Here is a 228865-nt window from a genome sequence, read left to right as displayed (position 1 = left end):
CGGGTCCATCCCCAGGCCGTCCACCAGAGCCTGGTGGACGCCGTCACTGATCTGCGGGCCCAGCCGTTCGGCAAGGGAACGGTCGAGGTCGATCTGTACGAGAGGCAACGGTGTTCCTTTCAGCGCCGGGCGTCGACCGGTGTCCGGCACCACGGCGGGATGTGCGCGAAAAGAGGAACAGAAAACTTTCGGAAAGTCTATGAAACTTAATGTCTGCAGCGACAACGTAGAACGGAGCGTCGGGGAACGTCAAGGGTCAGGCATGGACGAAAGGCCGGCATAGTGACATCTTTGCCTGTCAGGGGGCTGCGGCGCTGATCACCCCCGCTCCGCGGCTCCGGCTGTGCGCGGGCGTGTCCGGGGCCGGGGGAACGCCCTCGGTCGCCGAAGAGGCGAAGCGTTCTGCCTGGTGAACGGCATGATCGGTGCACCGGATCGTCGCCGTTCGCCCGTGGCCGCGGCCCGTGACCACGCCGGAGGGGAACTCCCGCGGCCGAGGCCGGCCGGAGCCGAGTGCCGTGGACAACTTTCTATAAACTTTCGCACCGTCCGGTCTGCGAGGGCCTCTCGAGCCGGGACGACGCCATCTGAGAGTGGGACTGACCTGTGAAAATCGCGGTTACGGGCGCGAGTGGCAAGACCGGGCGCGCCGTGGTCGAGGACCTGCTCGCGCACGGGCACGAGGTACGCGCCGTCGACGTCGCCGGGGCGCCGGGGGACCGGGGCGAACTGGCCGACCTGGGGGCGCCGCTGCTGCGCGCCGACCTGACGGACTTCGGCGACACGGTGGACGCGCTGACCTCGGTCGACGCCGTGGTCCACCTCGCGGCGATCCCCGCGCCCGGCTTCTTCACCGACGCCCGCACGTTCACCGCGAACACCGCCATGAACAGCAACGTCTTCCTGGCGGCGGCCAAGCTCGGGGTCGGCAGGGTGGTGTGGACGTCGAGCGAGACCACCCTGGGCTTTCCGTTCGGACCGCGGACCCCGCCGCGTTACCTGCCGGTGGACGAGGAGCACTACCCGCACCCGACCTCGGCCTACGCCCTGTCCAAGGTGGTCGGGGAGACGCTGGCCGAGCACATCTCCGCCTGGTCGGGGATCCCGATCGTCGGCCTCCGGCTGTCGAACGTCCATGACGCGGCCGACTACCCCAAGATTCCCGGTTTCTGGGACGACCCGCTGACCCGGGTGTTCAATCTGTGGGGCTACGTCGACGTCCGCGACGTCGCGCAGGCCTGCCGTCTCGCCCTGCTGGCGGAGGTGACGGGCGCGCCCGCGTATGTGATCGCCGCCGGGGACACGCTGATGGACCGGCCTTCGGCCGACCTCGCCGCGGAGGTCTTCCCCGGGGTGCCGGTCCGCCGTCCGCTCACGCCGTACGAGAGCCTGCTCAGCAGTGACAAGGCCCGTGACGAGCTGGGATACCGCCCGCGGGAGTCGTGGCGTGACGTGCTCGGCCTCCCGCGGGCATGAGCCGCGGCGGCCGCGGTGTCAGCGGCGGCCGCGCGGGATCCGGGCCGGAGTCTGGTACGGCGCGGTGCTGTTCCTGACCACCAGGCTGGTCGACAGTTCGAGACGTAAAGGCTGCTCACCGGGGGAGTGCGTCGTCTCGAGCACGTTGCGGATGGCCAGCACGGCCATCTGCGCGAGCGGCTGCCTGATGGTGGTCAGCCGAGGCCACAACCACTCGCACACCTCGGTGTCGTCGAACCCGACGACGCTGAGGTCCTCGGGGATGCGCAGGCCCCTGGCGCGGGCCACGTCGTACACGCCCGCCGCCTGCTGGTCGGAGCCGGCGAAGATCGCCGTGGGCGGTTCGGGCAGGTCGAACAGCTCGGCGGCGGCCCGCCTGCCGCTCTCGGCGTAGAAGTCGCCCGGCCGCACCAGACTTTCGTCGAGCGGCAGCCCCGCACGCCCGAGAGCGGCGCGGTAGCCGTCCAGGCGCTCAAGGCTGCACCGGACGTCCTCGGGCCCCGTGATCATGCCGATCCGGCGATGGCCCAGCTCGGTGAGATGTTCCGTGGCGGCGAACCCGCCCGCCCAGTTGGTGGCGCCGATGGTCGGGACGTCGCGGTCGTATCCGCCGACCTGGTCGATGACGACGAAGGGGGTGTCGATCGGGCGCAGTTTCTCCGCGGACACCTGCCGGGTGTTGGTGACCACGAGGACCACGCCGTCGGTCGGCCGGGAGGCCAGCGTCTTGAGCCACTCGCGCGGCTGGGCCTTCCGATCGTGGGTCACGGTCAGGATGAGGCTCGTGCCCAGCCGGTAGGCCTCCTGCTCCGCACCTCTCAGCAGCTCACAGGCCCAGGCCGTGTCCAGCTCGGTGATCACGAAGTCGACCACGCCGACCTTGCCCGCCTCGGACCTGGTCCGGCGCTGGTAGCCCGTCGAGATCAGGGCGTCCTGAACCCGGCGGCGGGTCTCGGGGCCGACGGTTTCCCGGCCGTTGAGCACCTTGCTCACCGTCGGGGCGGAGACGCCCGCCGCCTGCGCGACCATCAGGATGGTCACCCGGTCGGCGTCGGCACTCCGGGGAGCTCCCGCCACCCGCTTCTGCGTCCTCGTCCGCTGCTCGGTCGCCACGACACCTCTTCACGCGCTGAGCCAGTGTTGTCGAAAGTTTCTATAACGGTAGCACCGCCGGTAGCGGCTCGCGGGGCTCCGCAGCAGGTAGGCTGATCGCGATATAAAGACCGAATTGTCGCAATTAGGGCCGTAATCTGGCTCGCCGACACGCGGCGGGCACCGCCCCGCGCGGCGTCCTGGGCCGTCTACGCCGCGCAGTGGCTCGGCAATGACCTGCGGATATCACACCGACGATCTCGATGTGACCGTTTCCCCCAGGGGTGGAATGCGCCTCCGGTGGAGGTCGCTGGGTACATCCCACGTAACTGAACGGAAACAAATTCGGCTGAGGTTATTGACACCATCCCCGGGCTGGTGCTCTTCTCTCACAAGAAGACTTTCCGAAACTTTCTGCTCTCAACTGTGCAGCTTTCGACGATCGGTGATCCCGGACGTAGGAGGACGCACATTCCGTTCCGCGACCCGTGCCGACCTCGTCGCCACGTGCGAGTGGACCCCCCGTGCTCATGCGTGAGCACAGGCCGTCGCGGTCGTCCCCGTTCAGCGGAGGACGCGCGGCGTCGACACGACCAGTGCGTGCGCGTCACGTGCAAGGAGAGATCATGCTGGGATCCTCGCGAATCTGGAAGCGCCGTCTCCCCGGAGCCGCAGCCGTGTTCACGGCCGCGGCGCTGGCGCTCGCCGGATGCGCCGGCGGAAGCACGACCGAGACCACGGACAAGGGCTCGGCCGACTCGGGCAATATCACCTGGTGGGGGTGGACGCCTGACGCGGCCCCCGCCGAGGCGTACATCAAGGAGTTCAGCAAGGCCTATCCGAAGATCAAGGTCACCTACAAGAAGCTGACCATCGACGGCTACGACGCGGCGATCCGCCCCGCCCTGGCCTCGTCGGTCGGCCCCGACGTCTTCGACGTCGCCCCGGGGGCCGCCAACGGTTCGGTCGGCATCTACGGCGTGAACGCCATCGACCTCACCCCCGCCGTCGAGAAGTCGCTCGGCGCGGACTGGAAGTCGAAGCTGGCCCCGATCGGGGTGAACAGCCTGACCAAGGACGGCAAGCTCGCCGCGCTGTCGGTCGGCTCCAACTACGCCGGATCGGTCTGGGTCAACCAGGACCTGTTCGACAAGTACGGCCTGAAGCCGCCCACCAACTACGACGAGTGGAAGAGCGTCTGCGCGGCCTTCAAGACCAACGGCGTCAAGTGCTTCGTGCAGGGCGCCGCCCAGACGGCGTTCAACGAGGACACCCTGCAGGCGATCAGCAACAACGTCAAGCCGGGCGTGTGGGCGCAGGCCCTGGACAAAAAGGTCCCGTGGACCGACCCGACGATCGTCCAGGCGCTGGGCATCTGGAAGAAGCTGTTCGACGACAAGATCATGCAGGATGGGGCGCTGGGCGTGCAGCAGTACCCGGACGCCAACAACGACTTCATGTCGGGCAAGGCCGCGATGGTCATGATGGGCACCTGGTACATGCAGTACTCCACCGTGGACGGCAGCACGGCCGCCATCTCCGGCGCCGGCGTCGCGAGCCCCAAGCCGTTCACCCAGCTGCCGATCGCGTTCCCCGACGTGGCCGGCACCGGCAATGTCGGGTCGCTCTACGGTGACGCGGACTTCGGCCTGGCCGTGAACAAGAAGTCCAAGTCCATCGCCGCCGCCACCACCTTCGCGACCTGGCTCGGAACCTCGCAGGCGGGACAGCAGGCGGTCGGCGACATCCTCAACGACATCCCCGCCCTGATGAGCGTTCAGCCGGACTGGGCCTCGATCAAGCTGGTCAACCCGACGGCGCAGCAGCCGGCGCTGGAGAAGCTGATCAGCGACGCGGGCAAGTCGGCCGAGCCGCGCCTCGCGACGGTGAGCGCCGACCTGCAGACCGCCATCGGTGTGGCGTCGACCACGGTGGCGGCGGGACAGGCCACGCCCGAGCAGGCCGCCGCGACTCTGCAGAGCACCGCCGAGAAGATCAAGTAGAGCCGCTGACGGCCCGTCTCATCTCACCCGCGCAGGGAGATCCATGACTTCCACAACCTCACCGAAGATCGGGGCGCGCCGTCCGTCGCCCGCCCCTCTTCCGGGCAACCCCCGGAAGAGGGGCGGCAGGCCCTCGGGCCTGCCGTGGATCCTGCCGGCGTTCGTCTTTGTCGTCGGACTGATCTATTTCTGCATCGTCGAGACCGGCTACATCTCGACGCTCGACTGGGACGGCACCAGCCCGACTCCCACGTCGGTCGGGCTCGACAACTACACGGCGATCCTGCAGGACCCCATCTTCTGGAAGGCCATCTGGCACACGGTGGTCTTTTTCGTCGTGACGTTCACCGTGCAGACCGCCATCGGATTTGTGTTCGCGGCGCTGCTGCACTCGAAGGTCCGGCTCGGCGCCGTCTACAAGGTGCTCGTCTTCGCGCCGGTGGTCCTCGCGCCCGCGACGATGGCACCGGTGTTCCGGCAGATGTTCGCCGCGGACGGCCAGCTGAACTGGACCCTGGACCACATCGGTCTCGGTTTCCTGTCCCAGCCCTGGCTGGCCCAGTCGACCACCGCGATGCCGGTGATCATGTTCATCACGGTCTGGCAGTTCACCGGCCTCACGTTTGTCCTCTACTACGCCGCGATGGGACAGATCGACCCCGAGACGCTCGAGGCCGCGCGCACCGACGGGGCGAGCAACCTCCGCGTCCTGAGAAGCATCGTCTGGCCCGGCGTGCGGAGCACGACGGTGGCCCTGGCGATGCTGGGCGTGATCGGTGCGCTGAAAACCTTCGACGTTCCGTATCTGGTGACCATTGGCGGACCGAACTACAGCACCGAGTTCCTCGGGACCTACATCTACCGGATCAGCATCCCGTCGGCCCACGTCGGCTACGGGGCGGCCCTGTCGATCCTCCTGCTCATCCTGGCGTTGCTCGGCGCGATCGTCGTCGCGACCCGCGCCAACCGTAAGGACGGTGAATCCAGTGTTTGAGGCGCGTCGGCTGTCGACCAAGCTGCTGCTTCAGATCCTCGTAACCCTGATGATCATCCCCTACCTGTTCCCGCTGGTGGTCATGGTCCAGGGATCGTTCGCGGGTGAGGGATTCGGCAACTACCAGGCCGTCTTCGCCGTCGGCGCCGTGGGGACGTTCTTCAGGAACAGTGTCATCATCTCCGCCTCGACGATCCTGATCGTCTACGTCCTCACCATGTTCGCCGCCTTCGGGTTCTCCAAGCTGCACATCCGCGGCAAGGAGGTCTACTTCTGGATGATCCTCGCCGCCCTCACCCTGCCCGAGGTCGTGCTGCTCACCCCGTTGTTCGCCACGACCCTCAACCTGGGCGTGTACGACACGTACTGGGCGGTGGTGTTGCCGCTGGCCGCGCTGCAGATCCCCTTCACCGTCCTGCTGGCCCGAAAGTTCATCGACGGCGTCCCCGACTCGCTCTTCGACGCGGCACGGGTCGACGGCGCCAACGTGTTCACGGCCTTCCGCTACATCATCGTGCCGATGACCCGGCCCATCGCGGCGGCGATCGTCGTCCTGACGCTGATCAGTTCCTGGAACGACTACCTGCTGCCGCTGGTGCTCATCCAGGACCCGGCGAAGCAGACGGTCACGCTGCTGCCGCAGTTCTTCGTCAGCCAGTTCAGCAACGACCAGACCAAGGTCCTGGCCAGCGCGGTCATCATCGCGATCCCCGAGATCGTGGCCTACCTGTGCCTGCAGCGCCTCTTCGAGAGGGGCCTGGCGGCCGGCGCGCTGAAATAGCCCTTCCCCCCGAGACCACCCCATGATCCACCGCGCTTCCAGATTTGAGGAACAGAGCATGACGTCGAACAACACGGCCTTCCTCCGCACGGCAGGCCGCGAATTCGTCGACCAGACGGGCACCGTCGTACGCCTGCGGGGCGTCGCCGTGGGTGGTTGGCTGAACATGGAGAATTTCATCACCGGCTACTCCGGCAACGAGTCGCTGATGCGCGGCACGGTCCGCGAGGTCCTGGGCGAGGAGAAGTACGAGCTGTTCTTCGATCGGCTGCTGACCGCGTTCTTCGACGAGGACGACGCGAAACTGCTGGCCGGCATGGGCATGAACTGCGTGCGATTCCCCGTCAACTACCGGCACTTCGAGGACGACTCCAAGCCGTTCGAGTTTAAGGAGGACGGCTTCCGCCACCTCGACCGGGCCATCGAGGCGTGCGCGCGACATGGGATCTACTCGGTCATCGACCTGCACGCGCTCCCGGGGTCGCAGAACCACCACTGGCACTCCGACAACCCGACGCACCGGCCGGCGTTCTTCGACCACCCCCACTTCCAGGACCGCGTGGTGGCGATCTGGGAGCGCATCGCCGAGCACTACAAGGACAACCCCTGGGTGGCGGGCTACAACCCGATCAACGAGCCCGCGGACGAGTCGCGCAAGGTCGTCGGGCCCTTCTACACCCGCCTGGTCGACGCCATCCGCGCGATCGACGACCGCCACATCCTGTTCCTCGACGGCAACACGTACTCGACCGAGTTCGACGTCTTCGACAAGGAGTGGGACAACACCGTCTACGTCTGCCACGACTACGCCGCCCCGGGCATGGGCAACGGCGGCGACTATCCCGGAGTCACCGACGGCAAGTACTACGACAGGGCGGTGCTGGAGGAGAAGTACCTCAAGCGCACCGAGTACAGCCGCCAGACCGGGACCCCGGTCTGGGTGGGAGAGTTCGCGCCGATCTACACCGGCGACGAGCGCAAGGACGCCATGCGCCGGCAGGTCCTTGAGGACCAGCTCGAGATCTACCGCCGCGAAGGGGCGAGCTGGTCGAGCTGGATGTACAAGGACCTCGGGCGGCAGGGCGTGGCCATGGTGCGGCCCGACTCCCCGTACCTGAAGCGCTTCGGCGACTTCGTGGCGAAGAAGAACCGCCTGGGCGCCGACAACTGGGGGAGCGACGGCAACGGGATCATCGAGGTGACCAAGCCGTTCCAGGACATGATCGCGAATGAGTTCCCCGACTTCGATCCGTACCCGTGGGGCCGTTTCGACTGGGTCCGCACGCTCATCCTGAACCTCGCGGTCGCCCAGCCCCTGGCCTACGAGTACGCCAAGCTGTTCCGCGAGCTGAGCGACGACGAGCTGATCGCGCTCGCCGACTCGTTCGCGCTCCGCAACTGCGATGTCCGGACGAGCCTGGTCGAGCAGCTGCGCAACGGCTGAGACCGCCCGGTCACGCCGGAGACACCGGCACCAGGGGAAGGTCACTGACCGTCGGATCGATGTTTCCCGGCTACGCCAGGTCCCCGGTGGGCGTACGGCTCACCGGCCATCCTCCGGCGGATGCGAGTTCCGCGTACCGGGCGGCGTTCCGTACCGCCGCGCCGCCCGGATCGTTGTTGAAGTACACGTAGACGTCGCGGCGGTCGTCCCAGGCGGCGTCCAGACGGCGTAGCCAGGAGCGGAGTGCGTCGTCGCCGTATGCGGGCCGGGGATCGGCCCGGCCCTCGTGAAACCGCAGGTAGCCCCAGTCGGCGGTCCGCCACAGGGGCGTCTGCGGGCGGCCGAGCCGGTCGGCCCAGCACAGGGCCGCGCCGTACGCCGACAGCGTCTCGCGGACGGGATCGCTCCACCAGGACGGGTGCCGCGGCTCCACGGCGACCCGAACCCGGGCGGGGAAACGCCCCAGGCACGCGCCGAGCAGTTCGGGATCCGCCTTCAACGTCGGCGGGAGTTGCAGGAGGACCGGCCCGAGCTTGGGCCCCAGGCCGTCGGCCGCCGCCATCAGACGCTCGACCGGCTCCTGCGGATCCTTCAGCCGTTTGACGTGGGTGAGGAACCGGCTGGCCTTGATCGCCATGACGAACGTGTCCGGGGTGCGATCCCTCCAGCTCTCGAAGGTCTGGCGCGTCGGCAGCCGGTAGAAGGTGTTGTTGTTCTCGACCGTCTCGAAACACTCGCCGTACCGCTCAAGCCAGAGCCGCTGGGGCACGCCGGGTGGGTACAGCACCCCGCGCCAGTCGGCGTACTGCCAGCCGGACGTCCCCACCAGCATCATGAGAGCTCAGCCCGTCGACTTCCGGCTTTTCCGCACAAGCACGTCCTGCCCAGCCGGCCGGGGCGCCACACCGGCCGTTGCGGGGGCTCCGCTCCGTGCAGCGGCCGATGCGGTTGTCCAGCCGAGGCGGCGCCCCGGGGCGCTTGGGCGCGGACGCACCCCGTCGGCGGTGCGGGCACCTCGCGTTCGTCTCGCCGTCCCCGTGTGAATCACCAAGCACGCCGAGAAAAAGGCGGGCCTGAAATGACACGAAAAGCTGACCGATATTATTTCTTGGTGCTTTTAGTGGATTTCGGGAATTTTTTCGTGTTCCGGGAAAATACGTTAAATCCGGACAACATTCTTTGAATGGTATTAGGGTCACGCAGATGTCATCTGTTGACCAATCCCCGACGACCCGCTATGCATGGCTCGACGCCTTGCGTGGGCTCGGTGCGACGGCCGTACTCCTTGAGCACATGACCTACCGCTTCCTGCCTCAGCTGCGGCCAACCTGGTTCAATCTCGGAATCTATGGCGTTCTGGTGTTTTTCCTGGTCAGCGGTTACATCATTCCCGCCTCGCTGGAGCGCAGGGGCGATGTGCGGGCATTTTGGATCAGTAGAGTTTTTCGTCTTTATCCTCTTTATATCCTGACCATTTTCATCGTTCTCCTGGCGGCCCCGATCCAGCCGCTCCGTGCGAACATCGACCCCTTGAGCCACCTCACGATGCTGATGGAGGTCACCGGTTCGTGGGCGTTCACCGAACCGATGTGGACGCTCTCCTACGAGATGGTCTTCTATCTCCTGGTCACGGCGCTGTTCGTGACCGGCGTGCACAGGCGCAGCGGACTGTTCGCCGTTTCGTTCGCGCTGCTGTCGGTGCTGGTGGCATTCGTCCTGCCGATGCGGGGACTGCTCAGCGGGCCGATCGTGCCGATCGTCGTGCTGGTGGTGATCCTGGCCTCTCTGAGCTGCGTACTGTTCGGGCCCAGGGCGGTCCGGGTGACGGGAGCACTCGTCCTCGGTGCGCTCGCCGTCACCCTCGTCTCGATCGGCAGCCGCGTGCCCTGGCAGGGGGCGATGATCCTGGCGGTCATGTTCACCGGCACGGTTGTCTACCGATGGGAGCAGGGCCAGGGTTCGGGGCTCTGGCCCGTCCTGGGCGTCACCTTCCTGATCTGCCTGACACCCTTCATGAAGCCGGTGACGATCAACGGCCCCGCCAACCTGATGACCGTCGTCCTGGCCGGTGGCACGTTCGCGGGCTTCATGGCGCTGCGCAACCGGCGTCTGCCGTACCCCCTGGCCTGGCTGGGACTGATCAGCTATTCGGTGTACATGCTGCACGTGCCGCTACTGCGGTTCTTCATCCTCGTGGTCGGCGAACCACGGAGGTTCCCGGAGATCGTCCAGCTCGGCCTCGGTCTCACGGCCATCGCCGCCATCTGCGGGATCAGCTGGCTGACGTACAGATTCGTCGAGCTGCCCATGCAGCGGCTCGGCCGGCGCCTGGCCCATAAACGCCCCGCCGAGCTTCGGCGTTGATGACGTTGAGCTATCGCGGTTCGCCGGTACCCCGCCAGTCGTAGCGGGCGTCGGGGACCTTCTCCTCGTTGTCGCTGCCGTCTCCGAGGGTTGTCAGGGTGAAGCCGTGTCGTTCGTAGAAGCGGCGGGCGCCGGTGTTCTGCTGGAACACGTGCAGGATGAGCAGGTTGGGCCGTGCTTTTTTGGCCTGGGTGAGCAGGGCGGTGCCGATGCCGTGGCCCTGGGCGTCGGGTGCGACGTAGAGGTGTTCCAGCCAGTGGATGTTCAGTGCGGCGAATCCGGCGATCTGGCCGTGTTGTTCGGCCACCCATACTTCGTGGCCGGGAATCATGATGTGGGAGATCCAGGCCCGGGTCTCCTCGTCGGTGTGCAGGTCCGGCAGGTAGGTCATCTGCCCGCGTGCGGCCAGGAAGACCTCCGCGATCCGTTCCGCGTCGCCGGACCGGTCCCGGCGCACGTGGACGCCGGGGCTCATGACGTCGCCCGGAGGGTGCGCGCCGCGACGGGAGTTAGCTCGGTCGTCATCTCGTCGATCAGGGCGAGCAAGCTCGGATCATCGGCCGCGCAGGAGGACATCGTGAACATGGCGCCATCCTCACATCCGCTCCTCACGCGCGACCACCGAATATTCCGGCGGGCCGATCGGCGACGAACCGCGCCAGTTCCGCCGCGGTCGGCGCCGTGGCGGGACCGTAAGAGGTGACCGACAGCGCCGCGGCCGCGTTCGCGGTCCGGGCCGCGTCGATCGCGTCCGCACCGGTGGCGATCGCGGCGACGAAGACCCCGGTGTGGGTGTCACCCGCCCCGTTCGTGTCGACCGCGTGGACGTCGAACCCCGGCACGTGGACGGGAGCGGCATCGCGCGCGGCGACCAGGCATCCGTCGGGACCGGTCCTGACCAGGACGCCGCGCCTCCCGGTGAGCCGGGCGAGCTCGGCCGCCGCGGCCGCCGGATCGTCTCGACCGGTGGTTCTGGTCGCCTCCCGGGCGTTGCAGCTCCACCAGTCCGCCCGGGACATGACGGAACGCGTGACGTCCGCGGGGATGAGGTGGACCAGGGGACCCGGGTCGAAGACGACCGTGACGTCGTCGTGGACGCCGGGCAGCCAGTCCATCAGGGCCCGCCGGTTGGGCGGGTGGAGCATGCCGTACCCGGACAGGTAGACGACGTCACGGGGGCCGGGACGGATCGCGTCGAGATCCTCGCCGGTCAGCGTGGCCTCGGCGCCGGTGCTGGTCACGAAGGTCCGCTCGCCTTCGGCGTCGACGATGCTGACGACAAAGCCGGTGTCGAGACCGGCCTTCGGCCGCTGCCGTATCTCGATCCCGGCGCCGAGCATGGCGGCTCTGGCCCTGTCCCCGAGGGGACCGGTGCCGTGGGCGCCCGCGTAGACGACCGGCAGCCCCTGCCGCGCGGCGGCGACCATCACGTTGAACCCGCCGCCGGTGGTCGTGTCGGATCCGGTGGCCAGCACGTCGCCGCCACGTTCCGGCAGCGCGGGGACGTCGAGGACGATGTCGACGACGACGTTGCCCAGGTGCAGCAGCCGACCGGATTCGGGAGCCACGGCCCTACCTCCGAGCCGGGGTCGTCACGAAGGGTGATGCGGGGGCCATGCTTCTCCCTCCGAGCCGGAGTCGTGAAGGGCGGTGGGAAAACCACGGTTCTCCCACCGCGTCGAGGTCGTGAAGGACGACGGGAAAGCCACGGTTCTCTCTCCGAGCCGGGGTCGTGAAAGGCGGCGGGGGAGTCACGGCCCCACCTCCGTGCCGGGGGCGCGAAGGGCGGTACGGTCGCCTCGCGCGCTCTTCGCCCGCAGGGTCAGCAGCCTGGCGGCGGTGTCGTCCAGCCGCAGGTCGTTGACGCGCGTGACGGTGTCGCGGGCGCCTGCGGGGAAGGCCTCCACCCCGTGGCAGGCGCCGCCGACGGCACCGGCCATCGCGGCGATGGTGTCGCAGTCTCCGCCGACCGAGGCAGCGAGCAGGCATGCCCGCCACGGATCGTCCTGGCACGCCCAGAGGGTCGCGAAGGCGGCGGGTACGGACTCCTGGGTGGCCAGGCTGGTGCCCACCAGCGTGTAGACGCGCTCGCAGACCTCCTCGGCGGACAGCCCTTCGACGAGGGTGGTCGCCCATCTGATGCGCGCGGCCACGTCGGCGGCGGCGACCCAGTGCCCGCGCCGGGCCGCGAGCCGGGCGGCGGCCTCGGCGAACCGGACGGCCTCAGGAACGGTGGCCCCGTCGATTCCCGCGCTGACGGCGGCGGCCACGGCCGCCGCGCCCGCGAGCGCGACCCCGGTGTTGTGCGTCAGACGGCTCACCTCGACGACCCGGTCCACAAGGGCGTCGAGGTCCGAGGGTCCCACGGCGATGCCGACGGGGGTGATCCGCATCGCGGCCCCGTTGGTGGTGCCGGACCGGCCCGCCTCGTTGACGTCGGTCCCGGCGAGCACCTCGGAGACCGCATGCTTGGTGGACGGGCCCAGGAGGTCCAGCGATCCGCGTGCGCGCATGGACTCCTCCCAGGTCACGAGACGTCTGGCGAGCTCGGCCGCGTCGGCCTCGCCGTCTCCGTCGATGATGAGCCCGGCCACCAGCATGGCCTGCTCGGTGTCATCGGTGATCGAGCCCGCGGGCATTCCCGCCGCGAGCGGATGGTCTCGCGGTGCGGCCTGGAAACCTTCGAGGAAGGGGCCGTATCGTGCCACGATCTGCGGGCGGGACAGCATCTGCGTCGGCATGCCGAGCGCGTCTCCGATGGCGAGCCCGTAGAGCGCACCTGCGGCACGCGACTGTCTGTCCGTCATGAGGCGCTTTCGTTGAAGTTGAGCAGGAGCTGGAAGTGTTCGGGGTCGAGCAGGCTGTCGACGTGCTCCACGAAGGCGCCGCCGGCCGTCCAGCTCGTCCGCTCGGTGTTCAGGAACCACTCGCCCGCGTCGCGTCCGAGCAGGGCCGCCTCGCGCTCGTCGATCCGGCGACCGCGCACCCTCTGCTCACCGCGGTCGGCGTGCAGCCCGGCGCGACCGAGCTCCTCGGTCAGCGAGTCGCCTCCCAGCCCCCGGCCGGGCAGCTCGCTCAGCCCTTCGAGCGCGGGAACGCGACTGCACTCGTAGGAGACGACGGTCCGGGGGACGATCTCGCGGACACGCTCGACGACGATCACCTCGGGGGAGTCCAGGTTCAGGCGTTCGGCGAGGCGATCATCCCGCCTGGCGGTGATGGCGAGGACCCGGACCCGGGTCTCCGCTCCCTGGGCGGCCAGCGCGTGGGCCCACCCGAGCCGGTCGTCCAGCGGGCGGCCGTCGAACATGACAAACGACCCCTTGCCCGTCCGCGTGGAGATCAGGCCCGCTTCGTTGAGCTCGGCGAGCGCCGTGCGGACGGTGGTGCGGCTGACCCCGAAGCGCCGGGCGAGGGAGAGCTCACCCGGCAGCCGGGTCCCGCGTTCGACCTGGCCGGAACGGATCTCCCTCTCCAGCGCGACGGCGATCCGCCGGTGCTTGAGGTGCACGGTGCCGCTCACGGACCCGCCCTTTCCTCGGGCGCCGTGGGCGTCGCGGGGCGAGAGCCGGCATCACGCGGGGCCGCGTACCGGCTCGGGACCTCGGCGTCCTGCCCCAGGACGTCGGCCACGGTGACCACCTGGATGAGCGGGCCGTAGAGCCGCATGACGTCCAGGGCTTGCCGGTGGGCGGCGTCGCTGACGCCGGCGCACGCGTCGGCGACGATCTGGACCTCGACGCCGGCGTCGGCGGCGGCGAGGGCGGTGGACAGCACGCAGCAGTCGGTGCTCACGCCCGCGAGGAGCAGCCGCCCGCCGTCACCGACGCTGGCGGCCAACTCCGGGGTCCACTTGCCGAACGTCGTGGCGTCCAGCGTCGGGCCCGCGACGGGGGCGAGGTCGTCGACCAGCTGGTAGATCTCCGACTCCGGGGGTCGCAGCGCGAACGGCCACTGCGCGTAGTACTTCGCCCAGGCGCCGCGAGGATTCTCGGGGGTGATGAAACGGGTGAAGGTGACCCGGGGGCCGAACGCCGCGACCAGTTTCCCGATCGGGCCGACCGTCTCGGCGAATCGGGGGGCGAACCACTGGCTGCCGGGCTCGCCGAAGACCTTCTGCATGTCGATGACCGCCAGCCACGGTGCGCTCTGCGGACCGTCCGGATCGGTGCCCGGTGCGTACGGAGTGCTCACAGCCGGCCCGCCTCCACCGGGGCCGCGCCGGGTCCCGCCGGCGCCAGGGCCTCCTGGGCGCGCACGCTGGATCGGTTGAGCGCCCACGTGGCGGCGAACCCCACGACGAGGGCGAGCAGCACCCCCAGGTTGGCGAAGGCCCAGGAACCGGACTTGCCGCCGAGCCCGAGAGGATCGAGCAGGTAGCCCTGCCACTCCAGCCAGCTCGCGGACGTGTTGACGACCAGGCCCCATCCGAGGACCGTGCCGACGACGATGACCGCGATGGATCGGAGCTGGACGTCTCCGTACCGGCCCGAGGGGCGGTAGAGGTCGATCTCGTCGTAGTCGCGGCGGCGCCGCAGGAGGTCGGCCAGCATGATGCCGCACCACGCGGCGACCGGGACGCCGAGGGTGGTCAGGAACCCGCTGAACTGGCCGAGGAAGTCGTCGGTGATGAAAACGATGTAGACCGTTCCCGCGATCATGAGCACGCCGTCGATCAGGGCGGCGACGTAGCGCGGTGCCCGCAGGCCGGTCGCCAGCAGCGCCAGACCGGAGGAGTAGATGTCGAGCACGGCGCCCCCGACCAGGCCCAGGACGGCCACGAGGGCGAAGGGGACGAGGAACCAGGTGGGCAGGATGGTGGTCAGTGCCCCGATCGGGTCTTTTGCGATCGCCTCGTTGAGGGGCGCGGACGAGCCGGCCAGCAGCAGGCCGAACACCAGCAGCACGATCGGCGCGACGGACGCCCCGAAGGTCGTCCAGCCCACCACTCCCGCGCCCGACGACCTCCTCGGCAGGTAGCGGGAGTAGTCGGCGGACGCGTTGACCCAGCCGAGGCCGAACCCGGTCATCATGAAGACCAGGGCGCCGATGAACTCCTGGGCCGAGCCCGAGGGGACCGAGGCGACGGCCTCCCAGCTGATGTGGTCGAGGACCAGGACGATGTAGACCACCGTGAGCACACCGGTCACGACCGTGATGACCGTCTGCATCCGCATGATCAGGTCGAATCCCATGACGCCGCCGACCACGATCAGGGCGGTCACCACGATCAGGGCGCCGACCTTCGTGGAGGTGCCGCCTCCCCAGCCGAGCCGCTCGAACACCGTCGCCGTCGCCAGCGTCGCCAGCGCGGTGAGCACCGTCTCCCAGCCCACCGTCAGGATCCATGAGATCGCGGACGGCAGCCGGTTGCCGCGCACTCCGAACGCCGCCCGGCTCAGCACCATGGTCGGAGCCGACCCCCGCTTGCCCGCCACGGAGATGAAGCCGCAGAGCAGGAAGGAGAAGACGATTCCCAGGATCCCGGCCGTGAGCGCCTGCCAGAAGGAGATCCCGAAACCGAGGGCGAAGGAGCCGTAGCTCAGCCCGAGGACCGAGACGTTGGCGCCGAACCACGGCCAGAACAACTGTCGCGGACGGCCCTTGCGATCGGCGTCGCCGATCACGTCGAGCCCCTGCACCTCGATCTTGAGCTGCCGTCCGCCCGCGCCACCGGACGGCTCGCTTTCCTGTCCGACCTGCTTACCGACCATGAAACCCACCTGTCTAGACCTGTTCAGTGGAATGTAGGGGCCGGTCTCGCCAAGCGTCAAGGAAGCGTCAAAATTCCTAAGATTTCGATATTCGGCTGAACCTTCATCGTGGAGTTTCGCCTCCTCCGCGAGAACCACGGACGGACGCATGCCAAGGGAAAGATCAACGAGGCCGTGACCCCGGCCGAAGACATGGTCTGCCGAGAGCGAGCGTGAGACGCGGGGTCAGACGGGCGGGGGCGCGGAGTGCGTCACCGTGCACAGGCCCGCCGGGCCCGGCCGCACCTCATCGGCGAACACCTCGGAATCGAACAGGGGCTCGTAGCCGAGGTCGGCGCGGGCGTTGGAGAGGTCAAAGAGGCGGCGCGTGTTGGCCGAGACCCCGAAGTAGGCGCCATAGCGCACCTCGGCCGCCAGCGCCGCGCGGACCAGCCGTTGCAGGTCGGCGGGTGCGAGCCACTCGGCGATGTTGCTCGTGGTCGTCGGTGTCTGCCGGCACAGGCCCAGCCGCAGGCAGACGACCGAGGTGCCGCCCGACGCGGCGACCACGGAGCCGTACGCCTCGGCGAAGGCCTTGGTCGCGCCGTACCGGCAGCACGGACGGGCCGGCCACGACGGATCGACGACCGCCCCGCCCGGCCGTACGTAGCCGCCCATGACGTGCACCGACGTGGCCAGGACGACCTTCGCGACGCCCGCGGCCAGGGCGGCGTCGAGCACGGTGGCGACCGTGTCGACGTTCGGGCTCCGCAGGTCGGCCCACGGGGCGGAGGGGTTGGGAGAGGCGGCCAGATGGACCACGGCGTCGACGCCGTCGACGGCCTTGGCCGCGAACGCGGGATCGGACAGATCGCCGACGACGACCTCGGCGCCGTCCCAGCCCTGGACGTCACGCCTGTCGGTCACCCGCAGGTCGAGCCCCTCCAGACCGGGACGGAGCTGCCCGGCGACTCTTCCGGCGGCGCCGGTGATCAGTACGGTGGCCAAGGGAACCTCACCAGTTCGTGAACGAGCCGTCGTCGCGCCGGACGCGCGGTGGCGGGTTCATTATCACCGGCGTCGCACGCCGGGCGGCCGTTAGGCCGATCTTCACATCGAGCCCGGGCAGGTCGGTGGGGACCATCGCGCCGCGTGTGCTCGCCCGGGTGATCGTGAGCGGGCTATCCGCGACCATCGGCGTCGCGACCGCGTGCCCCGGATGGCGCTTTCACTAGCTGATGATGTGAAATGTCAGGACCCTCTACAGCTTGGAGATCGCTGTGTCGCTGTTCGACCTTCCCCTGGAGAAACTCCGCGACTACCTGCCCGAGCGTGAGGAGCCGGCCGACTTCGACGCCTTCTGGTCCAGGACCCTGGCCGAGGCCGCCGAGCACGACCTGGCCCCCACGTTCACGCCCTACGACATCCCCCTGACCGCCGTCGAGGTTTACGACACCTCCTTCGCCGGCTGGGGCGGCGACCGGGTGAGCGCCTGGTTCCTGGTCCCGCGGGGCGCGGAGGGCCCACTGCCGTGCGTGGTGAAGTACATCGGCTACAGCGGAGGCCGGGGATTCGCCCACGATCACCTGACCTGGCCGTCGGCCGGCTACGCCACGCTGGTGGTCGACACCCGCGGCCAGGGCGCGGCGAACGTGAACCAGCCGGGCGCCACCGCCGACCCGCACACCGGCAGCGCGCCGCACGCGCCGGGGATGATGACCCGGGGCATCCTGGACCCCGACACCTACTACTACCGGCGGGTGTTCACCGACGCGGCGCGCGCCGTCGACGTGGCGGCCGGCCACCCGGCGGTCGACGCCGAGGCGATCGTGGTGACGGGCATCAGCCAGGGCGGCGGCATCGCCCAGGCCGTCGCCGCGCTCCGGCCCGACGTGCGGGCCGCCCTGATCGACGTGCCGTTCCTCACCCACTTCCGCAGGGCCGTGGAGATCACCGACCGCGACCCCTATCAGGAGATCGTCCGCTACCTGTCCTCTCAGCGCGGCGCGCCCGAGCGGGTGTTTCGCACGCTGGCCTACTTCGACGGCCTCAACTTCGCCGCCCGCGGCCAGGTCCCCGCGCTGTACTCGGTGGCGCTGATGGACGACATCTGCCCGCCGTCCACGGTGTTCGGCGCCTACAACCACTGGCAGGGGCCGAAGGAGATCACCGTCTGGCCGTGGAACAACCACGAGGGCGGCGGTCCCTTCCAGGTGGAGGAGCAGCTACGTCACCTGAGCAAACTCCTGGCCGACCGCTAGGAGCTTGAGGTTGCCATCGCGGCGGACGGTGAGCTGATCCCTGTCTTCTTTCGTCCATTCATGCAACTTTTGTCCCAATTGCAACTTCTGTATGCCCGCCCGTCGCACCGCTCCCGGATCTTTGACGGCGGCCGGGCGATCCCTGCCCGGCCGTACCGCAGAAGCAACTCGCAGGGGGGCGGAAAGCACATGCGTGCATGGCGTAAGGTCGCGGCGGTCGCGGCACTCGGAGGGGCGATGGCGGCGCTGCCGGGGATGGCCTCGGCGGACAGCGATCACGGTCGGCCCGGAGACGGCCACCACGGTCGGCCCGGAGGCGGTCACCACGACCAGCCCAAGCGTGACTTCGACCTTCAGGCGCACCGGGGCGGAGCCGCTCTGGTGGCGGAGTCCACGCTGCCCGCCTTCGCGAACGCGCTCGAGCTCGGGGTGAGCACCCTGGAGCTGGACATCGCGATCACCAAGGACGGCAAGGCGGTCGTCTCGCACGACCGGAAGATCGACGGCCGCAAGTGCAAGGACACCGGGCCGGTCTCCGCCGGTGATCCCCAGTTCCCCTACGTGGGGAAGTTCATCAAGGACCTGACCGTCCAGCAGATCAGGACCATGGACTGCGGCTCGCAGACGCTGCCGGAGTTTCCCGGGCAGCGCCCGGCGCCCAAGGCGCGCATGACGTTGCTGAGTGAGGTCTTCGACCTGGTCAAGGACTATCACGCCAAAGACGTGATGATGAACATCGAGACCAAGTTCGAGGCGGGCGCCCCGACGGAGACGGCACCGCGGGAGCAGTTCGTCCAGGTCGCGGCGGAGGAGATCCGCAAGGCCGGGATGCTGAAGCAGGTCACCATCCAGAGCTTCGACTGGGGCGCCCTCATGCGCATGCGCCAGGTCGAGCCGCGGCTGCCCCTGGTGGCGCTGACCAACCCGGTCTACGACGGCGTGCCCGGCCTCGAGGTGTGGCTCGGCGGGATCGACCTCGACGACTTCGGCGGCGACCCGCTGAAGGCCATCAAGTCCTTCGGAGCCTCGGCGTTCTCACCGCTGCCCGGCACCCCCGAGGGCGGCATGGTGACCGACCCCGCGTACAAGCCCTACGTGACCAAGAAGCTGGTCGACGAGGCGCACCGCCTGGGCATCAAGGTGATCCCGTGGACCGTCGAGGACAAGCCGACGATGAACGCGATGATCGACGCCGGCGTGGACGGCATCATCACCGACTACCCGGACCGGCTGCGCGAGGTCATGGCCGACCGCGACCTCAAACTGCCCAAGAGCTACCACCTCAAGCACCACGGCCACTGATCGGCAGGCGTTCGGGCCCGGACGGCTGCGCCCGTCCGGGCCCGTACGCCCCTGATGCCCGTGACCTCGCATGCCGTGGATCGAGGTCAGGGGCAGGCCGAGCGGGCACGATGTCCGATCGGCATCGTGCCACCGGCAGCGCCTCGACGACATCACGGGCAGGCCGGATGACCGGTCGGTCCCTCCCTCAGAAACGCCAGCGGGTCTGGCTGAACTCGTCGCCCTTGCCAAAGCCGAAGACGACCACGGGGACGACCTCGTACACCAGGGCCTTGCTGCCCTCGCCGTGGAAGGCGCCGTCGCGTACGTCGAAGTGCCAGTCGCTGCCGTACTTCGACTCGTACATGTCGGCGACGAGCTGGAGCCTGGCGTGGTCGCTCACCTTCGTGGCCTCGCCCTCGACCACGAGGTCGAGGCCCTCGCCGAGAGCGTTGCGTCCGGTGGTCAGGACGCAGTACGGGTTGCGCGCGAGGTTCTTGGCCTTGCGCTCCTCCGAGCCCGTGCAGAAGTACAGGGCGCCGTCCAGCCAGACCGAGAGCAACGGGGTGACGTGCGGCCGTCCGTCGGGGCGCACCGTCGACAGCCAGTAGATCTCCGCGTTCTCCAACTGGTCACGCGCCTGGATCCACCCCGTCGGGGTCGCGCCGTCGCTGCTGAACCGGGCGTCCAGCTCGGTCACCGGCTCCGTGCCTGCCGTGTCTGACATGTGCTGTCTCCTTCGTGGTTTCGACCCGGCTCCCGAGGAGCTCGAATCCCGGCTCGGATGGAGGGGAGGCCCGGAGCGCTACGTGCGGCCGAGCCGGTGCAGCGTCCAGTCGGCCTCGTGCCATCGGGGCACCTCGACGGCGTTGCGGGCGTCGATCAGGACCCGCTGGTTCACGACCTCGGACACCGCGCCGGGGTCGATGGCCCGGAACTCCGGCCAGGCGGTCATGGTCAGCAGGATGTCGGCTCCGGCGGCGGCGGTCAGGGCCTCGTCGGCGTAGCCGAGCTGCGGGTGGACGGCGTGAGCGTTCTTCACCGCCATCGGGTCGTAGACCGTGACCGTCGCCCCGAGCGCGTGGAGCCGGGCCGCGACGTCGAGGGCGGGGGAGTCACGCACGTCGTCGGTGCCCACCTTGAAGGCCGCACCCCACACGCCGACACGGCGGCCGGACGCATCGCCGCCGCACGCCTTGACGGCCATCTCCACCACCCGGTCCCGGCGGCCGGCGTTGATCCGATCGACCGCGCGAAGCAGGTCCGCCGCACAGTCCACGCCGAGCTCGTGGGCACGGGCGGCGAAGGCGCGGGTGTCCTTGGGCAGGCAGCCGCCGCCGTAGCCGATGCCGGCGTCCAGGTACGCCCTGCCGATCCGTGAGTCCAGGCCGATGGCGTCGGCGAGTTCGGAGACGTCGGCACCGGAGGCTTCGCAGACGTCCGCCATCGCGTTGATGAAGGAGATCTTCATCGACAGGAAGGCGTTCGCCGCTCCCTTGACGAGTTCGCAGGTGGCCGGGTCGGTGACGACCAGCGGGACCCCGGCGTCGGTGATGGGCCCGTACACCTCGCGGATCCTCTCCTCCGCCCGCGCGGAGGCGACTCCGGCGACGATGCGGTCGGGGCGCAGCGTGTCCCGCACCGCGTGTCCCTCCCGGAGAAACTCGGGGTTCCAGGCGACTTCGACGTCGTCTCCCGCCGGGGCCAGCTCCCGGACCAGTGCCTGGGTCGCCGCCGTGGTGCCGACCGACACCGTGGACTTGCCGACGATCACGCAGGGCCGGTGCAGGTGCGGGGCGAGAGAGCGCACCGCGGCGAACACCTGCGACAGGTCGTAGTCGTCCCGGTCGGCCATGCCGGGAGTGGAGACCCCGAGGAAGTGCGTCTCCCCGAACTCGCCCGCCTCGGCGAAGTCGGTGGTGAACCGCAGACGCCCTGAGGCGACGTGCCGGGCGAGCATCTCATCCAGCTCCGGCTCGTGGAACCAGGACCGCCCCGACCGTAAGATAGCGATCTTGCTTTCGTCGATGTCCACGCCGACCACCTCATGGCCGATCTCCGCCATCGAGGCCGCGTGCGTCGCGCCCAGATGGCCACACCCGATCACCGTCATTCGCACGTGTTCATCGTCCTTCCGCAAGGAGGTACAGCGTGAACGTCAACCCTGTCGGCTGGAGACGCCGGGAGACCCCTCACGCGGCCGGTGGGGCAGAGATGGGACACCAGGTCCTCTGCCCATCGCGCGAGATCATATGTATCTTCATATCAAGATATATGTGAGGAGTTGCGATGTTGCATCATGTCCAGCTGACCTGTCCCCCCGGTAGCGAGCCCGCCCTGCGGGACTTCTACGAAGGTGTGCTCGGCCTGGCGGAGATCCCGAAACCACCCGCCCTCGCCGTACGCGGCGGGTGCTGGTTCCGCGGGCACGGCATCGAGTTGCACCTGGGCGTCGAAGCCGACTTCCGTCCCGCGCGCAAGGCGCATCCCGGTCTCCTGGTCCGCGACATCGACCGGTGGGCCAAGCGTCTGAACGAGGCCGGTTATCCGGTCGCCTTCGATGACGACTTCCCGGGGATGCGCCGCTTCTACAGTGAAGATCCCCACGGCAACCGCCTGGAATTTCTCGAACCGCTTCCCTGATGACCGCTTTCCTGAGGACGGGCGACCTCTCTGCCCGGCGCGGGACGTCCGGCACCGTTAGTGCGGGTGCACCCGCCGGTGGAGGTCGTCCTGGATGAGGTTGAGCTCCTGCAGGGCCCGGGTCGCACCGGTCCGCCGCGACAGGTCGAAGGCCTCGCGAGCGATCGCGGCCGAACGCTCTCTCTCGTACGCGTCGGCGTACGCATGGGCGAGACGGGCCATGGTGTAGGCCGTCGTGTAGCCCGCCGGGGCTCCCCGCAGGTCCCGCTCCAGGATCTCGATCGCGTCGGCGGGATGATGAAGCTCGATGAGGCACCCGGCGGCCAGCGCGTTGGGAAGCCCGGCGGGGTAGTCGACCAGGTAGGGCAGGTCGTCGTCCGGGGTCTCGGGTGACTCCGCGGACTCCTCCAGGCGGCGATGACACATGTCCTCGGCTCCGGCCATGGCGTGGCCCTGGGCCTCGTGACGGCGGGCCATCGCGTCCAGCGGCGCGGGCGGGGCGACGCGTTCGCGGGCGGCGACGGCGAGGTCTATCACCTCGCCGGGGTTGTCCCGGGTGTCCCGGAGGCCGGCCCGGTGGGCGAGCGCGTACGCCACGAGGTGTTCGTCGCCGGCCCGGTGCGCCGCCGTCAGGGCGCGGTCGGACCACGCCAGCGCCTCGCTGAGATTGCCGGCCTCGTAGTGCATGCGGCTGACCAGGTCGGCATCCTGCGAGCTGAGCAGGAGCAATGCCTGACGGATGCCGGATCCGACGTCGCGGTGCAGCCCTTCGATCGTGTCGAAGACCGGGGACAGGGCGTCGGCCAGGTCGGCCGGGTGATGGTCCATCAGGGCGTAGGTTCGCAGGATCGTCGCGAAGTAGGCCGCGGTCTGGTCGTCGGCCCGCCGGGGATCCTCGATCGCCCGGCCGGTGCGCTCCTCCTCTTCGGCCGAGAAGCTCTCCGTCATCAGGGGAATGCCCGTCAGGTGGTGCCAGAGCGTCGTGCCCGCCGCGTCCCCGACGAACAGGTCCGTCTCATCGGTGCAGAACGCCCGGCAGAGCAGTTCCGCGTGCAGTTCGTCGGGTCTCCGCTCCCCGGCCTCCCACGAACGGACCATCCCCGCGAGATCCTCCTGGCCAGGCAGACGATCACGAGTCGACTCGTCCGAGGCGTCGGCCATCTGTTTCCCGAGCTCCCGCCGGCTCCACAGGTGGGCACGCCGCTGTGCGCGCAGGCGGGCGGCCCAGATGGGAATGTCGATGGTGATCATCATCGAATCCTCTCGACGCGTGGATGGAAAGTCCTATTTATCCCTAAATGCCGCTCTTAATTCTCCTCTGCCGATACTTGTCCGGTAAGCAGGCGAATGCCAAGAATTGGGCGTTGGTCTTGACCTCTGATTGGGCATTTTGGCACCCCTGGTCCAGCCCGGTCCCGGCCGGCGGTGCCGCTCCTGCGGAGGCGTGCTCCCCTCGTCTCCGCACTCTGATGCATGGCTATTGGCCGATTTGTGGCCTATTTACTCCTGTCTCATGACAGATGGTCAGAATGATTTGATATTTCCTCTTCTCTTCAGTCTCTCCATGCACAGCGTTCACTCGTGCGATCCAAAGTTTCCGCCCGAGAGCAAGCCACTTGATCGGTGCTTATGAACGCAATAGGAGGGACCGCACCCGATGCAGCCGAGGGCAGCACAAAAATTATTCGGTGGCTTACGGAGCCGAGGACGTCTCGCCGCGGCCGCCGCTGTCGCGGTGCTGCTCGTGAGCAGCCTGGTGACGGCGGCGTACGCTGACCCGCAGCCGGGGGAACGAGATCGGGGACGGCCCAGCCCGACGCCGACCAGTTCCCAGAACCCTCCGACGCTCACCCCCGTCAGCGGTTCGTACCTCGAGGGCACGGCAAAGGTCGTGGCGGTCCCGACCACGGCCGGTGACAGCGTCACGAAACTCGCCGTCGACGGCACCGCACTCAACGCCACCCGGACCGTGGGCGTCTCCAAGCTCAGCTTCGACGTCGGCTCGAACTCGACGGAGGCGCAGTACCACAGCTACGTGCTCGTCAACGGCGAGCACCGGATCGACATCGGCGACCACGTGAACGAGCGGGCGACCATGGAGATCCCGAACGAGCGCCTGGTCAAGGGTGAGAACACCGTTGAGATCGTCGTCGGCACGATCGCGTCCTCCTGCGGCCAGAACTACGACGACTTCGTGCTGTCGGAGGTGGGCCTCGAACTGCTCGGTGAGGTCGCGGACGGCGAGGACAACCCCTACACCCTCTCCTTCGGCGACGGCAGTTGCGGCACGAACACCTCGCTGCTGACGCGCGCCACGCTCAGGTTCTTCGTCCAGTCCGACCCGCAGGGCACCACGGGCCTCACCGCGGACGTGGACACGACGACGCTCGCCAACGGCGAGCACGTCATCACCGCCACCACCGCGGCCAGGGTGACGGTCAAGAACACCGTGACCGTGAACAACGCTCCGGCCGGGGCGCCGCGGCTGATGCCCGTGGACGGCACGCTCGTGGCGGGCACCAAGCCGATCTTCGCCATGGTCCCGGCCGCCGGCGAGGGCGGCGTCGACTCCCTCACCGTCGACGACGCCGAACCCGCCACGAAGGCCACGCTCGGCAACGGCGCCGCGGTGTTCGGCTTCGACGTGGGCGCGGACTCGATCGACGACAGGTTCGACAACTTCCTGCTCGTCAACGGCAAGCGCATCGACCTGGGCGGCTCCTGGGTGAGCCGGCGCGTGACCGTCGCGGTCCCGGCCCGGTTCCTGGTGCCCGGCGACAACACGATCAAGGTCGTCACCGGAGACCTCAAGGAGTCCTGCGGCAACAACCGCGACGACTTCGCGATCGCGAACCTCGATCTCGCCCTCGACGGCGCCACCGTGACCGGCCAGGACATCAAACCGTCGTACGCCATGGGCGACGGCGCCTGCGGCGACAACCAGACCCTCCTCCGCGAGGCCGAGCTGCGCTACACGATCGACGCCCCGGCGGCGCACGTCATCGAGACGCTCGGCTCGGGCAACGCGACCCTCAGCTTCAACGTGGCCACCAACTCGATCGAGGCGCGCTACCAGAACTTCGTGCTCGTCAACGGCCAGAAGGTCGTGCTCGACGGCGACTTCGTGAGCCGGCGCGTCGACCTCACGATCCCGAACGAGTTCCTCGTGCCCGGCTGGAACACGGTCGACTTCGTGACCGGCACCTTCCCGACGTCCTGCGGCAACAACCGCGACGACTTCACGATCTCGAACATCGCCCTCACCCCGGCGCAGGGCACGGCAACCGGCCAGATGCTCAAGGCCTCGTACGGCATGGGCGACGGCAACTGCGGCGACACCGTGAACCCGCTGACCGAGATCGACCTCGAGTTCCTCGTGGACGCTCCGGCCCGCGGCCTGCGCGCGGACCTCGACACCACCGCCCTCAAGGACGGCAAGCACACCCTGGCCGCGAAGTCGACCACGGGTGAGATCGCCACCCGCCTCCTGATCACCGACAACTCCGCGCCGCAGGTCGTCAAGAGCGTCCCGGCCGCGAACAAGAAGATCACCGCCTCGGTCGTGCTGGATGTCAAGATCGAGGACGCCTCCAGCGTCGTGTCCGGGCCGGACGTCAAGCTCGACGGTCGGCCGATCGCCCTGGGCGCCCAGGTGGGCCCGGGCCTGAAGGCCGGTAAGCACACCCTGGCCGTGACCGGCACCGACGGGCTCGGCAACACCCTGACCCGCGAGATCGTGTTCGAATCCGCGGGCATCCCGGACATCCCCACCGAGTTGACCCCGGCGGTGGGGACCACCAACGTGTCGGATCCCGTCAGGCTCTCGGCGAAGGTGGCCGAACCCGACGGCGGCAAGGTGACGGCGACGTTCTCCGAGGCCGAGATCCTGACTCCGGACGAGGTGTTCCAGGGCACGGCCCCGTCCGTCCCCACGACCCTGCGGATCCCGGGCGAGAGGCGCGTCAAGACCGACGGGCTCGATCCCGCCGACGGCAGGACCCTCGACGCGCCCGCCGGCCGGGACCTGATCTACCAGCGGTACGACGTCCAGGTGAAGGGCCACGTGGACTCGCCGGTCCTGCGCTGGGAGGGCGCCATCGACCCCGAGCGCCTGGCGTCGCTGCGGGTGTGGAACACGAAGACCACGGCGTGGGACCTCCTGACGAGCACCCGGGGCGCCGCCGGCGGCAAGACCGTTCTCACGGCCGTCGTCGACGGGGAGTACGTCGACAAGCAGCAGGTCCACGTCATGGTGACGGGCGAGGACCCGTTCGCCGACGACATCGAGCCCGGCGACCCGAACGGCTTCGCCGACCCCGCCACGTACGACTTCTCGATCGTCCACTACACCGACACGCAGTACATCTCCGAGGGCGCGGTGGAGCAGGAGACCGCCGAGGAGCGCGCGGTGTGGGAGTCCGCCTACGCCGGCGTCGTAGACTGGATCACGGCGAACAAGGACGCGCGCAAGATCTCGTACGTCGCGCACACCGGCGACATCATCGAGAACAACATCCGCAAGCCCGCCGACGAGGCCACGCAGCGGCAGGTCGTCGGCGAGTTCGAGGTGTCCTCGAAGCAGCAGCGCGTGCTGGACGACGCGAACATCCCGAACGGTGTGATCGCCGGCAACCACGACAACCAGTCGGGCACCGAGGACGGGCCGGACGCCATATACAACAAGTACTACGGCCCGGGCCGGTACCAGACAGTGTCGCAGGGCTGGCAGCACGCCAAGTACGGCGGCCCGTGGAAGGAAGGCGACAACCAGAACCACTACGACCTGTTCTCGGCGGGCGGACTGGACTTCGTCGTGGTCGGCCTGTCGTACGGCGTGACGAGGGAGGAGGCCGAATGGGCCGACTCCGTCTTCAAGAAGTTCCCCAACCGCAACGGCATCCTGCTCTCGCACGACTACCTCGTGCCGAGCACCAACCCCGACGGGCGCGGCGCCGGATTCTCCGCCCCCGACGGTTCGATGCTCTACAAGACGGTGGTCGAGAAGAACGCGAACGTCTTCCTCATCCTCGCCGGACACGAGCACGGCGTGGGCACCAACGTGAAGCCCAAGGTGGGCCAGGTCGGCAACGGCGTCGTCGAGCTGCTGGCGGACTACCAGTTCTACACGGTGTCGGCCGACCGTCTCGGGCTCACCGAGATCGGCGGATACAACCCGGCCGACCAGCTCCAGTTCGGCGCGAGCTTCTTCCGGCTGCTGCAGTTCAACGTCAAGCGGGCGGAGCTGAGCGTGGACACCTACTCCCCGCTGCTCAACGACTTCGGAGCCATGGAGTTCGACCCGCTGCACCGCTACAACGGGCTCGAGGACAACATGGTGCTGCCGGTCGATCTCACCTCCCGTACGACGAGCTTCCAGACCGACTCGCTGGCGCTCTACAAGCCCACCCGGACCATCGGCAAGAGCACGGTCGCCTCAGGTCAGGTCGCCTCGGTGACCTGGAACCGGCTCAAGGAGGACACGGCCTACGCCTGGTTCGTCACGGCACGCTCCACCGGCGGCGGCATGACCGCCTCCGAGCCGAGCATCTTCGTCACGAAGGACAAGCACGGCCGCCCGGGCACGTGGGGACCGAACTCGCCCATGTACCGCTGGTTCGACCGCTGACCGCCAACCGCTGACCAATCGCCGCCGCCCCGGACCGAGTCCGGGGCGGCATTCACCCCCGAACTGGAGAAACGAGACATGCCCCGCAGGCGCTGGCTGTCCGCCGTCATCCTCGCCGTCATTCTCGGCGGCGTGCTGGCCGACCTGGTGCACCCCGCTCCTGCGGCGGCGCACGAAGCGACCACGAGCGCCCACGCCGAGGTGACCGGCACGGGCGCGGACGTCAGGGTCGTGCTCGACCTCGAGTACGACCTCCTCATGAAGTCGGCCTGGCTCTACGCGGAGGCCTACGAGGCGAAGGCGCGGACCGAGCAGCTCCGCCAGCTCACGATCAACCGCGACGCCGTGACCGACTACGTCACGGGCCGCTTCGCCGTGGCGTACGACGACAGGCCGTGCGCGCCCACGATGGTGGGCGACGCGGACGTACACGTCCGCGACAAGGCGGCCTTCGCGGTGCTGACCTACGCCTACGCCTGCGAGGGCGAGGCCGGGGGAGCCCACGCGATCTCAAGCGCGCTGTTCCCCGACGCCGAGAGCTTCGTCCACAACACGGAGACGCTCGTCCGGTACGAGCTCGACGGTACGAAGGGCTCCGCGGTCCTGGTCGCCAAGGACCCGACGCTGCGGATCGGCGAGCGCCGGGCCTCGGATCAGATCGGGGAGTTCTTCCTGCTCGGCGCCGAGCATCTGGTGCTCGGCCTCGACCACATCTTCTTCCTGATCGCCCTGCTCATCGGCGCCCGCCGCCTCCGCGACGTCGTCGTCACGGCCTCCGCCTTCACGGTCGCCCACAGCATCACGTTCCTCCTGGCGGCGATGGGAGTCGTGGACGTCCCGGGAGAGATCGTCGAGCCGATCATCGCGGCGTCGATCATTGTTGTGGCGCTCGCCAACCTCCTGGGCCACGAGGATGACAAACTGGGCAAATGGCGGCTGCCGATCGTCTTCGCCTTCGGCCTGGTGCACGGGCTGGGCTTCGCGGGCGCGCTGGACATCAACGAGAGCGGGTCATGGGAGCTGCTCCTGTCGCTCCTGAGCTTCAACGTCGGCATCGAGCTGACGCAGCTCGCGATCATCGCGGTGCTCTTCCCGCTACTGGTGCTGTTGCGCCGGACCTCCGCGTCCCGCTGGGCGGTGGCCGCGCTGTCGGTCCCCATCGTGGCGGTCAGCCTGTACTGGTTCTTCGACCGCATCCCGCTGCCGCTCTGACGGGAGCCGGCCAGACCCGGGTCGCATGCGCCGCTTCCACGGTGAAGATCCTCACGGCAACCGCCTGGAATTTCTCGAACCGCTTCCCTGGGCGCGGGCGCCGTGGAAGTCGGTCAGGGCCAGAAGGCGTCGCGATCGCGACCCCGGTAGGGAAAGTCAGGGGATCCGGCACCTGGGCCGTCGCGATGGCCCAGGTGCCGGGGGGAACGGAGCTGAGACTGGGTTACTCCTGGGAGAGGCGGGCGAGGAGGCGGGGGACGGCGACGCCGATGGGGTCGCGGATCACCTCGGTGGCCAGCTCGTCGTAGGGAGTGGGATCGGCGTTGACGATGACCAGGCGAGCGCCTGACTCCACCGCGATCCGGGCCAGCGAGGCCGCCGGCTGCACCTGCAGCGACGTGCCGATCACGACGAACACCTCACACTGTTCGGCCGCCTGGATCGCCCGGGTCGTGGTCTCGGCGGAGAGCGCTTCGCCGAACATGACGGTGGTGGTCTTGAGGATCGCGCCACAGTCCAGGCAGGCGGGGTCGGGGTCGCCCGCGTCGATCCGGTCCACGGCCTCTTGCAGGGTCGAACGGGCGGCGCAGCCGGTGCAGACGACGCCGAACATGTTGCCGTGCAGCTCCAGCACCCGCCCGGGATCGGATCCGGCCTTCTGGTGGAGGCCGTCGACGTTCTGCGTGATGAGCCGGTCGAGCTTCCCTGCCTTCTCCAGCTCCACGAGCGCCAGGTGGGCGGGGTTGGGCTCGGCGCTCCAGGCGGGGCTGTCGCGGCGGAACAGCCAGGAGCGGCGGCGGATGTCCGGGTCGTCCAGGTAGTAGTCGATGCTGACGAGCTTCTGGTAGTCCGGATCGGCGCGCCACAGCCCGCTCGGTCCGCGATAGTCGGGGATGCCGGACTCGGTGGAGATTCCCGCGCCGGTCATGACGGTGATCGCGTTCATCGTGAACTCCTTCTGAGGACTGATCGTCGCCGACGTCGACCGTGCTGACGGGCTCGCCGGTGAGCGATCGACGTCCGGCACGGTCATCTCGGGCGGCATCATGATCAGCGGATACTACGCCGCAGGTGCCCTTGCCGTCCTGAAGGAACAATCACCTCGTACGGTGTGAAGCGAGGTGAGGCCGCGTGGTGCCGGCGGAGGCGAAACGACCGTGCTGGATCATCGCAGGGGTGGGGCCGTGGTGCCGGCAGAGCGAAACAACCGTGCCGGATCATCGCCCGGGTGGCCGGGCGTCGATCAGCTGGTCGAACGCGGAACACTCGGCCGGGGCATTCCCGCCGGGCGCCTCGCCAAGCTTCTGCGACCGGCGCCGGCTGACGGCAGCGTCGCAACGACCCGACCAAGGGCGCCACGCCCGGAGACCTGGGGGCTCCGGGCCGAGTCGATGCCCATACAGTGAGTGTCGTGGATCGAGTAGAAGTCGCGGTGCGCAGGCCGCAGGGTCCGGATGAGCGACTCCGCGTGGGGACGGTGCTTTCACGCACCGGGACCCTCGCCAGAGTTCAGTGGAACGACAATGGAGCAGTAGAGGAGAACGTACGGCTCGGCGGTGAGAATCTGCTGGCCATCGCAGGCACCCGGCGGCATCAGTTCCTGATGGACCTGCCCGCCCTCATCGAGCGGTTCACCTCCGATCCCGTCGCCGTGGTTGTGGAGCTCCTTCGTGAGAGCTCGAAAGGGCTCAAGGCCCAGGCCATCAAGGAGCTCCTCGTCGAGCTCGGCCTAGAGCCGGCGGCGGTGGACCGGGCGTGGAGGGGCGTGCAGGCGAAACTGGCCAAGCGTGACGACGTGCGCTTCAGGGCGAACACATACAGATGGGTGTGGCCGCGTCCGGCCGAGGACGTGATCGATTCTCCAGATCCTTCCGCCGAAGTCGAAATGACGGTTCCTCCGGTTGAAGCCGAAACGACGGCTTCTCCGGTTCCCAAGGCCGACGTTGAAACGACGGCTTCTCCGGTCGACGTCGAAGCGATGGATATCCCGGTTCCCGAGGCTTCTCAGGCCGAAGCCGAAGCGACGGCTCCTCCGGTTACTGAGATTTCCCCGGTGGCTCCCACGGTTTTCTCCGCGGTTCCCGACGCGGTCCCGGAGATTCCTGCGGCTCCTCCGGCAGATGCCGGCGCGAAGGCGACCGGGCCGGAGACATCCGCGCCGATCCGGAAATCCTCCTCGCGGTCGGCCGACGTGGCCGCGGCGGCAGAAGACCGGAAGTCCTCCTCGCGGACGGCAGAGGCGGCGGAAGAGCGGGCACGGGTGCTCGCCGAGCGTTGCGAACGCCTCGAACGGGACCTGCAGAGCGCGAACGACAGGGCGATCAAGCTCCGTACCACCCAGGAGCGCCGGCTCCAGATCGATGTCGTCCGCGCGCTCGCCGGTCTCGCCGCCGAGATCGAGGAGATGGTGACCGGCAGGGCCACCCCGGAGATCATCGTTGAGCGGGTACGGAGCCTCGTCGCGGGGCAGGCGCTGCACCCCATCGGCACGGTGGGCGAGGAGTCCGGCTTCGACCCCGCGCTGCACGAACCCCTGGCCGGCGAGCTGGAGCCCGGAACGCCGGTGAGCGTCATCCGTCCCGGATATCTCTGGACCACTCCCGAAGAGATCCTCCTCCACAGGGCGCTGGTCGAGCAGGTGCGAGCGTAGTCGGTTGAGTGCGAGGCGGAGCCCCGGCCCGGGTACGAACGGTGCCCCGGGCCGGGCGGTCGATGAGCGGATGCTGACCCGGGTGCGGGCGCTGCTGGCCAAGGCCGAGTCGACGGAGTTCGAGGCCGAGGCCGAGACGTTCACGGCCGCGGCCCAGTCGCTGATGGCCCGGCACAGCATCGACGCCGCGATGCTGGCGGCGGAATCGGGCGGCCGGTCCGGCGCCGAGGAGCCGCAGGAGCGCCGGTTGAGCATCGACGCGCCGTACGAAGTACCCAAGCTGATGCTGCTGAACGCGGTGGCCTCGGCCAACCGTTGCCGTTCGATCTGGCACAGGGAGCTGGGGTTCGCCACGGTGCTGGGCTTCCGGCCCGACCTGCACGCGGTGGAGGTGCTGTTCACCTCCCTGCTGGTGCAGGCGGTCACCGCGATGACCCGTGCCGGTTCCCGTCGGGACCACTCGGGCCGCTCGCGTACCCGTTCGTTCAGGCAGTCGTTCCTGGCCGCCTACGCCCAGCGGATCGGGGAGCGACTGCTCGACGTCACCGGTGAGGCAGTCCAGCAGGCGTCCGCCGAGACGGGCAGGGACCTGCTGCCGGTGCTGGCGGCGAGGAACCAGGCGGTCGACGACAAGGTCGAGCAGCTCTTCCCCAAACTGGGCACGTTCGGCCCGAGCGCGATCAACAACCGCGAGGGCTGGATCGCCGGCCTGGTCGCGGCCGACCAGGCCGTGCTGGACACCCGTCCAAAGATCCCCGAGGGAAGCTCCTGACCCTCTTGGGCGCCATCATGATCAGCGGACGCCACACCGCAGGCGCCCTTGAGTTCCTGGCGGTGGACCGTCCCCTGGACGCCTGCCAGTAGTCAGAGGTCCGCGGCCAGATCGGCGAGCAGGTCTCCCAGCACCAGTTCCTCCTCAATACGTACGGCCCGGCGCAGCATCGCGGCCGAGAGCGCCGGATCCCAGGGCGTCGGGCGCGGGCGGCCAGTGAGGGGGGCCCGCGAGGGCGTCACCTCGTAGGAGGCGGCGTCATAGCGCCACGGCCGCCACCCGACTCGCTCGTGAACGGCTGCGGCGATACCGATGCCGCCCCAGTCGAAGTCGCCGTGGTAGACGAAGCCGGTTCCTCCGGCGGCGAGCAGGTCGAGGAGCCGCCAGACGGCCGCGGAAGGTCTGCCGCTGACGCATACCAGCCCCGGGCAGAGCGGTCCGAGCGCGTCCGCGGCGGCGGCGACCACGACGGGGTTCTCGCAGATCCGTACCAGGCCCGCGGCGATGGGTGTCTCGTGGCGGCACAGCTGACGCAGGGTGAGCACGCACGGCTCGCCCGCCTCACGGGCGGCCGCGAGCATGCGTCCGGTGGGAGTGCGGTCGTCTCCAGGCAGTCCCAGGCAGACGACGGTCGACGAGAGATCGTCGAGGTGGACCCCGACGGCGGCCCACGCCTTCCTGCGAGCGTCGGCCGTGCCCTCGCCGGCGTAGGGCAGGCCGCCCAGGGCACGGGCAGCCGACATCGCCTGCGTGGCCAGCGGTCGACCCTCATCGAGGGCGTGCGCGTCACCACAGCTCTCGGCCGCCAGGCGGCCGATCGGAATACCCGGGGACGGCAGGCGGCGCAGCACCTCGGCGAGCTGGTCCAGAAGGACGCGGGCCTCGCCGGGGCCGGGGGCGCTCCGCCGTACCTGGCCGGTCGAGTCCAGCCACGAGCGCCAGCCGTGCAGCTCCGGGCGGGCTGCCACGACCGCGTCGAGTTTCGCGCAGGCGTCACGCCAGGCCGCCTCCCATTCGGCGTTCTCACGAGGGAGGTCACGGACGGGGCCGTGCAGCACGACGACGGCGGCGGCCAGACCGTCGTGGCAGGCACCGCTGGAGCGCAGGACGCGGTCAACCTCGTCGAGGGAGACCGACAGCGAGGTGCCGGTACCCGCGCGGCGACCGAGAAGCCGTTCGATCGCGCGGCGTTCGTTGGGCGAGGCCGCGCCCAGGGTGACCGTCCCGGTCAGCGGCCTGCCCTGTTCGAGGCGGCGGCGGGCCCGCTCGACCAGCCATGCGGTCTCCGGGGAGCCGAGCAGCCGCTTCAGCCGGTCGTTCATTCGATCAACCATGCGATCTCCGGGAGCCGAGCGGTCGCTTCAGCCGGTCGTTCATATGAGTAGTCCATCGCGTTCCGGGAGCAGCCGCTCCGGCCGGTCACTCACGCGAACAGTCCGTTGTGTTCCGGCTCGGGCACGATCACGGCAGGTCGCAGATCAGGCCGTTCCATCCTGCGGCGCTCGCGGCCGTCCCATCGCCACGTGGTGACCAGGACGGCATCGATGCCATCGCGCCTGGACAGCTGGCAGATCGACAGCCCCGGCACCTGCGGGTAACACCCCCACTCCCGTTCGCTGGTCATCACCACGTCCATGTCGAACGTCGCCAGCAACCCCAGGCACTTGGCGCGCGAGTCGTCGTCCACACCGGCGAACGCCTCGTCGAGTGCCACCAGCCGCGGCGCGTGGGGGTTGCCCGCCGACTTGTAGTGGGCCGACGCCGCGGCGAACAGCGGTACGGAGGCGGCGAGTACTCGCTCGCCTCCCGAAGCCGGGCCAGTGGCGGTGCGCCACTGGCCATCCTGCAGGCGCTGGATCGCGAACTCGTGCCAGGTCCGGTAGTCCAGCGCCCTGGTGAGTTGCTCGGTCCGTCCTGCGGCCGGGTTGTCGGCATACTCCCTGGCGATCTCCTCCTGCAGGAAGGCCCCCACCGTGGCGCGGTCCTCGACCGACCAGGCGTCCACGGTCTGGCGGAGCTTCTCTCGGATCCGGTCCAGCCCGCCCGGGGCGTTTCTGGCGGTTTTCCAGATCAGGCGCAGCCGCATACCGGTGGACGTCGGACGGGACTCCAACTCGGCGTTCATCTCCCGCACTTCGGTCTCCGCCGCGCCGATCAGCTCATGGAGGGTGCCGGCCACCTCGTTGAGAAGGTGGTTCTCCAGGAGTTCGCGCTCCTTGGCCGACAATAGCTGCGCCCGGTTCGCGGTCTCCTCCGACAGAGCCTCCGCCAGGCCGGGAATGTCCCTGGTGCGCCCTTGGAACAGCACATCGACGACCATGATCCCGTCCCGCAGGGTCAGCCCGACCGAATGACCATGCCTGGCCATGGCGTCGGAGAGTAGCTTATGCTCCTCGGTGACCCGCTTCTGGATCCTGTCCCATGGGCCGTCACCGTCGTCGACGCCGTCGAGTTCGGCGTTGACCGCTCGGGCGAGGAGGACCGCGGGGGTCGCCGCCCATTCCGCGCCGGGATCGGGAACCTCCACCGAGGGTATGGCGACGCGCAGCAGACCGGTGGCGGCGAACCCACGGAACTCGGCGACCGCTGCGTCGCGCACCGATCCGGCCTGTTCGATCTCGTCGCGCAGGTTGTCGCGTTTCTCCTCGGCCTTGCTCTGCTCGATCAGGGCGGTCCGCTCATCCTGTCGGGTGGCGTGTTCGGCGACGTCACGCTCCCGCATGGCCTGCCGTACCTCGTCCAGGCGGCGGTAGAGCTCCTTGACGCCGGCTTCGGCGGTCTCCCTCAACGCCCGGTACGTCTCTGCCGCGGCCTCCGCCCGCTCCCGCGTCTCCGCCGCCTGCTGGACGGCCTCCCTGTGCCGTTCGAGGGTGTGAGAGAGATCCTCGGCCGCCGCCGTCGCTCTCTCTCGCGCGTCAAGTGTCGCCTCGGCCGCGGGCCAGAGCCGGGCCAGGGCGAGACGGTAGTCGGCCACCCCGGTCTTCACCGCCGCGAGCTCCGTCGCCTCCATGGGCAGGCCGACATCCCCGGCGAACTCGACCGCCGGCGCCCGAGCCGCGTCCACCTCCGTCTGCCGAGCGGTCATGGCGTCGAGCGCCGTGCGGTGCGCGTCGTTCAGCTCGCGTTGCCGCTCATGCTGGGAGGCCAGTTTGACGTGCGCCTCCCGCAGACGGGCGTCCGACGGTAGCGCGCGGTGCTCCTCGGCGAGCGCGCGCTGCCGTACGGCCAGCGCCGCCAGCGCCCGTTGCGACTCCTCCAACCGCTCGCGCGCTTCGCTCAGCTCTTTTCGCAGCTGGGCGAGGCGCGCCCGCCTCGCCGCCTCCCGCGCGCCTTCACCGATGTGCTCGGCGTCCTTCTTGCGCCAGGATCCGGCGAGCACGCCGTTGGCCCAGCGGCCGTCCGCCGCGACCCAGGTGGCCGCGCCGGGACCGAGCCCGATGGCGGCGAGCACGGCGTGAACGGCGGTGTCCGGCAGCGCGCCCGCCCGAGGGTCGGCGCGGTCGACCGCGGGACGGAGCACGGCGGAGCAGGACAACCCCGCGACAGCCGTACCCGTGAGCAGGACGGTGTCGTCCTCCGTCACGAGCGTGCCCGACGGGGTGACCCAGGCGTCGAGGATTCCCGAGGCTTCCAGTGCGGCCTCCAGATGGGCCCGGTGGTCGGCGGGGACCGCCTCGACGAAGTCGACCGCTTTCCAGAACGGCGCGCCTGGGCGATCCGCGCGAGTGCCGGGCATCCGGGTGTGCGGGACGGGCGGGGCGTCGTGGCCGCCCGCCTCCAGCCGGGTGATCTCCTCCGCCAGATCCGAGGCGGTCTGCCGATGAAGGCGTAACCCGGCGTCCAGCCCCGCCTGCTCGCGGCCCAGTTCTGTGATGGCCGCCCGGGCGGCGTCGTTGACGGCGGACGCCGCGGGGTTGGGGCCCTCGGCGCTGACGGTCCAGGACTCCAGCGTGGCGAGCACCGCGTCCGGGTCGTCGATCCGCAGCTCGGCCACCTCGGCGAGGTAGCCGATGTAGGCGTCGATCAGTTCGGAGGCCCGCCCATCCGTGTCCTGCTCGGCGGTGAGAATGCGCTCGGCGGACGCCTGGAGCTCGTGGGTCAGCCGGTCCACCTCGATGCGGGCGGAGCCAAGCCGAGCCTGGGCTCGGGCGACTACCTCGAACAGGCGGTCGAGCTCGGCCACCGCCTGGGACTGCCGATCGGACAGGTTCTCGGCGGCACGGCGAGCCCCGGCGAGGTCTTCCTCCCAGCGGGCCACGACGTCGAGGTGTGCCTGTTCGCACAGAGCCTGACGAGCGGCCCACGCGGCCGAGTCTCGCGCGGTGGACAGCTCGCGCGCGGTCTGCGCGGCCTTGCTCCCGGCGATGTCCGCCCGGCCCTGGCGGCGCCGGGTCTCCGCGGCCAGGCCGTCCCTGTCCCTTTCCCGGTCCCGCGCGTGCTCGGCCTGCCGCCGGGCTTCCTCGCAGACCAGGTCGAGTTGCTTGGCGTCGCGCATCTCGGGGCTTTTTTCGAGGGCTTCCTTCCGGGCCTCCAGTCGCGTCCGCGCCGCCGCCAGTTCGGTCAGTGACTCCCGCGCCGTCTTCAGGTCGCCCTGAGCCACGGTGTAACGGCTCTCGGCCTCGTTGACGTCACGGCCGAGCTGTTCGTAGCGGCTCTGGGCCGTACGGGGCACCGCGGCCTTGCGCTTCGCGGCGATCCTCGCGTATCTGCTGTAGCAGCCGAGGAAGTCGATCGCGGCCCCGCTGGCCTCCTCCAGCGCCTGGAGGGCGTCGCGCTCCTCGTCGAGTCCGCGGAACGCCTCGGCCACCGTGTTGATCAGGGAAGGGCTCAGCGGGGGCAGCGCTTCGGTGAGGGCACGGGAGAGCAGCCGCTCGTCCGGCTTCTTGGACAGCTGCGGCTGGCGGAGCTGGATGAGGAGGTTGACCAGGGACTCGTAGCGATGCTCGCCGAGGCCGAACAGCGCCTCGTCCACGGCCCTGCGGTAGTCGGAAGCCCGGTCATAGACCACGCCGTGCCCGTCGACGGCCTCGCGCAGCTTCTCCCTGGTGAGAGAGACACCGGCGGGGGAGAGGAGATCCAGTCCGGCGCCGACCCGCTGGGGGGTGACGAAGAACCAGTGCCTGACGATGCCGCGGTCCTTCACCGCCTTCAGACCGCAGCCGATGGTACGGAACTCCATGGTGCCGTCGGCGGCTCGCCTGCCGAACTCCATCCAGGTGTAGCCGAGCCGCTCGGGGTGCGGATGCTTGCCGCCCAGCAGGAGGTTCCACTCCATCCGCTTCTGGCGGTCGCCGTCGGGCTCCACGCGGTGCGGCGCGAGCTCCCCGTCGAGAAGGAACGGCAGCGTCAGAGCGAGGACCTTCGACTTGCCCGTGCCGTTGTTGCCGCGCAGCAGTAGCCGTCCGTCGTGGAACCGGAACTCCTCGACGTCGTAGTGGAACATGTCGACGAGCCCCGCCCTGAGGGGTTTCCAGCGTTCGGAGGTCGGAATCGGGTGCGTCACCGCCGGGCCTTTCCTGGTTCGCGGATGGTCGGCTTGTCGAGGGCGTAGCGGGCGATCGCCGGGAGACCACGTACACGATCCGGGTGGATCTCAGCCAGCCTGAGCGCCACCAGCCTGTCCAGCGCGACGGCCAGGAGCTCCTCGTCGGCGCCCGGCTCGGTCACTCCCTTGCGCCAGAAGGTGGTGTGATCGGCGGCGGCCCGCCGTACGAAAGCACGCAACTCATCCGTGCTCGTCTCGCCGTGGACAGCCAGGTGCTCGGCCACCAGCAGCGTCACGTGCCCGTCGGTGCGTTGCTCGGGCATGCGCACATCGGTCAGCTCGTCGTCGGGGTCGACCATCGCGATGCCCTCGGCGCGGATCTCGGGCAGGAGCCCGGTCGCCTCCTCGATCCTGCGAGTGATCGCCTGGCGCTGGGAGACGAGATAGGCACGCTCAGCCTCGTCGAGGTCGTCGTAGTAGACAACGGGATCTTCCAGAAGCCTGCGGGTGAGCCTGCGGCGCATCGCCTGATTACGCAGGTCGTCGGTGTCGGCGACGGGTTCGGCGGTCAGCTCGGCCAGCCGCTCCTCAAAGGCGGTGGCGTTGATCGTCGAAGGGCCGCGCGCCGGAGCGAGGAGCGTGGCCAGCACGGACCTGCGCACGTCGTAGAGGACGTCGCCGGTGGCCGAAAGGTAGGCGTCCTCGTCGCCGGCGACCCTGCGCAGCGCGCCCCAGTCGAGCAGCGTGCGCACGACGGCCACCAGGTCGGCCCTCTCCGCCCGGCTGTCCAGGGTGAACGCGACGCCGAGCTCCGGTCCGGCCGTCGCGTCGAGCACCTCCTCCGCGAGCCGGCCAAGTGTGGTCTGGGCATCCGCCCTTTCGAGCACGGCAAGTGCGAGGCAGAGCACGACATAACGGCGGCGGCCGAAGGGCTCCTTGGCCCGGCCGCGGGCCGGATGGGTGGCGTCGTGGAGAGCCGGGGCGGTCTTGAACAGCCGGGCCGCCTCCGCATCGGCCAGCAACCGCCAGCCGGTCTCACGGCTCAGCCAGTCGCGCAGCTCGGCCAGGTGGCGGCGGACGAGCACGAGCTTGTCCGCGTCGTTCTCGACGGTGAGCAGCGGTTTGGCCAGCAGGGCCCGTAGCGCGGCCCGCCGCTGCGCCAGCTCCTCATCGCGGATCACGGCGCCGCCATCAGATCGATGATCTCAACGAGGTGTTCGGGGCCGGTGAGCACCCCGTCGTCGGTGCGGATCTCGATGTGGCCGCCGTCCGGGACGAGCGAGAGCCGTACCTCCATCGAACCGTCGCCGGTCACGGTCTTCACCTCGGTGTCGCCGGGCAGGCGGGCGGCCAGGGCGTCGCCGAGCAGCGCGAGGAAGAGCCGGAACGCCCGCGGATCGAGGACGTCCAGCTCCGACAGGAGAATCGGCCCGTCGGTACGGAGTGCGGCGCGGGCCCCGGCGGTCTCCGCGGCCTCGCGCTCCACCTGCTCCCGCAGGAAGGCGCGGGCCTGCGAGCGGTCCTGCACCCGGTTGGGTTTTCCCCGCCGTTCGTAGGAGCCGGTCCTGCGCAACTGCGGGGAGATCCGGACCGGTGGGGCGGCGTGCCAGGGTGTGTTCGGGGCCAGATCCTCCTCCTGCCAGGCGCTCACGGTCTCGGCGGTGACGGAGAGGTGCCGCGCGGACGACAGGCCGAAGGCCGCACGCCACAGCCGGTGTGTCGCCGCCTCGTCCGGCGCCTCGGCGAACCAGCGGGCCAGGGTGCGGAAGTCGGCCGAGCGGTCGGAGCGGCCCGAACGGCGCTCGTTGATCAGGCCAACCGCGTCGATCAGCTGTTTGATCGCCGTCACGGCCGCCTGCCTCAGTAGCCGGGCCTGCGAGGGGTGGCTGGTGCCGCGGGAGACGAACCAGTCCTTCAGGCCGCGCCAGCGGTTCTGCCACGAGCCGAGCGCCTCCGCTTCAGCCCTGGCGTACGCGTCGGCCGCGTCCGCTCCCTCCGGTATGGCGTCGGCGGCCTCCCGCCGCGCGGCCAGACGCAGCAGCTTCTCGTGATCGCTCGCCTCCAACTCGGTCAGGAGCGTGGCGATACGGGCACCGGAGTTGGCGAGATCGGCGATGAAGCGGTTGATGTAGTCGATCAGCCGCTCCTTGTAGGCGATGAAACCCTCGACGTCGCCGTCGGAAAAATCGATTGCGCGGCGCAGCGACGACATGAAGGCCTGGGCGTTGTCGGCGAGCGAGGCGAACCGCTCGGCCAGGGAGAGCAGCAGCAGGTGCGTCTTGGCGGGATCCGGGTCGGCCTGTTTCGCCAGCGCCGCCAGGGAGTGGAGCTGTTCGGCGATGTCGCCGAGGGCCACCGACTGCAGTGCACCTCGCCGGCCGATCGCCTCCTCGTAGAAGGCGATGGCCTGCTCAGCCGCCTGACCGGCCGCTGTGAGCTGGAACAGGAACCGCTTGCGGTGAAAGTCCTCGACGGAGGTCACCCTGCCGGTGTCGGCGTCAGCGCGCAGATTTCCCCACTCGGTTAGCTTCTCCAGCGCCTGCGTGAGCTGGTCGTCGCTGTCTCTCCCCACCTCGGCGGCGACGTCTTCGGGCCGCAGATGCACGGTGAAGCGCTCTTTCGCCTGCGCGAACGCGCGGAGCACCTGACGGTAGAGTGGCGCGTTCGGTGCGCTTAGATGGGCGAAAGGCTGAAGATCCCGGTGAGTCGACTGCGATAGGTCCATCACCGTGTCATTTTGCCTGATGGATGCGGCCGATGTTCCTGATAGCGGTGTCACGGTGAGGACGCAGAAGATCCTGCCCGCTACGCTGTGCCGCGTGAGGTGGACGGCATGTTGCTGAGATTCCGAGCCGCGAATGTACGATCCCTGCGGGATGAGCAAGAATTGACGTTCATCGCGTCTCCGGAGACGGCCGCCGCCCGCAAGGTAGAGCTGGCCGATGGACCGACCTGGGTTTATCCCCTGATCGGAGTCTTCGGCGCCAATGCTTCGGGGAAGTCCAATGTCCTCGCTGCCCTGCGCGACATGCGGGACGCCGTGCTCAACTCCTACGCGCTCTGGGCCTCGTTCCGAGGTGTGCCGCGCTATGTCTTCAGCTTGGACTCCAAGTGCGTTGGCGAGCCGTCCTTCTTTGAAGTCGACGTTGTCATCGACGGTGTGCGCTGGACATATGGATTCGAGTTGGGCCCTGAGCGGGTCGAGGCCGAGTGGGTGCACAGTTATCCGCGGGGCCGCCGTCAGGAGTGGCTGGACAGGGACGCATCCCGGCCCGAGCCCTACCACTGGCCCGGGAACCGGGTCCGGGACCGCGCCCAGCTTGCACGCCGTACGCGTCCCGACGCACTGCTGCTCTCCACCGCCGGTACTGACAACCATCCACAGCTTTCCGCACTCTTCTCTTGGTTCCAGAACAACCTGGGGTTCTTCGTCGGCCCGGAGGTGGAGCCGGAGAAACGCTGGGGGTCCACTGCGTTGCAGCTGGAGGGGGATCTGGGCCCGCGTATCCGGGAGTTGCTACGGGTTGCCGACCTCGGTATCACCGGCGTTGATGTCGATCGAGGGAAAACGCCGCAGGGGGGACGGCATCCGATCCAGCTGTTGCATCGGTCGGCGGGTGGGGGGGAGGTCGCCTTCGACTGGCAGCAGGAGTCCTTCGGGACCCGCTCCTGGTTCGCGCTGCTCGGTCCGATGCTGCAAGCCCTGGAGATGGGGGCGGTGCTGCTGATCGACGAGTTGGACGCCAGCCTGCACTCCCGGATAGCGGCCGAGGTCATCCGCATCTTCGCCGATCCGGATGCCAATCCAGCGGGCGCGCAGCTAATCTTCACCTCGCACGATGCGACCCTGCTGAGCAGTCCGAGCGGCGAGCGACTGCTGGAACCGGAGCAGGTCTGGCTGACGGAGAAGGACGAGGACGGCGCCACGCAGCTGTACTCCCTGACAGAGGCGCAGCCGGGCAAGGAGGAGAACCTGACGGTGTCATATCTGGAAGGGGCGTTCGGTGCGGTGCCCGACGTGCTGGAGGGCCAGATCGCCAGGCGAATAGCGGCAAGGCGGGAGCCGGGTCAGAGCTGATGGCCAAGAAGGCAAGAGGCAAGGACGTTCTTCTCCCGGCGCCCAAGGGGAGCCGACGACAGCGCGCCGTCTTCGTCTTTACCGAGGGTAAAGTCACAGAGCCGAAGTACATCGAGACAATCAAGGCGCTGGTGCACGTGCCTGCGAACGTCCGTATCGCAAACGAACGGGCATCGGATTCCAACCGCACTCCTGCCGATCTCCTCTCCCTGGCCATCAAGTTGTTGGAGGAGAAAAAGCAGGAGGACAGCAAGGCGAATCTGCCGCAGCCGATGCGGACACAGGTCTGGTGCATCTTTGATCATGACGGCCGGGAGCAGAACGAGCTGAACAGCCTGTTGACGCGAGCGAAGCGGCACGGCGTTGAGGTCGCCTTCTCCAATCCATGCTTTGAGATCTGGCGACTGCTGCACCTCAAGTCGGCAAGCGGTACCTTCGGCGGCGTCTGCGGTCAGGTCGAGCAGCGGCTTCCCCAGGAGTTTCACCAGGTGCCGGGCGGCATCAAACACGTCGTTTCCGAACAGATCAGTGGCAGGTTCGAGATCGCATGGAAGCGTGCGCTGGAGATGAACGGTCGGCATCCCCAGCACTTGGCGCTGCCCAGTAGGGATCCCTACACCGACGTTCACCGTTTCGTGGAGCAGGGCATGGGCGTCACCGCCTACTGAGCGCTCAAGCCGATGCTGCTGAACGTGGTGGCCTCGGCCAACCGTTGCCGCTAGATTCGGCACAGGGAGCTGGGATTCGCCACGGTGCCGGACACCTGCCCGAAGGTCTCCGATGGAAGCTCCCGACCCTCTGGGGCGGCGTCACGATCAGCGGACACTACACCGCAGTGCTCTGTGTCCGATGCGGAAGCCGAGATGACATCATGGTCCCGTGCTGCCCTGGCTAGGCTTGGTCGCCGTGACAAAACTGAGCAAGGCGGAGCTGGACGCGTTGGTCGAAGAGGCCACGGTCGACGCTTACAACGAGGGTGAGCAGCTTTCCGGGTTCCACGTCATGATCGCCGACAACCTGGCGATGCCGTTCCAGACAACCGTTCTGGGCGTCGAGGTCACCGTCAAGAAGATCGAGCTGCTCATGGGGAGCGGGATCGTGGCGATCTGTATCCGCGGGTCGTATCGGCAGGCGATCGGCATCCTCGATCTTCCGTTGCCGACTCCGCGGCCCGAAGGCTCGGAGTGGATCGACGCCTACCGGCACTGGGGACCCTGACGGTGAGTACGTACCAGTACTACGAGTTTCTGGCGGTGGACCGTCCACTGGACGCCCGTCAGCAGTCGGAGGTCCGTACGCTGTCCACTCGGGCCCGGATCACCGCCACCACTTTCACCAACGAATACCACTGGGGCGACTTCCGCGGTGATCCGAATCGGATGATGGAGCGCTACTACGACGCCCATCTGTATCTGGCCGACTGGGGCACTCACCGGGTGATGCTCCGGCTGCCGCGAACGCTCCTCGATCTCGATGTCGCCGAGCAGTACTGCGTCGGAAACCAGGTAACGGCGTGGGTTTCGAATGAACATCTCATCCTTGACCTGAGCAGCGAAGATGAGTCGGGCGAATGGGATGAGGGCGCGGAGGACTCCCTGTCGGCCATCGTCGCTGTCCGCGCCGAGCTCGGCGCCGGCGATCTGCGACCCCTCTACCTGGCCTGGTTGTCGGCCTTTGGCGCCTGGGAGCGTGATGAGGATGCCTTCGGCTACGCCGATGAGGACGAGCTCGAACCTCCGGTGCCGGCGGGGCTGGGATCGCTGAGCGCGGGGCAGCAGGCCCTGGCCGATTTCCTCCGCATCGACGCTGATCTGCTTGCTGTCGCGGCCGAGGCGAGTCCGGCGCAGGCCGTCGTGCGGGACGATCCGCGCGAGCTGGCCACGTGGATCGCGAACCTGACCGAGCCCGAGAAATCCGACCTGCTGCTGCGGGTCGTCCGGGACCAGGCGGCTGCGGTCCGCATGGAACTGTTGCGCCGGTTCCACGGCGAACCCAAGAACGACCATGGTGATCTTCCCCGGCGTAGCGTGGCTGAACTGCTGGACGCCGCGGCCGAGCGCCGTCAGGAGCGCGGACGCCGCATCGCGGCCGGACGGGCCGAGGAAGAAGCCCGTCGCGAACGGGAGCGGGCACTGGCCCGGGAGAAGCGGCTGGAAGCGCTGGCGCAGGACGAGGACGGAGCCTGGCTACGGGTCAACACGATGATCGGCACCAGGAAACCGGGCGAGTACGACGCAGCCGTCGAGCTTCTGGGGGACCTGAGGGCCGTGGCCGAGCGGGCCGACCGTCTCGACGGGTTCACGAGGCGCTTCATGCTCCTGCGTCAGGAGCATCTGCGTAAGCCCAGTCTCATCGAGCGTTTCGACCGCGCCGGGCTCACCGATCCGCCTATGAGCTGACGGGAACGTCCCGGAGTTTTCGACCACGTCATCAGACGGCGGCCCACGCGTTCCTACGGGCGTCGGCCGCCCCTCGTCGGCGTAGAGCAGCCCTCAGCGCACGGACGGCCGGTATCGCCTGCGTGGCAACGGCCGGGTCGTCGCCGAACGCCTCGCCTGCCGTACGGCTCGGGTGAGCCGTACGGCAGGCCGCGGGCTCAGGACGGACGGCGGACGGGGAGCATGTTGTCGTCGGGGATGGACGACGGCGACGGGGTGTTCCGCGCGGTCGGCGGGACGTCGGCCACCCCGGCCCAGCGCCGCAGGGTCGCCGTCGCCGCCTGGCGGTCGGTCTCGGTCAGACCGGCGATGTTGGCTCCGTGGTTGGCGCCTGGCGCGACGTACAGGTAGGAGTCTCTCCTGCTGGGCGTGAACCGCTCCGCGCTCCACGGGTCGTTCGCGCCGTAGACGAACATCATCGTGCTCGACTGCCTGCGCACCCAGTGGTCCACGTCCAGCATCGGCAACGGTTTGTGCGCGGAGCGCAGCTCGGCGGGCAGGACCGAGTTGGGCTGGTAGAGACCGGGATAGCGGGTCAGGCCGCGCAGGTGCTTGAACTTCAGCTCGGGCCAGCCGAGCTGGTTGGCCGCCTGGTAGTAGTACGGCGCGTAGTACTCCATGCCCTGGTCGGTGTAGAACAGGAAGCCCGCGACGGAGTCGATCCAGTTGTAGATCTCGTCGTCGGAGGCCGTGGCGGGCGGCACGGTCGCGCAGTCGGCCACGCTGGAGTACTGCCAGAACGCCCACACCGTGTCGAGCACCGTCATCTCGAACGACCGGTCGGCGGTGCCCAGCGTCCGGGTGAAGGTCTGGTTGTTCAGCGCGGCGGCCGCCTCCAGCTTGGGCACCAGCCGCTTGCGGCGCTTGAGCGCCTCCTTCTGCACGTTCTCCAGCGAGGTACGGCAGGCGGCGTCGCCGACCTTTTCGAAGAACGTGTCGTAGGCGCCGTCGGAGGGGTTGACCCGGTCGTTCGGCGCGACATAGGCCACCACGCCGTCCACGTCGCCGGGGTAGAAGCGCCGGTGGTAAACCGAGGTCATGCCACCCTTGCTCGCACCCGTCTGGATCCACTTGCCCGAGTAGACCGTCTTGAGCGCCTGGACGATGCGGTGCTCGTCACTGGCCTCCTGCCAGATATCGAGCTTGCTCCAGTTCGCCGGATCCGGCCGGGACGAGCGGAAGAACCGGTGCTCGACCGAGACCTGGTTGCCGTCGAGCAGCCGCGTCGGCTCGGTCCGGGAGGCGGTCGGGTTCACGGCCAGGCCGTACCCGCCGGTGAAGAGCACCACCGGCGCGTCGTCGGACCGGTGCAGCAGGGTGAGCCGCTGCTGGTACGTCCCCCGGCGGGGGTCGCGGTGGTCCACCGGTTGGGTGAGGCTGAGATTGAAGAACCGGTAGCCGGTCGGCTGGGTCTCGGAGACCACGCTCAGGCCGGGAATGGCCTTGAGCCGGGCCAGCAGGGTGTCCTCGGCTGTCACGGCGGCCTGAGTGGCCGGTTGCGTCTGCGCCGAGGCGGGCAGGGCGACGGAACCGGCGGTGAGCAGCGAGAGGATGAGGGCGGGGAGCACCCGGGATCGCACGATCATGTCTCCTGGGGGGTGGTGGTCGGTCACCGGAGATCACGAGGTCAGGTCAGGGGAGATGGGTCTCATGCTCCGGTGACTACCGAGAAATAAAGAGATCATCGTTACCTTAGTAACATTTGTCGCGTTTTAGGAGACGTTCGCGGCGACCGGATCAGGCCGGAGTGCCGTCCTCGTACGGCGGCGCCCGACTCGGGGCGGCAGGGCCGAGGCGTGCCGGACCCCGGCGGGCGTACGCGGACAGTGCCTCGCGGAATCGTGAGCCGGCTTGGGTCCGTCCCTCATGAGGCGGCTGACAAATCCAATGCGTAGGAGGCGCTCGGATGCTCCGTGAGTGCGCAGGTGGAGGTTCTAGGAGTGCCGTTCGTGCGAGATGACCTCGACGAGACTTCGGGTGCGTGGGTTGACCAGCAGCCGCACCGAGTCGCCTGGCCGCACGCGGCGGTAGAAACGCTCGCCGACCTGATATGACGGCACCGGCTCGGATTGCCCGTCGTCCACCGCGACGTAGTGGTCCGTGCGTGAGCGGGGAGGGTCCGAACCCGTTCTCACCTCGTGAGTCCACAGCGAGACCACTTGACCGGTCACCTCTGCCCGAGCGGGCGTCCGGCGTATGCGGCGAAACCCACGAACCGCCCCGACCAGGGCGGTGATCCCCGCCACCAGGAAGAGCCCGCCGATGGCTCGCGCCTGCCAGTAGTCGATCCATTGCACCCCGGTGCCGACGCCGAGACAGAGGACCGCGCCGAGGGCGGAGGACCACGGGGAGTCCGGCGCGGGGCTCCGGTCGACCTCGACCCTGTGCCATCCGCCCCGCGACGACCACGTCTCAGCGTCTCCGGACTGCTCTAACGCCGCCGCGATCGCGTTGGTGTGCTGGTCGCCGCCGGTCACCGCCTCGCTGTGCGTGTCGGCGAACGCCCGGCCTGCCGGAGTCACCCTGCGCCTTGGCGCGCCACCGCCCACCGTCCATGCCGCCCAGACCAGCCCAACAAGGCCGAAGAACTGTACGACGACCCAGCTCACCACATTCAGTGTCAGGATGCCGGGGACAAAGAGGAGGACGGCCAGCAGGACCGGGACGGTCCTGGTGCGCCAGCGTCGCTCCGTCAGGCCGAGCTCGTCCGAGCTCTGCCGTACCAGGGGAACGAACTCGGCCTGTAGGTGGTCCGGATCCGGCACCACCGCCTCCAGCGGAGCCTCGTCCATGCCGGCCATGCGGGCTGTGACCTGCTCCAGCGCCCACCTCTCGAACGGCCGCAGCGGCTCCTCGGGCTGGTGCGCGGAGTTCGAGACACGTTCCCGGTCCACGTCGAGCCATCCGCGTTCGGCCAGGTCCAGCAGAGCCGTCAGGTAAAGGTGCCGGGCGGGCAGGCCCCTCACCAGGCCGAGCACGCTGGGAGGCACCGGACCGGGGGAGACCTGCGGAGATTCTCTCCGGTCGGTCAGGGAGATCGCCCAGCGATATGCGGCGAACCACACCACCCACGCGACCGCTGCCCAGACAAGATCCATCTTGCGGTATTACCACGCTATGTCCGAGGCGTCCATAAGCCCAGATGAGTTCGCCCCGCCTGGCCGCCGCCTGGCGCCCTGCTTGTTTCAGGCGACTTCGCCCTCCTGCCGACTACCGGGATTCGACTGCGTTCTCTGCCGGCACGGGCCGCGAGTGTGGCGATAGTCCCGTTGGCCTCCACGGTGACGGCGGCTCAGCAGGTCGCGAGGTTCTGGTTCGCCGACGGGGCCGCCAACCTGAAGAACGCCACACCGTACGCCGTGCGGACCGCGGTCAGTGGGGAACGCCTGTCCACGGACATCGTCCCGGACGGCCCTCCGATTTCCATCGTGCCACTGGACCGGCTCTATCGCTTAGACGGCCCCGTTCCTGCCGCGTCCGCCATAGGGGCGGGCGCGGTGTCAGGGTCTGGAGGAAACCGGTTCTGACCGCCGACTTGCACGGTCGGTAGCACGGAAGGACGTGCACGCCTCCGAGTCGTCGGCGAGCGCACTGTTGCGATCTTGAAGGCGTGAAAGGCGCTGACCACGCCGCGCTGCCGCCCGCGTCGCACCTGTACAGGCCATCCTCATCCTGCGACCGGTTGAAGAGGGCCGTTGCTCAGGATGAAAGGGCTCAGTCCCCTGTCGGAATCCATAGATGTTTTACGTCTATAAATGGGTTGGCCGCCTGTTGCACGCCATGTGGAGGTCGAAAATGACCAGCCAGGACATCGATCCCCGCACGCCGATCCTCGTAGGGGTCGGGCAGATCTCGGAGCGGGTCGACGAGGCCGGCTACCGGCGCCTGTCACCCGTCGAACTGGCCGCCGAGGCGGCGGGAGCGGCCATCGCCGACGCGGGTGCCGATCCCTTAGCGGTGGTCGCGACCGTCGAGGTCGTCGTGGGCGTGCGCCAGTTCGAGATCTCCGTTCCGGGCGTGCCCTCCTCGATGGGCAGATCCGACAACTACCCGAGATCGGTGGCCAACCGGGTAGGTGTGAGGCCGGCCCGCGCGATCCTTGAGGTGACGGGCGGCCAGGGACCGCAGCACCTGGTGAACGAGTTCGCCGCCGTCATCGCGGCCGGGTCCGCCGAGGCCGTGCTCCTCTTCGGCTCGGAGGCCATCTCCACCATCCGGCACCTCGCGAGCGCCGACGACCGGCCGGACTTCGGCGAGACCGTCGGCGGAGACCTGGAGGACCGCGGCTACGGTCTCGAAGGTCTCGTCTCCCGGTTGCAGGCCTCCCACGGCCTGGCCGGCGCACCGAGCCAGTACGCCCTGTTCGACAACGCCCGGCGCGCGCGGCTCAAGCAGACCCGGCAGGAGTACGCCGACGGGATGGGCGCGCTGTTCGCGCCGTTCACCCGCGTCGCCGCCGCCAACCCGCACGCCGCCGCCCCGGTCGAGCGCTCCGCGCGGGAGCTCGTCACCCCGACCGAGAAGAACCGAATCATCGCCGATCCCTACACCCGGTACGTCGTGGCGCGGGAGAAGGTCAACCAGGGCGCGGCCGTACTGCTCATGTCGGCCGGCGCCGCCCGGCGGCTCGGCGTTCCCGAGGACCGGTGGGTGTTCCTGCACGGCCATGCCGACCTGCGCGAGCGCGACCTGCTGGACCGCGTCGACCTCAGCGTGAGCCCCGCCTCGGTCATGGCCGTCAGGCACGCCCTCGACGTGGCGGGGATCGGTGTCGACGACCTTCACACCATCGACCTCTACAGCTGCTTCCCGATCGCGGTGTCCAACATCTGCGACGGGCTCGGCCTGACCGCCGACGATCCGCGCGGGCTGACGATCACCGGCGGGCTGCCCTTCTTCGGCGGCGCGGGCAACAACTACTCGATGCACGCCATCGCAGAAACCGTCCAGCGCCTGCGCGCCGAGCCCGGCACGTACGGGCTGGTCGGCGCGAACGGCGGGTCGCTGAGCAAATACTCCGTCGGCGTCTACTCCACCACGCCCGCCGAATGGCACGCCGACGACAGCGCCGCGCTGCAGGCCGAGATCGACTCCTGGCCGGGCGTCGACGTGGCCGTGGAGGCCGACGGCTGGGGCACGATCGAGACCTTCACCGTCAAACACGGCCGTCGCGGGCGCACCGGCATCGTGGTCGGGCGGCTGGAGACCGACGGCCGCCGGTTCCTCGCGAAAACCGAGGACGGCGACGAGGAGATGCTCGACCTGCTCGGCACGGACGAGCCGATAGGCCGCCGCGTCCACGTCCGCTCCTTCGACGTCGGCAACCGCGTCACGACCACCCGCACGCGGATGGACGAGCTCTTCCCGCCCCGCCCGGCCGTACCGCGCGACGACGAGCAGAGCTCTTCCACCTGATCAGAGCGGTAGGCATCGCGGACAACGGGCGAACCCAGCCGATCATTGAGCCGGTCCAGGGTCTGGTCCGCGCCCGCTTCACGCCGACCGTGAATACGAGAACCGCACCCACCACGATGCGGGTCACCGTGAGAAACCACATCTGCGACCCTCGGGCTGGGCATTGAGAATTGAACCCGGCGCAGTGGCCATCCTTCAAGAAAGCGCTGCCACAGGTCAGGACACCATGACCATCGAAGCCCCATCGGACGGTCCCGATGTGTGTCAGCGCCCCGCCCGATTCGCGAGCACCGCCAGAGCGATGCGGTTCTGGCAGCCGGTCTTGGTCATCACGCTGGCGACGTGGCTCTTGACCGTGGTGATGCCGATATACAGCCGCTCCGCGATCTCCCTGTTCGACAGCCCCTCGGCGACGAGCGCGAGCACCTCATGCTCGCGTCCGGTGAGCGACGACGGCAGCGCGGGAACCGCGGGCGGCGCCCGGTGACCGGAGGCGGCCTGGTCCACCAGTCTGCGCAGCGGCGACTGGCTGAACATGCGTTCTCCTCGCGCCGCCCCGCGGATCGCGTTCAGCAGGTCGCCCGGCGGGGCGTCCTTCGTGACGAAGCCCACCGCGCCCGCGGCCAGCACCGGGTAGAGATGATCGTCGTCGTCGAACGTGGTGACGGCCAGCACCTGGGTGGCGGGGCGGGCGGCGACGATCCGCCGAGTGGCGACGATGCCGTCGATCCCCGGCATCCGCAGGTCCATCAGCACCACGTCGGGCATGAGCCGCGCGGCGAGCCGTACCGCCTCCTCGCCGTTTGTGGCATCGCCCACCACCTCCAGGTCCGGCTCGGACTCGCACAGCATCCGCAGGCCCAGCCTGACCAGCTGCTGATCATCGGCGATGAGTACGCGGATCACGGCAGCACCGCCGACATCCGCCAGCCGCGCTCGGTCGGTCCGGCGTCGAGACGCCCACCGAGCAGGCTGACCCGCTCGCGCATGCCGATCAGCCCGTAGCCGGTTCCGCGCTCGGGCTCTCCCGCGCCGTCGTTGGATAGATCCATCCGTACCGCTCCGTCCTCGGCCAGGCTGACGCACAGCCTGACGCGGGCCGAGGGGCCCGCGTGCTTGACCACGTTGGCCAGCCCCTCCTGGGCGAGCCGGAGCACGGCCAGGCCGCGTACGGTGTCGAGCCCGGCGATCGCCGGATCGACGTCGGCGCTGACGTCGAGCCCGTTACCACGCCCGTGCTCGACCACGGCGTCGAGCGCGGCGGGCAACCCTTCGGGCCGCACGATCGACGCCGGCTCCCTCCCCGGGGCGCGCAACACCTCCACCAAGGTGCGCATGTCGGCGAGGGCCGCGCTGCTGGTCGCGTGCAGACCGTCGAGGAGCTCGTCCACCCGCGGGTCCCTCGCGGGCAGCACGTGCTTGGCCACGCCCACCCGCAGCACCATGGACGACATGTGATGGGCGACCAGGTCGTGCAACTCCCGCGAGATGGCGGTGCGCTCGGCCAGCCGGGCCTCCCGCAGCCGCGCCTCGCCGCGCTCCCGCTCCCGGTCGGCGGCCTGCAGGCCGAGCCGAACGTAGGCGGCCAGCAGCAGCGGCACGCCGACCACCACGGAGATGCGGAACAGGACCGACGGCAACTGCTGGGGGAGCTCGTCGAACAGGTTGACGCAGACGACCGTGCCCAGCGTCGCGGCGCCCGCCGCCACCTGCCTGCCCGGACGCCGTATGGCCAGATCGAACAGCAGCACGCAGGCGAGCACCTTCATCGCCGGCACGGCGGCGAAGCCGTACAGGTCGGCGCCGGCCAGCAGCCCCGTCTGGAGCAGCAGCGAACCGAACGGCGACCAACGGCCGAGCATGCTCAGCGCGAGAGCGCCCAGCGCGAGGGCCCAGTCTCGGGCGTTCACGCCGGGCTCGAAGAACAGCAACTGCCCGATCAGACAGAAGAGCAGCACCAACGTGCGGGTCAGAACGCGACCGGGCTCGAAGGCCCGTTCGATCCATCTCACGGTCCCATCGTAGGTCGGCGGAGCCGGCCCGGCCTCCTGCGCCGGTAGGAGGTCACATCCTCCCAGTGGCCGCCGACCGCGGCCCGTGGCATGAGGCGGCCGACGCGCGGCGCGACGAAGCTTGACCGAGGTGGGCGGCGACGCGCGAAGCCGTCTGCGGGTGCTGACGTGCGGAGTCGTCTACGGGCGGTGACGTGCGAAGCCGTCTGCAGGTGGTGACGTGCGAAGCCGTCTGCGGGTGGTGACACGCGAAGTCGTCTACGGGCGGTGACGTGCGGAGTCGTTTGTAGGCGGTGACGCGTGAAGCCGTCTGTAGGCAGTGATGCGTGAAGACGTCCGCAGGTGGTGACTCGCGGAGTCGCCACGCGAGAACCGATGACGCGACGAACGTCCGTCACGGGGCGATGAGGAAAGGGCTGCGCCAATGACCGTAAATGATCGTGGGCAGGATTCCGTCCCTTCGAACGAGGACCTCCCGTCCGTCAACGATGAGACGACACCGCCGGGCACGCCGCGCGGAGACAGTGCCCGGCGACCTGGTCGCCGGGCGTTCATCGGGCTCGCCGCCGCCGCGGCCGGTGCGGCGGGGCTCGCCGGTGCGGTGACGCTTCCGCCGTACCTCACCTCCCCCTCCACGAGTCCGCCGCCCGCGGCGCCTCCGCGGGGCCGATTCGACGGCAAGGTCGTCCTGGTCACCGGGGCCACCTCGGGCATCGGAGAGGCCGCGGCCAAGGCGTTCGCGGCCGAGGGAGCGAAGGTCGGCTTCTGCGGCCGGCGCGTCGAATTCGGCCGCCGGGTCGAGCAGGAGATCCGCCGGTCCGGCGGCGTCGCGCGCTACATCAGGGCCGACGTGCGTGATCCGCAACAACTCCAGCGGTTCGTAGACGAGACGGTTAGTGTCTTCGGCCGGCTGGATGTGGCGTTCAACAACGCCGGGATCACCAAGACCGCGCCGGTCCATGAGATGACGCTGGAGCAGTGGGTCGATGTGCAGGACACCAACGCGGGCGGGGTCTTCCTCGCCATCAAGTACGAGGTGCCGCACATGCTCAAGGCGGGTCACGGTGTGATCATCTGTACCGCGTCGGAGTCACGGCGGCCGGGCGGTGTCGCGTACACCGCGAGCAAGCAGGCGATCAAGGGCATCGTGGATGCCGCCTCCATGGACTACGGCCCGAAGGGAATCCGGATCAACGCGATCGCACCGGGCACGACCGACACCGCGTTTGCTCGACCGCAGGGCATTCCGGACGCCATCTGGGAGGCGTTCAAGCGGGCCTGGGGGCCGCGGAACGTATCCGGACTCCAGCGAATGGCCACGCCCCAGGAGATCGCCCGAGCGGTGGTCTCGCTGGCGACCGACGAGTTCTCCTACATGGCCGGCTCGACCGTGCTGGTCGGGGGCGGCCCACTGGGCGGCGGTGCGATGAACATGCCTCCGGGATTCCCATCGGCTCGCTGATTCACCGAGAACGGCCTGTCTCACTCGTTGAGTGCCCATGATCGACCTTCAGCGTCACTCCGATCTGCGACTGTCGGGCCGGGCATTGAGGATTGAACTCGGCAGAGTAGCCATCGTTGAAGAAGGCGCTTCCACAGGTGGGGACGCTATGACCATTGAAGTCCCAGTAGCGCTCGGAGGGCTGATCGGGCACTGCGGGTGCGTAGGAGGAGCGCGGTACAAGTCACCTTCGACGAAGAAAGCAGCGGCCCGCGGCTACGGGACGATGAGCGCTTTCACGACCCGGTGCGCGGCGACGTCCTCCAGGGCCTGCTGGGCCGCGCCGAGGTCGTACTCCCCGCTGATCAGGTCGGTCCACGGGAACTGCCGTCCGTAGCGGGCCATCACCTGGACCGAACGGTACAGGTGGCCGACGTCACTGCCCCAGCAACCGCGGATCTCCAGATGCTTCTGGTTGAGGTCCAGATGCGGGTTGAACGTCGCGTCGCCCGCGTTGGTGTACTGCCCGACGATCACGTACCGGCCGGCGTCCCGGGTGAGCCGCATTCCCTCGGGAACCGCCGCCGGTACTCCGGTCGCCTCGACCGTCACGTCGGCGCCGCGGCCTCCGGTCGCCTCACGGACCACGGCCAGGCGCTCGTCGGCGGTCGTGGTGGTGATGTCGAGGACCAGATCGGCACCGAACCGGGTCGCCGCGTCCAGCCGGACCTGCGACCCGTCGACCACGATCACCTGCCCGGCGCCGCGCAACTGCGCCAGGACCGCCGCGCACAGCCCGACCGGTCCGGCGCCCTGGACGAGCACGGTGTCACCGAATGCGATCTCGCCGAGCGTCACCGCGTGCAGGGCGGTCGGCATCCCGCAGCCTCCGGCGAGGAAGGTACGCCAGTCCAGCCCGTCCGGCAGCGGGATCATATGCACTCCCGGCTTCAGGTGGATGTGATCGGCCCAGCCGCCGAACAGCCCGTCGTCCGCGGAGAGCGTCACCCCGTACACCTTCCGGGACGGGCAGCGAGTGGTGGCGTGGCCGACCGTGCAGTACCAGCACCGCCCGCACGTGCCGTACACGTCGAGGAACGTGACCACCCGGCCCACCTCCAGCGGCGCTCCCGACACGTCAAGAGCCGGGGTGCCCGGACCGAGCTCGGCGACCCGTCCGACGCTGACGTGACCCGGGATGATCGGGTACGGTACGCCCGCTAGCTGCCCCTTCCACAGGTGCGCGTCGGTGCCGCACACCTCGCTGCCGAGCGTCTGGAGCAGGACGGCTCCGGGTTCGAGCGCTGGGCGATCGAATGTCCGTAACTCCAGCGGCGCATCAGGCCAGGGCATGACGACTGCGGAAATCATGTTCGCTTCCATTCTCTGGACTGGCTCAGACGGACGGCGACGGCGTTCGCGGTGACCACGCTGCCGATACCGGCCACTCGTGCGGACGCGGGACCTGGTCGAGCGGGGCGAAGAACAATGGACCGGAACTGTGCGGTAGATACCGCGCTGCCGGCCGGGCTCCGGTGCGATCGAGTGCTTTGGCATCGAAACATGCGCCACGGCGGTGCGCTCGACCATCTCGCACCGTCATTGAGCTGCGTCATTACTCCTCAGCGTACGTTTCCGGCCCGTTGTTCTTCGATCCCCGAACCGAGGAACCACTGGCCGGCCTGTCCGAACGGCCCGCGCGAACGCGATCATCAGTCTGGCCAAGCCGGCCGAGTACCCGCGCCTACGTAGGGCATCGACCTTATGCTCGGCGCACTGGTGTGTGGCCAGGGCGACCGGAACATGCAGGCGTGGCCCATCTGGTTTTGCGGCAACCGGGTAGGACGGAAACGTCTTTGCTACACGCCGGACAGCAGCGCGAGGATCGTGAGGACATATGAAGAATCCGCTGGTACTGGCAGGAATTCTGCTGTTCGTGACAGGGGCGGCGTGCGGCGGTCAAGATCCGATTACCGCGCCGACAAGTCCTGCCCCGTCGGTATCCGAGCCGACCGCCGCTGCTCCATCCGAGCCGACCGCCACCGCTACGAAGACCGCGGAGGGCTATTCCTACGAACTGCGCAAGAGTGACATTTCTTGGAATGGCACCGGAGACCCGTACAACGCCATGGTCAGGCTGGACGACGGGCGGCGGGTGGCCATGCATTATCAGCGCGGCGAGGGTCTCTATGAACAGCACTCCAGCCCGCAGGCCGACGGGTGGACAAGTCCGCACCTGATTTACGGCACGGAGACCGAGGCGTGTCAGGGGGTCCACCTACGGGCCTTCGGCGAAACCGTCACGGCTATAGCGGATTTCGGCCTCTACTGCTCGGACGGCGAACCGCCGATGGAGTCCATCGCGGCCGTGGGCGTGGGAAACCTGCGCACGTGGGACCACCACCTGACGAGAAGCTTCGACGGCTGGGAGCGGGTCTCGGCGGGCGCCGGCGGAAAGGAGATTACCTTCAGACGCGGGTCCTTCACACTGCGGTGGAGCACGTCCGGCGGTTTCTCGAAGTAAAAGGTCGCCGTGACCATGGGCGGTGGCTTCGCGACCCTGCCGATCCCTGTCTGGGCAACGTGCACTGCGGCTGAGTGACCACTCGGCGCCGACATCGCTTTATCCACCTGCTTTGAGGAACGCGGCACCACCTGTGAGCGGCTGTCGTCCAGGGATTGACTGCCTTTCATCAGGCGGCGGTGCGATGAACATGCCTCCAGGAATCCCGTCAGCTCGCTGATTCACCGATGACGGCCCGCCTTACTCGTTGAGTGCCCAGGACCGACCTTCAGCGCCTCTCGGGCTCCTCCGTCGGAAACTCCGCGACCAGTATCCTGGGCAGCCCCTGCAAGCGGTTGCATTAACCCGTGTTCGAGTGAGATTTTCCGCTGGTCCGCCGGCGAGGTATATCTCGTCTGAGCTGCGACGACAATAAATCGAACGTTGCATTTCGTGAGCCAGATCACTGCAAAGGGTTGACCTCTTAGTTCGTGAGTTATAGGAAAGCGCTATCCCGTTCACCGATTCCCCGAAGGGCCAGTGATGACCCTGAGTCCCGCACCGGCGGGGACGACCGAGGTGCCGGTCACGCCCCCCGAAAAGGCGGGCGCCTCCCACCTCGGGCGCCTCAAAGGCTCCCGTAGCCGATCGCAGGCATGGGCGGCCTATCTGTTCCTGGCCCCTTGGTTCATCGGCCTGTTCGCGATCACGATCGGCCCGATGATCGCCTCGCTCTACCTGTCGTTCACCGACTACAGCCTGCTGAGCGAAGCCCACTGGGTCGGTCTCGACAACTACGAGAAGATGTTCGTCCAGGACGACCGGTTCATGACCTCGCTGAAGGTGACGACCACCTATGTGGTGGTGTCCGTTCCGCTGCAGCTGGCCTTCGCCCTGGGACTGGCGCTCGTGCTGGACAGGGGTCTGCGCGGCCTGTCGTTCTACCGCTCGATCTTCTACCTGCCGTCACTGCTCGGGGGCAGCGTGGCGATCTCGATCCTCTGGCGGAAGATCTTCGGAGTCGACGGCATCGTCAACTCGTTCCTGGGCCTGTTCGGTTATGAGGGACATGGTTGGGTGACGAGTCCCGACACCGCGCTCTGGACGCTGATCATCCTGCACGTCTGGACGTTCGGCGCCCCGATGGTCATCTTCCTGGCCGGGCTCCGCCAGATCCCGCAGAGCCTGTACGAGGCGGCCTCGGTCGACGGCGCCGGCAGGTGGCGCAACTTCCGCTCGATCACCCTGCCGCTGCTCACCCCGATCATCTTCTTCAACCTGGTGCTGGAGGTGATCAAGTCGTTCCAGTCCTTCACCCAGTCGTTCATCGTCAGCGGCGGCAACGGCGGACCGGTCGACTCGACCCTCTTCTACACGCTCTACCTCTACATCAAGGGCTTCAAGAACTACGAGATGGGCTACGCGGCCGGCATGGCCTGGGTGCTGCTGCTCATCATCGCCGCGCTGACCGGTGTCAACTTCCTCATGTCTCGATTCTGGGTTTTCTATGGCGACGAGAAGTAAGCACATGCCGGCCCTGTTCCGGCCCGCCCCTCGCCTGGTCAGGCATCTGCTGCTCATCGTCGCCGGGCTGTTCATGCTCTACCCGCTGCTCTGGATGGTCTCCAGCTCGCTCAAGCCCGAGGAGCTGATCTTCCGGGAACCGGGGCTGGTGCCGACCGCGGTGACGGCCGAGAACTACACCCAGGGCTGGGACGCCCTCAAGCACTCCTTCGGCTACTACCTGTGGAACTCGGCGGTCATCACCTCCCTGGCGGTGATCGGCAACCTGGTCGCCTGCTCGCTCGCGGCCTATGCCTTCGCCCGGCTGGAGTTCCCGCTGAAGAAGATGTGGTTCGCGATCATGCTCGGCTCGATCATGCTGCCGCATCACGTCACGGTCGTCCCGCAGTACATCGTGTTCGCCAAGATCGACTGGATCAACACGATCTGGCCGATCGTCGTGCCGAAGTTCCTCGCGACCGACGCTTTCTTCATCTTCCTGATGGTGCAGTTCATCCGCACCCTTCCCCGGGAGCTGGACGAGGCGGCGGCGATCGACGGTGCGGGCTACTGGCGCACGTTCGTCCAGGTGATCCTGCCGCTGTGCGTCCCGGCGCTGGCGACCACCGCGATCTTCACCTTCATCTGGACGTGGAACGACTTCTTCACCCAGAACCTCTACCTGACCAACTCCGACAATCTCACCGTTCCTGTCGCGCTCCGGCAGTTCATGGACACCGGCGGCGACTCCTCCTGGGGGCCGCTGTTCGCAATGTCAATCATCTCCCTCGGTCCGATCTTCGGCTTCTTCCTCGCGGGCCAGAAGTATCTCGTCCAGGGCGTGGCGACCACCGGCCTCAAATAGTTCCTCCCACCCCCCATCCCCGGAGGTATCTCGATGAAGCGCATTCTGGCGGCCACCGCCGTCACCCTGGTCGCGATATCGGCCACCGCGTGCGGCAGCGACGACGACAGCGATTCCGGCGGGAAGACGAAGGTTGTCTTCTCGTACTGGGGCAGCGACGCCCGGCAGAAACTGACGGAGTCGGCCATCGCCACGTTCGAGGGGAAGAACCCGACGATCGACGTCGAAGGTGATTTCTCCGACTGGGACAGCTACTACGAGAAGCTGGCCACCAAGACCGCGGCCGGCGACGCCCCGGACGTCATGTCCATCGAGATCCGCGGTCTCGCCGAGTACGCCGGCCGCGCCACCCTCGCCGACCTCACCGGCAAGGTCAACACCGCCGACCTCGACCAGGACGTGCTCAAGGCCGGCCAGGTCGACGGCAAGCAGTACGCCATCCCCACCGGCGTCAACGCCTTCCCGATGATCGTCAACAGGGCGACGGTGGAGAAGGCGGGCCAGAAGGTCCCGGATGACACGGCCTGGACCTGGGACGAATACATCTCGATCGCCCAGAAGGTGACCGAGAAGAACGACGGCAAGGTCTGGGGCACCGAGTACAACGAGAACCCCGCCTTCCTGCAGCTGTTCGCCGCCCAGCGCGGGGAGCAGTTCTACAAGGACGACAAGATCGGCATGTCGGAGCAGACCGTCAAGGACTGGTGGATCCTCCTCCAGAAGATCATCTCCACCAAGGCCGGTCCGAGCGCCGCCCAGATGCTGGAGACCGGCACCAACGTCGACCAGGCCCTGCTCGCCACGAACGCCAGCGCGTTCGGCAGCTGGTGGAGCAACCAGCTCACCACGCTGAGCAAGGGCTCCGGCCAGGAACTCGACCTGCTGCGGATGCCGAAGGCCGAGGGCGCGACCACCGCCGGCATGTTCCTGCAGCCGGCGATGTACTACACGATCTCGTCGAAGACCGAGAAGGCCGACGCCGCCCAGAAGTTCGTCGACTTCCTCGTCAACGACCCCGAGGCCGGCGCCATCCTGCTCAGCGACCGCGGCCTGCCGACCAACCCCAAGGTCGTCGCCGCCATCAAGGACAAGCTGACCCCGGCCGACCAGAAGGTGCTGACCTTCATCGACTCGATCAGGAGCGAGCTGAGCCCGATCGCGATCCCGCCGAAGGGCTCCATGGAGATGGAGGACATCCTCAAGCGCGCCACCGACTCGGTGCTGTTCGACAAGGCCACCGCGGACGACGCGGCGAAGGCCTTCCTCACCGAGGCCAACGCCGCCCTCACCAAGTAACCGGCATCCGCTGACGTGCCGTACGGCTCGGCGCGAGCCGTACGGCAAGCATTCTCTTCCTGGAGTCCTTGATGCGATACGCCTTTGTCGGGCTCGGCCACCGAGTACAGCTGTACATCGACGCGCTGCTCGGCGAGTGGAGCGACACCGGCGAGATCGTCGCCCTCTGCGACGTCAACCGGACCCGGCTCGGCTACTACCTCGACCGGATCGGACGCGACATCCCGTGCTTCGCGCCGCACGAGTTCAACAAGATGCTCGAGCTCGCGGACGCCGTCGTGGTCGCCACCGTCGACGCCACCCACGCCCGTTACGTCGTCGCCGCGCTGGAGGCGGGCAAGGACGTCATCGTGGAGAAGCCTCTCTGCACCACCGCGGAGGACTGCGCGGCGATCATCGAGGCCGCCGAGCGGAGCACCGGCCGGCTCATCGTCACCTTCAACTACCGCTACTCGCCGCGCAACAGCGCCGTCCGCCGGCTGATCGCCGACGGGGTGATCGGCGACGTCACCTCCGTGCACTTCGAGTGGGTGCTGGACACCATCCACGGAGCCGACTACTTCCGCCGCTGGCACCGCGACAAGGCCAACTCCGGCGGCCTGCTGGTGCACAAGTCCACCCACCACTTCGACCTGGTCAACTGGTGGCTCGCCGACACCGCCCGCTCCGTCTACGCCCGGTCGGCGCTGCGGTTCTACGGAGCCGACAACGCCCGCGCCCGCGGCCTGCACGACCGGCCGAAACGCGCTCTCGGCGCGCCGGAACTCGGCACCGACCCCTACCTCCTCGACCTCTCCGCCGACCCCCGGCTCAAGCGCCTCTACCTGGACGCCGAGCACGAGGACGGCTACATCCGCGACCAGGACGTGTTCGGTGAGGGCGTGACCATCGAGGACAACATGGCCGTCCTCGTCGGCTACTCCCGCGGAGCGACGCTCACCTACTCCCTCAACGCCCACGGCCCCTTCGAGGGCTACCGGGTGGCCGTCAACGGCACCGCGGGACGGCTGGAGCTGGAGGTCGTCGAACGCGCCTGGACCCCGCCGCGGGCCGCGATCGATCCGACCGCCGCCGACAAGGCTCACGCCACCGGCGCCTCCGAGCGGCTCGTCCTGCACCGGCACTGGAGCATGCCGGAGGAGATCGCCATCTCCTCCGGCGCGGGCGGCCACGGCGGCGGCGACACCCTCCTGCTGAACGACGTCTTCCGCGGCGCCGGCGAGGACCCCCTGGGCCGCCAGGCAGGGCACCACGCAGGCGTCGCCAGCGTCATGATCGGCGTCTCGGCCAACCTGTCCGCCGCAACCGGCACACCCATTCTCCTCAACGACGACGGCACCCGGCCCGCGCGGACTGAGACTCGGTAACGGCCCCCTCCGACGCTGGTGACAAGGTTCTAGCGTGGCTGCGACAGGCGGCGTCCTGCGCCCGGGGTGCATCCGGGGCCCGTCGTGGGAAGGGTTTGGGGTATGGATCTCCGATCGTTCCTGGTGACCGCGCGAGAACTGCTGGCGGTGCCGTCGACCGCTGAGCGGCCGGAGCGGTTGCGTGAGGCCCTCGAGGTGGTTCTGGCGTTCGTCGGGGAGGGGTTCACCGTCGAGCGGTTCGAGTCGGGCGGCAAGCCCAGCGCGCTCGTCTACCGCGGTGCCGTACGGCCGCGCTTCCGGATGATCCTCAACGCCCACCTCGACGTGGTGCCGGCGCCCGAGCGGCAGTTCCGGCCGCGGATCGAGAGTGACCGGCTCTTCGCCCGCGGTGCCCAGGACATGAAGGTGTCGGGGCTGGTGATGGCGCAGGTGTTCCGCGAGGCCGCCGGGCGCCTGCCGTACCCGCTGGGGCTGCAACTGGTCACCGACGAGGAGGTGGGCGGCCGTGACGGCACCCTGCACCAGCTCGAACGCGGGGTGGAGGGCGACTTCGCCGTCATCGGGGAGCAGAGCGGGCTGCGCGTGGTCACCGACTCCAAGGGGGTGGCCGCGGCCGACCTGCGGGCCGAGGGGCGCTCCGCGCACGGCGCGTATCCGTGGCTGGGCGACAACGCCCTGACGAAGCTGCTGCGCACGCTCGACAAGGTGCTGGCGAGGTATCCCGACCCGGCCGAGGAGACCTGGCGGACCACCGTCAACGTCGCCAGGATCGAGACCCCCAACCGGGCGCACAACCAGATTCCCGCCCTGGCCGAGGCATGGCTCGACATCCGCTTTCCGCCGGGTGACGCCGACTTCGACGGCAGGACCACCGAGGAGGCGGCCGCGTACCTGGCGGCCTTCTGCGAACCCGGCGTCACCGTCACGGTGGGCCGGATCGACCCGCCGCACCACGCCGGCCACGACAGCCGCGAGGTGCTCGCCCTCCAGCGGGCCGCCCGCGACCAGGGGTTCTCCGGCGACCTGTTGCGCAAGCACGGCTCGGCCGACGGGCGGTTCTACTACCAGCGCGGCATCGACGCCGTCATCTTCGGCATCGGCGGCGACGGCCAGCACGGCCCCGACGAGTACGCCGACCTCACCACCGTCGAGCCCTACTATCGGGCGTTGCACGCGTTCCTCGCCGAGCTGGAGTGAGCGGAGTGCCAGGGCCTATCCCGGAGTCGTGATCAGATTGGGGCGATCGGCCTCGGGAGCGCTCGGGCATGCAAGGGGGCATCTGCCTTTCTCGATGCGGATGCGGGCGCGTTCGCGGTGTTGGGCGGATAGGCCATCGGGGTGGCGGGCATTGGCGTTTCGCCAGCGCCGGTAAGCGTGTAGGACCCGGGTCTGGACCGGGTGGGGGACTGACCGCTTTTTCCAGGAGTGAAGCGGCGGCGTAGCGCTCGGAAGGCTAGTCGGGCGGAGCGGGTCCGCAGGGGGAGCGCGGTGAGTCCTATGCAGGCCACGGCCACGATGGCGAGCAGCCAGGCTCGTCGGTATCCAGGACCCGGAGGAGCGCGAGGGCGATTCCGGCGGGGACGGTGACGATGGTGAGCACGACCACGGCGCTGTTGACGTTTCGGTGAGAGCGCCTCTCCTGGAGGTTCCATCCGGAGCACCTCTGCTTTTACGCGCCACGGGATGGTCAACGCGACATATGATCTTTTAGAGGTATTTGGTTAGCATGCTCTAGCGTTCCCCAAATCGACGGGAGCCAGCTGGGAGAAGCGATGCACGCCGCCCTCGTTAAGCCGGACATACTGTGGCGATCGGCCGACCTGCTGGCGCAGCCAAATGCCCTTCCGGCGGCCCCCGGTGTCTACGGGTGGCACTTCAACCAATCACCGGACGCGGGACTACCGGCCGGCCGGCTTCTCTACGTGGGTATCGCTCCGCGCCGGATGACCACGCACGAGAGTAAGCAGAACCTACGAACGCGTGTCCGCTACCACTTCCGGGGTAATGCCGAGGGCTCCACCCTGCGTCTGACTCTGGGCTGCCTGCTTGGGCTCGAACTCCGCCGCGTGGGCAGCGGGAAGCGGCTCACCTTCGGCAAGACCGGAGAGCAGGAACTCACGGAGTGGATGGCCGAGAACGCTCGGGTGTGCTGGTTGCTCCACCCAGAGCCGTGGACCGCCGAGTCCGCGTTCATCGCAGAGCTGGACCTGCCGCTCAACCTGGACCAGAACCGGCACAACGAATTTCACGCCCACCTGACGAATCTGAGAGCAGCCGCACGCAGCAGGGCACGTGAACTGCCCATTCTCATCTGACCGTGGAGAACTGCTGACTGCCTTTCAGGGAGTGAAGCAGTCGCGAGGGAGTTCAAGCCGGTATTCACCTACGGATCTTGAGCTCCTTCGTCCCATGCCGGTCCGGGTAGGGCTGGTTGTCCGATTGGGGGCTACCGTGCTCCGCCGAGCAGCCCGAGCACTTCCTGCTCGGTACGGTCCTTGGTGACGCCCAGGTCGCGCAGCACCTCCGCCGCAGGACCCTCGTCCAGGGTGATCACACCGAGCAGCAGGTGCTCGGCGCCGATGTGCTCATGACCAAGCCTCAGTGCCTCACGGTGCGTCAACTCCAGCGCTTTCTTGCTCTGCGGGGTGAAAGGGATGGCCGCAGGCACCGTCGCGGCCTGTGGGCCGAAGCGGTCGGCGACGGCCGTGCGGACCGGCTCGGGGGTGGCGCCGAGGGCCTGCACGGTCCGGGCCGCTGTGGCCTCCGGGTCCCGTATCAGGGCGATCAGCAGGTGTTCGGGCGTGATGGTGTCGTGCCCGGCCTCGCGGGCCTCCTCCTGGGCCCGTACCACGGCGGTGCGGGCCGCGGTGTCGTACAGCGCAAAGGTCCGGAGATCGGTCTCGGTGGCGCTCTCCGGCCCCTTGGGCACGAATCGCTTCTGGGCGGCCTGCTTGGTCACGCCCATGCTCCGGCCGATCTCGGTCCACGAGGCGCCCGAGTGCCGTGCCCGGTCCACGAAGTGGCCGATCAGATGGTCTGCGAGCTCTCCGAGGTGCTCGCCGAGGACAACGGCGTCGGAGAGCCGTCCAGTGGATCCTCGTCGGGGTGCCGACTGGTGATCACGTTGATGAGCTCGTCAAGTCGGGGTACGTCAGCCATGCGTCAACGACAGGTTGACGCATGAGGGGAGTCAACCGTTGGTTGTCGGTCATACCTTGCGCCGGCACTCGCCGCCGACCTCGGAAAATGCCTTGGTGAGCTGTGCAGAGCGGCGGCTATACCGCCGCGGACGGCTACTCGCCCGGCCACGAACAGTCGACCCCGTGGAAGCAATCATCTAGTCGCACGAATCGCAAGCGCCGGTCGAAGGAAGCTGCATGGAGCAGCGGGGACAGATCTGGGGAGGCCGCTCCGGGCGTACGCGTCGACGCTCAATGGCCGCTTGATGCCGTGGGGCGAGTGCGGGAACGCCGCCATCAGGAGGCAGGATCGCACCGAAGCGCCGGTAACACGCCAGACGGGCGTGAGCGGCGTGCAGCTCGCGAGCCAGAACGTCGTCTGCCGGCGGCTCTCCGGCAACCTCAAGAACTTCCTTGTAGCCCTCGCCGACCATGCCGTCATCGGTGTGTACCACCAGAGCGGTGAGTGGAGGGTCGCCGCGGCGATGAGATTCGTGAACCACCATGCTCAGGACAGCTCCGATCCAGTTATGGAGCAGAGTCCTGGTGCGTATACCTGTGCTCTCCTGAATCTTCTCGGCAAGCTCCTTGTAGGTGATGACCGCGTGATACGTGCGTGCCAGACCGACGAGCAAGGGGTAGGCCTCACGTGCCCAGCTCTCTCGGGCCTCCGCCGCCGTCACGGGAGTGCCGTCGGATACGCGCCAATAGCCATGTTGCGACATACCTGGTTCTCCAAGGTCCTTGGCGATGTCTTTCCTTATGGGTTCGCGCTTCTGTGATTGGAGAGGAGTGATCGTCGTCGACGCCGAGCATATAGACGGGCTCACCTGTGGGCGGCTGCGTTCAGGGATTAGCTGCCTTTTCAAAGGGTGAAGCGGTGGCGCAGTGCTCGAGGGGCCACCCTGGCGGAGCGGGTGCGCAGGAGGAACGCGGTGAGTCCCACACCGGCCGCGGCCACGGTGGCGAGTAGCCAGGGTTCGTGGGTTTCCATGACCTAGAGGAGGGCGAGGGCGATTCCAGCGGGGACGGTGACGACGACCACGGCGCTGTTGACGTTGCGGCTCTCGTCGTCACGGGTGAGCCGGTTGAAGTCGCTGATCTCGGTGAGGATCTGCTCGAAGCGTTCGCGGAGCGCGTGCTGGCGTTGGTAGGCGCTCAGGAGCTGGTTCGGAGCCCCGCGAGGTCAGGTACTGCGCGTGTTCATCGCGGCGGCGATACCAGTGGGATCGGGCCGCCATTCCTGAAAGAGTTTCAGCTCCGAGATTTTCTCGCGTGAATCTTGCCGCCAGAGGTTTCAGTGATCTGAGCAGAGGAGGCGGACACGAACTCCTCGATGGCTTGCCGAACTTGATTGGCTCGTTCCCGTAGAGCGGCCCGGTCCTCTACGTCGTGCATGGTAGCTGTGAGATCCATGGCGGCTTGAGCGAGCTGGGCTGGCTTCGTATCATCCGCCACAAGCCGCACCCGGTATAGAGCTTGCCATGCAGCTGCGCGACGGCGGAGGGCTTCTGTCTTTGCCTCTGCAGAGGTTGGGCTCTTACCATCCTCGTTCCTCTGCGCCCACTCGTCATATTGAGCACTTCGAAAAGCGAGGACAAAACCAGCGAATTCGCTGTATACCGAAAGCCTCTCCTGCCTAAGTCGCTCCGAGCGAGAGAATTGTTCAGCGCGGTTCGCGGTCTTGCGCTGGAAGGCGAAAGTGAGAAGCGAACCGAGCAAGGTTCCAGCTACGGCAATGAGCGCGGTAAAACAGCATTCATGCGGATCAGTTGACCACAAGCGAAGAGCCTTACGGGGGCACATGCCTCATCTACCTCGGGTCGGAGCTTGCGAGCTCAACCTCAGCCGAGCCTAGGGATGGTGTCAGCTGGCCGCGGCACTACCCGATGATGACCCTCGGATTCCCCGCCTGCTCGACGCGGCCACCCGGCAAGCCGAACCAGCACTAGCCCACGTCAGCGGCACCGATTACGCACTCTGAGGTTCCTCAAACCTTCCGGACAGCAGCCCCGTCAGCGACCTCTTCCACAACCGTGAACCGCTGCCTTGGTGCCCCAGAAGTCGTCGCTGCTCTCGAGCTAACTACACAAAAGCCGGGACCCATCACGGTCTCCAAAAGACCCGGAGCGATTCAATCTGCGGCCAAGCAGTTCCGCGCTGTACACGCCGCGCTGTGGGCAGGCGACAGGAACGAGCAGGTGGGTCATCCCGCAGCCACGGCAGCGCGACTGGCCGGCCCGACCCTTCTCTGTCAGACCGCCGATCCTCTCGCAGAAGCCACCGGTGAAGCCTTTCACCAGCATCCTGATCAGATCGGGTCTGTCAAGAGTGATGGCCAGCCCCGCGTATTCATGCCTGAGCCTCGAAGATGTGGAAGGTCTCAGTCAAGTTGATCGCGGATCATGCCGATCGGGCCCCATCCGTCATCGGTCTCGATCTTCCAGAATGCCCAGCCATTGCAGGACTGCCCCTGCAAAACTACTCCTCCGGCCTTTGAGAGGGAGGGGTACAACCGACCTGAGGCCAATCGGATGCGTCCGTCCTCCTCGATGGTGGCAGTGAATTGTTCTCGCCGCCGACTGCCGCGCAACTCGGCGCCTGGTTTGACCAAGCCAGCCTCGATGAGATCACGAACCTCGATGCGGTAATGGCGATTGGACGGCGTTCCGGAGGTTCCAAGCGTCGGTGGCCTCAGAAGTTCCTCCTCCGACGCGTCTTCGAACTCCTCGTCGGATAGCCCTTCTCCGAGTGCCGGGGCGGGCCCGATGGCCTCAACTGCCGTCGCGATCTTCCCCTCCGGGCTCTCGTTGAGCGCGATGAGGATGGCTGTAGCTAGACGCTCAAGCGTTTCGACCGCTTGCTGGGCCTCGTCGGCCGTAATGCTCCTTTTCAAGCTGTCGTCATCGGGTACACGGTCAGCCTCATGCGTGATCTTGTTGCGGCGATGAACGATGGCCCGAAGCATCTGCTTTATGGTTCCGGAGTCAACCTTCTCCGCTGGCTCCTGCTCCTTGTTAATTATCTTCGCGACGGCCTCCCAGAGCACCACGGTGCTGACGATCGCCAAGCCATCCTTGATGTCATCTGGCCCCTGGAAGGTCCTCCTGCTGATCACCTGCCGAAGGTGCTTACCGAGCGCCTCGTCGAGCGGGACACGGTGATGCTGAACGTCCTCGAAGAGCTCCATCGGGACGGCGAACTCACGAAACTTAGGCGGTTTAGCTATATCCGGATTCTTTGTGAGAAGGATTGCTCGAAAGAAGATTTCCTGACGAATCCAATGGTCGAGGGCTGCCACCGACTGGACCCATGCCGCACGGTACAGATCTCCGAGGTCAAAGGACGTCGCACCTATCGCATCGAGGCTCCTGCCTGCGTTGATGAGCTGCTTGGCATATTCTAAGTTTCGCTCGAAGTCGCGAAATGCGGGGGTTTTTGCGAGGTGGTCCGACACGCGCGTCCTTAGAAGGGTCCGTCAGAGGGGAAGAAGGAGTGCTGAACTGCAGCCTGAGCGGAAACAGCCACCACGATCAACATTCTGCATGGGGCCGACGGTTGCGGTCTAGCCCATGCATCGTGGGAACTGGCCTTCCCGGGCAACCCCTCTTTGGCAGGCAGGTTCAGGTGAGACAGACTTTAGGCGCGATCGCACGGATAGCCGGTCAGCTTGAAATACATCACTACATCGTTCGTCGGCGGTTGATCGTATCAGGTACGTGCGCGCGTCTCGTTATTGAGAGGGGACCGGAAGGATTGCCGAGCCAGGATGGCCATCCCAAGTCACCTCGATCTCGTCAGGAACCGAATGCGCGAGACTGCCGACCATCATGAAGCTCACTGATGCGTTTGGACGAACAGTAGTCTCTACCGGAAGCTGGGAAGCCACCTCCGCTACCCCCCTGCCGCCAACGGTCACATCTGTTGCCATCTCCGGGCCGACGTTCCGAAGTATGAAGCGATCCTTACGGCGCTCAAGCGTCCACTCAACGCCCGGTCTTCGCTGCTCGAGCGTCTGGAAAGTAACTAGAGAATTCGCCTTCTCATCGGTGTTCGCCGATCGAGCAGGAGCCTCCTCAGCAGCTTGGCGGGTGCGGAGCGTATCGAGGGCGCGCTGACACACGGCGTGCCAGGTCTCTCCACCCTGGTCATGAACCAATACACTGGCAATCACGTCCTCGTCGCATGTCTTTCCGTGCCAGGAGCACTTTCCCTGGGCTGCGCGGGGGCCTCCCGCGTGATAGCTGGAATCGAAGTCATGCTCATGCAGCAGCTGTGAGCTCATGACGGCTTCGGTCGTCGACGGACCAGGGGGCACATAGCCGTACTCTTCCAAACGCGCCCGTGCTTGTTCTTTCTCCTCCTCGGTGAACAGTGAAGCGAATCTGCTCTGCAATACGACGGATTCGACACTGAGGTCAAGGCGGTTGCGCTCCCATAGCGCGGTGAATCCATCAGACGTGCTGGGCGCGTTCAGCAGCTGTCGTGCGCTGGCGAGTCCACCGCGCTCGGAGACCATTTTGAGAAAATAGGTCGCGGGATATCCAGCCTCCTGTTTGGCTCGCTTATAGACCTCCACCATGGCGGCATGGAATTCACGCTCCAGCCCCTGGGCGTTCGTGGCCGGAGGAGCACTCGGTCCTGTCCGGGGCCTTGCCAAAGTGGTGCTCGGTGGACGAGGTGTCCTTCGTACCGGGGCGGCCGGAGGCGATTGCCGCGGGGGAACCGGCTCTCCGGAGGAGACGTAAGCCCTGTTTCGGATCAGGGTCAGTTGCCCCGCGGTATTGCGATCGCGCTTCTGCGGTAACGGGCGTCCTTTGCCGCGCATGACCGCGCGGACGTGGTTGTAGATGGTGTCGAGGTCAAGCAGTGCGCCGTGCCCGTGAATGCCCTCCTGAAAGACCCTCAGCAGTTCGGCGGTGAAGGCGGTGTGCGGTTCGCCCACGGGCGCGAGTGCCTTCTGGTTCTCCGCCGTCGCGGCCAGAACGTAGGTGCCCTCGGTGCTGGCCTCGTCGACAGCGGCGGTAATGGGATCGGCCATCGTGCCCAGCGCTCGTCCGCTGTAACAGCAGTCCAGGATGACGATGCGGCGGGTCGCGCGGCTTCCCAGCAACGCGTCTCTGATGTGGGCGTAGGAAACGGCGGTGTAGATGCGCTGGGAATCGGACCCTACCAGGGCTAGGTGCAGTTCTCCTCGACGATGATCGATCAGCCCGTGACCCGCGTAGTAGAGGACCATGGTGTCAGTGGCCTCGTCCGCCGCATGGGCAATGGGATCCAGCATGTCCATGCTCGTCGCCGGATCAGGCACGACCGTCACGTGCTCGGAGGGAAGCCCCCAAATTTCGCTCGCGGTCAACGCTTCGGCGAGGGACAGCAGATTGTCTTCCACCGAGGTCAGAGCTGGAAGCGAGTCGTATCGTGCTGTCCCGATCAGCACGGCGCGAGAACGGTGGGGATCGGGGACCATGCTCATGGTCGATCTGATTCGAGCATGCGAACAATCTTCTCTATCGCCTCAGGGTCGTCGTCCGATAAAACGATCTTCGTCCCGTCGCGCTCGATGGTGACGTGCGGTTTCGCTGGGCGAGTGGACCGCCAGGAGACATAGGCGAGCGCCAGGGTGAGGGTCTGGAAACCGCCATCCGTGATCAGTTTGATCACTTCCAGTGCGGAGCCCATCTCTCCGTCGCTGGGGGGAGCGCCGCTCAGCAGGACTTTCGCATGTCTGCGTACGTCGGGGTCATCCAGCAGCCACCCGTGAAGGGATCGCAACTCCTGCTCGGAACCGCTGCCATCGAATTGAATGCTGATCGACATGGTGATCTCTCTCGACGCCGTAGCCAGAATACGCTCGATCGACTTTCTCTGCAGGACATCACATCTCTCACTGATTCGTTGCAAGAACCCAATGATTGGGCTCTTTTCGTCCGGTCGCCGAGATGAGTAAGGGGTTCCTGCGGGAGCGGTGGGAGACGGTAAGCGAATGATGAGGGAGGCCATCAACCAGCCCGGCCGGAGACGCCGAAAATATCCAGGCCACCATGCTCGACTCGATCTGCGCGTTCTCCGGCAACTTTTTACCCGCTGTTTCTCGATGGCGAGGGCCTCCACCAGGTTCACCCAATACCGGGCCGGATCGCTAGCAGCGGCACGAAGTGAGGTGTCCACGCCGAACGATGGACTGCTCCAGAAGGCTGGTGCTCACCTCCATGCACCCGTGGGCATAGGAATGTTGATCATGAAGGAGTGCTGGCCCCACCTCATCGCCGAGAATGGCTGTCACTCGTCGTACGCCCTTGCTCCACTCGTGGCGCTCCACGTTGGCCTGCTCCTGGCCGGCTGCATGATGGCCGCCGTCAGTCGTCAATGGCCTGGTAGGCGCAGGTCCAGAAGTCGCGGAACACGGCAGGTGGCATCGGGGAGGTCATGTACCGCTGAGTCAGCAGGATCCCGATCAGCTCCTCGGCCGGATCGGTGTAGACGGAGGTGCCCGTGCCGCCGTTCCAGCCGAATCGTCCGGGGACGGCGGACAGGTCGTTCCGCCGGGTGATGACGTTGACCCCGAGCCCCCAGCCGCTTCCACCCCCGAAGAACACGGTGTTCTCCGCTTTCTGCTCCTCGGTGAGCTGGTCAGTGGTCATCAGCTCGACCGACGGCCTGGACAGGATGCGTTCCCCGCCGTACCGGCCCCTGTTCAGCATCATCGTGCAGAAGGCCAGCAGGTCGTCGGCGGTCGAGACCAGTCCGCCACCCGCTGACGGGAAGATGGGCGGCCGTCCCCACCGGGTCTGGCGGGGGTCGTCGTCGAGCACGAGCGCTCCCGTCCCGGGATCGGGCCGGTAGGAGGCGGTTAGTCGGTCCAGCTTGTCGGCGGGGACGTGGAATCCGGTGTCCTTCATGCCGAGCGGCTCGAAGAGGCGCTCCTTCAGAAGTTCCTCCAACGGCCGCCCGGTGGCCCGGGTCATGAGCACCCCCAGGACGTCGGAACCGGTGTGGTACATCCACTTCTCTCCCGGCTGGTGGACCAGGGGCAGATCGCCGAGCCGCTTCATCCACTCATCGGGCTCGATCGGTCCGACCAGCAGGCCGGGAGACAGCCCGGCCTCGTCCAGCGCCCGCTGGATCGGATACTCCCCAGGCTGCGCCATCACCATGCCAAGGCCCATCCGGAACGTCAGCAGATCGCGCAGGGTGAGCGGCCGATGCGCCGGAACCGTGTCGTCGAGGGGCCCGTCGGGCCGCTTCAGAACCCTGCGGTCGGCCAGTTCGGGCAGCAGCTCGTCCACCGGGTCGTCCAGCCGCAGCCGGCACTCCTCCACCAGGGTCATCGCCGCCGCTGCCGTGATCTGCTTGGTGACCGAGGCGATGCGAAAGATCGCATCGCGGCGCATCGGCCCGCCGTCGCCGCCGGCCTCCATGCTGCCGATCGTCTCCACGTGCACCTCGCCGCGCCGGGCCACCAGGGTGACCAGACCCGGCAGGTCGTCGCGTGCGACGTGCCCGGTCAGCACCCCGCGCATCCTTGCGAGCCGTACCGCCGACAGACTTGAAGCGCTCATCCCTGCTCCTCCGCGTTGCCGCCTCTCGACCAACAGACCCCACCGTACGGCGGCGCTGGATTCACCGGAATCACTCGCGGGGAGTCACAGCGTTCAGCCCTGTCTTGCCCTCGATCACACCTTGATCTACCCTGAGCCGCATGACCCCGTGACCAGATTTCAAATCTGGTCACGAAGTCGGGACCTCGAAGGGGGCTGGAAGATGGCGCGGTTTTCCGCACGCTCGGCCGACGCTGAGCGCGACCTGCGGGCCGATCGGATTCTGAACGCGGCCCGTGAGCTGCTGGTGTCGTGGGGATACCGGCGGATCACCATAGATGAGGTCGCCCGGCGCGCGGGCGTCGGCAAGGGCACCGTCTACCTTCACTTCAGTACAAAAGAGCAGCTGTTCATGACGGTGATGACGGCCTCGCACCTTCGGATGGTCGAGCTCTTCCTCCGCGACCTCGACGAGGATCCCGCGGCACTCCTGCTCAGCAGGATGGCCAGGTCGGTCTACATGCGGGTGCAGGAGGACCCCGTCGCCCGTGCGATCTTCACCGGCGACACCGACACCCTCGGTTCGCTCATCCAGGTCGTATCGACGGCCCCCGGGGATCTGGCCGAAGAGCGCGAGCGCGCCATGAACGAGTATTTCGAGCTCCTGCGCGAGCGCGGCGTGCTGCGCGCGGACTCATCCGTTCAGGACCAGCGTCACGCGTTCGTCGCGATCCTGATCGGCTTCCTGACCATGGAGCCGGCCGCCAAGAGCACAGCGGGGGACATGCTCGCCCAGGTCGTGCGCCTGGCCTTCGAGGTCTCCGACGACCCCGAGTGGCTGAGCACGCTGGTGCCGCACGTCCGCGGTGTCCTCCAGCGCATGGTCGACCGCCTGCACGACGAGATCCGCAGCAACATGAACATCTGACCACGACAGAAGGGGTCACCATGGACACCGTCAACTTCATGGACGAGGAACTGATACGCGACCCGTTCACCGCTTTCTCGCGGATCCGGGAGCGTGGCCCGCTCGCCCGCTGCGCCATTCCCGGTATCGAGCAGCCGGTGTGGCTCGTCACCCGGTACGACGACGTCAAGCTGGTGCTGAACGACCCGCGGTTCGTCAACGATCCGGCGAACGTGCCGGGCGCGGGTGCGGACAACATGGCAGCGCAGATGCTCCAGGCGCGCGGGGTTCCTCCCGAGTACAACAAGTATCTGCTGGAGGGCATCCTCGCCTTCGACGGCGCGGACCACCTGCGGCTGCGCCGGCTCGTCTCCCGCACGTTCACCGCGCGCAGGGTCCTGGAGCTGCGGCCACGGATGGAGGAGATCACCGAGAAGCTGCTCGACCGGCTCCCGGAAGCAGCCGAGGACGGGGTCGTCGATCTGCTGGAGCACTTCGCCTACCCGCTGCCGATCATCGTGATCTGCGAGCTGGTCGGTGTCCCCGAGGAGGACCATTCGCTGTGGCGGGAGTGGAGCAGGACCCTGGTCTCGTCGTACGGCCCGAGCTTCGCCGAGGCCGTACGCGACATGGTCGCCTACATCCAGGAGCTGATCGGGCGGCGCCGCGCCGAGCCCACGGGTGACCTGGTCAGTGGGCTGATCCAGGCTCAGGAGGAGGACGGTGACCGCCTCAGCGACACCGAGATGGTCACCATGATCATGACGTTGGTCGTCGCCGGGCACGAGACCACCGCCCACCTGATCGGCAACGGAACCGCCGCCCTGCTCACCCACCCCGACCAGCTCGCCCTGCTGCTGTCGGATCTCGCCCTCACCCCCCGCGCCGTCCACGAGCTGCTGCGCTGGTGCGGCCCCGCTCTGGCGGTGCGCATGCGCTACGCCACGGAAGACGTCGAGGTCGGCGGTGAGACGGTACGCAGGGGAGAGGCGGTGATGCCGTCCCTGGTCGCGGCCAACTACGACCCGCGGATGTTCGGCGACCCGCGGCGGCTCGACATCACCCGCGTGCCCGACGGCCGCCGTGAGACCCACGTCGCTTTCTCCCACGGAATGCACTACTGCCTCGGCGCGGCCCTGGCCCGTCAGGAGAGCGAGGTCGCCTTTGAGGCACTGCTGCGCCGCTTCCCCGGACTCTCCCTGGCCGTCGACGGCGACGACCTCGAACGCGACCTGAACCCGGGCGCATGGCGCCTCAAGGCACTGCCCGTGAAACTCTGAACGGGCCGGCGCCGAAGCGGATCAGCGGTGAACGCTCTCGCTTGCGAGCGCTTCGGACTTGGTAGGCCCCTGCACGTCACCCTGATCACCGAAGGCGGCAGCGGTGACGCCGAAGGAGTTGATCGTGGGCTTGAATGTCGGGATGACCGTGCATGAGGTTGCCGCGCAGTTGCCCGAGATCCCTGTTCTGAGGGCTCATTGCCGAGCGCTGGCCATGCTGGACGCGATCCTCAGCCCTGAATGGGAATATCGCTATCACTCCGCTGACGCGCACTAGGCGTCAGCGGAGGAGATGGCCTCGATGAGCAACGGCTCAGGCGATGAATACTCCATCGTCTTCTCCGGCGCCGGCGTTTATATCCGGGGCTTCGATCACGAGTCCCCGATGAGCCCGTGGGCTCATGAAGACTGGGAGCCGTGGCCTGGCGTGATCGACGCGGTTCCCGAGGTCTTCCAGGCCCAGGTGAACGAGCCCGCGTTCATGCTGGAGGGTACGCCGAGCGTCACCGCCTGCCTCTGGCGAACCACCTCCGATCCCCGATGGTGCACCCGTGGGATCGAGTTCCCAGATCGTCATCCGGATCCGGACGGGGCCAACCGGTTGTTCGCTCTGCTCACCGACCGTTCGGCTGAGGCATACCGGAGCTTCGCGTCCGACTACTTCGAAACGGAGACGCCCCTCGACGCGATCGAGCACGTCTACGCCCTGAGGCCGCTCTCCGACAAGGTCGTCCAATCCCTCAACCCCGAGATCAACATGGTCGAACTCGCCAAGGACATCACCGAAATCGGCTACCCGGATGCGCCTACGGGGTGACTTCGGGTGTTTCTGGATCCCGCCGGAGATCGCTCATATCTTCCAGCCGGGACGAAGGAGCGCTGCTAGGTCTGTTCGATGCCGAATCCACTCGACGAGGGTTGAAGGGAGGCGGCGAATGGGGTAACCGTCCCGAACTTCGCATCGAGGATGTCCGGGCATCTGGGGATCGTAAGTGAGTGCAAGGGTCCTTTACTTCGGAACGTATTCCGAAGTACCATGCAGCATGGTTACACCGACGGTCCCGTTCTCCGATCTGTCGAAGCACTCCAAGCGTGTCGCCGAGACCCTTGATCGGGTTCATCGAGTGCACGTCAAGCGCCGCGACGGAGAAGACCTGTTCATCTCCACGGCGCGGCATGATCGGCAACGGGAGGAAACCGCGGACGTCGCGGCCCGCATGGTCGCCGCGCTCCTTGCCAGTGACGAGGGCGTTCGGGCGATCCTGCACGCTTTGCCCGCAGTCTTCCCGTGGGTCCGTCACCTTTCCTTGGACGAGACGCAGGAGTTCGTCCAAGAACTGGTCGAGGCCACGCGGGATGCGGTCGATCTGGACGTCCACGCCACCCTGCATCGGGTCATCGTCGAATGGCGTGCCACCGCCCGAATCCTGGCCGACCCGGCGTTGACCGCACAGCTCACCCGTGCGCTGCCCGATGAGGATCACGGCGAGGTGGTCGTGCTGTGAGTCCCAAGCGTGGCGACGCCGTGGCCCCGCCACCGATCGGGGACGAGTGGCACCTGCGGTTTGCCACAAGTGAGGCTGCCAAGGGATGGGTTGATCTGTGCTCCGAGGCCGTGGGCAACACCCGGCGCTGCTTTGAGGCATTGCGCGACGCCCCGCTGTCGCAGGAAGATCCCGACCGGCAGCACCGGCTGCGCGGACGCCTTGCCACCGGGACGCTGGGGGGTCGCGAGTATCCGCAGTGGGAGTACGAGGTCACCGCAGGCGGCCGAGTGCGTTACCTCGTTGACGAGGCTCGGCGAACTGTTCATCTCGTCTATGCCTCCACCCGCCACCCCAAGGACACCGACGGCTGAACCCGCCCATCGCACCGACGCCACCCGGTGTCTTCGGCATCGAAGTCGTGGACGGGTTCCGGCGGGTTGAGGTCGGATCGTGACGGGTGCGGTTCCCGCTCCCGAGGCGGAGCGGGGGAGATTGCGTTCGTCGTCGGTCTTCCGGCTGCCGCGCGGGGCGACCGGGTTCCGGCACGCGGGAGCGGCCCCCGACGACGAATGTGCGCGAGTTCAGGTGGATCGTTCACGATGCGGCGCTCCGTACGAATAGCCGGGTCCTCGCCGTTAGCCTCGCGGGGGTGGCACGAAGTTTTCACGTCGCCACGCTCGCTCACCGTGACCGGGAGCTGGAGGTCATGGGGCATGTGCTCCTTCCGTTTCGCGATCCAATGGCGGCACCGTCGCGAATACCCGGTCCACCTCGTTCAGCCAGTCCTGTTTCACCGTGTGACCTCCTGGGCGCCGCGAGCCTCTGTGAGCACGAAGCCGAGCGGGCTCAGACTCTGCCGCGTGGGGAGCCGCGTGCTCATCGTCGGCGGTGAGCACGATGCCCTAGATCTGATCTTGGTGCAACAGAGTAAAGGGTGATTGCCCGCCCGTCGGGGAGGAGACCATGGAAGGTCGTCCGCGCTTCTGGATCTCGCGAGGTAAGGTCCAGGCCAGTGACGTGATCATGCGCTGACGAACGGATCGCAGGGAGGTGGCGCGGTGAGCGCCCTTGGGATACGACTGCGCCCGGTGGCCGAAGATGATCTCGCCATGTTCCGGCGTTTCGCCACGGAGCCGGGATTGGTCGGCCTGGACTGGATGGGGTTTCGCGATGCGCAGGCACCGGCGCGGCGCTTCGCCGTCGACGGGTTTCTGGGCGAGGAGGACAGCAGGGTCATCGTCGAGGTCGACGGTACGGTGGCGGGCTTCATGAGCTGGTCGGCGCGAGGGTCCGGGTTCTCCCGATACTGGGAGATAGGGATCGCCCTGCTCCCCGACTGGCGCGGGCGCGGCGTCGGCTGGCGCGCGCAGGGAATGCTGTGCGACTACCTGTTCACCCATACTCCGACCCAGCGCGTTGAGGCGGCCACCCACCCGGAGAACATCGCGGAACAGAAGTCGCTGGAGAAAGCGGGCTTCACGCTGGAGGGTGTCCTGCGCGCGGTGGAGTTCCGCGACGGTCAATGGCGCGACGGCTGGATGTACAGCAGGCTGCGGGACGATCCACCTCCGGTGGGTCAGTAAGCGACCATGACCCGCGCGATCCCGGTCATCGGTCTCTTGCGGCGGCGTGGTTGTTCAGCGGCCACCGTCCGTGAGGCCATCGACTCGTCATGGGCCGGCGCACCTGGGCGGGTGCGCCTTTGACGAATGGCGGGGTCTTCGCCGTTGCCCATGTGAGGGCGGCACGAAGCTGCCACCTCGTCGGGGCTCGCCCACCGTAACCGGGAGCCGGAGGTTGTGGGGCATGTGCCGCTTTCCGCGGGACCCCTTCGCGGGTGAACCCGGCGTCGGTGGCCGGGCGGAGCATCGCCGTGTTGTCGGCGAGGGTCTCGATCTGCAAGCGCTCGTGCTCGCACCGGTTGGACGCACATCGGGCGGATCGGTGGCTGCCGCTCAGTGTGGGCGGCAGCCACCGGTCGTCAGTTGTGCGCCTGGATGGACCCGTTGCCTATCTGCTGCGGCTGCGCCACGTCAAGGTCGTAGCCGGCATGACGACTGTTGTCGTAGGTGAGGGTGGAGGTGGGGTAGTCGCCTGCGGACAGCGGCCACACCACCAGCCGGAACCGGTCGGGATCGGCGTCGTAGGCGTAGGCCACGAAGCCGTAGCCATCCTTTCCGCCGACGTTCGCCGTTCCCTTGACGGCGATCTTGTCGTCAGGGGCGACCACGAGCCACTGGAGTTCCGCCGACGACAGGTCGAAGGGAACTCCGTCGATCCGGAACTGGACCTTTCCGTTCCGGGGGGCGGGCCCTTCATCGTGCGGGTGATACTTGGGATTGAATTGGAAGTGTCCCTTTCCGGTGGCTGAGGGGTTGGCGGTCAGCGCCCCGGCCGGTGAGGGCAGGTGCCCGCCCGCGGTGGCGAATCCGGCGTCCGGGTCGTAGACGATCACCATTACCTCGGTGAGGCCGCTGCCCGTGTCGTCGTCGGTGACTCTTGTCTTGATCGTGTACATGCCCGGGTGAGCGAAGGTGTGGGTCGCCCGGCAGGCCAGGCCGTCGGCCGCAGGCGACGCCGTCGTGCCGTCGTCCCAGGCGATCGAGCAGGTGTGGGTGTCGTTGCTACCAGGGTCGGTGAACGTCGCGGTCAGCGGCACCGGGTCACCGACGCGGAACACCTGCCAGGGGCGGGGTGTCTCGATGCCGCCCTCAATGGACTTCGCCACAGCGGCCTCGTCGCGCCGGGTTCCGGCCGTTTCGGCGGATCGCTGACCGGGGCTGGAGCCGATTGTCGGTGCGACGTTCCGTACTCGGACAAGTGCCTCATCGTGGACCGCCGCGTTCACGCCGTCGTTCGCGGACAGTGTGATGGCAAACGTGCCGTCGTCGTTGCAGGTGACCGTGGTGTGCAACGTGTTCGGATTGGCGAAGGTGCAGGACCCGCCAGGGTCCACGCCGTCACCGGGCCGAGCGGTCCACTGCACCCGGGGGAATCCATCGTCGTCGTTGGCGAAGCCGGCAACGCTGATCGGCGAGCCTTCGTCACCCTCGAGGTCGGGCCCGGCGTTGACGACCGGCGGCTGATTCGGGTCTGGATCCTGCGGACCGCCGGTGTGGTTGGAGATGGTGCCGTTGTCGCCGCCGTTGGCGACGTTGGTGTTCAGCAGCAGGATGTAGCTTCCATACAGCCCGTACACCGTCTTCTCACATACGCAGCTCGGCCCGCCGACGGCGTCGCCCTCGTGGACCACGCTGCCGTTGGCGGCGTCCATCAACTTCCAGTGCACCGTGGAGCCCAGCTTGGCGCCGATGGACACTCGTACCCAGTGCTGGCTGCGGTGCGAGCGAAGGGGGTGGTCGGTGCGGCAGTCCATCTTCGGGGAGGAGATGTAGCAGTCTTCGCTTTTGAAATCCCAGCATGAGTTGTCGCCGTTGAGTTCCCGGGCGCCGCAGTTGATCTGCTCGGCGATCGCGTCCACCCGTTCGATGCCGTTGAACGGCCACTCAAAGGGGCCCGGAGTCGGAAATTCTTCGTTCCGGTCGGTGAGGACGGACGCAAGATAGTTGTAACCCTGGCTGCCGCCCTGGACCTGTCCTGCGGCGTTCACTCGCCAGTGGTCATCGTCATCGCCCAATTTCGAGAACCCGACCTTGAGCCGCTGCCGGGTGTTCGGTGGCGCGAACGAGGTGACACCGTACCGCGGCTCGGCACGCTCGAGCAGATCCATCGCGTACGTCCGGCGGTCGGCGCCGATCAACTCGTTGGGGGAGGTGAGCACCTTGAACAGTCTGATCTGGTCTCGGGCTGTGGTGTAGGTGTCGCCGAAGGCGCCACCGTCGTCGGGGTAGGTGCCGTCCATTCCGGCTGCTTCCAGAAAGTCCCGGTACAGAGTGCACGGCCGGACGTTGCCGGCCTCGTCCTTGCCGCAGCCGAGACTCTCCTTCCACAGGGTCAGCGCGGTGTCGTTGTCCGACTCGAGGATCATCTTCTCAACCAGCGGCCGCTCAGCGTCGCTGATCTCCTGGGGCCGGTAGAGCAGCGCGCCAAGGATCGAGGCCTTCACCAGGCTGGCGGTCTTGAAGCTGGTGTCTGTCGTGCTGTAGCACTCGGTGCGGGTGACATAGTCGTAGAAGGCGATGCCCGGCTCGTGCGAGCCGTCGTACCGCACGACCGTGCCGACATTGATGGCGATACGCATGAAGTCGGCCATGTCCGAGGCGAACTGCGGATGCGCCTCGGAAGTACAGGTCACCTCCGGCTTCTGGCCGTACGTCCCTGCATTCGCAACCTGCGGCGTCACTGTCACCCCGGTGACCGCCATGGCCAGCGTGACGAAGACGAGGAGGAACCTTCTCGCCTTTCTGGTCATCGGAGATTTTTTTCTGGGCACACCCACAAACCCCATGGCCGCACGCGGCACGACAGGCGTCCGGCTCCCTCGCAGAAACGTCAGGAGGGTGGAGAGGGTGATGGTCGGAATAAGGAAACGGCGTGCGTGCGCTCTGCGGAGCGCATGCGGGTGCTGAATCACGGTGGAGACTCCCCGTAAACATCAGAACGGTCGCATGATCATGCGATCCCCGCGAGCTTAAGATGACATTTACTTTTTGTCAGGACCTAAGTTTTTGGGACGTTAACCGGAAAATCGGTAGGATGCCTCAGCTGAGGCTTCTCCCTTTCTCCTATGCGGGGAACCCATGCTCTCGCGCTCTGTCGACCACATCGTCCACACGACCGAGGACGCCCGGAGCAGGTTCGGGTGTCATGGATTCCGCGCAGATGGTGCATTGGTGCCGGGATGGTCTCTGGGGCTTCGAAAGGGATCCGTGCGGAAGAGACCGGACATGGGAAAACTTGTGCGGGACAGGATTACGGACATCATTGGCGAGCATGGCGGAGACCCGGTGGTGATGACCGTTCTCGGCGATGCCGACTACCGCAGGGCGCTTCTGGAGAAGCTGTTCGAGGAGTCCACGGAGCTCAGTGAGGCTTCGGCGATCGAGGCGGCGGAGGAGATCAACCGCTGGGGTCTCCAGGAAACCGGGGCGATTCACCTTGCGCGGCAGGGAAGGATGAAGGCCGATTCGTCCAAACCGTGGCCTATGTCATCGCGCACAATACAGGCGGGAGGTGCGCATGACGAGCAACGATGAGACGACCGGTGGCGCTGCGTTGGACGGGCCCACCGCATGGCGGGCGCTGACGCCGCTGATGGACCTGGTGACCCCGATGGCGCTCCGGGTGGCCGTGACCCTGCGGCTGCCCGATCTGATGGACGAGAACGGCTCGGACCTCGACGATCTGGCCGCCCGAGCCGGCGCCGACCCGGACGCGTTGGGCCGGCTGCTGCGCCATCTGGTCAGCCGCGACGTGTTCGTCGAGCCCCGGCCCGGCACGTTCGCGGTGAACGGGACGGCCGCCCTGCTGCGCCGGGACCACCCGTCCGCGGTGTGGCGGTGGCTGGACCTGGACGGGTTCGGCGGCCGGATGGACCTGGCCTTCACCGGCCTGGCGGACACGGTACGGACCGGCCAACCGGCCTGGCCGGCGGTGTTCGGCGCACCGTTCTGGCGCTATCTCGACGCGAACCCCGAGCTGAGCGCGTCCTTCGACGCGACGATGGCGGCCAACGCCGCGTACCGCGAGCTGGCGGAGGGCTACGACTGGTCGGCGCTGACCCGGGTGGCCGACGTCGGCGGTGGCACCGGGGCGCTGCTGGCCGAGCTGCTGCTGTGCCACGACGGCCTGCGCGGTGTGCTGATCGACCTGCCGGACACCGCGTCACGCGCGCAGCGGTACCTGGCCGGGCGCGGGCTGGCGGACCGATGTGAGACGGTCGGGCGGAGCTTCTTCGACGAACTGCCCGGCGGCGCCGACGCGTACGTGCTCAACCGGGTGCTGCACGACTGGACCGACGCCGAGGCGATCGCCATCCTGCGCCGCTGCGCCGCCGCGGCGGGCCCGCGCGGCCGGGTGCTGATCCTTGAGTCGCTCGGTGCCTTGGAAGCCGATCCGGCCATGTTCGCGGAGATGAACCTGCGGATGCTGGTCCTGAGCGGCGGCCGGGAACGGACCATCGACGACTACCGGGCGCTGGCAGCGGCCGCCGGGTTGCGGGTCGCCGCCGTGCACGACATCCCGGCGCGGCACACCATCGTCGAGTGCGTCCCGGCCACCGTCGACACCTGAGATCACGCCACCGCCCCGGCCGTGCTACCGGCACCCGGGTCATGGACGCTTTTCACGACGGCGGTGTTGCGATGTTCGTGTATGGCCGAGACGACGAGGTGGGGGACCGACTCGGGTGTTCTCCACGGGCGGGCACTCAGCCGCTGGTGATGGGCAGTTCCACCCGCAGCAGGGTGCCTTGGCCGGCCGGACTCGTGATCTCGATCGATCCGTACAACGCCTCGACCCGGTCGATGAGCCCGGTGAGGCCGCTGCCCTGGCCGGCGTCGGCGGCGCCGACGCCGTCGTCGCGTACCGACAGATGCAGTCGGCCGTCCCTGACATTCGCCTCGACGTGGACGCCCGAGGCCTGCGCGTGCTTCGCCGCGTTCGCCAGGGACTCCGCCACGATGTAGTAGGTCGTGATCTCGATGGTCTCCGGAAGCCGGGTCGGGATGTGTACGTCGAGGTTCACCGGGACGGCGGAGCGGCGGGCCAGCCCGCTGATCGCCGGCCTGAGGCCACCCTGGGTCAGGATCGCCGGGTGGATGCCGTGTACGGTCTCCGCCAGGTCGTTCAGCGCGTCCGTGAGACCTGCGGCGATCTTGAACAGCTGGGCCTTGAGCTCGGGGGCGTCGTCGGGCACGTTGTGCTCGGCGGTACGGAGATCCAGGACGAGCGAGATGAGCCGTTGCTGGGTGCCGTCGTGCAGGTCCCGTTCGACCCGGTGCCGGGCCTGGTCGGTGGCGGCCACGATCCGAGCCCGGGAGGCGGTCAGGTCGGTGCGGGCCTGGGCGTTGGCGATGGTGATGGCCACGAGATCGGTGAAGTCGCAGATGTGCGTCTCGGCTCCGCGGGGCAGCAGCCGGTTATGGGTTGAGAAGGCCGTCATCACCCCCCAGCACTTTCCCTCGACGGCGATCGGGGTGCCGATCCCCGAGCGGATGCCGTGCTCCCGGAGGAAGACGCACAGCGGGCTCACGGCATCGATGAAGCAGTCCATCCGCACGGGGGCGTTCTCCTGCAGCGTCATGGACGGAACGTTGCTGCCCACGATCGTCCAGTTGGTGCCGGTCGGCAGCACCTTTTCGGGCCCGCCCCACGCGCCGATAACGGTTGCCGTCTGGTCAGGCTCGTAACGGAGCATTCGGGTGAGGTCCGCGCCGAGGACCTCACCCACCTCCTTGGGCACCGCGGCGAAGATCATGGACGGTGGTTCTCCGCGCGCGATGAGCGTCGCCAACCGGTGCAGGGAAGCCTGTTCCCGCACAAGCCTTCTGAGGCTGTCCCTGCTCTTCCACAGAGAGGCCGACATGGTGTTGAACACCCGGTCGAGCACGATGGTCTCCTGATGATCAGATGGCGGTTCAGGCCAACCGCGCGATACTTCGGTTCCCGTGTCTCAAGGCGGTCCCGCGGGCTGGACCACAGGGCGCGGACCGGCGGGCCGCGGGTGTGACGTCGCTCGACGACGGCCTTCCCCGCAGGGGTACGGCGAGCGTGACGTCGTGTCTCGCCTTCGAGGCTTCGAGGCCTTGGGGCCTTGAGGAAGGCAGGCGGTGGCTCGCAGCCGAGTTCGCTCGTCTGCGGACATGTCCCTGACGTACTGATCGTCGGCATCGAATTGGACCGGCCCTCATGGCCGAATGGCCGAGGCGCCGCGGGCGATCTCCGCCGCTCCACACTCCGTCCTGCCAGGATAGGTCGAGGTCAGACGCTGAGGCCATGGCGGGCAGGCGTGGATGTCAGATCCAGTCCCGCCTTTTTGGCCGTCTTCTCGTCGATGGCGAAAGCGTGGCGTTCCACTTGTCGGAGCCTTGCTTTTCGGAAAGGCGGACAACTGTGTGAATAGGTGACTACTCCAACCTGCTCGGATCCGATTCCCATGACCAGGTCGTACACGCCTACGGCCCGAACGGCGCACGGCTGTGCGCGGTGTAAGGAATGACCCCGGAGTTCGCGCGGGGATGCGTGCGGGGTGGGAGCCGGATGAGCTGATCGGCTCGTGGACGCTGATCGAGACGGTCCAGGCCTCGGGTGATCTTGGCACAGGCGAGGCCGTCGGTCAGCCTCAGCGCGATCTGTCGGCGGTCCCGCTGGGTGAGTCCGCCTCCCGGCACCGTGATCCTCTTCGTGGTCGGCGACGCCCGCACTGTAGCGTTCGCTCTCAATCCATTGCAACGCAGGCGGAGATGGGCGTTGCATTACTCTCAGGGCCATCGCAACGATTTCACCATTTTCACCTGCATAAACGCGGACTATCCGCAACGAGCACGTTGCCTTGAAATGGAATGCAACGTAGCGTTTCCACTGTCAGAAACAACAAGGCACAGGAGCACACCATGCAGAAGTTCGCCACCCCCACCCCGATCACCACCATCATCGACATCCCCGCCGGCCGCCTCCAGCTCATCGCCGCCGACCGCACCGACACCACCGTCGAGATCCTGCCCACCAACCCCGCCAAAACCCGCGACGTCCAGGCCGCCGCACAGACCACCGTCACCCACACCGACGGCATCCTGCGCATCCACACCCCCCCGCCCACCCACCAGCTGTTCGGCCCCTCCGGCTCCCTGCAAATCACCGTTCAACTGCCCACCGGCTCCCACCTGCAGGCCACGGCCGCCGCCGCCGAGCTGCGCGGCGTCGGCCGCCTGGGCGACCTCACCATCGACGGCGCCCACCACCAGATCAAAATCGACGAAGCCGCGAGCGTCCGGCTCACCGCGATCGACGGCGACGTCGAGATCGGCCGCCTGGGCGGCCCCGCCGAGATCAGCACCACCCGCGGTGACATCCGCATCACCGAGGCCGCACGCGGCACGGTGGTGCTCAGCACCCAGTCCGGTGACATCTCGATCGGTGCCGCGGCCGGGGTGTCGGCCGCTTTGGATGCCGGTACCGGCTACGGCCGCATCAGTAACGCCCTCACAAACAACGGCAGCGCCGATCTCGATATCCGTGCCACCACCTCCCAGGGCGACATCACCGCCCGCAGCCTCTGACCACCCGCGGGATCCTCCTGGGCACCCCGATCGGCAACGGCACCGCCATCACCGTCGCCTGGTGCGCCGGCATCGCCGCCCTCTCCTACCTCTGGGCCAAGAGCACCTTTCAACGATCCTTCTCGGTGGCAACGGCGGAGGCGGAGAGGAGCGTCGCAGCGGCGAGGCTGCCCCAGAGGGCGACCGGGCCGTGGGAGGCGAGAGCGGTGATGACCGCTGGGGAGGCGGCGAGGCCGAAGCCCGTGGAGAGCTGGAAGCGGGCGAGGGCGCGTCCCAGGAGATGGGCCGGGGCGAGAGCGGTGACGAGCGCGGTGGCGCTGCCGGCATAGATGATCTCGCCGATGGTGCAGACCACGGACACCGTGGCGACGGCCGGGGCACCCCAGCCGTGTCCCAGTGAGGTCGCCGCGAGGAAGCCGAGGTAGGACACGGTGAGCACCACGCCGGCGATTGCCAGCACAGACCGGCGGGGGAAGCGGGACATCAGGACGGTGACCGGAACCTGCAGGGTGACCACCAGCACGGTGTTGGCCACGAAGATGGCCGCCGACCACACCGGGGATGCGTGCATCTGCGTCACCAGGACCAGGGGGAGCGCGATTTCGAAGAGGTTGAGGCAGAAGACGTAGATCACGTTGGCGGCCAGCAGCGCGCGCATCCGGGGTGCGGGCTCGTCGTCCCTGTCCTTGGCCGCGGCAGCGGCAGCGGCCGGATGAGCGTGCACGTGGACCGACCACGCCAAGGCCGCCGCGGCGAGATAGGCGAGCCCGGTGACGGCTGCCAGCACCTGCAATGCGGTGGTGCCGCCCGCCAGGCATGCGGTGGCGAGGAGCGCGCCCGCGCCCAGGCCGGCGTTGCGCAGGGCGCGGCCTCCCGCGAGAGCGGCGTCGCGTTCGCGGCCGTGGGCGACCGTGGCCACGAGGGCTGCATGGGCGGCCGGCCATGCCTGGTTGCCGATGCCGAGGAAGAGTGCCGCCGTCGCGAACAGCCAGACGTGCCCCGTCGGGGCGGCCAGCAGCAGCGCCACGCCCAGCACCCGCACCAGCATCGACGCTGCCACGACCGTGCTGCGTGCGCCCCGGTCCAGCCATCGGCCGACCGCGGGCATGCACACCAGACCCACGACGGCGCCGACCGTCATGGCGATGCCGGTGGCCGACGCGGACAGCCTCAGCACCGTCATCCCGTAGAGCAGCAGAAAGGGCCGCAGCAGGCCGGTGCCGAGCGCGTCCACGGCCAGGGCGACGGCATAGCGGGGGCCTCCGGAGGCACGGACGAGGGCGCGCGGCTGGATCTTGGTGGTGGTTGTCATGGCGTCAACGGTGCGTTCGGCCGCCAGGCTGGGCACGTCGGTTGACGGATACCGTCAACCGACGCCGTCGTCGGCCGTACGGTCAGTGATGATGAGGGGGTGACATTGAGGATCGACATCGGCGGCCTGCCGTCCGGGCGACTGCGGTTCGCCGCCTCCCCGCTGGCCGAGCTGACCGCGATGCTGCATGTGCTGGCCGAACCCGGGCATCACCCTCAGCTCGCCGGCTGGGCCGGGGGCGTCTGGGCTGGGCTGCGGCCGGAGCTGGCCGAGCGGTTGCGGGAGGCGGAGTTCCTCTGGCGTTCCTCACGAGCCGACTTTCTGGTCCCCGCTCGTCCTCGGCCGACCCTCGCCGAGGAGCTGGACGACGTGGACCGGATCGACGACGAAACGTATGTGACTTCCGCACTCATCACCACGTGCGGCAGCAACCGGGTCCACTTCGCCGCGCCGTCGCCGCTCGCCGACGCGACGGCGCGCGAGCGGGCCCTGGACCTGGCCCAGGCCCGCGGCCCGATGCAAGAGGCCTTCGCGGAACGGCTGCTCGCGGACCCGGCCGTCGTGCGGGCGCGGGTGCGTCACACCCTCGAACAGTGCGCCGAGGCCTTCTTCGACGCCGCCTGGACGGGCGTCGCCGTGCAACTCGCCACCGACCTGCGCCTGAAGAACGACCTGCTGAAGCGCCAGGGCATCGGGGCGGCACTCGCGTCGGTCTCCGGCGCCGTCACCCTGGCGCCGGACGGCGACTGCATCATCGTGGACAAGCTGCAGGACAATGCGACCGCCGCCCACGGTACCGGGGTCACCTTCCTCCCCAGCGTCTTCGGCCGCCCGCACCTGGTGGTGGTCCACGCACCCGGCTGGCAGCCGGTGGTGCAGTACCCCGTGGCCGAGGCAAGTCCATCGGAGCCGGTATCGCTGGAAACGGTGACGCTACGGCTGGAGGCACTCGCGCATCCGGTACGGCTGCGGCTGCTGCGCACCCTGGTCCGCGGCCCGCACACCACCGGTGAGCTGGCCCACGCCTGGGAACTTTCACCCCCGGAGGTCTCCCGCCACCTCGCTGTCCTGCGCCGCGCGGGCCTGCTCACGGCCCGGCGGCACGGTCGTTACGTCCGTTACACCCTCCATCTGCCCGATCTGACGGCGCTGGGCACCGACCTGCTGGCGGCCGTACTGCGCTGAGTGGCTTCGGTCTGCCAGAGCGCGGGCGACCGCCGCCTGCTTCGCAGAAGAACAGGAGCGGCGTGTGCAGGATGAGGAGCTAGAGGTGCGCCCAGGCCGGATCGGCTTTCGGGGGATCAACCGATCAGGGGCGTCATGTCGTGACGTCGCCGGCGGCGGACTTCGGTGCGCCCGGCGCCTCCAGGTCGGCGAGGGTGTCGCGTAGCCAGCGCAGCTCGGTCCGAGTCGTCGCGGTGGCGATGGTGAAGAGGCCGCGGCGGAACGGATCGTCGAAGTCCGCGGCGCGCAACGGGCGGTCGCCGTCCCAGAAGAAGCTGGCCGGCTGGGCGAGGAACCCCAGCCGTCGACGCAGCACCGCTGCCTGTTCGGTGTGACTTTCGAGGTGACGCAGGAAGGCGAGCAGGGCGAACCACCGGTTCTCGTCGGTGATGAACAGCTCGTCGGGTTCCCGGAGCCGGCGCAGCAGTTCGGCCCGCCCGGCGGGGGTGAGGCTGAGCATGTGCCGGGGTGCGGCGATCTGACCGGGCTGCAGGTCGCGGGTCAGCAGTCCGGCCGTCTCCAGGCGCTTGATCATCGGATAGAGGGTGCCGTCCGCGATCGGCCGGACGTGCCCGGTGAGCGCCGCGAGCCGCTTTCGCAGGTCGTAGCCGTGCAGAGGCTCGTCGTAGAGAAAACCGAGGATCGCGAACTCAAGCATGGTTCCTCCTGGTGCGCCTGTCGCCGTAGAGCAATATACCTTGGCCTCGTGATACCTTGCCTCCGATGTATTCAGGGAGGGACGAAGACACATGCGTGACGCACAGGTGCTGGCGGACGGCTCCCGGATTCGCTGGGTGGAGATCACCGGCACCGGACCGGCCCGGGTCTGCGTCCATGGGGCTGGGGCGCAGGCGGCGGCATACTTCACCCAGGCGATGACCTTGCCGCTCCTGGCGGGCAGATGGACATTGATGATGGACCTGCTGGGCTTCGGACTCAGTGACCGTCCGGCGGAGTTCGGCTACCGACTTGATGATCACGCCGACGCGCTCGCCCGGGCGATGGACGGCGCCGGGGTCAGTGACGCCGAGGTCATCGGTCACAGCATGGGCGGTGCCGTCACGATCGCGCTGGCCCACCGACGACCGGATCTGGTGTCTCGGCTGATTCTGGCCGAAGCCACCCTCGACCCGGTGCCTCCACCCGCGCCCGGCAGCGTTGGTATCACCAGTTTCACCGAGGCCGAGTTCGCCGCCGACGGGATGGACCGGATCCTGGATCAGGTGGGGCCGTCGTGGGCCGCGACCATGCGCCTCGCCGATCCCACGGCGCTGCACCGCAGTGCTTTCGGGCTGCGCGCCGGTGCCGGCCCGACCACCAGGGAACTGCTGATGAACCTGCGGATTCCGCGGACGTTCCTGGTCGGGGCGCTGTCGCAGCCGCCGGCTGGACGATCGGAGTTGGAGGGCGCCGGAGTGCGGGTCGTGACCATCCCCGACGCCGGCCACAACATCATGCTGGACAATCCACAGGCATTCGCCGAACAGGTCGCCCAACACTGAACACCGCCCCGGATACGGGCCGAGCCGCCCGATCGGCAGGAACGCCGCCGCCGGGCCCGATCATCGGCCCGGCCGGGTCGAGCCCGCCGATCGCCACGAGGAGCGACGTCAGGACCGGGACGACGACCACCGGCAGAACGATCACCCGTTACATGCCGGAATCCTTCAGCCGAGGCCCGCGACGACTCCGAGCCGGTCGAAGGCCGCGGCCACGCCCGGCCACAGCGCATCCGGGTCGCCGGCCGCGATCTCGTGACCGGCCTGGTAGCAGGCCAGCGCGGCCGTTTCCGCCGAGGCTCCCCGCTGCCGCAGATCCTTGCCCATCAGCTCGACGATACGGCGCTGCTTGCGGGCCGCGCGACGGAAGGTTTCCAGCCGGTCGAGGAAGCCCGCGTCAAAGGATCTCCACCCGCCTGCCGCCTTGTTGTCGGTTTTCAGAAGTAGTCGATGAAGGGGGGTGGGAAGCACCCATGGCCGCCTCTAACCAGAATTGCCCGTTATCGACTAATTTGGGTGAAATGTCGATTTGTGGCGTGCACCTCGTCGGTAGTGTCCCTCTTGGCGATGCGGAGGAGGTCTTCCGCACCGTCGCCGCTCAGCTCGGGAGCCGTTTCCGGCGTGTCCCGGACGGCGAGACCGGGGTTCGGTCCAACTGGACGTTCTGGCAGAGGGCGGTGTTCGAAAAGACCCCCGGCCTGATCACGGACGCGGTGGAGAAGGACGGATACAGCCGGACTCCGAAGTTCCGGCTGCGTGACGGTGTCGACCCCGCCGCCCTGCGCTTCGGCGCTCTCGGTTACGCGGAGGCGGCGCGCGCGTCGTGGGAGGTCTTCCAGCGACTGCAGGCCGCCGGGGTGCTGCCTGACGTTCGCTTCCAGGTGAGTCTCCCGACGCCGATGGCTCCTATCCGGCTTCACTTCGACACGGGTGTCCAGGCCGCGGTCGAACCGGTCTACGAGGCGGCCATGCTCCGCGAACTGGAGCTGATAACCGACGCCGTTCCGCACGACCGGCTCTCCATCCAGTGGGACACCGCGGTCGAGTTCGGCATGCTCGAGGGCGTTTTCCCAAGCTGGATCCCCGATCTCGAACAGGGGGTCCTCGATCGGCTGATCCGCTTGGGCGATGCGGTTCCCGCCGACGTCGAGGTCGGCTACCACCTCTGTTACGGCGACAGCGGACATCGCCATTTTGTCGAACCGAAGGACACCGGACGTCTCGTGACCGTTGCGAACGCGCTGGCCGGCAGACTCACCCACCCGCTCGCGTGGATCCACCTGCCCGTCCCGATCGGCCGGACGGACCCCGCCTACTTCGCCCCGCTGCGTGACCTGCGACTGCCCGCCCGTACGGAGCTCTACTTGGGGCTCGTCCACGCGACGGATGGAGAGGACGGCGCACGGCGGCGCATCGACGCCGCGCTGACCGCCGTCGATGCGTTCGGCGTGGCGACGGAGTGCGGATTTGGCCGGCGCCTGCCGGAGTCCGTGCCAGGGCTGCTTGCCCTGCACGCGGCGGTGGCCGGACTCGCGACCTGACCACGTACGGCGCCGGCATCGACGCCTCGCTGCCCACCGCGATCCTGGAGGTCTTCCAGCGAGGCGTCGCCGCCGGCCACGTCGGCGACAGTTTCACCAGTCTGATCGAGAACTTCAAGAAGACCGCGGCATAACCGCCCTGCACCTGTGGTGCTCAGGTCTTGCGTCAAAAGGGGATCTTGGGTACTCCGTCTTCAGGGATGACTGGATGGCAGGCCAGTGCCCCGAGTGGACCTGACTCTAAGCGCCTCATCGCGGGAGAAGGAGGAGCTCTGGATTGGTCGAACCACGACTCCGGAAGGTTCGGGGCGTTTCACCGTCACTTCCGGGCGCATACGGTATTGCGTGTCCAGAGAGACCATCCGGCGGTCCTGGCGGGCCGAACCCGCCTGGTCCACCAGCCCGGCCGTGGCGAAGACATCGCGGTCCATCCAGAGCGCGACGTGCTGCTTGTCCTCGGCGGAGGAGCGCCGGTCGCCAGAGGCCTTGGTCACGGCGGGTAGCTGCCGGAAGTCACCGGCGATGACGACGCGCCGGGTGGCTAGCCCAGCGGCACACCACGCCGAGGGGGTGTTCACCATGCCGGCCTCGTCAATGACCACCACGTCGATCGAGTCGAGAAGCTTGCGAGACTGCACTGCCTTGGCGACCGTGGTGCCCATGACACGGCAGTTGCCCCGTACCGCTTCTTCGATCTTCTGCTGTTCTTGTTCCAATGAGGTGAGCTGCTGTTGAAGCCTTTCGACGGCTTCTCGAAGAGGCTTTGCCGAAGGGACTCTTCTCAGGCGATTACGCAGAACGGCCAGCTCTGGCTCACGCTTGGTGATCTCGGTTGTGCAGTGCTGCTGGGCGGCCAGTGCGGCGCGCAGTTGCTGGTCGAGCGCGGCGATGGTGTTCCGATGTTCCTCATAGGAGCGGTGGAGGTCGTCGAGCTTGGCCTGTTTCTTCTTGACGAAGAACCCGGAAGGAGCGCCGGTATCGAAGATCTGCCGCTCGACCATGGTGGTGGCGGATTGCTCGGCGTGGATCTGGCGGGGCAGGGCTGTGGAGTGCCGTCCGGCCTCGTCACGTCGCGCGTGCAGATCCTTCAGCTCGTTTGTGACCTGCTCGACCTCGGCGTGAAGCGCGAGGTCCCGGCGCGCCGCGTCCAGCAGTTCGCGTGTCTCGGTGATCCGTGCGGCCACAGCGGTGGCAAGCCGTTCGGCGATCCGTGCGGCCACAGCGGTGGCAAGCCGTTCGGCGATCCGTCTGGCACTGATCTGCTCGCCGAATCTGGCGGACAGAGAGGCGAGCTCGATGTCCCCGGCGCGCTGAACGAGCCCCATGTCGAAGCCCTCTTCGCCGGACAGCAGTTCGCAGATCCGCTTCAGCGCCTGATCTACGGCGACCTTGGTCGGAGCGACGAAGAGCACTCGCAGCCCTTGCCGGTAGCAGCCCTCGATGACGGAAGCGACGACATCGGTCTTGCCGGTTCCCGGTGGGCCCCAGATGAAAGTGAGCTCACTGCCGAGGGACTGCTCGATCGCCTGCCGCTGCCGGGGGTTGAGCTTGCGCTCGTGATATCCCCGGACGAAGCGTTCCGGGGTGACACAGCGATCGACACTCGGTTGCCCCTGACCCATCATCCAGCCCGCCGTTTTGAGATTGACCAGGCTGTCGCTCCCACCAGCCGACTCCAACCGCTCGGCAAGGGCGTCCATACCCGCCGACTCGTCCTTGCGCAGTTGGGCGTTTTCCGGCCTGCGGGTATCTGGCGGACGCCAGAATTGAGCTGATGACCGTACGTAACCATCGAGGACTGTGATCCCCGCCGAGCATCCCGAGGAGAGTCGGTGACGAGTGCCGACCCGATCTACCAGCTCAGGGTCCGGCTGATCGAGTTGAAGGATGTGGATGGGAGACGATGGGTGGCAGGCGGACTGTGTGATGCCGTCAATCTGAGAATCCAACGGATGGATAAGAGTCTTGACGAGATGAGTTCAATACTTGGAGTCCAGCCGGTCTTGCCGTCCGAGCGGGGACAAACGTTGATCACAGCGGCGGTGACCGGGCAGATGGATGTGATGATGGCGCGGGGGGTGTGATGGGACAGGCGTTGCCGTTCCTACGGCGAGCGAAGGTGACCGATTACAAGAGCATCGCCTCCTGTGAGGTCGTCTTCACCCCGTTGCTGGTCCTGCTGGGGCCCAACGGAACGGGGAAGAGCAACTTCGTCGACGCGCTGCGGTTCGTGGCGGATGCGCTGGAGTCGACCCCGGCCGATGCCGTGGCCAAGCGTGGTGGTCTGGACGAGGTGTTCCGGCGGGTGCCCGAGCCTGTGGACCGGTTCACCGTCTATCTGGAGTTGGTAATCGAGGCGGCGGGCCAACCGACACCGGTTGAGTATGGGTTCACCATCGGCCGGGACTCCACAGGACGCCGGCCGCTGGTGGTCTTGGAGGAGCACTGCGTCATTCATCGGGGCCAGGGCGAGTCTGGATCGGGGGAGATCCGATTCGATGTGATGGCTGGGCGGGTCATTGGCGGGGGAGGCATCGAGCAGGATCGGCTCTATCTGCCGCTGGCCGCCACCCAGGAGGACTTCAGCGATGTGTATTACGCCCTCCGGGATATGCTTTTTCACCATCTGGATGTCGATGAGATGCGGCAGTTCCATTCGGATCAGCGCACTGGGAGGATCGACTACTCCGGAGAGCGCATCGGATCCGTGCTCGGGGAACTCACATTCAGGTATCCCGTGTTCAAGGCTCGCATTGACGACTATCTCAAGGCAATTGTCCCGGACGCGCTGGGTATGGACGAGCGGCTCATCGATAAGTACTCAACCGTGGAGCTGCGCACCCGAGATGGGGAGCGGCCGTTCGGACCCGAGGCCATCTCGGTAGGGACGCTTCACGCGGCGGGCGTGCTCGCTGCGCTGTTCCAGCCCGCCGTACTGGACGGGCGGGCAACGCTGGTAGCGATCGAGGAGCCGGAGACCGCGCTCCATCCGGCCGCCGCCGGGGCGCTGTTTGATGCGCTGACCGAGGCGAGCGAGCGGGTCCAGGTGGTGATCACCACGCAGAGTGCCGACCTGCTCGACCGTGACGACTTCGATCCGGCCTCCGTCCGGGTGGTGACGATGAACGGCGGGGTCACGGTCATCGGCAAGGTCGACGAGGTCAGCCGCCGTCTCGTCGAGGATAAACGGACCACTCTCGGTGAGCTGATGCGCGGCGGCCAACTCCAGCCGGAGGCGGGCGAATGATCGACCCGATCACGATCGCCTCCATCGTGGAGGGTGACGGCGAGGTGTCCGCGCTTCCCGTGCTGCTCCGCAGGATCGCCGAAACCCTCTCGGTCTGGAATGTGCGGATTCCTCCGCCGCGCCGTATACCGCGAAGCAAGCTCATCGCCCCCGGTGGAGTCGAGGACGCTGTTCTCCAGGCTTCTTATCAGGTAACCGGCACGGGCGGAATCCTGCTGCTGATCGACTCCGATGACGACTGCCCGGCCTCCCTCGGCCCGGCGCTCCTCCAGCGGGCCCGTGAGGCGCGCGGTGACAGGGGGACCTCGGTGGTGCTCGCCCACCGGGAGTTCGAGGCGTGGTTCCTGGCCGCTGCGGCGTCGCTGTCCGGATGTCGAGGTCTTGCCGATCCGCTGGATCCGCCACCGGATCCGGAGGGGATCCGGGGTGCCAAGGAATGGCTCTCCGCCCGAAAAACGGATGGCACGCCGTACAAACCGACCGTGGATCAAGCGGGACTGGTCGGCGCCTTCGACATGGAGCAGGCCCGCAAGGCCGCACCGTCCTTCGACAAGTTCTGGCGTGATGTCGAACGACTTCTGCGAGGTGGCGCATGAACGGCGCGCACACCGAGAAGCCGTTCGAAGACGTGATCAAGAAAGCCTTCTTCCGCTCCGTCTGAAGGAAGAGCGTCTTCTCTCATCAAACCGGGTCACCGTCGAATGACGCGCCACCGTCAGAGCCCTGACCGCTCCGGCGTCGCCCGCGCCACAGGATTGTCCGAGATGATCGCCGATGGGCACTGATAATGGGGCGTGCCCTTCACGCTGAGCCATGTCGTTGCGATCCTGCCGATGCGGCGATGGCTGCATCCCTCGGCGCTGGCGGTCGGCGCGATGGTGCCGGATCTGCCGTACTACGTGCCGCTGCCTTTCTCCTCGAACGTCACCCACAGCTGGCTGGGCGGGTTGCCGGTGGATCTGCTCGCGGGGGTCGCGGTGCTCGTCGTGTTCCACCTGTTGCTGCGCGGGCCGTTGACGGCGCTGGCCCCGGAGGGGGTGCGTGCGCGGTTGCCCGATCGGGCGCCGTCCGGGCGCGGGGTCGCGGTGGTGGCCGCGTTGCTGATCGGTGCCGCCACGCACCTGGTGTGGGACGGGTTCACCCAGGTGGGTGGCTTCGCCGTGGTGCACTGGCCGGCGATGCGGGTCTCGGTCGTGGGGGCGCATCGGGTGTTCAACGTGGTGATGTACGTCAGCTCGTTAGGCGGGCTCGTGGTCCTGGCCTGCTGGTTCGCCCTGTGGTATCGGCGCGCCGCCGTACGGCCGGGACGCTGGCCCGGCGTGACAGGACTCCTTCGCGGGTGGGTCCTGGCCACCGGTGTGGGCGCCGCGGGTGTCGGTGCGGTCATATTGGGGAGCGGCGACCGTGCCGCGGTGAGTCTGTACGACCTGGTGCGCTGCGTGATTCTGGGCGGGATAGGCGGGTGCGGCGCCGTTCTGGTCTGCTACACGGTCGCGTGGCATGTGTGGCCGGCGATGCGCTCCCGACCGGACGCGCTCCAGCCGGTTCATGCCGAGACGAGTAAGCCGGGCGCGCTCCGATCGGTTCACGCCGAGACGAGTGAGCCGGGCGCGCTCCGGTCGGTTCACGTCGAGACGAGTGAGACCGGTGTCCGGGACAAGGACGGGGCCGGATCCTCGGACATCGGCCTTTGAAGGTCCGCAGCTCGATGACGGCCGCTTACACGCTCCGCCGCCGCTGACCGCTCACGTGCTCCGCCGCCGCGCCCTGTCCGCCGTTACCACGGGGCAGTGTCCGGGTGCCGGCGACGCTCTCCTCACGCCCGGCACGCGGAAGGGAAAGCCGGGCGACCTGTTCGCAGGCCGCCCGGCCGTTTCTCCGGCGAGGGCAGAGGCGCCTGCCCGGGAAGACGTCGTTACTGCTCCCAGGCGCAGATCGCATACGCCCTGACGGTCCAGTAGTCGTTCATCGGTTCCATTTCGGCCGCTCGGACCAGGACTTTGTCGCTGGTCGGGATGAAGTAGTCGAGGGTGACCTCGCCGTGGCCGTTGCCGATGGAGAAACCGGTCCCCAGGACCACCTGCCGGTCACCGGCACCACCGCAGGCGACCTCGACCGGCGGCTTGTTGGACTGGGTGCTCTGGCTGGTCTCGGAGTAGATCCACAGTCCCGGTGGCGGGTCTTCGGCACAGATCGCGAACACCCGGAGCGTCCAGTCGGTGTACGTCGCCGGATACCTGTTCACCGCGTGCGCGTAGACCATGTTCAACTGCGGGATGACGTAGTCGAGGCTTGCCGTGCCCCGCGCTCCTTCCAGTTGGTACCCGGTGCCGAGCAGGAACTCGCCGGTGTCGCAGGTGACGGACACGGGGATCATCCCGTTGAGCGGGGAGATCCGGGAGAGGATCCGGGTCGACTCGTGGGGGTCGCCGCAGACGGCCCGCACGCGGATCGACCAGTTGGCCGTGGTCCCCTCCTCGGTCTCGACCCCGTACGCGCTGACGGTGTACGTGGTCGGTATCACCTCGTCGATGACAACGGCGCCGATTACGCTGATGATCTCGGCTCCCGTACCGAGCACGCGCGTGCCCTCGGGGCAGGTGACCTCGGCGCCTTTGTCGTTGGAGTTGCTGTCGCTGGTGGCGTACCTGACCTGGTAGCCGGAGATGTCGGCCGATGACGCGCTGGCCGGCACCGTCAGGATGACGGTGGACAGCGCGATGACGAGTGACACGGCGGTGGCCCAGGTGCGCCTTGTGGTGCTGGGTAATACGGGCAATGCAGCCCTCCCTGAACGGTGGGCTCGTGGGTACCTCCCCGATCTTGGGGAGCACGCTCCCTGACTTCCCACACCATCACCCTCGGCCTCGCGTCACGCTGTGCCCTTTTACCCGCTGTGGCCTGGTACTTCTTCCTGGAGTGATCGGGGCAGGCGTGATAGCACCTATGTGGAGCCTCGGGGCCCTGCCGCCCGTGCGTTGACATATGGGTTTGATCGTCGGGTAGAGCTGGTCCATGGCTTCTTTGCGGTACGAAGGGTGGCTGCTGGCCGGACGGTACCGTCTTGTGGCTGGGCTGGGCAGCGGCAACATGGCGACGGTCTGGCGCGCCCATGACGAGTTCCTCGATCGTGAGGTCGCGGTCAAGGAGGTCGCGATCCCCGATCACCTGGTCGGGCAGGAGCGCGAGGTCCTGCTGGGACGCACCATGAGGGAGGCGCGCCTCGCCGCACGGCTGAGCCATCCCAACATCGCCGCGGTGTATGACGTGGTGCAGGCCGACGGTCGTCCGTGGATCGTGTTGCAGCTCATCAGGTCACGCAGCCTCGCCGAGGCGATCGCCGTGGAAGGACGTCTGCCCGTTCCCGCCGTCACACGCATCGGGTTGGAGGTGCTGTCGGCGCTGGAGGCCGCCCACGCGGCCGGCATCATGCACCGTGACGTCAAACCCGCCAACATCCTGCTCACCGACGACGGGCACGCGATTCTGACCGACTTCGGGCTGGCCACCAGCACCCTCGATGAGGACCCCTGTCTCACCAAGACGGGAATAGTCGTCGGAACGCCCGCCTACATGGCTCCCGAGCGTGCCAACGGCGCCGCTTCGAGTGCCGAAGGTGACCTGTGGTCCTTGGGGGCCACCCTGTACACGGCCGTGGAAGGCGGCGTCCCATTCGCTCGCGGCACCGTACTGGCCACCCTCGCCGCCGTGCTGACGGCCGCCCCCGAACCGTTCCGGCACGCCGGCCCCCTGGCGTCCGTCATCACCGGTCTGCTCGACAAGGATCCCGCTCGACGCACCGACGCCGTCCGCCTCCAGGAGCAACTGCGGAACGTGGCCGCCCTGTGGGACGAAGGCACGGACGGCGCCGCGGCGTCGCTCGCCACCGGGCTGATTACGGTGCCGACCGCTGCCCAGAGCACCGCCGAGCGCTTCGACGACGGCCCCCGGTCGCCCTCGATACGTCAGCGGATCACCAAGCACCGGCGCCTGTCAGCCGGCGCCGCGGCCCTGCTCGTCGGCATTTTTGTCGTCACCACCGTCACCGCCGAATGGCGGAGCGATGAGCCCGGCCGATCGGAGCGGGCCGTTCCTTCCGTTACCACTCCCATCACGATGCTTCGGGTCACCCCCACCCCCCACGTGAAGCCGGTGACCGAGGGCCATTCCACGTCCACCTCCACGTCTACGCCCACGCCCACGCCCGCTCCCGCTTCTCAACGCCGCAGGCAGTCCGGCCCCCTCCCCAACCCGCCCAACCCCGAACCCCACGAGATCGGCCCTCCCAGAGGTCCCACGAAAAACCCCAAGCCCGTCAAACCGAAGCCGATCAAGCACGGAAACGGACACGGTAACGGAAACGGAAACGGGAAGAGCCAGGGGAACGGCAACAAGAAATAGCCGTGCTCGGGTGTGACGGTGACGCCGGTACGGCAGGCAGCCGTCGGAGGTAAATCGGGTGACCGGGCGGGATGACAGGCCGTAGCGTACGGATTTCAGGCGGTTGAGGAGAGGGAGCGTCGTATGGGTCCGGCAGAGGTTCGTCGTCTGACACCCGAGGACTGGGAGATCTTCCGGGATGTCAGGCTCGTGGCGTTGGCTGACTCACCGGAGGCCTTCGCCTCGTCGCTCGACCGGGAGCAGGGCTACGACGAGGCACGGTGGCGCGACTGGATGCAGCCGGAGCGCGGGGTGAAGGCGATCGCCCTCGTCGAGGGCAGGGTCGTCGGAGTCGCCGGTGGCTGGGTGCCCGAAGGCCGGGGCGGGGCGGTCGAGGTCTACAGCATGTGGGTCGACCCGGTCGCGCGGGGCGCCGGAGTCGGAGCCCTGCTCGTCGAAGAGGTCGTGGGATGGGCCGCTGAGCAGGGGTATCACAAGATCGAGCTGTGGGTCGTGGACGGGAACGACGGTGCCGCGCGTCTGTACAAGCGTCTGGGCTTCGAGGCCGTGAACGAGTCTCAGCCGCATCCCAATGATCCCGGCCTCCGCGAGTGGCTGATGGTTCGCATGCTCGGAGCATTGATCTAGGTCTCCCGTGGCATGTGAGGATCGATCCGGGCGATGTGAATAGTGGCGTAATTCAAAGGGGCGATCTCGCGTCGCAACGCGGCTTCGGCGATTAACTGGAGCGATCGCCCCGCCGCCCGGTTCTGGCGATGACGTGGGCGAGCGGGTGAAACACGAGCGCCGCCGTCTTCGGAGCCGCGGCGACATGACAGGCTGGGGCCCATGGATGAGTCGATGCCTCAGCCGGGGGCTCCCGGGACGATGCGGGCCGAGGACGGGCATCGCCGCCAGGCCGGGATCTTGTTGACAGAGGTACGCCGCGGATGAGTGAGCCGGTGGTCTGCTCGGCGAAGGGCTGCCAGGCGACGGCGGTGTACGCCGTGGTCTGGAACAACCCCAAGATCCACACGCCCGAGCGGGAGAAGATCTGGACGGCCTGCGAGGAGCACCGCCGGTCGCTCTCCGACTTCCTGGACGTGCGCGGGTTCCTACGCCGGGTGGACAGGTTGTAGGCACCGGCTCCGGTACGGACAGAGCACGGAGAATTTCACAACGGCCGCTTCTGTCCTGTGCGCGGAATCTCGGGATCCTGCCGGTCCATGCACCGGTTATACGGCGATGTTGGCTGATCACCACGCCCGGCCTTCGGAGCACCGGCGGCTGAAACCGAATGACAATACCTGCCATACGATGCTGAGTCGGCACGTTGTGGCGCAGCGAAATGAAATCCCTCTGAGCTCGCGGAACGGTGCCTCGGAGAGGGAGCGGCGTCGCCATGGGATTGGCCGAGGGACGAACGGAAGAGCGCGCTGTCGGATGAGTGATCATGGACTCCGGTTCTCGATACTGGGACCGGTACGCGCTTGGCGGGACGGCGACGAGGTAGAGCTCGGCTCGCCCCAGCAACGGCTGGTTCTCGCCGTCCTCCTTCTGGCCGAGGGCAAGGCGGTCGGCCATGACCACCTGCTCGACGCCGTCTGGGCCGACGATCCTCCACGCAGCGCCCTGAGCACGTTGCGGACCTACGTCTCGCGCCTGCGCGCCGTCCTGGGCGCTAAAACGGTCATCTCCATCGGGAACGGGTACGCCCTCGTAGGCGGAGTCTGTGACCTGGTCACCATGGAGGAGCTGTCCCGCAAGGGAAGGTACCGCGAGGCGTTGGCACTCTGGCGGGGGGAGCCGCTCGCCGGACTGGAGGGGCACTACGTCTGGTCTCAGCGAGCGCACATCACGGAACGGCGACTCGCCGTGCTGGAGCGCAGGCTCACCCAGGACGTCGAGGAGGGCAGGCACACCGAGGCCATCGCCGAGTTGACCGCGCTCTGCGGGGAGCATCCGGCCAGGGAGCGGCTCTCCGGCCTGCTCATGCTGGCCCTGTATCGCTCGGGAAGGCAGGCCGAGGCGATAGGCGTGTTCATCGACACCCGGAAGCTGCTCGCCGAAGATCTCGGTATCGACCCCTCTCCCGAGCTGGCGGAGCTCTACCAGAGGATCATCACGGCCGACCCCGCCCTCGGCTCGAAGCAGGTCGTGAAACCGATCGCGAGGCAGGTGCCCCGGCAACTCCCCGCGGACGCGGCGGACTTCACCGGGAGAGAGGCCGAGATCGAGGCGATGGTGGGGGAACTCCGGTCGGGGAACGCCTCGGCGCTGGTGATCTCGGCGCTGTCGGGTGCGGGCGGCATGGGCAAGACCACCCTGGCCGTCCACATGGCGCACCGGCTCGCGCCGTACTATCCCGACGGCCAGCTCTTCGTGAACCTCCAGGGGACGAGCGCGCGGCCTCTACTGCCGGAGACCGTGCTCGGCTCCTTTCTGCGTTCCCTCGGGGTGGACGCCTCGGCCGATTCGGCGGAACTGAGCGAGCGATCGGCCCTGTACCGTTCCGCGCTGGCGGACCGGCGGGTGCTCGTGGTGCTGGACAACGCCGCGGACGCGGCACAGGTGCGGCCGCTGCTTCCGGGGTCCGCCGGGTGCGCGGTGCTGACGACGAGCCGCGCGCAGATGGCCGGATTGTCCGGCGTGCGGCAGGTGAACCTGGGCGTGATGGACCACGACGAGGCGATGGCGCTGATGGCCAAGGTGGCGGGGGAGCCACGAGTGGCCGTCGAGCGCGAGGCGGCGGGGGAACTGGTCAGCGCGTGCGGGAACCTGCCTCTGGCGATCAGGATCGTGGCCTCGCGGCTGGCGGCGCGGCCCGCCTGGAGCGTGGCCAGGATGCGCGATCGAATGATCGACGAGCGTCGGCGTCTGGCGGAGCTGCGCGTGGGAGACCTGGCGGTCGAGGCGACGTTCGCTCTCGGCTATGACCAGCTCGACGCGGCACACGCCTCGGCGTTCCGGCTGCTGGCGATCCCCGACACACCTGACTTCTCGCTGGCGGCGGCGTCCGCCGTGCTCGATCTGGACGAGTGGGAGGCGGAGGAGGCCTGCGAGGCACTGGTGGATGTGAGCATGCTCGAGTCGCCTTCTCCCGGCCGCTACCGCTACCACGACCTGCTCAAGATCTTCGCGCGGTCGCGGCTGGACGACGAGGAGGAACGGCGGGCCGTGGTGGGCCGGTTGCTCGACTTCTACCTCGCCGGGATAACGACGGTCTTCCAGCTGACCTTCCCGGGAGTCCCGGTGCCCGAGCCGGGCCGGACGATCCGGAGCGGGCCGTGCTTCGCGGACAAGGACGCCGCGGTCGGCTGGGCGGAGGAGGAGGAACGGGGGGTGCTCAGCTGCGTTCACCAGGTCGCCCAGACCCCGGGCAGCGCGCTCCTCGACGCGGTACGGCTGCTCGACATGGCATCCGACGTACTGGAGATCGACGCGGCTCCCGAGCGTTACAAGCGGACGGCGGGAGTGCTCATCGAGGCGGCGGAGGTTCGGAGGGAACGCGCTGCCGAGGCGCACGCGCGTTGCCTGCGCGGCGAGTTCTGGATAGGCCGCAGATTCGCCGAGGCGGCGATCGAGGACGGCGTCGTCGCACGTGACCTCAGCCTCGCCGAGGGCGACCTGGCGATGTACGCGAAGAGTCTCAACCTGCTGGCCATGGGCCACCATGGCCAGCGGTCGAGGACCGAGGCGATCGCGATGTACCGTGAGGCGATCGAGACCTGGCGCTCGCTCGGTGATCACTGGTTGGAGACCAAGGGTCTGGGCAACCTGTCGCTCGTGCTCGCGTCGGAAGGCAGGATCGACGAGGCGGTGGAGACCGCCGAACTGGCCAACCGCATCACGCATGAGCTGGGCGGCAGGATGGATCCCGACATCGTGTACCAGCTGGCCATCGTGCTGCGCGAGGCCGGGCGCCCGGAGGAGGCGCTCTCCCGACTCCTGGAGGCGCGAGAGGAGTATCGGCGGCTCAAGCAGCGCGTCCGAAAGGGGGCGACCCTGCAGCGGATGGCCGAGACCTACCTCGATCTGAAGCGGCCCGACCGCGCCGTCGACTGCGCCGAGGATTCGCTGGCCATCATGGCGAAGGCGGGCGAGGAATGGGTTCAGGGCAAGGCGCTCGTCTCACTCGGCCAGGCGCTCGCCCAGCTCGGCCAGCCGGGCCGGGCGGAGGCGTGCCTGACCGAGGCGCTTGAGATCTTCACCCGGCGGAACCTGCCGGAGGCCGACGACGTACGGAGCCTGCTGAACCAGGGTGGGGCGCCGCGCCGAGGTGCCGGGCCGGAGAACGTCGACCGGCTCGCTCTTCCGTGAAACCCATGGTCAGAGCCGTATGGCGGAAGATATGTTGATTCTCCATGCGTCACACCGACTCTCTGCGTAAGGTCATCGCTACAAATAGTGACCGAAGCGGGGGTTGTCGTTGTTGACTCGCGCGCAGATCCGGCTCGTGATGGCCGGGCTCATGCTCGCCATGCTGCTCGCCGCCCTGGACCAGATGATCGTGGCCACCGCGCTGCCCACGATCGCGCAGGAGCTCGGCGGGCTGGACCAGCTCTCCTGGGTGGTCACGTCCTACCTTCTCGCCTCGACGACCGGGACCCCGCTGTATGGCAAGCTCTCCGACCTGTACGGCCGCAAGCGGATCTTCCAGAGCGCGATCGTCATCTTCCTGATCGGCTCCGTCCTGTGCGGTCTCGCCCAGAACATGGTTCAGCTGATCATCTTCCGAGGCGTTCAGGGACTGGGCGGCGGCGGGCTCATGGCGCTCGCGATGGCGATCATCGCCGATGTCGTCCCGCCCCGCGACCGGGGTCGCTACCAGGGGCTCTTCGGCGGCGTGTTCGGCCTGGCCAGTGTCGCGGGGCCGCTGGTCGGCGGCTTCTTCACCGACCACGCCACCTGGCGCTGGATCTTCTGGATCAATCTCCCGCTCGGGGCGGTCGCCCTCGCCGTGGTCGCGGCCACGCTCCACCTGCCCGGCAGGAGGGTGCAGCACAGCATCGACTATCTCGGGGCCGTCCTCCTGACCGCCGCGGTGTGCTGCATCCTGATGGTCACGGTGTGGGGCGGCCGGACGTACGACTGGTCCTCCTGGCAGATCATCGGTCTCGCGGGTGTGGGCGTCTGCCTGACCGTGGCCTTCGCCGCCTGGCAGCGCAGGGCGTCCGAACCGATCCTGCCGCCCCGGGTGATCGCCCATCCCGTGGTCGCGGTCAGCGCGGGGTTGTCGCTGCTGTCGGGGGTCGCGCTCTTCGGCGCCATCGTCTACCTGCCCGCCTACTTCCAGATCGTCCGCGGCGACACGGCCACCGAATCCGGGCTCGCCCTCGTCCCCCTGACCGGCGGGGTGATCGCCGCCTCCATGGTGAGCGGATGGCTGATCTCCAGGACGGGCCGATACCGGGCGATATCCGTGCTGGGCGCGGCGATCCTGGCCGGCGGCCTCTACCTGCTCAGCCTCGTCGAGGTCGACACCTCCACGGCCGTGCTCCTGGCCTTCACCGTCGTGGTCGGCCTCGGGGTGGGCGGCTTCATGCAGGTGCCGCTGGTGGCGACCCAGAACGCGGTACGGCCCGGCGACATCGGCAGCGCGTCCAGCGCGATCGCCTTCTTCCGCACGCTCGGTGGCTCGCTGGGGACCGCGCTGTTCGGCACGATCCAGATCCGCGCCCTGGAGGAGGAGTTGAGCGACGCAGGTCTGCCGGCGCAGGCCGTACAGCTCGATCCCGTCCTTCTCGGACAGCTTCCCGCCGCGCAGTTGCGGCAGCTGCTGGAGGCGTTCACCGTGGCGGTTCAGGCCGTCTACCTGTGGGCGATACCGTTCGCGGTCGCCAGCCTGCTGCTCGCGCTGTTCCTGAAGGAGATACCGCTGCGCGGAGGCGGGCCCACGCGGCCGAGCGCGGTGACCCTCGCGGTGACCGGCGTCGCCCTCAGCTGGCTCGCCGACCGGCTCGAACAGGGCGGATCACCGCGGCTGGTCGAGGCCGCCGCCCGGCTTGCCCCCGCCGATCAGGCCGGTGACGACGTCACGCGCGCCCGCGCGGCCTCCCGTCAGGTTCTCAGACCGCTGGCCGGACAGGTCCTCCTCGCAGCATTGACGGAAAAGGAGAGGAAATGACGCGTTATCTGGCCGGTGTGATCACCGCGACCGCCGCTCTGGGCGTGGGGACGTGGCTGCTGCTCGCGCCGTACGCGCTGGACTACCCGTCCGGCGGCACCGCGTCGGACGTCGACCTGTGGACGGGGGCGGGAGTGTGCGCGCTCTCCCTGATCACCATCGTGGTGTGGGTGCGGGCCTGGCGGACCCGGCTCCGCGACGACGGGCTTCTCCCCGAGCGTCCCGTCCCGCAGCCGGGTGTGCCGGAGGAGCCGCCGGTCCCCGCCGCGACCGAGCCGACGATCGAGGACCTGCACAGCCTGCTCAAGCCCCTGGTAACCGCGCTGGCGGCCGATCAGCTGGAGTACGCGGCCCAGAAGGCCGGCCGACCTACGGAGGAGCGACGATGAGCAGACTGGGAATCATCGGTATCGGCCTGCTCTTCGCGACCGGGATCTGGCTGGTCGCCGCGCCGTTCGTGACCGGCCAGCAACCGGACGGCACGACCTGGACGGCGGCCACGCGTAACGACGTGATCGCCGGCGCCCTGCTCACGCTGCTCGGCTTCGCGGGCTTCTTCACCGCGCTCGCGGGCCACATCGCCGACCTGTACGCCAGGGGTGCCGGGCCGTCCGTTCCCCAGTGACCACGCGGTGGTCGATCGGGTTCGGACGAACGCGCGGTGAGCTTCGATCGAGCCGGGCGAGCGTGTGTACGCACAAGGGATCGACCACGCGGCGGTCGATCGGGTTCGGACGAGCGCGTGGCGCCCGGTGGGATGACCGCGGAGCGGTTGATCAAGCCGGGCGAACGGGTGTACGCAGAGCGGAGCGTCGAGGCACAGCAGAGTCGAAACGATGCTGTCAGGGTTTCTTTCAGCTTTCCCATAGGCTTGGCGGCAGTATTTCGGTCACATGGCCGCGACCTGGAACACGGGGGACACCTGAAGATGGCGGGACGCGGAGAAGGTCCGGACTTCGTCGAGGCGCTGGCTCGCGGGCTCGACGTGCTGGGGTGCTTCGACGCGGATCGGCCCCAGATGAGCCTCAGCGAGGTGGCCGCCGCGGTCAACCTGGCCAGGCCGACGGCCCGGCGGCTGCTGCTCACCCTGGAAGAGCTCGGCTACGTCCGCTCCCACGGCAGCCAGTTCACGCTCACCCCGCGCGTGCTGAGCCTGGGCGTCGCCTTCGTGAGCTCGCTCGGTCTTTGGAACATCGCGCGCCCGCACATGGAACAGCTGGTCAGGAGCACCGGCGAGTCCTCTTCCATGGCGCAGCTCGACGGGTCGGACATCGTCTACGTCGCCCGGGTCTCGGTGCCGAAGATCATCGCGCTCCGGGTGGAGATCGGCACCCGGTTCCCGGCGTTGCAGACCTCGCAGGGCAAGGTGCTCCTGGCCGCCCTGGACGCGGACGTCCTCAAGAGCGTGCTGGCCCAGCCCAGCCGGTCCCGTCTTCCCGAGTTCACGCCGCGCACCCGGGAGGACGTCGAGAAGGAGCTCCTCTCGATCCGCGCCCGGGGCTGGGCGCTGGCGGACGAGGAGCTCGCGCCGGGCGTACGCTCCGTCGCCGTTCCGGTCCGCGACGGGACCGGAGTCGTACGCGCGGCGATGAACGTCACCGTCCACGCCGCGGAGACCAGCCTCGACACCCTCGTCGACGAACACCTGCCCCGGCTCCTGCGTACGGCCGGGGACATCTCGGCCGAGTGGGCGCTCTGGCAGTCCAGGCCACACAGTGAGGTCACCGACTAGAAGGTCAGGACGATCCGGCCCGCCGCGGTGCCGTCGGCCTGGCGCAGCCACGCCGACTCGGCGTCGCCGAACGGAACGATCTCGTGGGTGACGGCCAGCCGTCCGAGCACGACCTGCTCGGCGATCAGGGTGATCGCCGCGGCGCGCTGTTCGGGGCTCAGCTCGTTGTTGGTGTAGCCGGGCAGTCGCAGCGATCTGCTGCGGAGCGTGGAGGAGTCGATGGGGCAGGTCTCGGCGGCGGAGCTGCCGAGGTTGACCAGCCTGCCGCCCGTCCGCAGGGTGCGGGCGGCCGCCGCGGCCGGTGGGCCGAAGAGCGGGTCGAGCACCAGGTCGGCCGGCCCGTCGGCGACGGCGGCGAAGCGCGCCGCCAGCTCGGTGACGTCATCGGTGGCGCGTCCCGGCCGACCACCGACGGCGGCCGGCCGGGACTCTGGATCTCCGCGGCGCGCATGGCTCAGGTGGCGATGTCGGGGTAGGGCATCGACACGTGTGCGAGCCGCCGGGCGTACTCGGTCTGGAAGCCCATCGGCTCGTGGTCGCGTTCGAACATGGCGATGAACAGTGTGAGCGTCAGGAACGGGTGCGCGCCCAGCTCGAACAGCGCCGGGTAGTCGTGGGCGGCCAGGGCCTCGCGTTCGGTGTCGTCGAACCGCAGCCAGGTGGAGGACTCGCCGTCGACACAGTTGAGGATGCGGTTGGCGTACTCGGTCTCCCACATCGCCACCGTGGCTCGCGGGTCCTCGCGGTAGCGCTCGACGAGCTCGGGGTCGCGGTCGACGGTGTACAGGAACTTGTTCAGCAGATACTTGCTCATGACCTGCCTCCGTTCGGATACCAGGTGAAGTAGGCCTCCATGGTGTGGAACAGGTCGTAGGTGTCGACGTAGTCGGCCTTCCGGCCTTCGCCAGCGACGCCCATCATCAGCATGAAGTCCATGAAGCCGTGGGTGGCGTTGCCGGGCAGGTGGAGGCTGTCGAGGGTGACCTCGGACAGGCAGCCCTCGATGTCTCCCGACGAGATCCACTCGACGGCCTTGCGGTCGAACTGCGGGTCAGGTCCGGTCGGCCCGAACTGGCGCGGTCCGCCGAGTTCGAGCGACAGGTGCCCGGTGCCGATGACCGCTACCCGTTTGTCCTCCGGCCAGGACTCGATGAGCTGGCGGATGGTGCGCCCGAGCTGCACGAACCGCTTCGGCTGCGGCAGGGGAGGGGCGAAGATGTTGGTGTAGATCGGCACGATCGGCAGGTCGTTCTGCGGGCGCAGGGTGATGATCGGGCAGGTGATGGAGTGGTCGATCCGCAGCTCGTTGGAGAAGGCGAGGTCGAATCCGGCGTCCAGGCCCTCCCGCAGCACGTAGGCCGAGAGGTCTTCCTGGCCCGTCAGGAGCATCTTCGGCAGGCCGAACTCGCGTTCCTCGTTGTAGAAGTTCGCGTCGTAGAAGGGGGCCTTGCCGACGAGGAACTGGGGCATGTTGTCCAGCCAGAACTGGTGGAAATGGTCCGAGCCCACCATGACCAGCACGTCAGGCCGCGCCTTCGTCAGGGTTTCCCTGAACGCCTCCACCTTGCGCACCCACTCGTCCGCGAACGGAGGACGGTCGTCCCCGACGGCGGTGCTGGCACGGTAGTAGAAGGGGTGGTGAGTGGACGCGATCACCGCGACCAGTTCAGCCATGCGAACCTCCATGGGCATCGGCGGGGGTGTAGGGCTCGGGGGCTACGGACCGGTTGTTCAGGTCCACCGACAGGAAGATGTCATTGGCCACCGGGCGGCGTAGCTCCTCGGCGAGTTGCCCGATCAGCCCGGCGGTGCGGGCGAGCAGGGCGAAGCCGCGCAGCAGCTCCAGCGGCAGGCCCAGGTCGGCCAGCGCGGCTCCGCAGACACCGGCCCCGTTGAGGGGCAACGTCCTGCCCAGCACCTGCGGGTGGACGCGGCCGATCGCGGCGAAGAGCGACAGGTGCGGCCCGAACAGGTCTTCCTCGGCGGCGATCCGCATCAACCGCGGGGTGCGGGGGTCGCCCTCCTTGTGCACGTGGTGGCCGAGGCCGGGGACGAACCTCTTCGCCTCCCGCTGAGCCCGTACGGTGTCCAGGGCCAGGGCGTCCCAGCCGGCGTCGTCGGCCGGCAGCGCGTCGCCGGCCGAGGTCAGCACGTCGTGCAGGAACCGGCCGCAGTCCTCGGTGACGCCCAGGAAGCGGGACCCGCCGCCGAGCAGCCCGGCCGCGAGCGCGCCCTGGATGGAGTCCGGCGCGGAGAGGTACGTCAGCCGGGTCACGATCGCGGTGGGGGTGAACCCGTGGTCGGCCAGCGCGGCGAGCACGGCCTCGAACACCCGGGTCTCTCCCGGCGTGGGCCGTCGCTGGGTCGCGAGCCAGAACGCCAGCTCCCCGAACCCGACCGTGCCCATCACGTCTTCCGCCAGGTCGTGGCCGAGCAGGGTGATCTTCTTCAGGGACGAGGCCCCGAGCGCGGTGGCATACTCCGGTCTCTCCGTCTGCTCAGCCACGGTCGTCCTCCTGCGGGCCGGTCAGCCACCTGCGCAACTCCGCGCCGTGCTCGTCAAGCTCGGGTGGTGGCAGAGTATAAGTGACCGGCGTCTCGGAGAACCTGATCGGATGCCGCGTCGTCGGGATCGCGCGGTCGCCCTCGCCGACCTCGACGACGGGGTCGAGCCCGAAGCGCTCGGCCATCGCGAACCCGCCGTCGATGGTGTTGATCGGCCCGCTCGGCACCCCGGCCTCGACCAGCAGCTCGAACCACTCGACCGCGCCGCGCTTGGCGAGCCGCTCGGTGAGAATGGGGCGCAGCTCCTCGCGGCGCTCGGTGCGGTCGGCGTTGCGGGCGAACCGCGGGTCGTCGGCGATCTCGGGGATGCCGAGGACCTCGCACAGCTTGCGGAACTGCCCGTCGTTGGCGGCGGCGACGATGAGGTCGTTGTCCGCGGTGGGCAGCGGCTCGTACGGGAACACGCTCGGGTGCGCGTTGCCCATGCGGTAGGGCACGACGTCGCCGGCGACGTAGGCGGAACTGTGGTTGACCAGCCCGGTCAGCGCCGAGGACAGCAGGTTGACCTCGATGTGCTGACCCTGACCGGTGCGGTCGCGGTGCCGCAGCGCGGCGAGCACGCCGATGACGGCGTGGTTGCCGGCCATCACGTCGAACACCGAGATCCCGGCCCGGTAGGGCGGGCCGTCCGGGTCTCCGGTGAGGCTCATCAGGCCGGAGATGGCCTGGACCATCAGGTCGTAGCCCGGCACGTGCCTGCCGGCGCCGGAACCGAACCCGCTGATGGAGGCGTATACGATGCCGGGGTTGGCGGCCTTCACGGCCTCGAAGCCGAGCCCGTACTTGTCCAGCCCGCCCGGTTTGAAGTTCTCGATCAGCACGTCGGCGCGGTGGGCCAGCTCCCGTGCGACCTGGGCGTCGGCCTCGTCGCGCAGGTCCAGCGCGATCGATCGTTTGCCCCGGTTGATCCCGAGGTAGTAGGTCGAGACCTCGTCACGCACCGGGGGCACCCAGGCTCGGGTGTCATCCCCCTTGGGGCCCTCGACCTTGATGACCTCGGCGCCCATGTCCGCCAGGAGCATCGTGGCGTACGGGCCCGCCAGGACCCGGGAGAAGTCGGCCACCAGCACGCCGGACAGTGGCCCGCCTCCGGTCGATCTCTCCGGTACGGCATCGTCTGCCATCCAGCTTCCCCCTGTGTCCGTCTAGTGGACATTCGTCCGCGAATTTGATTCTGGCAGGTTCCGAACAGGTGTCAAGCAGTTCACCGTACCCCTTGACATTGGCCTAGATGCTCATAAAGGTGGCAGCGAACAGGGGTGACCGTTTGGCGGACATGAGTCCGGTAGATCGGATTACGCTGCGAAACCGGTTGTACACATGGTGAGGAGTTCGTCGATGAGCGAGCGGACCGAGTTCGGGCCCGGGCGGCCCGTGGTGCTGCGGGGCGGCACGGTGCTGCCGATGGACGACAGACGTCAGGTGCTCACGCACACCGACGTCCTCATCGTCGACGACCGGATCGCCGCTGTGGGACCCGACCTGCCGGTGCCGGAGGGCACCGTCGTGATCGACGCGACCGACGGCATCGTCATGCCCGGGATGATCGACACCCACCGGCACATGTGGCAGACCGCCATGCGCGGTTACGGCGCGGACTGGACCCTGACCCAGTACTTCGTCTGGTACTACCTGGAGCACGGGAAGCTCTTCCGCCCTGAGGACGTGTACGCCGGCAACCTGCTGGCCGCGATCGAGGCTGTCGACAGTGGTGTCACCACCGTCGTCGACTGGTCCCACGGCCTGCAGACCGTCGACCACGCCGACGCCGCCGCCGACGCGCTGCAGTCGGTGCCCGGCCGGTTCGTGCTCGCCTACGGCAACATCCAGCAGCCGCCCGCCGAGTGGACCGGCGCCCCGGAGTTCCGCGACTTCATCAGCCGCCGGATCACCGGCGACGACATGTTCGGCTTCCAGATCGCGTTCGACGTCACCGGCGACCCGGCCTTCCCCGAGAAGGCCGCCTTCGAGGTCGCCCGCGAGCTCGGCGTCGCGGTCACCACCCACGCCGGGGTGTGGGGCGCCACCGGCGACGACGGCATCAAGCTCATGCACGACCACGGCTTCATGACCCCCGAGACGGTGTACGTGCACGCCGCCTCGCTCTCCGCGGACTCCTACCACCGCATCGCCGCCACCGGCGGCTCCATCTCGGTCTCCACCGAGAGCGAGCAGAGCGCCGGCCAGGGCTACCCGCCCACCTGGGCCATCCGCGCCCACGACATCCCGGTCTCGCTCTCGATGGACACCAGCGTCTGGTGGAGCGGTGACCTGTTCTCCGCCATGCGCACCACGCTCGGCGCCGACCGCTCCCGCGAGCACATGCAGGCGCAGGCCAAGGGCGACACCGTCACGCACGGCAGCCTGCGCGCCGACCAGGTCGTCGACTGGGCCACCCGCGGCGGGGCCCGCGCCCTCGGTCGCGACCATGAGCTCGGCAGCATCGAGGCCGGGAAGAAGGCCGACGTCGTCCTCATCAAGAACGAGCACTCGCCCGTCTCCTTCCCGCTGCTCAACCCCTTCGGACACGTCGCGTTCCAGGCCCAGCGCGGGGACGTGCACACCGTCATCGTCAACGGCCGCGTGGTGAAGCACGAGCACCGCCTGGTCGACGTCGATCTCGCCGCGGCCCGCCGCCGGATCGAGCAGACCGTCGATCACCTGCGGTCGACGATGGGGGAAGAGGCATGGCAAAAGGGGATGAACCCCGACATCCCCGAAACCACCATCCTCGACAATCCCTACACCTACACCGACTATCACAGCTCCTCGACGCACAGCCAATGAGCACGGCCGGTCGGAGCAGATGAGCGTGGTGGTCGCGGATCACGCCCCGGACGTCGTCGGGTAACCGCTCTCCGCGGCGAGACGGTTCATCTGTTCGGTGCCACATCTCCCACGGCGACGCCGCCGGACACCGGCCCGTCAGGGGCGGTCGAAACGGTGTCAGTCCAGGCCGGGTGCGTGGCGTGGGCGCAGGGCGTGGGCGCGCAGCGCGGCTCTGGCGGCGGCGGCGCCCTGCGAGGTGAGCGCGAAGGGGGCGTCGAACGAGCGCGCGGGGTGATGACAGTCGAGTGCCCACAGCCGGTGACGCATGACGGCCAGTTCCTCGCGGACCGACTGGGCGAGCCCGCCGGAGGTGTCCCACTCCTGACCGAGGACCTCGACCGTGTCCCGCTCGAGGTCTTCGGCGTTCATGGGGCCGTGCACGGTGAGCAGCATCAGCATGACCTCCCGGGCGGTGACGGTGAACGCGTGTCCCTGGCCGATCACGGCCGAGACCGCCGTGTTCCACAGCAGGGTCTCGTCGGCGAGCATGCGGCGGCCCAGCGGGGTGAGGACGAGCTGCTTGCCGGTACGGCGGACCGCCTTCATCTCCCTGGTGGCCAGCTCGCGAATGCTCTGCAGGGGAAAGACGTCGAACTCGCGGGTGAGGGTGCCCACCAGGAGTTCGCGCCAGCCGAACAGGTCGACGGCCTCGGTGACCAGTCGCGGGACGATGTAGTGCCGATCGGTGAGCGGCAGCCCGTCGGCGGCCTTGTCCAGCAGCCAGCGCAACAGCGTGAACGCGCCGGGCGGGGCGAGGACGGGCTGCCGCAGCTGGGAGACGACCGCACGGCACAGTTCGGCTCTGCGCCGGTTGCGCGGGCGAGTCCAGGTTTCCAGGCGTTCGGCGTGGACCCGCTCCAGCCAGGATCCTCCCGGCCGGGGCGCGGTCAGGTGGCGCTCCACCACCGCCGCCCGCGTCTTCTCCCAGCCGCGTGCCCCGACCCGAAGATCACCGGACGCGATGGCCAGCTCGATGGCGGCCGAGGCGGCGTGGTGGGCGGCGCTCTCCTCGGCGCCGCTGAAGTCGCCCCAGGCCAGCACCCCGGTGTCGGGCGGAATCAGGCCCGTCTCGTGCAGCGCGGTGCGATAGGCGTCCCGGCCCGCGTCCGTTCCCTCGGTGGCGTAGGCGGCCAGCAGGTCCCTGGTCGTGGCGGAGGTGCAGATCCCGGCGTAGCGATCCAGGCCGACCAGGGTGAAGAAGCGGCCCAGCGCGGTGGTCACCCGTTCGGGATCGTCGACGAGCCAGGTGCTCGGAAGCGTGTGCCAGAGGAACTCACACAGCCGTAGCGCGGTGATCGCCTCCAGGCCGTCCTCACCGGTCAGCGCGCTGAGCGCGGCTTTGACGAGGCCGACCGCCTCGTCTCCCCGCTCGTGGCGCAACCCGGCGAGAGCTTCCCGTTCCATCTTCATGCTCTTCAGTGTGCCCTCCTGGGCGATTTCTCACAGGCTGGGGGCCGATCCGTGCGGCGAGGTCGCCTGCGGCGAAGAAGACGCCCGGCCCGGCGGCGTTGGCCAAGTGGTGATCATGTGCCCTTTCCTCCGGAATCCCGTCGCGCCGAGTCGTTCTGGTCCGCGGGTCCCGCAGCGTTGAGGGCCTGCTCGAAGGCGGCGTACGCGTCCGGTGTGAACAGGACGAACCGTACGTCCATCACCCGCGTCGGAGTGGCGCGTACGGTGTCGACCGCGATGCGGGCGGCCTCGGCCATCGGCCAGCGGTAGACCCCGGTGGAGACCGCGGGGAAGGCGACGCTGGTCGCGCCGAGTTCGTCGGCGGCCCGGAGCGATTCCCGATAGCAGGAGGCCAGCAGTTCCGAGCGGTCTTCCGCGGCGGAGAAGACGGGGCCGACGGTGTGGATCACCCAGCGGGCCGGGAGTTCGCCCGCCGTGGTCGCCACGGCCCGGCCCGTCGGAAGCCCCTTGTCGTAGTGCGAGGCGCGGAGTTTCCGGCAGGCGTCGAGAATGGCGGGGCCGCCGCGCCGGTGGATCGCCCCGTCGACTCCGCCGCCGCCCAGGAGCGAGGAGTTGGCGGCGTTGACGACGGCGTCGACGTCCTGCCCGGTGATGTCTCCCTGTACCAACGTGATCCTCATAAAATGTGCCCTTTCACAATGTTTGTTCCTTTTGTGTTAAATCTGACCTTTGGTCATATGCGGCCTGACAGGTTGAGGCAAAGATTGCCGCTGGCCCCCGATGTTGTGGCGCCGCCTCGCTCCACGGACCCGCCCCCCTACATGATCTTCGTCACAGCAAAACATCAAACGCCCCATCAATGCGTATTCTGCGCATTGATCACTATCCACGTGTGGCAGACGGCCCTCGTGATCTGACAGGTCGCGAGGCCTTTCTTCGCCATGCCCTGCTTCTGCAGTGCCCCCTTTTCGACGGGCAACGCCGCTGCCCGAGATCCGGGTACGGAGCGCCGCCCGTCGCGTTGAAACGGAGATCCCCCATGCGGCAACGCCGTCGTACCGCTCACGGCGCGCTCGTCCTCGCGTTTGTGGCCGCCTTCGTGGGCAGCCCCAGCATCGCCGCCGCCGAACCGGCCCCGACTCCAGCCCCGGCCCCGGTTCCGCTGGGCGTGGCACAGGACGCCTCACCGGTCGCCTCACCGGACTCCGGCGAGGCGACCGCCAGGACGGTGACCCTGATCACCGGCGACAGGGTCACCTCCTTCGGAGGCCGGATCACGGTGAAACCCCGCCACGGCGTGCAGTTCCTGCGCTATGGCGATGGCAAGCACCAGTACGTCATGCCCAGCGACGCGATCGCCCTGCTCAGGGCCGACCGCCTCGACCGCCGGCTGTTCGACGTGGAGGAACTGCTCGCCGGTGACTACGACCGGCTGCCCGACCTGCCGCTGATCGTGTCGGACTCCTCGGCCACGCGCGGGCTGACGGCCGGCCGCCGGCTCGCGGCGGTCGACGGGTTCGCGGCCAAGACGCCGACCGCCGACCTCGCGAAGAACTGGCCGGCCCTGCGGACCTCCCTGACCACCGGGAAGGTCTGGCTGGACGGCCAGCGCGCCCTCTCGCTCGACGTCAGCGTGCCGCGGACGGGTGCCCCGGTCGCCTGGGCCGAGGGCCTGGACGGCACCGGGACGACGGTCGCGGTGCTCGACAGCGGCATCGACGACACCCACCCGGATCTCGTGGGAAAGGTCACGGGACGGAAGAACTTCGTCACGGGCTACGAGGGCGACCACGACCTGAACGGGCACGGCACCCACGTCGCCTCGACCGTCGCCGGCTCCGGAGCGGCGTCCGGCGGCAGGAACCGGGGCGTCGCACCGGGCGCGACGCTGCTCGACGGAAAGGTCTGCTTCAACTACTTCGGCCAGGGCGCCTGCCCCGAATCGTCGATCCTCGAAGGCATGCAGTGGGCCGCCGCGTCCGGCGCCAAAGTGATCAACATGAGCCTCGGCGCCCCGGACAGTCCGGGCGTCGACCCGCTGGAGCAGGCGGTCAACGATCTCACCGCCGAGTACGGCGCGCTGTTCGTGATCGCGGCGGGCAACGACGGCGTCCCGCAGTCGATCGGGTCCCCGGCGTCCGCGGACGCGGCCCTGGCGGTCGGCGCCGTCACCAAGACCGGTGTGGTGGACTACTACTCCAGTCGCGGCCCGCGCCTCGACGACTACGGCGTCAAGCCGGAGATCACCGCTCCGGGCACGGACATCGTCGCCGCCCGCAGCACGTACACCGAGGACGGCGGGCCCGGCGAACCGTACATCGCGCACTCCGGCACGTCGATGGCCACGCCGCACGTGGCCGGGGCCGCCGCGATCATCACCCAGGCGCACCCGCAGTGGACGGCCGAGCAGCGCAAGTCGGCGCTGGTGGGCTCCGCCAGGCCGAGTCCGGACTTCGACGTGTTCGCCCAGGGCGGCGGCGAGCTGGACATCGTGCGGGCGCTGAAGCAGCCCGTCAGCACCTCGCCCGCCTCGGTGAACCTTGGTTTCCAGGCGTTCCCGCAGGGTGACGAGGACGTCGCGCGCACCGTGACGTACCGCAACACGGCCGCCGCGCCGGTCACGCTGAACCTGGCCCTGAACGGCGACGCCCCGTCCGGTCTCTTCTCGCTCGGCGCCACCTCGGTGACCGTGCCGGCCGGTGGGGAGGCGTCGGTGGAGTTGAGCGCCGACCTCGATGCCGCGGGGAGCGCGTACGGCGTCTTCTCGGGCCGGTTGACGGCGACGGCCGAGGGCATCGCCGTGCAGACGCCGTTCAGCGTCTTCAGGGAGGAGCCGAGCGCGGACCTCAAGGTGAGCGCGCTCGACCGTGCCGGAGCACCGGCGGCGGGGTCGGTCACGATGATCGCCAACCACAGGACCGAGCAGACGTTCTACACGCTGGAGCCGGAGGCGACGTTCCGCGTGCCGATGGGCACCTACTTTGCGGCCACGCTGGCCATCGGCGACGACGGCACGTCGACGCTGATCTCCAACCCGAACCTGTCGGTCACCAAGGGAGTGAGCCTCGTCATGGACGGCCGGAAGGCGCGTCCCGTCGACGTCACCATGCCGGAGAGAAGCGCGGCACCGGTGGAGGTGTCGGTGTCCGCGGAACAGTCGGGCGAGATCCGCAGCATGATCGCGGGCATCTCCGGTGACGATCCCGGCGCGCTGTACACCGCGGACCTGGGGACAAAAAAGGCGTCCGGGTTGACGACCCTGGTGAGCGCGCTGTTCGCCAAGCCGGACGGCAAGGGCGGTTTCGGCGGCAGCCCGTACACCTACCAGGCCGGATGGCACCACACCGGATCGTTCACCACCGGCTTCACCGAGCACGTCAAGCAGAAGGAGCTGGCGACGGTCCGCGCCGAGTACGCGGCCAACACGGTCAACGCGGCGGGCAGCGTGGGATGGCGGAGCAACACCCCGATCGTCCCCGGCATCAAGTATCCGGTCGGCGTCGAGCTGCCGGGCGTCCCCCTGCCGGGGACGCGTACGGAGTACTACGTGGGCAACACCGCCTGGGAGTCGATCGTCCAGGAGGGGATCGAGGGGGCGGACTTCCCCACGCTCCTGGCTCAGCTGGGCAGGCCGGCGACAACCCGTGCCGCCGGCCGTAAGGACACCGAGCGCTGGAACGGAGCCGTGCTCGGCCTCCCGATGACCCCGGCGTACCCGGAGTATCCGATCGTCGAACGGCGGGTGGACGAGCTGCTGCTGCGGCTCGGCGGCTACGCGGACGCCGAGGGTCACCTCGGGTACGCGGAGGCCGACGGCGTGGGCGGGCGGATCGCCGTCTACCGTGACGGCAAACTGGTAGGGGAGCGCGAGGGCGCCTACGCCGGGTTCGATCTGGATCCCGGACGGGCCCGCTACCGGCTGGAGTACAGCGTCGCGGCGCCCTCCCTGCGGCTGTCCACGCGGCGCGACACCGTGTGGGAGTTCGACTCGGCGCACAACGCGTCGAGCGTGGCCCTGCCGCTCACCGCGATCGGCTTCGCCCCGGACCTCGACCTCACCAACACCGCGAAGGCCGGTCGGGTCATGACGATCCCGATCACCTTCACCCGGCAGGCCACCGCGGGCAAGGTGCGCAAGGTCGACGTCGACGTGTCGTTCGACGACGGCGCCACCTGGCAGAAGGCCCCGGTCGTCCAACTTCTCGGCACGTCGAGCGCCGTGGTCCGGAACCCGGGCAGGCCCGGCTACGTGTCGCTGCGCGGGCACGTGGTCGACTCGGCCGGGAACAAGGTCACCATGACCGTGATCCGGGCGTACGCGACCAAGTAACGGCACGCTGTCGGAGGCCGGGTTCGCGACGTCGAACCCGGCCTCCGACAGCGGCGCACACCGTCGAGACGCGGCGGGAGAATGCGCACTGTCGCCACGGCGTGACCTGCGATCGCCGCTTCCCCTCCCAGTCCTCCGGCGGACCCTGCCGGATCGTGCGGATGCGGTACCGGACGATCCTGCCCTGCTCTGCCCGGGCCGGCCCGCCGGTGCCGGGGCCTATCGGGCCGGCGCGGCTTCGGCGATGACGGTGGTGATCAGTTTCGCCACTTCCGCCGGGCTGGACAGGAACGGGGAGTGGCCGGTGAGCAGGCGGCGAACCGTCGTGGCGCGGGAGGCCATCTGCTCCTGGAAGGCGGGGGCGAGCACGTTGTCCTGCTCACAGACCACGTAGGTCGAGGGGATGGTCTTCCACGCCACCCTGGTCAGGACCTCGGTGCACGACCGCACGCTCTGCGGGAGCATACGGGCGACGGCACGGTCGGCTTCCTCCACCGGGACGTCCGCGTAGAAGAGGTGGCGAGAGTCGTCGGGAGGCAGAAGGACATCGCCGTCCCGCGTCGGAAACTCGGCGTCGCCGGGGGCCATGGAATTTCCCTCGTCGAGGAGCAGAGCCGCGAGGTAGATGATGTGGGAGACGTCGCCCGCCTCGCCGGCCACCTGAGTGACCGGAATCCCGCCGTACGAATGCGCGACGATCACCACGGGGCCGTCGATGCCGTCCAGGCGTTCCCGGATGACCCGGGCATCGTCGTACATGCCGAAGACCTGGGCGCCTTTCGCGGCCGCGCTCGGCAGGTCGACGGTGTGAACCGCCCATCCTTCGTCGGTGAGCTCCGGCAGGAGCCTCTCCCAGCACCAGGAGCCGTGCCATGCTCCGTGCACGAACAGCAGAGCCGGCCGGTCGTTCGTGACCGTGTCCATGCAGCATCCTTTCCAGGCGGAGGTCATCCTTGCTCGCCCCCGAGATTTGTCCTCCCGTATAGCTTTATGTACCGCCAAATGACAGTCCATGAGGGAAAGTCCGTTTTTCCTGCGCGACCGTCCAGGGTCACCGTGGACGTGTTGTCTCATGTGATGCCGCTGCTGTTTGCCCGCCGGGCAGGCCTGGGCGCGGACAGGGGAGGGGCTTCCCCTGCCGTGGCGCGGGTTGTCACTGCTGAACGTCGTGGGCGCCGCGTCGGCGTCTCCGCACGGGCGGGAACCGGAGAACACATGCGCGAGATGGCCGGGAGATCCTGAAGCCACGGCGCGCGCAGCGAGGTGGGAAATCAGCGGGTCAGCATGTGTGGGGACGGTGACTTGACCCGTGTTGGGCATGATCGCGATAGTCATTTCATGTCATATGAGAAGTTTGACGAACTGTCCTTCGGTGAAGGGCGCGAGCCCTGGTTGCAGGCCTGGGTCGCCGCACACCGGTGGGTGCTTTCGATCGCGGTGGCAACGGCCGTCGTTCTCGCCGGGCTCGGCACCGGTGGGTGGTATCTCCACCGGCAGTCGCTGCTGCCCTCCCCGCCGCCGGACGTGGCGCTCCCGCCCGCGGTCGGTTTTAGTGTCGAGTTCTGCCTGAAGAAGAATTCAAATTGTCCGGCGGGCACGATTGAGCAGGTGGCCGAACTCGTTCGCGGGATCCCCGAGGTGGCGTCGTCCAGCGTGGTGACGCATGAGGAGCGTCTGGCCCGGTTCAGTGGAATCTCGCTCGCAGGGGAGGAACTGCTGAAGAACGGGGATGAGATCTGGCCTACCGTGATCGAAGGCCAGCTCCGTCATACGGAGGACTTTGCGGTGGTCGAGCGGCAGCTCGCCGGAAAGCCGGGCATCGCGAGTGTTTACAATCTTGGCGGGAATTTCTGGAAGGGCAGAGCAGATCTCCAGGTGAGCATGTGCGGGCTCAGCCGTCTCTCCCCAGCGTGCCGAAACGGCGTCGGCAGCGAGGCGCAGCGTAACGCGGTCGTGGCGCGGTTGCGGGAGCAGAGCGGGGTGAAGAAGGTGTTCCTCCAGGACCGGGCATTCGGGCTGCGACTGAGCCGGCACTATGACCCTGAGTATTACCTGACGATTAACGATGTCCCCGAGAGGCTCTACGTGCGGTTGGATGATCCGGCCAAGGCCCGGTCGGCGGGCCGGGCGGTGCTCGCCATGCCCGGCGTCGAATCGGCGAACTTGGTCGGGTGACAGGCGAAGGCGCGAACTCTCGCCCATCCCCACTGCCTTGCGGCTCGCCGCGTAGCCTTACTGGCGCAGGCGCAGGCGCAGGCGCAGGCGCATGGCCTCATTGAGCCCGGGCACGCCTACCCTTGCCTGCGCTGGACGATAAATCACTGTCGGTGTGATCGCGCCCAACTAAACTGGCGCGACGGCCGGAGCACCGCGGTGCCGCCTGCGAACCGCTTCCGGCCGCAGGGCTCGCCACCGGCGAGCCCTGCCCGTCCCCGCATGTCATCTGCCCGCGACTGCCCACCTACCACTTCGCCCACGCTGTCGACGACCACCTCATGGGTGTCACCATCGTCATCTGTGGCGACGAGTGGATCTCCTCGGTTCCGCTGCACCTGTAACTGTTCGACACGCTGGGCTTTCCCCGCATCGACTACGCCCCACCCGCAGCCCTGACCTCACTGCCGTCGCCCACGCCCTGGGTGCCGAGGAGACCGTACGGCGCCTGCGACGGTGAGCCGGGGCGACGGACCTGCATGATTCCGGCATTCGGCGCTGACCCACCCGGATGACCCACCTGGGGGAGGCGGGGGCGAGCCCACGTGTCCTGGCGACCTCGCTCATCGGGACCGTACGGGTCAACGGTGTGTCAGCCGGCCGGCCCGTCGGACATCCCTCAGCCCCGTTCCACCGACAAGATCGTGTCCGTGGAACGGTGCCGGATCGGCCGGTCAGAGCCAGAAGGTGTCGTGGCGGAAGTAGAAGGCCGCCAGCTCCTCGTCGCTGGGGCGGCCGGAGACGGCGAACTCCGCCAAGCCCTCGAAATATCCTTCGCGAGGAGCGCCCGGGGCGAAGTGCAGCAGCATCGACGCGGGTTCGCCCGACTCGTTGCGGAAGGCATGGATGCCGCCTTCGGGGACGTGCACGAAGTCACCCGGTTTGGTGTCGATCCAGCGGTTGCCGTCGTAGATCCGTATGGTTCCAGTGAGGGTGAAAAACGACTCGGAGATCGACCGGTGGAAGTGCTGGTCGGGTCCGCTCGGCTCCGGCCCCATTTCCCAGCGGTAGAGGCCGAACCGGCCGTTGGTGGAGGCTCCCGTGGCCAGGTAGTGCACCGTGTTGCCGGACCGGTAGGTCAGCTCGGGCTCGTGGGCCGCAGGGCGGTAGGTCGCGTTGATCTCGCCCTTGTCACCGAAGTAGACCGGATCCGGATATGTCATGATCTGCCCTCTCGTGTGTCTCTGCTTGGGTTCCCATTCAACCTCTACCGGATCGCATGCCGGCCGTGGGGGAGGCCATGATCCCCTGGGCGCATGAGCCGGTGGGGGATCAGGCTCACGCGCTCGATGCCGGGCCGTCTGCCGGGCTCTCGGCCAGGGCTCCCTATCCTGGGATTGAGGGGGAGTCTGCCACGGCGCATCGCCGCACCTCACGGGGTGGGCATGCGGCTGCGACCGGGCCGTCGGCCCGGCAGGTGCCCGGTGCGACGCCGGGCGGCAGGGCGCCGTCGTTGAGCGAACCACGGCTGCCGCGTGTACGGGCACGCCGACCCTGTGGCCGTTCGCCGGCCGCGGCAACGTTCACATTCCTGTCGGGCAGGAGGCACGATCATGACCACACATCGCTCCCGCACTCGCAGCGCCGCCATTGCGGCAGCCGCCGCCGTCACCGCCGCGGCGGTCCTCGCAGCCTGCGGCGGCGAGACCGTTCTGAGCAGGGGATCGGGCGATATCGTCGCCGTCGCGGTGCGGGCCACGCCTCCGCCCTCCTCATCCGCGCACAACGCCGCCGATGTGTCCTTCGCCCAGCAGATGATTCCGCACCACCGGCAGGCGGTGGCGATGGCCGAGCTCGCCGCGGGCCGGGCGTTCTCACCGGAGGTCAAGGCCCTGGCGACCAGGATCAAGGCAGAGCAGGGCCCGGAGATCGGGACGATGTCCGGGTGGCTGAGGTCCTGGGGCGAGCGGGTGCCCGGAGACGTGCCAAAGATGGATCATCCCGGCCACGAGATGCCCGGGATGATGAGCGCCGAGGAGATGGACCGGCTGTCGAAGGCCTCCGGGAAAACCTTCGACACCATGTTTCTGCAGATGATGATCACCCACCATCGGGGCGCGGTCGCGATGGCCGGGACCGAGAGGTCCACCGGCTCCTACCCGCCCGCCAAGGACCTGGCCGAGGCCATCATCGCCTCGCAGAACAAGGAGATCGGCCAGATGGAGTCCCTGCTCGGTGCCGGATAGTCGTCGCTCCCGGCTGATGCCGCTGGCCGGATCCCTCCTCGGGAGCGAGGAGCGCGAGGAGGAGCGGTGACGTCCGCCGTACCCGATCGCGCCGGGCAAGAAAAGTCGGGTCCGGCGGGGTGGGCCCCGCCTAGCGTGGTGATCGAAGTGGATCCCCGTGGAACGGACCGCGGACTGAGGGGGCGGTGACGGAAGAGGCCGTCGACGGACTCCTGCGGCCGCACCTGTCCAGGTCGGCCGGGTGCGCCTGCCCAGACGCGAACGTGGTCAAGCGCTGGACTGTGGAATGTCTGGGCTGGTTCAATAAATCAAGATCGTGGCGGCGCTGATTCCAGGACTGGAGTCAGCGCCGTTCGTGGGCGCAGAACCCTTCGCATCGGGAAAGACCAGACAGCTCCGGAGAGGTGTGCGTCATGGTCCTGTGGGGCCGCGACAAGGAGCGCGAGGCGCTCGATGCCCTTGTTGAGTCAACGCGTCAAGGTCTGAGCGGCGTGGTGGTGTTCCAGGGTGATGCCGGCATCGGCAAGACGGCGCTTCTGGACTATGTCGCGGGCTCGGCGGCGGAGACGCGGGTTATCAGGGTGGCCGGGATCGAGGCGGAGTCGGACTTTCCGTTCGCGGCCCTGCACCGGCTGCTCATTCCGTTCCTGAAGGGCCCGACCCGGCTCTCCTCCTCTCAGCACGCGGCCCTGTCCGTGGCCTGCGGGCTGGCCGAGGGACCGCCCGCCGACCGTTTCCTGGTCGGGCTGGCGGCGTTGAGCCTGCTGGCGGAGGTGGCCGAGCGGGGTCCTGTGCTGTGCTGCGTGGATGACGCGCAGTGGCTGGATCGCGAGTCGGTCAACGTGCTGGCCTTCATCGGCCGGCGGATGCACGCCGAGGGGATCGGCCTGGTGTTCGCGGTGCGCGGAGGCTTCACCGGCCTGGAGGGTCTGCCGGTGGTACAGGTGACGGGTCTGGAGGAGCGGCCCGCCCTGGAGTTGCTGCGCTCGGTGGTGGACGGGCCGCTGGACACACGGATCGCCGCGCACATCGTGGCCGCGACCGCCGGCAACCCGCTCGCGCTGACCGATCTGGGGCAGGAGCTCTCCACCGACCAGCTCATGGGCGGCATCGCGCTGCCCGCGCCGTTGCCGATCGGCGGCCGTCTGGAGGGCCACTACCTGGCTCAGGTGCGGGAGTTGCCGCGGGCGACGCAGACCTGGCTGCTGCTGGCGGCGGCCGAACCGGTCGGTGACGTCGGCTACATCACCGAGGCGGCCGCGCTTCTGGGGGTCGGGCCGGATGCGACGGGGCCGGCGGAGGCGGCGCGGTTACTGGTGATGCGGGCGGACGCGGAGTTCCGTCATCCGCTGGTGCGCTCGGCGGTGTACGGCGGGGTCACCAGCGTGGAGCGGCGTCGTGCGCACGGCGCGCTGGCGGTGGTCACCTCGCGGCCCGATGACGCCGATCGGCGGGCCTGGCATCTGGCGGCCGCCTCGATCGGCCCGGATGAGTCCGTCGCCGTCGAGCTTGAGCGCTCGGCGGAGCGGGCGGCGGGCCGGGGTGGGTACGCGGCGCGTGCCACCTTCCTGGCACGCGCCGCGGAGCTGACGCCGGAGGGCTCCGGCCGGGCGGGACGGCTTCTGGCGGCGGCCGAGGCGGCCTTCATCGCCGGGGCGCCGCTGCAGGCCCAGACGCTGCTGGAGGCCATCGACATCGAGGTGATCGACGACATCGGCCGGGGCAGGGCACTGACGGTGCGATCTGGAGCCCTCATCGCGCTGGGCACCTCAGAGTCCTTCGCCCAGGCTCCCGCCCTCTGCCTGGCGGCCGCGGTGGCCTTCGGAGAGGAGTCGCCGGAGCTGGCCCGCGACGCGTTGCTGGACGCCGCGTCCTACACAGTTCTCGCCGGGAACCTCATTCGTGACACGACGCCCGCCGAGATCGCCCGGACCGCCGAGGCCGCCCTGACGCCCGCTCGCTCACCGGCCCCGCCGGACCTTGTGCTGCACGGTTTCGCCGCGCTCGTCTCCGGCGGCTACGAGCGGGCGGTCCCGCACCTGCGGCGGGCGATCGACGTGCTGCTGGACCCGGACACCTCCGACGAGGACGTCCTGCGGAGATACCAGCTATGCGTCACATTCTCCACGATCACCTGGGATGACGAGTCGCAGAGCGCCGTCATCCGGCGGGCCGCAGACGTCGCCCGCAGGACCGGTTCGCTGTGGCATCTGGACACCGCCCTGTACTGCGCGTCGATGCACGAGACCATCCTCGGCAACCTGGCCGCCGCCGACGCCTACCTGGTCGAGGGCCACCAGATCCGCTCGGCGATCGGTGCGACCTCGGACACGTGGGAGATCTACCGTCACCCCGAGCTGCTCGCCTGGCACGCCGGCGATGACAAGCTCGAAGAGACGCTGCGCCGCTCGATGGAGGCGGCGTCGGCGCTCGGCTCCGGCGCGGTGGAGTCGATCGCCCGCATCGGCCTCGTCATTCTCGCCATCGGCAGGGGCGGCTACGCCGACGCCTGTGCGATCGCCCACCACCTGGTGGACACCGACACACTGGGCGTGCACTCCCGGCTGCTGCCCGAACTCGTCGAGGCGGCCGTCCGCTCCGGCGACCGGGTGCTGGCGGCCGCCGCCCTGCGCACCCTGACGGCTCGGGCCACCGCGAGTGGCGCCCCCTGGGCGCTCGGCCTGCTGGCGCGTTCGGAGGCGATCCTCGCGCACGCCAACCACGCCGAACCCCTCTACCGCCGGGCGATCGACATCCTCACTCCGACCCGGGCCCGCTCCGACCTCGCCCGCGCCCACCTGCTCTACGGCGAATGGCTGCGCCGGCAGAAACGACGCCGCGACGCCCGCGAGCAGCTGCGCACCGCCGCGGCACTGTTCGAGGACATGGACGCCGCCGGATTCGCCGCGCGGGCGCGGCAGGAACTCCTGGCCACCGGCGAGAACGCCCGCAGCCGCTCGGCCGAGACGGCGACCGGCCTCACCCCGCAGGAGAGCACGATCGCCCGCCTGGCCAAGGGCGGCGCAACCAACGCCGAGATCGCCGCCTACCTGTTCATCAGTGCGAGCACCGTCGACTACCACCTGCGAAAGATCTTCCGCAAGCTCGACGTCACCTCCCGGCGGCAGCTCACCCAGGCGCTGCCCGACTGACCCCCGGGCTCACGACTACGCGCTCCACGGGGTTCGAACGATGCTTCCTTGATCGAGGATCAAGGCGTCGGACAATCCACCCACCAAAGGGAGTCGCGATGGGATTCGTCACCGCCGCTGACGGAGCGCAGATCTACTACAAGGACTGGGGTGAGGGCCGGCCGGTCGTGCTCAGCCACGGCTGGCCGTTGAACGCCGACAGCTGGGAGGCCCAGATGCTCTTCCTGGCCTCCCACGGCTACCGCGTCGTCGCCCACGACCGCCGCGGCCACGGACGCTCCACCCAGACCTGGCACGGCAACGAGATGGACACCTACGCCGACGACCTCGCCACGCTCATCGAGACGCTCGACCTGCGCGAGGCCACCCTCATCGGGTTCTCCACCGGCGGAGGCGAGGTCGCCCGCTACATCGGCAGGCACGGGACCGCGCGCATCGCCCAGATCGTGCTCGTCTCCGCCGTGCCGCCCTTCATGCTCCAGACCGACGACAACCCCGGCGGGGTGCCGATCGAGGTGTTCGACGCCATCCGCGCCGGCTCCCTCGCCGACCGCTCCCAGCTCTACCGCGACCTGGCCGACGGGCCGTTCTTCGGCGGCAACCGCCCCGGGGCCGACCCCTCGCAGGGAATGCGCGACGCGTTCTGGCTCCAGGGACTGCAGGCGGGCCACCGCAACGCCTACGAGTGCATCGCGGCGTTCTCCGCCACCGACTTCCGTACCGACCTCGACGCCTTCGACGTGCCGACGCTCGTCATCCACGGTGACGACGATCAGGTCGTGCCGTTCGAGGTCGGGGGCAAGGCCTCGGCCGCCCGGATCAAGAACGCGACCCTCAAGGTCTATCCCGGCGCGCCGCACGGCATCACCGACACCCACAAGGAACAGCTCGGCGCCGACCTCCTCGAATTCCTCAACTCCTGAGCCTCACTCCCCGTCCGCACTGCCCCTGCTCGCATGCCCGAAATCGAATGAAAGAGAAGCTCCCGCATGTTTTCTGAGCGACCGCGTCGCAGCCGCGTCATGACCGCACTGTTCGCGACGTTCGTCCTGCTCCTCGGCTTGACCGGCGTCACCGCGTCGGCGTCGGCCGCCACCCCCGCCACGAGCGCCACCGGCGCCAAGCCCACCGTGGTTTTGGTCCATGGGGCGTTCGCCGACGCCTCGGGCTTCAACGACACGATCGCCCTGCTGCAGAAGGCGGGCTTCCCCGTCATCGCCCCGGCGAACCTGCTGCGCGACGCCGCCGGTGACGCCGCCTACATCTCCAGCATCCTCGACACCATCCCCGGGCCTGTCATCCTCGCCGGGCACTCCTACGGCGGCATCGTGATCACCAACGCCGCACGCGGGCACGCCAATGTCAAGGCGCTGGTCTACCTGGGGGCCTTCGCACCCGACGAGGGCGAGAGCGCGCTCCAGCTGGCCGGGCAGTTCCCCGGCAGCGAGCTGGGCGCCGCCCTCATCGCCCGCCCCTACCCACTGCCCGACGGCACCCTCGGCCAGGACGGCTACATCGACGCGGCCAAGTTCCGTGCGGTCTTCGCGGCCGACCTGCCCGAATCCCAGACCCGGCTCATGGCGGCCACCCAGCGCCCCGGCAGCGTCGGCGGGCTCGCCGGCCCCAGCGGAGTCCCGGCCTGGAAGACCATCCCGTCGTGGTACCTGATTCCCACCCAGGACAAGGTCATCCCGCCGGCCGTCCAGCGCTTCATGGCCAAGCGCGCCGGTAGCAAGATCACCGAGATCCGCTCCTCGCACGTCGTCATGATCTCCCACCCCGCGGCCGCCACGGCTGTCATCGTCGCCGCCTACGTCGCCACCCGCTGAGCTTCCCGCCCACTGACCGGCCGCGGGCCCGCGTCACGCATGGCATCGGGCCCGCGGCCCACCCGGCACCGACTCTCCGGAAGGATCATCCATGAGCACCGCGTCCACTCCTCCCGACACCATCGTTCTGATCCATGGTTTTTGGGTGACACCCCGATCCTGGGAGCACTGGATCACCCACTACGAGAGCAAGGGATACCGGGTGCTGGCCCCCGCCTATCCCGGCTTCGAGGTCGAGGTCGAGGCGCTCAACGCCGACCCCACCCCGATCGAGAATCTCACCGTCCCCGCCATCATCGCCTCGCTGGAAAAGCTGATCGACGGCCTCGACGCCCAACCGATCATCATGGGCCACTCCGCGGGCGGCGTCTTCACCCAGATCCTGCTCGACCACGGCTACGGCGCCGCCGGAGTCGCGATCAACTCCGCGCCCACCGAAGGCGTCCAGATCATCCCGCTGTCGCAGATCAAAGCGACCTTCCCGGTCCTGAAGAATCCGGCCAACCGGCACAAGGCCGTCGGGTTCACGTTCGAGCAGTGGCAATACGCGTTCACCAACACCTTCTCCGAGGACCAGTCCCGCGCCCTGTACGAGCGCTACCACATCCCCGCCTCCGGCAACGTCTTCTGGGGCAGCGCGCTGGCCAACATCCACCCCGGCAAGGACGACACCTACGTCGACTACCACAACGACGACCGGGCACCCCTGCTGTTCGTCGCGGGTGAGAACGACCACCTGATGCCGCCCAAGATCCAGCGGTCCAACGCCAAGCACTACACGTCCGACACCGTCACCGAGGTCAAGGAGTACGCGGGCCGCTCCCACCTGCTTCCCGCGCAGGAGGGCTGGGAAGAGATCGCCGACTACGCCCTGGACTGGGCCCTCAGGCACGCCCGCTAAGCAGACCACCGGGCAGGGCGGCCCCGCGGGGCCGCCCTGCCCTCCGGAGGGAACAGCGCATGACCGACGTCCGCATCACCCACATCGGCGGCCCGACCGCCCTGATCGAGGTCGGGCCGTGGCGGCTGCTGACCGACCCGACCTTCGACCCGCCGGGCCACAAGTACTCCTTCGGCTGGGGCACGAGCTCGCACAAGGTGGCCGGGCCCGCGGTCCTCGCCGCCGACCTCCCACCGATCGACGCGGTCCTGCTCACCCACGACCACCACGGCGACAACCTCGACGTCGCCGGACGCGCCCTGCTGCCGTCGGCGGGCGTCGTGGTCACCACACCGTCCGGTGCCGGGCGCCTGGGCGGCGGCGCCCGAGGCCTGGCACCCTGGGAGACCACGCGGCTGGAGGCGGCCGGACGCCCGAGCATCGAGATCATCGCGACTCCGGGCCGCCACGGACCGCCGCTGTCCCACCCGATCATCGGTGACGTGACCGGCTTCGCCCTGAAATGGGACGGCCAGCAGCACGGCGTGCTGTGGATCTCGGGCGACACCGTCCTCTACCGGGGTGTGCGGCAGGTGCCCGACCGGCTTCGGGTCGGCACCGTACTGCTCCACCTGGGCGGCGTGCGCTTCCCGGTGACCGGCCCGGTGCGCTACACCATGACCGCACGCCAGGGCGTGGAGCTGTGCCGCCTACTGCGCCCGCACACCGCCATACCCGTCCACTACGAAGGATGGGCCCACTTCCGCCAGGGGCGAGAGACCATCGAGCACGATCTCGCGAGCGCGCCGGAGGACATCCGCGACCGCTTCCGATGGTTGCCTCTCGGCGTCGGAAGTGATGTCACCGTGTGATCCTGCGCTCCCACCGGCGGGCGGGCACGGACCTGCGGTGTTCCCGTGTTCCCATCGGCGGACGGGCATCGGCCCGCGATCAGATGGCGAGGACAGAGCGGGAAAAAGGGTCGCGGTCCGGGGAGATTCGTTCCTATGCTCGGGGACCATGACTCTGAAGTGGGTTCCGCTGACCGCAGGCGACATCGATGCGTGGGCGGAGCTGCTGGCCGCGATCGAGGATGTGGACCAGACGGGGGAGAACTACGACGTGGACGCCCTCGCCGAACTTCTCGCCAACCCCCTGCTCGATCGGGCCGAGGGCACGCTGGCCGCGTGGGACTCCGGCCGGCTCGTCGCGGTCGGCGTGACCATGGTCCGGCCCACCGCCGCCTCGGTCCACCAGATGTCCCTGTGGGGCGGGGTTCACCCCGAATACCGTCGCCGGGGTCTGGGCCGGCATCTGCTCGGCTGGGCGATCGGCGCCACCCCGGTGCTGCACGAGCGCCGCTTCCCCGGGCAGCCGCTCGAACTCCACCTCCACGCGGATTCCCGCAACGAGGGCGCGAGAGCGCTGGCCGCCTCGGTGGGCATGAGCCCGGTCCGGTGGTTCCACGAGATGACCCGTGATCTGAGCGCCGATCTGCCGGAGCACTCTCTGCCCGACGGGCTGAAGATCGTCACTTACCGCGATGACCTGGAGGATGCCGTTCGCGGGGTGCGCAACCTCTCCTTCGTCGACCACTGGGGCAGCGTCGAGCACACGGCGGAGTCCTGGAGGGCGGCCATCATCGGAGTGAAGGCCTTCCGGCCCGAGGGCTCCTTCGTCGCCCAGGACGAGTCGGGGGCGAGCGTGGGCATTCTGATCACCCATTACCACGGAGCGGACACGGAGGCTACCGGCATCCGCGAGGCGTGGATCCAGATCATCGGCACCTTGCGCGAGTGGCGTGGCAGGGGGGTGGCGAGCGCGCTGCTCGCCCACGCCCTGGCCGAGTTCCGCGCGCAGGGCTACCAGAGGGCCGGGCTGGGCGTGGACGCGGACAACTCGACCGGCGCCCTCGGCGTCTACACCCGCGCGGGCTTCGAGATCGGCCACCGCGCCGTCACCCACGCGCTCCCGCTGGTTCCCTGAGAGCGCGACCGCCCCGCAAGGCCGGTGCACGCCCTCCCTCCCGACCGCCGGCGTGATCAGCGCGTGGCCGCCCGCCACGAGCGAGGAGCTCGCCGCATCGTGGGACGACCACGAGGTCGCCGTCCGGGCAGCGGGCACAAACGGGCCGTCCGGGCGAGCGGGTACAAACGGGCCGTCCGAACGGGCGGGCGCAAACGGATCGCACATCCCGCGGGGCCGCGGGCCGGAAAATCCGCGGCATCGGGTCACGGACCGGCAAAGAGGCATCGCCAACCATGAAGGTTCCGGCTAGCATCGGCCACCTCTCGATCATGAGGAGATGGGCATGAGCTGGTTCTCGGATCGCCTCTTTATCGGACGTCTACGTACGGGTCCCACCGTTCTGCTGCCCGCCGAGGCGAGTCCCTCGGCCCTGCTGGAGATGCTCCAGCTTGCCGATCCCGGCGCGCACTTCGACGGCGACGACATCATGGTGTCGGGGGTCCGGGTGACGGCCGGCGTGGAGCTGGCGGAGCCGCAGCTCCACAAGCTGAGCATCCAGGACGAGAAGCAGCTCTGGGCCCATCGGATCGTCGCCGACGGCCCACTGCCCGTGAACGGTTTCGACCAGGGCCTCGCGGAGGGGATCGCCTACCGTCTCGGCGGCTGGTCGATGACGAGGGGGCTGATGAGCGATCCCGCGGAGGACGACTCCCGGGGCCCGATCGCCTATCTCGGGGAGATGCCGCCTTCGGAGGAGATGCTCCCGCTGCTGCGACGGCATCTGCGCCCCGCCGATTCCATCAAGCAGAGCTGGCAGCAGGCGGGTCCCGCCGAGCTCGACGACGGAATCGTCCATCTTCTCCAGGAAGACCTTCACATGTACGGCGGAGCCGACATCCTGGTCTCCGCCGTCCACGAGTACGAGATCCCTCCGGCCGTGCACGCCGTGATGCCGTACGCGAAGCAGCTGGTCAAGGTCGACGTGCGTCCCTTCGAGGACGCCGACGGCACGATCCTCCTGTCAGGGGACGAGGCCATGCTCGAGATCGGCGCGCTGGCTCTCGCGGTCGTGGACGCCTTCAGAGGTCAGGTGACCGACATGTGGGGCTTTCAGATCTCCGAGCCGGAGGATCTGCTTCCCTGTGGCTACCTCGACACCACGGAAGTCGCAGAAGACACGGAAGCCACGGAAGAAGCTGCCCTGGACTCCTGATCACTGCTCGGCGGCTGGGGACGCAGTCCGTTGAGGGCCATGCCGACGACGCGTTCGAGCTGCCCGGGCTCGGCGAAGTGGATCATGGTGATCCCGCCGACGAGGTGCATGACGTCGTCGAAGCTCGCGTCTGTTCGCGCGGTGCCCGCCCGCTGGGCTCGCCGCAGCAACGGCTCACCCGCGGCGTGGACCTCCGTACGGCAGGTGCGGAAGAGCTCGGAGTCACGGTTGAGCGCCTCGGCGAGGGCGCGTTTGGTGGCGGTGTAGCGGACGAAGCGGTGCAGCCAGCCGGCGAGGGCGTCCCAGGGGGGCTGGTCGGCGAGGTCGCCGGCGGTGCGGCAGAGGGCTTCGACCTCGTCGACGTAGACGCTTTCGAACAGGTCCTGTCGGGTGGGGAAGTGCCGGTACAGCGTGCCGATGCCGACGTGTGCGCGGCGGGCGATGTCCTCCAGCGAGGCTGACACGCCGTCTTCGGCGAAGGCCTCGCGTGCCGCGGAGATCAGCGTCTCGTAGTTGCGCCGGGCGTCGGCGCGCTTGGGGCGCCGCGAGAAGACCTCGGAAACCTGCTCCGCACTTCTCATGGAGAGGTGCCTCCCTTACTCGCTTGCAAACGGAGGCATTCCTCCGCTACTTTGTGGAGGTGCCCCTCCGCTATTATTCGGAGGAGAGCCTCCGAATACTTTACATCCATCACGAACGGGTGGGCGAAGCTCCTTTCGACATCCCGCGTTCCCCGTGAAGACCGGCCCCGGGAATCGGGTGCCCGGCAGATCGGATCAACCTCGTTTTCAGGCTCCCTGAACACGCATGCCTGGAAACGAGTCTCTTAACCGTAAAATGGAGATCTTTGTGGCTTCGACCACCAGACGTACCACCTATCAGTTGACCTTCGTGGTTCTCGCGGCCGGCGCCGGGTTCTTCTCGATGATGCAGTCGCTCATCAGCCCGGTACTCTCCACGATCCAGCAGGACCTGCACACCTCCCAGAGCACCGTGACCTGGGTGCTGATCGCCTACCTGCTCTCCGCGTCGATCTGCACTCCGATCCTGGGGCGGGTCGGTGACATGGTCGGCAAGGAACGGGTGCTCGTCATCGCCCTCGTGGGACTCGCCGTCGGCTGCCTGCTTGCCGCGATCGCACCCAACATCGGCGTGCTCATCGTCGCCCGCGTCATCCAGGGCGTCGGCGGGGCCGTTTTCCCCCTCTCGTTCGGGATCATTCGCGACGAGTTCCCCCGGATACGGGTGCCGTCGGCCATCGGGGCGATGTCGGCCCTCATCGCGGCGGGCGGAGGCCTGGGCATCGTGCTCGCCGGGCCGATCGTCAATGCCCTCGGCTATCGCTGGCTGTTCTGGATTCCCATGGTCGTCGTCGCGTTGACGGCCGTGGCGGCGTACCTGTTCGTCCCCGAGTCACCGGTCCGGACCCCGGGCCGGATCAGCTGGCTCGCCACCCTCCTGCTGTCGGGCTGGCTCGTCGCTCTGCTGCTGCCGCTCAGCGAGGCGCCGGTATGGGGCTGGAGCTCTCCCAAGGTCATCGGCCTGCTGGCGGTCGCGGTCGTCGTCTTCGCCGCCTGGGCCGTCGCCGAGGCCCGCTCGGCCAATCCGCTCATCGACATGCGCATGATGCGGCTGCCCGCGGTGTGGACCACCAACCTCGCCGCGCTGCTCTTCGGGGCCGCGATGTTCGCCGTGTACGGGTTCCTCCCGCAGTTCGTGCAGACCCCGACGATCTCGGGCTACGGATTCGGGGCGAGCATCACCGAAGCGGGCCTGCTGATGTTGCCGATGCTTGTGACCATGTTCGTCGCGGGCATTCTCAGCGGGCGCGTGGAGAGAGTGTTCAGCCTCAAGGCGCAGCTCGCCACCGGCTCCGCGTTCGGCGTTCTCGCCTGCGCCGCGCTCGCCGCGGCCCATGACGAGCGCTGGCAGATCGGCGTCGCCGCGGGCGTGTTCGGGCTCGGCATCGGCCTGGCGTTCTCGTCCATGACAAACCTGATCGTGAAGAGCGTGCCGGCACAGCAGACGGGTGCCGCGGCCGGGATGAACGCCAACATCCGTACCATCGGCGGCTCGATCGGGGCCGCGGTGATGAGCAGCATCGTCACCGGCGACCTGCAGTCGAACGGGCTGCCGCACGAAGCCGGATACACCCACGGTTTCGCGACGCTCGCGGTGCTCTCCCTCACCGCCGTCGCGGCGGCGCTCCTCGTGCCCACCGCCGGCCGTGCGGCCCGCGCCGACGACGCGGCGCCGGTCCTGCCGTCCCCCCGCGACGTCGTCGGCGCCGAGGCGAAGTGACCCGGCGGCGGAATACTCTCCGGGACCTTGAGGTTCGCAGGCATTGACAGGCATCGCAGACCCCCCGGCGGAGGCTTCGGAATGGCGCAGATCAGAGAGCTCTATCTCACGGCGGCCGCGTCGGTGGCGAAACTGATCGCCGCCCCGGAGGTGGCCACCGCCTGGCGTGAGCCGAGCGCGTTGCCGAAGCTCAGCGTTCAGGGGCTCGCCGGTCACCTGGCCGGGCAGATCTTCTTCATTCCCAAGGTGCTCGCCGAGCCGGTGCCCACGGAGGAGCTCATCTCGATCCACGAGTACTACGCACGGGCGAGCTGGATCGGATCGGATCTCGACGATCCGTTCAACGTGCTCATCCGGACCAGCGGGGAACAGGACGCGACGGACGGTCCCGCCGCGCTGGCGGGCCGGGTCGAGGCCACCGTCCAGGAGCTGCGCACCATGCTGCCGGGCGCCCCGTCGCGGCCGGTACGCCGTCCGACCTGGGGGGCGTGGTCGATCAGCCTGGACGACTTCGTGACGAGCCGGCTGCTGGAAATCGCCGTCCACAGCGATGACCTGGCCCACAGCGTGGGGATTCCAACGCCCGAACTGCCCGCCGAGGCCGTCGAGACCGTCGTCGATCTGCTGTCTCGGATCGCGCTGAGACGGCACGGCGCGACCAGCGTGCTGCGCGCGCTCAGCCGTGCCGAACGCGCGCCCGCCTCGATCTCCGCGCTCTGACGATCCGCGCCGGGGAACGCCTGTCCCGTCAGCGCCGATGACGGTCGCCGGGATGTTCTTCGAGCCGGGAGCCGGCCGGTGCATCCGCGCGTGGCCGCCGCCGGCGGACGCCTGACGGCTTCCCGCCGGTCGTGATCGTTTTCGTGGCGTTCCAGCGGTTCTTCCTCAAGGGCGTGGAGGAAGAACCGGTCAGGGGCTGGGCGAGGGGGCGTCGGCCTCGGGGGAGGTGTACCGTTCGCCGTGCCAGGGGAGCGTGACCGGCTCTTCTGGAATATCCCCGCCGAGCAGACGCCGCATCAGGTCCGCGAGGTTGAACGGGGTGACCCGCTCGCTGGTGGTGCGCAGCTCGGGCAGTGTCCACCAGCGGTGGGAGACCATCATGGCGCGCTCGAACTCCTCCTGCCCGGAGGTGTCGATCTCCGCCGAGTCGACGCGGAGGAAGAAGAACGAGTCGGTCGCCAGGTAGAGGGTTTTGTCGCCTCTCCAATGCCCGGTGGTGACGGCCACCACCGGCCCCAGGTCCTCGGGGGGAACGACCAGCCCGGTCTCCTCCCGTAGCTCCCGGGAGGCCGCGACGGGGAGAGACTCCCCGGCCGCGACGCCTCCCCCCGGGGTGAACCAGGCAAGCGTGGCGCGGCGCTCGCCCTCACCGCGGCCCTGAAACAGCAGCAGGCGGTCCAGTGAGTCGGTGAGGAGAATCCGGGCGGTCGGCCGGGGCACGGGGATCGTCACGCTCGCGATCGTAACCTCGTTCCCAGCCCGGTGACGGCCTGCCTGCGGCGCTCAGGGGCTCCACGGTGCCGCGTCCGCCGTCGACGCGGACCCTGTCGCCGTCGTGTGGGCGCATGGTCGGGTTGCCGGTCACGGCCGGTGATCAGGGGCGAAGCGGCCGACGACCTCCCTCGTCCTGCGGGAACGGGGCAGTAGGGACGGATCCAGATGCCCAACGTCACCGGCAGCGCCGCGCTGGGTTACTGGCCCGCGTTCTGGGCGCTCGGGGCCCCGTACCGGGGCAACTACTGGAACTGGCCCGGCACCGGCGAGTTCGACATCATGGAGAACGTCAACGGGATCAACTCCGTCTGGGGCGTGCTCCACTGCGGGGTGAGCCCCGGCGGTCCCTGCAACGAGACCACCGGAATCGGTACCAGCAGGACCTGTCCCGGTGCGTCCTGCCAGTCGGCGTTCCACACCTACCGCTTCGAATGGGACCGCAGCATCAGTCCGAACCAGCTCCGCTGGTATGTCGACGGGCAGCAGTTCCACAGCGTCAGCCAGGCCCAGTTCGACGCCGGGACCTGGAACGCCATGACCGGCCACCAGGGCTACTTCCTCCTGCTCAACGTGGCCATGGGCGGTGCGTTCCCCAACGCGCTGGCCGGGCAGACCCCGACCGCGGCCACGGTCTCCGGGCGTCCGATGCTCGTGGACTACGTGGCCGTCTGGCAGAGCGGCTCCGGGACCTTGCCCACCAGCACCCCGACACCCCCTCCGGGCGGCGGGGTGGACGCCCGCTCGACCATCCAGGCCGAGCGGTACCAGGCGCAGGCGGGCACGGCGGTGGAGACGACCACCGACACCGGCGGCGGGCAGAACGTCAGCCAGATCGGCAACGGTGACTGGCTCCGCTTCGACGGAGTGAACTTCGGCACCGCGGCGGCGACCCAGTTCAAGGCCCGGGTCGCCTCCGGAGCCGCCGGCGGGGTCAGCGGGCTGGTCCAGGTGCGCCTCGACAGTCCGACGGCCGCTCCGATCGGGGACTTCGCCCTCGGCAACACCGGCGGCTGGCAGAGCTGGCGTACGGTTCCCGCCAACATCGCGGGGGTGACCGGGACCCACACGGTCTACGTCACCTTCACCAGCGGGCAACCCGCCGACTTCGTCAACCTCAACTGGATCACCTTCGGCAACTGATCCTCCCGCGGCCCGCGCACCCCGGTACGGCTTGCGCCCCGGGGCGCGCGGGCCGTACCCCGGAGGTCCTGCCCGAGGGATCGGCCACCGCTCTGCGCTCCGGGTGCGCGGGCCGTACGCCGTGTCGGTCCGTCGGCGCACGGAGCCGGGGGAGCCTCAGCCGGTGATGCGCATGAGGGAGACGCGGTCGCCGCTGACGGTGAAGGTGAAGTCGGAGGGGCCGTTGAAGCCGCGCCCGCCGACGTCGGCCGAGACGGTGACCGTGGCCCCGGTCTGGCGTACCGCGGTGACGGCCAGGCTCACGTCGACCCCGATGAACTCCTCGTCGCTCCAGCTGCGAATCGCCTCCCGCCCGCGAAACTCCCGTCCCCAGTCGTCGACGGCGCCCTCGTCGGTGAAGGAGCCGAGGAAACCCTCGGTGTCTCCGGAGTTGGCGGCGTCGATGGCTCGCTGGACGGCGGGATGAGTGGTCACGGAGTCCTTCTTTCGATGGAGGTCGCGCTCGCTGGAGAGACGACGTGCGGTTTTCTGCGGAGGTCGCGCTCGGCGGACTCCACGGTACGGCCGACCTGGAGGCAGGTCAGGGGGAGGCGGTGACGGCGCGTCCGCCGCTGCCGCCGGCCGCCCTGGCGCGGTATCCACACCGGGTCGTTCCGTTTCCGGCGGTGCCCGGGGCGCCGGTTGTCAATGCCTTCATTATCAGCGTGACTGGGAAGGATCACGGTCGGCGGGTTCGGGGATAGTGACCGGCGAACCGCGGGTCCCGGCCTGATCGGGGCCGGAGCCTCCGGGTTCCGGGTCCTTCGCCGCGGCGGAGCCTTTCGACCGGGTCCCCGTGGTGGCGAACGGGGAGTACCGCGGCACCCAGCGCAGCAGCGCGGCCGCGGCCACCACCCCGGTCACGCCCATGGCGGAGATGCCGAGGGCCAGGCTGCCCAGCCCGGCGGCGGCGGAGACGATCAGCGGTCCACCGGCGCTTCCTGAGTCGGCACAGAGCCTCCACACCCCGAGGAACTTCGAGCGGATCGCCGGTGGCGCGACATCCGCGCCGAGAGTCATCAGGATCCCGCTGCCGATCCCGTTGCCGAATCCCATGAGCATCGCGACGACGGTGAACGACACCAGCCCGTGTGTGAGCGGCAACAGGGCCTGGGTCAGCCCGAGTACGAGCATCGACGGGACGGCGATCCACAGCCTGCCCGCGTAGTCCATGATCTTTCCGGAGGGATAGAAGGTCAGGGTGTCCACGAGTCCGACGATCCCGAAGACGATGCTCGTGGTGGAGGGGTTCAGGCCGAGATGCTCGGCCCACAGGGGCAGCACCGTCTGCCGGGTGGCGCGCACCGACCCCACGAGGAAAACGGCCAGGCCGAGGGTCAGGAACACCCGGCGGTGCCGCACCATCACCGACCGGACGGAGACGGGCGCGGGCCGGTGCTCCCGTGCCACGGCCGGTTCGGACACGTCGGGCACGAGCAGGACGATCAACCCGGCGATCACCGCGCAGACCAGGGCCAGCCAGTAGACGTAGTGCACCGGGCGGTCGTACACCACCACGGCGCCGAGAAACGGCCCGATGAACGCCCCCACCCGGGACATGCCGCCGAGCGTGGACAGCGCCCTGGCCCTCAGCCCCACGGGGATGACCTCGGTCAGGTAGGACTGCCGGGCCAGGTTGAACACGGCGTTCGTCGACCCGGTGGCGGTGACGGCCAGCGCCAGCTGCCAGAGTGTGGTGGCCATCACGCAGCCCAGAAGCGTCACCACGGCGATCCCGGCGGCGATGAGCATCGCCCTGCGATCTCCCACCCGGGCCGCGAGAGCTCCGGCCGGCACGTCTCCCAGGATCTGTCCCACGCCCAGCAGCGCCAGCAGCAGACCGGCCGTTCCTATGGAGGCGCCGAGGGTGAGCCCGCTCAGCGCGATCATGGGCATGATCGCGCCCATGCCGATCTCGAAGATCAGGGTGGGGAGGAAGACGGACGGCACCATGCCGGCGAGGGATACCGGTCGGGAACTCACCTGCTCTGGCCTCGCTTTCAGGGTCGCCGGTATCTGGCATTCCCGGCGATCCTATTCGTGGGGATTTCCACGCCATGCCCCGGGCGGGGTGAACGTCGCGACGCGGCGGACCGGGCGCGACCTGCCGTTTCGCACGGATGCCGCGGAGACCGGAATGAATCCGGGCCGGGACGAGCTGTTACGGGATGTTGAATATCCGTTTTGAGAAGGCTCGTGGGGCCAACGCTACGATCGTGCAGGAGTCGCGGGGGTGACTCTCCGGTTCTGCCGGGACGGCTTCCGCGGGGAGGCTCCAATGGACGAAGCCAGGCTTCAGAAGTTCGTGGATCAGGTCGTGCTCGACATGGGGGCAGCGTTCGGGGCGGCGACGGTCGTGCTCGGCGACCGGCTGGGCCTGTGGAAGGCGATGGCCGGGGCGGGCCCGATCGGAGCCGGTGAGCTGGCCCGGCGCACCGGCACCAACGAGCGGCTCATCGCCGAATGGCTCGCGGCCCAGGCCGCCGCCGGATACGTCTCCTACGACGACGGCGCCTACACGCTGACCGACGAGCAGGCCACCGTGTTCGCCGACGACTCCAGCCCGGTGTTCATGACCGGGATCGCCGAAATGATCTCTTCGGTGTATCGCGACGAGGCCAAGCTCGTGGAGGCGTACCGGGGTGACGGTGGTCTGGCCTGGGGAGATCACGACCGGGCGTTGTTCAACGGCACCGAGCGATTCTTCCGCCCGGGGTACACCGCCAACCTCTCGACCAGCTGGATTCCCGCGCTCGAAGGAATCCAGGATCGGCTGGACGACGGCGCCCAGGTGGTCGACGTCGGCTGCGGGCACGGCGCCTCGACCGTGGCGCTGGCGCGGGCGTACCCGAACTCGTACTTCACCGGTTTCGACGCCCACGGGGAGTCGATCATGCGGGCCCGCGAGCGGGCGGCAGAGGCCGGGCTGGCGGACCGGGTGAGTTTCGAGACGGCCTACGCCGACGACTACCCCGGGACCGGCTACGACCTGGCGTGCCTTTTTGACTGCCTGCACGACATGGGAGATCCCGCGGGCGCGCTACGGCATATCCGATCCACTCTCGCGCCCGACGGCACCGTGCTGCTGGTCGAGCCGTTCGCGTACGGCCGGCTGCCGGACGACCTCAATCCGGTGGGCCGGCTCTTCTTCAACGGCTCGGCCACGATCTGCGTGCCCGGCGCGCTCTCGCAGGACGGCCCGGAGGCACTGGGCGCCCAGGCCGGGCCGGAGCGGTTGTTCGAGGTGGCCGCGCGGGCGGGGTTCACCCGGATGCGCAAGGCGACCGCCACGCCGTTCAACCTGGTGCTGGAGCTGAAACCATGACGCCACGGCCGACGGCGCCCACGAACCGTCGAGCGTCGAGGTGACCCCGTCGCCACGCGCTTTCCGTTGTCTTCGCGGCGCTCCTCGCCGGCCCGGGGCATCGAGGAGAGCCGGGCCGGCTCCGTCAGTGTTTGGAGGCGTGCTTGGGGGAGCGCTTGGAAGGGGACTTGGAGGAGGCCTCGGGGGAGGTGCTGCTGAGGGGGACCTCCGGGGCACGGATCACGCCGAGCTGCACCGTCTGCCGCGGCAGCAACGCGTCGAGCAGCCAGCTCCCGGCGATGCGCGCCCGGCCACCGGGGATGGCCAGCAGGTGGTAACCCCTGGTCACCGCCTTGGCCACGACGCCGGACAGCGGCACGCCCAGCGGGTTCGCCGCGGCCTTGGCGTCGCCCAGGTCGACGACAAATCCCAGGTCGCTGTGCTTGTACGGCTTGCGCTCTCCGTGACCGTAGGAGGCGGCGACGTTGTACGCGGCGCGCCTGCCCTGGCGGGTGGCGTGCTGGGCGGTCATCGCGGTGTATTCGCCCGGCCTGGTCAGATCCGGCACCGCGGCCGCGTCTCCGCAGGCGAAGATCTCCGGGTGGCCGGGCACGTTGAGATATTTGTCCACCAGCAGCCGTCCCTTCTCGGTGGGCAGTCCCAGCGACTCCACGAGCGGGTCGGGCCGCACGCCCACGCACCAGACCAGCGTGCGGGTCGGCACGAACTCCCCGGTGGAGAGCTTGACCCCCTCGGAGGTCGCCTCGGACACGCTGGTGCCGGTGCGGATCTCCATGCCGCGCTCGGCCAGGGTGCGGTGTGCGATCCGCGACAGGCGCTCGTCCAGCTCCGGCAGGATGCGCGGAGCGAGGTCGACGAGGAGCCAGCGGATCGGCTGGTCGCGCAGGCCCGGCCGGCACTTGCTCGCGGCGAGGGTCAGGAGCTGGCCCTGCGCGGCGACCTCGGTCCCGGTGTATCCGGCGCCCACGACGACAAACGTGCAGCGCGCCTCCCGCTCCTTGGCGTTGTCGGCATCGGCGAGCTCGATCTGGCGGATGAGATGGTCGCGCAGGTAGAGCGCCTCGTTGATGCTGCGGAAGCCGTGCGCGTACTCGGCGACTCCCGGGACGGGCAGCAGCTTGTTGACGCTGCCGACCGCGACCACGAGGCGGTCGTAGCCGAGGTCGCGTGGGTTGCCCTCGGCGTCGGTGCACTTCACCCTCCGGCCCTGAACGTCCACGGAGTCCACCGTGGCGAGCAGGTGCCGCACCCCCGGACAGCAGCAGGCCAGCGGGATCGCGACCTTGCGCGGATCGAGGATCCCCGACGCCACCTCGGGCAGCAGCGGCAGATAGAGGAAGTAGTCGGTCGGGTTGATCAGGACGATCTCGACCGCGCCCCGGGCGATCCGGGAGAGGGTCCTGGCGGCGTTGAAACCCGCGAAGCCCCCTCCCACAATGACGACTCTCTGCCGGTTGGCCATGACCCCGAGTCCCTTCCCCGGTGCGGAACTTCCGTCCTTAGCCGCTTGCCCCTTTTGGCGGCACATCACGCATCCGGCCTGGAAACGACCCGCCATCGGGCGCGCCCCGCGGGTCGAGGCGAGGGCGACGAGAGGCCTTTCGCGCTGTATGGGAGGCCTTTCGCGCTGCATGGGAGCTTCCACGCCGAACGGGGCGATGAGCGCGGCAGCGTGCCTTCCAGCGGGTCGTAGGCGGCGTCCGGGGCGGATGGGCGGCTGGTGATGATGGGTCGATTCGGACTCAGGTGAGTAACGTCACATCATGGGATGAATGGGACTAAGTGGGACACATCTCTGGTTAACACTCACGTAACACAGAGCACGCCCATCGTCTGGAGTCACTGGACCGGCGTGCACAACCAGGGGGAAACACCATCATGAGCAAGATCACGCGTCGTCTGGCAACCGCTACCGCCACTCTCGCGGTGGCAGGCGGGATCATCTTCGCGGCCGGGGGCGCGGCGTCGGCGGCCACATACGAGAGTGACAGCCACACTGCCACCGTCGCCACCCGACAGGAGGTGGTAAAGGTCGCAAAAGTGGTAAGCCGGAGCTGGGATGGACACCGGTGGTGGAGCCGCTACAGCAGGAACGGCAGTTTTTACCTCTCCATTCAGGGGCACCGCTACCGGTATGACGGTCACCACTTCTACCAGTGGAGCCACGGTAAGTGGAGGCGCTTGACCTCTGCCTCCATCCGGCACCTTGGCTTCGACCACGAGCACTTCTCCGGACACCACGGCCACCATGGCGACCACGGGAACTCGGGCCACCACGGTGACTCCGGCCACGGGAACTCCGGTGACCACGGGCACGGGCGCTAAGCATGGGCGCCGAGTTCGAGGAGAGCGCGTCGGTAGGCGGGGCCACGGCTCAACAAGCTGAAGAACTTCCGGGCAGTGGCCCCACGCCCCGACAGGCGCGAACGGATTCCTCGGGTCGCCATCGACGTCATCCCGATCAGGATCCGGCTCCGAGTGTCCGTTCCGCGACGGATCCGCCAGGTCGTCATCGACGTCATCTCGATCAGGACCCGGCTCCGCGTCCCCAGTTCGCGATGTAGGAAACGATCTCCGAATCGATCCGTCCTCCGGATCTGACGGCCCGTCTCCGAACCTTGATCGGATAGCCGCTTCCTGGGGGGAATCGGTTTTCCCGGCGAGATTGGGACGGGCCATCGAATCGGGGGCTTCCGGGTTCGGCCACGGTCGGGAACGACATGGGTGGGCCGGACCCGGAAGCCGATCCCCAGCTTGTCGAAGACCGGACACGGGGGCACCCGCCACTCCGTAAGGTGGGTCGCCGTCCGGTCTGTCGCCGGATCCCAGGGCATGCCGGAGAGCGCGTGCCCCGCCGATGCGGCCGACGTGATCGCCGCCGGTCCTCCGGAAGACGCGTCACGTGTCCTGCGCCGGACCGGCAGGACATATCAGAGGGTGCGCCCCGCCGATGCGGCCGGAGCGATCGCCGCCGGTCCGTACCGAGTGGGCGTCACATCGATGGGCGGTGGGGCACCGCGGCCCCTTTTTCAGGGTGGGACAGAATTACGGGATGACGGGACCGCAATCCTCCAGCTCATCATTTTCCGAGCGGACCGCATGGGCACGAAATCTCCAAACGCCCCTGCGCGAGTTCCTCCGCACCGAGACCGGCAGCGCCGCGCTCCTGCTCGTCGCGACGGTCCTCGCGCTCCTGTGGGCGAACACGGACTCGTCATCGTATGAGGCATTCTGGGGGACGCGGCTCTCGATCCGCGTCGGTGACATGGGTGTGTCACAGGACCTTCGTCACTGGATGAACAACGGGCTGATGACGTTCTACTTCTTCGTCATCGGTCTGGAGGCGCGCCGCGAGTTCGACATGGGTGAGCTGCGCGAGCGGCGGCGGATGGCGCTGCCGCTCCTGGTGGGCATCGGCGGGATGATCGTTCCCGTCATGATCTATCTCGCGGTGAACGCCGGACTGCCCTCCTCGCACGGCTGGGGCGCGGCGATGTCGACGGACACGGCGTTCGCGCTCGGGATCCTCGCACTCGTCGGGACGCGCTTCCCCGAACGCCTGCGCGCCTTCATGCTCAACATCAGCGTCGTCGACGACATCGTCGCGCTCGGCGTCATCGTGATCGTCTACAGCGGCCACATCTCCATGCCCGCGTTCGTGGCCGCGTGCGGGATCTTCGGAGTGACTCTGCTCGTGCGCGCCAACGGGGTGCGCGCCGGACTGGTGTACGGACTGCTCGGCGCGGCCACGTGGGTGGCGCTCTTCAAATCCGGCGTCGATCCGCTGGTCGTCGGCCTGGCGATGGGGCTGCTGACCTTCGCGTATCCGGCGGCACGCAGCGACCTCGAGCGCGCGAGCGGCCTGTTCCGGCTGTTCCGAGAGCAGCCGACACCGGAGTTCGCGCGTTCGGCCCAGCAGGGGCTCGTGTCGGCGATCTCGCCGAACGAGAGGTTGCAGCAGCTCTACCACCCGTGGACCAGCTACGTGATCGTGCCGCTGTTCGCGCTCTCCAACATCGGAATCGCGATCGACGGCGCCCTCCTCTCCCGTGCCTTCACCTCGCCGATCACGCTCGGGATCCTGTTCGGCTACCTCCTGGGAAAACCGGTCGGGATCGTCGCCGTCTCGTGGCTCGTCACGCGGCTGAGCCGTGGCCGGCTCCGCCCGCCGGTGGGCTGGGCCGCCGTCCTGGGCGGCGGCACGATCGCCGGTATCGGCTTCACCGTCTCCCTGCTCGTCGCGAGCATCGCCTTCAGCGGTACCGAGCTGGAGGAGGCGAAGATCGGCGTGCTCAGCGCGGCGATCTGCGCGTCCGTCCTGACCTGGGTGGTAGCCCGGGCGACCGCGTTCCTGCCGCTGCGCGTCCGGATCCGCGCGCTGTTCGGCACGGCCGAGTCCCTCGTCGACCTGGCCGCGCCGGTCGACTCACGCCGCGACCACGTGCGCGGGCCCGCGGAGGCACTCGTGACGGTGGTCGAGTACGGGGACTTCGAGTGTCCCTACTGCGGCCTGGCGGAGCCCGTCGTCCGCGAGCTGCTCGCCGACTTCGGCGACGTCCGTTACGTCTGGCGGCACCTGCCGCTCAACGACGTCCATCCGAACGCACAACTGGCCGCGGAGGCCGTCGAGGCCGCGGCCGCGCAGGGAGCGTTCTGGGAGATGCACGACCGGCTGCTGGAGGACCAGGGTGAGCTGAGCGTGCGCGATCTGATCCGCCACGCGGAGGTTCTCGGTCTCGACGTCGAGCAGTTCCATCGGGACCTGCGGGAGCATCTCGGCGCCCCCCGGGTGGCCGAGGACGTGGACTCCGCCGATCTGAGCGGCGTGTCGGGCACACCGACGTTCTTCCTCAACGGGCGGCGGCACCAGGGCGCCTACGACATCGCCACGCTCTCCGCCGCGGTGCGGGCGGCCCGTGCGCGCGCGGCGATCAGATCGTAGGCCGATCGGCCGGCCGGGGGCGGGGACAGACGAGGGCAGATGGTGACACGGCCGGCCGCGACCGGACGCGGACGGGTCGTGAACGGCGGGCGGGTGCGGTCGGCCGGCGTGCGTCACGCCCTCTGATCAGGCCGATGGCCGAGGAGCGACACGTCCTCCGGTTAGGCCGATGACCGAGGGGTAATCAGCAGCACATGCTTGATCTCTTACCCGAGGAAACCCTCCGGGAGATCGTCAACCTGCTGGTCCGCCTCGTCGAGGCCGCCGGTGCGATTGTCATCTTCGGCGGCGCGGCAGTGGCCTTCGTGCGCTTTCTCCTGGTCGCCGTACGACGGCGTGACGACAACGGCTTCATCGCCGTGCGCCTGTTCCTGGGACGGTTTCTCGCACTGGGCCTGGAGTTCCAGCTGGCCAGCGATGTGCTGCGTACGGCCATCGCGCCGACCTTCACGCAGATAGGGCAACTGGCGGCGATCGCGGCCATCAGAACGGCGCTGAACTTCTTCCTGAGCAGGGAGATCGAGAGGGAGGGGCGTACGGTGAACGCCGCTTCCCGACCTCCCGCGTCCGGTGTCAAAAATGCCTGAGCAGCTCGTCCAGACGGGCGTCACCCTGATCGTCGCCGCGGGACTGGTCTGCGCGCTCGCCGTCCTGCTCGCCGGAGGCGGCCCCAGAACCGCGATGGCGGTGTTGCTGGACCTCCTTCTGGCGGCCGGACTTCTCCGCCTCTCCCTGGCGCAGACATGGACGGCGATCGCTGTGGCGGCCCTCACGGTGGTGATCCGCAAGGTCGCCATCGCCGGTTTCTCACTCCCCCTGGGGTGGGGCGGGCGGATGCGATGGAGCGGTGATCCCCGGGCGTCCGACGCGGCCGCGATGTCGAGGCAGCCCGAATAGCGGCCGCGACGTCGAGGCGGCTCAGGTGGGGGAACCGGCGGGGACAGCCGGTGGGCGGAGAACCGGCAGGGGGGTGCGGAGGCCAGGAAGGAGACCGGCGAGGGGATGGGAGCGGCTCAGGTCGACGCGCCGGCGCGGCGCTTCGTCCAGACGTCGAAGGCCACGGCGGCGAGCAGCACCAGGCCCTTGATGAGCAGCACCCGCTCGCTGGGCGCGCCGATGAGGGACATGCCGTTGTTGATCACAGCCATGATCAGACCACCGGTGATGGCACCGATCACCTTGCCGACACCGCCCTGAACGGCCGCGCCGCCGATGAACGCGGCGGCGATGGCATCCAGCTCGAAGCTGGTGCCCGCCGTGGGACCCGCCTGGTTCAACCGGCCGGCGAAGATCACTCCAGCGAGTGCGGCGAGCACACCCATGTTGACGAAGATCCAGAACGTGACGGACTTGACCTTGATTCCGGACAGGCTCGCGGCGTTCAGGTTGCCACCGATGGCATAGATGTGGCGGCCGAAGACGGCGCGGTTGGTCAGCAGGGTGTAGGCCAGGACGAGGACCGCGAGGAGGACCAGCACCCAGGGCAGGTTCTTGAACCTGGCCAGCTGGACGATGACCGCCATCACGACCGCGACAGCGGCGACGATCTTGAGGATGAACAGGGGCAGCGCGTCCACCTGCTGCCGGTAGCCGATGCGCCCCTGGCGGGTGCGCCACTGCGTACCGATGATCGAGGCCACCGCGGCCAGTCCGACGAGCAGCGTCAGCAGGTCGGCGCCCCCGAGCGGGCCAAGGCCGATGTTGCCGAGGTAGGAGGAGGTGAAGCCGTTGGCCAGCGTGCGGACCTCGTCGGGGAACGGGCCGATGCCCTGGTTGCCGAGCACGGTCAGCGTCAGGGCCCGGAAGATCAGCAGACCGCCCAGGGTCACGATGAACGCCGGTATGCCGAAGTAGGCGACCCAGTAGCCCTGCCACGCTCCGATCAGTGCGCCGGAGACGAGCGTGATGATGATCGCCAGCGGCCACGCCACGTGCATGTTGACCATCAGCACCGCCGCTATCGCGCCGGTGAGCGCCACCACCGATCCCACCGACAGGTCGATGTGACCGGCGATGATGATCAGGATCATGCCGATCGCGAGGATCAGGATGTAGGAGTTCTGCACGATGATGTTGGAGATGTTCTGCGGCTTGAGCAGCTCACCGTCGGTGACGACGGAGAACAGAACAATGATCAACGCGAAGGCGATGTAGATGCCGCTCTGCCGCAGGTTGATGGAGAAACGGCCTCCCGACGCCGCTGCGGGAACGGGGGGAAGGCTTCCGCTCGCGGGAGCGGGAGAGGTTTCACGAGGGGGGGCCTGACCGCTGCTGCTCATCTGTGCCATTACTCCTTTTCCTTGGTCATGAACTGCATGAGCCGCTCCGGGGTGGCGTCCGCCCTTGAGACCTCACCGGTGACGCGTCCGGCGGACAGCGCGTAGATGCGATCGCAGATACCGAGGAGCTCGGGAAGCTCCGAGGATATGACCAGGACGGCTTTGCCCTGGTCGGCGAGCTTGTTGATGATGGCGTAGATCTCGTACTTGGCGCCCACGTCGATGCCGCGCGTGGGCTCGTCGAGGATCAGCACGTCGGCGTCAGTGAAGATCCACTTCGACAGCACCACTTTCTGCTGGTTGCCGCCGCTGAGCTTCCCGGTGACCGACAGGACGCTGGGAGCCTTGATGTTCATCTCGGTGCGGTAGTCGCTGGCGACTCGGAATTCCTCGTTGTCGTCGACCCAGCCGCGTTTGGCCAGTTTCCCCAGCGCCGCGGCCGAGATGTTGCGCTTGATGTCCTCGATCAGGTTGAGCCCGTACCGCTTGCGGTCCTCGGTGGCGTAGGCCAGCCCATGCTGGATCGCCTCGCCGACCGTGCGGAGCTGGATCTCCTGCCCGTTCTTGTAGACGCGGCCGGAGATGTCGGTTCCGTAGCTGCGGCCGAACACGCTCATCGCCAGCTCGGTACGGCCGGCGCCCATGAGACCCGCCAGACCGACGATCTCGCCGCGGCGCAGCGTCAGGTTGGCGCCGGACACGACGACACGACCGCGCTGGGAGGGGCTGTGCACGGTCCAGTCCTCGATCCGCAGCACCTCCTCGCCGATCGTCGGCTCGTGTGGCGGATAACGGTTGTCGAGGTCACGGCCGACCATGCCCGAGATGATCCGGTCCTCGGTGACCGCGTCGTTCTTCATGTCCAGGGTCTCGATCGTCCGGCCGTCGCGCAGGATCGTCGTGGAGTCGGCGATGGCCCGGATCTCGTTCAGCTTGTGCGAGATGATCACTGAGGTGATGCCCTCGTCACGCAGCCCGCGCAGCAGGTTGAGCAGGTGCGCCGAGTCCTCGTCGTTGAGCGCCGCGGTCGGCTCGTCGAGGATGAGCAGCCGGACCCGCTTGGACAGCGCCTTGGCGATCTCCACCAGTTGCTGCTTGCCCACCCCGAGGTCCATCGCGCGCGTCACGGGGTTCTCGTGCAGCCCGACCCGTTCGAGCAGCTCCATGGCCTCGGCGTTGGTACGGTTCCAGTCGATCAGGCCGCGCTTGGCCCTCTCGTTGCCCAGGAAGATGTTCTCGGCGATCGACAGGTGCGGGCTGAGCGCCAGCTCCTGGTGGATGATCACGATGCCGAGCTTCTCGCTCTGCCTGATATCGGAGAACTGGCTCAGCTCGCCGTCGAAGTAGATCTCGCCCTCGTAGGAACCGTGCGGGTAGACGCCCGACAGGACCTTCATCAGGGTCGACTTACCGGCGCCGTTCTCTCCGCAGATCGCGTGTATCTCGCCTTTTCGCACCGTCAGGTTGACGTCCTGCAGTGCCTTGACGCCCGGGAACGTCTTGGTGATCCCGCGCATTTGAAGTATGTGGTCGGTCATACCGTCCGCCTCCGCAACGTTGCCCCCATCCGCCGGATGTCCGGTCGGCGGCGAGTGATGATCGCCGCCGACCGGACACCTTTTGCCGTGCCGCCGGTTCTCCTACTTGAGCTGGTCCTCGGTGTAGTAGCCCGAATCGACCAGAAGCTGCTTGTAGTTGTCCTTGTAGACGATCGCGGGGTCGAGCAGGTACGACGGGACGACCTTGCTGCCGTTGTCGTAGTCCGTGGTGTTGTTCACCTCGGCCTTGCCGCCCTTGAGCACGGCGTCGGCCATCTTGACCGTGACGTCGGCCAGCTGGCGGGTGTCCTTGTAGATCGTGGCGAACTGCTCACCGGCGATGATCGACTTAACCGAGGCGGCCTCGGCGTCCTGACCGGTGACGACCGGGTAGGGCTGGTCGGCGGTGCCGTACCCGTTGCTCTTCAGCGCGGACAGGATGCCGATGGACAGACCGTCGTACGGCGAGAGCACGCCCTGGACCTTGGCGTCGCCGCCGGAGTAGGTCTTGGTGAGCACGTCCTCCATGCGCTTCTGCGCGGTGGCGGGGTCCCAGCGCAGGATCGCGACGGTCTTGAAGTCGACCTGGCCGCTCTTGACGACGAGGGTGCCCTTGTCGATGTAGGGCTTCAGGGTCTCCATCGCGCCGTTGAAGAAGAAGGTGGCGTTGTTGTCGTCCGGCGAGCCGGCGAAGAGCTCGATGTTGAACGGGCCCTTGGCGTCGCCGTCGGAACCGTCCTCCTTCTTCAGCCCGAGGCCCACCAGCAGCGAGGTCGCCTGCTGCACGCCCACCTTGAAGTTGTCGAAGGTGGCGTAGTAGTCGACGTTGGGGCTGTTACGGATGAGCCGGTCGTAGGCGATGACCGGGATCTTCTTGTCGGCCGCTTCCTGCAGCTGAGTGGTGATCGCGGTGCCGTCGATCGAGGCGATGACAAGAAGCTTGGCGCCCCTGGTGATCTGGTTCTCGATCTGGTTGACCTGCGTGGGAATGTCGTTCTCCGCATACTGCAGGTCGACCTTGTAGCCCAGCTTCTCCAGGGCGCTCTTGACGTTGTCGCCGTCGTGGATCCAGCGCTCGGACGACTTGGTGGGCATGGTGACGCCGACCAGGGCCTCACCCGCCGCACCCGGCGCCGCCGAACTCGCCGCGTCCTGGTCGACGGTCTTGGTGCTCGAGCCACAGGCGGTCATCGCCATGGCGAGAGCCAGGCCTACCGACGCGGTGGCCAGCTTCGCTAGCTTCATGTTCTCTCCTTCATGTGACGGGGGTTCAGCTCGGCGGGGAAGTCCAGGCCCGGATGCTCGTCAGAGGGGGCCGTGCTGCCTCCTGAGATGCTGAAAGAGAGCCGGAGCGCCTGGCGTCCCGAGGGCAGCCGGTGCTCGGGCGGCACGCCGGAGCCACAAGGGGCGGAGCCGTTGCCCTGGCGCTTCTGGTCCAGGTGCCGCAAGGCGGAACGACTCGATCGAGCCGTGCCTCCGGCGGCATGAAGGTGGGCTCCTACGAGGCCCGCCCTAATGGTGTTAGCGCTCACATTGATCTTTATAAACCTTGCGATGACGTGAATGACTTTGTGACGTGCCATCAAATGCCCGCATTGCCTGACTGTCAACCCCTGGGAGATCAACGTTGGCGAGAAATGCTCCCCCAACGTCTGCCCGGAGGTCCGTTCCCACGTCCGAGCAGCGCGGATCGACATGGAACGGCGTGCTGACAGTGCCTGTGTGAACGTTAACACCTGCTCTGCAACATTCCGGAAACAATGTCATGATCGTAAGCCGGTCGTGACCGTCGGCGTCGGCTCCGTCGCGCATCCGCCCGGTTCACCGCACGGTCGGCGGGAACGGGCACCCGGGCGTCTCGCACCGGCGGAACGGGCCTTCCGGTTCCTCGGGAGGGGGGCGGCACCGGCTGCGACGGATCTCCCGAGACGCGTCCGGGCACCCGCGGCCCTCGTTTCGGGTCGCCGTGCCTCGTCCTCCGTGGAGGACGAGGCACGGCGGAGCCTCGGCATGGACGATCAAGGGCCACATCGCGGAGACCGCGTGGCCTCGGGTGACACCCTCCGGCGTACGTGACCCGCCGTTCCACTTCGCCCTTCCGGGGTATCGCTGATGGCATGACTCCAGAATCGAAGGATCCGCTGGCGGATCTCGACCCTTTCGACATCTTCGACGCAGAGGCCACCCGTCTGGACCGTCACTTCTCACGGCTCGACGATGAGGGCTGGAACCGCCCCTCCCGGTGCGAGGGCTGGTCGGTGCGGGACATCCTCGGACATCTCGCCGGGGAAGAGCTGTACAACCACGCCTGCCTCGCCGGCGACCTCGACGGTTTCTTCGCGATGCTCGCCCGCGAGGGCGCCGGAGGTGGCTTCAACGGCTTCAACCAGTGGTGCGTACGGCAGCGCCGCGACGTGCCCGTCGAGGAGGTGCTGGAGGAGTGGCGGCGGGCGAACGCGGAGACGCGCGAGCGCATGCGGTCCCTCGGCCGCGAGGCGGAGCTGCGGACTTCGGCGGGGCCGTACCCGGTGGGTCTGCAGGCCTTCCACTACGACTCCGAGTACGCCACCCATGCCGACGACGTGGGAGCACCCGTCTCGGATGACGAGGCCGGCGAGCGGACGTGGTGGCGGGCCAGGGTGGGCGAGTTCGTGCTCGGCGAGCAGGGGTCGGGCATCCAGGTCGGCCTGACCGCCGAGGGGGTCTCGGTGCGGGCGGACGGCATGAGCGAACGGCTGCCTGCGGACGTGTTCGTCGAGGCCACGGTCGGCCGGCTGCCGGATGATCATCCGCTCGACGGCGGGCTCAAGAACGCCCTGCGGTGCCTTGCCTGACTCGGGCGGTAGGGCCCGGGGACTTTACCTGACCCGGATGGCAGGGCCCGGGGTGTCATGCCCGGCTCACGCGACAGGGCCATTCCGCCCTGCACGCGACAGGACCATCCCGCCCTGTCTCGTCGGACGCTGAGGACAGGATCGCCCCGCGACGCCCTGCCCGGCCCGGACGAGGGGAGAGGCGGCATCCTCGGCTCGGCCGAGGCGGCGATCGGTCCATCGGGCCGGTACGGTGTGCCCTCCGCAGGAGTCAACCGGGCGTGAAGGAAGTGGAAAGTGGCAGACGGTGACAGCCGGAAGGGGCCCGGACGGTTCGGAGCGCCGTCCGATGCGCCCGTGATCCTGAGCGACGTTCCCGGTTCCTTTACCTGGAAGGTTCTCCACGACCGGCACCCCGCCCTGATCCAGAAGGTCCGCGACGCCACGCCGTACGATCCGGAACGGCTTCGGGCACTCGACCTTCTGCTCGGGGAGATCACCGAGGGTGTGATCAGGCCGCTGGAGGGTGCCATGCATGATCGGGACCTCTGGGAGAGCTGGGACCGGGGCCACATCGGAGAGCGGTGGGACGACGCGCCGTTCCTGTGGTCGGAGAGTTACTTCTACCGCAAGCTCCTCGCCGCGGTCGGATACTTCGATCCCGGCCCGTGGCAGGGCATAGACCCGTTCGAGCCGTTCAAGCAGGCCGAGCTGTTCGGTGAGGCCGTCGACGACGAGCTCCGCGCGCTCGACGGATTTCCCGCCCTGGACGTGGGGGAGCGGGACCAGGCGTTGATCCTGAGGGCACTGTGGGGAAACCGGGCGGACCTCGTGTTCCGGATCTCCGCCGGAGGCTCGGGGCTCGCAGCTCAGGTGCCGGGCCTGGTGGCCGACGACAGCGCGCTCATCTGGTCGATGATCGACGGCCTTTCGGCGACGGGCGGGTCCCTGGCGGGTGGTAATCCGGCGGTCGGCGGGGGCCTGGCGGACGGTGATCCGACGGTCGGCGGCGCTCTGGCGGGTGGCGATTCAACGGTTGATGGGAGCCTGGTGGGCGGTGATCCGGCGGTCGGCGGCGCTCTGACGGCCGATGGTCGCTCCTCGCGGATCTGTCTCGTCGCGGACAACGCGGGAAGCGAGCTGCTGCCGGACCTCGTCCTGATCGACCATCTCCTGCATGCCCGCGGCGTGGGGGAGGTCGTCCTCCATGTCAAGCCGTCCCCCTACTACGTGTCCGACGCGATGATGGCGGACGTGGTGGCCTGCCTGCGCCGCATGTCTGAAGCAGGAGGTCAGGCCGGCGAGATCGGAAGCCGGCTCCGGGAGGCGATGGGATCGGGACGGCTGCTCGTGCGGGCACATGTCTTCTCGTGCGCGCCCCTGCCGTACAGCGAGATGCCCGACGACCTCAGGAAGGACTTCGCGTCCGCCTCGCTGACGATCATGAAGGGCGACCTGAACTACCGTCGCCTGGTCGGTGACCGGGACTGGCCGCCGACCACGCCGTTCGCCGAGGTCACCGGGTATTTCCCCGGTCCGGTGGCGGCCCTGCGGACCCTGAAGTCCGAGGTGGTGGTCGGCCTCGGAGCTGAGACGGTCACGGCTCTGGAGGCGAGCGGACAGCCCTGGCGCGTCAGCGGCACACACGGTCTGATCCAGGCCAGATCGTAAGCCGCCGGTGGCGGGGTCAGGCCCTTTCGGCCTGGCCGTCCCCGGCGGCGTCTCCCGTCTCGCGACGATCAGCCGTTGCCCTGCGGCATGATCGGGCCTTCACCTGCCCGGATCAGGACGACGATCAACCGTTGCCCTGCGGCACGATCGGTCCCTCACTGGCCTGGACCAGGACAAAGCCCGCACCCTGGAACGCGAGCTGCGCGGCCTCGCCGCTCCCGCGGCCGATCAGCGCGCCCGCCTTCATGGTGCGGTTGACGCCCACGCGCAGCCCGGCGCTCCAGCACACCGCGGACTGGCTGTCGGCGAAGGTCGGCGCGCCGGAGGTGTCGAGCAGCACGGGGGAGCCGTGCGCGGTGACCGCCACCCAGCCGGTGCCCCGGATCGTGGTGTTGAACAGGCCACCGGCGGCGATGCCGGCGCCCTGGATGCGCTGGATGTCCCAGGTGAGCTGCGGGTCGAAGGCCAGCAGGTTCGTCCCGTTGACGGTGATCGCCTCGTCCTCCAGGTAGAACAGGTGCACGTCGTCGGCGTTGTCGGCCAGGAAGAGCATGCCCTGCCCGCGGACCCGCATCAGCGGCGCACCCTCGCCGGTGACCATTTTCTTCAGGAACCGCCCCATCCCCCCGGAGCCCTCGTAGTCGAAGTCCATCTGTCCCTGGAAGGCGACCATGGATCCCTGCCGCGCCAGCACCTCTCCGTTCAGCTGCACCCGCAGCATCTTGGCGTTCTGCAGGGCGAAGTGGCCGGGGAGCGGGCCTTGCTCCAGGTTTCCGAAGAACGAGCTACGCACGGGGAGGCCTTTCGGTATCGAGTCGGTGCCGAGGAAAGTCGCACGGTGAATGACGAACCGGACGTTGCCGTAGTTCCCCTCGACGTTCCCTTCGACCGCCGGAGACGGCGGTGGGAGATTCTCCCGGGGCGGTTGTTACGATCGGCTGATGTCCGACCTCGGGAAGGAAAGCGTGAGATCGCGCCCCTACGTGCTGTTGAGCTGCGCGATGTCCGTCGACGGATACATCGACGACAGCTCTCCGGAGCGGCTCCTGCTCTCCAATGACGAGGACTTCGACCGTGTCGACGCGGTGCGGGCCACCTGCGACGCGATCCTGGTGGGAGCCAACACCGTCCGCCGCGACGATCCCCGGCTGCTGGTCCGGTCGCCGGCCCGCAGGCAGGAGCGGGTCTCGCAAGGGCTGCCGCCGTCGCCTGCGAAGGTGACGCTGACCACGGCGGGCGACCTCGACCCGTCCAGCCGCTTCTTCGCCGACGACGGCGCGGTGAAGATCGTGTATGCCGCGTCGGCCGCCACCGGCAAGCTCGCCGTCCGCCTGGGCGAGACCGGGGCGACGGTGGTCGACGCGGGTGACTCCGTGGATCTCCGCCGTCTCCTGGAAGACCTGGCCGGGCGAGGGGTGCGCCGCCTGATGGTCGAGGGCGGGGCCTCGGTTCACACCCGGTTCCTCCAGGAGGACCTCGTGGACGAGCTTCACCTCGTCATGGCGCCGTTTTTTGTCGGGCACTCCACCGCCCCGCGTTTTGTCCACGACGGCGACTTCCCCCGCGATCATCGGCGCCGGATGGACCTGGCGGAGGTCCGGAAAATGGGCGACGTCACGCTCATGCGCTACCTGCTGACCTGACGTACCGTGCACGGGGGAGATGTTCGATGAACGATCATGACTGGCTACGGCTGGCCTGCGACCTGGCAGGGCTGTGCCCGCCCTCGGAGACGGCGTTCTCGGTGGGGGCCGTGGTGGTCGGCGCCGACGGCGAGGAGCTCTCCCGCGGATACTCGCGAGAGACCGACTCCCACGTCCACGCGGAGGAGTCGGCGCTCGGCAAGATCTCCCCTGACGATCCCCGGCTGGCCGGGGCCACGGTCTACAGCAGTCTCGAACCGTGCAGCAAGCGCAGCTCCCGCCCCCGCACCTGCACCCGGCTGATCCTGGACAGCGGTGCCCGCCGGGTGGTGATGGCCTGGCGGGAGCCCGCGCTCTTCGTCGACTGTCACGGAGCGGAGGAGCTCGCGGCGGCCGGGGTGACCGTGCTGGAGATCCCCGAGCTGGCGGAGCGCGCCCGCGAGCCCAACGCCCATCTCCTCTCCCGCTGACGTACGGGGGCACCCTCGGCCGCCTCCGGTGGCGCGCAGGTCTGTTCTCCCCGGCTGCCTTTCAGGGCGGCGGGGAACCGCCGCCCGGTATGCCCGCCGCTCCATCGCCGGGACGTTGTCGCTGTCGGTAGACGGGTGCGAATAAACCCGGAAACAATTACTTAAAGTGATAAAAATAGGCCGATAGGTCCCTTAACTGCGCTTATATCCGGTTTTTCTGTTTGAGGATCGCTGCTCTCGGTAGTCATCAGATATCGGACGAGAGGCCAGCCCCATGAGATCTGTCGAATTAGACGCGACCTTTTCTGATCCGCCACCGGCGTGCGCACATCGCCTCCACGGCGAACCGGCGTGCGCACATCGCCTCCGCGGCGAGCTGCGAGTGTGGCGATGACCGGCACCGTTCTCGTCGCCCGCATGGACAACGCGGGCGACGTCCTGATGGCCGGGCCCGCGATCCGCGCGGTCGCCGAGGGCGCGCGGGAGGTCGTGCTGCTGGTGGGACCCCACGGCCGGGCCGTGGGCGAGATGCTGCCCGGCGTGTCCAGGGTGGTGGAGTGGCGGACACCGTGGATCGATCCCGAGCCGTCGCCGATGACCGGCCCGCACGCCCTGCGGCTCTTGCGGATCATCAGGGACATCGCTCCCGAGCAGGCGCTGATTTTCACCTCGTTCCAGCAGTCGCCGCTGCCGCTCGCCCTGCTGTTCAAGCTGGCCGGAACGCCGAGGACCGCCGCGATCTGCTCCGACCACGCCGCCTCGCTGCTCGACGTACGGCACGTCGTCGACGAGAGCGTGGACGTGCCCGAGGCCGAGCGCATGCTCGCCCTGGTCAGGGCGGCGGGATTCGACCTGCCGCGGGGAGACGGCGGAGCGCTCGCCATACGGGGTCCGCTGCCCGAGGTCGGCTACCTCACCGGGCCGCCCGGCTACGTGGTCGTGCACCCCGGAGCCTCGGTCCAGGCCAGGACGTGGCCGGCCACGAGCTGGGCGCGGGCGGTCCAGGATCTCGTCCGCGCGGGCCGGCGGGTCGTGGTGACCGGCGGACGTGGAGAGCGGGCGCTCACCGCGAGGGTCGCCGGCGGCGCCGGGCAGCACGGCCTCTCGGCGGGACCCGCCTTCTCCGGCCAGTGGATGTCGGGCGGGCCCACCCTCGTCCGCGGCGCGGCAGCGGATGATCGCGCCCTCACGGACGGCTGGGTGGAGGGAGGCCCCGCCCTCACGGGCGGCCACTGGGAGAAGAACGGGTCTTCGGGGAGATCCATCACCGACCTCGGGGGAAGGACGACCTTCGCCGAGCTCGCCGCGGTGCTCGCCGGAGCGAGCGCGGTGGTCGTGGCGAACACCGGCCCGGCCCATCTCGCGGCGGCGGTCGGCACGCCGGTGGTCAGCCTCTTCGCTCCCGTGGTCCCGGCCGGTCGATGGGCGCCGTACGGCGTGCCGACCGTGATCCTCGGTGATCAGCAAGCTCCCTGCCGGGGCACCCAGGCCAGGGTGTGCCCGGTTTCCGGCCATCCGTGTCTTACGTCCGTGTCAAGCGATCAGGTGGTAGAGGCCGTTAATCGCCTGGTATGCGCGAAAGAGGATGTTAAATGAGGATTGCTCTGATATCAGAGCATGCGAGTCCCCTAGCGGCCATCGGCGGCGTCGACACCGGTGGGCAGAACGTTCATGTCGCGGGCCTGGCCGCCGCGCTGGCGGGGAGAGGGCACGAGGTCGTCGTCCACACCCGGCGTACGGCCGTGACCCAGCCGGACCGGGTCTTCCTCCGTCCGGGCCTGACCGTCGAGCACGTCCTGGCCGGGCCTCCGATCTTCCTTCCCAAGGATGAGCTGCTGCCGTACATGCCAATGTTCGCCGCGCATCTCGCGCGGCGATGGGCCGAGCGCCCGCCCGACGTGGCACACGCGCACTTCTGGATGAGCGGCCTGGCCGCTCTGATGGCCGCGCGGGATCTCGGGATCCCGGTCGTGCAGACCTTTCACGCCCTGGGCACCGTCAAGCGGCGCTGGCAGGGCGCGGCGGACACCAGCCCGGCGGGGCGGATCGCCGTCGAGGCCGACATCGGACGGCGGGCTCACGCGGTCATCGCCACCTGCCGCGACGAGGTGAGCGAGCTCCTGCGGATGGGTGTGCGCAGGGAGCGGATCGTGGTCATACCGTGCGGGGTCGATCTCGACCTCTTCTGTCCGGCCGGATCCGCCGCCCCCCGCGGATCACGGCAGCGCATCCTCAGCATCGACCGCATCGTGCCCCGCAAGGGACTGGACACCGTCGTGCAGGCCATGCGTGAGCTGCCGGAGGCCGAACTGCTCATCGCGGGAGGCACGCCCGAGGACGACGAGGCGGTGCGGCTGATGCGGATGGCCCACTGCTACGGCCTGTCGGACCGGGTCCGTCTGATCGGCAGCGTCGACCGGGCCGAGGTGCCGGTCCTGATGCGCTCGGCCGACGTCCTGGTGAGCGTGCCCTGGTATGAGCCGTTCGGCATGGTGCCGGTGGAGGCCATGGCCTGCGGGGTGCCCGTGGTCGCCTCAGCGGTCGGCGGCCATCTCGACACGGTCGCCGGGTGCGGGATGCTGGTGCCCCCCCGCCGCCCGCGCGCTCTCACCGGGGCACTGCGCGACGTGCTGGGCCGTCCCCGGCTTCGGACGTCGCTCACGACGGCGGGCGAGCGGCGCGCCCGGCTCCTGTACGGCTGGCCGCAGGTGGCGGGGCGCACCGAGTCCGTCTACCTCGACGTGATCACAGAACGTCGCGACGGCGTGCCGTTGCGGGAGGCCGGCCCGCGTCCTCGGACCACCGAGCCGGCAAGGACCGGCGGAGCCGGCCGGGAGGACGAGCCGGAAAGGCAGGCACACGGTTAGGCGGGCGTGGTGTTGAGGCGGGTACGGAGTTGACCCCGTACTACCTGCCCTGATTTCCGGCAGGTTCTGCCTGCGGCCGGGCGGAGAGGTACGCGAGGATCATCTCCGCTCCGGTGGGGAGTTCTGAACTCCCGGCCGGCTCGCCGCTCTGAGCGGACTCCAGGTCCTGATGGAGGATGCACATCACGCGGCTCCGGAGGAGAGCCGGGTCATCGTCCCGGCGGGGTCGATCACCATGTCGGGGACGTTCAGATCGTCGATCATGCGTCGGAGCGTGGGCTCGCTGAGCCGGATCCAGCGCTGGTCGGCGCCGAGCACCTTGGCCAGGCGTATCGGCGAGGAGAAGGCGGCTGCCGTTCTCTTGCCCGACGCGGTCCGGAACAGGCGCAACGACACGGCGAAGGCGCCTTCACGGACCGGGACGAATAACGGTACTTCCGACATAACTTCCTCCTATGGAGAATTCCTACAAGAGGGACGTTACGGCCTTGCGGGGAGTTGGCGGCATGATCCCTACGGAATCTCTACGGGAACGGCCGAAGGGCTGACGCCGTATTGACGTCGAGCGACTCCGAATCCGGGAAGAGCCGGCGCCGTGTCGACCCTGGCTCCTGTCGGTCGTGGTGCGAAACCACACGCGAACGGGCAGACTGGGGAAGTGAGCACTCGGTCTCGGTACGCCAGCCGCCGTGTTTACCTTGTCCCCGCTGACCTGAGCGAGTTGACGGGGCCCGTTGTCGGAGTCGTAGAACTGCCTACTCATCTCGACTGGTCCGAGCAGCATGTTTACGATCTGACCGACGACAGCCACCTAGGGCTTATGTACGAACGCGTGATCCGTGAAGCCGTTCACCATGACGATCTGCGTGCGTATTTGAACGGCGGGGTGCTGATTCGTATCTGGCCACGCCTGTACCTGCCGATTCAGGCCAGGCAGGCGTGGGAGGCGCGCTTCCCGGATCTGGTGCGAGTGGCATAGTGGCCATGGACCCGCTGCACGAACTCGCCACGCGGATCGGTCTGACGTCGACGGAACGCTTCGGCTTCGCGCTCGCCGGCGGCTACGCCGTGCAGGCCCATGGCTTTCTCACCCGCCGTTCGGAAGATGTGGACCTGTTCACATCAACCGGCGGAGAGTTCGACGCCGCGGTCATCGCCGCTGTGACGGCTTATCGCGCCGCGGGCCTGAAGGCTGAGATAACGCTTGCAAATCAGGGCTTCGCCCGCCTGCTCGTCACCGATGACGATGGTCGCTCGGTAAAGATCGAGTTGGGCGTGGACTGGCGCGCTCATCCACCGGTCAGGCTGGAGATCGGCCCCGTGCTCCATCCGGATGACGCGGTGGGAAACAAGGTGGCCGCCCTCTACGGCAGGGCCGAAGTCCGGGACTTCGTCGACGTGGACGCGGTTTTACGCAGCGGCCGCTACAGCACCGAGGACCTGATTCGTCTGGCCACGGATGCCGATCCGGGATTCGACACAGCGATGTTCGCGGTGGCGTTGTCCGCGTTGGACCGGATACCCGATCAAGCACTGGCTCATCACGGGCTCGGCGACGAGGAGATTCATCGACTCCGCAGGCGCTTCTATGAGTGGGAGAAATCTCTTCGGCCCGATGGGGGCGGATAGCGTCCGGCCAGCTCCACGTTTCGGACGAGGAGCTGGCTTCCGCAGCGGCGGCATGAGAATCCCTGCATCATCGGCCTCGCGACCCTTCGCGAGCTCGTTGTTCTCGGTACTTCAGATGAACGGTGGCTCAGGCCTGGCCGAGGGCGTCGGTGCGGACGAGCCGAAGGAAGGCCTTGAGCCCGCTGATGACCTCGTGGTTGTCGGTGAGACCGTCCACGGTGTCCTCGAAGCGCCGGGCGATCCCGGTGATCCGGCGGTCCAGATCTTCGTCGCCCACCCGCAGGTCGGTGTGGAGCGTCTCGACGTCGCGCTGGAGCCGCTCAGCGGACTCCGTCAGCGCGGTCACCTCCGTGGTCAGACGCTCCACCCGGGAGACGAGGGCCACGATGTCCTCGCGGGGGTAGCGGGCCTCGCTCATCAGCGTGGTGACCCGCTCGTGAAGGTGCGAGAAATAGGCGCCCGCCGGCCGGAAGAAGGTGCTGAGAAGGTAGAACCCGGCGAAGTAGTAGCCCACCTCGGCACCGGAGAAGAAGGTGATGACGGCGAGGAGTGCCGCCGAGACGAGGTGGCCGCCGACGGCGAAGTGGCGCATGCGCCTGGCGATCTCCAGGGCCTCGGCCTCATGGGCGTCGGGGACCTCGATGCCGCGTTCCCGCGACACATGGATCTCGTGGACGACCTGACGCGCTCCGAAATACAGGTTCCAGGGGAGGGTGAGGAGCAGGATCAGCCAGATGAGGCTGATCGCGCCGAGCCCGAGCGACAGGACCGTGGACAGCGGCACCTCGGCGTATACGAGCAGCCACGCGGCGATCACCGTGGCGACGAGCGCGACCAGAAAAACCCACCATTTCATGATCTGATCGTCCCGAAGATCCAGACGCCGGGGGAGGGCGCGCACACTCAGCTGTGACTGAGCACCCCTACTCAGATCATCAAACTGCTGGGACGCGCCTTTCCTCGGGTTGGGAACTCTCCACCGATTGCGACCGGTGGAGGTCGAGTGGCGGCTCTTATGCTCGGAAGTCGTCGGCGTGCTCGGCGGCCCACTGGGCGAACGTGCGCGCCGGGCGGCCGGTGACCTTCTCCACCACGTCGGTCACGGTGGAGCCGAGATTGTTGTCGCTGCCGTACACCCGGAGGAGAAACTCCACTCTCTCCCGGTAGCCGATCTCGGGGTTGTCGCCGAAGACCTTGAAGAGGAGCATCTCCGGCGGCCTGCCCTCCTCGACCCACTGCTTCCGGGTCTGGTCGGGGGTGAACTCCTCGAACCTCAGGTCACGTCCGGTGGCCTCGCCAAGGATGCGGATCTTGTCCCGGGGAGTCAGCACCTCGGGCCCGGTGATGGTGTAGGCCTTGCCCGCGTGCCCGTCCTCGGTCAGGGCCGTCGCCGCCACGGCGCCGATGTCGGACTCATGGACGGAGGCACCCTTCCGGTCGCCGTACGGCTCACGGATGACGCCCTCGGCACGCAACCGCTCACCCCAGTCGGCCAGGGTGTTGCCCATGAACTCGATCGGCTTGAGGTGGGTCCACTCCAGCGTGCTGGATCGGGCGGCGGGCTCCAGAGTGCCTTCCTCCCATCCGCCCAGGATGGTGACCTTGCGAACTCCTGCCCGCAGTGCCAGATCCACGATCTGCTGCCCGTTGCGCAGCGGCTTGTAGTCCTTGCTGAAGTTGATCAGGTGAGCGGCGGTGACGCCGTCGAAGACCGGGGTCAGGGTGAGCACCTCGGTGAGGTCGCCCGCGACGACCTCCACACCCTCCGGCAGGTCGGCAGTGGCGGGGTCGCGGGTCAGCGCCCGCACTCTGTGGCCCTCCCGCAGCAGGTGCCGGATGAGGTGACTGCCGACGGTTCCAGTGGCCCCGGTGACCAGAATGGTCATGGCGACACTCCTTTTCCTGATGTAGAGGTGTGCATGTCGAGCGGTTCCGGAAACGCGGCGGTGTGGCCGGCGGACCCGTTCCGCCTCGGTGGACCCGGTCACGACCCAAGAGGCCCCGGCGCCGACGAACGTGACATCGGAGACCACCGGTGAGGTCCAGATCACATTTGAAGGGGATGTCACACTCGAGCGCCGCCGCACCTCTCAAGGGGGGAAGCACACGACATAAGGACCATCCATGCCCGACAATCCGGATGACACCTCGACGCGGGTGTTCGCCGACCACCGCGAGCTGCTGTTCTCGATCGTCTACAACCTGCTCGGCAACGTGGCCGACACCGAGGACGTGTTGCAGGACACCTGGCTGTCGTGGGCGCCCAGAAACCGGGCGTCAGGCGCCGAGGAGATCACCAATCCGCGCGCCTACCTGGTGCGGATCGCGGTCAACCACGCGCTCGCCCGGCAGGGCGCCATCCGTCGCCGCCGCGAAACCTACGTGGGACCCTGGTTGCCCGAACCCCTGCTCACCGACACCGTCCCGGACTCCGCCGAACCGGCCCTGCGCGCGGAGTCGGTGTCGATGGCGCTGCTGGTGGTGCTGGAGACCCTCACCCCGCTGGAGCGGGCGGTGTTCGTCCTGCACGAGGTGTTCGGCTACCCCCACACCGAGATCGCCGGCATCCTCGACCGCGCCCCGGCCACCGTACGGCAGCTCGCCCACCGCGCCCGCGAGCACGTCCACGCCCGACGCCCCCGTTACCAGGCCAACCCGCGCGTCCAGCGGCAGGCGACCGAACGGTTCCTCGCCGCCGCGCTCGGCGGCGACCTGGACGCCCTGATGCAGATCCTGGCGCCGGACGTGACCATGTGGACCGACGGAGGGGGCAAGGCCAGGGGCTCCGTCCTGCGCCCGGTGCACGGTCGCGACAAGGTCGCCCGCATGATCGTCGGTGTCACCTCCCGCGCGCCCGAAGACCTGGACGTCCGCTACCGGACGGTCAACGGCGATCCGTCCGCGGTGCTGTTCGCCGACGACGCCCCATTCGCCGTCATGGTCATCGACCTCAGCCCGGACGGGGAGCAGGTGTCGGGGATTTACTCCGTCACCAACCCCGACAAACTCTCCCGCATCCAGGACGTGCCAGAGGGGACACAGAGATCAGGAAGTACGGACGAGTCCTGAAGCCGCCTACTCCGCCCAGCACCGGCCTGGCGAAACGGCGAAGAGATCGCAGATCGTGCCGTCGAAGGCGAACAGCACGGCACGGGTCCGTCCAGGACGAGGGCGACATGGGGGCGTACTCTCGTGCTCGTCAACCGGGATCCTCCTGATCATGGCATCGCGGCCGATCGTATGCGGTGCCGTACAGCCCGAGGCGCGTTGAGCGGGATGATGTGCGGCGACACCGCCTTACGTGATCACGCCGCCGGTCCGTGGCAGCCGCCCTTCGTGGGCCAGGACCACACGCACCTGGCCGTTGGCAGAGCGCATCGGTGATGACATGATCCGCGTCATGCTCGTGACCTGGTTACGTACTCCAGCGGGTAAGGCGAGTACTGCGGCACTGGAGCTTCCGGGGTCACCTGGCCCGCTGGGATGTCCAGACGACCTCGCCGTCCACCCGGGCGTCGGTCGGGACGAGGCCGGCGCGGCGAGCCACGGCTGAGGAGACGGCGTGGTCGGGGTGGACGGTGGCGACGATGGTGCTCACGCCGCGCTCCCTGAGCCAGGCGACCAGCGCGAGCGCCGCCTCGCCGGCGATGCCCCGGCCCTGCCAGGGGACTCCCACCACCCAGGCCACGGAGGCCTCGGCGGAGGTCACGGTGGCCTGGACATAACCGGTCAGGGGATCGGACCCGCTCGGGCCTTCCGATCCGTTTCCGGTCTCCGCCCCGCTCGCGGTCTCCGTCTTGTCGCCGGTCTCCGCCCCGCTCGCGGTCTCCGTCTTGTCGCCGGATTCCGGTCCGCTCGCGGTCTCCGTCTTGTCGCCGGATTCCGGTCCGCTCCCGGTCTCCATCCTGTTCCCAGGTGCCGATCCGCCCGTGGTTTCCGGCCCGTCCAGGTCCCGCGACGTGTCCGTGGGCTCCGACGTCTTCGGGCCTTGCGAGGCGTCCGAGTTTTCCGACCTGTTCAGGTCCTGTGACGGGTGCAGGCGGATCACCCAGTTGAGCCATACCTCGTCACGGCCCGGCGGCGGCCCGGCGATCATGCGGGTGTAGCGGGCGCGGAGCTCTGACGGGGTCGCGGGGGAGCCGCCGATGAAGGTGTGGAGGGCGGGGTCGCCGAGCGCCTCGGCCATTTCGGCCGCGTGTTCCACCGCCAGCGGTATGAGCGTGAGCCGGGGAGTCCTGATCGGTTCGGCATCCATAGTCAAACGAGTGTTCCACGGTTGGCAATCGTCTGGCGATCGGTTTGTGTTCGACTGGCACCGGGTTCGTCGAGGAGGATCAGTGGCCGTTGAAGAGAAGCCGTACTTCAGAATCGTCTGGCCCCTCCCGGCTCAGTCCGGGCAGGGCGGGTCAGACGTGGACGATCGAACGATCGACGGTGTCGAGAGTGGGCCGGACACGGGCAGCCGAACGGCCGAGGATGGGTCGGGTACGGATAACTGAACGATGAATGGTGTCCGGGGCAGGTCGGACACGGACGATTGAACGGGGGGCGGTGCCCGGGCAGGCCGGACACGGGGGGTGACGGTGCCCGGGCAGGCCGGACACGATCAGCCTGGTGACGGTGCCCGGGCAGGGCGGACACGGACAATCGAACGGCGACGGTGCCCGGGCAGGGCGGACACGGATGACCGCACGATCGACGGTGCCCGGGGCGAGCCGGACACGGACGATCGGACGGGCGAGGATGCCCGGGTGGGTCAGACGCGGATGACCGACTGGTCGACGCTGCCGGGGGCCAGGACGTGCTCGATGACCATGACGGCGGCGCCGATCACGCCCGCGCGGTCGCCCAGCTCGCTGGCGGTGATCGTCAGGTGCTGGGTGGCGAGGGGGAGGGAACGGCTGTAGATGACCTCGCGGAGACCGGCGAGCAGTTGCTCCCCGGCCTCGGCGATGTCGCCGCCGAGCACGATCACCGAGGGGTTGAAGAAGTTCACGATCGAGGCGAGGACGTCGCCGACCTCGCGGCCCGCCTGCCGGATGAGCTGGACCGCCTGGGTGTTGCCGCCGCGTACGAGGCGGACCACGTCGCGGCTGTCGGAGGCCTCCACGCCGGCGGCGCAGAGGCGGGCGGCCATGGCGGAACCGCTCGCCACGGCCTCCAGGCAGCCGATGTTGCCGCAGCGGCAGACGGTGTCGAGGGCCGAGGCCACCCGGATGTGGCCGATGTCGCCGGCCGCGCCCTGCGCGCCCCGGTGCAGGCGGCGGTCGCTGATGATGCCGCAGCCGATGCCTGTGCCGATCTTGACGAAGATCAGGTGGTCGGCCTCCGGGCGGGCGGCCCAGTGTTCGCCCAGGGCCATGATGTTCACGTCATTGTCGACGAGGACGGGTGCGCCAAGGCGCGAGCCGAGCCACTCGGGAACGGGGAAACCGTCCCAGCCAGGCATTATCGGCGGATTGACCGGCCGTCCCGAGCTGTGCTCGACCGGGCCAGGCAGGCCGACGCCGATGCCGCAGACCTCGTCCAGGTCGTGGCCGGTCTCGGCGAGCATCTCCTCGAAGGTGCGCTGGAGCCAGGCGAGTGTCTCCTCGGGTCCACGGTCTATCGATATCTCGGCCGCGCGTTCGGCGAGGACCTCGGTGCCCAGATCGGTGATCGCGACCCGGGCGTGGGTGGCGCCGAGATCGGCGGCGAGGACGACACGGGCGGCGCGGTTGAAGGTGAAGGCGATGGCGGGACGGCCGCCGGACGAGATGGCCTCCTCGGTGGGAATGATCCACTGCTGGCTCAGCAGCGCATCGAGGCGCTGGGCCAGGGTGGATCTTGCCAGCCCGGTCAGTTGCACCAATTCGGCCCTGGTACGGGCCTGACCATCACGCAGGATCTTAAGAAGCGCCCCCGCGCCGGCGATTGAACCGTTCGCTTCGTTCAGCATGCGCACAGTCAACACTCCTCGTTTCCACCACGTCAAAGCGACTTACGCCTCTCGATAGCTTCATTATGCCTAATGGTGACTTACTTTTGCTTGACCATCGCCATAAGATCCCTTTAGCATCCCGAAATATGGAGGAAATTGGACGGTTACCGGCGAATCAAGTACGACCGCGTGTTACCGGAACCGGATTTACGGGAAGGGTTCGCAGGCTCTCCACGGACTGCTCCGTCGACGAGTCAGCGCAGGTGGGGATAGGTATTCATGATCGATCGCTTGGCCGCCCGACGTCGGCCGGGTGCGTGGGCACCGTCGCGTTACCCGGGGAAATGGGCGCGTCGTGATTCTCAGGATGCGGGGCATCGCCAAGAGCTTTCTCGGGGTGCGCGTGCTGAGCGGGGTGAATCTGGAAGTCGCCGCCGGGGAGGTGCACGCCGTCGTGGGCGAGAACGGCGCCGGTAAATCCACGCTGATGAAGATCCTCGCCGGGGTCCACTCGCCCGATGAGGGCAGCGTCGAGATCGACGGCGTCTCCGTCTCCTTCGCCCACCCCGTCGAGGCCCAGCGCGCCGGGGTCGCGATCATCTATCAGGAGTTCAACCTGCTGCCCGAGCGCAGCGTCGCGGAGAACGTCTTCCTTGGACGGGAGCCCGTCAGGCGGGGGCTGGTCGACCGCACCGCGATGGAGACCGACACCACGCGGCTGCTGAAGGAACTCGGCGAGACCTCCTTCGTCTCCCACGACCTGGTCCGGCACCTGTCCATCGCCCAGCAGCAGGTCGTGGAGATCCTCAAGGCGCTCTCCCAGGACGCCCGGATCATCGTGATGGACGAGCCCACGGCGGCACTGGCCGAGCACGAGGTGGAGCTGCTCTACCGGCTGGTCGCCCGGTTGCGGGAGCGGGGGATCGCCGTCCTCTACATCTCCCACCGGCTGCGCGAGGTGTTCGACCTGGCCGAGCGGGTGACCGTACTGAAGGACGGCGCGCTGGTCAGGACCGCGGACACCGCTGATATCACCTCCGACGAGCTGGTCAGGCTGATGGTCGGCCGCGACCTCGGTACCTACTTCCCGCCTCGCGGTACCGAGACCGGTGAGGTACGGCTCAGCGTCCGGGGCGGCGGCAACGCCGTACTCGACGGGATCGACCTCCAGGTGAGCGAGGGGGAGATCCTCGGGGTGGCCGGGCTGCAGGGGTCGGGCCGCACCGAGCTGGCGAAGGCGATCTTCGGTGCGGAGCCGTTCACGCGCGGCACGATGAGCCCGCTGCGACCCAGGTCGGTACGGCAGGCCGTGGCCGCCGGGATCGGGCTGGTGAACGAGGACCGCAAGGCCGAGGGGCTCGCGCTGCGCCAGTCGGTGCGGGACAACGCCCTGCTGGTCTCCCGTTCGGTACGGCGAGGGGGCAGGACCGACATCCGGGAACTCCTGGAGTCGGTACGGCTCCAGCCACCACGACCCGAGCAGGAGGTCCGCTACCTGTCAGGCGGCAACCAGCAGAAGGTCGTGCTGGCCAAATGGATCACTGTGGCGCCCAAGGTTCTGATCTTCGACGAGCCCACGCGGGGGGTCGACGTCGGGGCCAAGGCCGCGATCCACGACCTCATGCGCGGGCTGGCCAAGGACGGCATGGCGATCATGATGATCTCCTCCGAACTCCCCGAACTGATCGGCATGAGCGATCGCATCATCGTGATGCGCGACGGACGCATCGCCGGAGTACTTCCCGCCGGCCCATCAGAGGAGACCGTCATGCACTTGGCCGCCGGCGAGGTGACGCCGTGACCGAACGTACCCTCACCTCTTTCTCCCTCCGAAGGAAGGTGACCGGCTCGACGCTGATCATCTACCTGGCACTGATCGGCGTCCTGCTCATCGGATGGGTGCTGGTGGCGGTCGACGGGGGGAACTTCCTGACGCTGGAGACCGTCGTCGGCATCCAGCAACGCTCGGCCGCGCTGGGGATCGTCGCGGTGGGACAGACGCTGGCGATCCTGGTCGGTTCGCTGGACCTGTCGGTGGCATACCTGATCAGTCTCACGTCGCTCGTCGCGGCGGAGATCATGGCCGGGCAGGACAGCGGGATCCTTCCGGCCGTCGCGGCGGTGATCGCGGTGAGCGCGCTGATCGGCCTGGTCAACGGGCTGGTCATCACCCGGCTTCACGTGCACGCCTTCATCGCGACGCTCGGCGTCGCACTGATCATCAAGGGAGTCGTGGACCACCTCTACGACGGGCCGTCCGGCAGCGTGCCCGAGTCCTTCCAGCGGCTCGGCTACGACCGGCTCGGGCCGGTTCCGGTCTCGGCGCTGCTCTGGGCGGCCGTCGCCGTCGCGGCGTGGTTCCTGCTCCGCCGTACGAGGCTCGGATACCGGATCTACGCGGTCGGCGGGGACGAGGAGGTGGCCCGGCTCTCCGGGGTACGGACCGGCAGGATCATCGTCGCCACTCACGTTCTCTGCTCGATCTGCGCCGGGATCGCCGGGCTGCTGCTGGCCGGCAGACTCGGCGCGGGGGCGCCCACGGTCGGCACCGACGGCGGCTACGACCTGGAGTCGATCGCCGCGGTGGTGCTCGGCGGCACGGCCCTGGCCGGCGGCAAGGGCGGGGTCCCCGGAACGGTCGGCGGGGTGCTGCTGCTGGCCGTGCTCGACAGCGTCTTCAACCAGCTTGAGGTCAACGCGTTCTTCAAGGACGTGGTGCGCGGCGTCGTCATCGTCGCCGCGGTGGCCGTTTACGCCCGCCGTACCGTCAGGAGGCGATCCCGATGAGAGCCCTCAGGTCCATGGGGCCCATCTTCCTCGTGCTGGCCGTGCTGCTGGTGCTGATCGCCGCGGCCAACCCGTTCTTCCTGGAGCCCGCCGGGTTCCTCGCGTTCGTCAAGCGGGCCGCGCCGCTGGTCATCCTGGCGGCGGGGCAGTACTTCGTGATCGTCTCCGGGGAGTTCGACCTGTCGGTCGGATCGCTGGTCACGGTGCAGGTCGTGGTGGCCGCCCGGCTGATCGACGGGGAGGAGTCGGCGACCTGGTGGGTGCTGGCCCTGCTGATCGTGATCGGGTTGCTGGTCGGGCTGGTCAACGGGGTGATCACCACCGGGCTCCGGGTGCCGTCCTTCATCACCACGCTCGGCATGATGCTCGTGCTGTCCGGCGCGGTCTTCCTGTGGACGGGCGGCGCCCCGCGCGGCGCGCTGTCGGAGACGTTCAGGATGTTCGGCCGGAAAGACCTCGGCGCGGTGCCCTGGTCGGTGCTCATCCTGCTGGTCATGGGCGGAGCGGCGATCATGCTCATGCGCTCCGACTTCGGCAAGCGGCTCATGGCCACCGGGGACAACGAGCGCGCGGCGGGATTGTCCGGCGTCCGGGTGAACCGGACCAGGATCCTCGCCTTTGTCATCTCCGGTCTGGCCGCGGCCGTCGCGGGCATCCTGCTCGGCGGTTTCGCGGGGGTCTCGGCCCAGGTCGGACAGGGTCTGGAGTTCCAGGCCATCACGGCGGTCGTGCTCGGCGGGGTGGCCCTGGGCGGCGGACGCGGCTCGGTGGTCGCGGCCATGGCCGGCGCGCTCACGCTCGAAGCGCTGTTCACCCTGCTCAACCTGTACGGAATCTCGGGGGCCCTGGAGTACGCGGTCCAGGGCGTGATCATCATCGCCGCGGTCGCGGCGGGGGCCGTACGGCTTCCGTTCAAACGTGTGGCGCGTGCTTGAACGCGCCACCGGCAAGGACGCTTTCCTCGACGGAACGCACCTCTCGAAAAAGATCGAACCCTCTCGGTAGAACGCTCCACACCCCAGCGCTCCTCACCAAGAGACACCCCCCAAGAAAAAAGGAGACCTCCATTGAACAGGTCTATCGCGGCCCTCGTCGCGGGAGCCTCCGCGCTGTTACTGGCCGCCGGATGTGCCAGCGACAAACCGACGGCGACCGCCACCGCCCCGGGCGCCTCGGCGTCGGCCCCGGCCGTCGCCGCGTCGTCGGGAACGGGAGAGCAGTCGAAGTTCTTCGTCCAGGCGGACTTCGACGCCGAACTCGCCATGCGCACCCAGGACGCGGAGGGGCCCGCGGACAAGCCGTGGGAGCAGGCCATCGCCCCGGAGATGATCGACACCGCCAAGTACAAGAAGGACGGGCCGTACCACCTCTGCTTCTCCAACGCCGCCGTCAACAACCCGTGGCGGCAGGTGGGCTGGAAGACCATGCAGGCCGAGGTGGCCCTGCACAAGGAGATCACCAAGTTCACCGCCCTCGACGCGGAGGGCAAGGACGACAAGCAGATCTCCGATATCGCCGAGCTGGTCGGCCAGGACTGTGACGCGCTGATCGTCTCGCCCAACACGACGGCGACGCTGACCCCCGCGGTGACCGCCGCCTGTCCCAAGATCCCGGTGATCGTCTTCGACCGCGGCGTGGAGACCGACTGCCCGGTGACGTTCATCAACCCGATCGGCGGCTACGCCTTCGGCGCCGACGGCGCCGAGTTCCTGGTCGAGAAGGTGCCCGCGGGCGGGAAGATCCTCGCGCTGCGGATCCTGCCGGGCGTCGACGTGCTGGAGACCCGCTGGTCGGCGGCCAAGGTGTCCTTCGACAAGAGCCAGCTCAACGTGGTCGGGGTCGAGTTCACCGACGGCGACGCCGCGAAGACGAAGAGCATCGTGAGTGACTACATCCAGCGCCACGGCAAGATCGACGGCGTCTGGATGGACGCGGGCGCGACCGCCGTGGCCGCGATCGAGGCCTTCGAGGACGCCGGCCAGCCGGTGCCGGCGATCGTCGGCGAGGACCAGCAGGACTTCCTGCAGAAGTGGAAGGACGGCGGGCTCACGGCCGTCGCGCCGACCTACCCCACCTACCAGTGGCGCACCCCGGTCATCGCCGCCCTGAAGATCCTCAAGGGTGAGGAAGTGCCCAAGAGGTGGAAGCTTCCCCAGCCCAAGATCACCTCCGAGAGTCTGGACACCTACCTCCAGCCCAACATGCCGCCGCTCCACTACGCGCTCTGCGGTTGCGAGGACCTGCCCGACTTCCCCGCCAAGTGGGGTGGCAAGTAAGGCTGATCCGCCAGCGGGGAAGGCGGTGCCCGGGACCGGGCACCGCCTTCCCCGACCGACCGCCGCGCCGTGATCCCACGTCCGGGGGATCACGGCGCGGCGGTCACCTGCCATGGGACGGCGCGTGTTCACGAGGAAAAGGGGTTGCCGGTGTTCTCCATCGGGGTCAACACGTGGGTGTGGGTCTCGCCGCTGACGGGAGAGGATCTCGTACGGCTGGCGCCGAAGGTGGCCGCCTGGGGGTTCGACGTGATCGAGCTGCCGGTGGAGCAGATCGGTGACTGGGACCCCAAATGGGCGGCCGGCCTGCTGGAGGAGCTCGGACTGAAGGCGTCGGTGGTGCTGGTCATGCCGCCCGGCAGGGAGCTCGTCGCGACCGACGCCGAGACGGTCAGATCGACCCAGGAGTACCTGTGTCGATGCGTGGACGCCGCCGTGGCGGTGGGGAGTCCCGCCATCGGGGGCCCGGCCTACGCGTCGGTCGGGCGGACCTGGCGGATGTCGGACGAGGAACGGCGGGCGTGCTACGCCGAACTGCGCAAGAACCTGACCCCGGTCGGGGAGTACGCGGCGGAGCGCGGGGTGACGGTCGCCGTCGAGCCCCTCAACCGATACGAGACCAGTCTGATCAACACGGTGGAGCAGGCCGTCGAGGCGGTCGGCGGGATCCCGGGGGTCGGCCTCGCGCTGGACGTCTACCACATGAACATCGAGGAGCGGGATCCGGCGGCGGCCGTACGGCGGGCCGGGGAGCTGGTCGCGCACGTGCAGGTCTGCGCCAACGACCGGGGCGCCCCGGGAGCCGACCACCTGGACTGGCCGGCCCTTGTCGAGGCGCTGCGCGCGGTGGACTACCGAGGCCCGCTCTGCATCGAGTCCTTCACCGCGCACAACCGTTCGATCGCCACCGCCGCCTCGGTCTGGCGCCCCCTCGCCGCCAGCCAGGACGCCCTGGCCACCGACGGCCTGGCCTTCCTCCGCGATCTCTGCGACCGGATCGGATGATGAGCCCGGGCCGTGGTGGAGCCGGACATGGCACTGCGGGGTGAGGCAAACACCCTATGGGAGTGATCAACGATAGGGTTCGCGACCAGGTCAGAGGCAGTGCACGCGGTCGGGCGAGTCCGGCTCGAAGCCGTTCGCCGTCGGGGTGTAGAGGGGCGGCCCAGGGATGGGCCACCCCTCTCCGCTCAGGCGCCTACGGTCCCGTCGACACCCTCGCGGAGGAAGTCCGCGTGCCCGTTGTGGCGGCCGTACTCCAGAAGCACGTGCACCATCACCATCCGCAGCGACACGTCCTCGCCCCACCTCGGCTGATGCCCGGACAGATCCAGGGACTCGGCCTCCCGCTCGACGCGGCGCGAGTTCTCGACCTCCGCCTCCCAGGCCGTGAACGCCTCGGCCCTGGTCGAATTCCTGGCATCGTACGCCGCCTGAAAGTCGATCTTGTCGGACCAGACCATCGGGGCGTCGTTGTCCTCGAACACCCGGCGGAACCAGGTCCGCTCCACCTCCGCCATGTGCCGCACCAGGCCGAGCAGCGAAAGCGTCGACGGCGGCATCGACTGCTGCCGGAGCTCCTCATCGGTGAGCCCCTCGCACTTCATGGCGAGGGTCGCGCGCTGGTAGTCGAGGAAGGCCCGCAGCATCTCACGTTCGCTGCCGAAGTTCGGGGGGCCTATGCGATTGTCGGTGGTCACGGGTCTCGCTCCTCGTCCATGCTTCGGTTCAAAAGGCAGAACCTACCCTTATCGGTCAACCCTCGTTGAGGGCCGTCTGCCCGAACCAAGGGAGCAGGACCGACCGGCGACGCCGGCCACCGGGAAGCCGCCGAGCCCAGGTCGCGGGGAAAGCACTGCCAGGCCCTCGGAACGAGGGCCGCCCTGACGCGGCCGCCCGGTGTCGCCCACCTCAGGCGAAGAGATCGACGGCGTTGCCGTCGGGGTCGTGGACGATGGCGTACCGCTGGCCCCAGACCGCGTCCCAGGGCTCCTTGTGGCCGTGGTAGCCGAGCCCGGTGAGCTTGCCGTACGCGGCGTCGACCTCGGCGGGGGAGTCCAGCTTGAAGGCCAGCGCGATGCGGTGGCCGCCGGTGGGCCGTTCCCAGGCCGGGTCGAACGACCGGACGGTGTCCTCGGTGTCCCAGGCGAGGCGCAGGCCGCCGGGCAGTTCCACCTCGGCGTGCGGCGACGCGTCCGCCTCGGGCGGCAGGTCTAGCCCGAGGTGACGGTAGAAGGCCAGGGAACGGGCCATGTCCTGGACGACGAGGCCGATGAGATCAATCTTGGCATGCATCTTGGGTCGCCCCTTCAACGTGGTGGGATGTTGTGGTTGATCCGGAAAAGGTTCTGCGGGTCGTAGCGCGACTTCAGCTCGGTGAGGCGGGTGAAATCCGCGGGCGTGTAGGCGGTCCGGACCCGCTCGACGCCGGCATCGTCGATGCCCAGGAAATTGACGAAGGAACCGCCGGTGCACCAGGGCCGCATTTTGTCGTTCAGCGTGCCGTGTGCGAGCCGATTCTCCTCGATCCGGTCCGGATCGAGGAGCGAACCGGAGTAGAGGGAGAAGGCCGCGTCGCGTCCGCCGACCGCGTTCGGCACGGCGGGCGGCCGTGCGTAGGCGCCGCCGAAGTGACGCAGCTCGACGACAAACGGGGCGTCGGCCTCCGGTCCCGCCAGCGACACCAGCGTGTCGACGGCGTGCGCGTCCAGGTGGCCGAGCAGGACGTTCGTGTCGTAGGCGGCGGCGGGCTCGGTCGGCTCGTGGTGGATGGATCCGACCTGGGCGTACGGCATCTCGCCGACGGTGTCGAGCAGCCGGGGGCCGAGGTCGCGCAGTTGCCGGGTAAGCCGTTCGCCCTCCTCCGCGGGGCCGCTGTGGGCGATCCGCACGTGGGTGACAAAACGGCCTCTCAATGGTCCGGGCACGGCGGGATCGTCCGGGTAGTGGATCAGCATGACCGAGGACGCCATTTCCTCGGGTACGGCCGCCGCCCACTCGGCGTAGGCGTGCAGGACATCCGAGGTCGCCTCGGCGGGGAAGTACAGCCCTCCTCCGTACAGGCGTGCGACCGGGAAAAGGTCGATCTCCATGGCGACGACCACCCCGAAGTTGCCCTTTCCGCCGCGCAGCGCCCAGAACAGGTCCGGTTCGAGATCGGCCGACACCTGCCGCAGCCGTCCGTCGGCGGTCACGACCTCGAATCCGCGCACGTGGTCGGCGGCGTAGCCGTAACGGCGGCCGAGCAGGCCCGCCCCACCGCCGAGCGTGTAGCCGACCGCGCCGACGTTGGGACTCGATCCGTTCAGGGGGGCCAGCCCGTACGGCGTGGTCGCCTCCAGCACCCGCTGCCATCGAACCCCGGCCTCGACCCGGGCGGTCGCGGCCGCCGCGTCGACCTGGACGCCGTTCATCCGCCGAGTGTTGACGAGCACGGCGCCGTCGGCCGTGACGGCGGGCCCGTGCCCGGTCGCCAGCACCGCCACGGGAAGGCCGCGGGAGGCGGCCGAGGTCACCGCGGCCCGTACATCCTCCGCACCGGTCGCCCCGACGATGAGGGCCGGGCGGTGTTCGACGGCGAGGTTGAACCCCGACCGTTCCCCGTCGTAACCGCCGTCGCCCGGCTGGAAAACCGGGCCCGTGAAATCGTTCATCCAGGTGAGGCTAGTGACGGCGGTCATCCCGGTCTTGTAAGAATCGGACAAGTCCACACTTCGGATCAGGCCGGCTCGCGGTGCGACGGTCCCGATTGGGAGCGCGCTGGGGTCTCGGTAGCAATGGAGAAATTTCCAACGGTGCCTTCCACGATGAACTCGGCTAGCGCGGCGAAGACATGGAAGATGAGCCGGGAGCGGTGGTGTCCGGTGCCTTGTGCAGGGGGCGGCGGCCGCCGCCGCGCTACTGGACCGGCTGCAGAACGACAAGTCACGATAACCGTCTTGAGGGTGACCTGCTTGGTGGGACTTCTCGTTCGTATGCTCGGCCGGGGTGGTCCTGTTGTCGCCGCGAGAATGCCCGCCGGGCACGATGGGCGCCATGACGATTGATAATGACCGACAAGCGGCGCTGCGCCCCTTCGCCACGTGATCCCCTCTTCCCCCGAGTGCGCGGAGTACCTGCAAGGGCGTCAGCAGCAGCGCCAGCCCCCAGGCCGCGCGTGCGATCTCGACCGCCCGCACCGGTGGCATCCTCCCGTCGGATCGTTCCTCGAACGACCTGTGCCGCGTCATCCCCGTCGCCCTGCGCCCGCGCGCCCACGCCAGAGCGCCCAGACCCGCCGTCAGGGCCGAGGCCGCCGCGAGCAGCCCGTGATGCTGGGAGGCCCAGAGCTGGGTGCTATGGGTTATGGCCTTGTGGTCGAAGCACTGATCCCGAGGACCTATCGGCGCCGGCTTGCCGGCCCGCCTCACTCATTTGCCCGCCGCCGGCCCCCGCAAGCGCCGGCGGCGGGTGATCACTAAGAAGGCGACGCGCCGCTGACCCCGCTGCCGGCCCTCGCGTGCGGATTGGTGAGCGACTCAGTTCCGATGCGTGGGCAGTTCTGGTCGTTCGTCGGTCCAGCCGATCGCCTGGTACGAGGTGGAGTCGCGGATCTCCGCCTGCCGCCCGTTCGCGAGCTTGGTGGTGTTCGTTCTCACCTCGGCAAGAAGCAGGCCGGTGCTGGGATCGACCACGAGCTGAACCTTGGTGAACAGGTCCGGCTCTATTTCCTCCTGATAGCTGAGTGTCTGTCCGTGCCGGCCCAGCGGGTCTGTCATCTCCCCCTCGGCCCGTATGCCGGGCAGAGACGCGAGGATCCGGTACGCGGATGCACGAACCTCGGGCGAGGCCGGCAGGCCGCTGATGATGCCCACACAGTCTCGCAAAAGGATGTACGCCCTCGCCTCCTCCACGTCTATCCCGGATCCGGCCAGATCCAGCCGGCCGATGCGCTCTTCCAGGTAGTTCCGGAGCTTGTCGGGCTCGCTCGGGATCGCGCGCACCTCCTTCCAGGTCATCAGGTCCCCCGCCATGTCACCGGCCGAGCCCTTCCACTTGCCGTGAAGCCGTTCGGCGGTTCGCTCACCTGCCGCCGCCTTCAGCGGCTTGGACGGGACGCCGAACAACTCCTCCGTCTTCATGTTCTTGGGGTATCGCCAGCTGGTGGGCGCCCCCGCGGCCCGCCAGGCCGCCTCGTCCTGCGGGGTCGCGGGCTTGTAGCCGAGATCCTGCCAGATGCGCCAGTACTGCAGGTCCGGCCGCTTCGCCCGCCACGTCTCACGGGACCGTCTGCCCTCGAGCACATAACTGCGGGTGGGGTCGGTCAACATCCACTGGTTGACGGTCGCGGTGCGCCAGTAGTCGCCGCTCGCGGGGGCCTTCTCCACGGCGACGGCAGCGGCGAGCAGGATCTGCCGGGCAGTCGGTTCGGCCGTCGCGGGCACCGACGTGCTGGGCTGAGGCACGACGGAGGTCGTGCTGTCAGACAGCATCGAGGGGGCGATGACCGCCACCGCGGCGGCGGCCGCGGCCAGGCCGAGCAGAGCGCGGCCGGGAGAGAGCACGAGCCGCCGGGAGGGCAGGAGCCGCCGCCGCGGAGCCGGAGCACGCTCCAGCACGACGATCTCCGCCAGCAGCGCGTCCGCCCCCGCGGTGGACGCCCGGCCGGCCAGGTCCTCATCCAGCACCCTCGCCCGGTCCTTGAAGATCTGGTCGTTGTTCACCGTGACTCCTTCTCGATGAGCGGCCGTGATGCGAAACGAGCGGCTGATGGGCGGGCCTTCTCCAGGGCCTTGGCGAAGCGCTTGCGGGCCCGGTGCAGGCGGATACGGGCGGCGTTGCGCGAGCAGTCCAGCACCGTGGCGATCTCGCCGGGGTCGAGTCCCTCCCAGAGGGTCAGGGCCAGCAGCTCACGATCGCCGTCGGCGAGCATGTCCATGGCTTCGTCCACGCCGTGCTGCTCACCGTGGTGGGAGGGGGCGGTGTAGAGGTGTTCGATCTCGTCGGTGAGTTCGGTGTGCCGGGTGAGCCTGCGCCGCTCGCTACGGCGGTGGTTGGCCAGGACCCGCCGGGCCACGCCGTACAGCCAGAGCTTGCCGACCTCGCCGTCGGGGAGCTCGGTTATCCGCCGCCAGGCGATCACATAGGTCTCGGCCACAACGTCGGCGGCGTCCTCGGGAGAGGAACACCGCCGCACGGCATATCCGAGGATCTGCTCATAGGTTCGCCGGTACACCGCCTCAAACCGGGACCGGTCGTCTTGTTCACTCACGCGTCATCCTCGTCAGACCTTCCGAACGCTGCGGGCTTTCACTCCCTACGTGTCCGCGGGCGACGGCAGAATTTCAGGCCAGGCATGAAATTCTGAGTCGATCGGAGCGAGCCCGCGACCGGTGGCGTGCAAAAACCCCGGTCGGCAGATCACGCTCGTCGCCACCGTCAACCAGATATGACAGAGGACTCGGCCCTCCGCTCGCCAGGTAAGGACAGCGCCTCGATCACGTGTAGGCCGACCTTCCGTGCTTGCAGGTCCGCGCCGAGCATCATGGTTGGTCGCGAACTGCGATTCGTAGCCGCGGGAGTCCCGACGCAGCGGTGTCGCCATGATCCCGGCACTGTTGACGAGGATGTGCAGCAACGCCTTCAAACGGATGACCGGCATCTCCCCAACCCGATACCGAGCGACCATCCGGCGATGACGCCTCAGACTCCATCTCTTGAGGCGAGAAGCACCCGTAGAAACACAGCAGTGGCGATCGGAGAAGTCGGATTCAGAGGGAGCGGATGAGCCGCTCGGTGCTCAGCTTGAAACCCTCCCTGCAGCACGTCACGCAGCCACTGGGCGTCGGACGAAGCCGCGACCTCGACACGGATTGTCCAGGTGCCGGTTTGTTCGAGGGTGGTGAAGAGGCGCTTCAGGAGGGTCACAGTCGAAGAGCCACTCGTAATGAGCTCTGCGGCGTGGCCGGCTCTGCTCACGCTCAATGATCGCCAGCCCCGCGGCACCGACGGACACATGGTGGTCAAAGAGGTGCTCCCACAGAACCTGAACTCTCGCAATGAGTTCGGACCCGCCCTGGACGATCTCATAGCTGCGCTTCATCGTCTCGGCTACTGTTCGCTGTCATCGGCGATGAAAGACGTTTCGGCGCGTCCATCGTCTGTGGAATCGGGTTCGGGGCGGGTCCGGTCTGTCGCGACCGCCGCGGATTCTTCTCGTGATGTTGCGAGGAGCCGTTTGCGTTCGGAAGTGTAGTGCCACCATGGTTTACCGGGCGCTCCGCCGGCCTGGTCGACGGCGGACATGAGCGTGTCGAGGAGGCAGGGGTCCTCGGCTCGGCCGGTGGCAACGCACATCGTCTCGAAGAGTTCGAGCGGGTCGCGTCCGCGGAGCTGCTCGACGCTGGTGATCCCGATGCCCTCAAGGCGGCGTCCGACAGCGGGGCCAACGTTCGCCAAGGTTTGGAGGTTATCGGTGTTCGGCATCGGGAGGTTCATACCCACCATTTCAGCGCACCCAGCGACCATGGGTTAGAACTTTTCGGCCATAACCAGAGGTGAAGCGTGCTCGAAGAGAGCAGCGGGAGTGAGGCCGCTGAACCGGCGTACGTCGCGGCCGAGGTGGGCTTGGTCGCTGTATCCGGTGGAGGCCGCGATCTGCGCGATACCAGCACGGTCGTCGGTGGTGGCGCCGCGGATGGCGTGGTGGAGTCTCGCGACTTGCTGGATCGTTTTCGGGGTCAGGCCGGTGTGCTGTTCTACGAGCCGGCGCGGATGCCGCGGCGAAAGGCCCATGATGTCGGAGAGCTCCCCGACAGTGGGCGCGAGCCTCGATGTCAGGGCAGCGACGGTATAGGTAACCCGGTTGTCGGCGGTGGCTTCTGGCCAGAGCAGTTCGGCCGGCTCGCGGTCGAACTGCTCTGCCCAGAGGGCGTCGACCAGGCGGTGCGCGGTCGGCGCCGGGAAGAGATCGTCGAGGGGTATCCGGCGGTCGGTGAGTTCGGCGGCGTGGACGCCGACGATCGTGCTGAGCCAGGCGGTGTCGATCCGCAGACCCTTCAGCGTCGTGCCGGCCTCCGGCATGGGAAGGTCCGCACCTGTTGCGGGGCCGATGATCCATGCCTGCCCGTGGGAGCTGACGATGATGTCCGACTGATTGTCCGGCAGTACCCGAGTGACCTCAGTGCCGACGCGCTGCTCCCGCAGATGTGTGATGGGAGCCACCGGTTTGGTTGCGGTGAGAGCATCGAGGCGCTACTCCGAGTGGGGGAGGCGCTGGTGTCGCGGTCGATGTCCAAGGTCGAGTTGTTCGCGGCGATTCGTCGGGAGTCTCGGGCGCCAGAAACGGTGCAGGAAACAACGGATATGCAGGTCGGAGGTCCGCTTTCCACGCCGTGATAGAAGGATCTGCCGAGGCCCTGACCTGCATATCCGTGGGAAATTTCCCCAGGACTACTGAGACCCCGCGCTGTCCCGGATGCATGCCCGCGTCCTGGCTCAGGACCCGGAATCGGCCGGGACCAGGACCCGGAACCGGCGGGCGACCCCTCAGACCGGACCGTCGCCCTCGGGAGGCGTTCCCGGCCGGCGGGGGCGTCTGAAGAAGGCGGCCACCGCGTAGGGGTCGACGGGGTCGGTGAGCAGGTCGAGCATCTCCTCCCGGCGTTCGGGGTCGACCTTGAACGGGTGACCGAACACGTGCGGGCCCGCCCCGTCGTCCAGCAGCCTGGTCAGCATCAGGTCGCCGGGCAGCGCCTGCTGGGAGAGCAGTTCGTCGGTCAGCGTCACCCGCTCCTCGCCCTCGCGTACGGTGATCTCCTCCCCGGCGACGTCGAGGACCTCCCACAGGCGCAGCGGCGTCCGCCGCCAGGACTCCAGCAGCGCCGTCTCGTCGTCGCGCAGCCACTCGCCCCGCGCGTCCAGGAACTCGCCGACCACGTCGTTCTCGAACAGCGCCAGGTCGGCCAGGGCGGGTTCGGCCACCCTGACGCTCAGCCCGATCAGGTCGTCGATCAGGCTTCTGCGGGCCGGTCGGTAGAGGTAGGTGAGCAACTGCCGGAACAGGTGCGCGGACCGCTCGGGCAGCGGGGCGTCGGGGTCGGTACGGCACGCGGCGTACTCGGCCGCGTCCCGCTGGGCCAGGGCAAGATCGGGAGCGGCGAAGAGCGCCTCGGAGATGAGCTCCGCCGCCTCGAACGAGCGGCCCTCGCCCTCGGCCGACCTGGCGATCAGCAGCAGCGCGGCCGGTTCGGTGCGGGGGAGCGCCTCGATCAGCGCCGGGCCGAGGGGCTCGCGCTCCACCTCGTCGGCGATTCTCGCGAGCACGACCTCGGAACGGGACAGATAGGTGATCGCCTTGGACAGGTCGTTGCCCTCGTCGTAGGTGCGCAGCGCACTGCGCACCAGGGTCAGCCTGATGATGTCGAGCGAGGTGAGGTCCGCGACCGACGCGGGGTCCCACGGCGCCCCCACGATGCCCACCCGGCCTCCGTGCAGCTCCAGGGAGGCGTTGCGGAGCAGCGGGGCCAGCGGTGGCAGCGGGTCGGCGAACGTCTCGGGGGCCTTCATCAGCAGCTCCAGGACCACCACGTCGATCGGCACGCCGGGGCTGGGCTCCAGCCCTTCGGCGAAGGCGCGCAGCCCGTCCAGCGCCTGCTCCCCGAACTCCTGGACGACCCGGATCGTCCGTTCGGCGGGGAAGTCGGCCAACTCGGTGATGGACAGCTCGAAGGCGCCGTCGCGCAGGCGCAGCGCGATCATGTCCTCCGGCTCCACCCCGGCCAGCCAGCCCTCGGGCCCGGTCAGGACCGGCGCGCCGGTGTCGATCGAGGTCCGGAGCAGGCCGCCCACGGCCAGCGGCACCCCCGCGCCGTCGGCCAGCCGTGCCCACAGCCGAAGGTCGTCGGCGGCCAGCAGCACCCCGTCCGTCAGCTCGGCCCGGGTGACGAGGTGCGTCAGCACCGCGCCCTCGCTCAACGTCAGAAGCTCGCTCATCCATCCATTGTTCTCGACCCGGGGGCATGACGGCGCCGCCGCCGCTCCCGTGAGAGTTCACGGAAGCGGCGGCGGCGCTTGGCTCACCGTCGGTCCTGGGCGCTTATGGCCTGGTCAGACCCGGGGGCGCTCATGGACCGATCGGCCCTGGAGGTTCCTACGGCCTGGTCAGGCCCAGGCGGAAGGCGCCGGAGCCGCTGTAGGCGTGGACCCGGACGCGGTAGGTGCCCGCGGTGCCGGTGTAGGTGAACGCCTCGTCGGGGCTGGCGGTGGCCCCGCTGGCCACGTTGGTCCAGGTGGAGCCGCTCAGCTTCTGCAGGTAGATGTCGAAGTCGGTGCCGGTCGGACCGTCGAGGCAGACGCGCTGCACGCCGGCGGCGGCGCTGTAGCCGGTGCTGCTCGTCGCGTAGGCGCTCTGGTTGGAGGTCAGGGTGCCGGTGTAGGTGTTCTGGTAGCCGGTGCACCCGCCGGTGGGCGGCGGGGTGGTTCCGCCGGTGGTCAGGGTGAGTCCGTAGGCCTGCAGGATCTCGTTGATCGGCTGGAAGTAGGTCGTGCCGCCGGAGGAGCAGTTGCCCGATCCGCCGGAGGTGACGCCCTGCGCCTGGCTGCCGGAGATGAGGGAGCCGCCGGAGTCGCCGGGCTCGGCGCACACGCTGGTGCGGATGAGGCCGGTGATGGTGCCCTCGGGGTAGGTGACGCTGGCGTTGCGGGCCTGGATGGTGCCGCAGTGCCAGCCGGTGGTCGAGCCCGCCCGGCAGACCGACGAACCCACGGCCGCGTCGGCGGATCCGCCGACCTGGACGATGCCGTTGGTGTAGCCGTTCACGACGCCGGTCGGGGTCCAGTTGGAGTTGACCGCGACCCACGAGTAGTCGTTGCCGGGGAAGGAGGAGGCCTGGAAGGTGCCCTGCGCGACCTGGTTGGAGCCCTTGGTGGTGGCTCCGGCGGTGCCGCAGTGACCGGCGCTGGCGAAGCCGCCCTGGGTGCCGCGGGTGACCGAGAAGCCGACCGAGCAGCGGGAGCCGCTGCCGATGTAGTAGGCGTCGCCGCCGCGGACGTCGTAGAGCGGCCGGGGCTGCTCGGTGGAGGCCTCCACGCGGATCAGGGACCTGTCGGCGCCGCTGGCGCTCACGAACGCCTCGGCGGCGGCGGGGTCGGCCGCCAGCACCACGACGCTGTTGCTCTGGAGGTCGACGTACCAGGAGGGCACCGACTTCGACGTGCCGGCGGCGGCGTCGAGCTGCGCGTTGGCGGCGTCGAGCGCGGCCAGCGAGTGCTTGACGAGCTTGGCCTCGGCACCGGCGCGGAGAATGGAGGTGACCTTCGTCGAGTCGCTGGTGGCGACCACGAAGGTGGAGGTGGGGCCGGTCACCCAGGCCCCGGCGAAGCCGGCGGCGAGCTGCTCGCGGAGGGCGGGTCCGACCTTGGCGGCGGCGGCCTCGTTGATCAGACGGGTCGCGGCCTGCTCGGCGGTGATTCCGAGGTCGCGCGTGAGTCCTTCGATCATGGCGGGTGCGGGCTGGGCGGCGGCCGCGGCCTGGGCCTGCGCCTGGGCGAACGCCGTCGGGGCGGCGGTTTCTCCGCCGGGTCCGGTCTGGGAGATGGCGGGGGTGGCCACCAGTGTGAGGGCGAGCGCGAAGCCCGCCGTCACGGCACTTCTGCGGAGCATGGGTTGATCTCCTCATGTGGGGGGTGGCGCAAACGTAACGGGGTTCACATGAGGCACGGCTCTATCAGATGTCACCTATCGCCACGTTATGGAGAGATCATCACGTCACGGAGAGGTACCGAAGCCCGGATTGTCGGCCAGCCAGCCGGCGTATCGCCTGCTCCGCCGTACCGCGTCGGTGTGGGCGGCCTTCGCGTGCTCGAAGATCGTCGATACGACTCCGGCGGTGGACGTCTCCGGATGCCAGCCGAGCAACTGCCGCCAGCGCAGCGGGGCACCGGTGAGCGGCACCAGCGCCAGGCCCTCAGCCGGCTGGAAGGTCGCCTGGCACAGGGCCACGGCGCGGCCGACCTTGGCCAGGTGCATGCACGTGGCCACATCGGTCTCGTAGATGGTCTTGGGCGTGAAACCCGAGCGGGCGCAGGCCGTGGCGAAGCAGTCGCCGAAGCAGCTGTCACCGGGGGTGACCGTCCACTGCTCGTCGGCCAGCTCGGCCAGCTCGACCTCCTTCCTGCCCGCCAGGGCGTGATCCTCGTTCAGCAGGACGAAGACCGGGTCCGTCCCCACGGTCAGCCACGCCACCGGTCCCTCCACCGGAGGCGAGCTCTCCCCGCAGGCGCCGATGATCGCGAAGTCGACCCGGCCGAGCATGACCATCGTGGTGAGCTCCTTGGCAGACCAGGAGGTGTGGGTGCTCACCGGTGTCGTCGGCCATGCCGTGGCGAGCCGGTCCACCAGTCCGCCCAGGATCGGGCCGTTGGTGGCGCCCAGCCGATATCTGGGGACGTCCACGCTCGCGTTGGCGAACCTGACGGCCTCCTCCTGAAGCTCCCGGGCGGCGGGCAGCAGCACCATCGCCCGGGACAGCACCAGCTCCCCGAGGGGCGTGGCTCGTGCGCCGTTGTGGTCGCGTTCGAAAAGAGCACCGCCGAGCACCCGCTCTATGCGTTTGAGTTGCGCCGTCAGCGCAGGCTGGGCCAGACCCAGGTTGGTGGCCGCCTTGGTGACGCTCCCGGCATCGGCGACCGCGCGGACGATCTTGAGGTGTCGGAGCTCGAGGTCCATACCGGGAACGTAAGGCCACATCGGTATGCCCGCAATGCAAATGTGTCACGAAATCTGACGGATTTTCGTCGAATCGTTCCAACAGGAAGCATCGCCGGGGCGACCGGGAGGTGAAGGTGGGCCGTGACGGGGTAGGCGAGTCCTATGACGATGGGAATTGATCCGAAGGACCTGTCCGAGGACGACCTCTTCCGTGAGCTGCGACAACTGCACGCGACCCGGACGGAGACGCTCATGCACGGTTCCGATGAGGCGCTCGCCAACCACACCACGCGGTCCGAGGAACTGGAGCAGGAATATCTGCGCCGACACCCCGCCCGGGATGTCGATCCCGAGCGGCTGCGGGCGGGCGCCCGGCTGCGCTGACCATCCGTGGCTCCACAACCCCACAACCTCACGATGGAATGTCGAGCCGTCCTCGGCCCTGCGGCCGGCGGCTTGGGGTATCGGGCTGTGCCCGATCCCGTGATCAGGCCTGAAATATTGAGTTCGCAAGGTGGCGGGTCTCCCGTCTGGTGATGCGTTTCGCCAGGTGGGGGACCTTTTTTTGGTGCCCTAGATGGCGCAATCCGAACGTTACCCTTATTTTCCTACCTGGTAGCTAGGGTTGCATGCATGGACAAGGTGACCGCCGTACCGGCGCTCGCGGACGGACGGCGCCCCAGGGCCGATCGGGCCCGGCAGGTGGCGGACCTCCTGCGCGGGGAGATCACGCACGGGCGGTTCGGCGGAGGGCGGCTACCGCTGGAGGCCGCGCTCGCCCGCGAGTTCGGCACCTCGCGCAACACCGTCCGCGACGCGCTTGACCTGCTGCGGGACGAAGGGCTGATCGAACGCTGTCCCGGCGTGGGCACCACGGTCTCGGGCGAGAGGTACCCGCACGGTCTGCACCGGCTGCTCGGGCTCGCCGAGGTCCTCCACGAGCACGGCGAGGTGACCAACGAGGTCCGCGCGATGTCCCTCATCGAACCGCCCCCGGCGGTCAGCGGGCGGCTGGGCCTGGCCGCGGGAGAGTCGGTCGTCTACGTCGAGCGCCTGCGCCGGCTCAACGGGCTGCCGCTCTCGCTCGACCTGACCTACCTCGTCCGCGACGTCGGTGAACCGCTGTTCGACGCCGACCTGGAGCACAACGACATCTTCGTGCTCCTGGAGCGGATCGCCGGGCAGCAACTCGGGCTGGCCGAGCTGAGCCTGGAGGCCGTCAACGCCGACGCGCACACCGCGGCCGTGCTCGGCGCCCCGCGCGGCGCGGCGCTGCTGATGATCGAACGGCTCGCCCACCTGGCCGACGGGCGACCGGTGGATCTGGAGTTCATCCGCTTCCGCGGTGACCGCCTGACCATGCGCGGCCACCTGCGGCGCTCCCTGAACGACTCAATGGAGAAGACATGGCCATGATCACTCAGCGCGTCGAGGTCCCGGTGACCATCGACGAGGCGCTCTGCATCGACGGCTGCACGCTCTGCGTCGACGTCTGCCCGCTCGACTCCCTCGCGATCAGCGACGAGACGGGCAAGGCGTACATGCACGTCGACGAGTGCTGGTACTGCGGGCCGTGCGCCGACCGATGCCCCGTGGACGCCGTCACCATCAACATCCCCTACCTGCTGCGCTGAAAGCCCGCCGCGCTGAAAGGCCGCGCACGTGGGAGGCGACCACGGTCGCCACCCTGCCCGCCGAACCGCGCGATCCCCATGCCGGCCGCGCGGACTCCCGCGAACGGATCCCGAAGGAGCTGCAGTGGAGATCCCCTCGATCGACGACCGCCTCGACCTCGAATGCGAGGTGCTCGTCGTGGGCGGCGGCACCGCCGGAACCATGGCCGCGATCACCGCGGCCGAGCACGGCGCGCGGGTGCTGCTGCTGGAGAAGGCCCACGTACGGCACAGCGGGGCACTGGCCATGGGCATGGACGGCGTCAACAACGCGGTCATCCCCGGCAAGGCCACCCCCGAGGACTACGTCGCCGAGATAACCCGGGCCAACGACGGGATCGTCAACCAGAAGACGATCTACCAGACGGCCACGCGGGGCCACGCCATGGTGAAGCGGCTCGAAGGCTACGGGGTGAAGTTCGAGAAGGACGAGTACGGCGAGTACGCGGTGCGGCGCGTGCACCGCTCGGGCAGCTACGTGCTCCCCATGCCCGAGGGCAAGGACGTCAAGAAGGTGCTCTACCGGGTGCTGCGACGTCGCGACATCCGTTCGCTGGTCCGTATCGAGAACCGCTTCATGCCCGTGCGGATCCTCACCCAGGGGGGCAGGGCGGTGGGGGCCGCCGGGTTCGACACCCGCTCTGGCCGGTTCGTCACGGTCAGGGCGGGCGCGGTCATCCTGGCCACCGGAGCCTGCGGGCGCCTCGGCCTGCCCGCCAGCGGCTACCTCTACGGCACCTACGAGAACCCGACCAACGCCGGTGACGGCTACGCGATGGCCTACCACGCGGGTGCCGAGCTCAGTGGCATCGAGTGCTTCCAGATCAACCCGCTGATCAAGGACTACAACGGTCCCGCCTGCGCCTACGTGGCCAACCCGTTCGGCGGCTACCAGGTCAACAGCAGGGGCGAGCGCTTCGTCGACTCCGACTACTGGTCGGGCCAGATGATGTCCGAGGTGTCGAGGGAGATCGCCTCGGCCCGCGGCCCGATCTACCTCAAGCTCTCGCACCTGCCCGACGAGACCGTCAGCGCCGTCGAGGGCATCCTGCACTCCACCGAGCGCCCCACCCGAGGCACCTTCCACGCCGGGCGCGGCCACGACTACCGCACCCACGACGTGGAGATGCACATCTCCGAGATCGGCCTGTGCGGCGGGCACTCCGCGTCGGGCGTGTGGGTGGACGAGAACGGCGCGACCACCGTCCCCGGCCTCTACGCGGCGGGCGACCTGGCGTGCGTGCCGCACAACTACATGATCGGCGCGTTCGTCTTCGGAGACCTGGCGGGCACCCACGCCGCCGCCCGCCACGCCGTGCCGCAGACGCTCCCCGAGGACCAGATCGCCGCCGCCCACGAGCTGGTCTACCGCCCGCTCCGCAACCCCGACGGCCCTCCGCAACCGCAGGTCGAGTACAAACTGCGCCGCTTCGTCAACGACTACGTCGCCCCGCCCAAGACCGGCGCCAAGCTGGAGATCGCGCTGGAGTCCTTCGAGCGGATGCGCGGCGAGATCGCGGAGATGGGCGCGCGGACCCCGCACGAGCTCATGCGCTGCGCCGAGGTCGACTTCATCCGCGACTGCGCGGAGATGGCCGCCCGCTCCTCCCTCACCCGGACCGAGAGCCGCTGGGGTCTCTACCACGAGAGGGCCGATCTTCCCGAACGGGACGACGCCGACTGGCTGTTCCACCTCAACCTGCGCAAGCGCGCCGACGGCGCCATGGAGTTCCTCAAACGGCCGGTCGAGCCCTACCTCGTGCCCGTGGCCGAGTTCCAGCCCACGGGCACCGAGCCGGTGCTCCTCGGGGCCCGGACCACCGCCGCGGTACGGCGGGCGAGCGTGGGCGGGGCGGAGCGGGGCTCGGTGGGCCGTTCCCCGCGCATCCTGGAGCTGCAGCGGCTCGCCGAGGACCAGCCCGGCGTCGCCCAGCTCGCCCCCTACCTCTCCGACGAGGACCCGAAGATCCGGCGGGCCGCGATCGCCACGCTGACCGAGACCGTGCCCGAGGGGACCGGTGCCGCGCTGATCGCCGCCCTCGCCGACGGCCACGGCACCGTACGGCGGGCCGCGGCGACCGGGCTCCGCGAACTACTGGAGGTGCTGCCCGCCACGCCGGAGCTGGGCGGCGGCCTGACAGAGCGGGTCACGAGCCCCGACCCGGTGGTACGCGCCACCGCGGTGGACGCCCTGCGCGCCCTGCGCCTGGGGGGAAGCGAGATCTTCGCCGGGGCCGTCTCCGACACCGACCGCAGAGTCCGGATCGAGGCCATCCGCGGCCTCGTCTCGCTGAACGAGACCGCCCTGGTGGCCGCGGCCGCAGACGATCCCGCACGTGAGGTCCGTGTCTGGGTCGCCCGCGGCCTCGGCCTCGTCGGCAGGCCCTCCGCCGCCCTGGCCCGGCTCGCGGAGGATCCGGACCCGCTCGTCAGGGCCGCCGCCCTGGAATCTTCCGGAGCGGTCGCGGACCCTCTGGAGGCGCAGGCCGTACGGGCGCTGAAGGACCCCGCCTGGGAGGTCCGCGTCGGCGCGGCCAGATGCCTGGCCGCAGCCACGCCCGAGGTCGCCGTCGGACCGCTCCTGACCGTCCTGTCCGACGACAACCTCGACGTCCGCAAGGCCGCGGTGCTCGCCCTGGCCCCCTGGACGTCCCGGCCCGACGTGACCCGCGCCCTGCGCGCGGCCGGTGACGACCCCGACGCCGACGTCCGCGCCTACGCCCGCAGATCACTGGCCGGCAGCGCGCGCTGAGGCCCTTCATCCCCGCAGGTCACCGGCTGGCAGCCGGCCTGTCCTGAGTCATGATCCGCTTCCGGGTGCCGTGATCATGGCCGTCTGGAGCGCCAGGGAGGGGGCGCCGGGGCGGTTGTCGATCTCGATGTGCGGCACGGCGGGCGGTTCGTCCACCTTGATCGCCCGCAGGTAGTCCTCGAATCGGGCCAGTTTCCCCGCGTCCCTGGCGAGTCCCCTGGCCTCCAGCCGGGAGCGCAGGGTCGGGCCGTCCGAGCGGATCCAGATCAGGTGGACCGGCGGCCCGCCCAGTTCCTCGACCCAGCGTTCCCACCGCTCCGCGTCGTGCACCTGGCCGGTGAACGGCCCCTCGATCATCACCGGGCAGCCGTGGGAGCGGATCTGCCGGGCCGTCGCCGTCATCCCCTCGTACTCATGCCGCTTGACGTGCTCGTCATACCAGGGTCCCTCGCGCTCTCCGGGCTCACGACCGTGGGCCCGGAGGGTGGCCGCCACGAACCCGGCGTAGAGGGTGTCCTTGTCGAGCAGCGCGGGCACCGGATCGAGCAGCGCGAGCAGTGCCGCCGCCACGGTCGACTTCCCCGCGCCCGGCGGCCCGCTCACCACCCACAGCGGGGCCGGCCGGCCGGTGGCCTCGCCTCCGTCCGGCCCCGCCAGACCCGCCACGCCTGGGCCGTCGTCCCGGCTCACGGGAGGTCGGCCCAGGCCGCGTCCTCGTGGCCGTCTCCGCTCACGGGACGTCAGTCCCGCCAGGCCTTCGCCACGATCTCCACGACGGCCGGAGCCTGGGCGAGACCGGCCTCGAAGGCCGGGCGCCACAGTGCGCCGTCCATGACGTTGGAGCCGAACACGGTCATGGACGCCTCGTCGGGGCCCACGTGGGCGACGGTGGCGTCGCCGAGCTCGGCGACCTCGGCCTCGAAGCGCTGCCGCGGCGCCATGCTCGCCAGCGGCTCCAGGATCACCACGGTGGAGCTGCCCGCCGCCAGGTCGATGTTGGTCGCCGAACGGACCCCGCCGTCCATGTAACGGCGCCCGTTGATCTCCACCGGCGGGTACACGCAGGGGACCGCGCAGCTGGAGGCGACGGCCAACACCAGCGATGCCCCGGAGTCACGGTCCCAGACCACGAACTCGCCGGTCCCGGCGTCGACCGCGGTGATCATCAGGCGGCGCTCCGGCCACTCCTTCACGGGCAGCCGGTTGCCGACGGTCTCGATCCTGGCTCCGGTGTCCTCCACGGCCAGAGCCATCGCGCCCACCCGGCGCCTGGCCTCCTGGGGTTCGAGGGAGGGGTCGTAGAGCAGGGCGAAGGCGGCCATCACCGGCTCCATGTCGACCGGGGGAGCCTTCGCGGCCGCGGTCTCCGCCTGGGTGCCGACCGAACTCTCCAGATCGGCGCCGGTGGTCACCAGCGCCCCGACCACCGACCCCGCCGAGGTGCCGATCACCAGATCGGCCTCTCCCAGATCCACGCCCGCGCGGCGCAGGCCGGTGATGATCCCGGCCTCCCAGGCGATTCCCGCTATACCCCCGCCACCAAGCACCAGTGTCCTCGTCATGTGCCTATTCATACCTGATCATTCCTTGGGGCTGAATAGCAGGTGCTCTCGACTGCCTGCCGTTGACTGACGGAACAGGGAACGGCCACCGGCGGGCCGGCGGTCACCCACCATCGGGTGACGACCCGGCAGCCGACCCGGCTGCCGGATCGGTCATGCGCGGTGTTCAGACGTCGCGGCCCTCCATGCCCGCCTGGGCGGGGTCGACGCCCCATGAGATGATCCGCCTGGGGTGGATACGGATGATCTCGCGGCTCATGTACGGCGAGGGCGGGTCGTGGTCCTCGACGGCCTCGGCCGTGCCGCGGATCTCCACGCCCCTGACCCGCCAGGGGTCGACCGAGGCGAGGTCGTCCACCACGAAGGCCACCTGGCCGTTCGCCCGCACGTTGCGGAACTTCTTGGTCGTCCCCATCGCGCGCCCGTAGATGTCGATGGTGCCGGTCTCGGGATTGTGGCGGAAACCGGTCGGACTATTCTGGAGCACCCCGTCGGCGCCGGCCGTGGCCAGGCGGCCCAGGTGCTGCGTGGCGAGGTAGTCGAGTTCTGCCTGCGTGAACGTCATGATTCAAGCATTCAACCTCAACCTTGCTTGAGGTCAAGTTAAAGTAAGGCATGCCCAACAATCCGGAGATCACTGTCGGCCAGCTCTCCGAGCGCAGCGGGGTCGCCGTCTCCGCCCTGCGCTTCTACGAGTCCAAGGGCCTGATTCGCAGCCGTCGTACGGCGGGCAACCAGCGTCGTTTCTCCCGCGACACGCTCCGCAGGATCGCCTTCATCAGGGTCTCCCAGCGCGTGGGGATCCCGCTGAAGGTGATCCAGGACGCGCTCTCCGCGCTTCCCGGCGAGCGCACGCCCACCCGCGAGGACTGGGCGAGGCTCTCGGCGAGGTGGCAGGGCGAGCTGGACGACCGCATCAAGCAGCTCGAACGGCTCCGTCACGGCCTGACCGAGTGCATCGCCTGCGGCTGCCTCTCCCTGGACCGCTGCGCGCTGTCCAACCCCGACGACGTGGCCGCCGCCCGGGGACCCGGCTCGCGCCTGATGGTCGCCCCGCGCGACGGCTGCGCCCCCTCGTGCTAGCGGGCGCCGTTCGGGATCGCCGTGCGGGAGACGGGCCCTGTCGGCGGCCGGGGAGAGCCCGGAGCTCACCGGCGCATTCGCGATCTTGATTCGCTCCGCGCGAGCCGGTTTCGACGGTCGGGCGGACCCTGGATGAGGACGGCCGTTACTCCGTGTTCCAGGCGAAACTTATGGAAGTTTCGCGGGTTTTGCCGCGTGCCTGTTAGTTGTGTCTCCAAACTATTGACGGCCCAGGGTTCGGCGTGTGACTCTCTGGGCGTTCATGCACGCGCATCATGGGCGGCTGACGGTCAGGGTCCCGCCACCTGATCGTGCATGGCGGTTTGTCCGTTGCTTTGCGAAGGGAAGCCGTACATGCGAAGAAGGCTGTTCAGCATGCTCACCGCCGTGGCGGTGGCGTGCGCGACGGTCGGCGCGGCCGTCGCGGGCGGGACCGCGTCAGCGTCCTCGTCCGTGGCCGCCGCCGAGCCGTACCAGTGGAAGAACGTCAGGATCGACGGCGGCGGGTTCGTGCCGGGGATCATCTTCAACCAGACCGAGAAGAACCTGATCTACGCCCGCACCGACATCGGCGGCGCCTACCGCTGGGAGCAGTCGAGTAAGAGCTGGACCCCGCTGCTCGACTGGGTGGGCTTGGACAAGTGGGGTTACAACGGCGTGGTCAGCCTTGCCACCGACCCGGTGGAGACCGGCAGGGTCTACGTCGCCGCCGGGATGTACACCAACAGCTGGGACCCCAACAACGGCGCGATCCTGCGTTCGGCGGACAAGGGGGCGACCTGGCAGGCCACGGCGCTGCCGTTCAAGCTCGGCGGCAACATGCCGGGCCGGGGGATGGGCGAGCGGCTGGCCGTCGACCCCAACAGGAACAGCATCGTGTATCTGGGCGCGCCCGACGGCAACGGCCTGTGGCGCAGCACCGACAAGGGCGTGACCTGGGCGAAGGTGGCGTCCTTCCCCAACCCGGGCAACTACGCCCAGGACCCCGCCGACCCCAACGGATACCTCAGCCACCGCCCCGGCGTGGTCTGGGTGACCTTCGACAAGTCCTCGGCGACCGCGGGCAACACGACGCAGAAGATCTACGTCGGCGTCGCGGACAAGGAGAACACCGTCTACAGCTCCACCAACGGCGGGACCACCTGGACCAGGGTCGCCGGGCAGCCGATCGGCTACATCGCGCACAAGGGTGTGCTGGACAACACCGGCCAGACGCTCTACATCGCCACCAGCGACACCGGCGGGCCGTACGACGGGGCCAAGGGCGACGTGTGGAAGCTCAACACGGCCACCGGCGTGTGGACCCAGATCAGCCCGATCCCCTCAAGCTCGGCCGACGACTACTTCGGCTACAGCGGCCTCACGGTCGACCGGCAGCGCCCCGGCACGCTGATGGTCGCCACCCAGATCTCCTGGTGGCCGGATGTGATCTTCTTCCGCTCCACCGACGGCGGTGCGACCTGGACCAGGGTCTGGGACTTCACGTCGTATCCGAACCGTAGCTTCCGCTACACGATGGACGTCTCCTCCTCGCCGTGGCTGACCCTCGGGGCGAACCCGCAACCACCCGAGGTGGCGCCCAAGCTCGGCTGGATGACCGAGTCGATGGAGATCGACCCGTTCGACTCCAACCGCATGATGTACGGCACGGGCGCCACGCTCTACGGCACCGAGGACCTGCTGAAATGGGACACCGCCGGTGCCCAGTTCACGATCAGGCCGATGGTGAAGGGGCTTGAGGAGACCGCGGTCCTCGACCTGATCAGCCCGCCCTCCGGGGCCCCGCTGGTCAGCGGGCTGGGCGACATCGGCGGCTTCCGCCACACCAACCTCGACGCCGTCCCGCCGATGATGTTCACCTCCCCGTACTTCACCTCGACGACCAGCCTCGACTACGCCGAGACCAACCCGGCCGTCATGGTCCGGTCCGGCAACTTCGCCGACGCCGACCGGCCGAACGACAGCCACGTCGCCTTCTCCACCGACGGCGGCGCCAACTGGTTCCAGGGCGGCGAGCCCGGCGGGATCAACGAGGGCGGCACGGTCGCGGCGGCGGCGGACGGATCCAGGTTCGTCTGGGCGCCCAAGGGCGTGGGCGTGCACTACTCGGTCGGCTTCGGCAACACCTGGACCGCCTCCACCGGCCTCCCGGCCGGGGCCGTGGTGGAGTCCGACCGGGTCAATGCCGGGAAGTTCTACGGCTTCAACGCCGGGACGTTCTACGCCAGCACCAACGGCGGCGTCTCGTTCACGGCCACCGCCGCGACCGGGCTGCCGGCCGTGGGCAACGTCAAGTTCAAGGCCGTGCCCGGCCGCGAGGGCGACATCTGGCTGGCGGGCGGTGAGACGGGCGCGTCGGGCATCTGGCACTCCACTAACGGCGGAGCGTCGTTCACCAAGCTGTCCGGCGTCACGAGCGCGGTCAACATCGGGTTCGGCAAGGCGGCGCCCGGCAGGAGCTACCAGGCCCTGTACGCGCTCGCCACGGTCGGCGGGGTGAGCGGCGTGTTCCGCTCCGACGACACGGGCGCCACCTGGCTCAGGATCAACGACGACCAGCACCAGTACGGCAACGCGGGCGAGGCCATCACCGGCGACCCCCGGGTCTACGGCCGGGTCTACCTCGGCACCAACGGCCGGGGCATCCTCTACGCCGACAACGGCGGGGTCGTCCCGCCGGCGGACACCGTTCCGCCGTCGAGGCCGGGAACCCCGGTCGCCTCGGCGATCACTTCCTCGGGTGCCACGTTGACGTGGACGGCTTCGACGGATGCCGTTGGGGTGAGTGGTTATGACGTGTATCGGGAGGCGGGGGCGACGGATGTGAAGGTCGGTTCGCCGACCGCGGCATCGTTCGGGGTGACGGGGTTGTCTCCGGATACCTCGTATTCGTTCTATGTGATCGCCCGTGACGGTGCGGGCAACAGTTCCACCGCCTCCAGCCCGGTCACCTTCAGGACCATTCCGGGCTCGACGAGCGGTGGATGCACCGCGGCCTACAGGGTGACCAACTCCTGGCCGGGCGGCTTCCAGGGCGAGGTGACGGTGAAGAACGCCGGCACCGCGGCGATCAGCGCCTGGACCGTCAAGTGGTCGTTCCCGAACGGCCAGACGATCACTCAGCTCTGGAGCGGCGTCCACACCCAGACCGGTGCCGACGTCACCGTGAAGAACACGAACTGGAACGGCAACCTGGCGGGCGGCGCCTCCACGACGTTCGGCTTCGGCGCCGGCTGGACCGGGACGAACGGGGTGCCCTCCACGGTCACCTGCACCGTCGGTTGAGCCCGGGTGGTGGCGTGCGCTCGTAGGGACACACCACCACGGGTCGAACCGGAGTGATGGCGTGCTTCCCATCCGGGGAGCACGCCATCACCGCTGTGGTCCAGGTAGAGGGATGCGTCCACCTTGGGAGCACGCCACCCGGGTGGGCCTCAGGCTGACGCATCCAGGCGTCATATCATGATCAGGAATCGCGTTTCCGCAGTTCAGCAGCCAAAAGTTGACCGCTCGTCCTGAGAGCGGCCGCACGCGCGTGATGCATACCCCGGGGTGGGCAGAGGAAGGTCGTTCGGGCCTATTCTGGAACCAAACCAACTGTCCGGGGGAGTTGCGTGACGATCTCAGGTGGAGCGGGAAACCCTCAGGACGGGCACCAGAGGCCGTCCGCGACCGGTGACGCTCTGAAGGACGATGAGGCGAGCGCGGAGCGGTTGGAAAACCCTCGGAACGGGCTCCATCGGCCGTCCGTGACCGGTGACGCCGACGACTTGAAGGACGAGGCGGCGGAGCGGTCCGCCATAGGCCGCAGGCTCGACGGGATCAGGTCCACCCCCGCGGGACGGCTCACCCTGAAGATCGCCGTTGGCACCGTCGGCGCCGTGCTGGTCGTCGCGGGCCTCATCATGGTGCCCTTCCCCGGTCCCGGCTGGCTGGTCGTCTTCGCCGGTCTGGCGGTCCTGGCCACGGAGTTCCACTGGGCCAACCGGCTCCTGGATTTCGGCAAGCGAACCCTGGCGGGCTGGACGGCCTGGCTCGGCCGCCGAGGTTGGACCGTCAAGATCCTGATCGTCCTCGTCGCCGCGGTGGCCGCCGCCGCCATCGTGTACTACGGCGTGAAGCTCACCTTCCACATCGATCTGATCGCCGAGGCCCGGAAGCTCCTCACCCGCTGACGCCTCTGACTACGGGCGTTCCCTGCCCGCGATCAGGTCGGCGACTCCGTCCAGGATCCGGGCCAGGCCGAAGGTGAGGGCGTGGGTGGGGCTGGAGGCCGCCTGATACTCCTCGCCCGCGGATTGACCCACGCGTGAGGCCACGGGGAACCGGGACGCGTCCACGACCTTGTCGAGCAGCGGGGCATTGGAGACCCACCATTCGGCATCCGTCATTCCGGTGTCCTGCTGGGTCTGCGCCATGTTGGCCTGGAGCCTGGCGGTGCCTTCGACGTGGGTCAGGATCAGGGCCAGGACGGAGTCCATCTCGACGTCGGACAGGCCGATGCCGTCCAGCGGACGCAGCTCGGCCTCGTATTTGAGCGTGGCGTTCGGGCCCAGCACGGGGCGGCCGCCGACGATGTGCAGCATCCAGGGATGCCGCCGGTAGAGGTCCCAGTTGCGGGCGGCGATGAACTCCAGGGCGCCCCGCCAGCCGCCGGGCTGTCCGGACGGGGCGTCCACGTCGGCGTAGAGCTCCCCGAAGGCAGTGTCGATCATGAGGTCGGTCAGCTCGGTCTTGCCCGGGACATGGGTGTAGAGGGACATGGTCCCGACCTCCAGCCGATCGGCGACCTGGCGCATGGAGACCGCTTCGAGCCCGTTGGCGTCGGCGAGCTCGATGGCCGCGAGGACGATCGACCGGACCGTCAGCCCGGATCGCCCCGGCTTGCTGTGCGAGCCCCACAGCAGCGCCAGGCTCCGGGCCGGATCAGCGTCAGCGGCTTTCTTTCCACCCACGGGAACAATCTCCAAATCGTCGTCGTTGGGTCCACCGTAACCGAGCCGTACGATGTACGGTACGGTCTACGCTTCAAGGATGGATCGATGTCGGCAGATCTTCCGGCCTGGCCGGACGGGAAAAGGGTGGATGTGAAGGCAGTCGAGTTCGCGATCGCCGCGCAGGGCGTGCGCAAAAACTATGCGGGGGCCGCGGAAGGAGCCGGTCTCAACGGATTCGATCTACAGGTGCCGGTCGGTACGGTCTGCGGCCTGCTCGGGCCCAACGGCGCAGGTAAGACCACGGCCATCCGGATCCTGACCACGCTCCTGCGCCCGGACTCGGGCCGGGCGAGCGTCGCGGGTTTTGATGTCCGGGCACAGCCGCGGCAGGTGCGCGAGCGCATCGGGCTGGTCGGTCAGTACGCGGCGGTCGACGAGATTCTCACCGGGCGGCAGAACCTGGTGATGTTCGCCAGACTGAGTCATTTCTCCTCGGCGGGGGCGAAAAGGCGTGCCGATGAGTTGCTGGAGCGCTTCTCCCTGGCGGACACGGGCAAGAAGCCGGTCGGTAAGTACTCCGGTGGCATGCGCAGGCGGCTCGACCTCGCGGCGAGCCTGATCGTCGCACCGCCGGTGCTCTTCGTGGACGAGCCGACGACCGGGCTGGACCCGGCCGGACGCCGGGAGGTCTGGGCGGCGATCCGAGATCTGGTCGGTTCCGGCACAACCGTGCTCCTCACCACCCAGTATCTGGAGGAGGCGGACCGGCTGGCCGATCGGATCTCGATGCTCAGGGCGGGCCGGGTGGTCACCGAGGGCACCCCCGAGGAGCTGAAATCCGCCATCGGCGGTGACTGGCTCGACATCGTGCTCGCCGATGCGGAGGATGTGGCCGCGACGGAGGTCATCGCCGGAAGGATCGCATCCGGCGAGGTGCGTGTCGACGGCGAAGCCCGTCGCGTCAGCGTCCCGGTCGCCGAGCGCACCAGGGCACTGGTCACGATGGCCACCGCGCTCGGGGACGCCGGGGTCGAGCCCGTCGACATCACCTTGCGCCGCCCCACGCTCGACGAGGTGTTCCTCCATCTGATGGGGGAGCAGACGCCGACGGGGGAGGAGACGGTGATCGATCACCAGACGTTGACGGGGGAGCGGGCGGTGATCGATGACCGGGCGGCGACGGATGATCGGGCGGGCGAACCGCCCGGCGGCGGTGACCCGGCCGCGAACCGGCCCGCGTCCGCAGGTCCCGCCACCGGTACGGAGGCGACGGTATGAGCACGACGACCCCGATGACCCCGATGAGCGCGGCGCACCACACCTTGCCCACCGGATCCCCGCTGTCCCGGTTCGGCTGGACGCTGGCGGACGCCTGGACCATCACCCTCCGGGACCTGAACCACTGGGTCCTCCGGCCCGGCACGGTCATCGTCGGATGGGTCTTCCCCGTCATGATCGTGCTGATGTTCGGTGGCCTTTTCGGTGGCGCCATCGGTGTCCCCGGTGGGGGTGGCTACTTCGAGTTCCTGATGCCGGGCATGTTCGCCATGACCATGCTCTTCGGCCTGGAGACCACGATGATGGCGGTCACCACCGACGCGGCCAGGGGAGTGACCGATCGATTCCGTTCGATGCCCATGAGTGCCTCCGCGGTGGTTCTGGGCCGGTGTGTCGCGGACATGCTCAACTCGGTCGTCGGGTTGGTCATCATGATCGGCACCGGGCTGCTGCTGGGCTGGCGCTGGGAGGGCGGATCCGCCGCCGCGCCGGCCGCCGTCGGGCTGCTCCTGTTGTTGCGCTTCGCTCTGCTCTGGGTCGGCATCTTCGTCGGGCTCATCGCCGGCGGACCCGAGGTCGTGACATCCGTGCAGATCCTGGTCTGGCCTGTCGGCTTCCTGTCCAGCGTGTTCGTCGACCCGGCCACCATGCCCGGCTGGCTTGGCGCGATCGCCCAGTGGAACCCGCTCTCGACGACGGCCACGGCCGCCCGTCAGCTCTTCGGAAATCCCGGATGGGGAGGTGAGTCCTGGATCGCGCAGAACGCGACGCTCATGGCGGTGGTCTGGCCTCTCCTGCTGATCGCGATCTTCCTGCCGCTGTCGGCGCGCGGTTTCCGCAGACTCGGCGGCTGACGGACCGGGCCCTCCGGTGCACCGGGCGGAAGCCCCTCCTTGGGTGTCGACATCGACCCCGGCGGGGCCGGTCTCGCCTCGCGCGCCCTCATCGCGGCCCGTGAGGGGCGGCTCTGTTACCTGGGGTTACCTGGGCTTCACAGCATTTTCGCCGCGGGAAGATGCTCCGTCTTTTACATGGTGGTGACGCGATCCGTCGCGACCTGTAACTGATGGTAGTGACCCTGGGAGCATGAGTGAGACGGAACGGGAACGATCCGCCTCGGGGTGGACGCTCAACAGAGAGTTGCTCAACGTCGGCGCGATCATTGTCGCCGCAGGTATAGCCCATCTTGTCATGGGCCTGATCGGGCACGAGAAATACGGGCCGGTGATGCTTCTGCTGCTCGGCGGGGTGCTCGTCGGGGCGGCCCTCGGTCACCGCTTCTACGAGCATCGGCGGCACCATCCCCGGATGGCCGTCGAATGCGGCAGGTGCGGAGAGTCACTGGGCGGAGGACCCTGATCCGGTACGGCGGGCAAGGGCGACGGACGGTAACCGGGAACGGCGACCAGTAATGGCGACCAGGAATACGACGGCGGCCGGGAACACGGTGATCAGGAGCACGACGTCGACCGGGAACGGTGACCGCGAACGCGGTGGCCAACGGTAACCGGGGGCGAGTGGGATCGGCCCTCGCCGAGGTCCAGGACGTCCGGCCGGCATATGAGCCGCCGGCGTGGGTGTGACGGGAAAGCCGTCCTGGGCCCCGGCGTCGCCGCCGTGCCGGGTTCGCGATTACCCGATCTTCAGCCCCAGAGCCGCCATTCCCTGCTCGTGGTGGGGGACCAGGCCCATCTTTCTGTAGAAGGCGTGTGATTTCTCTCCGTCCGGCGACGACTCGTGCTCGGTGGACAGGAAGAAGAACTTGCAGTGTGAATAGCGATCCGTCAGGTGGTCGAGCAGTGCCCGGCCGATTCCCCGGCCCTGGAATTCGCTGTGCACCAGCAGATCCTGGAGATAGCAGATGGTTTCGTCATCGGAAATCGTCCGGGCCAGTCCGACAAGCCTGCCGGAGTCGTCGCGGGCGGTGATGACCAGATGCGAATTACTCAGGCTACGCTGGAGTTTCGCCATGTCACGGGTATAGCCGCCCCAGCCGACGGAGTCGTAGAGCTCGAAGAGCTCATCGGTGGCAAATGACTTTTCCCTGGAAATTATCATCTCAATGTTTCCTTGTGGAGTTCCACCGCAAGTGGCGTGGTCGTATCGTGTGAGGCTTTCCGAGTGGCTGCCGCATCCGCGTTATATCCGGCAGTGTGTGCGTGATTTCGGGTCGGCCGGAAATGGGCGGACGGTTTCGAATGGGAGGTAGGAGAGTCGCGACCGGGTCGGCAGGCCGAGGCGAGTTTACACTTTTCCAACCAATTCGATCTAGATCATGATCTTAATGGGTTTGCAGCCTAGTATTCCGTCGTGTCTGTGTCTCCTGGGTTTTATCGACTGCTGTGTTGTTCGGTTGTCGCGGCCTCCGTGGCCGCGATGGCGCCGCCGGCCGCGCAGGCCGCGGCCCCTGCGGCGCCCGCGGCCATCGTGCTGCCCGGAACCCGCGTGACCGCGCGAGAGAATCCGGCGGACCCGTTCGCGGTGACCTCCTACACGTTCGGCACGTCGACCTACGTGCGCGGGAGCGCGGGGTTCTCCAAGCAGGCCTCCTACAAGGAGATCACGGTGGCTCCCAAGGGCGGTAGGGCCCTCGCGGTCCCCACCTCCTACCGCGACGGCTATGACTCGGTGATCCTTGTCGATCTGGCGACGGCCAAGGGCACCAGGATCCGGACCGTCAGGAAACCGGTGGTCGCGCAGTACGTTCACTGGACGCGCGACGCGAAGAAGGCCGTTCTGACCGTCGAGAGGCAGAGCGGCACGAGCTGGGAGACCGTCGGGTTCGTGGTCGTCGACGTGGCCGCCAAGACCGCCCGGACGGTGATCGTGGCGGGAGTGGCCAAGGCCGCGAAGTTCCGCTGGAGCCCCGACAACACCGACGTGATCGCCGAATACCAGGGTGGCACCCGCTTCTACCGTCAGACCGGCGAGGTTCGGCGCACACTGGCCAAGACGGGCCGGCCCGCGGGAGGCGAGGACGTCTTCTCGCCCTCCGGCCGCGGATTGATGACGTGGTGCCCCGCCACCTACACCGAGCACGTGTGCGTCTGGGACCGGGTCTCCGGCAAGCTCACCGCCAAGGTGCCCGGCGTCCGGCCGAAGACCATCTGGGGCTGGTGGGACGAGAAGCACATCATCGCGGTCGTCCCCAACGGGAGCGCGTACAGGGCCGTCCTGGTCGATCTCAAGGGCAAGGTCGTGCGGGCGCTGGCCGACATCTCCGCCGCCGACTGGAACAACAAGCTCTATCTCAGCTACACCCGCAGATAGCCCGCCGCGGACATGTGGTCCGCGGGTCTCCGGCGGCTGCGGGCGTCGCCGGCGCCCGAGCCGTCACAGATACAGGCCGGTGCCGTTGTCGGTCTGCGGGGTGGCGATGGCGTGCAGGTCGCGCTCGCGCATGACCAGGTAGGGCTGGCCGTGGATCTCGACCTCGTACTGCTCCTCGGGATTGAACAGGACCTTGTCGCCGACCTTGACCGCGCGGACGTTCTGGCCCGCGCCGCAGACCTCGCCCCAGACGAGTCTGTTGGCCATCTTCACCGTCGCCGGGATGACGATGCCCGCGGTGCTGCGCCGCTCCTCCGACTCCTGCTCGGCTTTCACCATGACACGGTCGTGGAGCATCTGGATCTCGAACTTCGGGTCACCCACGGAATGAGTTTATGGGAACCGGGGAGCCGTACCGGCTGATCCTCGCAGGGAGCAGGGGGTTCTCTGCCGGGAGAAGCCCCGTTCGCCGGTGATTTTGATGATCAACATCTGATGTGAGGTGCCGGGTAGGATCGGCCGCTATGACGTCTGCTGAGCTTGTTAACGACTTTCTCGACTGGTACCTGAGGGCGAACCCCGTCCACGCGGCCCTCGCCGGCGCGGAGGGCTACGACAGGACCCTCGGCGACTTCACCGAGGCGGGCATCCTCGCGAGGGAGCAGGAGTCGCGGCGCTGGCTGGAGCGGCTTCAGGCCGCGGGAGGCGACGGGCAGGGAAACCCCGAGCCCTTCGAGGATGAGATCGATCGCGAGCTTGTCATGTCCACGCTGCGCGGAGGGCTCGCCTACGAGGCCTGGCCCGCCTGGCGGCGTGACCCGTCCGTCTACGTGGGGCCCATCTTCAACTCGATGTTCGGCGCGTTCGTCTACCGGTTGTCCTCCGAGGCCGAATTGGTCGACGCGGCCGTCGCGCGGCTGGCCGAGGTACCGGACGTCCTCGCGGCCTGCCGTACGAACCTTGACCCCGCACTGGCCGCCCCGCTGCTGATCGAGCGCGGCCTGGGCCAGGCCCGGACGGCCCGGAACTTTCTCACCGAGACGATTCCCGGCCAGGTCGCCGACGAGGCCCTGCGCGCCCGGCTGGCGGCGGCGGCCGAACCCGCGGCGGCGGCCTTCGACGAGCTGGTGGAGTTCTTCGAGGGCTTCGAGGCGACCGGCACCTGGCGGATGGGGGAGGAGCTCTACTCCACCCTGCTGCGCGAGCGGGAGATGCTCGGCTACGGCGCCGACGAGCTCCTCAAGCGCGGTCAGGCCGCCTACGACGAGCTGGACGCGCAGATGCGTGAGATCGCCGTGCGGCTGACCGGCGACTCCGACGACTGGCACGCGGCCATCACCGAGCTCCAGGACGACCACCCGGCGACCCTGGAGGGCATGCGGGCCGAGTACGAGGCCGAGACCGCGCGGGCCAGGGAGTTCGTGCGCGAGCGCGGCCTGGTGACGTTCGCCGAGGGCGAGGAGTGCCGGGTGGTGCCCTCGCCGGAGTTCCAGCGGCCCATTCTCGCCGTCGCCTCCTACATGATGCCGCCGCCCCTGTCGACCTCCAGGATCGGGCACTTCTTCGTGCCGTTCACCCCTGACTCCTTCACCGAGGAGCAGGTCCGTCAGCGGCTGCGCACCAACGCCAGGGCGCAGATGCCCTCCATCGCCGTCCACGAGGCCTACCCCGGTCACCACTGGCATCTGTCCTGGATGGCGGGCAACCCGCGCCGGGCCCGCCAGTTGTTCCGCACGCCGTACTTCTCCGAGGGCTGGGCCCTCTACGTCGAGAAGGTCATGCGGGAGCAGGGCTACTTCACCACCCCCGCCCAGGAGCTGGCCCACCTGGAGTTCCGCCTCTTCAGGGCGGCCCGCATCATCGTGGACGTCTCGCTGCACTGCGGTGAGATGACCATCGAGGAGGCCGAGCACTTCATGACCACCAAGTCCTCGCTCACCCCCGGCACCGCCAAGGGCGAGGTCAACCGCTACTGCGCGTGGCCCACCCAGGCCCCCTCCTACCTGACCGGTGCGCTGGAGATCGACCGCATCCGCGACGACTATCTGGCCGCGAGCCGGGGCGACCTGCGTACGTTCCACGACAACCTGGCCGGTTCCGGTGGCCTTCCCCTGGGCCTCGCCCGCCGGGTGGCTCTGGAAGGGTAGCGGCATGTCCCAGAACGAGGTGATCGAAGCGAGGGTGCTGGACGCCCTCGACGAGGCGGAGACGGTACGGCTGCTGGCCGACCTGGTGCGGGTGCCGAGCGTGACCGGCACCGACGCCGAGTCGGATCTGCAGCACCGCTGCGCCCGCCTGCTCGTCGAGGCGGGCCTGGACGTGGACGTCTGGAAGCTCGACCTCGACGAGCTCAGGGCGGCTCCCGGATTTCCCGGCACCGAGGCCCCGCGCACCGAGGGTTACGGCGTGGTCGGTGTCACGGAGGGCGAGGGGGAGCCGGCGCTCGTTCTGCAGGGGCACGCGGACGTGGTGCCGATCGGTGACCCGGCCAGGTGGGAGGGCGACCCCTTCGCCGCCCGGATCAGCGGGAACATCATGCACGGCAGGGGCGCCTGCGACATGAAGGCGGGCCTCGCGGCGAACCTCGCCGTCGTCGCCGCCCTCTCCAGGTCGGGAGTACGGCTGGCGCGACCGCTGGCCCTGCACTGCGTGGTGGGGGAGGAGGACGGCGGCCTGGGCGCGTTCGCGACCCTGGCCCGCGGCCACCGGGGCGAGGCCGCGGTGATCGCCGAGCCGACCAGCGGGGCGATCATCGCCGCGACGGCGGGCGCGCTGACGTTCCGGATCGAGGTCGCCGGGCGGGCGGCCCACGGCGCCACCCGCTACGAGGGGATCAACGCCCTGGAGGTCTTCTGGCCGGTCTTCGAGGTGATCAGGCGGCTGGAGGCCGACCGCAACCGCGATCCGGACCCGGTCTTCGACGGCAACCCGATGCCCTACCCGATCGAGATCGGCACGGTCCGCGCGGGCGACTGGGCCAGCAGCGTGCCGGACCTTCTCGTCGCGGAGGGGCGGCTCGGCGTGCGCCTGGACGAGGATCCGGCGCAGGCCCGCCTGGCGCTGGAAACAGTGATCGCCGAGCTCGATCATCCGTGGCTGCGCGAGCACCCTCCGGTCGTCACCTGGCCCGGCGGTCAGTTCGCGAGCGGGCGGCTGCCCGCGGGGCATGCGCTGCTGGGCCAGGTCGCCACGGCGGTGGCGGAGGTCACCGGCTCCCACCCGGCCGAGGCCGCCGCGCCGTACGGGAGTGACCTGCGCCTCTACGCCGCCGGTGGCATCCCGGCCCTGCACTACGGTCCGGGCGACGTGCGCTTCGCCCATGCTCCGCGCGAGCAGGTCGACCTGCGCGAGCTCCGGGACGTGACCCGGGTGCTCGCCCTGCTCGCCCTGCGCCGCTGCGGGGTGAGGGGCTGAACGCCTAGAGCGAGAACCCGGCCATCCGCCCGGCTTCCCCGGCAGGTGGGAAGTCCCGGCCGGAATACGGCCCCATGATTCGTCATGGGGCCGTATTCGCGTTCACGGCGGGGTGAAGTCGCTGATCCGGCGTGCGCGAAATATCAATGTCGACGGGCGCTTGAATGAACGGGGTGTTCGGTGCGCGTCTGGCGATGTCGACGGACCGGCTAATGCTCCGGGCCGTTCCCGGCCCATCCCGAATGCCTGGATCCCGTGCAAGGCGAAGTGTCTGAAGCGGCCCCCAACACGGGAGATCATGGCGCGCTTATAGATGCTTTTCGCTACCTGTCGTAGCTGTTTCGACGCGGAAGGTGATAGTGCGGGCCGGGTGAGTACGGTATTTCGCCAGATATGGATTTCATTTCGCGGAGTTGAACGGAAAAATGTCCCAGACGCAACCACCGGGATTTCGGGTGGGTCTGGACCGGAGTATTCACCGGAGGTATGTTCGTGTCATCGGGGCACGGGGTGACGGGGTACGGGGTCTCATGCATAACTGCCCAGACGTGTATGGAGCTGAGCCCGCGTTGTTTCGTGGAAGGTGTCCGTGCGGCCTGAGTGAGGGGAGGTTTCTCATGCACAACTGCCCGGACGTTATATGGGGCTGAGCTTTTGGTGTTTCGCGGAAGGTATTCGTGCGGCCGGGTGAGAGGAGGTTTCTCATGCGTAATCGCCTGGACGTTACATGGGGCTGAGCCTTCGGCATTTCACGGAGGCGGGCTCATATCACGGGGTTGATTGAGGGGGTGTTCCGTGCGCGAGTATCCGGATTTCAACTGGGGCTGATCCATTCGTGATCACGGTCTTCCTGTCGCCGATACAGACTGCCGCATACGGACGCCGATGAAAGTCGGCAGGGGACGGCAATCATTCAACGGATCGGTGGTGTCCATCTGGTATGCGCCACCGACCGGCTTCAAGGGAGACGGATGACCGGCGGCGCTCGCTCCGTGCCGCCGCGGGGTGAGGGGCTGAGCCGGAGAGAGGCCGCATCGCGGCCACCGTGCTAGGCGTAGGTGCTGCGGACCTCGACGATGTCGGCCAGCGGGAACTCCAGATAGTCTCCCGCCTCCTCGCACCACGCGTCGAGCACGCCGCCGCGCAGCTCGCCGTGGCTGATGGTCGCGGTCAGGCCGTCGGTCAGCGTGATCGCCGCCCGTACGCCGCGGTCGACCACAAAGCCGAGCAGGGACTGCTGGGCGGTCGGCAGCCGGAAGGCCAGGCGACCGATGACCGCCCAGGTCCTGCCGTTCTGCTGAGCGGCGTTGTCCTTGGAGGCGAGCAGGCGGCCGGCGTGCTCGCGCGGGTCCGGCGGCGGCTCGACCAGCAGGTGCGACGACTGCTCCAGCTCGGCCACCCGGCCTCCCGGCAGCAGGATCAGCCGCCCGTTCTGCGGCTCCTCGATCCGGGCGCGGCGGATGGTGATCTCCCCGGTGTCCTCGATCGGCACCGGGGCGTAGCCGTTCTCCCTGAGCGCGGCGAGGGTCTTGTCGGCGGGCATCGTGCTGGCCAGCACGGTCGGCGCCAGCAGCCGCAGGCCCAGCCTGGACAGCCGCCGGTGCCCGGCGATCTCGGCCAGCAGCACCGGGTCGGAGGCCTGCACGATGCAGGCGACCGTCGTCACGCTGACCTCGCCGTGCCGCCTGGCCACGTCGTGCACCAGATAGTCGAGGGGCTGCGGCACCGCGCCCACCTCGGCGAGGTCCGCCAGCAGGCCGTCGGCGGTGTGTCCCGCGTCCATGGCGCGGCGCACGCTCGCCGGGGTGAACCGCCACACCGAGGCCGCGCCGCGGGACTCGCGCTCGGCGGCCCGGTCCAGCAGCTCGGCGAGCTCGCTGGAGGGCGGACCGGTCACCACGGCGGTGAGGTCGGCGCCGAACAGCGCGCTCCGCCGTACGCTGGCCAGCGCCCGGGTCGAGCACTCCACCAGCAGGGGGTCGTTCTCCACGATCGGCGTGGAGTCGTCGGTCTCGTCGCCGGCGGCGGTGTCCAGACCGGCCAGCGCGCGGCCGAGGTCGGTGATCGTGTCGAGGGCGACCAGCCCGAGCATCCGGGCCTCATCGAGCACGGCGGGGGCGCACTCGGCCAGCAGCGACTGGTCGAGCAGGGGGGCGTGCCAGTGCGTGGCGCCGACCAGCCCCGCCCGGTCGGTGCACGCGGTGTTGGCGGGCAGGCGGGCCAGTACGGCGAGCACCGCACGCCTCGCCCGCGCGACCGCCGCCCCCGCCGGGTCGTCGCCCAGGACGGTGCCGTACTTGCCGTCGGTCCTGCGGAGCGACGAGCGCTCCATGCGCCACCACGCCGACAACAGCACCCGGAGCCTGGCGGCCGCGTCGTCCAGCCGCCAGCGGTCGAACTTCTCGGTGGGAACCAGGCCGCCGGCCGCGTCGTCCCAGGCCAGCAGCCGGGCCACCGCGCAGATCTCCAGCAGCAGCCGGGTCTCGTCCTCGTCGCAGCCGGTGTCCTTGGCCACCCGCCGGACCTCGCGCACGCCCACCCCTCCCGCCTTGAGCAGCGGCAGCGGGATCTTGGCGGTGTTCTCCAGCATCGCGGCGCAGCGCTCGACCACGTGCGGGGCGGCCAGCGTCATCAGGTGGTCCACGGCCTCGGGGTCCACCGGGACCGTGCCGAGGTCGGGCGGGCCGGGGGTGAAGGGCGGGTGGTAGTCGGGGCCGCGCAGCGCGAGCGACACCTCCCGGGGCATCTCGGCCACGTTCCAGCTCGGACGGAAGATCAGTCCGTGGTCGACGGCCCACTTCTCGGGGGCGCCCGGCACGACGAACCTGCCGCCGTCCACGGTGCGGACCGGGCCGTCCCAGGCGAACTCCTCCAGGAGTCGCCTCGTGCCCTCAGGGGCCCGCTCGACCAGGGCGCCCACCCGTTCGGGATCGGAGAGGACCTCGGAGACCTTGGTGATCGTGCGGCGTTTTGGGCCCTGTTGCAGGCCGAGCGTCCTGGCGAGACCCCGCAGGGCGTCGGCGCTGACGGTCCAGGAGTTCAGATAGTGGGTGAGCGGCTCACCGAGCCCGCAGGGGGCCGTCCACCAGCGGGCGACCCCGCCGGCCACGCGGATCCGTCCTTCGTCGTCCGGCCAGGCCAGGGCATGGTCGAACAGCAGGTCGAACCAGGGCGTCACCTCGGCCTCCGGCACGCCCATGAACCGGGCCACTTCCTCCGGGCGGACCTGATCGCCGAGGGCCAGTGACGCCTGCGCCACCTCCAGGGACGGCAGTGGAAGCCCGCGCATGACCTCCATCACCGCGAAACCGTTGCCCAGCCGCTGCGCCAGGGTGTCCAGGCGGCGTGGCCACGGCGGGGCGAGGGCGTCCAGCCGGTTGGCCAGAACTCGGGCGAGCCGTTCTTCGTCGAGGGTTTTCAACCATCCGAGCAGGTGATCGTCCATCTCGTAGCTCTTTCAGGAATCTCGCGCGGGGACTCTCCGTGAGCCATAAACATCCACGGTAATGCAGAGGGCATCTCCGACGGCATGCACCGCGCAGAATGCAATGCGTTACCACATCGCCGTCCCGCTTCTGATCGGTCCCGGGACCGCCGGGGAGGGGAGGGCGGGTCCCGGGACCGATCGGCGCCAGATGGAGGGGAAGAGGCGGCGCCGTTCGGGAAAGGTTCGGTTGCGGAAGTTCGGGGGGCCGTGATCCTTGAGGGGCCCGGAGGGGTCCTACTCCTCGGGGAGGTCCGGGCGCAGGACCGCCCAAACGATCTTGCCGTACGGCGCCAGCGGTGCCCAGCCCCAGCGCAGGCTCAGCGACTCGACGATGTGCAGTCCGAGCCCGCCGATGTCGAGGGGCGCCGGGTCGCGGAGCGCGGGGAAGCCGGCCCCGGGGTCGTTGAGCGTGCAGGCGACCAGACTGTTCCTGCGGATCAGGGAGAGCCTGATCGGCTCTCTGGCGCGCGACTCGGCCAGTCGCAGACCGTGCCTGAAGGCGTTGGTGGCCAGTTCCGAGACGACCAGCTCCATGTTGTCGCTCAGCTCGCCGAGCTTCCAGCCGGTGAGCGTGCCCGTCGCGAAGCTGCGGGCGGAGTGGACGGACTCGGCCTGGGGTGGAAGCACGAACGTGGCGCTGGCCATGGTCGAGGAGCCGGAGACGAGGTCGCGCGCCGCGTCAGGCCACCAGCCGACTGGGGGCCACCAGTCGAGCGCTGTCCATGACGTTGACGATCGGGGGGGCGCGGTTTGGGCGGACTGCACAGCCGCAATCATGGTGCAAACTCCCGTGCAGGTGCAAGGGCGAATGCACGTGCATAAGGTCTGTGCAACCGCTACGGTTACCCATGAGTTCGACATTTCGTAAGGAAAGGGGATCTTGTTCGCGACCCGGTAACTCTTGGGGCGCAAAGTGACAGACTGTCGATCAGGAAAGCGAGCGAGGAGCACCACGTGTCCATGGATCCGCCCGGTACCGGTTCCACCGTTCGGCGCATCATGCTCGGCGCAAGCCTGCGCCGTCTGCGTGAGGAAAAAGATCTCACCCGTGAGGTGGCGGGATTCCACATCCGCGCCTCCGAGTCCAAGATCAGCCGGATGGAGCTCGGCCGTGTCGGTTTCAAGACCCGAGACGTGGAAGACCTGCTCACCCTGTACGGCGTGCTCGACGACGCGGAACGGCGCGGCCTGCTGGAGATGGTCCGCGAGGCGAACACCCCTGGTTGGTGGCACAAGTACGGCGACCTGTTGCCGAGCTGGTTCACCACCTACGTGGGGCTGGAGGAGGCGACGAGCGTGATCCGCACCTACGAGGTGCAGTTCGTTCCCGGCCTGCTGCAGACGTCCGCCTACGCACACACCGTGATCCGGTTGGGCCACCCGGACGTGCCCGAGGCGGAGATCGAGCGTCGTGTGCATATGCGCATGCAGCGGCAGGATCGCCTGACGAAGAAGGACGGCCCGCGACTGTGGGCGGTCATCGACGAGGCGGCCCTGAAGCGTCCCATCGGAGGCAGGGAGATCATGCGTGAGCAGCTTCAGCACCTGCTGGAAGTGGCCACGCTGCCCAACATCACCCTTCAGGTGATGCCCTTTCGATCAGGCATGCACGCGGCCGAGGGTGGTGCGTTCAGCATCTTGCGATTTCTCGAGTCCGACCTATCGGACATCGTCTATGTCGAGCAGCTCTGGGGTGCCCTCTACCTGGACAAGCGTGAGGACATCGATCCATACCTCACGGCCATGGAGCAGTTGTGCGTGGAAAGCACCACGCCTGGGGGCACCGCCGAGATCCTCGGCGACCTTCTCAGAGAGATGTAAATGGAGCAGACCTATAACGGCATGCCTGCCACTGACCTTGCCGGGGCCAGCTGGCGCAAGAGCCGGTACAGCAACTCTCAGGGCAACTGTGTCGAGCTCGCCGAACTGGCGGACGGCAGTATCGCGGTCCGTAACTCCCGTTTTCCCGAGGGTCCAGCCTTGATCTACACACGTGACGAGATCCGTGCCCTCGTACTCGGGGTGAAGGACGGGGAGTTCGACGGGCTGACGGTGTAACACCGTTTTTACATCCGGCGCATCGGGTTAACCGTGGCGCGCCGGTGACGTAACCGGGGAAGTGGGGCGGTGGGGAAGTGTTTGAGCCCACAGCGATTGGGGGCTCAAACCGTGCTCGATCAGATGACCTTGTATCCAGTGGCCGACGACGTGCTTTTCGCGCCGGGAGGCCGCGTCGTGATCCGCACCTACGGAGTGGCCTCGGCAGCCACGGGGGACGGTGCGATCGCTCCGGTGTCCTACCGGACATGGGTGACCGGAGTGCGTGACCAGCCTCGCTACTGGCGCTGGGGTCACTTCGAGGACGCTCGCCACGGCCACCGCAAGGTCATCGAATGGCTCACAGGCCGCGGGCCGCAGCCCGCCGCCGCGGCCGCCTGAGCAAGATCCCCGTGCTGTACGGCGTGCGCCTCCCCGACCGGGGAGGACGGCCGGGCGTTCGCCCGGATCGAGGAGGCGGTTTCCGTACGGCGGGGAACCTGCCCGATCGAAGCGGCCGGGCGGTTCGTCCCCGTGGTCAGACGGGGGCGTTCCAGGTGAGGACGACCGGCTCGGCGTGTTCGAAGCCCAGTCGTGAGTAGGTGCCGGTGTCCAGGCGGAAGAGCCGGCCGTCGGTGGGGGACAGGTCGAGCCATCGGGCGCACAGCACCCGCAGAAAGTGCCCGTGGGCGACCAGGACGACGTCGCCCTCGGCGGCCCTGGCTCGGGTGATCACCCGATCGGCGCGGGCGCCGACCTGCTCCGCGCTCTCGCCGGGGTGCTCGTCGTCACCGGGGACGACCCCGTCGCGCCAGAGGTACCAGCCGGGACGGGTCTGGCGGATCGTGTCGGTGGTGACGCCCTCGTAACCGCCGTAGTCCCACTCCCACAGGTCGGGCTCCGTCTCGTACGCCTTCAGCCCCGCGAGCTCGGCCGTCCTCCGGGCCCGCAGCGCGGGGCTGACCAGGACCAGGTCGAACGTCTGGCCCTCGACCAGGGGGGCGAGTGCTCGCGCCTGGTCCTCGCCCTTGTCGGTGAGCGGCAGGTCGGTGCGGCCGGTGTGACGGCCGTCCCTGCTCCACTCGGTCTCGCCATGCCGCAGCAGAATCATCTGGTTCATGATGAAGCCCATCATGCCGGTACGGCGGGCACCGGTCCGACGGCGCCCCGCGAGCCCTCCCACGGGCCGGCGGGGCCGGTGGTGCGGCGTCACAGCGGACGGGCCGGTGGTGCGGCGTCACGTCAGACCGACCGGTGGTGCGGCGTCACGTCAGACCGACCGGTGGTGCGGCGTCATGGCAGACCGACCCGAGCACACGGCCGGAACAGGGGGGCGTGAGAAACTGGATTACGTGACGATATCTGTGGGTCTGGTGGGCGCGGGGCCGTGGGCCGAAATGGTGCACGCGCCGAGGTTGGCGGCCGGGCCGGACACGCGCCTGGCCGGAGTGTGGGCACGGCGACCCGAGGCGGCGAGAAGATTCGGGGCCCCGGTCTTCGAGCGGATCGAGGAGCTGTTCGACAACTGCGAGGCGGTCGCGTTCTCGGTGCCGCCCGCCGTACAGGCCGAGCTCGGCGTGCTCGCCGCCAAGGCGGGCAAGGCACTGCTGCTGGAGAAACCGCTCGCGGCCGACCTGGACGGCGCCCGGCGGCTGGCCGGAGCCATCGCCGAGGCGGGCGTGGCCTCCCAGATGGTCCTCACCTGGCGTTACTCCGCGGCGACCCGGGCGTTCCTGGCAAGGGTCTCGGCCATCGAGCCCTTCGGCGGGCACGCGGCCAACATCACCGGAGCCATGCTCGGAGGAGACTTCGCCACCCCGTGGCGGCTGGAGCGCGGTGCGATCCTCGACGTCGGCCCCCACATGATCGACCTGCTGGAGGCCTCGCTCGGCAGGGTCGTCGGGGTCCGTGCCCACGGCAACCCGCGGGGCTGGGTCGGCCTGCTGCTGGAGCACGAGACCGGCTCGGTCAGCGAGGCCTCGCTGTGCCTGAGCGTTCCCGGCGAGACACCGCCCTCCAACGTGGGAATCTACGGCCGCCTCGGCCGGGAGTCCATCAACGACACCCAGCTCGGCGACGACGTCTTCTCCCTCATGCTCGCCGAGTTCGCGATGACCGTACGGCGCGGCGGCGGGCACCCCCTCGACGCCGCGCACGGCCTGCACCTCCAGGAGATCATCGCCGCCGCGGAGGAGCAGCTCACGTAGGCGGCTCAGGCAGACGACGGCGCCCGGCCCGCGCGACAACCGGCCTCCCGGACGGCCGGGCGATGGTTTCCACGGGTGGCCCCGCCGGGACGCCGGTTTCCGGACGGAGGGGTCGGACGGGTGGCCTCCATGGGCGTCCCCGTCGGTTCTCCGGGCGGAGAGGTCGGACGGGTGGTTTTCATGGGTGTCTCCGCCGAGTCGTCGGTTCTCAGAGCGGAGAGGCTGATGGGAAGTCCTTGAGGCGGAGTGTCCGGGCGACATTGATAGCGTCTATCTGACGCGCAGCGCTTAGCGAAGTCCGGTGTGAGTCCGGCGCTGTCCCGCAACTGTCATGATCCTCCCCCGGATCGAGCCAGGTCGCCTCCGCTGCGCCGACGCCGTCAACCCTCGTGGAAAAGGGTGATCCGTCCCTTCTTCGGGTCTCTTTCTTCCGGCAACAGAAAGGACCTCATGTGAGGCCCGTACGTACCGCCCTCGCGGCCGCACTGCTCGGCGTGCTGGCCCTGGCCGGATGCGGTCAGAGCTCCACCACCGCCTCCCCGAGCGCGGACCCCACATCCGCGGCCCCCACGACCGCGGCACCCGCCGCGGCGGAGGGGTTCCCGGTCACGGTCGAGGCGGGCAACGGCTCCGTCGTCCTCGCCCGGAAGCCCGGGCGGATCGTGTCCCTGTCGCCCACCGCCACCGAGAGCCTGTTCGCCATCGGAGCCGGACCCCAGGTCGTCGCGGTGGACGACCAGTCGGACTATCCCGCCGAGGCGCCGAAGAGTGACATGTCCGGCTTCAAGCCGAACGTGGAGGCGATCATCGCCAGGAAGCCCGATCTCATCGTGCTCGCCAACGACCTCGACAACGTCGTGGCCGAGCTGAGCAAGATCGGCATTCCGGTGCTGCTGGAGCCCGCGGCCACCAAGCTCGACGAGGCCTACGACCAGATCGCCGACCTCGGCGCGGCCACCGGCAACAAGGCCAAGGCCGACGAGGTCGCGGCCGGCATGAAAAAGCAGATGGAGGAGCTCGCGGCCACCGCGCCGAAGGACACCAAGCTCACCTACTATCACGAGCTGGACGTCACGCCCTACGCGGCCACCTCCGGCACCTTCATCGGTCAGATCTACGGATTGTTCGGCCTGACCAACATCGCCGACAAGGCCCCCGACGCGGCCGGAGGCTATCCCAAGCTGTCGGCCGAGTTCGTCGCCCAGGCCGACCCGGACCTGATCTTCCTGGCCGACACCAGGTGCTGCGCCCAGTCCAGGGACACCATCGCCAAGCGCCCCGGCTGGTCCAAGCTCTCCGCCGTCAAGAACGACCGGGTCATCGCCCTTGACGACGCCGTCGCCTCCCGCTGGGGCCCGCGTGTCGTGGACCTCGCCAAGCAGGTCGGCGACGCCGTACGGAAGGCCACGACCAACTAGGTGACCGATCTTTCTCGTCCCTCAGACTCCTCCGGCGGTTCCCGGGGACGGCGGGCGACCCGGCTGAGCCCGGCGGTGACGGCGGCGGCCGTGGGCATCCTTCTGGCGAGCATGCTCGCGGGACTGCTGGTCGGCGCGGCCGGCATCGGGCCGGCCCGGGTGGCGCTGCAACTGCTCGACTGGCTGCCCTTCGTCTCGGTCGACTCGGGACTGGCGCCCGTCGAGCAGGGGCTGCTGTTCGAGCTGAGGCTGCCCCGGGTCCTGCTCGCCGCGATCGTCGGCGGGCTGCTGGCCACCGCGGGCGCCGGGTACCAGGGTGTCTTCCGCAACCCTCTGGCCGATCCCTATCTCCTGGGGGCCGCCGCGGGCGCCGGTCTCACGACCACGGTGGCGATCGTGTTCATGAAGGGCGACGACCAGGGGCTCCTGATCCCGGCCGCGGCCTTCGCCGGGGCCGTCGGCGGCGTCCTGCTCGCCTACGCGCTGGGCAACGTGGCGGGCCGGGGTGGTGGCACCGCCACGCTGGTCCTCGCGGGTGTGGCGGTCTCGTCCTTCCTCACCGCCATCCAGACGTTCCTGCAGCAGCTCAAGGTGGAGGAGCTCCAGCGCGTCTACTCCTGGATCCTCGGCGACGTCGGCGGGGGCTGGGCACAGGTCACGCTGGTCGCCCCGTACGCCGTCGTCTCAGTGGTGATCATGCTGCTCCACGGCAGGCTGCTCGACGTGCTCTCGGTCGGCGACGACGAGGCGGCCAGTCTCGGCCTCAACGCCACGCGCGTCCGGCTCGTCGTACTGCTCGCCGCCTCCCTGGCCACCGCGGCGGCCGTCGCGGTCAGCGGGCTGATCGGCTTCGTCGGCATCGTGGTCCCGCACGTGGTCCGCCGTCTCGCGGGAGGGTCCTACCGGATCGTGCTTCCGCTCTCGCTGATGGGCGGCGCGGCCTTCCTGGTCCTCGCCGACCTGATCGCCAGGACCGTGCTCTCCCCGGCCGAGCTGCCCATCGGCGTGGTCACCGCCTTTGTCGGCGCGCCGTTCTTCGTGGCCGTGCTGCGCGTGACCAGACGGGTGGAGACATGAACCGGACCGCTCGCGATCAGGCGGGTGAAGGCGTGGCCGTGCCGTTCGCGATCAGGCGGGTGGAGGAGTGGACGGGGTGGGGCGTGACAGGACAGGCGGGGACGTGAGCGGACGCGCGGGCGGGCATGCCGGCGGGCACGGTGAGCTCGCGAACGCGGGCTCCGAGCCGGGAGGCGAGGAGATCGTGAGCCGGGTCAGAGTACGGAACCTCGCGGTCGTGCTGGAACGGCGGAGCGTGCTGTCCGGCATCGACCTCGACGTCCGCGACGGCGACTGGCTGGCCGTCATCGGGGCCAACGGCGCGGGCAAGTCCACGCTGCTCAAGGCCATGGCCGGGGTGCTGCCCTGCTCGGGCGAGGTGCTCATCGACGACGCGCCGGTCCGGCGGCTCAAGCCCAGGGACCGGGCCCGGCTGCTCGCCTACGCCCCGCAGTCTCCCGCGTTGCCGGTCGACATGACCGTGTTCGACTACGCCCTGCTGGGCCGCACGCCGTACATCCCCTATCTGGGCCGTGAGAGCCGTCACGACCGTGAGGTGACGGCCTCGGTGCTGGACCGGCTCGACCTGTCACCCTTCACCGCCCGCACGCTCGGCCACCTGTCGGGCGGCGAGCGGCAGCGCGTCGTGCTCGCCAGGGCGCTGGTCCAGCAGGCCCCCGTGCTCCTGCTCGACGAGCCCACGACCGCCCTGGATCTGGGGCACCAGCAGCAGGTGCTGGAGCTCGTGGACCGGCTCCGGCTGGCCGACGGCCTGACCGTCGTCACGACCCTGCACGACCTGAGTCTGGCCGGTCAGTACGCCGACTCGATGACGCTGCTCTCGGGCGGCCGGGTCGCGGCCTCCGGCGCCCCGGCCAAGGTGCTGACCGGGGAGCTGATCGGCGAGCACTTCGACGCGCGCGTCCGCGTCGCGACCGGCCCCGCAGGCCGTCCCGAGGTCCACCTGGAGCGCCCTTGAAACTCACCTACCGCGACGAGGACGGGGCCAGGCTGGGATCGCTGCTGTGGGAGTTCGGTCCCGGCCGGCGGGCCATCTCCTCGGCGATGCTCGGCGGCGGCATCGGCCCGGCGGAGTGGGCGCTGAACGCCCAGGTGGTCGCGGGCTACTCCCGGATGGACCCGGTGGACCACCTGCTCGAGATGGCCCCCGCCGGGCCCGGCGTCGGCATGCTCACCGCGGCCTCGGTCGACCGGTTCGTCCGGGCGGCCGACGGGGGAGCGGAGGCGGCGGCGACCGTCGGCCTGCGCGTCCCCACCTGGGCCGCGGCCCCCGACGGCGTCCCCGACCCCGAGCTCGCACCCCTGTACGTCCCGGGCACGATCAACATCATCGTCACCGTGCCGGTCGCCATGACCGACGCGGCCCTGGTCAACGCGGTCATGACGGTGACCGAGGCCAAGTCCCAGGCGCTGGCGGAGGCCGGTTTCGCCTGCACGGGCACGGCCTCCGACGCCGTCTGCGTCGCCGTACGGGATCACGGACCCGAGGAGCTCTTCGGCGGCCCCCGTTCCACCTGGGGCGCCCGCATCGCCCGCGCGGTTCACACCGCCGTACTGCAGGGCGCCCAAGCCTGGGCGAATCGTGATCAACCAATTACATAAAGTAAGAGAATCGTGGGAAGTAGCATGTGAGCGAGGGTAGGACTCCCGATACTGAGCAGGTGACCGCAATGGCAACGACGGAGCCGACGACCAAGCGGACGGTCCTTCAAGGAGAGCCGCCGTTCACCGTCGACGACCTGCTCACGTTTCCCGACGACGGGAACCGCTACGAGCTCTTCAATGGGAGCCTGCTGGTGAGTCCCTCGCCCATCCCCCTGCATCAGCGTGCGATCGCTCGTCTTCTCAGAATTCTTGAGGACGCCGCTCCGCCGGAGTTGGAGCCGCTGCCGGAGGTCAATCTCCGGGTGGGCCCCCGTGACTTCTTCATCCCCGACCTCGTGGTGGTGTCGGCGGAGACCCTCGACAGGACGGAGCTGATGTTCGCGCCGGACGACATCCTGCTGGCCGTCGAGGTGGTCAGCCCGAGCACCCAGATGAGAGACCGTCACATCAAAAAGGTCGCCTACGCCGCCGCGGGCATCCCCGCCTACTGGCGGATCGAGCTCTCCGAGGGGCCGTCCCTCCACGTCCACGAGCTCGCCGGTGAGGAGTACAAACCCGCCGAGAAGCATGAGGCGGGAGAGATCGCGACCCTGCTCGTGCCCTTCGAGGCGAGCTTCGATCCCGCGGTGCTCATTCGGCCCCGCGCCTAGCGCCGTGATGCGGGTGCGTCCGCCGAGTCGCACTTTTGGAGGTCGGCTCCGGCGGGGCGACGACGGAAAACCCGGTCGGGCTTCACGGTCGCCGTCCCAGCCGTGAGCGGCAGGTCGTTCTCCTGGCAGGTCGCTGCCCGACCGTACATCTATCCGCCCGCCCGCCCGTTCACGTGATGGTTATACCGCACGGGTAGAACTGGGTGATTTTTCGCTTTTGTGCCTACTTGTGCTAGTTTATTGCGACGCAAGGCCGTTGTCCCGCCGGAGCTGTCCGGAGAGGGGTGCGATGGCTGAGGATGGCTTTGTGGTGGTGTTGCCGAGAGGGCGCGCATTCTCGCCGGATCGGGCACGCGAAGCATAGACTTTGCACATCTGCTCACGGCGGGGTGCGGATAAAGCGAAAGACCGTGAATGTCAAGGGGAAAAGCCGGGTGAAGGTTCCCAAGCTGTTGCCTTTCGCAGGTAGGAGTGGGAAGAAACCCAATTCTTCAGGCTGAGACGGTTCACTTATTCGCTGCTCTTTGCGACCCTTGTCCTATCCCCTGTAGGGAGTGGCGATGCGGCGGTTCGGTTCGTTCCTGGCGTTGGTCGGAGGCCTGTCCCTGGCGGTCACCGCGGTGACCCCCGCGCTCGCTCACGAGCACCCCAGTGGAATCACCGATCTGGTGACCCCCGCGGTGGTCCGGATCGAGGCCACGGCGAAGATCAAGGTCACCCTGCTCGACCACATCGGCGAACTGCTCCATGTGGAGCGTTCCTACGATGTGCCGATCGGCACCGGCACCGGCACGGTCGTCAATCCCGAGGGCGCCATGGTCACCCTCACCGGGGTGGTCAAGAACGACCTCGACCTCGAGGTGTACGCCGCCAACAAGATCTTCGCCGCGCACCACAAGGTCAAGATTCCCGCGGACTTCGAGCGGCACACCCTCAAGGACGAGCAGCTCAACCACCACCTGCAGGAGTGCTACCCGCCCAAGCAGCCCACCGCCACCTGCATCTTCGACGTCACCACCGACCTCAGGGTCTTCCCCAACATCGCCCCTGCCGACAAGGAGGGGTTCAAGGCCGAGATCGTCCGTACGGGCGACAAGCCCGACAGCCCCGCCGTGCTGAGGCCCGTCGGGCGCGCCGACGGTGGTGCGGGCCTGCCCACGGCGCCGCTCGCCGCCGTGGTGCCCACCAAGGACGCCTCGCCGGTGGCGGTCGCCGGGTTCACCGGGCGACCCGCCGCGAACCTTCCGGAGACCGTGGACATCGGTCACCTGCGGGCGGGGGGCGCCGGTGAGAGCGGCCGGCAGTTCAGGGATCCGGAGAGCAAGGTCAACGAGCCGGAGAAACTGGGAGCCCTCGTCGACAGGGGACTGCTCGGCGGGCCGGTGATCGAGGACAAGAAGGGCGAGGTCGTCGGGCTGCTGGTCGGCGGAGGCAAGGACGCCAGGATGATCGGCATCCGGGAGGTCACCAAGGCGCTGGCCGAGGCGGACGTCGCCCCCAGACGCGGCCCGATCGACGCCGCCTTCGAGCAGGCGCTGACCCGTTTCCACACCCATTACTACGGTGCCGCGGTCCCCGCCTTCCAGCGGGTCCTGGACCTCTATCCGGGCCACACCGTGGCCGCCGCGCACCTGAAGACGTCCCAGCAGAAGCGTGGCACCGCCGAGGACGCGGGGACCAAGGGAGCCGCCGCCGTCGCCGACACGGGAGAGACGCCGCTCTGGCCGCTTCTTGTCGTCGGAGCCCTGCTCGTGGGGGTCGTGGTGGTGTGCGCGCTGCTGCTCTGGCGCCGCAGGTCGTCCGCACCGGACTCCCCGGCGAGCCCGTCCGCGCCGACCCGGCCTCCCCTGACCGATCCGCCCGCGCAGACTCGGCCCCCCTTGATGAATCCGCCCGCGAATACGCGGCCTCCCCTGACCAATCCGCCGGGACCGGCGTTCGACGAGAAGGCCGACGCCACGATCGTGGTCGGCCGTTCCTTCCCCGCGCTGCCCAGGATCCCCACCTCGCCGGGCCAGCCCGTGCTGGTCGCGAAGGGGCCCGATACCAAGAGGGACCCCGGTACCAAACCGGCTGACACGCCCACGCAGCAGAAATACTGCACCGGTTGCGGGATGGGCCTCGGCCCCGCCCACAGCTTCTGCGGATACTGCGGCCAGTCTGTCAAGACGTGATGTCCGTGAATGACAGAGCGCTGATCGGGCGGGAGGTGGCCGGTTACTACATCGAGGACCTCATCGGCAAGGGCGGCATGGCCGTGGTCTACCTCGCGGTGGACCCCCGGCTCAACCGCCGCGTCGCACTGAAGATCCTCAACCCGCTTCTCGGGGAGGACGACCGGTTCCGCCAGCGCTTCGTCCTGGAGTCGCGGACGGTCGCGAGCATGGACCACCCCAACATCATCCCGATCTACGAGGCCGACAGCGCCGATGACGGCACCCTGTACATCGCGATGCGCTACGTGGACGGCCCCGACCTGCGCAAGATCTTCTACGACCGCGGGCCGATGACGGTGAGCCAGGTCAACCGGATCTTCGCCCAGGTGGCCGCCGCGCTGGACACCGCTCACGCGCACGACCTGATCCACCGTGACGTCAAGCCCGCCAACATCCTGATCGCCGCTCACACCGAAGGCGACCACGCCTATCTCACCGACTTCGGCATCACCAAGCACCGCACCTCGCTCTCCGGGCTGACCCAGACCGACCAGTTCATCGGCACGCCCCGCTACATGGCGCCCGAGCAGATCAACAAGGAGCACATCGACGGCCGCTGCGACCAGTACGCCCTGGCCTGCGTGGTCTATGAGGCGCTGGCAGGGCAGCTGCCGTTCCAGCGTGACAACGAGATCGCACTGCTCTGGGCGCATCTGGCGGAGGCGCCCACGCCGCTCACCACGCTCCGGCCCGACCTCCCGCTGGAGGTCGACGGCGTCATGATGCGGGCGCTGGCCAAATCGCCCGAGCAGCGCTACGACACCTGCGCGCAGTTCATCGCCGAGCTGCGTGACGCGATCAGCGGAACGAGTCAGCCCTACGAGTTCGCCAGGGTGGCGCCGACCGAGGAGACGAGAAGGAGACAGCCCAAGCCCGGTGGCGGCAAGGGCATTCTCATCGGTGCCGCGGTGGCGATCGTGACGATCATCGCGCTGGTCGCGGTGCTCGCGACGGTCCTGCGGGGCGGTGACGACTGGACGGCTCAGAAGGGTTCGGCCGCCGTGCCGATCGCGTTCGAACATCCCGCCGACTGGTCGCTGCAGCAGCAGGCGGACGTGTTCGTGGTGGCCTCGCCGCACGCGGACGAGTTCCGGACGCTCTTCGCCACGCCGGTCACCGCCGACTGGGCGACCGCGAACGAGACCATCAAGAACACGCCGGAGGAGGCCACCGGCTTCTACGCGCAGACACTGGACACGCTTGATCCCCGTGGCGGGGCACAGCAGCTGCAGGAGACCCTGCAGTCCTCGCTGCCGGGCAAGGTCAGCGTCTTCTCCGAAGTGGTCCAGGTGAGCGTGGGCGGGCAGCCCGCCGTACGGCTGGAGGGGTCGATCGCCGACCCGCAGCGTGGTGGCCAGCTCGACTTCACGGGGTGGGCCGTGGAGCGGGCGGACGAACCCGCCCTGGTGATCTACTTCTGCGCACCCAGCCGGTGTGACAACGCACTGGCCAACCGGTTCATCCGGAGCGTGTCCTTCCCGGAATAGCGATCATCCAGGCGTGTTCTTTCGGGAGTGGCGCTTGGCCTGTGTCGAAGTGGCTATCCCTTGGGCCTGTGCTTTTAAGAGCGATTATCGGAGTGGGCGGGTCTAAAAAGCATCTATGGGATGAAATATCCTCTTTTGGGGGAAATGACTTAGGTCCCACTTGTGGGTGGCTTGCCTGGATGACTTGTCCTGTATGCATGGAGGACATGAGGCTTTAGTCTCCGAACATGGCGGTTCCGTCTCCCTTCTTTCGACACCTCCGTACGGTGTCGAAATCCGATGCGCTCATCGGTTGCGTGATTGTCGCTCTCGGCATGCTCGAGGCGTTTACCGTCGCGACCGAGTACGGCGCCGCCGAGACACCCGAACCGTGGTGGATCGGTCAGGCGATTGTCACCGGCGTGCTCGTGTGGTTCCGCCGCAGGGCGCCGGTCGCGGTCTTCATCCTCATGATCCTCGCCCAGTACGTCTGGTACCGGCAGGGGTACGAGTTCTGCCAGACCTGGCAGCTCGCCTCCCTGCTGATCGCCTTTCACACGATCGGCGCCGAGCTCCCCCTCAAGCCCGGCCTGGCCTGGGCCGTCGCCGGAGTCCTGGCCTTCGACTCGGGCGCCGTCGACCATCGCGGGCTCCCGTTCGGTGAGGCCACCTTCCTGACCGTCGTTTTCGCCGCCGCCTACCTCACCGGCCTCGCCCTGCACGCCCACGCCACACGCACGCTCCGCCTGTCCGCCCACGCCGAACGGTTGGAACGTGACAGGGAACGCCGAGCCGCCGAGGCCGTCGCCGAAGAGCGGATCCGCATCGCCCGCGAGCTGCACGACGTCGTCGCCCACAGCGTCAGCATGATGGTCATGCAGGCCGGGGTGCTCCGCCGTACGGGGAGCGGGGACGCCGAGGCGCTCCTCGGCATCGAGCGGATGGGCCGCGAGGCCGTGGAAGAACTGCGGGTCATGCTCGGCGCGCTGCGCATGCCCCTGGACGAGACCATTCCGCAGCCGGGTCTGGACCTGCTGCCCGGCATGGTGAACGCGCTCGTCTCCTCGGGGCTGCGGATCACCCTCGACGTGAGAGGCGAGGCGGTACGGCTCGCCCCCGGGCTGGACCTGTCGGCCTACCGCATCACGCAGGAGGCGCTCACCAACGCGGTCAAGCACGCGGGGGAGTCCGCGATCCGGGTCACCGTCTCCTACCGGCCCGGCTCCGTGGAGGTGGAGGTCCTCGACGAGGGCGGTGGCGGCCCGCCGGGGCTGTCGACGGGCAACGGTCTCGCCGGCATGCGCGAGCGGGCCGCGCTGTTCGGCGGCGTGTTCGAGGCCGGCCCACGTCCCGGGGGCGGGTTCCGGGTCCACGCCTCTCTGCCGATCTCCCTGGAGACGTTCGCGAATGAGTGGATCAGATGATCCGGCGACACCGCCGATGACGGGGCACCCCCGTGAACGAACCACCGAACCACCGGTCAGGGAGAAGGAATGAGCATTCGCATCGTCATCGCCGACGACCAGGCGATGGTCCGTGCCGGGCTCAGGCTCATCGTGGAGAGCGAGCCCGGCATGGAGGTGGTGGGAGAGGCGCCCGACGGGGTCGAGGCCGTCGCGGTGGCTCGACGTACCCGGCCGGACCTCGTGCTGATGGACATCTCGATGCCGCGCATGGACGGCCTCACCGCCGCGAAGCAGCTGCTGGACTGGCCGGACCCGCCGAAGGTCGTCATGCTGACGACCTTCGACACCGACGAGAACCTCTACGCCGCGCTCCGCACGGGGAGCAGCGGTTTCCTGCTCAAGGTCTCGCCGCCCGAACAGCTCCTGGACGCCATCCGTGTCGTCGCCGGTGGTGACGCCCTGCTCGACCCCGCCGTCACCACCCGGGTCATCGCCTCCTTCGCCGGCCGCCACGACCCCGTGCCCCCGCCGCAGCTGGCCGACCTCACCCCGCGCGAGCTGGAGGTGCTGCACTCCCTGGCCCGCGGCCTGACCAACGCCGAGATCGCGGCCAAGCTCTTCGTCGGTGAGGCCACGGTGAAGACCCACGTGGCGAGGGTGCTGATGAAACTCCATCTGCGGGATCGGGCTCAGGCGGTGGTGTTCGCGTATGAGTCGGGCGTGGTCCGTCCCGGGACGGCCGTCGGGTAGTGGGAGATCCACTCCTCGCGGCTCATCCGGAGCATCCTGATCCCGAGCGAGCCCAGCGCGACGGCCGCCGCACTCCACGCCGCGACGGTCACCGGGCCGTACGGAATCAGCAGCGAGGCGCCGTAGCCGATGCCGGCGAGGAGGGGCACCCACCAGTGCGCGAACCCGGCCCGCCACACGCCGACCAGCAGGACGGGCAGGCCGAAGAGGCCGAGGAACAGCCACGGCAGCTGGAAACCGAAGACCACGCCGGGCAGGTTCAGCATCTCGTCGAGGATCTGCTGGGTCCTCTCCGGTGTGTTGTGCTGCCCGAGCCACCACTCCACCGGGTCGATCATGAGCAGGCCCGACAAGTTGACGTAGCCGAGGACGGTCAGCGTGCCGACGACGTGGCCGAAGACCACGGCACGGCGGCGCATCACGTGCAGCAGGCCGAGAGTCGCCAGGGCCATCAGCAGGTAGGACCAGTGATACATCGCCGACTGGAGTTGTGCGAGCGCGGGGTTGGCGCCGTAGCCGACGGCCTCGCGCTCGTCGCCCCAGGTGCCCGGGTCGACGACGGCGGCGACCGCCTGGAGCAGAGGCGCGGCGATCAGCAGCGTGCCGGAGGCGACGCGTCTGAAGTCGGCTGAGTCCTTGAACATGTGATTTTCCTTGCCTGCGCGGGACTTGTCGCACAGAACGGTAGGTCGCCGCTTCCCTCCCGGTCGTCCGTCTCCGGGCGGATCCGCCGTCCCCCGCGCGGAGGTCGAGGCGTGGCGCGGACGTGCCTCCGGAGATCCGATGGGACGACCCTCGGAGGTCCGGGCCGGGTGGCGCGGCTGACTCTCAGGAGGTTCGGTGGGACGGTCCTTCGGAGGTCCGGACGGGGTGGCGCGGGCCGGCCTTCCGGAGGTTCGGTGGGACGGCCCTCAGGGGGTACGGGCCGGGCGGAGGCCGTTCATGACGATGGCGACCAGGTCGTCCACGAAGCCGGGCGGGACCTGGACCGAGGTCGCGGTGGGATCGAAGAGCATGGGGGGCAGGACCAGCTCGTGACAGGCACCGATGATCATCGTGGCGGCGGCCTCGACGCTGACGCCCCGGGCGATGCGGCCGAGATCCTGCTCGGCGCGCAGGTAGCCGGCCAGGTGCGCCCGCAGTCCCAGCCCGTCTCCGACGGGGCTGGGCATGCCGGCGAACAGGGCGAGGACCTCGGGCCGGCCGAGCAGGCCCGCGAAGGCGGGCAGGATGGCGGTGTGCAGGGCCACGCCGTGGGTGAGGTAGACGTGCAGGTTGGCCTCGACGGTGCCGCTGCCGGCCTTGCCGGGCAGCTCGACCAGCTCGCGTTCCACGGTCTGGACGTGGGCGTGCAGGGCGAGCGCGAGGAGCTCCTCCTTGCCCGCGAAGTGGTTGTAGAGCACGCCGTCGGCGACCTGGGCCTCCCGGGCGATGTCGCGCACGGTGAGGCCGACGGTGCCGCGCAGGGCTATGAGGCGTTCGGCGGCGGAGATCAGGTGCTCGCGCAGGCTCTGACCGCCGCCGCCGTCACGCAGGACGGCTGCTTTTCTCGGTGACATCACCTGCATCGTATGAGTGCCACGACCCGCGCGTCGCCCGGCAGACGGTCAGAGGGCGCCGCGCAGCCGTACGGCGTCGGGCTCCTTTGTGTATGGTCCGCGTCGTCGCCTGGCGGTTGGTCAGGGGCGGGTGGCGGTGACGAGCCAGGCGGCGCCGCGCAGCCGTACGGTGTCGGGCTCTTCATAGGGCCGCATCGCCGCCGTGAGCGCGTCACGGGCCCGGGCGGCGGTGGTCTGGTCGACCTGGCCGAGCATGTGGCGGACGGGGCCCCAGGCGTGGAGGAACCTGGCCGCGTCCGCGGCGTCCCTACCCCACACCTGGGGCGCATCGATGGGCACCGAGGTCACCTTCTCGTAGCCGGCGCCGGTGAGCACCTCGCGGATGCGGGCCGGGTCGGCCAGCGACTCCGGCCCGGAGGGGGCCGGCCCGTCGGAGGCGGGCCACGACGAGCCCGGGGGCAGGTGTTCGGCCATCGCCGCGAAGACGGCGCCCAGGTCGTTGTCGCTCATGTCCCGCAGGGCCAGGAAGGCGAGGCGGCCTCCCGGCCGCAGCGCGCGGCCGATGTTGGCGAACGCGGCGACCGGGTCGGTGAAGAACATGATCCCGAAGCGGCTGACCGCCACGTCGAAGCCCGCGGTGGGGAAGGGGTGGATCTGGGCGTCTCCCTGCTCGAAGGTCACGTTGGCGACCCCCTCGTCGGCGGCGGTGGCGCGGGCCCGCTGGAGCATCGGCGCCGACAGGTCGACCCCGGCGGCGTGCCCGAGCCGCGCCCGCCGGGCGGCCAGCCGGGTCACCTGCCCGTTTCCGCACCCGATGTCGAGCACCCGGTCCCGCTCGCCGATGGCGGCCGCCGCGAGCAGGTGGTCGTTGAACCCGCTGTTCACGGCGTCGTAGCGGTCCTGGTGATCGGCCCAGTGGTTGCCCTCGTAGCCGTTCCACGCCTCGGCCTGCTCGGTGTTGACGATGGAATGCATCCTTTTTCCTCCTGTGGGCGCGATCGAATGGCTTCGCCGGCCTCGGGGTCTCGGTTCGGTGGGACGCTTATTATGAACAGACGTTCATGAACGTATGTTCATATTGATGTACGGGGCCGGGGGTGTCAACGGAACACAAAAATCAGGAGGCCCTGGGCGGACGGTTCATCCGGTCCGGACGGCCTGTGCCGCGACAGGTGAGGGCCGCACGCCGGTTTGCCCGCATTTGCATCCGTTGAACGACCGTTATCGCAGGTCGGCGAGATATCGCTATTGAGAGGCCGAGGCGGTCCAACTGTCACAAACTGGATATATGAGCAAATCGATGACAGAAAGCAACGGTACGAACGCTGCCGCTCACGGGCTCCTCGAAGACAAGGTGGCACTGGTCAGCGGGGCGGGGCGGGGCATCGGCGCCGCCGCCGCACGGCTCTTCGCCCGGGAGGGCGCGTCGGTCGTGCTGACCTCACGCACCGAGTCCGAGCTGAGCGACGTGGTCGACGAGATCCGGGCGGGCGGCGGCACCGCCGACTACGTGGTGGCCGACATGGCCGACGCGGAGAGCATCCAGAACGCGGTCGACACGGTGGTGGAGCGCCACGGGCGCCTCGACGTCGCCTTCAACAACGCCGGAGTGTCCATTTCTCACGTACCCCTGGCCGAGGTGCCCGACAAAGACTTCGACCGGGTCACCTCGATCGACTACAAGGGCGTCTGGCTGGCCATGGTGGCGGAGATCAAGGCGATGCGCGCGACGGCCGGGGGCGGGGCGATCGTCAACAACAGCAGTACCGCCGGCCTCAGGGCCAGCGCGAAGCTGGGACCGTACTCCGCCTCCAAGCGGGCGGTGAACAGCCTCACCGAGACCGCCGCCGTCGAGTACGGGCCCGAGGGCATCCGGGTCAACGCCATCGCTCCGGGCACCACCAGGACCGCGATGTTCCAGCGGCTGGTCGCGGAGGAACCGGCCATCGCCGAGGAGTTCAGCGCCGGCACTCCACTGCGCCGCGTCGCCGCCCCGGAGGAGGTCGCCGAAGCGGCCGCCTGGCTGCTGAGCGACCGCGCCTCGTACGTCACCGGCGCGGTCGTGCCCGTCGACGGCGGCCTCACGATATGAGTCCCGCCAGCCGGGACCGGGGTTCGCGTCCGGCCGTCAGATGGGCAGTGCGGGGATCGAGGTTCGCGTCCGGCCGTCAGGTGGGCAGTCGCAGGCCGGTGCCGGCCGAGAAGAGCTGTTCCTTGCCCGGCACGATCCGCAGGAAGACGCGGGCGCCCTTGGAGGGCGGCGCGGTGGGGTCGACCCGGGCGATGACGGTCTCCTCGCGGAGGGCCGGATCGGTCGCGTCGGCGTACTGGCCGTAGAGGAAGGCGTCCGAGCCGAGCTCCTCGACGACGGTGACGGTGACCGGGAAGGTCGTGTGGTCCTTGTCGGCGTCGCCGACCACCTCGACGGCCTCGGGCCGGAAGCCCAGGATGACGCGGTCGGTTCCCTCGTCCCTGAGCGCCTTGAGCGTCTCGCGGGTCAGCCGCGTCCGCGTCCCGCCGGAGAGGACCGCCTCCTCGCCCTCGACGCGATATTCGGCCAGGTTCATCGACGGGGAGCCGATGAAGCCGGCGACGAAGACGTTGGCCGGCTGCTGGTAGAGGCGCAGCGGCGTGTCGACCTGCTGCAGGAGCCCGTCCTTGAGGACCGCGACCCGGTCGCCCATCGTCATGGCCTCGACCTGGTCGTGGGTCACGTAGACGGTTGTCGTCCCGAGCCTGCGCTGCAGGGCGGCGACCTGGGTTCGGGTCTGCACGCGCAGCTTGGCGTCCAGGTTGGACAGCGGCTCGTCCATCAGGAACACCTTCGGCTCGCGCACGATCGCCCTGCCCATGGCCACGCGTTGCCGTTGGCCGCCGGAGAGCGCCTTGGGCTTGCGGTCGAGGAACTCCTCCAGATCCAGCAGGCGGGCCGCCTCGAGGACCCGGCGGTTGCGCTCGTCCTTGGGAACCTTGATCACCCGCAGGGCGAAGCCCATGTTGTCGGCCACCGACATGTGCGGGTAGAGCGCGTAGTTCTGGAACACCATCGCGATGTCCCGGTCGCGCGGCGGCAGGTGGGTGACATCACGCTCGCCGATGGCGATGCGACCGCCGTCGACCCTCTCAAGCCCGGCGAGCATGCGCAGGGAGGTGGACTTCCCGCAGCCGGACGGACCGACGAGGACCAGGAACTCGCCGTCGGCGATGTCGAGGTCGAGGGCGTCCACCGCGGGCTGCGTGGACCCGGGGTAAACGCGGGTCGCCTCGTCGTAAAGGACTCTGGCCATGTCATCACTCCTGCGGTTGTACGACGGCCTTGACCAATCCGGGGTCGCGGGTCCCCGCCGTGAGCGCCTGCTCGACCTCGGCCAGGCCGTAGTGGCCGGTGACCAGGGCGTCCAGCCGGACGCGTCCCGAGACGACCAGTTCGATGGCCGTCGGCCAGGTGTTCGCGTAGCGGAACGTGCCCGTCACCTCAAGCTCACGCGTCTGCACGTGCGCCAGCGGCAGCGGGATCTCGTCCCCGCCCATGCCGACGAGGACGACCCGGCCGGCCCGCTCCACCGAGCGGACGGCCTCCCCGATGGCGGCGGGATGACCCGAGCATTCGAGCAGTACGTCGGGGTCGAACGCGGCATCGGCCAGGCGGTCCTCCCGTACGTCGAGGGTCGCGCTCGCCCCCAGGTCACGCGCCAGCCCGAGCCGGACGGGGTTGACATCGGTGATCATGACGTCGGTGGCGCCGAAGGCCAGGGCGGCCTGCAGGCAGAGCAGCCCGACCGGGCCCGCGCCGGTGACGAGCACGCGGGTGCCCGGCCCGACCCGTGCCTTCCCGCAGGACCACACGCCCACCGACAGCGGCTCGATCAGGGCGGCGGCGTCATCGGACAGGGCGTCCGGGACGGGGTGGGCGAACTCCTCGTGCACGACGACGTACTCGCAGAAGGCGCCGTCGATCGGAGGGGTGCCGAAAAATCGCATCCGCGGGCAGAGGTTGTAGCGGCCGGCTCGGCACTGCGGGCAGGTGAAGTCGGGCACCCCCGGCTCCAGCGAGACGCGCTGCCCCAGGCGGTGACGGCCGGCCCCGGACCCGGCGGCGACCACCGTCCCGGAGGGCTCGTGGCCGAGCACCAGCGGTGACTCCACCACGAAGTCGCCGATCCGCCCGTGCTCGTAGTAGTGCACGTCGGAACCGCACGTCCCGACCGAGGCGACCCGTACGAGCACCTCCCGCGGGCCGGGCTCGGGCCGGGGCCGCTCCTCCAGCGTGATCTTTCCCACGCCGTGCAGCACCGCCGCGCGCATGGTGTGCTCGCGCGTGGCCTTCGGTTCCCCTCCGCGCCGGTGGTGGGACCGAGGATGAACGTTGTGCGAGGTCATGGCCCACGCTCCTACTCTCCGGTGACGGCGCCGAGGGTGAGCCCGGTGACCAGCCAGCGGCGCACGGCGAGCCCGGCGAGCATCATCGGCACGACCACGATCGTGCCGATGGCGGTGAGCTGGCCCCAGTCGATGCCCGTCTGGGTGACCAGCTGGGAGGCGGCGATGGGCAGCGTCTGGGAGTTGGGCCCGGAGAAGACCACGGCGAACGCGTAGTCGTTCCAGGCGAAGACCAGGCAGAGCACGAAGGTGGTGACCAGCCCCGACTTGGTCAGCGGGAGGATGACCGTGCGGAAGGCCTGCCAGCGGGTGCAGCCGGCGACGAGCGCCGACTCCTCCAGGGAGGCCGGAACCTCGGCGAAGAACGCGCTCATCAGCCAGATGGCGAACGGCAGGTTGAAGGTCAGGTAGGCCAGCACCAGGCCGGGAATCGAGTCGATCAGGCCAAGCCCGCGGAAGATCAGGAACAGCGGGACCACGACCGCGGCGATGGGCGCCATGCGGGTCGAGATGATCCAGAAGGCCAGGTGTTTCTTCCCGCGCATCTGGGTCCGCGCCAGGCCGTAGCCGGCGAGCGCGCCCAGGCAGACCGCGAGCAGCGCGGAGATCCCGGCGGCGAGCACGCTGTGCCAGATGTAAGGGCCGAGGTTGTTCGAGCCGGTGAACAGGTTGCGGTAGTTGTCCAGGGTCGGCGCGAACAGGACCTGCGGCGTGGCCGAGGTCACGTCCGTGCGGTTCTTGAACGACGACAGAAGCATCCAGAGCAGCGGGACCAGCGTCCAGAGCAGGGCCACCGCGAGAAGAATCCCCACCACCCACCGCGAGCGCCGGCTGCTCTCCTCCAGCGGGGACTGCGGCATCCCCGGCGGGGCGGCGAGGATCCCGTGCCCGTTCCCCCGTACGGCCTGATCGGGGCCTGCCTGCCGGGGTACGGACGACCGCGGCGTCATCGAGGTGCTCATCGGGTCGGCCCCCCTTCCCGTGCGGCCCGCCGGGGTACGGATGATCGCGGCGTCATGAGGGTGCTCATCGGGTCAGCCCCCTGGTGTCCAGCAACCGGACGAAGGTGCGGGCGATGAAGATCGAGAAGGCCAGCATCGCCAGGCCGATGGCGGCGGCGTAACCGAGGTCGAAGAAGCGGAACGCGGTCTCGTACAGCCGAATGGGGACGATCTTGGTCGCGTCCGCGGGTCCGCCGTTGGTGGTGACCCAGATGATGTCGAAGTAGCGGATGGCGTCCATCGAGCGGATGAGCAGGGCGACCAGCAGCACGTTGGCGATCGCGGGGAAGATGATGTACCGCAGCGTCATCCAGGCCGGGGCGCCGTCGACGGCGGCGGCCTCCCGCACCGACTGCGGCACGCTGGACAGGCCGGCCAGGGTGATCAGGGCGATCAACGGGGTCCACTCCCACACGTCCATCAGCACGACGGCGGCGAAGGCGCTGACAGGGCTGCCGAGGATGTCTCCGGTGTAACCGAGGGAGCGCAGCACCCACGCGTAGAGCCCGAAGGTGGAGTCGGTGAGGTAGCGGCCCAGCAGGCCGACGATCACGGGTGCGGCGAACATCGGCAGCAGCAGCAGGCTGAGCAGGATGTTACGGCCGCGCAGCACCCGGTACAGGCACAGCGCGATGCCCACCCCCAGCGCCATCTCCAGCCCGACGGTGAGCACGAAATAGATGATCGTGCGGAGCCACGACATCCACATGTCGGCGTCGGTGAAGAAGCGCACCCAGTTGGTGATGCCTATCACCTCGAGCCGGACCCCGCCCAGCAGCAGGACACGGGAGAAGCTCATCGCGATCAGGGCGAGGAAGGGCACGATCGACAGCGCGGCCAGCAGGATCAGGCCGGGCGTCATCATCCTGCCCTCGAAGCCGACGCGCGGCTCCTTGGGAGCGGAACTCTGCGGCCGGGCGGCCTGGCGGAGCACCGGTGAGGAGTCTGCGGCATGCGCCATCAGGCCACCCACCCCCGTTCCACGATCTGGTCCACCCGCTCCTTGATCGAACGCATCGCCTCCTCGGGCGGCACCGACCCGGTGAGCATCCGGGACAGCTGCGTGAAGATCGCGGTGTTGCACTCGTTCCACATCGGGATCTTGGGCCGGAGGCCGATCTTGTCGGGCTGCCAGGCCTGCCGCACCGCGGCGGCCGTGAGCATGTTGGGCATCGACGAGGGCCGCTTCTCGGCCGCGCGCACCTCCGGCAGCTCGTAGACGGAGGTACGCGTGGGAGTGCCCCCACCGGCCTTGCTCTTGAGGTTGGCGAGCTGCGTCTGGGGCGAGGTGGCCCACACGATGAACAGCCAGGCCGCCCCGCGCTCGTTGGGCATCGTGTTCCCGCTGATCGCCACCCCCGTGCCCCCGTACATGTTGGCCGTGCCGCCCGGGCCCTTGGGCAGTGGCGAGTAGTCGACCTTGCCGGGCAGCACCTCCTCGTTGCTGGCCGCGTACTCGTGCCAGTTGGGGCACATCGCCAGCCGACCCGCGCGGAACGCGGCGCCCAGGCCGTCCCAGTCCCACGTCTTCGAGGCGGGGTCGGCGATGCCGAGCAGCCGGTTGTAGAACTCCGCGCCGGTGATCGCGGCGGCGGAGTCGATCCGGCACGGGCCGGGGCTCCGCGACCCCATGCGCCCGACTTCCTTGCCGTTGTCGAAGTAGTCGCCCCCGTAGGACCAGAGCACGTTGCTGAAGTCGTTCATCAGGGAGTCGTGCTGGCGGCCCTGATGGCCGGTGCCGTACGCGACGTCCGACTTCGCGTTCTTGTTGAACCACTGGGCGATCCTGAAATACTCCTCCCACGTCCGGTCACCGCTCGGACGGGGGTCGAAGCCGAGGTCGTTTGTCATGCGGTCGCGGTATTTGTCGAACAGGTCGCGCCGGTACTGCCAGATCATCGTCGGGGCG

At 68.7% G+C, this 228865-nt stretch carries 203 protein-coding genes (2 of these 203 only partly in view); 114 read left to right on the top strand and 89 right to left on the bottom strand.

The annotated features are described in order from the left end of the window. A protein-coding gene (locus tag CHC08_RS01820) for a tautomerase family protein (protein WP_089205333.1) crosses the window boundary here: on the bottom strand, nucleotides 1–108 show its beginning. The gene continues 258 nt to the left of window position 1, outside the view; 108 of the gene's 366 nt are visible here — the first part of the coding sequence; its start codon is at nucleotides 106–108; its stop codon lies off the left edge, out of view. 498 nt (nucleotides 109–606) lie between these two features. Between CHC08_RS01820 and CHC08_RS01815 the strand changes: the two genes are divergently transcribed. Beyond that, a complete protein-coding gene (locus tag CHC08_RS01815; RefSeq protein ID WP_218825066.1) occupies nucleotides 607–1476 on the top strand; it encodes an NAD-dependent epimerase/dehydratase family protein in 870 nt (289 codons plus the stop codon). Nucleotides 1477–1494: 18 nt separating this feature from the next. On the opposite strand, the gene CHC08_RS01810 is transcribed toward CHC08_RS01815, so the two are convergent. Beyond that, the gene (locus tag CHC08_RS01810; RefSeq protein ID WP_245878067.1) at nucleotides 1495–2589 is read right to left on the bottom strand and encodes a LacI family DNA-binding transcriptional regulator; all 1095 of its coding nucleotides are present in this window, start codon (nucleotides 2587–2589) and stop codon (nucleotides 1495–1497) included. 605 nt (nucleotides 2590–3194) lie between these two features. Between CHC08_RS01810 and CHC08_RS01805 the strand changes: the two genes are divergently transcribed. Genes CHC08_RS01805 through CHC08_RS01790 form a run of 4 tightly spaced genes read left to right on the top strand, consistent with a single transcriptional unit; the run spans nucleotide 3195 to nucleotide 7790 of the window. Continuing rightward, nucleotides 3195–4571, top strand: a complete 1377-nt coding sequence (locus CHC08_RS01805; RefSeq protein WP_179281835.1) for an ABC transporter substrate-binding protein — start codon at nucleotides 3195–3197, stop codon at nucleotides 4569–4571. A 43-nt stretch (nucleotides 4572–4614) separates the two neighbouring features. After that, nucleotides 4615–5565 carry a carbohydrate ABC transporter permease gene (locus CHC08_RS01800; RefSeq protein ID WP_089205331.1) on the top strand — a complete coding sequence of 317 codons (951 nt, stop codon included), beginning with the start codon at nucleotides 4615–4617 and terminating at the stop codon, nucleotides 5563–5565. Next, nucleotides 5549–6346 (top strand): carbohydrate ABC transporter permease, encoded by a 798-nt coding sequence (locus CHC08_RS01795; protein ID WP_218825065.1) that lies wholly within the window; start codon nucleotides 5549–5551, stop codon nucleotides 6344–6346. Before CHC08_RS01800 ends, CHC08_RS01795 begins: the two co-directional genes overlap by 17 nt. Before the next feature lie 58 nt (nucleotides 6347–6404). Then, a complete protein-coding gene (locus tag CHC08_RS01790; RefSeq protein WP_089205329.1) occupies nucleotides 6405–7790 on the top strand; it encodes a glycoside hydrolase family 5 protein in 1386 nt (461 codons plus the stop codon). Nucleotides 7791–7860: 70 nt separating this feature from the next. On the opposite strand, the gene CHC08_RS01785 is transcribed toward CHC08_RS01790, so the two are convergent. Continuing rightward, nucleotides 7861–8625 (bottom strand): DUF72 domain-containing protein, encoded by a 765-nt coding sequence (locus tag CHC08_RS01785; RefSeq protein ID WP_089205328.1) that lies wholly within the window; start codon nucleotides 8623–8625, stop codon nucleotides 7861–7863. 368 nt (nucleotides 8626–8993) lie between these two features. On the opposite strand from CHC08_RS01785, the gene CHC08_RS01780 reads away from it, so the two are divergent. Next, a complete protein-coding gene (locus CHC08_RS01780) occupies nucleotides 8994–10154 on the top strand; it encodes an acyltransferase family protein (RefSeq protein ID WP_089205327.1) in 1161 nt (386 codons plus the stop codon). Nucleotides 10155–10164: 10 nt separating this feature from the next. Here CHC08_RS01780 and CHC08_RS01775 read toward each other — a convergent pair whose 3' ends face one another. From CHC08_RS01775 to CHC08_RS01745, 7 genes are all read right to left on the bottom strand, one after another. Next, nucleotides 10165–10629: a GNAT family N-acetyltransferase gene (locus CHC08_RS01775; protein WP_089205326.1), complete on the bottom strand. Its 465-nt coding sequence runs from the start codon at nucleotides 10627–10629 to the stop codon at nucleotides 10165–10167. A 133-nt stretch (nucleotides 10630–10762) separates the two neighbouring features. Beyond that, nucleotides 10763–11722 carry a PfkB family carbohydrate kinase gene (locus CHC08_RS01770; RefSeq protein WP_089205325.1) on the bottom strand — a complete coding sequence of 320 codons (960 nt, stop codon included), beginning with the start codon at nucleotides 11720–11722 and terminating at the stop codon, nucleotides 10763–10765. A gap of 183 nt (nucleotides 11723–11905) precedes the next feature. Next, the gene (locus CHC08_RS01765) at nucleotides 11906–12961 is read right to left on the bottom strand and encodes an ADP-ribosylglycohydrolase family protein (RefSeq protein ID WP_089205324.1); all 1056 of its coding nucleotides are present in this window, start codon (nucleotides 12959–12961) and stop codon (nucleotides 11906–11908) included. Further along, nucleotides 12958–13677, bottom strand: coding sequence for a GntR family transcriptional regulator (locus CHC08_RS01760; protein WP_089205323.1), 720 nt, complete (start codon nucleotides 13675–13677; stop codon nucleotides 12958–12960). Before CHC08_RS01760 ends, CHC08_RS01765 begins: the two co-directional genes overlap by 4 nt. Next, entirely contained in the window at nucleotides 13674–14348 is a 675-nt protein-coding gene (locus CHC08_RS01755) for a cysteine hydrolase family protein (protein WP_245878066.1), read from the bottom strand. The genes CHC08_RS01760 and CHC08_RS01755 overlap by 4 nt, the downstream gene beginning before the upstream one ends. Then, on the bottom strand, nucleotides 14345–15868 hold the full coding sequence (locus tag CHC08_RS01750; protein ID WP_089205408.1) for a purine-cytosine permease family protein: 1524 nt from the start codon (nucleotides 15866–15868) through the stop codon (nucleotides 14345–14347). Before CHC08_RS01750 ends, CHC08_RS01755 begins: the two co-directional genes overlap by 4 nt. Nucleotides 15869–16093: 225 nt before the next feature. Next, nucleotides 16094–16855 (bottom strand): NAD-dependent epimerase/dehydratase family protein, encoded by a 762-nt coding sequence (locus CHC08_RS01745; RefSeq protein WP_089205322.1) that lies wholly within the window; start codon nucleotides 16853–16855, stop codon nucleotides 16094–16096. Nucleotides 16856–17115: 260 nt separating this feature from the next. Here CHC08_RS01745 and CHC08_RS01735 point away from each other — a divergent pair, with 260 nt between their 5' ends. After that, the gene (locus CHC08_RS01735) at nucleotides 17116–18108 is read left to right on the top strand and encodes an acetylxylan esterase (RefSeq protein WP_275937138.1); all 993 of its coding nucleotides are present in this window, start codon (nucleotides 17116–17118) and stop codon (nucleotides 18106–18108) included. A gap of 189 nt (nucleotides 18109–18297) precedes the next feature. Continuing rightward, nucleotides 18298–19410 carry a glycerophosphodiester phosphodiesterase family protein gene (locus tag CHC08_RS01730; protein ID WP_089205320.1) on the top strand — a complete coding sequence of 371 codons (1113 nt, stop codon included), beginning with the start codon at nucleotides 18298–18300 and terminating at the stop codon, nucleotides 19408–19410. Between the two features lie 187 nt (nucleotides 19411–19597). Here the strand turns inward: CHC08_RS01730 and CHC08_RS01725 are convergent, their stop codons facing one another. Together CHC08_RS01725 and CHC08_RS01720 are read right to left on the bottom strand one after the other, a co-directional pair. After that, a complete protein-coding gene (locus tag CHC08_RS01725; protein ID WP_089205319.1) occupies nucleotides 19598–20116 on the bottom strand; it encodes a pyridoxamine 5'-phosphate oxidase family protein in 519 nt (172 codons plus the stop codon). A 78-nt stretch (nucleotides 20117–20194) separates the two neighbouring features. After that, nucleotides 20195–21502, bottom strand: coding sequence for a UDP-glucose dehydrogenase family protein (locus tag CHC08_RS01720; protein WP_218825084.1), 1308 nt, complete (start codon nucleotides 21500–21502; stop codon nucleotides 20195–20197). 176 nt (nucleotides 21503–21678) lie between these two features. On the opposite strand from CHC08_RS01720, the gene CHC08_RS01715 reads away from it, so the two are divergent. Then, nucleotides 21679–22032 carry a VOC family protein gene (locus CHC08_RS01715; protein ID WP_089205317.1) on the top strand — a complete coding sequence of 118 codons (354 nt, stop codon included), beginning with the start codon at nucleotides 21679–21681 and terminating at the stop codon, nucleotides 22030–22032. Between the two features lie 57 nt (nucleotides 22033–22089). Here the strand turns inward: CHC08_RS01715 and CHC08_RS01710 are convergent, their stop codons facing one another. Further along, nucleotides 22090–23286 carry an NsdA family TPR-like regulatory protein gene (locus CHC08_RS01710; protein WP_089205316.1) on the bottom strand — a complete coding sequence of 399 codons (1197 nt, stop codon included), beginning with the start codon at nucleotides 23284–23286 and terminating at the stop codon, nucleotides 22090–22092. Between the two features lie 4230 nt (nucleotides 23287–27516). After that, entirely contained in the window at nucleotides 27517–27843 is a 327-nt protein-coding gene (locus CHC08_RS52850; RefSeq protein WP_420823551.1) for a hypothetical protein, read from the bottom strand. On the opposite strand from CHC08_RS52850, the gene CHC08_RS01700 reads away from it, so the two are divergent. Beyond that, nucleotides 27737–28870: a HupE/UreJ family protein gene (locus tag CHC08_RS01700; protein WP_089205314.1), complete on the top strand. Its 1134-nt coding sequence runs from the start codon at nucleotides 27737–27739 to the stop codon at nucleotides 28868–28870. The genes CHC08_RS52850 and CHC08_RS01700 overlap by 107 nt on opposite strands. A 223-nt stretch (nucleotides 28871–29093) precedes the next feature. Here the strand turns inward: CHC08_RS01700 and CHC08_RS01695 are convergent, their stop codons facing one another. Beyond that, complete coding sequence (locus tag CHC08_RS01695; protein WP_089205406.1) at nucleotides 29094–29816, bottom strand: SIR2 family NAD-dependent protein deacylase; 723 nt, start codon at nucleotides 29814–29816, stop codon at nucleotides 29094–29096. Nucleotides 29817–30281: 465 nt separating this feature from the next. Between CHC08_RS01695 and CHC08_RS01690 the strand changes: the two genes are divergently transcribed. Both CHC08_RS01690 and CHC08_RS01685 read left to right on the top strand, forming a co-directional pair. Further along, nucleotides 30282–31520 (top strand): hypothetical protein, encoded by a 1239-nt coding sequence (locus CHC08_RS01690; RefSeq protein WP_143653056.1) that lies wholly within the window; start codon nucleotides 30282–30284, stop codon nucleotides 31518–31520. 4 nt (nucleotides 31521–31524) lie between these two features. Next, nucleotides 31525–32292: a DUF2786 domain-containing protein gene (locus tag CHC08_RS01685; protein WP_218825063.1), complete on the top strand. Its 768-nt coding sequence runs from the start codon at nucleotides 31525–31527 to the stop codon at nucleotides 32290–32292. Nucleotides 32293–32384: 92 nt separating this feature from the next. Here CHC08_RS01685 and CHC08_RS01680 read toward each other — a convergent pair whose 3' ends face one another. From CHC08_RS01680 to CHC08_RS01665, 4 genes are all read right to left on the bottom strand, one after another. Beyond that, nucleotides 32385–33626: a TIGR02679 family protein gene (locus CHC08_RS01680; RefSeq protein ID WP_245878065.1), complete on the bottom strand. Its 1242-nt coding sequence runs from the start codon at nucleotides 33624–33626 to the stop codon at nucleotides 32385–32387. 89 nt (nucleotides 33627–33715) lie between these two features. Next, nucleotides 33716–37795: a TIGR02680 family protein gene (locus tag CHC08_RS01675; protein ID WP_089205310.1), complete on the bottom strand. Its 4080-nt coding sequence runs from the start codon at nucleotides 37793–37795 to the stop codon at nucleotides 33716–33718. Beyond that, nucleotides 37792–38958: a TIGR02678 family protein gene (locus tag CHC08_RS01670; RefSeq protein ID WP_179281834.1), complete on the bottom strand. Its 1167-nt coding sequence runs from the start codon at nucleotides 38956–38958 to the stop codon at nucleotides 37792–37794. Before CHC08_RS01670 ends, CHC08_RS01675 begins: the two co-directional genes overlap by 4 nt. Next, a complete protein-coding gene (locus tag CHC08_RS01665) occupies nucleotides 38955–40502 on the bottom strand; it encodes a TIGR02677 family protein (RefSeq protein ID WP_089205309.1) in 1548 nt (515 codons plus the stop codon). Before CHC08_RS01665 ends, CHC08_RS01670 begins: the two co-directional genes overlap by 4 nt. 162 nt (nucleotides 40503–40664) lie before the next feature. Here CHC08_RS01665 and CHC08_RS01660 point away from each other — a divergent pair, with 162 nt between their 5' ends. The 4 genes from CHC08_RS01660 to CHC08_RS01645 all read left to right on the top strand — a co-directional run bounded on the left by CHC08_RS01660 (nucleotide 40665) and on the right by CHC08_RS01645 (nucleotide 44254). Then, nucleotides 40665–41855, top strand: coding sequence for an AAA family ATPase (locus CHC08_RS01660; protein WP_245878063.1), 1191 nt, complete (start codon nucleotides 40665–40667; stop codon nucleotides 41853–41855). Then, a complete protein-coding gene (locus tag CHC08_RS01655; protein ID WP_089205308.1) occupies nucleotides 41855–42523 on the top strand; it encodes an RloB family protein in 669 nt (222 codons plus the stop codon). Before CHC08_RS01660 ends, CHC08_RS01655 begins: the two co-directional genes overlap by 1 nt. Nucleotides 42524–42734: 211 nt before the next feature. After that, nucleotides 42735–43073, top strand: a complete 339-nt coding sequence (locus CHC08_RS01650) for a calcium-binding protein (protein ID WP_245878062.1) — start codon at nucleotides 42735–42737, stop codon at nucleotides 43071–43073. A gap of 2 nt (nucleotides 43074–43075) precedes the next feature. After that, nucleotides 43076–44254 carry a hypothetical protein gene (locus CHC08_RS01645; RefSeq protein ID WP_089205307.1) on the top strand — a complete coding sequence of 393 codons (1179 nt, stop codon included), beginning with the start codon at nucleotides 43076–43078 and terminating at the stop codon, nucleotides 44252–44254. Nucleotides 44255–44451: 197 nt separating this feature from the next. On the opposite strand, the gene CHC08_RS01640 is transcribed toward CHC08_RS01645, so the two are convergent. Beyond that, a complete protein-coding gene (locus CHC08_RS01640; RefSeq protein ID WP_089205306.1) occupies nucleotides 44452–45879 on the bottom strand; it encodes a S28 family serine protease in 1428 nt (475 codons plus the stop codon). Nucleotides 45880–46227: 348 nt separating this feature from the next. Beyond that, complete coding sequence (locus CHC08_RS01635; RefSeq protein ID WP_143653054.1) at nucleotides 46228–47391, bottom strand: DUF2207 domain-containing protein; 1164 nt, start codon at nucleotides 47389–47391, stop codon at nucleotides 46228–46230. Between the two features lie 697 nt (nucleotides 47392–48088). On the opposite strand from CHC08_RS01635, the gene CHC08_RS01625 reads away from it, so the two are divergent. Further along, a complete protein-coding gene (locus CHC08_RS01625; protein WP_089205304.1) occupies nucleotides 48089–49708 on the top strand; it encodes an acetyl-CoA acetyltransferase in 1620 nt (539 codons plus the stop codon). A gap of 264 nt (nucleotides 49709–49972) precedes the next feature. Here CHC08_RS01625 and CHC08_RS01620 read toward each other — a convergent pair whose 3' ends face one another. Next, nucleotides 49973–50614, bottom strand: coding sequence for a response regulator transcription factor (locus tag CHC08_RS01620; protein WP_089205303.1), 642 nt, complete (start codon nucleotides 50612–50614; stop codon nucleotides 49973–49975). After that, on the bottom strand, nucleotides 50611–51720 hold the full coding sequence (locus tag CHC08_RS01615; RefSeq protein ID WP_089205302.1) for a sensor histidine kinase: 1110 nt from the start codon (nucleotides 51718–51720) through the stop codon (nucleotides 50611–50613). Before CHC08_RS01615 ends, CHC08_RS01620 begins: the two co-directional genes overlap by 4 nt. 424 nt (nucleotides 51721–52144) lie before the next feature. Between CHC08_RS01615 and CHC08_RS01610 the strand changes: the two genes are divergently transcribed. After that, nucleotides 52145–53182: an SDR family NAD(P)-dependent oxidoreductase gene (locus CHC08_RS01610; RefSeq protein ID WP_089205301.1), complete on the top strand. Its 1038-nt coding sequence runs from the start codon at nucleotides 52145–52147 to the stop codon at nucleotides 53180–53182. Nucleotides 53183–53437: 255 nt separating this feature from the next. Here CHC08_RS01610 and CHC08_RS01605 read toward each other — a convergent pair whose 3' ends face one another. Beyond that, a complete protein-coding gene (locus CHC08_RS01605; protein WP_089205300.1) occupies nucleotides 53438–54532 on the bottom strand; it encodes a zinc-binding dehydrogenase in 1095 nt (364 codons plus the stop codon). A gap of 526 nt (nucleotides 54533–55058) precedes the next feature. On the opposite strand from CHC08_RS01605, the gene CHC08_RS01600 reads away from it, so the two are divergent. The 7 genes from CHC08_RS01600 (at nucleotide 55059) to CHC08_RS01565 (ending at nucleotide 63010) form a co-directional block, all read left to right on the top strand. Further along, complete coding sequence (locus tag CHC08_RS01600; RefSeq protein ID WP_218825062.1) at nucleotides 55059–55685, top strand: hypothetical protein; 627 nt, start codon at nucleotides 55059–55061, stop codon at nucleotides 55683–55685. A 522-nt stretch (nucleotides 55686–56207) separates the two neighbouring features. Next, complete coding sequence (locus CHC08_RS01595) at nucleotides 56208–57188, top strand: carbohydrate ABC transporter permease (RefSeq protein WP_089205299.1); 981 nt, start codon at nucleotides 56208–56210, stop codon at nucleotides 57186–57188. 4 nt (nucleotides 57189–57192) lie between these two features. Further along, entirely contained in the window at nucleotides 57193–58032 is an 840-nt protein-coding gene (locus tag CHC08_RS01590; protein ID WP_245878061.1) for a carbohydrate ABC transporter permease, read from the top strand. Nucleotides 58033–58065: 33 nt separating this feature from the next. Continuing rightward, nucleotides 58066–59328, top strand: coding sequence for an ABC transporter substrate-binding protein (locus CHC08_RS01585; protein WP_089205297.1), 1263 nt, complete (start codon nucleotides 58066–58068; stop codon nucleotides 59326–59328). Nucleotides 59329–59399: 71 nt separating this feature from the next. After that, nucleotides 59400–60695: a Gfo/Idh/MocA family protein gene (locus CHC08_RS01580; RefSeq protein WP_089205296.1), complete on the top strand. Its 1296-nt coding sequence runs from the start codon at nucleotides 59400–59402 to the stop codon at nucleotides 60693–60695. A 102-nt stretch (nucleotides 60696–60797) separates the two neighbouring features. After that, nucleotides 60798–61892, top strand: coding sequence for a M20 family metallopeptidase (locus tag CHC08_RS01575; RefSeq protein ID WP_089205295.1), 1095 nt, complete (start codon nucleotides 60798–60800; stop codon nucleotides 61890–61892). A gap of 575 nt (nucleotides 61893–62467) precedes the next feature. Further along, complete coding sequence (locus tag CHC08_RS01565) at nucleotides 62468–63010, top strand: GIY-YIG nuclease family protein (protein WP_089205293.1); 543 nt, start codon at nucleotides 62468–62470, stop codon at nucleotides 63008–63010. Between the two features lie 131 nt (nucleotides 63011–63141). Here the strand turns inward: CHC08_RS01565 and CHC08_RS01560 are convergent, their stop codons facing one another. Together CHC08_RS01560 and CHC08_RS52265 are read right to left on the bottom strand one after the other, a co-directional pair. Continuing rightward, entirely contained in the window at nucleotides 63142–63711 is a 570-nt protein-coding gene (locus tag CHC08_RS01560; RefSeq protein ID WP_245878060.1) for a Clp protease N-terminal domain-containing protein, read from the bottom strand. Nucleotides 63712–63722: 11 nt separating this feature from the next. After that, nucleotides 63723–63854, bottom strand: a complete 132-nt coding sequence (locus CHC08_RS52265; protein WP_275937137.1) for a hypothetical protein — start codon at nucleotides 63852–63854, stop codon at nucleotides 63723–63725. A 364-nt stretch (nucleotides 63855–64218) separates the two neighbouring features. Between CHC08_RS52265 and CHC08_RS49285 the strand changes: the two genes are divergently transcribed. Further along, nucleotides 64219–64656: a hypothetical protein gene (locus CHC08_RS49285; RefSeq protein ID WP_179281833.1), complete on the top strand. Its 438-nt coding sequence runs from the start codon at nucleotides 64219–64221 to the stop codon at nucleotides 64654–64656. 83 nt (nucleotides 64657–64739) lie between these two features. Here CHC08_RS49285 and CHC08_RS52260 read toward each other — a convergent pair whose 3' ends face one another. Then, a complete protein-coding gene (locus tag CHC08_RS52260; protein WP_275937136.1) occupies nucleotides 64740–64868 on the bottom strand; it encodes a hypothetical protein in 129 nt (42 codons plus the stop codon). Between CHC08_RS52260 and CHC08_RS01550 the strand changes: the two genes are divergently transcribed. Next, nucleotides 64857–65153 (top strand): hypothetical protein, encoded by a 297-nt coding sequence (locus tag CHC08_RS01550; RefSeq protein ID WP_089205292.1) that lies wholly within the window; start codon nucleotides 64857–64859, stop codon nucleotides 65151–65153. The two genes, CHC08_RS52260 and CHC08_RS01550, sit on opposite strands and share 12 nt — an antisense overlap. A 1104-nt stretch (nucleotides 65154–66257) precedes the next feature. On the opposite strand, the gene CHC08_RS01545 is transcribed toward CHC08_RS01550, so the two are convergent. The 4 genes from CHC08_RS01545 to CHC08_RS01530 form a co-directional block, all read right to left on the bottom strand. Then, nucleotides 66258–67331 carry a restriction system modified-DNA reader domain-containing protein gene (locus tag CHC08_RS01545; protein WP_089205291.1) on the bottom strand — a complete coding sequence of 358 codons (1074 nt, stop codon included), beginning with the start codon at nucleotides 67329–67331 and terminating at the stop codon, nucleotides 66258–66260. 276 nt (nucleotides 67332–67607) lie between these two features. Further along, the gene (locus CHC08_RS01540) at nucleotides 67608–69350 is read right to left on the bottom strand and encodes a caspase family protein (RefSeq protein WP_089205290.1); all 1743 of its coding nucleotides are present in this window, start codon (nucleotides 69348–69350) and stop codon (nucleotides 67608–67610) included. Further along, nucleotides 69347–69778: an effector-associated constant component EACC1 gene (locus tag CHC08_RS01535; protein WP_143653052.1), complete on the bottom strand. Its 432-nt coding sequence runs from the start codon at nucleotides 69776–69778 to the stop codon at nucleotides 69347–69349. The genes CHC08_RS01540 and CHC08_RS01535 overlap by 4 nt, the downstream gene beginning before the upstream one ends. Nucleotides 69779–70233: 455 nt before the next feature. Then, nucleotides 70234–71436 carry a serine hydrolase domain-containing protein gene (locus tag CHC08_RS01530; RefSeq protein ID WP_089205288.1) on the bottom strand — a complete coding sequence of 401 codons (1203 nt, stop codon included), beginning with the start codon at nucleotides 71434–71436 and terminating at the stop codon, nucleotides 70234–70236. Between the two features lie 202 nt (nucleotides 71437–71638). Here CHC08_RS01530 and CHC08_RS01525 point away from each other — a divergent pair, with 202 nt between their 5' ends. The 7 genes from CHC08_RS01525 to CHC08_RS01500 all read left to right on the top strand — a co-directional run bounded on the left by CHC08_RS01525 (nucleotide 71639) and on the right by CHC08_RS01500 (nucleotide 76672). Beyond that, entirely contained in the window at nucleotides 71639–72343 is a 705-nt protein-coding gene (locus tag CHC08_RS01525) for a TetR/AcrR family transcriptional regulator (RefSeq protein WP_089205287.1), read from the top strand. 20 nt (nucleotides 72344–72363) lie between these two features. Next, entirely contained in the window at nucleotides 72364–73602 is a 1239-nt protein-coding gene (locus CHC08_RS01520) for a cytochrome P450 family protein (RefSeq protein WP_218825061.1), read from the top strand. A gap of 103 nt (nucleotides 73603–73705) precedes the next feature. Next, nucleotides 73706–73879: a hypothetical protein gene (locus tag CHC08_RS51165; protein WP_245878059.1), complete on the top strand. Its 174-nt coding sequence runs from the start codon at nucleotides 73706–73708 to the stop codon at nucleotides 73877–73879. Nucleotides 73880–73903: 24 nt separating this feature from the next. Then, nucleotides 73904–74419 (top strand): hypothetical protein, encoded by a 516-nt coding sequence (locus CHC08_RS01515; RefSeq protein ID WP_245878058.1) that lies wholly within the window; start codon nucleotides 73904–73906, stop codon nucleotides 74417–74419. Between the two features lie 226 nt (nucleotides 74420–74645). Further along, nucleotides 74646–75107: a prevent-host-death family protein gene (locus CHC08_RS01510; RefSeq protein ID WP_089205286.1), complete on the top strand. Its 462-nt coding sequence runs from the start codon at nucleotides 74646–74648 to the stop codon at nucleotides 75105–75107. Continuing rightward, a complete protein-coding gene (locus CHC08_RS01505; protein WP_089205285.1) occupies nucleotides 75104–75460 on the top strand; it encodes a hypothetical protein in 357 nt (118 codons plus the stop codon). The genes CHC08_RS01510 and CHC08_RS01505 overlap by 4 nt, the downstream gene beginning before the upstream one ends. A gap of 687 nt (nucleotides 75461–76147) precedes the next feature. Next, nucleotides 76148–76672: a GNAT family N-acetyltransferase gene (locus tag CHC08_RS01500; RefSeq protein ID WP_089205284.1), complete on the top strand. Its 525-nt coding sequence runs from the start codon at nucleotides 76148–76150 to the stop codon at nucleotides 76670–76672. A 398-nt stretch (nucleotides 76673–77070) separates the two neighbouring features. Here the strand turns inward: CHC08_RS01500 and CHC08_RS01495 are convergent, their stop codons facing one another. Continuing rightward, nucleotides 77071–79461 carry a PKD domain-containing protein gene (locus CHC08_RS01495; RefSeq protein ID WP_089205283.1) on the bottom strand — a complete coding sequence of 797 codons (2391 nt, stop codon included), beginning with the start codon at nucleotides 79459–79461 and terminating at the stop codon, nucleotides 77071–77073. A 475-nt stretch (nucleotides 79462–79936) separates the two neighbouring features. Between CHC08_RS01495 and CHC08_RS01490 the strand changes: the two genes are divergently transcribed. Both CHC08_RS01490 and CHC08_RS01485 read left to right on the top strand, forming a co-directional pair. After that, on the top strand, nucleotides 79937–80245 hold the full coding sequence (locus CHC08_RS01490) for a nucleoside triphosphate pyrophosphohydrolase family protein (RefSeq protein ID WP_143653051.1): 309 nt from the start codon (nucleotides 79937–79939) through the stop codon (nucleotides 80243–80245). Continuing rightward, a complete protein-coding gene (locus tag CHC08_RS01485; RefSeq protein ID WP_089205281.1) occupies nucleotides 80229–81281 on the top strand; it encodes a methyltransferase in 1053 nt (350 codons plus the stop codon). Before CHC08_RS01490 ends, CHC08_RS01485 begins: the two co-directional genes overlap by 17 nt. A 136-nt stretch (nucleotides 81282–81417) precedes the next feature. On the opposite strand, the gene CHC08_RS01480 is transcribed toward CHC08_RS01485, so the two are convergent. Next, nucleotides 81418–82599 (bottom strand): GAF domain-containing sensor histidine kinase, encoded by a 1182-nt coding sequence (locus CHC08_RS01480; protein ID WP_089205280.1) that lies wholly within the window; start codon nucleotides 82597–82599, stop codon nucleotides 81418–81420. Nucleotides 82600–83602: 1003 nt separating this feature from the next. Here CHC08_RS01480 and CHC08_RS01470 point away from each other — a divergent pair. Further along, a complete protein-coding gene (locus CHC08_RS01470) occupies nucleotides 83603–84268 on the top strand; it encodes a DUF4097 family beta strand repeat-containing protein (RefSeq protein ID WP_089205278.1) in 666 nt (221 codons plus the stop codon). A 109-nt stretch (nucleotides 84269–84377) separates the two neighbouring features. On the opposite strand, the gene CHC08_RS01460 is transcribed toward CHC08_RS01470, so the two are convergent. Then, the gene (locus CHC08_RS01460; RefSeq protein ID WP_089205399.1) at nucleotides 84378–85580 is read right to left on the bottom strand and encodes an MFS transporter; all 1203 of its coding nucleotides are present in this window, start codon (nucleotides 85578–85580) and stop codon (nucleotides 84378–84380) included. Nucleotides 85581–85679: 99 nt separating this feature from the next. Between CHC08_RS01460 and CHC08_RS01455 the strand changes: the two genes are divergently transcribed. After that, the gene (locus CHC08_RS01455; RefSeq protein WP_089205277.1) at nucleotides 85680–86765 is read left to right on the top strand and encodes a helix-turn-helix domain-containing protein; all 1086 of its coding nucleotides are present in this window, start codon (nucleotides 85680–85682) and stop codon (nucleotides 86763–86765) included. Between the two features lie 133 nt (nucleotides 86766–86898). On the opposite strand, the gene CHC08_RS01450 is transcribed toward CHC08_RS01455, so the two are convergent. Continuing rightward, nucleotides 86899–87462, bottom strand: a complete 564-nt coding sequence (locus CHC08_RS01450) for a PadR family transcriptional regulator (protein ID WP_089205276.1) — start codon at nucleotides 87460–87462, stop codon at nucleotides 86899–86901. A gap of 91 nt (nucleotides 87463–87553) precedes the next feature. Between CHC08_RS01450 and CHC08_RS01445 the strand changes: the two genes are divergently transcribed. Further along, a complete protein-coding gene (locus tag CHC08_RS01445) occupies nucleotides 87554–88306 on the top strand; it encodes an alpha/beta fold hydrolase (RefSeq protein ID WP_089205275.1) in 753 nt (250 codons plus the stop codon). 165 nt (nucleotides 88307–88471) lie between these two features. Here the strand turns inward: CHC08_RS01445 and CHC08_RS01440 are convergent, their stop codons facing one another. Then, the gene (locus CHC08_RS01440) at nucleotides 88472–88774 is read right to left on the bottom strand and encodes a hypothetical protein (protein WP_089205274.1); all 303 of its coding nucleotides are present in this window, start codon (nucleotides 88772–88774) and stop codon (nucleotides 88472–88474) included. A 50-nt stretch (nucleotides 88775–88824) separates the two neighbouring features. Between CHC08_RS01440 and CHC08_RS01435 the strand changes: the two genes are divergently transcribed. Together CHC08_RS01435 and CHC08_RS52720 are read left to right on the top strand one after the other, a co-directional pair. Next, entirely contained in the window at nucleotides 88825–89844 is a 1020-nt protein-coding gene (locus CHC08_RS01435; RefSeq protein WP_089205273.1) for a hypothetical protein, read from the top strand. Next, nucleotides 89763–89978, top strand: coding sequence for an imine reductase family protein (locus CHC08_RS52720; protein ID WP_089205272.1), 216 nt, complete (start codon nucleotides 89763–89765; stop codon nucleotides 89976–89978). The genes CHC08_RS01435 and CHC08_RS52720 overlap by 82 nt, the downstream gene beginning before the upstream one ends. Before the next feature lie 60 nt (nucleotides 89979–90038). Here CHC08_RS52720 and CHC08_RS01425 read toward each other — a convergent pair whose 3' ends face one another. After that, nucleotides 90039–91544, bottom strand: a complete 1506-nt coding sequence (locus CHC08_RS01425; protein WP_089205271.1) for an AAA domain-containing protein — start codon at nucleotides 91542–91544, stop codon at nucleotides 90039–90041. A 132-nt stretch (nucleotides 91545–91676) separates the two neighbouring features. Here CHC08_RS01425 and CHC08_RS01420 point away from each other — a divergent pair, with 132 nt between their 5' ends. The 4 genes from CHC08_RS01420 (at nucleotide 91677) to CHC08_RS01405 (ending at nucleotide 94785) form a co-directional block, all read left to right on the top strand. After that, nucleotides 91677–91928, top strand: coding sequence for a hypothetical protein (locus CHC08_RS01420; protein WP_089205270.1), 252 nt, complete (start codon nucleotides 91677–91679; stop codon nucleotides 91926–91928). 35 nt (nucleotides 91929–91963) lie between these two features. Then, complete coding sequence (locus CHC08_RS01415) at nucleotides 91964–93091, top strand: AAA family ATPase (protein WP_179281832.1); 1128 nt, start codon at nucleotides 91964–91966, stop codon at nucleotides 93089–93091. After that, nucleotides 93088–93687 carry a DUF4276 family protein gene (locus CHC08_RS01410; protein WP_089205268.1) on the top strand — a complete coding sequence of 200 codons (600 nt, stop codon included), beginning with the start codon at nucleotides 93088–93090 and terminating at the stop codon, nucleotides 93685–93687. The genes CHC08_RS01415 and CHC08_RS01410 overlap by 4 nt, the downstream gene beginning before the upstream one ends. 198 nt (nucleotides 93688–93885) lie before the next feature. After that, the gene (locus CHC08_RS01405) at nucleotides 93886–94785 is read left to right on the top strand and encodes a DUF4184 family protein (RefSeq protein WP_089205267.1); all 900 of its coding nucleotides are present in this window, start codon (nucleotides 93886–93888) and stop codon (nucleotides 94783–94785) included. A 221-nt stretch (nucleotides 94786–95006) separates the two neighbouring features. On the opposite strand, the gene CHC08_RS01400 is transcribed toward CHC08_RS01405, so the two are convergent. Next, a complete protein-coding gene (locus tag CHC08_RS01400; RefSeq protein WP_089205266.1) occupies nucleotides 95007–95870 on the bottom strand; it encodes a hypothetical protein in 864 nt (287 codons plus the stop codon). Between the two features lie 236 nt (nucleotides 95871–96106). On the opposite strand from CHC08_RS01400, the gene CHC08_RS01395 reads away from it, so the two are divergent. From CHC08_RS01395 to CHC08_RS01360, 8 genes are all read left to right on the top strand, one after another. Beyond that, complete coding sequence (locus tag CHC08_RS01395; protein ID WP_089205265.1) at nucleotides 96107–97492, top strand: serine/threonine-protein kinase; 1386 nt, start codon at nucleotides 96107–96109, stop codon at nucleotides 97490–97492. Nucleotides 97493–97615: 123 nt separating this feature from the next. After that, a complete protein-coding gene (locus tag CHC08_RS01390) occupies nucleotides 97616–98119 on the top strand; it encodes a GNAT family N-acetyltransferase (RefSeq protein WP_089205264.1) in 504 nt (167 codons plus the stop codon). Nucleotides 98120–98421: 302 nt separating this feature from the next. Continuing rightward, entirely contained in the window at nucleotides 98422–98610 is a 189-nt protein-coding gene (locus tag CHC08_RS01385; RefSeq protein ID WP_089205263.1) for a hypothetical protein, read from the top strand. Nucleotides 98611–98914: 304 nt separating this feature from the next. Then, nucleotides 98915–101791, top strand: a complete 2877-nt coding sequence (locus tag CHC08_RS01380) for an AfsR/SARP family transcriptional regulator (RefSeq protein ID WP_179281831.1) — start codon at nucleotides 98915–98917, stop codon at nucleotides 101789–101791. A 112-nt stretch (nucleotides 101792–101903) separates the two neighbouring features. Further along, nucleotides 101904–103598: an MDR family MFS transporter gene (locus CHC08_RS01375; protein ID WP_089205261.1), complete on the top strand. Its 1695-nt coding sequence runs from the start codon at nucleotides 101904–101906 to the stop codon at nucleotides 103596–103598. Further along, nucleotides 103595–103987 carry a hypothetical protein gene (locus CHC08_RS01370; RefSeq protein ID WP_089205260.1) on the top strand — a complete coding sequence of 131 codons (393 nt, stop codon included), beginning with the start codon at nucleotides 103595–103597 and terminating at the stop codon, nucleotides 103985–103987. Before CHC08_RS01375 ends, CHC08_RS01370 begins: the two co-directional genes overlap by 4 nt. After that, nucleotides 103984–104223 (top strand): SPW repeat domain-containing protein, encoded by a 240-nt coding sequence (locus CHC08_RS01365; RefSeq protein ID WP_089205259.1) that lies wholly within the window; start codon nucleotides 103984–103986, stop codon nucleotides 104221–104223. The genes CHC08_RS01370 and CHC08_RS01365 overlap by 4 nt, the downstream gene beginning before the upstream one ends. A gap of 303 nt (nucleotides 104224–104526) precedes the next feature. Continuing rightward, entirely contained in the window at nucleotides 104527–105330 is an 804-nt protein-coding gene (locus CHC08_RS01360; RefSeq protein WP_089205258.1) for an IclR family transcriptional regulator domain-containing protein, read from the top strand. Here CHC08_RS01360 and CHC08_RS01355 read toward each other — a convergent pair. The 5 genes from CHC08_RS01355 to CHC08_RS01335 form a co-directional block, all read right to left on the bottom strand. Further along, nucleotides 105327–105701 (bottom strand): zinc-binding dehydrogenase, encoded by a 375-nt coding sequence (locus tag CHC08_RS01355; RefSeq protein WP_275937139.1) that lies wholly within the window; start codon nucleotides 105699–105701, stop codon nucleotides 105327–105329. The two genes, CHC08_RS01360 and CHC08_RS01355, sit on opposite strands and share 4 nt — an antisense overlap. 83 nt (nucleotides 105702–105784) lie before the next feature. Beyond that, nucleotides 105785–106144, bottom strand: coding sequence for a hypothetical protein (locus CHC08_RS01350; RefSeq protein ID WP_089205257.1), 360 nt, complete (start codon nucleotides 106142–106144; stop codon nucleotides 105785–105787). Further along, nucleotides 106141–107004: a DODA-type extradiol aromatic ring-opening family dioxygenase gene (locus tag CHC08_RS01345; protein WP_089205256.1), complete on the bottom strand. Its 864-nt coding sequence runs from the start codon at nucleotides 107002–107004 to the stop codon at nucleotides 106141–106143. Before CHC08_RS01345 ends, CHC08_RS01350 begins: the two co-directional genes overlap by 4 nt. Beyond that, entirely contained in the window at nucleotides 106997–107836 is an 840-nt protein-coding gene (locus tag CHC08_RS01340) for a citryl-CoA lyase (protein WP_089205255.1), read from the bottom strand. Before CHC08_RS01340 ends, CHC08_RS01345 begins: the two co-directional genes overlap by 8 nt. Further along, the gene (locus CHC08_RS01335) at nucleotides 107829–109019 is read right to left on the bottom strand and encodes a CaiB/BaiF CoA transferase family protein (protein WP_089205254.1); all 1191 of its coding nucleotides are present in this window, start codon (nucleotides 109017–109019) and stop codon (nucleotides 107829–107831) included. Before CHC08_RS01335 ends, CHC08_RS01340 begins: the two co-directional genes overlap by 8 nt. A gap of 214 nt (nucleotides 109020–109233) precedes the next feature. Between CHC08_RS01335 and CHC08_RS01330 the strand changes: the two genes are divergently transcribed. Continuing rightward, on the top strand, nucleotides 109234–110682 hold the full coding sequence (locus tag CHC08_RS01330; RefSeq protein ID WP_089205253.1) for an amidohydrolase family protein: 1449 nt from the start codon (nucleotides 109234–109236) through the stop codon (nucleotides 110680–110682). 159 nt (nucleotides 110683–110841) lie between these two features. Here CHC08_RS01330 and CHC08_RS01325 read toward each other — a convergent pair whose 3' ends face one another. Beyond that, nucleotides 110842–112134, bottom strand: coding sequence for a hypothetical protein (locus CHC08_RS01325; RefSeq protein WP_089205252.1), 1293 nt, complete (start codon nucleotides 112132–112134; stop codon nucleotides 110842–110844). Nucleotides 112135–112247: 113 nt separating this feature from the next. Further along, entirely contained in the window at nucleotides 112248–112814 is a 567-nt protein-coding gene (locus tag CHC08_RS01320; protein WP_089205251.1) for an O-acetyl-ADP-ribose deacetylase, read from the bottom strand. A 359-nt stretch (nucleotides 112815–113173) separates the two neighbouring features. Between CHC08_RS01320 and CHC08_RS01315 the strand changes: the two genes are divergently transcribed. Continuing rightward, nucleotides 113174–116464 (top strand): S8 family peptidase, encoded by a 3291-nt coding sequence (locus CHC08_RS01315; RefSeq protein ID WP_179281830.1) that lies wholly within the window; start codon nucleotides 113174–113176, stop codon nucleotides 116462–116464. 219 nt (nucleotides 116465–116683) lie between these two features. Here the strand turns inward: CHC08_RS01315 and CHC08_RS01310 are convergent, their stop codons facing one another. Then, nucleotides 116684–117388 carry an alpha/beta fold hydrolase gene (locus CHC08_RS01310; protein ID WP_089205249.1) on the bottom strand — a complete coding sequence of 235 codons (705 nt, stop codon included), beginning with the start codon at nucleotides 117386–117388 and terminating at the stop codon, nucleotides 116684–116686. Nucleotides 117389–117802: 414 nt separating this feature from the next. On the opposite strand from CHC08_RS01310, the gene CHC08_RS01305 reads away from it, so the two are divergent. Together CHC08_RS01305 and CHC08_RS52715 are read left to right on the top strand one after the other, a co-directional pair. Continuing rightward, nucleotides 117803–118639 carry a permease-like cell division protein FtsX gene (locus tag CHC08_RS01305; RefSeq protein ID WP_089205248.1) on the top strand — a complete coding sequence of 279 codons (837 nt, stop codon included), beginning with the start codon at nucleotides 117803–117805 and terminating at the stop codon, nucleotides 118637–118639. A gap of 173 nt (nucleotides 118640–118812) precedes the next feature. Beyond that, nucleotides 118813–119022, top strand: a complete 210-nt coding sequence (locus CHC08_RS52715) for a glutamate--tRNA ligase family protein (RefSeq protein ID WP_218825081.1) — start codon at nucleotides 118813–118815, stop codon at nucleotides 119020–119022. 330 nt (nucleotides 119023–119352) lie between these two features. Here the strand turns inward: CHC08_RS52715 and CHC08_RS01295 are convergent, their stop codons facing one another. After that, nucleotides 119353–119841: a cupin domain-containing protein gene (locus CHC08_RS01295; RefSeq protein WP_089205247.1), complete on the bottom strand. Its 489-nt coding sequence runs from the start codon at nucleotides 119839–119841 to the stop codon at nucleotides 119353–119355. 390 nt (nucleotides 119842–120231) lie between these two features. Between CHC08_RS01295 and CHC08_RS01290 the strand changes: the two genes are divergently transcribed. From CHC08_RS01290 to CHC08_RS01255, 8 genes are all read left to right on the top strand, one after another. Then, entirely contained in the window at nucleotides 120232–120864 is a 633-nt protein-coding gene (locus CHC08_RS01290; RefSeq protein WP_089205246.1) for a DUF305 domain-containing protein, read from the top strand. A 413-nt stretch (nucleotides 120865–121277) separates the two neighbouring features. Next, entirely contained in the window at nucleotides 121278–124016 is a 2739-nt protein-coding gene (locus CHC08_RS01285; RefSeq protein WP_089205245.1) for a helix-turn-helix transcriptional regulator, read from the top strand. 98 nt (nucleotides 124017–124114) lie between these two features. After that, complete coding sequence (locus CHC08_RS01280) at nucleotides 124115–124939, top strand: alpha/beta fold hydrolase (RefSeq protein WP_089205244.1); 825 nt, start codon at nucleotides 124115–124117, stop codon at nucleotides 124937–124939. 99 nt (nucleotides 124940–125038) lie between these two features. Continuing rightward, nucleotides 125039–125845 carry an alpha/beta fold hydrolase gene (locus CHC08_RS01275; protein ID WP_218825060.1) on the top strand — a complete coding sequence of 269 codons (807 nt, stop codon included), beginning with the start codon at nucleotides 125039–125041 and terminating at the stop codon, nucleotides 125843–125845. A 91-nt stretch (nucleotides 125846–125936) separates the two neighbouring features. Beyond that, the gene (locus CHC08_RS01270; protein ID WP_089205242.1) at nucleotides 125937–126746 is read left to right on the top strand and encodes an alpha/beta hydrolase; all 810 of its coding nucleotides are present in this window, start codon (nucleotides 125937–125939) and stop codon (nucleotides 126744–126746) included. A gap of 59 nt (nucleotides 126747–126805) precedes the next feature. Continuing rightward, a complete protein-coding gene (locus CHC08_RS01265) occupies nucleotides 126806–127597 on the top strand; it encodes an MBL fold metallo-hydrolase (protein ID WP_089205241.1) in 792 nt (263 codons plus the stop codon). Between the two features lie 148 nt (nucleotides 127598–127745). Next, on the top strand, nucleotides 127746–128711 hold the full coding sequence (locus CHC08_RS01260; protein ID WP_179281829.1) for a GNAT family N-acetyltransferase: 966 nt from the start codon (nucleotides 127746–127748) through the stop codon (nucleotides 128709–128711). A gap of 325 nt (nucleotides 128712–129036) precedes the next feature. Then, entirely contained in the window at nucleotides 129037–129906 is an 870-nt protein-coding gene (locus CHC08_RS01255) for a hypothetical protein (protein WP_089205239.1), read from the top strand. On the opposite strand, the gene CHC08_RS01250 is transcribed toward CHC08_RS01255, so the two are convergent. Then, nucleotides 129840–130487: a TetR/AcrR family transcriptional regulator gene (locus CHC08_RS01250; RefSeq protein WP_089205238.1), complete on the bottom strand. Its 648-nt coding sequence runs from the start codon at nucleotides 130485–130487 to the stop codon at nucleotides 129840–129842. The genes CHC08_RS01255 and CHC08_RS01250 overlap by 67 nt on opposite strands. A gap of 268 nt (nucleotides 130488–130755) precedes the next feature. Here CHC08_RS01250 and CHC08_RS01245 point away from each other — a divergent pair, with 268 nt between their 5' ends. Both CHC08_RS01245 and CHC08_RS01240 read left to right on the top strand, forming a co-directional pair. Further along, entirely contained in the window at nucleotides 130756–132207 is a 1452-nt protein-coding gene (locus tag CHC08_RS01245; protein WP_218825059.1) for an MFS transporter, read from the top strand. Between the two features lie 81 nt (nucleotides 132208–132288). Beyond that, nucleotides 132289–132927 carry a maleylpyruvate isomerase N-terminal domain-containing protein gene (locus CHC08_RS01240; protein ID WP_089205236.1) on the top strand — a complete coding sequence of 213 codons (639 nt, stop codon included), beginning with the start codon at nucleotides 132289–132291 and terminating at the stop codon, nucleotides 132925–132927. 189 nt (nucleotides 132928–133116) lie between these two features. Here the strand turns inward: CHC08_RS01240 and CHC08_RS01235 are convergent, their stop codons facing one another. Then, nucleotides 133117–133659, bottom strand: coding sequence for an NUDIX hydrolase (locus CHC08_RS01235; protein WP_218825058.1), 543 nt, complete (start codon nucleotides 133657–133659; stop codon nucleotides 133117–133119). 207 nt (nucleotides 133660–133866) lie between these two features. On the opposite strand from CHC08_RS01235, the gene CHC08_RS01230 reads away from it, so the two are divergent. After that, a complete protein-coding gene (locus tag CHC08_RS01230; RefSeq protein WP_245878056.1) occupies nucleotides 133867–134841 on the top strand; it encodes a carbohydrate-binding protein in 975 nt (324 codons plus the stop codon). 156 nt (nucleotides 134842–134997) lie between these two features. Here the strand turns inward: CHC08_RS01230 and CHC08_RS01225 are convergent, their stop codons facing one another. Beyond that, nucleotides 134998–135315, bottom strand: coding sequence for a nuclear transport factor 2 family protein (locus CHC08_RS01225; protein WP_089205235.1), 318 nt, complete (start codon nucleotides 135313–135315; stop codon nucleotides 134998–135000). A 225-nt stretch (nucleotides 135316–135540) separates the two neighbouring features. After that, complete coding sequence (locus CHC08_RS01220) at nucleotides 135541–136833, bottom strand: MFS transporter (protein WP_089205234.1); 1293 nt, start codon at nucleotides 136831–136833, stop codon at nucleotides 135541–135543. Between the two features lie 325 nt (nucleotides 136834–137158). On the opposite strand from CHC08_RS01220, the gene CHC08_RS01215 reads away from it, so the two are divergent. After that, nucleotides 137159–138205, top strand: coding sequence for a class I SAM-dependent methyltransferase (locus CHC08_RS01215; RefSeq protein WP_089205233.1), 1047 nt, complete (start codon nucleotides 137159–137161; stop codon nucleotides 138203–138205). Nucleotides 138206–138329: 124 nt separating this feature from the next. On the opposite strand, the gene CHC08_RS01210 is transcribed toward CHC08_RS01215, so the two are convergent. Continuing rightward, nucleotides 138330–139667 carry an NAD(P)/FAD-dependent oxidoreductase gene (locus tag CHC08_RS01210; RefSeq protein ID WP_089205232.1) on the bottom strand — a complete coding sequence of 446 codons (1338 nt, stop codon included), beginning with the start codon at nucleotides 139665–139667 and terminating at the stop codon, nucleotides 138330–138332. A gap of 416 nt (nucleotides 139668–140083) precedes the next feature. Between CHC08_RS01210 and CHC08_RS01205 the strand changes: the two genes are divergently transcribed. From CHC08_RS01205 to CHC08_RS01185, 4 genes are all read left to right on the top strand, one after another. Beyond that, on the top strand, nucleotides 140084–140530 hold the full coding sequence (locus CHC08_RS01205; RefSeq protein ID WP_089205231.1) for a hypothetical protein: 447 nt from the start codon (nucleotides 140084–140086) through the stop codon (nucleotides 140528–140530). 727 nt (nucleotides 140531–141257) lie between these two features. Beyond that, complete coding sequence (gene nhaA, locus CHC08_RS01195; protein ID WP_089205229.1) at nucleotides 141258–143147, top strand: Na+/H+ antiporter NhaA; 1890 nt, start codon at nucleotides 141258–141260, stop codon at nucleotides 143145–143147. Nucleotides 143148–143341: 194 nt separating this feature from the next. Then, complete coding sequence (locus CHC08_RS01190; RefSeq protein ID WP_089205228.1) at nucleotides 143342–143734, top strand: DUF1622 domain-containing protein; 393 nt, start codon at nucleotides 143342–143344, stop codon at nucleotides 143732–143734. Then, nucleotides 143727–144044, top strand: a complete 318-nt coding sequence (locus tag CHC08_RS01185) for a hypothetical protein (RefSeq protein ID WP_089205227.1) — start codon at nucleotides 143727–143729, stop codon at nucleotides 144042–144044. Before CHC08_RS01190 ends, CHC08_RS01185 begins: the two co-directional genes overlap by 8 nt. A 116-nt stretch (nucleotides 144045–144160) precedes the next feature. On the opposite strand, the gene mmsB is transcribed toward CHC08_RS01185, so the two are convergent. From mmsB to CHC08_RS47935, 4 genes are all read right to left on the bottom strand, one after another. Continuing rightward, nucleotides 144161–145426 (bottom strand): multiple monosaccharide ABC transporter permease, encoded by a 1266-nt coding sequence (mmsB, locus tag CHC08_RS01180; protein WP_089205396.1) that lies wholly within the window; start codon nucleotides 145424–145426, stop codon nucleotides 144161–144163. A gap of 8 nt (nucleotides 145427–145434) precedes the next feature. Beyond that, the gene (mmsA, locus tag CHC08_RS01175; RefSeq protein WP_089205226.1) at nucleotides 145435–146964 is read right to left on the bottom strand and encodes a multiple monosaccharide ABC transporter ATP-binding protein; all 1530 of its coding nucleotides are present in this window, start codon (nucleotides 146962–146964) and stop codon (nucleotides 145435–145437) included. A gap of 102 nt (nucleotides 146965–147066) precedes the next feature. Next, nucleotides 147067–148209: a multiple monosaccharide ABC transporter substrate-binding protein gene (chvE, locus tag CHC08_RS01170; RefSeq protein ID WP_089205225.1), complete on the bottom strand. Its 1143-nt coding sequence runs from the start codon at nucleotides 148207–148209 to the stop codon at nucleotides 147067–147069. Further along, entirely contained in the window at nucleotides 148206–148412 is a 207-nt protein-coding gene (locus CHC08_RS47935; protein ID WP_143653045.1) for a hypothetical protein, read from the bottom strand. The genes chvE and CHC08_RS47935 overlap by 4 nt, the downstream gene beginning before the upstream one ends. Before the next feature lie 669 nt (nucleotides 148413–149081). On the opposite strand from CHC08_RS47935, the gene CHC08_RS01165 reads away from it, so the two are divergent. Both CHC08_RS01165 and CHC08_RS51160 read left to right on the top strand, forming a co-directional pair. Then, nucleotides 149082–149798 carry a maleylpyruvate isomerase N-terminal domain-containing protein gene (locus CHC08_RS01165; RefSeq protein WP_089205224.1) on the top strand — a complete coding sequence of 239 codons (717 nt, stop codon included), beginning with the start codon at nucleotides 149082–149084 and terminating at the stop codon, nucleotides 149796–149798. 276 nt (nucleotides 149799–150074) lie between these two features. Then, the gene (locus CHC08_RS51160) at nucleotides 150075–151448 is read left to right on the top strand and encodes a damage-control phosphatase ARMT1 family protein (RefSeq protein WP_089205223.1); all 1374 of its coding nucleotides are present in this window, start codon (nucleotides 150075–150077) and stop codon (nucleotides 151446–151448) included. A gap of 124 nt (nucleotides 151449–151572) precedes the next feature. On the opposite strand, the gene CHC08_RS01155 is transcribed toward CHC08_RS51160, so the two are convergent. Next, nucleotides 151573–152241 carry an AIM24 family protein gene (locus CHC08_RS01155; protein ID WP_089205222.1) on the bottom strand — a complete coding sequence of 223 codons (669 nt, stop codon included), beginning with the start codon at nucleotides 152239–152241 and terminating at the stop codon, nucleotides 151573–151575. Between the two features lie 148 nt (nucleotides 152242–152389). On the opposite strand from CHC08_RS01155, the gene CHC08_RS01150 reads away from it, so the two are divergent. The 4 genes from CHC08_RS01150 (at nucleotide 152390) to CHC08_RS01135 (ending at nucleotide 156428) form a co-directional block, all read left to right on the top strand. Beyond that, the gene (locus CHC08_RS01150; RefSeq protein WP_245878055.1) at nucleotides 152390–153091 is read left to right on the top strand and encodes a RibD family protein; all 702 of its coding nucleotides are present in this window, start codon (nucleotides 152390–152392) and stop codon (nucleotides 153089–153091) included. Between the two features lie 26 nt (nucleotides 153092–153117). Then, nucleotides 153118–153561, top strand: coding sequence for a cytidine/deoxycytidylate deaminase family protein (locus CHC08_RS01145; protein WP_089205221.1), 444 nt, complete (start codon nucleotides 153118–153120; stop codon nucleotides 153559–153561). A 390-nt stretch (nucleotides 153562–153951) separates the two neighbouring features. Then, on the top strand, nucleotides 153952–155157 hold the full coding sequence (locus CHC08_RS01140; RefSeq protein ID WP_089205394.1) for a glycosyltransferase family 9 protein: 1206 nt from the start codon (nucleotides 153952–153954) through the stop codon (nucleotides 155155–155157). Beyond that, nucleotides 155154–156428: a glycosyltransferase gene (locus CHC08_RS01135; protein ID WP_089205220.1), complete on the top strand. Its 1275-nt coding sequence runs from the start codon at nucleotides 155154–155156 to the stop codon at nucleotides 156426–156428. Before CHC08_RS01140 ends, CHC08_RS01135 begins: the two co-directional genes overlap by 4 nt. Before the next feature lie 183 nt (nucleotides 156429–156611). Here CHC08_RS01135 and CHC08_RS01130 read toward each other — a convergent pair whose 3' ends face one another. Next, nucleotides 156612–156872, bottom strand: coding sequence for an SAV_915 family protein (locus CHC08_RS01130; RefSeq protein ID WP_089205219.1), 261 nt, complete (start codon nucleotides 156870–156872; stop codon nucleotides 156612–156614). Between the two features lie 376 nt (nucleotides 156873–157248). Between CHC08_RS01130 and CHC08_RS50505 the strand changes: the two genes are divergently transcribed. Further along, nucleotides 157249–157407: a hypothetical protein gene (locus CHC08_RS50505; RefSeq protein ID WP_218825056.1), complete on the top strand. Its 159-nt coding sequence runs from the start codon at nucleotides 157249–157251 to the stop codon at nucleotides 157405–157407. 5 nt (nucleotides 157408–157412) lie between these two features. After that, nucleotides 157413–158057, top strand: a complete 645-nt coding sequence (locus tag CHC08_RS01120; protein ID WP_089205393.1) for a nucleotidyl transferase AbiEii/AbiGii toxin family protein — start codon at nucleotides 157413–157415, stop codon at nucleotides 158055–158057. A 127-nt stretch (nucleotides 158058–158184) separates the two neighbouring features. Here CHC08_RS01120 and CHC08_RS01115 read toward each other — a convergent pair whose 3' ends face one another. After that, nucleotides 158185–158913, bottom strand: coding sequence for a hypothetical protein (locus CHC08_RS01115; RefSeq protein WP_089205392.1), 729 nt, complete (start codon nucleotides 158911–158913; stop codon nucleotides 158185–158187). 157 nt (nucleotides 158914–159070) lie between these two features. Then, complete coding sequence (locus CHC08_RS01110) at nucleotides 159071–159943, bottom strand: SDR family oxidoreductase (protein WP_089205217.1); 873 nt, start codon at nucleotides 159941–159943, stop codon at nucleotides 159071–159073. Nucleotides 159944–160181: 238 nt separating this feature from the next. Between CHC08_RS01110 and sigJ the strand changes: the two genes are divergently transcribed. Beyond that, nucleotides 160182–161126, top strand: a complete 945-nt coding sequence (sigJ, locus tag CHC08_RS01105) for an RNA polymerase sigma factor SigJ (RefSeq protein ID WP_089205216.1) — start codon at nucleotides 160182–160184, stop codon at nucleotides 161124–161126. Between the two features lie 397 nt (nucleotides 161127–161523). On the opposite strand, the gene CHC08_RS51155 is transcribed toward sigJ, so the two are convergent. Further along, nucleotides 161524–162312: a GNAT family N-acetyltransferase gene (locus tag CHC08_RS51155; protein ID WP_245878054.1), complete on the bottom strand. Its 789-nt coding sequence runs from the start codon at nucleotides 162310–162312 to the stop codon at nucleotides 161524–161526. A gap of 501 nt (nucleotides 162313–162813) precedes the next feature. After that, a complete protein-coding gene (locus tag CHC08_RS01090; RefSeq protein ID WP_245878053.1) occupies nucleotides 162814–163995 on the bottom strand; it encodes an ROK family transcriptional regulator in 1182 nt (393 codons plus the stop codon). 349 nt (nucleotides 163996–164344) lie between these two features. Here CHC08_RS01090 and CHC08_RS01085 point away from each other — a divergent pair, with 349 nt between their 5' ends. The 5 genes from CHC08_RS01085 (at nucleotide 164345) to CHC08_RS01065 (ending at nucleotide 170045) form a co-directional block, all read left to right on the top strand. Then, on the top strand, nucleotides 164345–165778 hold the full coding sequence (locus CHC08_RS01085) for a sugar ABC transporter ATP-binding protein (RefSeq protein ID WP_089205214.1): 1434 nt from the start codon (nucleotides 164345–164347) through the stop codon (nucleotides 165776–165778). Further along, on the top strand, nucleotides 165775–166764 hold the full coding sequence (locus CHC08_RS01080) for an ABC transporter permease (protein WP_179281828.1): 990 nt from the start codon (nucleotides 165775–165777) through the stop codon (nucleotides 166762–166764). Before CHC08_RS01085 ends, CHC08_RS01080 begins: the two co-directional genes overlap by 4 nt. Continuing rightward, complete coding sequence (locus CHC08_RS01075) at nucleotides 166761–167699, top strand: ABC transporter permease (RefSeq protein ID WP_089205212.1); 939 nt, start codon at nucleotides 166761–166763, stop codon at nucleotides 167697–167699. The genes CHC08_RS01080 and CHC08_RS01075 overlap by 4 nt, the downstream gene beginning before the upstream one ends. A 132-nt stretch (nucleotides 167700–167831) precedes the next feature. Next, entirely contained in the window at nucleotides 167832–169040 is a 1209-nt protein-coding gene (locus CHC08_RS01070; protein WP_089205211.1) for an ABC transporter substrate-binding protein, read from the top strand. A 150-nt stretch (nucleotides 169041–169190) separates the two neighbouring features. Continuing rightward, nucleotides 169191–170045 (top strand): sugar phosphate isomerase/epimerase family protein, encoded by an 855-nt coding sequence (locus CHC08_RS01065; protein WP_089205390.1) that lies wholly within the window; start codon nucleotides 169191–169193, stop codon nucleotides 170043–170045. Between the two features lie 185 nt (nucleotides 170046–170230). On the opposite strand, the gene CHC08_RS01060 is transcribed toward CHC08_RS01065, so the two are convergent. The 10 genes from CHC08_RS01060 to CHC08_RS01010 all read right to left on the bottom strand — a co-directional run bounded on the left by CHC08_RS01060 (nucleotide 170231) and on the right by CHC08_RS01010 (nucleotide 181746). Further along, nucleotides 170231–170740 carry a DinB family protein gene (locus CHC08_RS01060; RefSeq protein ID WP_089205210.1) on the bottom strand — a complete coding sequence of 170 codons (510 nt, stop codon included), beginning with the start codon at nucleotides 170738–170740 and terminating at the stop codon, nucleotides 170231–170233. Between the two features lie 211 nt (nucleotides 170741–170951). Further along, on the bottom strand, nucleotides 170952–171335 hold the full coding sequence (locus tag CHC08_RS01055) for a VOC family protein (RefSeq protein WP_089205209.1): 384 nt from the start codon (nucleotides 171333–171335) through the stop codon (nucleotides 170952–170954). Between the two features lie 14 nt (nucleotides 171336–171349). Further along, nucleotides 171350–172693, bottom strand: a complete 1344-nt coding sequence (locus tag CHC08_RS01050; RefSeq protein WP_089205389.1) for an FAD-binding oxidoreductase — start codon at nucleotides 172691–172693, stop codon at nucleotides 171350–171352. A gap of 864 nt (nucleotides 172694–173557) precedes the next feature. Further along, on the bottom strand, nucleotides 173558–174742 hold the full coding sequence (locus CHC08_RS01045; protein ID WP_089205208.1) for a CU044_5270 family protein: 1185 nt from the start codon (nucleotides 174740–174742) through the stop codon (nucleotides 173558–173560). After that, nucleotides 174739–175290, bottom strand: coding sequence for an RNA polymerase sigma factor (locus CHC08_RS01040; protein ID WP_089205207.1), 552 nt, complete (start codon nucleotides 175288–175290; stop codon nucleotides 174739–174741). Before CHC08_RS01040 ends, CHC08_RS01045 begins: the two co-directional genes overlap by 4 nt. A gap of 839 nt (nucleotides 175291–176129) precedes the next feature. Beyond that, nucleotides 176130–176504, bottom strand: a complete 375-nt coding sequence (locus CHC08_RS01035; RefSeq protein WP_179281827.1) for a helix-hairpin-helix domain-containing protein — start codon at nucleotides 176502–176504, stop codon at nucleotides 176130–176132. A 45-nt stretch (nucleotides 176505–176549) separates the two neighbouring features. Further along, nucleotides 176550–177242, bottom strand: coding sequence for an AraC family transcriptional regulator (locus tag CHC08_RS01030; RefSeq protein WP_143653041.1), 693 nt, complete (start codon nucleotides 177240–177242; stop codon nucleotides 176550–176552). Between the two features lie 324 nt (nucleotides 177243–177566). Further along, nucleotides 177567–179012 (bottom strand): hypothetical protein, encoded by a 1446-nt coding sequence (locus tag CHC08_RS01020; RefSeq protein ID WP_089205203.1) that lies wholly within the window; start codon nucleotides 179010–179012, stop codon nucleotides 177567–177569. A gap of 157 nt (nucleotides 179013–179169) precedes the next feature. Further along, nucleotides 179170–180681, bottom strand: a complete 1512-nt coding sequence (locus CHC08_RS01015) for a S1 family peptidase (protein ID WP_089205202.1) — start codon at nucleotides 180679–180681, stop codon at nucleotides 179170–179172. Between the two features lie 105 nt (nucleotides 180682–180786). Further along, nucleotides 180787–181746 (bottom strand): LysR family transcriptional regulator, encoded by a 960-nt coding sequence (locus CHC08_RS01010; protein WP_089205201.1) that lies wholly within the window; start codon nucleotides 181744–181746, stop codon nucleotides 180787–180789. Nucleotides 181747–181890: 144 nt separating this feature from the next. Between CHC08_RS01010 and CHC08_RS01005 the strand changes: the two genes are divergently transcribed. The 4 genes from CHC08_RS01005 to CHC08_RS00990 all read left to right on the top strand — a co-directional run bounded on the left by CHC08_RS01005 (nucleotide 181891) and on the right by CHC08_RS00990 (nucleotide 186153). Then, nucleotides 181891–182112, top strand: coding sequence for a DUF6158 family protein (locus CHC08_RS01005; protein ID WP_089205200.1), 222 nt, complete (start codon nucleotides 181891–181893; stop codon nucleotides 182110–182112). A gap of 249 nt (nucleotides 182113–182361) precedes the next feature. Next, nucleotides 182362–183144 carry a GntR family transcriptional regulator gene (locus tag CHC08_RS01000; protein ID WP_089205199.1) on the top strand — a complete coding sequence of 261 codons (783 nt, stop codon included), beginning with the start codon at nucleotides 182362–182364 and terminating at the stop codon, nucleotides 183142–183144. Next, complete coding sequence (locus CHC08_RS00995) at nucleotides 183135–183362, top strand: 4Fe-4S dicluster domain-containing protein (RefSeq protein WP_089205198.1); 228 nt, start codon at nucleotides 183135–183137, stop codon at nucleotides 183360–183362. Before CHC08_RS01000 ends, CHC08_RS00995 begins: the two co-directional genes overlap by 10 nt. A gap of 124 nt (nucleotides 183363–183486) precedes the next feature. Further along, entirely contained in the window at nucleotides 183487–186153 is a 2667-nt protein-coding gene (locus tag CHC08_RS00990) for a fumarate reductase/succinate dehydrogenase flavoprotein subunit (protein WP_089205197.1), read from the top strand. A gap of 48 nt (nucleotides 186154–186201) precedes the next feature. On the opposite strand, the gene CHC08_RS00985 is transcribed toward CHC08_RS00990, so the two are convergent. From CHC08_RS00985 to CHC08_RS00975, 3 genes are all read right to left on the bottom strand, one after another. Then, a complete protein-coding gene (locus CHC08_RS00985; protein WP_089205196.1) occupies nucleotides 186202–186819 on the bottom strand; it encodes a P-loop nucleotide/nucleoside kinase family protein in 618 nt (205 codons plus the stop codon). 74 nt (nucleotides 186820–186893) lie between these two features. Continuing rightward, nucleotides 186894–187715, bottom strand: a complete 822-nt coding sequence (locus CHC08_RS00980) for a patatin-like phospholipase family protein (RefSeq protein ID WP_089205195.1) — start codon at nucleotides 187713–187715, stop codon at nucleotides 186894–186896. Nucleotides 187716–187881: 166 nt separating this feature from the next. Then, nucleotides 187882–188280 carry a PPOX class F420-dependent oxidoreductase gene (locus CHC08_RS00975; protein ID WP_089205194.1) on the bottom strand — a complete coding sequence of 133 codons (399 nt, stop codon included), beginning with the start codon at nucleotides 188278–188280 and terminating at the stop codon, nucleotides 187882–187884. A 50-nt stretch (nucleotides 188281–188330) separates the two neighbouring features. On the opposite strand from CHC08_RS00975, the gene soxR reads away from it, so the two are divergent. From soxR to CHC08_RS00960, 3 genes are all read left to right on the top strand, one after another. Beyond that, nucleotides 188331–188798, top strand: coding sequence for a redox-sensitive transcriptional activator SoxR (gene soxR, locus CHC08_RS00970; RefSeq protein ID WP_089205193.1), 468 nt, complete (start codon nucleotides 188331–188333; stop codon nucleotides 188796–188798). Nucleotides 188799–189152: 354 nt separating this feature from the next. Beyond that, complete coding sequence (locus CHC08_RS00965; RefSeq protein WP_089205192.1) at nucleotides 189153–192083, top strand: cellulose binding domain-containing protein; 2931 nt, start codon at nucleotides 189153–189155, stop codon at nucleotides 192081–192083. Nucleotides 192084–192547: 464 nt separating this feature from the next. Next, on the top strand, nucleotides 192548–192973 hold the full coding sequence (locus CHC08_RS00960) for a TIGR02611 family protein (protein WP_245878052.1): 426 nt from the start codon (nucleotides 192548–192550) through the stop codon (nucleotides 192971–192973). Nucleotides 192974–192982: 9 nt separating this feature from the next. Here the strand turns inward: CHC08_RS00960 and CHC08_RS00955 are convergent, their stop codons facing one another. After that, nucleotides 192983–193753 (bottom strand): TetR/AcrR family transcriptional regulator, encoded by a 771-nt coding sequence (locus CHC08_RS00955; RefSeq protein WP_089205191.1) that lies wholly within the window; start codon nucleotides 193751–193753, stop codon nucleotides 192983–192985. Nucleotides 193754–193840: 87 nt separating this feature from the next. Between CHC08_RS00955 and CHC08_RS00950 the strand changes: the two genes are divergently transcribed. From CHC08_RS00950 to CHC08_RS00940, 3 genes are all read left to right on the top strand, one after another. Then, entirely contained in the window at nucleotides 193841–195013 is a 1173-nt protein-coding gene (locus tag CHC08_RS00950; protein WP_089205190.1) for an ATP-binding cassette domain-containing protein, read from the top strand. After that, entirely contained in the window at nucleotides 195010–195867 is an 858-nt protein-coding gene (locus CHC08_RS00945) for an ABC transporter permease (RefSeq protein ID WP_420823550.1), read from the top strand. Before CHC08_RS00950 ends, CHC08_RS00945 begins: the two co-directional genes overlap by 4 nt. Before the next feature lie 232 nt (nucleotides 195868–196099). Beyond that, nucleotides 196100–196372: a hypothetical protein gene (locus CHC08_RS00940; protein ID WP_089205189.1), complete on the top strand. Its 273-nt coding sequence runs from the start codon at nucleotides 196100–196102 to the stop codon at nucleotides 196370–196372. Nucleotides 196373–196645: 273 nt separating this feature from the next. On the opposite strand, the gene CHC08_RS00935 is transcribed toward CHC08_RS00940, so the two are convergent. Further along, the gene (locus CHC08_RS00935; protein ID WP_089205188.1) at nucleotides 196646–197071 is read right to left on the bottom strand and encodes a GNAT family N-acetyltransferase; all 426 of its coding nucleotides are present in this window, start codon (nucleotides 197069–197071) and stop codon (nucleotides 196646–196648) included. 318 nt (nucleotides 197072–197389) lie between these two features. On the opposite strand from CHC08_RS00935, the gene CHC08_RS00930 reads away from it, so the two are divergent. Beyond that, entirely contained in the window at nucleotides 197390–198283 is an 894-nt protein-coding gene (locus tag CHC08_RS00930; RefSeq protein ID WP_218825055.1) for a hypothetical protein, read from the top strand. A gap of 63 nt (nucleotides 198284–198346) precedes the next feature. Here CHC08_RS00930 and CHC08_RS00925 read toward each other — a convergent pair whose 3' ends face one another. After that, nucleotides 198347–198667, bottom strand: coding sequence for a GroES family chaperonin (locus tag CHC08_RS00925; protein ID WP_089205186.1), 321 nt, complete (start codon nucleotides 198665–198667; stop codon nucleotides 198347–198349). A 140-nt stretch (nucleotides 198668–198807) separates the two neighbouring features. On the opposite strand from CHC08_RS00925, the gene CHC08_RS00920 reads away from it, so the two are divergent. Together CHC08_RS00920 and CHC08_RS00915 are read left to right on the top strand one after the other, a co-directional pair. Continuing rightward, nucleotides 198808–200430 (top strand): DUF885 domain-containing protein, encoded by a 1623-nt coding sequence (locus CHC08_RS00920; RefSeq protein WP_089205185.1) that lies wholly within the window; start codon nucleotides 198808–198810, stop codon nucleotides 200428–200430. Nucleotides 200431–200434: 4 nt separating this feature from the next. Further along, complete coding sequence (locus CHC08_RS00915; RefSeq protein WP_089205386.1) at nucleotides 200435–201697, top strand: ArgE/DapE family deacylase; 1263 nt, start codon at nucleotides 200435–200437, stop codon at nucleotides 201695–201697. A gap of 1048 nt (nucleotides 201698–202745) precedes the next feature. Here CHC08_RS00915 and CHC08_RS00910 read toward each other — a convergent pair. Next, nucleotides 202746–205142 carry a helicase-associated domain-containing protein gene (locus CHC08_RS00910; RefSeq protein WP_089205184.1) on the bottom strand — a complete coding sequence of 799 codons (2397 nt, stop codon included), beginning with the start codon at nucleotides 205140–205142 and terminating at the stop codon, nucleotides 202746–202748. A gap of 276 nt (nucleotides 205143–205418) precedes the next feature. Continuing rightward, nucleotides 205419–205949 carry an ATP-binding protein gene (locus tag CHC08_RS00905; RefSeq protein ID WP_245878051.1) on the bottom strand — a complete coding sequence of 177 codons (531 nt, stop codon included), beginning with the start codon at nucleotides 205947–205949 and terminating at the stop codon, nucleotides 205419–205421. 195 nt (nucleotides 205950–206144) lie between these two features. Here CHC08_RS00905 and CHC08_RS00895 point away from each other — a divergent pair, with 195 nt between their 5' ends. The 3 genes from CHC08_RS00895 to CHC08_RS00885 all read left to right on the top strand — a co-directional run bounded on the left by CHC08_RS00895 (nucleotide 206145) and on the right by CHC08_RS00885 (nucleotide 207623). After that, complete coding sequence (locus CHC08_RS00895; RefSeq protein WP_239514431.1) at nucleotides 206145–207005, top strand: helix-turn-helix domain-containing protein; 861 nt, start codon at nucleotides 206145–206147, stop codon at nucleotides 207003–207005. Next, a complete protein-coding gene (locus CHC08_RS00890) occupies nucleotides 207006–207242 on the top strand; it encodes a DUF397 domain-containing protein (RefSeq protein WP_089205181.1) in 237 nt (78 codons plus the stop codon). Between the two features lie 123 nt (nucleotides 207243–207365). Then, nucleotides 207366–207623: a hypothetical protein gene (locus tag CHC08_RS00885; RefSeq protein WP_245878050.1), complete on the top strand. Its 258-nt coding sequence runs from the start codon at nucleotides 207366–207368 to the stop codon at nucleotides 207621–207623. 136 nt (nucleotides 207624–207759) lie between these two features. On the opposite strand, the gene CHC08_RS00880 is transcribed toward CHC08_RS00885, so the two are convergent. Next, the gene (locus CHC08_RS00880; protein WP_089205384.1) at nucleotides 207760–208341 is read right to left on the bottom strand and encodes a histidine phosphatase family protein; all 582 of its coding nucleotides are present in this window, start codon (nucleotides 208339–208341) and stop codon (nucleotides 207760–207762) included. Nucleotides 208342–208573: 232 nt separating this feature from the next. Here CHC08_RS00880 and CHC08_RS00875 point away from each other — a divergent pair, with 232 nt between their 5' ends. From CHC08_RS00875 to CHC08_RS00830, 10 genes are all read left to right on the top strand, one after another. Then, complete coding sequence (locus CHC08_RS00875) at nucleotides 208574–209428, top strand: Gfo/Idh/MocA family protein (protein ID WP_218825054.1); 855 nt, start codon at nucleotides 208574–208576, stop codon at nucleotides 209426–209428. A 452-nt stretch (nucleotides 209429–209880) separates the two neighbouring features. Further along, nucleotides 209881–210846: an ABC transporter substrate-binding protein gene (locus CHC08_RS00870; protein ID WP_089205178.1), complete on the top strand. Its 966-nt coding sequence runs from the start codon at nucleotides 209881–209883 to the stop codon at nucleotides 210844–210846. Nucleotides 210847–210909: 63 nt separating this feature from the next. Next, complete coding sequence (locus tag CHC08_RS00865; RefSeq protein WP_338055653.1) at nucleotides 210910–211923, top strand: FecCD family ABC transporter permease; 1014 nt, start codon at nucleotides 210910–210912, stop codon at nucleotides 211921–211923. A gap of 103 nt (nucleotides 211924–212026) precedes the next feature. Further along, on the top strand, nucleotides 212027–212881 hold the full coding sequence (locus CHC08_RS00860) for an ABC transporter ATP-binding protein (RefSeq protein WP_245878049.1): 855 nt from the start codon (nucleotides 212027–212029) through the stop codon (nucleotides 212879–212881). Continuing rightward, complete coding sequence (locus tag CHC08_RS00855; protein WP_089205177.1) at nucleotides 212878–213525, top strand: adenosylcobinamide amidohydrolase; 648 nt, start codon at nucleotides 212878–212880, stop codon at nucleotides 213523–213525. The genes CHC08_RS00860 and CHC08_RS00855 overlap by 4 nt, the downstream gene beginning before the upstream one ends. 68 nt (nucleotides 213526–213593) lie before the next feature. Continuing rightward, nucleotides 213594–214178 (top strand): Uma2 family endonuclease, encoded by a 585-nt coding sequence (locus CHC08_RS00850; protein WP_089205176.1) that lies wholly within the window; start codon nucleotides 213594–213596, stop codon nucleotides 214176–214178. Between the two features lie 560 nt (nucleotides 214179–214738). Continuing rightward, nucleotides 214739–216352 carry a hypothetical protein gene (locus CHC08_RS00845; protein WP_089205175.1) on the top strand — a complete coding sequence of 538 codons (1614 nt, stop codon included), beginning with the start codon at nucleotides 214739–214741 and terminating at the stop codon, nucleotides 216350–216352. Continuing rightward, nucleotides 216352–217881, top strand: coding sequence for a serine/threonine protein kinase (locus CHC08_RS00840; RefSeq protein WP_179281825.1), 1530 nt, complete (start codon nucleotides 216352–216354; stop codon nucleotides 217879–217881). The genes CHC08_RS00845 and CHC08_RS00840 overlap by 1 nt, the downstream gene beginning before the upstream one ends. A 296-nt stretch (nucleotides 217882–218177) precedes the next feature. Continuing rightward, on the top strand, nucleotides 218178–219284 hold the full coding sequence (locus CHC08_RS00835) for a sensor histidine kinase (RefSeq protein ID WP_143653037.1): 1107 nt from the start codon (nucleotides 218178–218180) through the stop codon (nucleotides 219282–219284). A 69-nt stretch (nucleotides 219285–219353) separates the two neighbouring features. Continuing rightward, entirely contained in the window at nucleotides 219354–220016 is a 663-nt protein-coding gene (locus CHC08_RS00830) for a response regulator (protein WP_089205172.1), read from the top strand. Here CHC08_RS00830 and CHC08_RS00825 read toward each other — a convergent pair. From CHC08_RS00825 to CHC08_RS00815, 3 genes are all read right to left on the bottom strand, one after another. Next, nucleotides 219956–220660 carry a hypothetical protein gene (locus CHC08_RS00825; protein WP_089205171.1) on the bottom strand — a complete coding sequence of 235 codons (705 nt, stop codon included), beginning with the start codon at nucleotides 220658–220660 and terminating at the stop codon, nucleotides 219956–219958. The two genes, CHC08_RS00830 and CHC08_RS00825, sit on opposite strands and share 61 nt — an antisense overlap. A 267-nt stretch (nucleotides 220661–220927) precedes the next feature. Then, nucleotides 220928–221575, bottom strand: coding sequence for a TetR/AcrR family transcriptional regulator (locus CHC08_RS00820; RefSeq protein ID WP_089205170.1), 648 nt, complete (start codon nucleotides 221573–221575; stop codon nucleotides 220928–220930). 120 nt (nucleotides 221576–221695) lie between these two features. After that, nucleotides 221696–222550: a class I SAM-dependent methyltransferase gene (locus tag CHC08_RS00815; RefSeq protein WP_089205169.1), complete on the bottom strand. Its 855-nt coding sequence runs from the start codon at nucleotides 222548–222550 to the stop codon at nucleotides 221696–221698. A gap of 325 nt (nucleotides 222551–222875) precedes the next feature. Here CHC08_RS00815 and CHC08_RS00810 point away from each other — a divergent pair, with 325 nt between their 5' ends. Next, nucleotides 222876–223667: an SDR family NAD(P)-dependent oxidoreductase gene (locus CHC08_RS00810; RefSeq protein ID WP_089205168.1), complete on the top strand. Its 792-nt coding sequence runs from the start codon at nucleotides 222876–222878 to the stop codon at nucleotides 223665–223667. Between the two features lie 76 nt (nucleotides 223668–223743). On the opposite strand, the gene CHC08_RS00805 is transcribed toward CHC08_RS00810, so the two are convergent. The 5 genes from CHC08_RS00805 to CHC08_RS00785 all read right to left on the bottom strand — a co-directional run. Then, entirely contained in the window at nucleotides 223744–224862 is a 1119-nt protein-coding gene (locus CHC08_RS00805; protein WP_089205167.1) for an ABC transporter ATP-binding protein, read from the bottom strand. A gap of 4 nt (nucleotides 224863–224866) precedes the next feature. Next, nucleotides 224867–225955 (bottom strand): NAD(P)-dependent alcohol dehydrogenase, encoded by a 1089-nt coding sequence (locus tag CHC08_RS00800; RefSeq protein WP_245878048.1) that lies wholly within the window; start codon nucleotides 225953–225955, stop codon nucleotides 224867–224869. An 11-nt stretch (nucleotides 225956–225966) separates the two neighbouring features. After that, nucleotides 225967–226917, bottom strand: a complete 951-nt coding sequence (locus CHC08_RS00795; RefSeq protein ID WP_218825053.1) for a carbohydrate ABC transporter permease — start codon at nucleotides 226915–226917, stop codon at nucleotides 225967–225969. Nucleotides 226918–226981: 64 nt separating this feature from the next. Next, on the bottom strand, nucleotides 226982–227917 hold the full coding sequence (locus CHC08_RS00790; protein ID WP_089205380.1) for a carbohydrate ABC transporter permease: 936 nt from the start codon (nucleotides 227915–227917) through the stop codon (nucleotides 226982–226984). Beyond that, on the bottom strand, nucleotides 227917–228865 hold the 3' portion of the coding sequence (locus CHC08_RS00785; protein ID WP_089205165.1) for an extracellular solute-binding protein. 515 nt of this gene lie beyond the right edge of the window; 949 of the gene's 1464 nt are visible here — the last part of the coding sequence; the start codon falls outside the window, past its right edge; the stop codon is at nucleotides 227917–227919. The genes CHC08_RS00790 and CHC08_RS00785 overlap by 1 nt, the downstream gene beginning before the upstream one ends.

It is taken from the genome of Streptosporangium subroseum (genome assembly GCF_900188345.1).
In the GTDB taxonomy this organism is placed as follows: domain Bacteria; phylum Actinomycetota; class Actinomycetes; order Streptosporangiales; family Streptosporangiaceae; genus Streptosporangium; species Streptosporangium subroseum.
Note: the sequence above shows the minus strand (reverse complement) of the source record. Positions and strands in the feature narration are given on the sequence as shown.

What these genes read in the sequence shown, in the direction of transcription:
- CHC08_RS00795 (WP_218825053.1), bottom strand. Translation starts at nt 226,917, where the DNA reads ATGAGCACCTCGATGACGCCGCGGTCGTCCGTACCCCGGCAGGCAGGC.
- CHC08_RS01785 (WP_089205328.1), bottom strand. Translation starts at nt 8,625, where the DNA reads ATGATGCTGGTGGGGACGTCCGGCTGGCAGTACGCCGACTGGCGCGGG.
- CHC08_RS01435 (WP_089205273.1), top strand. Translation starts at nt 88,825, where the DNA reads ATGTCGATTTGTGGCGTGCACCTCGTCGGTAGTGTCCCTCTTGGCGAT.
- CHC08_RS00910 (WP_089205184.1), bottom strand. Translation starts at nt 205,142, where the DNA reads ATGGACGATCACCTGCTCGGATGGTTGAAAACCCTCGACGAAGAACGG.
- CHC08_RS01285 (WP_089205245.1), top strand. Translation starts at nt 121,278, where the DNA reads ATGGTCCTGTGGGGCCGCGACAAGGAGCGCGAGGCGCTCGATGCCCTT.
- CHC08_RS01135 (WP_089205220.1), top strand. Translation starts at nt 155,154, where the DNA reads ATGAGGATTGCTCTGATATCAGAGCATGCGAGTCCCCTAGCGGCCATC.
- CHC08_RS01290 (WP_089205246.1), top strand. Translation starts at nt 120,232, where the DNA reads ATGACCACACATCGCTCCCGCACTCGCAGCGCCGCCATTGCGGCAGCC.
- CHC08_RS01210 (WP_089205232.1), bottom strand. Translation starts at nt 139,667, where the DNA reads ATGGCCAACCGGCAGAGAGTCGTCATTGTGGGAGGGGGCTTCGCGGGT.
- soxR (WP_089205193.1), top strand. Translation starts at nt 188,331, where the DNA reads ATGCCCAACAATCCGGAGATCACTGTCGGCCAGCTCTCCGAGCGCAGC.
- CHC08_RS01640 (WP_089205306.1), bottom strand. Translation starts at nt 45,879, where the DNA reads ATGATCGTGCGATCCCGGGTGCTCCCCGCCCTCATCCTCTCGCTGCTC.
- CHC08_RS01800 (WP_089205331.1), top strand. Translation starts at nt 4,615, where the DNA reads ATGACTTCCACAACCTCACCGAAGATCGGGGCGCGCCGTCCGTCGCCC.
- CHC08_RS01280 (WP_089205244.1), top strand. Translation starts at nt 124,115, where the DNA reads ATGGGATTCGTCACCGCCGCTGACGGAGCGCAGATCTACTACAAGGAC.
- CHC08_RS00820 (WP_089205170.1), bottom strand. Translation starts at nt 221,575, where the DNA reads ATGTCACCGAGAAAAGCAGCCGTCCTGCGTGACGGCGGCGGCGGTCAG.
- CHC08_RS01395 (WP_089205265.1), top strand. Translation starts at nt 96,107, where the DNA reads ATGGCTTCTTTGCGGTACGAAGGGTGGCTGCTGGCCGGACGGTACCGT.
- CHC08_RS01510 (WP_089205286.1), top strand. Translation starts at nt 74,646, where the DNA reads ATGGTTACACCGACGGTCCCGTTCTCCGATCTGTCGAAGCACTCCAAG.
- CHC08_RS01385 (WP_089205263.1), top strand. Translation starts at nt 98,422, where the DNA reads ATGAGTGAGCCGGTGGTCTGCTCGGCGAAGGGCTGCCAGGCGACGGCG.
- CHC08_RS01765 (WP_089205324.1), bottom strand. Translation starts at nt 12,961, where the DNA reads ATGACGGACAGACAGTCGCGTGCCGCAGGTGCGCTCTACGGGCTCGCC.
- CHC08_RS00995 (WP_089205198.1), top strand. Translation starts at nt 183,135, where the DNA reads ATGGCCATGATCACTCAGCGCGTCGAGGTCCCGGTGACCATCGACGAG.
- CHC08_RS01255 (WP_089205239.1), top strand. Translation starts at nt 129,037, where the DNA reads ATGAGCTGGTTCTCGGATCGCCTCTTTATCGGACGTCTACGTACGGGT.
- CHC08_RS01710 (WP_089205316.1), bottom strand. Translation starts at nt 23,286, where the DNA reads ATGATGATCACCATCGACATTCCCATCTGGGCCGCCCGCCTGCGCGCA.
- CHC08_RS01805 (WP_179281835.1), top strand. Translation starts at nt 3,195, where the DNA reads ATGCTGGGATCCTCGCGAATCTGGAAGCGCCGTCTCCCCGGAGCCGCA.
- CHC08_RS01265 (WP_089205241.1), top strand. Translation starts at nt 126,806, where the DNA reads ATGACCGACGTCCGCATCACCCACATCGGCGGCCCGACCGCCCTGATC.
- CHC08_RS01585 (WP_089205297.1), top strand. Translation starts at nt 58,066, where the DNA reads ATGAAGCGCATTCTGGCGGCCACCGCCGTCACCCTGGTCGCGATATCG.
- CHC08_RS01205 (WP_089205231.1), top strand. Translation starts at nt 140,084, where the DNA reads ATGAGCAAGATCACGCGTCGTCTGGCAACCGCTACCGCCACTCTCGCG.
- CHC08_RS01110 (WP_089205217.1), bottom strand. Translation starts at nt 159,943, where the DNA reads ATGACCATTCTGGTCACCGGGGCCACTGGAACCGTCGGCAGTCACCTC.
- CHC08_RS01165 (WP_089205224.1), top strand. Translation starts at nt 149,082, where the DNA reads ATGACTCCAGAATCGAAGGATCCGCTGGCGGATCTCGACCCTTTCGAC.
- CHC08_RS01625 (WP_089205304.1), top strand. Translation starts at nt 48,089, where the DNA reads ATGACCAGCCAGGACATCGATCCCCGCACGCCGATCCTCGTAGGGGTC.
- CHC08_RS01360 (WP_089205258.1), top strand. Translation starts at nt 104,527, where the DNA reads ATGGCGGGACGCGGAGAAGGTCCGGACTTCGTCGAGGCGCTGGCTCGC.
- CHC08_RS01215 (WP_089205233.1), top strand. Translation starts at nt 137,159, where the DNA reads ATGGACGAAGCCAGGCTTCAGAAGTTCGTGGATCAGGTCGTGCTCGAC.
- CHC08_RS00895 (WP_239514431.1), top strand. Translation starts at nt 206,145, where the DNA reads ATGGATCCGCCCGGTACCGGTTCCACCGTTCGGCGCATCATGCTCGGC.
- CHC08_RS01370 (WP_089205260.1), top strand. Translation starts at nt 103,595, where the DNA reads ATGACGCGTTATCTGGCCGGTGTGATCACCGCGACCGCCGCTCTGGGC.
- CHC08_RS01270 (WP_089205242.1), top strand. Translation starts at nt 125,937, where the DNA reads ATGAGCACCGCGTCCACTCCTCCCGACACCATCGTTCTGATCCATGGT.
- CHC08_RS00885 (WP_245878050.1), top strand. Translation starts at nt 207,366, where the DNA reads ATGACCTTGTATCCAGTGGCCGACGACGTGCTTTTCGCGCCGGGAGGC.
- CHC08_RS00850 (WP_089205176.1), top strand. Translation starts at nt 213,594, where the DNA reads ATGGCAACGACGGAGCCGACGACCAAGCGGACGGTCCTTCAAGGAGAG.
- CHC08_RS01600 (WP_218825062.1), top strand. Translation starts at nt 55,059, where the DNA reads ATGAAGAATCCGCTGGTACTGGCAGGAATTCTGCTGTTCGTGACAGGG.
- CHC08_RS00930 (WP_218825055.1), top strand. Translation starts at nt 197,390, where the DNA reads ATGGCGCCGCCGGCCGCGCAGGCCGCGGCCCCTGCGGCGCCCGCGGCC.
- CHC08_RS01525 (WP_089205287.1), top strand. Translation starts at nt 71,639, where the DNA reads ATGGCGCGGTTTTCCGCACGCTCGGCCGACGCTGAGCGCGACCTGCGG.
- CHC08_RS01390 (WP_089205264.1), top strand. Translation starts at nt 97,616, where the DNA reads ATGGGTCCGGCAGAGGTTCGTCGTCTGACACCCGAGGACTGGGAGATC.
- CHC08_RS01015 (WP_089205202.1), bottom strand. Translation starts at nt 180,681, where the DNA reads ATGCTCCGCAGAAGTGCCGTGACGGCGGGCTTCGCGCTCGCCCTCACA.
- CHC08_RS00940 (WP_089205189.1), top strand. Translation starts at nt 196,100, where the DNA reads ATGAGTGAGACGGAACGGGAACGATCCGCCTCGGGGTGGACGCTCAAC.
- CHC08_RS52265 (WP_275937137.1), bottom strand. Translation starts at nt 63,854, where the DNA reads ATGGCTGACGTACCCCGACTTGACGAGCTCATCAACGTGATCACCAGT.
- CHC08_RS01220 (WP_089205234.1), bottom strand. Translation starts at nt 136,833, where the DNA reads ATGGTGCCGTCCGTCTTCCTCCCCACCCTGATCTTCGAGATCGGCATG.
- CHC08_RS00810 (WP_089205168.1), top strand. Translation starts at nt 222,876, where the DNA reads ATGACAGAAAGCAACGGTACGAACGCTGCCGCTCACGGGCTCCTCGAA.
- CHC08_RS01605 (WP_089205300.1), bottom strand. Translation starts at nt 54,532, where the DNA reads ATGATTTCCGCAGTCGTCATGCCCTGGCCTGATGCGCCGCTGGAGTTA.
- CHC08_RS01005 (WP_089205200.1), top strand. Translation starts at nt 181,891, where the DNA reads ATGACGATGGGAATTGATCCGAAGGACCTGTCCGAGGACGACCTCTTC.
- CHC08_RS01575 (WP_089205295.1), top strand. Translation starts at nt 60,798, where the DNA reads ATGGATCTCCGATCGTTCCTGGTGACCGCGCGAGAACTGCTGGCGGTG.
- CHC08_RS01730 (WP_089205320.1), top strand. Translation starts at nt 18,298, where the DNA reads ATGCGTGCATGGCGTAAGGTCGCGGCGGTCGCGGCACTCGGAGGGGCG.
- CHC08_RS00800 (WP_245878048.1), bottom strand. Translation starts at nt 225,955, where the DNA reads ATGACCTCGCACAACGTTCATCCTCGGTCCCACCACCGGCGCGGAGGG.
- CHC08_RS01000 (WP_089205199.1), top strand. Translation starts at nt 182,362, where the DNA reads ATGGACAAGGTGACCGCCGTACCGGCGCTCGCGGACGGACGGCGCCCC.
- CHC08_RS01020 (WP_089205203.1), bottom strand. Translation starts at nt 179,012, where the DNA reads ATGAGCGAGCTTCTGACGTTGAGCGAGGGCGCGGTGCTGACGCACCTC.
- CHC08_RS01450 (WP_089205276.1), bottom strand. Translation starts at nt 87,462, where the DNA reads ATGCTTGAGTTCGCGATCCTCGGTTTTCTCTACGACGAGCCTCTGCAC.
- CHC08_RS01055 (WP_089205209.1), bottom strand. Translation starts at nt 171,335, where the DNA reads ATGCATGCCAAGATTGATCTCATCGGCCTCGTCGTCCAGGACATGGCC.
- CHC08_RS01115 (WP_089205392.1), bottom strand. Translation starts at nt 158,913, where the DNA reads ATGAAATGGTGGGTTTTTCTGGTCGCGCTCGTCGCCACGGTGATCGCC.
- mmsA (WP_089205226.1), bottom strand. Translation starts at nt 146,964, where the DNA reads ATGACCGACCACATACTTCAAATGCGCGGGATCACCAAGACGTTCCCG.
- CHC08_RS00840 (WP_179281825.1), top strand. Translation starts at nt 216,352, where the DNA reads ATGTCCGTGAATGACAGAGCGCTGATCGGGCGGGAGGTGGCCGGTTAC.
- CHC08_RS01530 (WP_089205288.1), bottom strand. Translation starts at nt 71,436, where the DNA reads ATGAGCGCTTCAAGTCTGTCGGCGGTACGGCTCGCAAGGATGCGCGGG.
- CHC08_RS00980 (WP_089205195.1), bottom strand. Translation starts at nt 187,715, where the DNA reads ATGACGAGGACACTGGTGCTTGGTGGCGGGGGTATAGCGGGAATCGCC.
- CHC08_RS01680 (WP_245878065.1), bottom strand. Translation starts at nt 33,626, where the DNA reads ATGGTTGATCGAATGAACGACCGGCTGAAGCGGCTGCTCGGCTCCCCG.
- CHC08_RS01295 (WP_089205247.1), bottom strand. Translation starts at nt 119,841, where the DNA reads ATGACATATCCGGATCCGGTCTACTTCGGTGACAAGGGCGAGATCAAC.
- CHC08_RS00790 (WP_089205380.1), bottom strand. Translation starts at nt 227,917, where the DNA reads ATGGCGCATGCCGCAGACTCCTCACCGGTGCTCCGCCAGGCCGCCCGG.
- CHC08_RS01260 (WP_179281829.1), top strand. Translation starts at nt 127,746, where the DNA reads ATGACTCTGAAGTGGGTTCCGCTGACCGCAGGCGACATCGATGCGTGG.
- CHC08_RS01720 (WP_218825084.1), bottom strand. Translation starts at nt 21,502, where the DNA reads ATGACGGTGATCGGGTGTGGCCATCTGGGCGCGACGCACGCGGCCTCG.
- CHC08_RS01470 (WP_089205278.1), top strand. Translation starts at nt 83,603, where the DNA reads ATGCAGAAGTTCGCCACCCCCACCCCGATCACCACCATCATCGACATC.
- CHC08_RS00830 (WP_089205172.1), top strand. Translation starts at nt 219,354, where the DNA reads ATGAGCATTCGCATCGTCATCGCCGACGACCAGGCGATGGTCCGTGCC.
- CHC08_RS01145 (WP_089205221.1), top strand. Translation starts at nt 153,118, where the DNA reads ATGAACGATCATGACTGGCTACGGCTGGCCTGCGACCTGGCAGGGCTG.
- CHC08_RS01320 (WP_089205251.1), bottom strand. Translation starts at nt 112,814, where the DNA reads ATGAGGATCACGTTGGTACAGGGAGACATCACCGGGCAGGACGTCGAC.
- CHC08_RS01380 (WP_179281831.1), top strand. Translation starts at nt 98,915, where the DNA reads ATGAGTGATCATGGACTCCGGTTCTCGATACTGGGACCGGTACGCGCT.
- CHC08_RS00950 (WP_089205190.1), top strand. Translation starts at nt 193,841, where the DNA reads ATGTCGGCAGATCTTCCGGCCTGGCCGGACGGGAAAAGGGTGGATGTG.
- CHC08_RS01335 (WP_089205254.1), bottom strand. Translation starts at nt 109,019, where the DNA reads ATGGCAGACGATGCCGTACCGGAGAGATCGACCGGAGGCGGGCCACTG.
- CHC08_RS01490 (WP_143653051.1), top strand. Translation starts at nt 79,937, where the DNA reads ATGGGAAAACTTGTGCGGGACAGGATTACGGACATCATTGGCGAGCAT.
- CHC08_RS01310 (WP_089205249.1), bottom strand. Translation starts at nt 117,388, where the DNA reads ATGGACACGGTCACGAACGACCGGCCGGCTCTGCTGTTCGTGCACGGA.
- CHC08_RS01350 (WP_089205257.1), bottom strand. Translation starts at nt 106,144, where the DNA reads ATGAGCAAGTATCTGCTGAACAAGTTCCTGTACACCGTCGACCGCGAC.
- CHC08_RS01190 (WP_089205228.1), top strand. Translation starts at nt 143,342, where the DNA reads ATGCTTGATCTCTTACCCGAGGAAACCCTCCGGGAGATCGTCAACCTG.
- CHC08_RS00805 (WP_089205167.1), bottom strand. Translation starts at nt 224,862, where the DNA reads ATGGCCAGAGTCCTTTACGACGAGGCGACCCGCGTTTACCCCGGGTCC.
- CHC08_RS01695 (WP_089205406.1), bottom strand. Translation starts at nt 29,816, where the DNA reads ATGAACGCGATCACCGTCATGACCGGCGCGGGAATCTCCACCGAGTCC.
- CHC08_RS00965 (WP_089205192.1), top strand. Translation starts at nt 189,153, where the DNA reads ATGCGAAGAAGGCTGTTCAGCATGCTCACCGCCGTGGCGGTGGCGTGC.
- CHC08_RS01120 (WP_089205393.1), top strand. Translation starts at nt 157,413, where the DNA reads ATGGACCCGCTGCACGAACTCGCCACGCGGATCGGTCTGACGTCGACG.
- CHC08_RS00815 (WP_089205169.1), bottom strand. Translation starts at nt 222,550, where the DNA reads ATGCATTCCATCGTCAACACCGAGCAGGCCGAGGCGTGGAACGGCTAC.
- chvE (WP_089205225.1), bottom strand. Translation starts at nt 148,209, where the DNA reads ATGAAGCTAGCGAAGCTGGCCACCGCGTCGGTAGGCCTGGCTCTCGCC.
- CHC08_RS00915 (WP_089205386.1), top strand. Translation starts at nt 200,435, where the DNA reads ATGTCCCAGAACGAGGTGATCGAAGCGAGGGTGCTGGACGCCCTCGAC.
- CHC08_RS00975 (WP_089205194.1), bottom strand. Translation starts at nt 188,280, where the DNA reads ATGACGTTCACGCAGGCAGAACTCGACTACCTCGCCACGCAGCACCTG.
- CHC08_RS01185 (WP_089205227.1), top strand. Translation starts at nt 143,727, where the DNA reads ATGCCTGAGCAGCTCGTCCAGACGGGCGTCACCCTGATCGTCGCCGCG.
- CHC08_RS01365 (WP_089205259.1), top strand. Translation starts at nt 103,984, where the DNA reads ATGAGCAGACTGGGAATCATCGGTATCGGCCTGCTCTTCGCGACCGGG.
- CHC08_RS00945 (WP_420823550.1), top strand. Translation starts at nt 195,010, where the DNA reads ATGAGCACGACGACCCCGATGACCCCGATGAGCGCGGCGCACCACACC.
- CHC08_RS01665 (WP_089205309.1), bottom strand. Translation starts at nt 40,502, where the DNA reads ATGGACCTATCGCAGTCGACTCACCGGGATCTTCAGCCTTTCGCCCAT.
- CHC08_RS01230 (WP_245878056.1), top strand. Translation starts at nt 133,867, where the DNA reads ATGCCCAACGTCACCGGCAGCGCCGCGCTGGGTTACTGGCCCGCGTTC.
- CHC08_RS01750 (WP_089205408.1), bottom strand. Translation starts at nt 15,868, where the DNA reads ATGGTCGGTAAGCAGGTCGGACAGGAAAGCGAGCCGTCCGGTGGCGCG.
- mmsB (WP_089205396.1), bottom strand. Translation starts at nt 145,426, where the DNA reads ATGAGCAGCAGCGGTCAGGCCCCCCCTCGTGAAACCTCTCCCGCTCCC.
- CHC08_RS01520 (WP_218825061.1), top strand. Translation starts at nt 72,364, where the DNA reads ATGGACACCGTCAACTTCATGGACGAGGAACTGATACGCGACCCGTTC.
- CHC08_RS01315 (WP_179281830.1), top strand. Translation starts at nt 113,174, where the DNA reads ATGCGGCAACGCCGTCGTACCGCTCACGGCGCGCTCGTCCTCGCGTTT.
- CHC08_RS50505 (WP_218825056.1), top strand. Translation starts at nt 157,249, where the DNA reads ATGTACGAACGCGTGATCCGTGAAGCCGTTCACCATGACGATCTGCGT.
- CHC08_RS01275 (WP_218825060.1), top strand. Translation starts at nt 125,039, where the DNA reads ATGACCGCACTGTTCGCGACGTTCGTCCTGCTCCTCGGCTTGACCGGC.
- CHC08_RS01050 (WP_089205389.1), bottom strand. Translation starts at nt 172,693, where the DNA reads ATGAACGATTTCACGGGCCCGGTTTTCCAGCCGGGCGACGGCGGTTAC.
- CHC08_RS01130 (WP_089205219.1), bottom strand. Translation starts at nt 156,872, where the DNA reads ATGTCGGAAGTACCGTTATTCGTCCCGGTCCGTGAAGGCGCCTTCGCC.
- CHC08_RS52260 (WP_275937136.1), bottom strand. Translation starts at nt 64,868, where the DNA reads ATGGAAACCCACGAACCCTGGCTACTCGCCACCGTGGCCGCGGCCGGT.
- CHC08_RS00845 (WP_089205175.1), top strand. Translation starts at nt 214,739, where the DNA reads ATGCGGCGGTTCGGTTCGTTCCTGGCGTTGGTCGGAGGCCTGTCCCTG.
- CHC08_RS01580 (WP_089205296.1), top strand. Translation starts at nt 59,400, where the DNA reads ATGCGATACGCCTTTGTCGGGCTCGGCCACCGAGTACAGCTGTACATC.
- CHC08_RS00890 (WP_089205181.1), top strand. Translation starts at nt 207,006, where the DNA reads ATGGAGCAGACCTATAACGGCATGCCTGCCACTGACCTTGCCGGGGCC.
- CHC08_RS01445 (WP_089205275.1), top strand. Translation starts at nt 87,554, where the DNA reads ATGCGTGACGCACAGGTGCTGGCGGACGGCTCCCGGATTCGCTGGGTG.
- CHC08_RS01725 (WP_089205319.1), bottom strand. Translation starts at nt 20,116, where the DNA reads ATGTCAGACACGGCAGGCACGGAGCCGGTGACCGAGCTGGACGCCCGG.
- CHC08_RS01790 (WP_089205329.1), top strand. Translation starts at nt 6,405, where the DNA reads ATGACGTCGAACAACACGGCCTTCCTCCGCACGGCAGGCCGCGAATTC.
- CHC08_RS01700 (WP_089205314.1), top strand. Translation starts at nt 27,737, where the DNA reads ATGCCCCGCAGGCGCTGGCTGTCCGCCGTCATCCTCGCCGTCATTCTC.
- CHC08_RS00880 (WP_089205384.1), bottom strand. Translation starts at nt 208,341, where the DNA reads ATGAACCAGATGATTCTGCTGCGGCATGGCGAGACCGAGTGGAGCAGG.
- CHC08_RS00935 (WP_089205188.1), bottom strand. Translation starts at nt 197,071, where the DNA reads ATGATAATTTCCAGGGAAAAGTCATTTGCCACCGATGAGCTCTTCGAG.
- CHC08_RS01425 (WP_089205271.1), bottom strand. Translation starts at nt 91,544, where the DNA reads ATGGACGCCCTTGCCGAGCGGTTGGAGTCGGCTGGTGGGAGCGACAGC.
- CHC08_RS01515 (WP_245878058.1), top strand. Translation starts at nt 73,904, where the DNA reads ATGAGCAACGGCTCAGGCGATGAATACTCCATCGTCTTCTCCGGCGCC.
- CHC08_RS01595 (WP_089205299.1), top strand. Translation starts at nt 56,208, where the DNA reads ATGACCCTGAGTCCCGCACCGGCGGGGACGACCGAGGTGCCGGTCACG.
- CHC08_RS01610 (WP_089205301.1), top strand. Translation starts at nt 52,145, where the DNA reads ATGACCGTAAATGATCGTGGGCAGGATTCCGTCCCTTCGAACGAGGAC.
- CHC08_RS01240 (WP_089205236.1), top strand. Translation starts at nt 132,289, where the DNA reads ATGGCGCAGATCAGAGAGCTCTATCTCACGGCGGCCGCGTCGGTGGCG.
- CHC08_RS01150 (WP_245878055.1), top strand. Translation starts at nt 152,390, where the DNA reads ATGTCCGACCTCGGGAAGGAAAGCGTGAGATCGCGCCCCTACGTGCTG.
- CHC08_RS00825 (WP_089205171.1), bottom strand. Translation starts at nt 220,660, where the DNA reads ATGTTCAAGGACTCAGCCGACTTCAGACGCGTCGCCTCCGGCACGCTG.
- CHC08_RS01460 (WP_089205399.1), bottom strand. Translation starts at nt 85,580, where the DNA reads ATGACAACCACCACCAAGATCCAGCCGCGCGCCCTCGTCCGTGCCTCC.
- CHC08_RS01590 (WP_245878061.1), top strand. Translation starts at nt 57,193, where the DNA reads ATGCCGGCCCTGTTCCGGCCCGCCCCTCGCCTGGTCAGGCATCTGCTG.
- CHC08_RS01540 (WP_089205290.1), bottom strand. Translation starts at nt 69,350, where the DNA reads ATGAGCATGGTCCCCGATCCCCACCGTTCTCGCGCCGTGCTGATCGGG.
- sigJ (WP_089205216.1), top strand. Translation starts at nt 160,182, where the DNA reads ATGCCCGACAATCCGGATGACACCTCGACGCGGGTGTTCGCCGACCAC.
- CHC08_RS01635 (WP_143653054.1), bottom strand. Translation starts at nt 47,391, where the DNA reads ATGGATCTTGTCTGGGCAGCGGTCGCGTGGGTGGTGTGGTTCGCCGCA.
- CHC08_RS01655 (WP_089205308.1), top strand. Translation starts at nt 41,855, where the DNA reads ATGGCCAAGAAGGCAAGAGGCAAGGACGTTCTTCTCCCGGCGCCCAAG.
- CHC08_RS01345 (WP_089205256.1), bottom strand. Translation starts at nt 107,004, where the DNA reads ATGGCTGAACTGGTCGCGGTGATCGCGTCCACTCACCACCCCTTCTAC.
- CHC08_RS01780 (WP_089205327.1), top strand. Translation starts at nt 8,994, where the DNA reads ATGTCATCTGTTGACCAATCCCCGACGACCCGCTATGCATGGCTCGAC.
- CHC08_RS01010 (WP_089205201.1), bottom strand. Translation starts at nt 181,746, where the DNA reads ATGGACCTCGAGCTCCGACACCTCAAGATCGTCCGCGCGGTCGCCGAT.
- CHC08_RS01305 (WP_089205248.1), top strand. Translation starts at nt 117,803, where the DNA reads ATGTCATATGAGAAGTTTGACGAACTGTCCTTCGGTGAAGGGCGCGAG.
- CHC08_RS51155 (WP_245878054.1), bottom strand. Translation starts at nt 162,312, where the DNA reads ATGGATGCCGAACCGATCAGGACTCCCCGGCTCACGCTCATACCGCTG.
- CHC08_RS01140 (WP_089205394.1), top strand. Translation starts at nt 153,952, where the DNA reads ATGACCGGCACCGTTCTCGTCGCCCGCATGGACAACGCGGGCGACGTC.
- CHC08_RS01565 (WP_089205293.1), top strand. Translation starts at nt 62,468, where the DNA reads ATGCACGCCGCCCTCGTTAAGCCGGACATACTGTGGCGATCGGCCGAC.
- CHC08_RS01495 (WP_089205283.1), bottom strand. Translation starts at nt 79,461, where the DNA reads ATGACCAGAAAGGCGAGAAGGTTCCTCCTCGTCTTCGTCACGCTGGCC.
- CHC08_RS01035 (WP_179281827.1), bottom strand. Translation starts at nt 176,504, where the DNA reads ATGCCGAACACCGATAACCTCCAAACCTTGGCGAACGTTGGCCCCGCT.
- CHC08_RS01410 (WP_089205268.1), top strand. Translation starts at nt 93,088, where the DNA reads ATGATCGACCCGATCACGATCGCCTCCATCGTGGAGGGTGACGGCGAG.
- CHC08_RS01090 (WP_245878053.1), bottom strand. Translation starts at nt 163,995, where the DNA reads ATGCTGAACGAAGCGAACGGTTCAATCGCCGGCGCGGGGGCGCTTCTT.
- CHC08_RS00920 (WP_089205185.1), top strand. Translation starts at nt 198,808, where the DNA reads ATGACGTCTGCTGAGCTTGTTAACGACTTTCTCGACTGGTACCTGAGG.
- CHC08_RS01715 (WP_089205317.1), top strand. Translation starts at nt 21,679, where the DNA reads ATGTTGCATCATGTCCAGCTGACCTGTCCCCCCGGTAGCGAGCCCGCC.
- CHC08_RS01085 (WP_089205214.1), top strand. Translation starts at nt 164,345, where the DNA reads ATGCGGGGCATCGCCAAGAGCTTTCTCGGGGTGCGCGTGCTGAGCGGG.
- nhaA (WP_089205229.1), top strand. Translation starts at nt 141,258, where the DNA reads ATGACGGGACCGCAATCCTCCAGCTCATCATTTTCCGAGCGGACCGCA.
- CHC08_RS01075 (WP_089205212.1), top strand. Translation starts at nt 166,761, where the DNA reads ATGAGAGCCCTCAGGTCCATGGGGCCCATCTTCCTCGTGCTGGCCGTG.
- CHC08_RS01775 (WP_089205326.1), bottom strand. Translation starts at nt 10,629, where the DNA reads ATGAGCCCCGGCGTCCACGTGCGCCGGGACCGGTCCGGCGACGCGGAA.
- CHC08_RS01485 (WP_089205281.1), top strand. Translation starts at nt 80,229, where the DNA reads ATGACGAGCAACGATGAGACGACCGGTGGCGCTGCGTTGGACGGGCCC.
- CHC08_RS01330 (WP_089205253.1), top strand. Translation starts at nt 109,234, where the DNA reads ATGAGCGAGCGGACCGAGTTCGGGCCCGGGCGGCCCGTGGTGCTGCGG.
- CHC08_RS01250 (WP_089205238.1), bottom strand. Translation starts at nt 130,487, where the DNA reads ATGAGAAGTGCGGAGCAGGTTTCCGAGGTCTTCTCGCGGCGCCCCAAG.
- CHC08_RS01325 (WP_089205252.1), bottom strand. Translation starts at nt 112,134, where the DNA reads ATGAAGATGGAACGGGAAGCTCTCGCCGGGTTGCGCCACGAGCGGGGA.